The sequence below is a fragment of the Paenarthrobacter sp. 10N417 genome (assembly GCF_056394745.1).
This window is the reverse complement of record NZ_JBFTIL010000007.1, coordinates 226,931-428,847: the sequence shown is the minus strand read 5'-3', so window position 1 is coordinate 428,847 and position 201,917 is coordinate 226,931. Positions and strand designations below refer to the sequence as shown.

Below are 201,917 nucleotides of genomic sequence, written 5' to 3'. Positions count from 1 at the left end.
TGTCATGGCCGGACCGATTCGGACCTGACGAAGTACCGCTTAAACGAGACACGGTCGTTGCAACTCCCAAAAATTCTGGGTGTTGCAACGACCGCTAGAACCCAAGCCCGCCGGGGCTTTCTTTCGTGCAGCTTCGGCGTTCGAAGCGACTTCAGTCTTCCGAGCCGTGGCCGATCCGGGCATAGAGTCCGGGCTGCGAGCGCCGCAGGCGCAGCCCCCACGCGATTCCCATGAGCCCCGGCAGCAGTACCACGAGCGGCAGGACGAAAGTTGCCGCCGTCGATTCCGTCTGGCCGAGAAGGACGTTGAAGTTGGCGAGGATGAGCACAAACACTACCGCCAGGAGCACGAAGCCAAGGCCAGGCGCCACAACGCGTACCCACAGGCTGGCACCATGCCGCTTCCGGCGGAAGAAGCCAATCACGGCGACGGACACTACGGTCATGAGCAGGACCAGCCCCATGGCGCCGCTGTTGGTCAGCCAGGTAAACATGGTCAGCACGGGGTACAGTTCACCAAGCTCAGAGCCCGATCCCGCGATGGCGAAGGCAACAGTCACGACGACGGCAATCACCGTTTGCGCCAGCGACCCCGCGAAGGGAGCTCCACTCCCTGTGCGGACAGCTGCGAAGAACGGCGGGATGACGCGCTCCCGGCCGAGAGAGAAGAAGTATCGCGCCACAGCGTTGTGGAAGCTGACCAAGGCAGCGAAAAGGCTGGTCACGAACAGGATCTGCGCTATATCGCTCAAGAGCATGCCTCCGTTGGTACCCAGGAAGGCGAAGATCATATCCGGACCACTGTTGGTGGCTGTTTCGATGACTGCGGATGGGCCTGCGCCTACGGTCATCGCCCAGGCTGATGCGGCATAGAAGAGGGCGATGATGGCAACCGCTGCGAACGTGGCGCGGGCAACAGTGCGCTTGGGATCTTTTGACTCTTCCCCATAGATGGCTGCGGATTCAAAGCCCATGAAAGCGGCGATTCCGAAGGAAAGGACTGCGCCGATTCCGGGGACGAACAGGCTTTCGGGGCTGAAGGAGGCTGCAGAGACTCCTTCGGGTGCCACGGCAAGGCTGATGAGGTCATAGGCGATGACCACCAGGAATTCCAGGGCCACCAGGACACCCAGCACCTTTGCCGAGAGATCCACCCGGTTAACGCCCAACCAGCCGACAATCGCAATGCAGACCAGCACTGGGATCCACCAGGGAACACTGATGCCCAGCCTTGCCGAGAGCAGTGAGGAAACGGTGAAGCCGAAGAGCCCATAAATGCCTACCTGCATAAGGTTGTAGGCCATCAAGGCGACCAGCGAGGCTCCCACACCCGCCGGCCTGGATATGCCTTGGGCAATGTAGGCGTAGAAGGCACCGGCGTTGGTGACGTAACGGCTCATGGCCGCATACCCGACCGCGAAGAGTGCCAGTATCCCGCCGAGAATCAAGAACGAAAGCGGGACACCTGTTACCCCTGTGACAGCGAAAGTGGTGGTCACCCCGCCCGCGAGGACGGTCAGCGGCGCGGAAGCCGCAATAATCATGAAGGTCACGGCCGGGACGCCCAGACGCCTCCTGGTGTCTGCGGCCCCAGCTATCTTGCCCTTGACGGGGTTATCCACGCTCATAGTGTGCTCCTGCCTCGGTGCCGGACGGAGATTGCGCGGCACGGTGTCGGTCATTCCGCAATCTTCCTCCGCCGGGGCACTGCGTGACTTGTCTCACACGGCAAGGTGTTTGTCGGTGCACGCAAGCACAGCCCGCGTAAAGTCCCCCGGTGTAGAATCGTGGGCAAGCTCACGTCCGCGCTGGTGGCATTCTGTACCGGCGCCATCAGGTACGGCGGGCATTGAAAGGGAATTTGATGACCGTCGCGGCTGATACCGGCCCCGCAACCGTGCACACAGTGGTGGCGGATTCGTTCCAGGAATGGAGCCGCGCCATCTCAGCATCCTTCGTGCCGTTACTGGCCAAAGCCCCTGAACACGCCAAAGACGCTCCCTTCCACGGGACCATGCGGGCCCGGGTCCTGGGTCAAATTTCGGTGGTCGAAATAACGGCTGGCCCCCATACGGTCCTGCGAACGCCTGAGCTGATCGCCAAGTCCACCGGACGCTTCTTCAAGCTCAGCATCCAGCTCTCCGGCTCTGGCCGCCTGGTTCAGGACGAACGCGAAGCGGTGCTCGGTCCCGGGGACCTCGCCATCTACGACACCTCCCGCCCTTACCAATTAACGTTCGACGACGACTTCCGCACTTTGGTGCTGATGTTCCCACACGTCCTCCTCGACTTACCGGCCGAAGCCATGGGCCACGTGACAGCCCTGCGGATTCCAGGCGACGAAGGTCTCGGCGAACTCATCAGCCCTTTCCTGGTAAGACTGGCCGATAACCTCGAAGCCCTTTCAGGGGCGAACGGCCTCCGCCTTGTCCATAACGCATTGGACCTGGTCACTACCCTGTTCAACGGGGAACTGGACCAGCTCATCGAGACAGGCCGCGATCCCCACCTCCTCCTGCTGGGTCGGATCCATGACTACATCGAGGCCAATCTGGGCGACCCCGAGCTTTCCCCTGGAACCATAGCCGCCGCCCACTACGTCTCCACACGGCACCTGCACGATCTTTTCCAGGAGATCGGCACCACCGTGGCAGCGTCCATCCGGCAGCGCAGGCTCGAACGCTGCAGGCGCGACCTCCTGGACCCCGTCCTGGCAGACCGGCCCGTCACGGCCATTGCGGCGCGATGGGGATTCACTGACGCAGCCCACTTCAGCCGGATCTTCCGGGCTGCATTCGGCAACTCCCCCACCGGCTACCGCAACAGCCACTTGAGGGAACCTTCGCCGGGAACCAAAGGGCCGACGTCGGGCATTTGACTACGCCTGAGGTCGACGCTTCATGACCAGATAAGTCAGAACTCCCAGCACCAACAAGCCCGCTGCGGCAGCCATGGATACGACGAAGGCTGCACTGGGACCCTGGGTCTGCGCCAACTGCCCTGCAAGGTAGGAACCGAGCGCCGTGCCTGCCACGATCCCACTGGCCAAGGCTGTCATCACCGTAGCCATGCGGCCAGCAGGGGCCACCACGCCACCGATGCTGAACACCGTGACCATGACCGGCCCCACCGGGATTCCCAGCAACAGCAGCACGAACACCATGGGCCAGATGCCAGCCGGAACCAACAGCAGCAAGGCGAACAATGACATCGCAAGGGCCGCAGCAACCCACCGGGAAGCAAGGCTAAAGCGCTGCGGCCAGAACGCAACGGACAGCGCCGCCACCGCGGAGCTCAAACCCATCACGGAGTAGAGGAGACCAGCAATTTCCGCAGTAGCGTACTGGGCAGAAAAGGCACTCAGGGCATTCTGCGTAGCACCAAAAAAGGTGCCCATGCACACCATTGCCACAACCGGCACAGCCACGACCGCGCCCGCCCAGCGGCTCCTCCGCTTTGCTGCGGGTTCACTGAAACTACCCACGACGGCGGCAGCAGCCTTACGCGGTACCGGCACCACGGCCTGCTGGCTGGGGTGGACGGCGAAGGCGGGTACAAGCGTGATAGTCATGATCGCTGCCAAGGCGAGGGGCAGCCAAGGAGCAATGAGGCTGGCCAGGATTCCAACCAAGGCAGGTCCGAGCACGAAAGTAACCTCGTCAGCAGTGCCCTCGTAGGAAAGCGCTGTGTCCAGATCGGCACGGCTGGCCGCGACGCTCCGGCCTCCGCTCCTTGCCACTGATGATTCTGCTGCAGGAATCTCTTCCGTGGAAACAGTGGCCTTGTGCACTGATGACAGATTCCGGGTGGTCAGCGCCATCCAGCGAACACGGGCCATGGGGCCGACTTGCGGGCAGCTCGCCCCGGCGAGGAAACCTGCGACGAGCACTCCCGTAGCGTCGAGCACGGAGACATAACTTGGGGTCACGTAGGCCGCGGCGAGAAGGCCGAGGACGGCCAGGGTGTTAACAACTGCCGCGACAAGCAAAACGATGCGTTGGCCGGCGCGATCGGCCAGCGAGCCGAGGACGGGAGCTCCGACGGCCGAACCGATACCCACTGCTCCGGCGGCCATCCCACCGATTGCGTAGGAATGACTCACCGCTGTGACCAGGGTCAGTGTACCCACGGTAAGCATTGCCAACGGGAGTCGTGCGAAGAGGCCGAGGGGCAGGAACCCCGGCCCGGCGAGCTCAGGCAGCCGCGCGAACCTCCCCGGCAGGCGGGATCGATGCGTGGACGAGGTGGTGCTCAATTGCGAAGGCAGTGGCTTGGAGGCCAAAGAAGATTTTTCCATTGTTCCGGGTTCGCTAAAGTCTGCGCATCGTCCCTCCTCCCGATGCGCGCGACCCGGTGTAACAGATCAAGTCTATCGGATCCGGTCTCAGGCAGGCATTGCTTCGGCAACAACGACCGTGGAACCATGGCGGCCCTTGACCACGTGCAACTGGCTGCTGATGCGCTGCTTCATTTCTGCCACGTGGCTGACCAGCCCGACAACCCTGCCGCCGTCGCGCAAACCCTCCAAGGCATCCATCACCTGTTCCAAGGCTTGCTCGTCCAGGCTCCCAAACCCTTCATCGACAAAGAGCGTTTCAATGTCCACTCCACCGGCCTCCTGCTGCACAACATCAGCAAGGCCAAGGGCCAATGACAAGGAGGCCATGAAGGACTCTCCGCCGGAGAGCGTGGACGTGTCACGGCGCTGGCCCGTCCATTCATCCACCACTTCCAGTCCGAGACCGGATTTCTGGTTGCGTGCAGCCCGGGCGTCAGTGTGTTGCAAGGTGTAGCGACCATCGCTCATGGCAACGAGCCTCTCCGAAGCTGCGATGGCCACTTGCTCCAGCCGAGCAGCCAGGACATAGCTGTTCAAGCTCATGCGGTAGTTGTTATCTCCTGCGCCACGAAGCGTGTCCGCCAGCCCACCCAACACGTTGGCATACTCGCGCGGTTCCCTTCCTGCCTCGGCAGTGTTTTGATACTCAGCGCGGATCTTCTGCACAGACAGGGCAGCTTTGCTCGCGAGCCCCGCGGAAAGCGCCAATGCTTTGGCTGCTTCCATGGCGTGGGCAGCCTCAGTCTTGGCGACCCTGATTTCGTCCTCCGGAAGGGGAAGTTCGCCGATGCTGACTTCCTTCGCTGCCATGACGAGTTCCTCGCCGGCAAACAGTTCATCCAGTCGGGCAGCTTCGGCCTCGAAATCCGCGAGGGCTTTCTCCAATGCCACAACATCCTCGGGCGACATGAGCTGGCGACGCACATCCTCGATTGATGAAAAACCGGACCCGGGCAGTGCCCTTTCCAGCGCAGCGAGCGCCTCCAGGCGCGCAGCCCCGGCACGTTCGAGTTCATTCGCGGCATCCACAGCAGCCTGAAGCAGCAACCGCTGGGACGTGAGAGCTTCTGCCCGCTCACGAAGGCTGGCGAAGCCCTGCCTCAGGTCTGCTAGCTCCTCTTCAAGCGCAAGGTACTGCTCCTGGAGTAACTCGACAGCAGAGCTTGCTTGCAAGGCGGCATTCGTTGACCCAGTATGATCCTCCTGCACGAGGGTAATGCGTTTGTTGAGATCCTCATGCCGTTTGCGGAGCTTATCCAACGCGCCTGAGGCCTTTCGGGCTTCGATCGCCGCAGCTTCGGATGCGAGCAAGCGGGCGGCGCATTCTTCTGGATCTGCGGAGCCACCCTGGGCAGCCAGGCCTGCCAGCAACTGTGCGGCTCTAGATACCTGTTCCGCGATGCGTCCCAGCGCCTTCTCGCTGGCCTCAAATAGTTTGCTGGCTTCTTCCTCTTCCTGGGCGATGGAAAGTGCCGAACGAGCTGCGGCGGCGGGATTTGGGTGCTCGTTGCTGCCACAAACGGCGCAGGGCTGCCCAGGCACGAGGGCTGCCGCGAGCTCTCCGGCCGCATTGGCCAAGCGTGCCTCCCTCACATCAAGCCACGCTTGCCTGAGGTCCTGCATTTTGTTGCGAGCACGGGCGTGGCGCTCAGTGAGATCCTTCGACTCGGCGGCGGCAGCTTCATGACGGGACACAACCGACACTAGTTCGGCCGCAGCGGCTGCCTCCCGTTCCATGTCATCGACGCGGGCAGCTGAGGGTTCCAGGTCTTCCATCCCGGCCTTCACCGCTGATTCCTCGGCTCGAAGGCGTTGCAGGGATTCTGCTGCTGCTTCGGCGGCCGCCAGATGGCTGGAGTGCTCTTTTCGTTTGGCTGCGAGTCGGGTGGCCACGTCCTCCATGCGCCGCTCATCTGGAAGGCGGGCTTCCAGGACGGCAAGGGTGGTCTTTACTGTCTCCAGCGCAGCAACAGGATGTGGCGCGTCCAGGCCCTGGGATTCAAGCTGCTCCCGGGATCTGTCTCTATCCGCCAAGGCAGACCGGTACTTACGCTCCGTGGCGTCCAAGGCGTCCAGTTGTCCCCCAAGGACGGCCGCACGGCGATGTCCTCCGAGCTTTTCCTTGTTTTCCAGTGCCCGCGCAGCAGCTAGTTCATGCAGGACCCGCCGCTGCATCCCAGCAGCAAGCCTGGCATGCCGTTGGGCCTTCTCCTGGTCCTCCTGAAGTTGTTCCGCAAGCCGTATGGCTCGGGCATCAGCTGCGGTAGCCTCGTCTTTACGTCGCCCACCTTCTTCCAGCAACTCCATCTCCAAGGCCGCGAGCCATGCCTCAGGCGCCTCGACAGCTGTCTCTACATTTGCCAGCGCATCGGAAAGGCCAAGCTGCTCCCGTTCCGCGGCTGCCCTTCCAAGCAGCATCTTCAGTTCAGCAGCATTGTCCTGCACAGCGCGTGAAGCTTCGGCCGCCTGCCGCGCAATTTGCTTCTCCACGGACTCGAATCGCTGCGTCCCAAAGAGTTTTTGGAGGAGCTCGAGCCGATCATTGGCTTTGGAGCGCAGGAACGCGGCAAAGTCACCTTGGGGAAGCATCACAACGCGCGTGAACTGGTCCCGGTCCATACCCAAAAGCTCGGAAAGCTCGGCGCCGACTTCGTCATTACGCGAAGATTTTTCCTCCCAGACCCCCGAAACCCACTCGCGGAGCAGTGTCTTGGCTTGTTGGGTTGTGAAGCCGTTCCGGCCGCGCGCGCTGGGGCGTTCCCATGCAGGGGAACGGCTGACTTCGAAACGCCTGCCCCGGGCCGAAAATTCGCACACCACACGCGGTTCGGCACCCGACGCTGCATGATCGCTGCGGAGGCGCTTACCTTCCTGGCGTGCACCCGGAACGGAGCCATAGAGGGCGAAACAGATGGCGTCGAGGATGCTGGTCTTGCCAGCCCCGGTGGCGCCGTTGAGCAGAAACAACCCCTGTGCACTGAGTTGATCAAAATCAATGTGCTGCGCAGTGGCAAAAGGCCCGAAAGCCTCAATTTCGAGTCGATGGATCCTCACAGTTCAGCCTCCTCCAGGCGCACGGCCTCGAGGGCGGCGCGCAGGGCAGCCTCTTCCGCAGCTCCGGGACTGCGATCCCGAACGTGTTCCAGGAATCCGCAGCAGACCTCGAGGTCGTCCTGGGCGGCAGCGAGCCTGCTGCTGTAACTGACCTTGTCTTTGGTCCCAGCACCCTCGGGGTCGAAGGACAGGACCAAGGTGTCAGGAAAGCGGGTTCGTAGCTGCTCCATGGCCTGGGCGGGCCGCTCGGCATCCGTGAGGGTGATTTGGCAATAGGCAGCTTCAGCCCAGGCGTGCTCGTCTGATTCAAGGAGATCGTTCAGCTTGCCTCTCAACACGGCCAGGCTCCTGGCAGCTTCCCAAAGAACTTCCTGGACACCGATGGTTCCATCGGCATCGATATCAACCAACCAACCGCCCTTGCAATGTTTGGCCTCGGAGAACGAATAGGCCAGTGGGGAGCCGGAGTAGCGGACATTCGGGGCAAGTTCCTGCCGGCCGTGCAAGTGACCAAGTGCGGTGTAGGCAAAATCCTCGAAGAGATCCAGGGGCACTGCGCCCAACCCTCCGATGCTCAAGTCCCGTTCACTGTCAGAAGTGATACCTCCACTGGCAAAAGTGTGTGCAAGGACCACCGGATGCACTGCGCCTGATGCACGGCGGTCCTGGAGGTCGCGCCGAATCCGATCGGTCGCTTCACGGGTGACCTCGTAATGACTCGCGGTCTCCACTTCCAGCCGCTCCGCGACAAGCCGCGGTTCCAAGTAGGGAATCCCATAGATCGCAAGTGTGGCGCTGCCCTCCCCATCTTTTCCGAAGGGAACGAGCACGGGAACGTCCAGGTCCTCCACCCTTGTCCTGAGGTGAACGCCGCCACGTTCGAGCAAGCGGGACGCGAATCCCAGCCGAATGGCGGAATCGTGGTTGCCGCTGGTGAGCACTACGGTGGCCCCGGCTTGGGTAATACGGACCAAGGCGTCGTCGAGAAGTTTAACGACATCGAGTCCAGGCAGGGCGCGATCATAGACGTCACCCGCGATGAGGACGACGTCTACAGACTTCGCTTCTACGAAGGACACGAGCTGGTCCACAAAACCGCGCTGGGCTTCAAGCATGCCAACGCCGTGGAATGACCGGCCGAGATGCCAATCGGAGGTATGGAGTAACCGCATATTTTCAAGCTAACTGGGGGCACCGACAAAAAAGCGCAGACAGGCCGTCCGGCGTCGATCCTGTCCGGCTGCTAGCCCTTCTTTCCGTCAAAGAAGTCGCGTGCGTCATCTGCGGCAGCTTCTTTCCGAACGGTGCTGGTCTCCACTTCCTCTGCCTCTGCCTCTGCCTGGAAATCATCAGTGTCATCCACGTCGAGGTGCTGGTCCCGGCGGCTTGGGAACGACTCCAACGTCACATTATCTCCAGTGCTGGTGTCAGCGGAGGCGTAGCCAAATCCACGGAAGGCCAGTCCGGCCAGTGCGGCCCCCATGAGTGGAGCAACCCAGAAGAGCCACAATCCACCCAAGGCCCAGGAAGGGCTGAAGAAAGCCAGCGCAGTTGCGCGTGCGGGATTAAACGGAAGGTTGCCAAGGACCTGGCCAAACTGCAGCAACACGGCGACGCAAAGGCCTACAGCAAAGGGAGCCACGGCAGGAAAGGCACGGCGTCCGGCAGTCGCTCCAAGGAATACCGCAACCAGCAAGGCGGAGCCAACAACCTCAACGATCAAGACCCCTGCCATCTGGGTTTGGGCAGCAGCATGCTCGCCATAACCCGCTGCCACAGAGCCGAAGGCGGCCCGCGCATCCGTCAAGACCGGAACCGTGAGAACCACTACGTAGGCCAGAGCTGCGCCGATCACGCTGCCGATGATTTGAGCCGCAAGGTAGGCAACAGCCGCCACCGCGCGGATACGGCCGGCAATCAAGTTGCCCAGCGTGATTATTGGATTGAAGTGACCGCCGGAAACATGACCGAACGCAAGCATGGCAACTGTCACTGTCAGGCCGGTCGCAAGGGCTGCGGGTAGGGGCGCTGAGGAAGGGTTCGAGAAGATCGACACACCCACGGCCACGAGCACTACAAACATCGAACCGACGGCTTCAGCCGACAGCCGCGCGAACAGCCCCGGTTCGTGGTCGGTCGTGGTTTGCACAGGAGAGGTCATGTCGAATGGTTCCTTACGATTGGTTTTGGGACGGCCCTTGAGCATCCTGCCAGTTGAGTCTGAACAGTTGCTGAGTCCCTGCTAACTCCCGATCCGAGCTTAGCCGCCCAAGGCGATGGCGGCGATCGCCGTTCCGCCCAGCCCTATCACGGCAAGGGTGCTGACAAAGATGAGTCGTGCCGAAGCTGCTTCGTTTCCAGCATGAAGCTGCCGTGAGCGGACCCACACGACACAAGCCAGGACAATGGTGGCGGCAGCAGCCATGAGGGCGCAGATTCCTTGATAATCCAGCCCCGGAAGGCCCGCAATCACACGGCCGGTGGAGGGCTCGGAGGTAAGCCAACTGCGCCAGATGAACAGGTCCACCACCACGAGCGAAATGAGGGTGCGCCGCCAAGCCAATGTGGTCCGTTCAGGCTGAAGGCCAGGATCACGGACGTCCATGGTCAACTCGCCCGCCTGCTCATCGCGCAAGCCTGGTCATCGCGCCACCAAAATCAACACGGCGAAAGCGCATGCCGCCACGGCCACCACGATCGTCATGAGCAGCATGACCCAGGAGAACGGCAAGGCTTCGTCGTTGCGCATGGCAGCTTCCATCTGCCCCCACCTGCGGTAGGACAGCGCAGCCAGGCCTGCTCCGATAAGGGACAGGAGGACACAGAGGACGATCCTTACAGGCTGCGGGGCAATGTTCGGCGCCAACTGATCAATGGCAATAGACCCTGCCAGCAATGCCAAAGAAGTACGGATCCAGGCAAGGAAGGTGCGTTCGTTCGCCAAGGAGAACCTGTAGTCAGGTGTCTTGCCTGTTCGTCGCCAAGCCGGTTCACGCACGTCGTCTCTCCAAGTTTTCCTAGTGCTGGGCAGCCTCCCCACCATATCAGCGGCCGTTCACATCGGTTGCGTTCGCCATCCGGTGCCTACGCACATCAGTTACGGACCCCAACAGTTACATAGCAGGGCGCGGTAAGTTGATTGCATGAGTTTTGAAGCGTCCTCCCCCGCCGCCCCGTCGTTTGAATCCCGAGTCCACGGGACGCTGCTGGGAGGGGCGTTGGGTGACTCCCTTGGCTACGCAGTGGAGTTCGACCGGCTTGATGCAATTCGTGCCCGTTACGGATCCGCCGGGCTCACGTCCTTTGACCAGCTCGACGCCGTCGGCCAGTTTTCGGACGACACGCAAATGACGCTGTACACAGTGGATGGGCTGGTGGACGCCCTCGAATGGGCCAATGACGGTGTCGCGGCCGACGAGATCGCCTGCCTTTGGCTGGCCTACCTTCGCTGGCTCGCAACCCAGGACGTCGCCGTTTCCCCTTCCGCTCCCGTTCCACAACCGCGGTGGATTGATGGCCAGGAAGTCCTGCGCCATCGTCGGGCCCCGGGAAACACGTGCCTCAGCGGATTGGCCTCAGGAGACATGGGCACAGTAGCCAGGCCAGTCAATCCCGATTCCAAGGGTTGCGGCACTGTCATGCGTTCAGCACCCTTTGGACTCGTGCCCCATATCTCCCGTGAAGCCGTCTACAAACTCAGTTCAGATGCTGCATCGTTGACGCATGGACACCCATCAGCGCGGTTGAGCGCTGCTGCCTTCAGCTTATTGATCCACAATATTGTGGCTGGCAGCGACATCCACACGGCAGCTACGGCCGCCCTGGATTACGTGAGCGGCGTGCCCACCAAAGCCCCCGAACTCCCTGAGCGTTTGGAAACGGCATTGAGGTTGTCATTGGAGCCCACTCCCCTCAGTCCTGAAAAGCTGGTAACCACTCTGGGTGAGGGCTGGGTGGCGGAGGAGGCACTCGCCGTCGGGCTTTATGCCGTCCTGTCCACGCAAGGGAGTGAGCCGACGGAGCATTTCCGCAAGGCTGTCGCGGTGGCCATCAACCACAGTGGGGACAGCGATTCCACTGGTTCCATCGCGGGAAACATCCTGGGCGCCTACTACGGCGAAGCATGCCTTCCTGGCCAATGGCTCGGGGCGCTGGAAGGCACGGAGGTCATTCGTGGCATGGCGGACCGGCTACTCGCTGTCACTACAGGCTGATCGGCCCTGGGTCAGCTGCGTCGCAGCGCAATGTTATCGCAGGCTTCGCACACCTCGGCGGGAATCAATCCGCGACGCTGGAGGAAGCCAAAGATCGCGCAACCCAGGCAAAAGCCGACGAACGCCTCCAGCGAGGCCGCCACGATCAACAGCGCGAGAAGGATCCACGCGGCAGGCTGGAACCCTGTGAAGAAAAGCACGACGGCGGCACTGCTCAAGGCGGCTCCGATGCCTTGCGCAAAGCGCTTCGGAGGGCCGGCCACCAACTTGGCGTGCCCGACGCGTGGGGCCAAAACCTTGACCGAGAGCAAGGCGAGCGGCGAAATCCGGGGGCCGAAAAGGACACGGAGCCAGAATCCGATTGCGACGGCAACCAAGCCCAAGGACGAGCCTGTCAGCAGTGTTGCGACAGCCAGCAGTACAACCAGTCCGGCCGTGATCCGGGCGGCATATTCATTGACCGGGTTGGGAAAGGCGAAGACGGCCCGCCAATCAATCCCGGCTTTCCCTGGGCCAACGGCTTGGCGTACCGATGACTGGGACATGTTGGCCTTGGTCATGCACCAAGGCTAGGAGCGCGGCTCCCCGGACAGGAAGCATTGTTTCGCACTATGACCCGGCCGCCTGCCAGGCTGGAGTTAGTTCCCGCCCACCATTTGCAGGAATTCCCCTTCCGAGACAACCTCGATCTGTTGACCTTTCGCGTGGAGTTCCAAAACCCGCTTCGCCTTTCCTGTAAGCCGTCCAGCGCGCAGGTCTCCGGCCACGAACCCGTCGCCCACCACAAGGACAGTAGTGCGTGCGGTCACCCTGCTTTCAGGCCTTGCACCCATCTCTGCAGCACGTGACTTAGCCTCGGGACGCGTCATGATGAGGTCGCCCGTGAAGACCACCGTCTGGCCGAACAATGGATGCCCCGGTTCGGCTGTGGGATTCGGCAGAGGATTAGGGCCTTCCTCCGGCCACGCCGAGAATGGACGACCGAAACCGTTCATGGCACCGTCAAGGGTCTGCTCCGCGGGGCTGCCTGCCTTCTTACCCGCGGACCCCGTGCCTGCGAGAGCCTTGCCTGCGAGAGCGGCAAGGGTGGGCTTGGAGAGGCCACTCATGGGATCGAAGGCAGGTTGCCTGGGCAACGTGAGACCCAGCGAAAGATAGAGTTCGGCGATGCTGTTGGCGTTGTTCCGACGGGCGATGTCCACCAGGATTCCTGCACAGGCGCGTGCGTCCTCGGCGGCATCGTGGTGGTTGACCAGGGGTACTCCGGCTTCCTCGGCCGCATATGGCAGGGAGTTGGACACCAAGGAGTAGCAGCGGCGGGACAGCATCACCGTGCAGACGTACTCGTAAGCTGGGCCCGCAAGCCCGGAAACCTCTAAGCCGGATCGGATAACGCCGAGATCAAAGGCTGCGTTGTGTGCCGCTAGAACATCGTTGCCGATGAAGGCGCCAATTTCAGGGAAGAGGTCCCCGAACCTGGGACGGCCGGCAACATCTTCGGCACGGATGCCGTGGATGCGGGTGTTGTGAAACTCGAAATGGTCATGGTTCTCCGGCGGCCGCATGAGCCAGGAGGCTTCTTCCACCACCACACCGCCACGGACTTTGCTGAGGCCAACCGAACACGGCGACCCCCTGAAGCCGTTGGCTGTTTCAAAGTCGATCGCCGTAAAGTCCAATGCCACTGGACAAGGTTACAGGCGCAAAGGGTGCGCTCTTGCCGATTTCCGCGGCGGGGCGGCCTTTCCTGCCCGACGACGGCCGTCCAGTAGGCTTGATAGGTGATCTTTACTGCGATGAGCGATTTAGCCGTATCCACTTTCGGAGGCGCAGGACCGGTGCGTCCACCCATGGCCTCGTTCCTGCCCGACTGGCTGAACCCCCAGGTCTTCCTGGCTGATCCAGCCTTGGCGCCGTGGGTCGTGCTGCTGGTTTGCGGCATTGTCTTTGCCGAAACCGGCCTGCTGGTGGGCTTCTTCCTGCCCGGCGATTCCATGCTGTTTACCGCTGGCCTTCTTGTAGCTACAGACACCATCAAGTTCAACATCTGGGCTTTGGCGGCCCTCATCATCGTTTCTGCGATCATTGGCAACCAAACCGGCTACCTCATTGGCTCAAAGGCCGGCCCTGCGATCTTCAACCGCCCGGACTCCAGGCTGTTCAAGAAAGAAAATGTCGAAAGCGCCCACGCCTTCTTTGAAAAGCACGGCGGCAAGGCCCTGATCCTTGCCCGCTTTGTCCCCATCATCCGTACCTTCGTTCCGGTGATTGTCGGCGTGGCCCAGATGGACAAACGCAAGTTCTTCCTCTTCAACGTCATCGGCGCCACATTCTGGGGCGGCGGCGTCACCTTGCTTGGATACCTTCTGGGTGACCGCGTTCCGTGGGTCAGCAGCAACCTGGACATCATCTTCATCGTCATTGTCCTGATCTCGGTCATTCCCATCATCATCGAGGTAACCCGCGGCGTCGTGGCCAAGCGTAAGGCTGCCACGGAAGGCAGCAACCCCGTGGAGGAATTCATCGAGGAGCACGAAGGCGGAAAGCACCGCGAGAAGTAAGCCTCCCGCACTTGATGCCATACAGGAGAAGGCACCCCGCGCAAGGCGGGGTGCCTTTCTTCGTTGTACTTCTAACTGGAATGAACACCCGAGAGTGCAGCAACGATCGCGGGGAGCAAAGCCCGGAATGCCTGGCCTCGATGGCTGATGGCGTTCTTTTCCTCGGATGTCAGCTCGGCGCAGCTGCGGTCCATTCCCACCGGCTGGAGCACGGGGTCATACCCGAACCCACCCTCGCCCCGTGGCTCGCGCAACAGCGTACCTTCGAGCTGACCGTACTCAACCGTTTCGTGGGTGATTCCATCTGCTCCGGGCACTGCCAAGGCTGCGGCGCAGACAAAAGCAGCCCCGCGGAAGGCGTCCGGCACGTCGGAGAGTTGGGCGAGCAGCAATCGCAGGTTCGCTGCGTCGTCCCCATGCTTCCCTGACCAACGGGCGGAGAAGATGCCTGGCGCGCCGCCGAGGACATCAACGGCAAGGCCCGAGTCGTCGGCGATGGCCACCAAACCCGTTGCCTCAGCCACGGCACGCGCCTTCAGGAGTGAATTCTCAGCAAAAGTGACCCCGGTTTCGGCTACGTCCGGCGCACCAACCGCAGCTGCATCCACCACCTGGGTATCGACGTCGAGCCCTGGAACCTGACCGCGCAGCAGCTCGCGAAGTTCCTTCAGCTTTCCCTGGTTGTGCGTTGCGAGGACAAGCCGCGGAGCACTGGCTGAATCTGCGTTGGTTGGATCTGCATCGGCTGAATCTGCACTGGATGCACCGGCAACCGCGGCGCCGTCGCTGCTCACGGAGCTTCCGCCAGCGTCTCACGCTGGATAGCCGCCAGCTGGCCCGTGCCGATCAGGGCGAGGTCCAGCAAGGCGTTGAGTTCATCGCGGTCGAACGGGGCGCCCTCGGCAGTGCCCTGGACCTCCACAAACTTGCCGGATCCGGTGACCACCACGTTCATGTCGGTTTCAGCGCGTACGTCCTCGACGTACGGAAGGTCAAGCATGGGCACGCCATCGATGATGCCCACCGAAACGGCAGCAATCGTGTCCACCAGCGGCTGGGCATTACGGGCGATCAGCTTGTTTTCGCGGGCAAAGCGGATCGCCTCGGCAAGCGCCACATAGGCACCTGTGATGGCGGCGGTGCGGGTGCCGCCGTCGGCCTGCAGGACATCGCAGTCAAGGACGATCGTGTTTTCACCCAGCGCTTTGGTATCAATGATCGAGCGCAGCGAACGTCCGATAAGGCGGGAGATCTCGTGCGTGCGTCCGCCGATCTTGCCCTTCACGGACTCACGGTCGGATCGGGTGTTCGTAGCCCGGGGAAGCATCGCGTATTCGGCGGTAACCCAGCCACGGCCCTCGCCCTTGAGCCAGCGGGGAACGCCTTCGGTCAGGGAAGCCGTGCACAATACCCGGGTGTTGCCGAACTCGATGAGCGCCGAGCCCTCAGCCTGCTTGGACCAGCCGCGGGTGATGCTGATGGGACGCAGTTGATCGGGAGTCCGGCCGTCGGCACGGATAACGGGTGTGGCTGTAGCTTCAGAAGTCATGCTTCAAGCTTAGCGAGGATGGGACAACGCCCGACGCCGTGCAGTGGGTCAGGCGAGCGCGTCACCATCTCGATGCCACCTAGATTGTGTAGTGGACCCCGGCAACTGCAACAGCAACGTCCCCGGAAAACACCGGTTTGGCCTCGGACATTACCTTGGTCTGCGAAGTCCACACCGGAATATGAGTCAGAAGCAGGCGCTTGGCTCCGGCGTTCATGGCGGCTTCCCCAGCGCGCTTGCCCGTCAGGTGCACGTTCTTGATGGCGTCGTCGCGGCCTTCCTCGAACGCGGCCTCGCACAGGAACAAGTCAGCGCCACTGGCTGCTTCCTCCAGTCCCTGGCACGAGTCGGTGTCCCCCGAATATGTCAGTACCCGGGTTATGGGCGTTCCATCCTTGCCTGGTTCCGTTGCCGTGACTCGCAATGCGTAGGCTTCTTCCACGGGATGGTTGACGCCGTAGGGCGTCACCGTGAAGGGGCCAACGGTGACAGGCTTCTGTTCGGCCCAATGAGTAAAGTCGAACTCCTCATGCATGCCCGGATCCAGGTCCAGCCCATAGGCTGTTGCCATCCTGTCCGCGGTTGCTGCCGGCCCCCACACGGGAATCCGGTCCCGGCCCCAACCGCCGGGCTTCCACCGGACTGCTACGTGGAGGCCGCACAGGTCCATGCAATGGTCCGGGTGCAGGTGCGTGAGGAATATGGCGTCGATGTCCTCAAGATCCGTGTAACGCTGGATGGCACCCAACGCCCCGCTCCCGAGATCCATCACGATCTTCCATTCCCGCTCACCGTCGTGCGCAGTCACCAGATAGCACGACGCCGGCGAGCCGGGACCGGGAAAAGAACCAGTACAGCCCACGATGGTCAGTTTCACAGGCCACGTCCTGGGACAGCACTGGAAGCGGGGCTGGGTCCGTTGTCCGGTTGTACGAAGTAGGAGCGGCGGGACAGTCCAGCCCCTCCCCGTGCTGCTTCCAACATTTCCGGGGTGATGCGCGCCAGGCTGCCGGTGGGATATTGGGCAGCCACGTGGTCAACGTGTTTGACGGACAGGACCTCGGGGCCCAGGAAGCGGCGGGCGAGTGTTTCAAATTGAACGGCATCGCCCGTTGCGATGAACTCATGGCTGGGGGCACTTGTGTCGGTTCGCTGGATACCGTGAGTGGCCAAGGCACGGTAGACGTCCTTGGCAGTTTCCTCCGCGCTGGATACCAGGGTCACGTCCTCCCCCATGACGAACGAGATCACTCCGGTCAACAGAGGGTAGTGCGTGCACCCGAGCACCACGGTGTCCACACCAGCGTGTTTCAGTGGCTCCAGATACTCATTGGCGGCTGCCAGGAGATCCGGGCCTGTGGTGATGCCGGCTTCAACGAAGTTCACGAAGGCGGGGCAAGCCACGGAGGTGATGGCAAGATCCGGGGCTGCCGCGAACGTGTCCTCATAGGCACGCGAACCTACTGTGGCTGATGTCCCAATAACGCCGATCCTGCCGGAACGGGTGGCCGCGACGGCCCTGCGCACAGCGGGTTGAATGACCTCAATAACAGGGATCCCGTAACGCGCCGTATAGCGTTCACGCGCATCCCGGAGAACTGCGGCCGAAGCAGAGTTACAGGCAATGGTCAGAAGCTTCACGCCGGAATCCACCAACTCGTCCATCACGCCCAGGGCGTTGGCCCTGACTTCGGCGATGGGCAACGGCCCATAGGGTCCATTGGCCGTATCCCCCACGTACAGGATCGATTCGTTGGGGAGCTGATCGATGATGGAGCGCGCTACCGTCAATCCACCAACGCCGGAATCAAAGACACCAATGGGGCGGGATCCCATGAGCTCATTGGAGACCCCCAAGTCACCGGGTGAGGCCACAACCGGGGCCCCTGTAGCGCTTGGTGATCCGGCGCCTGTTGAACTGTCGCCCTTTGAACTGCCGCCCGTTGAACTGCCAGATGCTGAAGTCATGATTATTCGAGAATAAGGCTTCCCCTGTGTTGCGGCCATTACCTGTGGCCTCCGCCTCGTGTCTGATGTGTCACACAGACGGGCCCGGCGATGGCCTCCGCGATCAGGATTTTGCCTGCCTGGCCGCCATCATCGATTGCACTAACGACTCCTGAAGCCAGGTAGTGAAGTTGTAGACCAATGCCAGGTAACTCTCCACATCCTCCGCCTGGCTCCAGTCCTGCATGCTGTGGATGTGCTCGGCGTCCGCCTCGTCACGGATGTCCAGGCGTTCAGCCAAAACCAGGCGAACATCATTCAGGGCCATGGACCAGCGCGTTGCGTCCTCCGGGGTCAGCACAAGATCGTCCTTGTCCAGGCCCATCGCCGTAGCCTTCAAGGCGCCAATCTTGTTTTCCCGCACCGAGCGTTCGGTCAATTGCCGGAACTCAAGCGAGCCGCCGTCGTCGTCCTTCATGACGTTTGGCAGAAGCCGCAGCAAGGCGCGATCGCTCGGTTGCTTCACGTCCATGTCCAGGCCGATCAAGGCGGCCAGCGGGTCCTCGTTCTCCCTGGCGTCGGACTCCAGCATCGAGATGACGTCGTCCAGCAGCCCCCTTAAGAGATCCCGTTCGGCAGGCTCCAGATAGCCGGTGATTCCCTTGAGTCCGTATTTGAATGCCTTAGCCACGCTGGCGGCCGCCCTTCCCGGGTGCTTCGTTTCCGCTTGCGGCTTTCTCCACAGTGGCCCACAGGCCAAAGCCGTGCATGGCTACTGCGTGCTGCTCAACCTGTTCCTTGCTGCCGTGCGCCACGATGGATCGGCCCTTCTTGTGGACCTCCATCATGAGCTTGTGTGCCTTGGACTCGGAGTAGCCGAAGTAACTCTGGAAGACATAGCTGACGTAACTCATGAGGTTGACGGGATCATTCCAGATCACCAAATTCCAGGGGATGTCCGGGGCAGTCAGGACATCGGTGGACGTCTGCTCTACAGCTTTCGTCCGCTCATCGATGTCCGTGCCAAATGCAACGCTAGGGGTCATCTGTCCATTCTATGGCGGCTCGCACTAGAGTGAATTCGTGAGTAGAGCCGCGTCCTGGGACCATCCCGCCACTTCCTTGTACACCGACCACTACGAGTTGACGATGCTCCAGGCCGCCCTGCACTCCGGGGCTGCGCATCGCCGCTCAGTGTTTGAAGCCTTCGCCCGGCGCCTGCCTGACGGCCGCCGGTATGGCGTGGTGGGCGGAACCGGACGCCTCCTGGAAGGAATCGCCGACTTCAGCTTCGGCGAAGCCGAGCTCGCATTCCTTGAGCGGAACAAGGTGGTCAACCAGGAGACACTGGACTACCTGGCCAACTACAAATTCAATGGAGACATCTGGGGTTACGCGGAAGGCGACGCCTACTTCCCCAACTCCCCCATCCTTATCGTTGAGTCCACGTTTGCCGAAGCCTGCATTCTGGAGACCTACATCCTCTCCGTCCTGAACCACGACAGCGCCATCGCTTCTGCCGCGTCAAGGATGACGTCGGCGGCCGGCAACCGGCCATGCATCGAAATGGGTTCCCGGCGCACCCAGGAAGAATCCGCGACGGCGGCTGCCCGCGCCGCAGTAATCGCCGGCTTCGCCAGCACCTCCAACCTTGAGGCCGGGCGGCGCTACGGCATCAAGACCGTTGGTACTGCCGCGCACTCCTTCACCCTCCTGCATGACACCGAACGCGAGGCCTTCGAAGCCCAGATCGCGGCATTCGGCCCGGGAACCTCGCTGCTGGTGGACACGTACGACGTCGAAACAGCGGTGCGCACCGCCGTCGAACTCGCAGGGGACAAACTTGGCGCCGTCCGCCTGGACTCGGGCGACCTGATTGCCCAGGCGCAATGGGTCCGCCAACTGTTGGACGACCTTGGAAACGTGAACACCCGGATCGTGGTGACCTCCGACCTCGACGAATTCGCCATCGCCGCCCTCCAGTCCGCCCCAGTGGACTCCTACGGGGTTGGCACGTCCTTGGTGACAGGCTCCGGCGCTCCGACCGCCAGCATGGTGTACAAGCTGGTGAGCAGGACAAACGACGCCGGCGAGTTCATCTCCGTTGCTAAGGCGGCCAAGAACAAGGCCAGCGTCGGGGGACGCAAGTACGCCCTGCGCAAGCTCAACGAACATGGAAGGGCTACGCAAGAGATCGTTGGAATAGGTCGCCGGCCGGAGGACGACGGAAACGACCGTTCGTTGTTGCACCAATTCATCAAGAATGGTGAACTCCTGCCCGGCTGGACGGGCCCCGAAGGCGTGATCCGCGCCAAAGAACGGCATGCCGCCACCATGGCCGAACTGCCTGCCGTAGTGAACCGCCTGCAGCGCGGCGAAGCCGCCATCCCCACCATCTACGAGGAGAACTGATGTCCAGGGCCCTGATTATCGTCGATGTCCAGAACGACTTCTGCGAAGGCGGCAGCCTCGCCGTCGAAGGAGGCGCTGCAGTTGCCGGCGCCATCACCGAGTACGTGGATGCAAACCAACAGCATTTCGACCATATCGTGGCCACCCAGGATTGGCACATCGAACCGGGAAGCCATTTCTCCGATGAGCCGGACATGGTGGATTCCTGGCCGCCGCATTGCCGGGCCCGGACCAAAGGAGCTGAACTCCACGAGGACCTGGACCCGGAATACATCCAGGCTTACTTCCGTAAAGGACAGTACACAGCGGCTTACTCCGGCTTTGAGGGCGTCCTTGCCCCGGAGGATGATGTTCCTTCCGGGGACCTCAAGGCCGGAACCGCCCAGGCCGAGGTCCTGGATGAAGATGCAATCGGGCTCGATGACTGGTTGCAAAGCCACGACGTCGAAGAGGTGGTGGTAGTAGGCATCGCGACGGATTACTGCGTCAAGGCAACTGCCCTTGACGCCGTGCAGGCCGGGTACACCACTACGGTCATCGCGGATCTCACAGCCGGAATCGCCGAGGACCTCACTGAAACCTTCGACGAAATGGAGGCCGCCGGCGTCGAGGTTGAACGCAGCTAAGCCCGGCTACTTTCGGCCGATGAACCAATCCTGCAATTTACGCAAGCGCGCCTGAAGTTGTTCCTCGTTCGCCTGGGCTACAGCAGGTCCACCGCACAGTTCGCGCAGCTTTGTGTGCACCACTCCATGCGGTGTGCCTGTCCGGGCGGACCAGGCTGCTACGTTCTTGGCCAGTTCGTTGCGTAAGTCCATGAGCATGCGGTGGTCGGGTACGGCCGGTGCAGCTGCGGCAGCCAAAGGCGACTGACGTTTTTTGCGCGATTGCTGTTCGTGCTGCCGCTGACGCAGCAACGTCCCTACTTGCTCGGCGTCGAGAAGCCCGGGAATGCCCAGGAAGTCCAACTCGTCATCAGAGCCGATGTCCGCTCCCGTACCGAATTCACCGCCGTCGAAAAGGACGCGGTCAAAGGAAGCCTGCGAGTCCAGAGCTTCGAACTTGCCCTTGGTCAGTTCGTCCGAAGCCTTGTCCTCGCGGTTGGCTTCGGCCATGAGGTTCTCTTCAGGGCTGAAGAGTCCGTCCTCATCCTTTTCCGGGCGGTCAAGGGCGTGGTCGCGCTCGGCCTCCATCGTGTTGGCCAGCACCATGAGGGGTGGTACTGACGGCAGGAAGACCGACGCCGTCTCGCCCCTTTTGCGGGCACGCACAAAGCGGCCTACGGCCTGGGCAAAAAACAGCGGCGTAGAGGTGGAGGTAGCGTAGACGCCAACTGAAAGGCGCGGAACGTCCACGCCTTCGGACACCATTCGGACAGCGACCATCCACCGCTTGTCTCCCGCGGAGAACTCCTCGATCTTGCTGGAAGCCTTCGAGTCGTCCGAAAGAATCACTGTGGGCGACTGCCCGGTGATCTTCTTAAGCTGCCCAGCGTAGGCGCGGGCGTCGTCGTGGTCCGTGGCGATAACCAGCCCACCGGCGTCCGGGACGGTCCGGCGAACCTCGCCAAGGCGTTTATCCGCGGCGGCAAGGACAGCCGGGATCCATTCACCGGTCGGGTTCAACGCAGTACGCCACGCTTGCGAGGTAATGTCCTTGGTAACAGCCGCTTCCCCGAGGGAGGCGGCCATTTCGTCACCTGCACTGGTCCTCCAGCGCATCTGGCCTGAGTAAGCCATGAAAAGCACGGGACGCACCACGTGGTCCCGGAGGGCATTGCCGTAGCCATACGTGTAATCGGCTTTGGAGCGCCGAATACCGTCGCGGTCCTCGGCGTATTCCACGAACGGGATGGGTGAGGTATCGGAACGGAACGGCGTACCGGTCAGGGAAAGGCGCCTTGCCGCTGGATCAAAGGCCTCGCGCAAGCCGTCTCCCCAGGACAGGGCCTCTCCACCGTGGTGGATTTCGTCCAGGATGACCAGCGTCCGGGCGGCTTCTGTTTTGGCACGGTGCAGCATCGGCTTGCTCGCCACCTGGGCATATGTCACAGCGACACCAACGAACCCACGGCCATGCTGGCCGTCGGAATTCTTGAAGTTGGGGTCGATGGCAATGCCCACCCGGGCAGCGGCGTCAGCCCACTGCCGTTTCAGATGGTCCGTAGGGGCAACGATGGTGATCCTGTTAACAACGCCGCTATCCAGCAGCGTGGTGGCAATCCGCAAGGCAAAGGTGGTTTTACCAGCGCCAGGTGTAGCCACTGCAAGGAAATCCTTTGGATGCCTGGCCATATAGAGGTCCAGGGCTTCCTGCTGCCAGGCGCGCAGCTTGGGTGCTGTACCCCAGGCGGCGCGTTCCGGGTATGCCGGAGGCAGGGATGGACCACCAAATAATGTTTCTGTCATGCGGACTCCCCCGGCCTGATGGCAGCGAAAATTAGCCCCGGTTCTCCGGGCACGCGGCAGCGGACCGCATTGCGGTCACGATCGGAAGGGACCTGTGTTCTCTTCCCACCCACTACTTGGAATTGCCCGGGCCGCTGTCTCCACCGTCTTTACCGGGACGGAGTCCCTCATAGATCTCCTTGCACTCCGGGCAGACCGGGAACTTCTGGGGATCGCGCCCCGGCGTCCAGACTTTGCCGCAAAGGGCAATGACGGGCTCGCCGGTCATGGCCGACTCCATGATCTTTTCCTTGCGAACATAGTGCGAGAACCGCTCGCGGTCGCCGGGCTCCACTTCCTGGCGCGTTTCCTCGCGCTCAATGGTGGATGTGGACGTTCCGGCTCCGGAAAGCTCGCGCATGGGGTCGTTTTCGAATGGATCCGGAGGAAGCGTAGTCATGGCATCCATCTTACCGTCTACAGCCCCTGCCACTCCGGCTTGTTGTCATAGGTGTGGCGGTAGTAATCGGCCAACTTCAGCGACGACGCCGCGGCTTCGTCCACCAAAATTGTGGCGTGGGGATGCATCTGGAGGATGGATGCAGCGCAAATGGCAGCTACCGGGCCTTCGACGAAGTCCCGCACTGCCTGGGCTTTTTGTGCACCTGTAGCCACCAGGATGACGTGCCGGGCATCCATGATCGTGCCCAAGCCCTGGGTGACTACATGGTGGGGGACGTCGTCGATGCTGTTGAAAAAGCGGGCGTTGTCCTTACGGGTTTGCTCGATCAGGGTTTTGATCCGGGTGCGGGACGCCAGCGATGAACCGGGTTCATTGAATCCAATGTGGCCGTCCGTGCCCACGCCCAGAATCTGGAGGTCCACGCCGCCGGCGGCTTTGATTGCATCCTCGTAGGCCTGGCAGGCTGCTTCGAGGTCCTCGGCAGCACCGTCCGGCCCATGCACATTCTCAGGCTTGATATTCACCCGGTTGGTAAATTCGCGCCGGATCACCTCGCGGTACGACTCCGGGTGACCGGCCTCAAGTCCGACGTACTCGTCCAGCGCAAAACCGTGTGCCTCGCTGAAGTCCACGCTCCCGGCTTCGTAGCGGCGGGCCAATTCATCGTAGATCGGCAATGGTGAGGAACCCGTAGCCAAGCCCAGGACTGCGTTGGGCTTGCGGCGCACAAGGGCTTCGATGGCATCTGCCGCCAAGGCGCCAATCTGCTTGGTGCCAGGGAGAATGACAACTTCCATCGTCACAGCCTTTCTAGGTAGGAATTGCGAGGTATTAAGAAGAGGTTATCCCATGTCCCATGAGCTGGTCATGGTTGTTACGCGGTTTAGCGGTTCACACTGAGCTGGGCGAACATCTCCGGGCCCCGCGCATCCAGCCATCTACCGCCAAGGCGCACCCCGGCAACCAACAGAACCATTCCCACAAGTGGACCCACCACAAGGTTAATCCAGCCAGGGACGACGCTGCCGGTAAACAGTTGGGCTCCCATCAGCGCAAGCTGCGGGAGGAGCAAAAGAACCAGGACACCCATGCCTATCATTTGCACGGCCAGTGTCTGGGCAACGTTTCCGGGTGGCTTCTTGAACGGGCTGTCACCGGGCAAGGGCACGGCAATGTTGTATCGCGCGGAGATCACCGAGGACAACCCCAAACCAGTGAACAGAGTGCCCAGCGACAGGCCGATCAGGTTCGGAGCCCATGCCCAGGAACCAGTAAAGAAAAACGGACCTATGGAAAAAAGAAGCACAAGAGGCAGGGAAATGGTCAAGCACGCCATGGCACGGCCCAGGCGGTCATCCACACCCCTGACACCTGATGCCAGATGGAGGGCAAAAGCGGTGTTGTCATAGGAAACATCAGCGCAGATGGACCACGCCATGACAAACGCCGTCAGTGGCCCAAGAAGCATGAGCATGCCGTAATCGCCGCTTTGGCTCCCGCTGAAGAAGAAGATCACAGGAAACAGTGGAACCACCACCAGCGAGCCCGCATAACGGGGGTCTTTCATCCAATAAATCAAGGCGCGGGCAGCAACCGCGCCGGCCGGTGTACCTGGCAGGACATCGAACAAGCCACGCTTACCGCCCTTCTTGGCCGAACCTCCGGCGTACGGCGGCGTCACTAAAGCATGTTGAAGCAACGCGTGCCAGCACAGCAGCAATCCGGAAACTGTTGCCCCAGCAATGAGGAGTTTCAGTCCGGCGGAAACAACGTCTCCAGCCTCAAGGTCACCGCCCAGGGACCAGGCCGCGCCAAGAGGAGTCCAGGACACTGTACGGGCAAGCGCAGGGAGATAATCCGCCGTGCCACGAACTCCGTCGACGATACCCACGATGATGGGACCCATCAGCATGAGCGGGATGAAAAAGACGAGGCTGCTGACGTCCTTGAAGCGGCGGGACGATGCCAGTCCGGCAGTCGCCGTCGTCACTACTTTTGACAACACTATGCAGGTCAAGGCCCCCAAAAACGCGCCCAGCAACGCACCCGCCACCGCTGGAAAACTGCGCCACCACGTACCAACAGTGGCAAGCGCGGTAAGGGCTGTGGCGAGGCCCGGGATACCAATGAAACCTGCCAAGGCAAGGCCGGTGAGAAGCTGGCGGGGTGGGATCGCAGATGTGGTGAACCGGGCGGGATCCAGCGTCATGTCAGCTGCGGATGCAAGAAGGGGAACCACTGCCCAGCCAAGCAGCGCTGCAGCCCCGCCCAATACCACCACCGTGTGGGCGATTTCAGCGTCCGCCCAACGCAGGGCAATCAAGGCTCCAATCAAAAGGACCATGATTCCCAGCGCATACAACAGCCCGATGCCCATGCCAATGAGCTGCGCCGGGCTGCGCCTGAAGCCGTTCAGGAGCAACCGCCATTTAAGGCTTAGAAGGTGCGCAACCACTCCAGCCCCTCCGTCCGGTGCCCGCCGCCTACCAATTGCACGAACCGTTCCTCCAGCGTGGAACCGTTCCGTACTTCATCCACGGACCCCGCCGCGAGGACGCGTCCTGCTGCCACAACTGCCACATGGCTGCACATGCGCTGCACGAGGTCCATGACGTGGCTGGAGACGATGACCGTACCGCCGGAAGATACGTAGCTCTCAAGGATGCCCCTGATGTTGGCTGCCGATACCGGGTCCACCGATTCAAAGGGCTCGTCCAATACCAGCAGGCGGGGAGCATGGATCAAGGCCGAAGCCAACGCAATCTTCTTGGTCATACCGGCCGAATAGTCAACCACCAAGGATCCGGCATCGGCTTCAAGGTCCAAGGCAGCCAACAGTTCAGATACGCGCGGGCGAACCACGTCCCGGTCCATGCCGCGGAGCAGGCCCGCGTAGGTGACCAGCTGTTCCCCGGTCAGCCGGTCAAACAAACGGACGCCGTCCGGCAACACACCCATAAGCTTTTTGGCCTCCAGCGGCCGTGCCCAAACATCCACACCGTGGACCAACGCCGTTCCGAAGTCCGGCCGCAGCAGCCCTGTGGCCATCGACAACGTGGTGGTTTTGCCGGCACCGTTCGGGCCAACCATTCCATAGAACGAACCAACAGGAACCTCAAGGCTCACGCCATCGACGGCGATTTTCCCACCGAACCGCTTGGCCAGGCCACGGATGGACAGGGCCGATACAGGCAAGTCCGTGTGCGGGTCTGCTGACAGCCCGGGTTCAACGGCAGATTGCTGCGGTGCAGGCTGGCGAATGTGGGATGGCTCGGGGAGTGGCTCATGGCGCGGTTCCGTCATGAGACCAGCCTAGCCCCGGCTTCCAGTGGTGCCGGGAGGTGCTAGAAGCCGTGGCGGGGTATGGCCCTCTGGTACTGCGGAACCCAGGAAATATCGTGTCCGAGCTCGTACGCGGCCCTGAGCCACCAGTGCGGATCCCGCAGTGCAGCGCGGGCCATGAAGACCGCATCCGCACGTCCATTCGCCACGATATCCTCGGCCTGCGTGGCACTTGTGAGAAGGCCCACAGCACCAGTGAGTACACCGGCGTCGCGTTTTACTTGTTCAGCGAATCCAGCTTGGTAACCGGGAGCGGGCCTGATCTGCTGATGGGCGACGGCCCCGCCGCTGGAGACGTCCACGAGGTCGACACCGTGTTCGGACACCGCCTTCGCGAGGCGGATAGAGGCGTCAACATCCACTCCCCCTTCAGCCCAATCAGTTGCGGAGATCCGCAACAACAGTGGCATGGAGTCCGGAATGACCTCCCTCACGGCGTCCACCACCGCCAGCATCAACCGGTTTCGCCCGTCCTCAGTTCCACCCCAACTGTCCGTTCGTGCGTTGATAAGGGGGCTTTGGAACTGGTGCAGAAGGTATCCATGGGCGCCGTGGATCTCCACAGTGTCGAAACCTACGGCCACAGCCCGCTCAGCTGCGGCAGCAAAGTCGGCAATGACTCCCTGGATGTCTTCTTCGCTCATGGCTTCGGGCGCTGCATAGCCGTCGTAGGGCTGCTGGGCAGGACCAAAAGTGACCCACCCGCCGTCGGATGCTGGAACGGAACCGGTCCGGTCCGAAAACGGCCAGTAAGTCGACGCCTTACGCCCGGCGTGCGCCAGCTGGGCGCCGATCTTGCAGTCGACAGCGCCGTGCCGGTGAACGAAATGGACAATCCGCTCCCAGCCAGCTGCCTGCTCATCGGAGTACATTCCAGCATCCCTGGGGCTGATACGGCCGGATGCATTCACCGCAGCAGCTTCACTCAGGATCAATGCAGCACCACCGGCGGCAAAGGATCCGAGGTGCATCAAGTGCCAGTCGTTGGGTACGCCTTCCCCGGTTTCAGGGGTGCAACTGTACTGGCACATGGGTGACACCCACCCACGGTGCGCAATGCCCAGCGAACGGAGCTGCAGGGGTGTGAACAGCGCCGAGGGCACTAGAAAAGAACCCTCGCAAGCCCTTGACGGGCTTTGGCCACCCGCTCATCCGAGGTGCCCACTACCTCGAAAAGATCAAGCAGGCGTAGACGGGCGGTCTCGCGCTCGGGACCGAAATTCCGGCCGATGAATGCAATGATGCGGTTGAATCCATCCTCGATGTGCCCGCCGGAGACGTCGAGGTCGGCCACGCCCAACTGGGCCTGCACGTTATCGGGCTCCTGTGCGGCCAGTTCCCGCAGGTTTTCAGCTTCGGCAGCTGACATCTTCTCAAGCCGGGCCATCAGCTCCACCTGCGCCAGACCTGCTTTGGCATCGGCGTCTGCAGGCATTTCCAGCAGTGCCTGCTTATAGGCCGCGGCTGCCCCCGCGTAGTCTCCGGCCTCGATCGCGTCGATGGCTGCTTGGTGGAGGGGAGGCAGCGGTGCTGGTTCCGCTTCGCCCTCCGGCGCAGCATCGCCGATGCTCCCGGTGACGCCATTGGCCGCCGCAACCTTGAGCAGCTCATCAACGAGGCCACGGATCTGCTCGTCGTCGGCAGGACCCTGAAAGAGCGGCACGGGCTGGCCCTTGACCACGGCGACAGCCGTGGGAACGGCCTGGACCTGGAAGGCCTGTGCGAGTTGAGGGAACGCGTCCACGTCAGCGGCAGCAAGAATCAATCGACCGCTGTAGCTTTCGACGACGCGCTGGGCAGCGTCAAGGACGGCCGGAGATTCGGCGGCATAGCGTGACCAGAGAAGGAAGAGGACAGGTATCTCGGCGGACAACTGCACCAGATCCTGGAAATTGGTTTCGGTAGCGTCCACGCGAAGGGGTGCACGTCCCGATTCAGCTCCGCCTGATCCGCCGGATTCCGGAGTACCGGAATCGGCAGCCGCGCCTGCGGGCGGGGACTGGGGTGGGGCGGCGGGCCGGCGCAACGACGAGAGGTCGACGGCGCCGCGCAGGTTGAGCTGGCTGGCAGCGGCTGGAGTGGGTCGGTATCCGGGCGAACTCATACCGTCCACTCTAGCCGCTGCCCTGCCAAGGGTGTGCCCTACTTGAAGCTGGCTCCCACAAGTCCGCGGGTAGCCGCTACGAGCTTCATGGGATCAGCTGAACCTGCCGGCGGAATGTAAACCGCCACGGACTCGGCGAAGTTCAGGACCATGCCGGTGGTGGTTTCCTTGCCGCCGGCGAAGACAGCGGAGTCGTCCTCAAGAATGAGTTTGTCCCCTGCCGCTTTCGGCGTCCCTTCGAAGGCGAAGTCCAGGCGTCCCACAACCAGGGCGCCGCCGTCGGCTGTGCGCAGCACCACGGTCTGGTTGTTCACGGGGGTGTGGGAGAACTTGAAGTTGGCACTCGTCCCGTTCTTCACGGTGTCTGCCTGGTAGGCAAGGGCACCGGCGATGTACGGCGAGGATTGACCATCAGCCAGCTTGCTCCTGTTCGGCGAGTCAGGAGTTGTCAGCATCTCACCGAGGATTCCCAAGGCTTCGTTGCCGCTGTAAGCCAAACCGGTCTTGTCATCGGCGGCCGCAGGAGCGGTTCCGTCACGGGGAACGGGGAACGAAGGGAAGTTGGTGCCCGGCTGCAACGGAGCGCTGCCCCAGAGCTTGTAGTTTTCCCGTGGTGAGAGCTGAACCAACGTCAGGACCTGGGGCACGACGTTGCCCTCGCCCTGGGTCAGGGCGAACACGGTACGGGGCCAGTCGCGCTTGGTACTGATGACGCTGCTCTGGAGCTTGGTGGCACGAACCGGCATGCGGGGCTCGTAGGCAGACACCGTAGAGCGGATCTTGTAGTTCTGAGTGCGGACCTGGAGTTCCATCTTGTCCACGCGCGGCGCGAGCTTTGCAGCATCCTTGGCGGCATCCGCTGCGTCCACAGTGCTGGCAACCTGCTCCAGGATGCGCTGTAGCTGCGATTCGAGCATCACAGGTGCTGCGTCCCCTTCCGTCGCAGTGGAAGAAGAGGGGCTGGAAGTGTTCGTAGGCTGAGGGGTGGACGTTGCCTGGGCAGCGATTGCCGTACCTCCCACAAGCGCGGTGGCAAGTGCCGCGGCAACGGCAGTAATCCGCAGGCTTGAGCCTTCCGCTCCAGCGCCCCGGGGACCATCAACCTTGCCGGGCGGCGCCTGGACGGGCAGGGAGGTGGTTTCCCCGCCACTGTGCGGCCCACCGAAGTCATCACCATTGCGGTGCTCATCGCCCTTGCGGCGGTTGCTGATGGCCTTGGAAATGAACGGGAGGGCTACGCCGGCAAGCATGATGATTATGCCAAGCACGATGAGCGGCACGGCCCAAGGCGTGGTTGCGTTATTGGGGAAAGTCATCGAGATGGACGACGGCGCGGGCTTGGTTCCGTCGCTGGCAACCAAGAGAGACCACTCGCCTCCGGCAGGCGGATTCCAGGTGTAGTCCAGCTCTCCACTGGCGTCTTCAGTGTTAACCCACAGATCCGAACCGACAGGAGAGGGAGCTGTTGGTTCGCCGTCGGAGGAGGCCACTTCAAGGGACTTCTGGTCCTTGGAGACACCAGTCAGAGTATTGTGGGCGGTTTTACCCACCCAGGCTTCGACGTCGTCCGGGCGGCCCGTAGCGACGATGAAGTTGCCTTCACCCTGGATCTTGATCTTCACCGGCCCGTCATGGAGGGCGATCAACTTTTGGTCGATCACGGTTAGCGGGGCAGCTTTTGTGTCACTGGGAACCGAGGCCGTCACGGTCTCGGCGGGGGCCCAGAAAGTCAGCTGGCCAATGCCGGCCAGCATCGTCAGCAGGCCCAGCAGCACCAGCAAGGCTGCAGTCTTCAAACGCACAGGATCACCTATCATCAGCGGTCGTTGAACTTCAAGGGTAACCGTTTTGTTATCAAAGAGTCAGATCGGCCCATGGCAACGGAGACGCCCAGATCCCTGCAATGGCGCCGCGAAGGCCGGATTCCGGGCTCCTGATAGTGTGGCGATGATCATGATATCCGGTAGAAAAGGCAGCAGAACCGCGTGAAAGACCACTTGGAGCCCCGTCCCATCGATGAGTCCGGGTCAGCCGTGGTGGATGCCCCCGCGGATGGGACGTCCGCTACTGTTCCGATCCATACCGGGCGTCTGGCCGCAATAGCCCGCAAGCTGCGGCAACCCATTCCCGGAGCCCGCACACGCGTCCGGTTCGAGATGCCTCCCGAGGACGAGGCCGTTGCCGTCGCGGAGGGCATCAAGGCCGACGAGGACAACGATTTCGGCGCTCCAGGTCCCCGCATGTCGTCCCAGCACCCGCTGTATGTGGGCTTCATGGGCACCGCGGGGGTTGGCGTGGCCCTGCTGGTCTTTTATATCGCCAGCAATACCACCCAGCTGATCCTGTGGATCGTTGCCGCACTCTTCATCGCCCTCGGCCTGGATCCGGTAGTCCGATGGCTTGAGACCCGGAAGGTCCCACGCCCCGGCGGCATCCTGATATCTGTCTCTGTCCTGGTCCTTGCGGTTGCCGGGTTCTTTGCAACGTTGATTCCCACCATCGTGGAACAGGTTTCCGAGATCGTCCGGCAGGCGCCGGAGTGGATACGGGGCTTCCTCGACTCGGATTTCTTCCGGACTGTGGACAGCCAGTTCGGCATTCGCGACCGCATCACTACCGAACTGGATAAGTTCGTCAAGGATCCCGAAGCCATGGGCGGCATCTTCGGTGGCGTGGTGGGCTTCGGTTCCACAGTGGCCAACGGATTGTTCGGCACGCTGATTGTCCTGGTGCTTAGCCTGTACTTCCTGGCTGCCCTGCCATCCATGAAGAAATGGGCCTACCGCCTGGCGCCTAGGTCGCGCCGCCCCCGCGTCGAGGCACTTTCGGAAGCGATTACCGATTCAGTAGGCAACTACGTGATTGGCCAGGCTTGCGTCGCCCTGCTGAACGCATTCTTTGCCTTCATCGTCATGAGCATCCTCGGCATCCCCTTCAGCGTCCTGCTTGCCTTCGTGGTGGCGCTGTTGGCCTTCATCCCGCTGGTTGGCGGCATGATCGCCGCCGTCGTGGTTATCCTCGTGGCGCTCACAGCCGGCTGGCAAACAGCCGTCATCTATGCGATCGCCTACTTTGCCTACCTGCAGTTCGAGGCCTATTTCATCTCGCCCCGCATCATGCAGCGGGCTGTGGCCGTGCCGGGCGCAGTAGCCGTGATTTCAGTCATCGCCGGCGGAAGCCTGCTGGGTGTCCTGGGTGCGTTGATTGCCATTCCGACAGCGGCGGCCATCATGCTGCTGATCAAGGAAGTCTTCATCATGCGCCAAGACAGGCACTGACTTTCCCCAGCCTACTCATGCCGCGGTGGCGACCGGGCCCGCCCACTCACGTGGCAGCCCGTCCACGCCGGCACCTGCTGCAGTGACGTCGTCGACGATTTCGTCCAGGACACGCGCCGCGTACTTCTCCCCCACCCACAGGTGCTTGGCACCGTCGACGCCCACCAGCCGGGCTTGGGGTACCAAGCTGAAGCGCTGGGCTGCTTCTGCAGGGCGAAGATAATCGTCGTGTTCCGGAACCAGCACGGTAAGCGGCTTGCCCGAGGCTGCCCACTCCTTGAGGTGGACATCCGTTGCCCGGTGCAGCGGTGGAGACAACAGGACCGCACCCTCGATCTGCGACGCCACGGGTTCAACTGCGCCGTACATCAGTGCAAGTTCCGTCCCGAACGACCAACCCACCAACCACCGATTCGGCAGGCCACGCTCAACAGCGAAACGGACAGCTGCTTCGACGTCGTAACGCTCGCCGATGCCCTCTTCAAACTTGCCCTGGCTGGTCCCGCGCGGCGAGTGTGTGCCACGGGTATTGAACCTCAGGACCGCTACGCCTGCCAAAGCCGGCAGCCTATACGAAGCCTTGCGGTAGACATGGGAGTCCATGAAGCCGCCATGGGTCGGCAGCGGATGGAGGGTGATCAACGTTGCACTGATCTTCCCCGATTCCGGCACGGCGAGTTCCCCCAGCAGGAGTTTTCCGTCTTCCGTGGTGAATTCCACATTCTCCCGACGCGCGGGAAGGACGGTGGAGGCCCGAATCGCCGACGGAGCATCCTGCGCAGTGAAAACGAACGAGGCGGGGTCAAAAGTCATGCCACCAAGCCTAAGGGAACCAACGGGACCTGGTCAGCGATACCGGTAGGTCCGTGACGTCCAGCAGTTGGTGTGCCAGTGCCTGCGCTCGGCCAGCCCGGCCGCTTCGCCAAAAAGGTGGTTATCCGACCACACCACCAGATGTGCGATGCCTGGGAGGATGGCTGTCGAGCAGCCGGGGCAGATGTACTGCTTCTCCGCCTTCCTCGCCGTCATGGTACGGACCATCCAGTCACCATCCGGGGCGCTTTCCCTGCGCGCAATCCCCGCCCTCGCCCGTTCCAGATCCAGTTCCGGGGCCTCGTCTGCCCACTTGCCGGCAGGTTTGTTCGAACGTGTGCTGGCGGCGTTGCGACGAGGGCGGTTGGAGCGGGGCATGATTCCATTCTGCCCCAGCCACCGGCCGCCAACGGGTAAGGTAAGGCGGGTGCGACTCGTCATAGCCCGTTGTTCTGTTGATTATGTTGGCCGTCTCAAGGCCCACCTCCCCCTCGCCACCAGGCTCTTGCTGGTCAAGGCCGATGGCTCGGTACTGGTGCACTCCGACGGCGGTTCGTACAAGCCGTTGAACTGGATGAGCCCGCCGGCCACGCTGCGGGTTACGTCCCCTGAGGAAACCGAAGTGGAAGAGGGCGTGGTTGAGCAGTGGACCGTGCAGTCGGCCAAGACCGATGATCGGCTCATTATCAACATCTATGAACAACTGCATGACACCTCCCATGATCTGGGTGTTGATCCTGGGCTGATCAAGGACGGCGTGGAAGCTGACCTGCAACGCCTCCTGGCAGAACAGATCGAGACCCTCGGAACCGGGTACTCACTCATCCGCCGGGAGTACTTCACCGCCATCGGACCCGTGGACATCCTTGCCCGGGACGCGAGCGGCGCCACCGTGGCGATTGAGCTGAAGCGGCGCGGCGACATCGACGGCGTCGAGCAGCTGACCCGGTATCTGGAGCTGCTGAACCGGGATCCACTACTGGCGCCAGTCCGGGGGATTTTTGCAGCCCAACAGATCAAGCCCCAAGCCAAAGTCCTGGCCAACGACCGCGGAATTGACTGCATAACACTGGACTATGACGCCATGCGCGGCGTGGATGACAGCGAATCCCGGCTCTTCTGATTCTTCCCTGTTCTCGCTCGGTTCTCCCTGGGTTCTCCCCGGGGTTTTCCCTGGGTTCTCCCTCTGGGGGGAACCTTAGGCCACTAGAATCAGAGTCATGACTGCCGCAGACCATTTTGCCCATTCTTCCGCGCCCAGCCAGCAGATCCTCACGGGAACACTTGTAAGTGACGGCGCGGTGGTGGAAGACGGCCTCCTGGCCATCGACGGCGACCGCATTGCTTATGCCGGGCCGGCGGACGGCTTTGACGCGGATGAGTTTGACGGCTTCGGGCACGCCATACGCATCGGTGCGCCCAGCGGCCACTTCATCTTCCCTGGTTTGGTGGACGTCCACTGCCACGGCGGAAATGGTGGGGACTTTCCAGGCGGGGAGGAGGCCTCGGCCCGCAAAGCAGTTGAGTTCCTGCACCGCTCCGGCACCACAACTTTCCTCGCGAGCATGGTTACCGCGCCCCGGGAGGACCTCCTTCGCGGGATCGAACTGTATGTGAAGCTCGTCGACGAAGGCCTTGTGGCCGGCATCCACCTGGAGGGCCCTTTCCTCTCCCATGCACGATGCGGCGCCCAGAACCCGGACTACCTGCTGGAGCCGGACCTGGACCTCATGAACGAACTCGTGGGTGCTGCCGCCGGCAAACTTGCCACCATGACATATGCCCCGGAATTGCCGGGGGCCGCTGCCTTGGTAGATTTAATGACCTTCCACGGCGTGACGCCATCGTTGGGTCACACCGACTGCGACGACGCCACAGCCGCTGCGTCGTTGGCTGCGGCCCGTGAAGGACTGGAATCGGCAGGGTTCGACGGCGTCAGCTCGCTCCCGACCGTGACGCACCTTTTCAATGGGATGCCACCAATGCACCACCGCGCGCCAGGCCCCGTTGCTGCTTGCCTGCGGGCCGCCCAGTCGGGGAAAGCAGTGCTGGAACTCATCGCCGACGACACGCATCTGGACCCCAGCACTGTGGCTACCGTATTTCAGTTGGTGGGCGCTGCCAACATTCTTCTGGTGACCGATTCAATGTCCGCTGCCGGGCTTTCGGACGGAAACTACATGCTCGGGCCCTCGCCGGTGACCGTGAGCAATGGCGTGGCGACCCTGGATTCCACTGGTTCCATCGCAGGAGGCACAGCCACACTCCTGGAAGTGGTCCGCAAAACCGTGGCGGCGGGTGTCGCCCTTCCGGACGCCATCTGCTCGGCGACTGCAGTGCCTGCAGCCATTCTTGGACTCTCTGACGAGGTGGGTGGATTGCGGCGGGGCCTTCGCGCTGACGTTGTTACTACCGATCAGGAACTGGGCCTTACTGCGGTCATGCGTAACGGACAGTGGCTGGCTTAGGACAATCAGACGACGGTGAATTGCGGTTGTCAGCGTTACCTTCTTTTTACCGAAAATTTTCCCGAATTGCCTTAAAGACCGTTGACCTCCGGCACGGCACATGAAAGTGTTGTAGCAGTCTTTGTGTAGGTGGTTTTCATGCTCGCAAGACGAGTTGCGAGCGTGAAGCTCCTGCGAAACCATACAGGCCAAGCCTGGACGGAATCCGGATCTTCTCGCGGAGTAACAAGGGCCGGTACGAGGTGTATCGGACTGATGTTCCATAATGAGGAGAAATACATGGCACTGGGAACCGTCAAGTGGTTCAACGCTGAAAAGGGCTTCGGCTTCATCACCCCGGATGACTCGGATGGGGATGTTTTCGTTCACTACTCTGAGATTCAGACCGGTGGTTTCAAGACCCTCGATGAGAACCAGCGCGTTCAGTTCGAGATCGGTCAGGGCGCCAAGGGCCCCCAGGCAACCGGCGTTACGGTCGTCTAGTCTTACCTGTTGATTTTGTTTGTTGCAGTTTCAACTGACATGTTGGTCCCGGCTTTCGAGGCGGGACCAACATGTTTAATAGTCAGAATGTCTGATATTTCAACGACTCCTGTTACAAACCGTGAAGAAATGCGGGACGCCATCTTGGAATAGGCGTTGACAATTCAAGCAACGAGGGTTCGCAGTAATCTGGCGGATTGTCGAACAGACAATCCCGGAAGGTATGCGCGACTCAATGCCCTGCCTATTGCCGGGAGGTGCAACGGGTCTTGGTAATACATGTACAAAGTTCGGTAGTCCGGTTGGAAACGTGATTTAAAAGAAGCCAACGATCGGAAACCATAAACAGGCTCCAGCGCCTGGCCAACCAGGTCCAGCATGCCGGCAAGTCCCTCGGCCCGCTGATCAATCTCACCCTTTTCCCGTGCCAGGGGCGAACCGGAAAGGGATATGGCGTCCACGGACTCCCGGAGATGCAGGATGGCCGAGGCAATCAGGAATTCCATCACTCCGGGGAAGGCATCGCCACGGCGACGCATGAAGTCCAAGGTCCAGCTCACAACGTTGCCGTCCCGGTAGACCGGAAGCCAGCTGGTCACCCCGTAAACGAACCCCTTTGCGTCAGTTGCCACGCAGCACAACACATCAGGGTCCTCGAGCTCATCCAGGCCGCCCAACGTGAACCCCATCTCAGGTACGCGCTTTTGCGCAGCCCACTCTTCGGACACCTCGCCCACTTGCGCCCGCAGGGCATGCGGAAGCGCGGCATACCGACCCCATGTGGCGGTGATTCCCATCTTTGCTGCCCGGTTGAGTGATGTCCTGACGTTCTGCCACTCCTTGCCGCGGAACTCCAAGCCCCTGATCCTCAAGCGGGTTTCCTGGGCGACGGCAACCCTTCGAAAACCGCGGGCCTGAAGCATAGGCCATAATTCATCGGTGCAGGAGTAGAGGCAAGGTATCAAGGCATGCTGGGAGCAGTAGTCAAGGAATCCTCCAGCCGTCTCCGCATGGTGCTCCTTCGCACCTACGGGACCCGCCAAAGTCAGGGCGACATGGCCATGCTGCTGATAGGCCACTCCCCCGGTCCCCCGGGGATTGAACCAGTATTTGTTCGGCTCCCAGAGCGCCATCCAAGACAGCGAATCACCGCCGGTTTTCACCAATTCACGTGCGCGATCCCTTCCTTGATGGTCCAAACCTGCGGAATGGTGGCCTCGGATGAGGAGTACCCACGCTCCAATCAATGCCACTAGCCAGAAGACGGTGCCGGAGTAGGAAAACAGGAACACTTCAAGAGCGTCGCGCTCAGCAAACACTTTCCGGTACACGCTGGGCAACGGAACCGGCAGGTACTGTCTGGCGAGCTCGGCACCCAAACCCAAGAGGCCGCCGTCGCGCGTCATACCGCCTGAAGCCAACCACACGCCAGCGTACGCGAGCGCCAGTGTTCCGCCGGTGAGGCCAACGAGCCAGAAGACCCGCCGCCGCATCCGGGCAGAAGACTCAACGCGGAAATGTCCACGATAAGCGAACAAGAGGACCGCCAGGGTCAGCGGAACCAAGACCAGGGGAATGAGATGTACAACAGCCGGGTTCAACGTGGGCACTCGACGCCCTTGAGGCAACGGGATGCTGGCGAAAAGCCCCAAATAAACTGTGGAAAGGGCCACGACCAACAGTTGGACACCGATGGCTATCCCAAGGGCCAGACGCCTGCCACGACGCATGCCCTCGGCGCAAATGAGCAACAACACCACGGGCACGACAGCCAGGGCCAGCCCGAAAGGGCCCGTGTAACCCTGGCGGCTTAACTCAAGGCAAGCAACGTCGATTGTCCCACCGCAAGTGCTTTCCAATTGGCTCAGTGTCGGGAGCGGGTTCAGGATGACATCCCGCAAAATTGCCAGAGGACCGGACGGGCTCTTGGCGGCAGCAGTCAGGATAGGGCCGGCAGCGAAAATGGCCATGGTGAGGGCCAGCAGGTTCCGGACTTCGCGGCCCGTGGAGCGGTGTAAATGAAGGTGACCCTGGCTGCTCTGCATCCACCAGGCAGCTCCAAGGCCGATCAACGCTCCCACAAGGCCCATCACTGTCTCGGCATGTCCGATGTACAGCACCAGCAGCAGGGACAAGGAGAGCACCACGGTCCTCAGGCGTCGTTGCCACAGCGTCGGCAGCAACGCACTGGCTGCAAGTGCCGTAGCGATCAGGGCGCCATAGGGTCCGATCAGCGGGGTATCCACCATCCTGGAGATCCAACCGTCATCCATGTACAGCGCCACTTGGGTGACCAGGAGGAACGCCGCAATGCACGCAAACTGACTCCCCAGGAAGACACCGGCCGTCCGGAGGAAGCCGAAACGCCGCTCCGCCAGCCCCAACAGGAAGAGGATCATGAGGGCTGCCGTGACAAACGCCAACAGGTTGGTGGTGAAGAACAGCGACGTCCAGATGGACCACCACTGCCCCGACCGCAGACCGGCCAGGGTCACTCCCGCCACAGGCAGCAAGGATTCTGCAGGTCCCGCAAGGATACTTCCGGACAGAAGGGACACCGCTACGAACAAGGCAAGGACGAACGTGGTGAACGGTGTGGCGCGGAGATGTTTGGCGGTCTGCCTCAAGGCCGGCTGCACGACGCCTTTCAGGGCAAGGCTCATTGGCTTAGTCCCCATCGGGAAGACAGGAACTCCAAGGCACCAGGCATACCCCTGACCACTGTGTCCCAAGAGTGGCCGGCGTGTTGAATGGAGTGCGCTTCCGTGGTGAAACCCGCTTCCTTCCCAGCATCCGCGAGAACGTGCATGTAGTCGGTAAACTCAGTGTCAGTGGCTCCTGCAGCCAAGTACAGGCCGCTGCCTTCGTAATTCCGCTGCTGCATCAAGAACAATGGCGTCCTTGACTCGAAAGCGCCCACGTCGCCTTCGAACGAGTCTGCGATGGTCTTATTCCGGTCCTTCGCCAGGGAAGGCTCCCGTTCAGCGGAAAAACCCACTATCGAAGTGAACAGTTCGGGATGGTTTGTCCCCATCTGTACGGCGCACGTACCGCCGAACGAAAAACCACCAACAGCCCACAACCGATGATCTTTTGATACGTCCAAGGTGGAGCTGATCCAGGTGGGCACATCCTGGGACAGGTAAGTGTCAGCCTGCGCGATGCGGCTGTCCATGCACAGCGTATTGGCGTTTCCCGAGCCATTTGGGTCCACCACGATCGCGACCGGTGCGATGCCGCCATGGGCTTCAGCAAACCTGTCCAGTTGTGCGCGGAGTTGGCCCCCGGTTAACCAGTCGGCCGGACCACCGGGCTGCCCTGAAAAGAGCACCAGCACCGGCAAACTTGGCCGTGCTGCAGTTTGATAGGCCGGTGGAAGGTAGATGTAGGCTTCGCGTGCTGTGAAGCCCGATGCGTTTCCCGGGATTTGAGCCTTCCGAAGGATGCCGCTCCGCGGCATTGACTCCGGAGCTTTCCAAACCGAGGGCGCAGGTCCCGGCTTGCTGTCCGGAGCGCGTTGAAGGCTTGACTCCAAAGGTTGAATCCGGGCGACGGCCGTGCCCAGAAGGTCAGCGACAGTGTTGTTGAGGCCAAAGTACGCATTGACCTGGACGAGGCTCACGAGGACTACGCCAAGCATGGCAGCAAGGCTTCGGACACGGCTCTTCCAGGTGGCGCGCGGAAAGCGGGCCCCAAACAGCAGGGCGGCCGCGACAGCCGGAACCGACCAGGCCACAGTCTCAAAGGGAAGATTTTCCGAGAAGATGGCCATCAGATCAACCAGGATCCAATGTGCCAGGACCACAAGGCCAACAGCACCCGCCAAGCAGGCTGCGACCGCCAGCGGCCRGGAAGATTGGCGCTTCCACAGCAGGTACACCGCCCCCGCCATGCCCGCAATGATGCTCAACCACAGGAATGGACCATCAACAAGGCTGATGTCCAGAAGAGAATCCATGGGGCCTAACGCCAGGTTCCGACGCCGATGACAGGCCCGGCTTCGAGCCAGGAGGAAAGACCGGCATAGGCATCGAAGTTCATGGCAAGCATGAACTTCTTACCTTCATATTGGAGTTCAACCACGACGACGCCAGGCTGCACCTTGACGAGCTCATCCTCAGTCGGTTGACGCCGGCCAAGAAGCTCCAAGGAACTGCGTTTGTATCTATGTTTTGGGATCACGCTCAGGGACACCAAGCGGAACCACTCAAGTTCATTGTCCTGATAACGACAAACCCCCATCTGCCAACTGTTTCCAGCCGTGCAAATGGAGGCGTCAACCGTGCCCAGGGCGCGCCGCAGGTTGAAGCGGCGCACCCCAAAAAGGCACAGTGAAAAAATCAGCAACGCAAACGCCGTTGCCAGGGCGATGAACGGAATAAGGGAATCGTCCATCAAGGTCGTGCTATCGGATCCCCGCTGTAGCCGCTTCGCCCATTTGGGCGTTGTCAGCAACAATGACCACACGATCGTTGTCCACGGAGAAGAATCCACCGTCAACAACTACCGCAATACGGTCACCGGAAACCGGCTGGATTGCCAGCTCACCCTCAGCCAGGATGGCCAGGAGGGGCGAGTGGCCCGGCAGGATTCCGATTTCACCATCGCTGGTGCGGGCCTTCACCATCTTGGCCGCGCCGGACCACACAAAGTGGTCCGCTGCGACAATCTCAACCTCGAGCTCAGCCATACTACTTGGTCTGTTCCTGGATCTTGGCCCATTGGCGCTCGACGTCATCCAGGCCGCCGACGTTGAAGAACGCCTGCTCTGCGATGTGGTCCAGCTCGCCGTCGCAGATAGCAGTGAAGCCTTCCACGGTGTCCTTGATGGACACGGTGGAGCCTTCGACGCCGGTGAACTGCTTGGCGGTGTAGGTGTTCTGGGACAGGAACTGCTGGATACGACGTGCACGAGACACGACGATCTTGTCTTCTTCAGACAGTTCGTCAACGCCGAGGATGGCGATGATGTCCTGGAGTTCCTTGTTCTTCTGCAGGATCTGCTTTACACGGACAGCCGTGTTGTAGTGGTCCTTGCCGATGTACTGGGGGTCCAGGATGCGGGAGGTCGACGTCAGCGGGTCAACGGCCGGGTACAGACCACGGGAGGCGATTTCACGGGAAAGTTCCGTGGTCGCGTCGAGGTGTGCGAAGGTCGTTGCCGGAGCTGGGTCGGTGTAGTCATCAGCAGGCACGTAAATAGCCTGCATCGAGGTGATGGAGTGACCCTTGGTGGAGGTGATGCGCTCCTGGAGGAGACCCATCTCGTCAGCGAGGTTCGGCTGGTAACCCACTGCGGACGGCATGCGGCCGAGCAGCGTGGAAACTTCCGAACCTGCCTGCGTGAAGCGGAAGATGTTGTCGATGAAGAGCAACACGTCCTGGTTCTGAACATCGCGGAAGTACTCCGCCATTGTCAGAGCCGACAGCGCAACACGCAGACGCGTTCCCGGCGGCTCATCCATCTGGCCGAAGACAAGGGCGGTGTCCTTGAGAACGCCGGCCTCTTCCATTTCAACCCAGAGGTCGTTACCTTCACGGGTACGCTCGCCAACACCGGCGAATACCGAGGTACCACCGAAGTTGCGGGCAACACGGGTGATCATTTCCTGGATCAGAACGGTCTTGCCAACACCAGCGCCGCCGAACAGGCCGATCTTTCCACCCTTGATGTACGGGGTGAGGAGGTCGATAACCTTGATGCCGGTCTCGAGCATCTCCGTGGAGCCCTCGAGGGAAGCGAAGGACGGAGCCTTGCGGTGGATCGGCCAGTAAGCGTCAGCCTTGATCTCGGACTCTTCAACATCCAGCGGCTTGCCGAGGACGTTGAAGATGTGGCCCTTGACGCCGTCGCCGACGGGCACAGAGATCGGAGCGCCGGAGTCCCGCACGGTGGTACCGCGGACGAGTCCGTCGGTAGCCTGCAGGGAGATGGCGCGAACGAGGTTGTCACCCAAGTGCTGGGAGGTCTCGAACGTGATGGTCTTGGTCTGGCCATTGAGAGTGATCTCAGTGGTCAGAGCGTTGTAAATCGAGGGGATTGCGTCAGCCGGGAATTCGACGTCGACAACCGGACCAATAACACGGGCAATGCGGCCGGTGGCACCGGCCGTTGCTACGTGTTCGGTAGCAGTGGCAGTCATCTCTCTCACTTCACTCAGTAGATGGCGTGGGGTTAAGTTTATCTGTTTGGTGCAGGTGCGGCTTCGAGCCGAATCCGTACCGGCTAGGACGCGAGGGCGTCGGCGCCAGCCACGATCTCGGAAAGCTCCTGCGTAATCTCGGCCTGACGGGCCGTGTTGCGAAGGCGCGTGTACTTCTTGATCAGGTCCGTAGCGTTGTCACCGGCCGACTTCATGGCGCGCTGGCGGGCTGCGAGCTCGGAAGCTGCCGCCTGCAGCATGGCTGCGAAGATGCGGGACTCGATGTAACGCGGAAGCAGGGCGTCAAGGACCTGCTCCGTTTCCGGTTCAAACTCGTACAACGGCAGCAGCTCTGACTCCGAGGCTGCTTCCTCTTCGACGACCTCCAAGGGAAGCAAACGGATAACCGTCGGCTCCTGGGTCACCATGGACTTGAAGCGGGTGTAGACGACGTGGATTTCGTCCACGCCACCCTCTTCGAAGTCAGTGGCGAAGTCTTCGAGAAGTGCCGCTCCGACTTCCTGTGCGGTTTCGAATTCCGGTGCGTCCGTGCCGCCAGTCCATACACGGGCGTAGTCACGGTTGCGGAAATCGAAGTACGCTTGCGCCTTGCGGCCCAACAGGTACGCCTTGACTTCCTTGCCTTCTGCATGAAGAAGCTCGGTGAGACCTTCAGCCTGCTTGAGCACACTCGCAGAGTAGGATCCTGCAAGGCCACGGTCCGAGGTAATGATCAGGACTGCGGCACGGCGGATCTGCTCCGGCTCGGTGGTCAGCGGGTGGTCGATTTCGGTCTGGCTTGCGACAGCAGAAACGGCGCGGGTAATCGCGTTCGCGTAAGGCAGTGAAGCTGCTACGCGGGCGCGGGCCTTACCGATGCGCGAGGTAGCGATCAGTTCCATCGCCTTGAAGATCTTGCGCATCGACGTCGTCGAGCTGATCTTCTGACGGTAGACCCGAATCTGGGCTCCCATACTTATCCTTTCCTAAGTTCCCGACGTACTGCCCTGCCGGGGCCCTTGCGGACCCCGGCAGAACAGGTCATCGAAACTAGCGCTTCTGCTTGACGATCTTTTCCTGGTCGACGTCGCCACCGGAGATCGGTGCGTGCTCTTCGTGTCCGGCGCCAACCAGGTGGTTGTCGCCCTCGCCGAAGAAGCCCTTCTTGAAGGAGACGATGGCTTCCTTCAGTGCGGCAGCGGTGTCGTCATCCAGGACGTTGGTCTGAGCCAGCGTGGTCAGGATGGAGGACTTGTGCTTCAGGTGTTCCAGGAACTCGGACTCGAAGCGGCTGATGTCTTCAACCGGGACGTCGTCCAGGTAACCGTTGGTACCAGCCCAGATGGAGACAACCTGGTCCTCAACCGGGAACGGTGAGTACTGGCCCTGCTTGAGCAGTTCCATCAGACGTGCACCACGGGTCAGCTGCTGGCGGGAAGCCGCATCCAAGTCCGAAGCGAACATGGCGAATGCCTGCATGTCACGGTACTGCGCCAGGTCCAGCTTCAAGGTACCGGAGACCTTCTTCATGGACTTGACCTGGGCAGCGCCACCGACGCGGGAGACCGACACACCAACGTCAACAGCAGGACGCTGGTTGGCGTTGAAGAGGTCAGACTGAAGGAAGATCTGGCCATCAGTAATGGAGATCACGTTGGTGGGGATGTAAGCGGAAACATCGTTGGCCTTGGTTTCGACGATCGGAAGACCGGTCATCGAGCCTGCGCCGAGCTCGTCAGAGAGCTTTGCACAACGCTCCAGCAGACGGGAGTGCAAGTAGAAGACGTCGCCCGGGTAGGCTTCGCGTCCCGGCGGACGACGCAGCAGCAGGGAAACCGCGCGGTAGGCTTCGGCCTGCTTGGAAAGGTCATCGAAGATCACCAGAACGTGCTTGCCACCGTACATCCAGTGCTGGCCGATAGCCGAGCCTGCATACGGTGCCAAGTACTTGAAGCCGGCGGGGTCCGAGGCCGGGGAGGCCACGATGGTGGTGTACTCCAGCGCGCCATGGTCCTCAAGGGTCTGGCGCACTGCGGCAATGGTGGAAGCCTTCTGGCCAACACCAACGTAAACGCAGCGGACCTGCTTGGTGACATCGCCCGAAGCCCAGTTGGCCTTCTGGTTGATGATGGTGTCCACAGCGATTGCGGTCTTGCCGGTCTGGCGGTCACCAATGATCAGCTGACGCTGGCCACGGCCGATCGGAATCATGGCGTCAATAGCCTTGAGGCCGGTCTGCATCGGTTCGTGAACCGACTTGCGCTCGGTGACGCCCGGAGCCTGGAGTTCCAGTGCACGGGTGGTCTCGGCCTTGATCTCGCCGAGGTCGTCGATCGGTTGGCCCAGCGGGTCGACAACGCGACCGAGGAAGGCATCGCCAACCGGTACGGACAGGATCTCACCGGTGCGGTGTACTTCCTGACCCTCTTCGATACCGGTGAAGTCACCGAGGATAATGACACCGATCTCGCGGACGTCAAGGTTCTGGGCCAGGCCCAGCGTGCCATCTTCGAAGCGAAGCAGCTCGTTCGCCATGACCGAGGGAAGACCCTCAACACGGGCGATGCCGTCACTTGCGGTGGTCACACGACCAACCTCTACGCGCTCTGCGTTTCCGGGTTCGTAGGACGCCGCGAACTCGTTCAACGCATTACGGACGTCGTCGGCGTTGATGGTCAATTCGGCCATCTGCAGTCCCTGCTCTCCTGTTTTCGTGATCATCGTTGCTCACGATGACCGGGTTTTATATCAGTTAAGTTGTGCTTTGTCTTCGCTAGCCAGCGAGCTGACGGCGGAGGTCGGTCAGGCGGCCGATAACAGAAGCGTCAAGCACTTCATCGCCCACCTGAACCCGGATTCCACCAATGAGGCGGGGGTCAACATTGAGGTTGACCTTCAGCTCGCGGCCGTACAGGGCGTTAAGCCCGGCCTGCAGACGGCTGGCCTGCGTTTCCGTCAACGGACGGGTAACGCTGACAGTAGCAATCCAGCGCTGCTGACGCTTGGCTGCAAGCTTGGCGAAGGACTCGACGAGCTTGCTCGGCTTGACACCGCGCGGCTGTGTTACGGCTTGGCTGATGAGAACCTTTGCTTCCTCGCTGGCGCCAGGAACAAGCTTCTCGGCAAGTGCCACCTTGGCCGCTGCGGATGCCTGCGGCTCAGACAGAGCACGTTGTACTTCGTGGCTGGAAGCGACGGCCTGGTTGAAAGCAAACAGATCGTTTTCCAGCTCTTCCAGCCCCGTAATACCAGAGGCAGAAACGGCCGACTTGTTTTCAGCTACGGCAATGACAACCGTGGCGGCAAGAGTCTCGAGTGCATCGCCGATATCGCGTGCAGATGCCCAGCGTAAGCCAGCCAGTCCGCCTGCGATTTCAGCAGCATCAGCGGAGACTTTTCCGCTAACCAGCTGCTTGACCAGCGCCGACTTCTCGTCTCCACTACGGGACGGGTCAGTCAAGGCGCGGCGCAAGCCAGCCGAGCTGTCCACCGTTCCCAGGATTCCGAAGAGGTCCTTTGCCAACTGCAGCGAGGCAAAAGGAAGCTTTGCTTCCAACTGCGCCAGCGCCGTGGTCAGCGATTCGCTCGATATACCTGCCATTACTTAGCTGCACCTGCGTTCTGGGTCTCCAGATCTGCCAGGAAGCGGTCCACAACGCGTGCGGCACGCTCATCGTCAGTGAGTGCTTCACCAACGATGCGGCCAGCCAACGTGGTAGCCAAAGTGCCAACCTCTGAGCGAAGCGAGACAACAGCTGCCTGGCGCTCGGACTCAATGGCGGCGTGTGCCTGCTCGGTGATGCGGGCAGACTCGGCAGCAGCCTTCGCCTTCAGGTCCGCGAGGATCTGGGCGCCTTCAGCGCGTGCTTCTTCGCGGATCCGGTTGGCTTCGGCGCGGGCATCGGTGAGCTGCTGCTTGTACTCTTCAAGAGCTGCAGAAGCTTCGGCCTGTGCCTTTTCTGCCTTTGCGATGCCACCTTCAATCGCTTCGGCGCGCTCTGCGAAGGTCTTCTCGAACATCGGGACAATGAACTTGACCACGATGTACAGGAGGACAGCAAAGCCGACGAGGACGACACCCATTTCCCAAACATTGGGAACGAGAGGGTTAGTGGCCTCTTCGCCTTCAGTGGCGGCTGAGATGATCAGCTGATTCATATTTCACCCGTCCTATCTACTCGTGTGTGGAATTCGCCTGGTTCTTCGGTTTACTTGAGAACGAAAGCGAAGACCAGGCCGAGGATGGCGAGGGCTTCGGTCAGAGCAAGACCAAGGAACGCGATCGGCTGCAGCACGCGCTGAGCTTCCGGCTGACGTGCAACACCGTTGATGTAGGCGGCGAACACGAGACCCACACCGATACCACCGCCGATGGCCGAGAGACCGTAGCCGATGAGGTTGAGGGAGCCGTTGATGGAGCCTTCCATTTTTTCTTCCTTTCAAGATGCCGCCCGTGCGGCAGGTTGTTTGGGTTGCTTCATCCCCGCGAGGGGAAGATTTGGGAGCCTAGTGGCTGTCGGCGTGCAGTGCGCCTTCGATGTAGATCGCGGTCAGCAGAGTAAACACGTATGCCTGCAGGGCCATGATCAGTGCTTCCAGCATGTACATTGCGATGGCGCCGGCCAGGACCAGGACCGAGGCTCCCTTGAGCAGGACGTTCTCCTGCATGACAAGGAACTCGATGCCGGATCCGGCGAGCATGACGATCAAGTGGCCGGCCAGCATGGTCGCGAACAGACGGAGGCTGTGCGTGACGGGGCGGACCATGAAGTTCGAGATGATTTCGATCGGGACCACGATCGGCAGGATGTACCACGGCACGCCCGAAGGAACCGTTGCCAGCTTGAAGTACTTCAGGCCGTTTTTCTTGATGCCGATTGCGATCCATGTGACGTATACAACTGCAGCGAGCACATAGGCGCCGCCAACGTGCGAGAAGCTCGGGAGCTGGATCACGGGGATAGCGCCGTAGATGTTGTTCACCAGAATGAAGAAGAACAAGCTGAACAACAGCGGGACGTACTTGATGAAGTCCTTGCCGCCGATGATGTCCTTGGCGATGCTGTTACGGACGAAGCCATAGGCCATTTCGCCTGCGAACTGCAGCTTGCCGGGAACCAGCTGCTGCTTACGTGCAGCGAGGATGAAGAATGTAGCGATAATGACGACCGAAAGGATCACCAGCAGCATCTGCTTGGAGAAGCCATCGTGCGCACCCCAAGGCAGGATTGCCGGCAGGTGCATTTCGTCGATTCCGGGTGGGGTGAATGACCCCGAATCCTGGGCGGGGAGCGCAAGCGCGATCAACGCGTTTCCTCTCTGCTGTGTCCATCATTGGGCATTGGTTGGAAGCCGGACGCGCTCGACGCATCCATATTCCGTGTGAAATTATTTGGCATTACTGTCCCCGTCCGTGGACGGACCGCTGTCTGCGTTGCTCTCGCCAGAAGAAGAGCTTTGCCTGGTGAGGCCGTGCATATGGGAAAGATAGAACCCTCCTGCGGCTCCCAGCAGAGCGCCAAGGAGCACAATCCAGCGGGTCCCCCACAGATTATCCAGACCCCAGCCTATCAAACTCCAGACAATGATCCCGCCAACGATGTAGCTGAAGACGGCGATGCCGGCGTTGTATCCACCATCGCTTCCGGCGTCGGCAGAATCGTCGGCCGCACTTTGCGATCGGGCGTGGCCGGTCAGCTGGGAGTTGCGCTTACGCAGAGACATCCGTGCCGCCCTTCTCATCCGCAGGATCGTTGTAGATCTGCAGGCGGGCTTTGCTGAAACCGTAGATCTCTGCAGCCTGCCAAAGGACGACGGCAACAACTGCGCCGATGATGAACCATCGGCCGTGCAACCAGGCCGGAGTACCAATAACAAAGAGGACCACGGCGAATCCAACGACTTTTACGAAGTACGTCGCCACGAACAGGCCGACAGCGCCGGAAGGATTATTGCGGCCAACAAAATGACCGATCAGAAGGCTGATCGCAAAGAAGAGCATGACCAGCGCGGCCCCGAATGCTGCGGATAGCGCGCCTTGGCCACCGTTAATGAACGCTGCGACGATACTCGTCACGACCAATCCGGCCAGAGCAGCAGCAGAGCTCACGAGCAGCAGGCGGAGCCACAGATTGGACGTCTCCCCGGAAACTCCAACAACACGTTTACCGGACGGGCGTCCGGAATCGGCGTTGGATGTCATGGGGATACCAATCCTCGTGGCACGGGTGCCATATTCTCAAAGTGGGGTTACGGGCGAGTGACTGTCCGCAGAAAGAATTCTACATGAGATAGAACTGTGACCATAACCGGAAGTCATGCGCGCTCCCCTGGTCCTGCCGCATTCCGCGTGAAGTACGGCCATGCGGTAACAGCGGCCATGACAAGGGCAGCTACAACCACCACGATCAACACAATCTGCCAAGGGAACACTGCGAAAGCAACACCGCCGAACGCCAGGATGCACGTCCAGACATAAAGCATGACGACGGCGGTGCGGTGCGAGTAGCCGAGGTCCACCAACTTGTGGTGGAGGTGCCCACGGTCTGCAGACCACGGAGACTGTCCCCGGGCGGTCCTGCGAACCACAGCCATCCCGAGGTCCAGGAGCGGAAGGGACAGGACGGCGAACGGCAGGAGGATCGGGATGATCGTGGGAATGCCGTTGGCGCGGTCATAGAGCCCGGATCCGATTTGCCCCGTGGCCACTACGCCGGCTGAAGCCATGAGGAGACCGATGAGCATGGCACCGGAGTCCCCCATGAAGATCTTGGCTGGAAACCAGTTATGCGGCAGGAAGCCGATGCAGCCACCCACCAGGATCGCCATCAGGAGTGTCGCAAGGTCTGAATTGTCAGTGGATGGGTTGTTCCGGTGCACCCAGTACGCCGTGAGAAAGAAGGCACCGCCCCCTATGGTGGCCACACCTGCGGCCAGTCCATCCAGGCCATCAATGAAGTTGACTGCGTTCATGGTGGTAACAATCAGCCCGGCTGTCAGGACAATCTGGACGAGCTCGGATTGAATCAGGATCGGTTCAGGGATGAATGGAACCACAGACATCCGCACGCCCCAGATCGCGACGATGAAAGCCGCAGCTGCTTGCCCAAGGAGCTTGATCCACCAGCGGATGTCGAGGATATCGTCCGCGACCCCCACCGCGACGATCACTACTGCTCCGGCCAATATGCCCCACGGAGCATCGTTATGCCTGAAAATGTCCTTGACGAAGAAAGAGTTACTTGCCACCACGAGCGCAGCAAAAAAGCCTGCAAAGATGCCAAGGCCGCCCAGTTTTGAGATGAGTGCGGAGTGCATGTCCCTGCTGCGGATAGGACGGTAAAGCCGTAATTTGTTCCCGAGTACGCGGGCTCCCCACGTACCGGTGTAAGACACCACTGCAGCCGTGAGCGCCATCAGCAGGTACATGATCATGACGCGGCTCCGGAAAACAGCCCAATGCCGGAATCAGGTACACGGACCAACGTATGCAGCCGGTGGGCCGCTGGAAAGCCGTGTAGTTCTGGGCAGGTCAAGGTGTGGATTTCTGTCTGTCGATAAATGGAACTACTCCGTCGCCATGCCTGCACCGGCTGTGCCAAATGATGCTGGGAATTCTGTGGACTCTAGTCACGATACTAGTGCCAACGGCGGTGACCACCGGCGTGACGCAGCCGCAAAGCCACAGCTGATGTGCTGTGGCCAAGCGGCAGGCTTCTACTTGGCGGGCTCCTGGACGTTGCGCAGGGCGTAGATCCCCTTGAGCACTTCGGCGTTGGACCGGGGCGCCTTCAAACTGTGGCGCAGGCCCTTGAACAAGCCGTCAAGCAGTACTTTGCGGTTTGAGGACGCAGCAATGGTCTTTGCCCAATTGCGGAGCGAAGCCCCGGTAAAGAGGACCTTTTCCCAAGGGGCCAAAGCGTTGGATCTGGTGTAAACCCAGAGTTTGTTACGAACCTCGTAGTAGAAACGAGGGCCGGGGTCCGCCCCTGCATCTCCAAACACTTTCGTATGATGGTTGGCTACTGACGCACTGGTAGCCAAGGCAGTTCCCCGGCGCGAAACCCTTGCCGTGTATTCGAGGTCATCGTTCCAGATGAAGTAATCGGCAATGGGCAGTCCGTGACGCCGGATCTCGTCGGCGCGAATCAGGACAGAGACGAAGGATGCGCTGCGGATCTGAACGGCACCCAGGCGGGCAGCCATGCTGCGCGCCGCCTCACTGGCGCCGATGCGTGGACGCATGCGGTTCATTGGGTGCTCGCGCCCATCGGTCCACACTACGCGGCTGGCGATGAACGCGGGAGCTTCCCCTGCTACCTGTTCGTAGGCCTCGGATACATCCAGTGCCTCGCGAAGCGCGCCGGGCTGCGGCTCGGTGTCGTCGTCCATGATCCAAACGTGGTCGGCACCGTGGTCCAGGACTGCACGTTCCATACCCACAACAAATCCCCCTGCACCGCCCATGTTGGCCTTGAGCGTTACGACGTCCGTGGGAACAGGGCCGCGGTAGGTCCTGAGGAATTCCGGTGTGTCGTCCGTGGAGGCGTTGTCCACAACGACGACAGCGTCCGGCACCTCCGTCCCGGCGGTGATTCCGGCCAAGGTGGTCTCAAGGAGTTCACGCCGGTTAAAGGTCACCACAACGGCGACCACAACAGGTTTGGACGTCATTTACTTGCCTTTGGTCTGGGATGGCTGGAAGTGCCGCCGAATCAACAGGCCCGCCAACTTCCACGGTTCAACAAAAACTCTGTAGGCAACACGGCCCGGATGGAGAACCAGGCGCCACGCCCATTCGAGCCCAAGGCGCCCGAGCCAACGTGGCGCGAGCTTCTGGACGCCGGCCACCTGTTCAATGGCACCGCCAACGGCACAATACACGGCGGGCGGAAACTGAGTGAGTCGTCGCTGCAGGACCGTCTCCTGGAGCGGCATACCAAGGCCCAGCAGCACCAGCTGAGGACGGAATCGATCCAACCACCCGACGACCGCCATTTCCAACTCGTCGTCCCATCCTTCGCCAGGCATGCCATCTACCGTTGCGTCCGGAATAATCGTGCGCAGCCGGGCCACAGCCTGCGTATTTGCAGCCCGTCCCGCGCCGATCACGGCCACCCTTTCCAAACCCTTTACTCCCCCGAGTGCCGGGATCCAGTCCATGGACCCGAGGCGATATGCCATGGGGCCCTGTCCCAACGGTTTTAGTTGCCGTTTGTGCGCCAATCCCCAAAGCATGGCTACCGGGGCACCGTCCAGGAGGATGACCGAGCTTTGATCGTAAAGTGAACGGAAATCTGCACAGGAATGAAACAGCGTAATGCTGTGAAGATTGTGGCCGAGCACAGTACGGGTGGTTCCGGTGGCGATGAGTCCGTGCAAGGCATCGATCAATTCGTTGACGCGCAGCGGAGTCGCGTCGACGTCAAGGACGGGGACGCGCTGGCGGTCCGGAATCATTCGGGTTTGGCTTCACGTGGAGCGTCGGGTGCCGATGCTGAAACAGCGGCTGCGGGATCCTCGACGGCGGGTGCTTCCGTTACTTCGAAGGGTGCGTCGTGCGAGGTGGCCGCTTCGGAGACAGGTTCTTCCTGTTCTGCTGCTTCTGTTTCTGCTGCTGCCGGAGCAGCGGAAGGTACAGGCTCGTCAACGCCGAGGACGGAAGGAACAACTTCACGCAAGCGTTCCAGGGAGATAGCGCCTTCGCGTACCACCCTGAAGGGTTCTGAGGTTGCATCCACGATGGTGGAAGGCAGGGCAGCAGTACCTTTCACGGGCCGGAAGCCACCTTCAAGGTAAACCTCCACGGAATCTGCCAGCTGTAGCCGGGCCTCTGAAGCGGTCTGCGCTGCTTCCTGCCCTGTCCGGTTGGCCGATGAAACAGCCAGCGGCCCAGTAAGGCCCAGGAGCTCCAGCGCGAGTTCGTCGTCAGGCATCCGCAGGGCAACAGTGCCCTTGGTATCACCCAGATCCCAATCCAAAGACGGCTGGGCGTGGAGGATGAGCGTCAGGCCACCAGGCCAGAATGCCTGTGCCAAGGCCCTGGCGTTGGCGGATACATCGCTCGCGAGTCCGTCCAGGGCATTGATGCGGGGAATCAGCACCGGTGGGGGCATTTGCCGGCTACGGCCCTTGGAGGCCAACAACATTGTCACGGCCAAGGGGGAAAAGGCGTCAGCGGCAATGCCGTACACGGTGTCCGTCGGCAGCACGATGCACTTCTTTTCGCTGATGGCACGCTGCGCGTGTTGAAGTCCTTCAGCCCGCTGGTCATCGGAAGTGCAATTGTAGGTTGTGGTCACAGCGCTATTCTTTCACTCATCAGGAGCCTTGTTTGCCAGCACTGCGCTCGTGGCACGTTCCTTGCCGTTGAGGTCAAAGTGCGTGGTGATGTCCTGCCAACGTCCCGCTCGACGCAACATGCCGCTGACCCAATCGGCCTGGACTTCTGCGTGTTCCATCACGAAGTAGCCGCCAGGTTTCAGGAGGCGGCCTGCAGAGGCTGCTGCCGCCGTCGGGAGTTCCATGCCATCCGCTCCCCCACCGTACAGTGCTTCGGGCGGATCATGCAGGGCAACTTCGGGCTCGTTCGGGATGGCTTCGGCAGGGATGTAGGGAGGATTGGACACCACAACGTCAAAGGAGCCGTTGTGTTCAGGCAGGGCATCCCTGAGATCGCCCTGGATCAGCGAGACACCCAGCGGTTCAAGGTTCCTGCTTGCCCACGCATGGGCAAAAGTGCTGAACTCCACAGCATGGACGTCGGCTCCTGGAACCTCCTGGGCGATTGAACCGGCGATGGCTCCGGAACCCGTCCCGAGGTCCACGATCTTAGGGTGGGACATGCCAGCCACGTGGTCGATGACAAGCTGGACAACGGATTCCGTTTCGGGCCGGGGAATGAACACACCCGGCCCCACCTGCAACTCAAGGTGGCGGAAATACGCGACGCCGGTGATGTGCTGAAGCGGTACGCGTCCGGCACGCTCGGCCACCAGTTCGGCGTAGCCTTCAGGGACGGGGGAATCCCCCAGCAGCATTGCCCGCAACCGGCCCAGCCCCACTCCCAACAGGTGCTCCGCAAGAAGTTCGGCATCGACGCGCGGGGTGGGGACTCCGGCGTCGGACAAAACCGCAGTAGCCTCGCGAACAGCGTCCGCGAGGCTCTGGCCGGGGAAAATCGTCATATCTATGCCCTGACAGCTGGAAATCGGGTGATAGCTGGAAATCGGCAGGCTTGTGGTGCTCTGCTATTCGCCCAGGGCGTCCAGTCGCGACTGCTCGTCCGCTTCAATTGCCGACTGGATAACGGGTTCCAGGTCACCATTCATCACGGCGTCGAGGTTGTATGCCTTATACCCAGTGCGGTGGTCCGCAATGCGGTTTTCCGGGAAGTTGTAGGTGCGGATGCGTTCTGAGCGATCCATCGTACGGATCTGCGACTTGCGCTGTTCGGAGTTGGCGGCGTCGATCTGTTCCTGCTGGTGGGCCAGAAGACGCGCGCGGAGAACACGCATGCCGGCTTCGCGGTTCTGCAGCTGCGACTTTTCGTTCTGCATGGCCACCACGATGCCCGTAGGCAAGTGGGTGATTCGAACTGCGGAGTCAGTGGTGTTCACGGACTGGCCACCAGGACCGGAGGAACGGTAGACGTCGATCTTGAGGTCGTTCTGGTTGATTTCAAGTTCTTCGGGTTCATCCACTTCGGGAAGCACCAGGACACCTGCCGCGGATGTGTGGATACGGCCTTGGGACTCTGTAACCGGAACACGCTGCACCCGGTGCACGCCGCCTTCGAACTTCAACCGCGCAAAGACGCCCTCCGCGGGGTCGTTCGAGTTGCCCTTGATGGCCACGGCAACGTCCTTGTATCCACCAAGATCGGATTCGGTAGCGGAGATCATCTCAGTCTTCCAGCCCCGCGACTCGGCGTACCGCATGTACATACGCAGAAGGTCACCGGCGAACAACGCAGCTTCGTCGCCGCCTTCGCCACCCTTGACCTCAAGGATGACGTTGCGGGCATCGTCCGGATCACGAGGGATCAACAGACGGCGCAGCCGCTCCTGTGCCGCAGGAATCTGCTCCTCCAGCTGCACAACTTCTGCAGCGAATTCGGGATCCTCGTCTGCCATCTCTTTGGCAGCTTCCAAATCATCATTGAGTCCGCGCCATTTGTTGTACGCCTCCACAATGCCCTGGAGCTGCGCAGAACGCCGCCCCAATTTCCGGGCAGCAGACTGATCGGCATAAACAGCAGGATCACTCAACTGCGCCTGGATAGCAGCATGCTCATCAAGCAATCCCTGTACGGACTCAAACCGTCAGGACAGAGCCGCCACGCGAAGGGGCGGGGGCGGGAAATCCGCGCGGCACCAACCGCACGAATACCCGACACCCCGCCCCGATTACAGCTATTTGTCGTTGTCCGACTTCGCTCCGAGTGTCGTCTTCTGAACCTGCATGAGGAACTCGACGTTGCTCTGCGTCTCCCGGATCTTGTTGGTCAGCAGCTCAAGGCTCTGCTGCTGCTCAAGGCCTGAAAGGACGCGGCGCAGCTTCCACATGATCTTGACTTCTTCAGGCGAGAGCAGGTTCTCTTCGCGGCGCGTACCGGACGCGTTGACGTCCACGGCCGGGAAGATGCGCTTGTCTGCCAGCTGGCGGGACAGGCGGAGCTCCATGTTGCCGGTGCCCTTGAACTCCTCGAAGATGACTTCGTCCATCTTGGAGCCGGTCTCTACGAGCGCCGTTGCCAGGATGGTCAGTGAGCCACCGTTTTCGATGTTGCGGGCGGCGCCGAAGAAGCGCTTCGGCGGGTACAACGCTGCGGAGTCCACACCACCGGACAGGATGCGGCCGGAGGCCGGTGCTGCCAGGTTGTAGGCGCGGCCCAGGCGGGTCATGGAGTCCAGGAGGACCACAACGTCCATGCCCATTTCAACGAGGCGCTTGGCGCGTTCGATGGAGAGCTCGGCAACCGTGGTGTGGTCGTCTGCGGGACGGTCGAAGGTGGAGGCGATGACCTCACCCTTGACGGTGCGCTGCATGTCCGTGACTTCTTCGGGACGTTCGTCAACCAACACCATCATGAGGTGGACCTCAGGATTGTTGGTGGTGATCGCGTTCGCAATGGACTGCAGGATGAGCGTCTTTCCGGCCTTGGGCGGGGAGACGATCAGGCCACGCTGGCCCTTGCCGATCGGAGCCACGAGGTCGATGACACGCGGACCGATCTTCTTGGGGTCCGTTTCCAGGCGCAGGCGCTCGGACGGGTACAGCGGCACCAGTTTGGCGAACTCGACGCGGTCCTTGAGTTCTTCAGGAGTCTTGCCGTTGACCGAAGTCACACGAACAAGGGCGTTGAACTTCTGGCGCGAAGACTGCTGGTTGCGGTCTTCACCTTCGCGGGGTGCACGGATGGCGCCAACGACGGCGTCGCCCTTGCGGAGGTTGTACTTCTTGACCTGTGCCAGCGAAACGTAGACGTCGTTTGCACCGGGGAGGTAGCCGGACGTCCGGATGAATGCGTAGTTCTCCAGGACGTCCAGGATGCCTGCTACGGGGAGCAGAACATCGTCTTCGGTAACCTCGATGTCGTCAACATCCGGCCCCTGTGCACGGCCACGGCGGCGCTCGTTGCGGTCGCGGAAGCGGTCGCTGCGGGTGTTGCCGTCCCTGCTGTCCTGAGCGCCACGACGGTCGCTGCGTTCGTTCTGATCGTTGCGATCACGGCGGTTGCGGCGATTGCGGCGGTTGCCGCCGTCTTCGAGGTCGTTGGTGTCCTCGCGGCGGCCGCGGGAGTCACGACGTTCACGGGACTGATCGCCAGAGTCGGCCTGTTCGCGCTGTTCAGTGCGCTGTTCAGTGCGCTCGGCACGCTGTTCGCGCTGTTCAGTGCGCTGTTCAGTGCGCTCGGCACGCTGTTCACGCTGTTCAGTGCGCTCGGCACGCTGTTCACGCTGTTCAGTGCGCTCGGCGCGCTGTTCGGTCCGTTCGCCGCGCTGTTCACGCTGCTCAGTCCGCTCGGCGCGCTGTTCACGCTGTTCAGCGCGCTCGGGACGCTGCTCAGCAGCCGGTGCTTCTGCAGTTTCGTCGGGAGCTGCAGCAGCCTCGCTGCGGCGACGGTTACGGGTGCGGGGCTGGCGACGCTCGGTGCCGGCTTCGCTGACTTCCGGCGCTGCCTCGGGCTCTGCAACCGGCGCGGCCGGCGCTTCAGCGGGTGCAGCGGCCTCTGTTGCGGCCACAACACCATCGCTGGTGGCGCGGCGGCTACGGCCACGTCCCCGTCCACGAGGGGCTTCCTGGACCGGCGCCTCTGCGCTTGCGTCAGCAGCAGGCGCGCTCTTCTCCGCAACCTTGACGTCGGCGACCGGCGCTGCCTTGGGCGCGGTGGCTGCCTTCGTCGATGCCTTGGCCGGGGCCTTGGCGGTAGAAGTCCCGGCACGATGGGCGGAAATGGCTGTTACCAAGTCCCCCTTACGCATACGGGACCCACCGGAGATCCCCAGCTGGCTGGCAAGAGCCTGGAGCTGGGCGAGCTTAAGGCCGGCAAGGCCGCTGCTCTTGGTGGTTGCTGCTGTTGACGACTCAGCAGCAGAAGTTGTTGTGTCCACAGCTGAAGCCAGCTCAGTGGTTTCTGTCACGAAGGATCCTTCCCCCTCGACGGCGTCCAGAGCGAGAGCTGGACGCGATGATTTGTTCTGGGCTGCAGTTCAGATCTGCAGCCGGTGATTTCGGCCGTGCCTGATGGATTGTGGCCAACAGGGCCGGATACTGATCGTCTTCATTGAATCCAGTTGCCCGGACAGCCGACTGAATATTCAGGGAACAGAGAGAGTTCTGCGGCACCTGAGACAGGCCGGAAGGAGACGGCACCGCCAGACGTTGGCACAGTTGACGAAAGGAACAGCGAAACCGCCAAGATCCAAAATCAGGGAACTGCCCGCGGCTTTACCGCCGGTGCACTTCCACTCTAGCACCTTCAACGTCCACAGCCAGCGTCATCACGCGCCAACCGACGTTCGGTGTGTTGGCACTAGTAAATGCCTCGATGAATTCGGCAACGGTTGCCGCTTCGCCCGGCCCATTGGCCAGGACCATGACAGTAGGACCGGCACCGGAAACCACGGCAGCGTGACCGGCGGTCCGCAGCGCCGCAATAAGGTCCGCGCTGGGCCTCATGGCTTCGGCCCGGTAGCTCTGGTGAAGGTAGTCTTCGGTACCGGGCAGCAGGAATTCCGGCTGCGTTGTCAGCGCGTGGATAAGCAATGCTGCGCGTCCGGAGTTCATTGCAGCAGCATGGTGGCCCACAGACGCGGGCAAGAGTCCGCGGGCAGTTTCGGTGGAGAGTTCGTAATCCGGAACGGCCACCACGGGAACTACGGTCCGGGCTACTTCAGCACGAGTACTGCTGTACTGCTCGCTGTCCTGCCAAGAGAGCGCCAGTCCGCCGAAAATGGCGGGGGCGACGTTGTCCGGGTGGCCTTCCATTTCGCTGGTCAACTGCAGGATCCAGTCGAGATCCTGCTGCGCCTCTTGTGGAACCAAGGCATTGGCCGCCGTAACGGCTGCTACAACTGCGGACGCTGAGGAACCCAGCCCGCGTCCATGTGGATTAACGTTGTCAGCCGTGATCCTTAGACCGGAGTGGCGGAAACCCAAACGTTCCAAGGCGAGGTCGATCGCACGCACCACCAAGTGGCTGGAGTCGCGCGGAAGAGTATCGGCGCCCTCACCGGAGAGCTCGAATTCGAGCTCTCCGGTGGTGAGCGTTTCCACCGTCAAGGTGTCATAAATGGACAGGGCCAAGCCGAGGCTGTCGTAGCCGGGACCCAGGTTGGCGCTCGTACCGGGGACCTTGACGGTCAGCCGCTGGCCTGCCGCGACGAGTTGACGATCGGTCGCGGTGGGCTGCGTTTGTTCCACTCTTATTTTTCTTCCAGTCCCAGTTCCGCGGCAACGGTAACGACGTCATTGGAAACCTTGACCGGCTGGACATCGCTGCCGTCCTCCGTGCGGAGGGCCCACTGCGGGTCCTTCAGTCCGTGGCCGGTAACGGTGATGACGATAGTCTTGCCGGAGGGAACCTCACCAGCAGCGTGCTTCTTGATGAGGCCTGCCACGCCGGCAGCAGAGCCGGGCTCGACAAAGACGCCTTCCTTGGAGGAGAGCCAACGGTGGGCGTCCAGGATTTCCTCATCCGTGACAGCTTCAATCAGGCCACCGGATTCGTCGCGGGCAGCGACGGCAGTGTCCCATGATGCCGGGTTGCCGATGCGGATGGCAGTGGCAATAGTGTCCGGTTCAGTGATCGGGTGCCCTGCAACGAACGGCGCTGCACCCGCAGCCTGGAAACCCCACATGATGGGTGTCTTGGTGGACACGGCCGGCAGGGTGCCGTTGGCGGTCTCGAAGGGTGCGGAGTACTCCTTGTATCCCTTCCAGTAGGCAGTGATGTTCCCGGCGTTGCCGACCGGCAGAACATGGATGTCCGGGGCATCGCCCAGGGAGTCCACAACTTCGAAGGCACCGGTCTTTTGGCCTTGGATACGGGCAGGGTTGACCGAGTTCACCAGGAAGACCGGGTAGGACTCGCCAAGTTTGCGGGCGATGTCAAGGCAGTTATCGAAGTTGCCGTCCACCTGCAGCAGCGTGGCGCCGTGCGCGATCGCCTGGCTGAGCTTGCCCATGGAGATCTTGCCCTCGGGGACCAGCACGGCGCACTTGAGGCCGGCGGCTGTCGCGTAAGCGGCGGCCGAGGCGGAGGTGTTTCCGGTGGACGCACATACAACGGCTTTGGCGCCGGCTTCGACTGCTGCCGTCATCGCCATGGTCATGCCGCGGTCCTTGAAGGAACCCGTGGGGTTCATGCCCTCGACCTTCAGGTACACCTGGGAGCCGGTCAGCTCGGAAAGCTTCTGAGCGTGGACGAGCGGGGTGCCGCCCTCGCCGAGGGTGATGACCTTGGTGGCTTCCGTTACAGGCAAACGATCAGCGTATTCGCGGATTACTCCGCGCCATTGGTGAGCCACTTAGACCCCTTCTACCCGCAGTACGGATGTCACAGAATTGATGACGTCCAGGCCCTTGACGGCCTCGACGGTTGCTGCGAGTGCAGCTTCGGATGCACGGTGCGTCACGATTTTCAGCTCAGCCGACTCAACATTCGAGGCAGAGTCGCGGTGGATCGTTTGACGCATGATCTCGATGGATACGCCGTTCTCCGCAAAAATGTGGGCGATGCGAGCCAGCACACCTGCTTGGTCTGCTACATCCAGACCGATGTAATAGCTGGTGTTGGAGGCATCAATGGGCAGTGCCGGAACATGCCCGGTAGTTGTTTCCGTGCGGCCGGGACCGCCCAGCACCAGGCGTCGGGCAGCGGAGACGAGGTCACCCAACACAGCTGAGGCAGTTGGAGTCCCCCCTGCACCCTGGCCGTAGAACATCAGTTCACCGGCGTTTTCGGCTTCAATGAAGACGGCGTTGAACGCGCCACGGACAGCGGCAAGCGGATGTTCGCGTGGCAGGAGGGTGGGGTGCACGCGTACCGAGATTCCGCTGCCGTTCTCTGAAGCTTCGATCTTCTCGGCGATGGCGAGAAGCTTGATGACGAAGCCGGCTTCCTTGGCCGAAGCGATGTCCGCAGCACTGACCTTGGTGATCCCCTCGCAATAGACGTCGTCCAGGGAGAACCTTGTGTGGAAGGACAACGATGCCAGGATCGCAGCCTTGGCAGCCGCATCATGGCCCTCGATATCGGCGGTGGGGTCAGCTTCGGCGTATCCGAGGCGCTGCGCTTCGGCAAGGGCGTCCGCAAACTGTGCACCAGTAGTGTCCATCTGGTCAAGGATGAAGTTGGTGGTCCCGTTCACGATCCCGAGAACCCTCGTAATGCGATCGCCGGAGAGGCTGTCACGGATCGGGCGCAGGATGGGAATGGCACCGGCAACTGCGGCTTCGTAGGACAGTTGGACGCCGGCCTTGTCAGCCTCTTCGTAGAGAGTGGGGCCGTCCTGCGCGAGCAGCGCCTTGTTGCCGGTGACAACGCACGCGCCATTCTGGATGGCGGTGACGATGAGCGTACGTGCGGGTTCGATTCCGCCCATGAGCTCGATGACGAGGTCTGCGTCCTTGACGAGGGTCTCGGCGTCCGTGGTAAAGAGCTCACGAGGCAGTTCGACGTCGCGCGGCGAGTCGATGTTGCGCACGGCAATACCGGACAGCTCGAGGCGGGCACCACTTCGGGCGGCCAGTGCCTCGGCGTCGTCAATAAGAATGCGCGCGACCTGGGCCCCTACATTGCCACAGCCCAGCAGGGCCACCTTCAGGGTTCGCACTTCAGACATTCGCCACTCCCATGTCGCGGTTCAAGAGATCTTCTTCGGTTTCCCCGCGGACAATGAGCCTGGCGGCTCCGTCGCGCACAGCGACAACGCCAGGCCGGGCCAGGTAGTTGTAGTTGCTTGAGAGGGCCCAGCAATAGGCGCCGGTACCCGGTACTGCGAGCAAATCACCGGCTGCCACATCCGCGGGCAGATATACATCTCTAACAACTATGTCGCCGCTCTCGCAATGTTTGCCCACTACGCGGGACAGCTGCGGAGCTGCATCCGAGTCACGGGACGCCAAAATCGCCGAATAATCCGCGTCGTAAAGCACCGGACGGGCGTTGTCGCTCATTCCGCCATCCACCGACACATACCGGCGCGGATACGTAACGTTCTCTGGACCTGTTTCGGTGCCCGGAACGTCCACGCGGACAGTTTTAAGCGTGCCTACCTCATACAAAGTGAACGTAGTGCTCCCGACGATCGCGCGTCCGGGTTCGATGGAAACGCGGGGCGGTTCGATGCCGAGTTCTGCGCACTTTGAACGCACGACGGCGGCCATCGCCTGCGCAATTTCCGCCGGAGGGCGGGGGGTGTCCACTGGCGTATAGGCGATTCCATAGCCGCCCCCGAGGTCCAATTCCGGCAGGATGATGGAGTATTTGGCCTGCATCGCTGCCTGAAAACCGAGGAGCTTTTCCGCGGCCAGCGCGAATCCGTCGGCTTCGAAGATCTGGGAGCCGATGTGGCAGTGCAATCCCAAGAGCTCCACGCTCGGGTACGACGTCGCGGCTGCCACTGCCTCTTCAGCGGCGGACAGGCCAGCTTCCTCTGTGGAGTCCTCAGCCATGGACAGGCCAAATTTTTGGTCCTCGTGCGCTGTCGCGATGAATTCGTGGGTGTGGGCGTGCACTCCTGGTGTGAGGCGCAGCATGACCTTGGCGGTTTCGCCGCGGCTGGAGGCAATCTTGGCGACCCGTTCCAATTCATCGAGGCTGTCCACCACGATTCGGCCCACCCTCATATCCAGTGCCCGGTTGATCTCGGCGTCGGACTTGTTGTTACCGTGCAGCCCCAGGTTGGGCCCGGGGATTCCTGCGCGGGCGGCAACTGCCAGTTCACCTCCGGAACATGTGTCCAGGCGAAGGCCTTCCTCTGCCACCCACTGTGCCACCGACGTGCAGAGAAAAGACTTGCCTGCATAGTAGACATCCACTCCCCCGCAGATGTCCGCGAAAGCGTCGTCGAAGGCGTCTTTGAAAGCACGGGCACGCGCGCGGAAGTCAGATTCGCTCATCACAAAGAGAGGAGTGCCGAATTGCGCCTTGAGATCGCTGACTGAAATCCCGTCAATGGTGACCTCACCGGCTTCGTTCTTCTCCACACCGGCTGCCCACATCGGTGCTTGAAGGGCGTTAAGGTCTTCCGGGACGGCCAGCCATTCGGGAGCAAGCGGAGAGGCCTCGGGTGAATTTGGTGCGGCGTTTGTGGTCATGGCCTTACATCCGTTCCGGCGCGGAAACGCCCAGCAGTCCGAGTCCGTTGGCAAGCACCTGGCTCGTTGCGTCGTTGAGCCAGAGACGGGTCCGGTTCACGTCAAGCACTGGTTCCTCGCCCAGGGGGGAGACCCGGCAGGCGTCGTACCAGCGGTGGTAGGCACCGGCGATGACTTCAAGATGGCGGGCAACGCGGTGCGGTTCGCGGAGCTCGGCTGCTTTGGCCACGATGGAAGGGTAGCTGCCCAAATAGGAAAGAAGCTCGTTCTCCGTGGCGTGATCCAGCAGCGATGCGTCGAACACAGATCGGTCGACCCCCGCCTCGGCGGCGTTGCGCGCCGTTCCCCTGGAGCGGGCATGGGCGTATTGCACGTAGAACACGGGGTTCTCGTTGCTGTTCTTCTTGAGCAGTTCCGGGTCCAGTGTCAGCGGCGAGTCGGCAGGGAACCGGGCAAGGGAGTAGCGCACTGCGTCCTTGCCCAACCAGGAAATGAGGTCCTTGAGTTCAATGATGTTGCCCGCACGCTTGGACAACTTGGCGCCGTTGACGGACACCAACTGTCCGATGAGAACCTCAATGTTTACCTCGGGATCGTCGCCCGCGCACGCTGCAATAGCCTTGAGGCGATTGATGTAGCCGTGGTGGTCGGCGCCAAGAAGGTAAATCTTCTCGGTGAAACCGCGGTCCTTCTTGGAGAGGTAGTACGCGGCATCGGCGGCGAAATAAGTGGGTTCCCCATTCGCGCGGATCATGACGCGGTCTTTGTCATCACCGAAGTCAGTGGTGCGCAGCCAAACGGCGCCGCCGTCGTCGAACACATGGCCCTGTTCGCGGAGGCGGGCAACGGCAGATTCGATGGCACCGGCGTCGTGCAGTTCTTTCTCCGAGAAAAAGACGTCGAACTCAACGCCGAAATCTGCCAGCGTTGCCTTGATATCCGCCATCTGTGCCTCGTAGGCAGCAGCACGGATGACCGGCAGGGCAGCCTCGTCTGTGAGTTCACGGATATCCGGGTGCGCCTTGAGTACTTCATCACCGAGTTCACGGATGTACTCGCCCGGGTAGCCGCCCTCGGGGACGCCACGGCCGTGGAGCCGGGAAAGGACTGAGTTGGCGAAGACGTTCATCTGCGAACCGGCGTCGTTGATGTAGTACTCGGCGGTGACGTCCGCGCCCGAAGCCCGCAGCACGCGGGCGATCGCGTCGCCCAGGGCGGCCCACCGGGTATGGCCGATGTGAAGAGGACCCGTGGGATTGGCGGAAACGAATTCCATGTTCACAACATGTCCTGCGAGCGCCTGGTTGGTTCCGTAAGTGGAACCCGCCTCAACGATTGCCTTGGCAAGCGCGCCTGCCGTAGCAGCATCAACGGTGATGTTCAGGAAGCCAGGACCTGCGATTTCCACTGCGGTCACGCCGGCGATTTCCTGTAGGCGGTGGCTGAGGATTCCCGCGAACTCGCGCGGATTCGTGCCGGCCTGCTTGGCCAATTGCAGGGCAATATTGGTGGCCCAGTCTCCGTGGTCCCTGTTCTTGGGGCGCTCCACCCGGACGTCGTCGGGGACAGCGGATTCCGCCAAGGCAATTTCGCCGGCAGAGACGGCATCCTTAAGGCAGGTGGATATGGCAGCAGAGAGTTCTTCGGGAGTCACCCATCCAGCCTACCGGGGGCCCGCGAACTCGAGGAATTAAGGCTCGTTTATGTGGATATCTTGGACACTGCGCCTATCCATGACTGGACACAGCACCTATACATAAACGGCGGGGGGCACTCACAGACTGAACCATTAGGCTGATTTCAACGTTGTGAAGACGTAAGAGGTGGCCCTAACGGTCGTCCAGAGACCGCAACCATCCGTTGACCACATGTTGATGATTACATCTTGTCCAGTTGAAACGAGCAGAACATGACTACGCCACTCCGCAAGAGCCTCTACGTCGGGTTCGCCAGCGTCTCCATTATCGGGACCGCAGCTGCCTGTGCCCCCACAACGGAAGCCCCGTCAACCCAGACACCCGCTACCCAGAATGGTGGCCAGGCTTCCACTGGCAGCCCTTCTTCCTCCTCTTCGGCTGGAAAGGGTGGTTCCACCTACAAGGACGGCACGTACAGCGCCGACGGAACATACACATCGCCGAACGGCCAGGAGACGGTTGGCGTTCAGCTCACGCTGGCCGCGGACAAGGTGGAGGCAGTGAATATCACCGTCCACCCCTCCAACCCCAATACCAAGAAGTTCCAAGGCGAGTTTGCCAGCGGTATCGCGGCGCAGATCGTTGGCAAAGACATCGACGAACTCAACGTTTCCAAGGTGGCCGGTTCCTCCTTGACCTCCGGCGGCTTCAACGAGGCCGTGGAGCAGATCAAGTCCCAGGCAAAGTAGCAGTCATGCCGCATCCGGGCTGGAGCCGCTTTAGCTTCGAAGGGATCGGTACGCACTGGGAGATCTCGACGTCGTCGACGCTTGCGCCGGATGTGCAGCGCCAACTGCTTGGAACGGTGGCGGATTACGACCACACGTATTCGCGGTTCAGGCCTGATTCCCTGGTGTCCGCTCTGCAGCGCGGCCCCGGCAGCATTTCCCTGCCCGGGCACTCTGTGGCCCTCCATGACGTCTACGAGGCCCTGTACCGGCTCAGTGGAGGCTCCATGACACCCCTGATCGGCAGCAGTTTGAACCGTCTTGGTTACGATGCCGGCTACTCCCTGGTTCCTTCAGGAGCCCCTGAGGGCGCAGCCAAGTGGGAAGACGACGTCCTTGAATGGTCGGGAACCACGGTGTCGGGCAAGGTCCCGCTCGTATTGGACATCGGCGCCGCAGGAAAAGGACAGCTCGTGGACCTGCTCGCTGAAGTCCTCCGCTCGACCGGCTATGTTGACTTCCTGGTGGATGGCAGCGGCGACATGCTGCATGCCGGAAGCATGCCCGTCACTGTGGCCTTGGAGCATCCTTATAACCCTAAGCAGGCAATCGGCACTGTGGAATTGGACAATTCGGCCCTCTGCGCTTCCGCCTCCAACCGGCGCGCCTGGGGCGACGGGCTGCACCATGTACTGGACGGAATCACGGGGCAACCAATCCAAACCACCGTGGCCACGTGGACCATGGCCGCGAGCGCGATGGTGGCAGATGCCTTGGCTACGGCACTCTTCATGGTGGAGCCGGCTGCCCTCGAGGCTGAGTTCGATTTTTCCTGGCTCCGGGTGTTTTCGAATGGGACTGCCACATTTTCGGCTGGCTTTGAGGGGAGACTGTTCACATGAATGCCATGAAGTCGCGATTGGACACTTGGTTGGGCCGCTTCACCATGTACCGCTTGATTTTGTGGGTTCTCGGGGTACTGGTGGCCTACAGCCTGCTTCTGAACGTCTTGGGGTGGCTGACGTTCGGCCTGCCACAGATGCTGGTTCACGTATGCCTGTGCCTGGGACTTACCTATGGATCGAACCGCCTGCTGGCCTTGCTTTTCCGAACCACGCCACATTCGGAGTCTTCACTCATCTCCGGCTTGCTCCTGTATTTCCTGTTCTGGCCCACATTCGTCCCCACTGACATGCTGGGTGTTGCTTTGGCTTGTGTCCTGGCCAGCGCGTCGAAGTATGCTTTGGCTTTCCGTGGGCGCCACATTTTCAACCCTGCGGCCGCAGGGGCTTTCATCACGGGCTTGACCGGACTGAACATAGCTACGTGGTGGGCTGCAACCCCTGCCATGTTGTGGCTCCTCGTTCCCGGCGTCCTGGCTGTCCTGTACCGCACACGCAAAATGCTGATGGCAACAGTTTTCCTGCTGGTGGCCACCAGCATCGTCTGTGTCGAATTGTTGGGCCGCGGCATGACCCTCGGGCAGGCCCTTTGGCAGCCGTTGGCTCAGCGCCCCCTGCTCTTCTTTGTCGGCTTCATGCTTACCGAGCCGCTCACGCTCCCCCCACGCCGTTGGCAGCAATTGGCGCTTGCCGGCGTCGTCGGTGTTGTCTTTGCGGTTCCGTACAACTTTGGCTTCGTGGCCAATTCCCCTGAGCTCGCGCTCCTGGTGGGGAACCTCATCGCTTTCTTCCTGGGCCAGCGGGGCCGCGTGGAACTGACGTTCAAGGGATCCCGGGCCCTAACGCCGGGGACCAGGGAGTTCCGCTTCGAGCCAAGGCGCCCAGTCCGCTACGCGGCGGGTCAATTCATGGAGCTGAACCTTCCGCATTCGGGGTCAGATGGCAAAGGCCGCCGCCGTGTCTTCAGCATCACCAGCGCCCCGGGTGCTCCAGAAGTAACCTTCGGCGTCGGAACTGCCGAGCCCTTGTCCACTGCCAAGAAGACGTTGTTGGCGCTAAAGCCTGGTGACATGATCTCCGCCACAGCCGTTGGCGGAGACTTCGTGCTCCCGCGCGACGCCGCCAAGCCGGTCTTGCTGATTGCCGCAGGTATTGGCATCACTCCCTTTCTTTCCCACCTTGCGTCCGACGCCGCACCCCGCGACACCATGGTCCTTTACCTTGCCCAGGGGCGAGATGAACTAGCCGCGTGTGAGCAATTGGAGGCATCGGGGGCAAAAGTGATCGCCCGGCTTGCGGACGGCTCCACTCCCCCCGATTTCATGCACGACGCCGGTACTTCCCGGATCGATGCACAGCGCCTGAAGGAGCTGGTACCGGACATCGAGGCCCGCGAGGTTTACGTCTCCGGTTCCCCGGCGAGCGTGGATTCCCTGCGTGCCGCGGCGCGCGGCGCAGGTGCGCGGCGGGTACATGTTGACTCGTTTGCGGGGTACTGAGCTGCAGGTACCGGTGGACCCTAAGGTGCAGGGCGCTAAAGATCATGGCCGGGTTTTCATTTGGGGCGCGGTGGCTGCTAAGCTCTAGGACGTCCCACCGGCAACGGAGGGAACCCCGGATGCCCTCGTAGCTCAGGGGATAGAGCGTCTGCCTCCGGAGCAGAAGGCCGTAGGTTCGAATCCTATCGAGGGCACACACGATACCCCGCCAGTCCAACTGGCGGGGTATTTTTTGTGTTCCAACGCCCAATCCAGCCGCCGCTACCCGGGTCGCCACTATCAATTCAGGGCTTGCCGGGCGAACACCCCAAAATTGTCATCCCCCACTCCTAGGCTGATCACAGTTGCCAGTCGCCAAGAGCCAAAGGGGTTGCCGTGATTTGTTCAATCGTTCCGCCTTACATGCTTCGAAGGATTGCCGCCCAGAGTGAACCACGGCTTTGGGCTGTTGCCCGTGCCGCGAAGGAGTCACTCCTGCACATCAAGGATCTCCAGGCGGTTCGCGCGGCGCCGGCACCCTCCGTTCCCCCCAGTGCAGTTGCGGCAAAGCCCGGCCCGCCAAAGCGCACCATTTACGATGCCGACACCTCGGAAAACCTGCCCGGCCGCTTGGTCCGCCAGGAAGGAACTGCTCCTGTTGGGGACGCCGCTGCCGATGAGGCCTATGACGGCTTGGGGAGTACGCACCGACTGTATGCAGAGATCTTCGGCCGGGATTCCATCGACGGTGCCGGCCTGGCGCTGGACGCCACCGTTCATTACGGCAATCTGTACGACAATGCCTTTTGGGACGGAAAACAGATGGTCTTCGGGGACGGCGACGGGGAGATTTTCCAGCGCTTCACCAAGTCCGTCAGTGTCATTGGCCACGAACTCGCTCATGGGGTCACACAGTTCACGGCCGGGCTCAATTACCGCAACCAGGCAGGCGCCTTGAACGAGTCCTTGTCGGACGTCTTCGGTGTACTCGTGGAGCAATACTTCAAGAAGGAGACCACCGAGCAAGCAAGCTGGCTGATCGGGGAGGGCCTTTTTACCGACAAGGTCCAAGGTGCCGCCTTGCGCTCGATGAAGGCCCCGGGCACCGCTTATGATGACGACATCCTGGGTAAGGACCCGCAGCCGGACTCGATGGACACATACGTTCGGACCAGTGCCGACAACGGTGGCGTACACATCAATTCGGGCATCCCCAACAGGGCGTTCTACCTTGTTGCCGCGGAGTTGGGCGGCAATGCATGGGGTGTGCCAGGGCAGATCTGGTATGGCACACTCACCAGCGGGTCGCTGCCGCCAGCTTGTACCTTTGGCAAGTTCGCCAAGACCACTGCGGCTACCGCCGAAGAACTCTTTGGCGTTGGCTCAGTAGAGCATGACGCCGTCCTGAAGGCATGGGAGACTGTGAAGGTCAAGGTTTAGACCAGTCGACGGGACCGTCCGGCCCCGGGCAGTCCCGTCGTCGTTGGCTTGCCGCCAGTACGTCAAACGAGAAGTAGCCGGTCATGAAAATCACCGTCCAGCGCAGCGGGGGCGTAGCCGCGACGACACGCATCTGGAGCGTGGAGGCAGTCTCGGATGACGACAAAGAGCGCTGGATGCCGATCGTTGAGGCATGTCCATGGGACGAAGCGAAGAGCCAGGCCAGAACTGTCAACGAACCGGATCGGTTCATGTACTCCATCAGGGCAGGTCAACGGCGGGCGACGCTACCCGAGCGCGCGGTCACCGGGCCTTGGCAGGAACTGGTGGAGTGTGCCAAGGCTGAAGGTTCCGAGTCGCGTGGCCGCCTGGGGGCCCGCCGTTAGAAAGATTAGTTGCTAGATCGCCTCGGCCAGCTGCCCGCGGAAAGCCCTTCTGTAGCTCTGCGGGCTCGTGTCCAACACCTTCGTGAAATGGTGGCGCAGCAGGACCGAATGCCCGAATCCTGCTTCCCGCGCAATCTCGTCGATATTCAGCTCCGTGGACTCCAGGAGTTCCTGTGCCCTCAGGACACGCTGTGAGTTCAACCAAGCCGCAGGTGTGGTCCCCGTTTCGGCCCTGAAGCGGCGTGCGAATGTCCTGGGCGACATATGCAGCCGCGCAGCCAACTCGTTGACACTGTGTTCTTCGTCGAGGTGTTCAACCATCCATCGCAGGAGTTCCTCCATGGGCGCTGAACCACAGCGCGGCATTGGCCGGTCAATGAACTGGGCTTGGCCGCCGTCGCGATGGGGCGGGACTACCATGTCGCGCGCGATCGCGGCAGCTACGTTGGCTCCCAGCTCTACACGTACAAGATGGAGGCATGCATCGATTCCGGCGGCAGTTCCTGCGCTGGTAATGATGGTTCCGTCCTGTACATAGAGGACGTTCTCATCCACCACTGCTGCAGGGTAGCGACTCGCCAGATCCTGGGAATAGTGCCAGTGGGTGGTGCACCGGCGCCCATCAAGCAGCCCGGCCCGCGCCAAGGCGTAAGCGCCGGAGCAAATGGACATCACCCAGGCGCCCCTGGCGTGAGCGGCTCGGAGTGCATCCAGGACAGGCTCGGGGATCTCCTGGTCCCTGCCGAAGGGCGCCATGATCACCAGGTCGGCATCGGCCGCGGCTTCCAGGCCGTGGTTGACATGCAGCGAGAGCCCGGACTTCATGCGGATGTCTCCTGGCTCCGGCGCGCAAACCCTGAAGTCGAAAGCGGGAACGCCTGCGCCGCGGTCGGATCTGTCGATGCCGAAGACTTCAAAGGCAGTGCCGAACTCAAAGATGGAGAAGTCAGGGACAACAATGACGGCTACTGATTTCAACATATCTCCAGTGTGGCAGAAAATTGTCTAAATGGGGCATTTCTGCCACTGTTTCTTGGCTGCCGCCAGGAGAAGACTGAAGGCATGGAAATCTTCGGGATTATCTTATTCATCGTCCTTATCACCGCCGTCGCAGCCACCGTGACCGCCCTCCTGAACGACGGACGCGGCCACAACCCACCCATCAACTCCAAGGAACCTTGGAGCGCCTTCGACGCTCCGAGCACTCCCTACTGGAACCCCCGCATCTACTAGCCGCCCGCCAGCCCACTGAAAGCAGTCAGCCAAGGCCTGTCCATCCGACGCCCGTCCTTCACGGAATCCACCAGGATTTTCTGAACGACGGGCGTCCCTATGCCTGCGCCACTGCGCGCGCGGCTTGCAGTAGCTCGCTTGGCGGGCAGCGCGGGCAGCGGTGAGGCTTGCGGACATGTGACAGGGACAGCGGACGTTGACGGGAAGCCACAGTAGACTGGCAGCAGCCATGACACTTCATATTTCCTACCCCGCTGAGCTGCCGGTATCCGAGCGCCGCGAGGATCTGATGGCGGCGATCGCCGCAAACCAGGTGACCATCATTGCCGGCGAAACCGGCTCGGGCAAGACCACGCAGATCCCCAAGATGTGCTTGGAACTGGGCCTGGGCGACAAAGGCCTGATCGGTCACACGCAGCCGCGACGACTGGCGGCCAGGACTGTTGCGGAGCGCATCGCGTCCGAGTTGGACGTCGAGATCGGCCAGGAAGTTGGATTCCAGGTCCGGTTCACTGGCGAGGTCAGCGCATCGACCAAGATCAAGCTCATGACCGATGGCATCCTCCTGGCAGAGATCCAACGGGACAAACTCCTGCGCAAGTACAGCACGATCATCATTGACGAAGCCCACGAACGCAGCCTGAACATCGACTTCATCCTGGGCTACCTCAAGCGGGTCCTCCCCCAGCGGCCGGACCTGAAAATTATCATCACCTCGGCCACGATCGATCCTGAACGCTTCGCCAAGCACTTTGGCACGGAGGAATCCCCAGCCCCCATCATCGAGGTTTCCGGCCGCACCTACCCGGTAGAGGTCCGGTACCGGCCCTTGTCACAGCCTGCCGGGTCCGACGAGGACGGTTCCGATGACGAACTGGAAGAGGACCGGGATCCGTTGGATGCGGTCTGTGACGCGGTTGATGAACTGGCCAAGGAAGCACCGGGCGATATTCTCGTGTTCTTCTCCGGCGAGCGGGAAATCCGCGACGCCGCCGAGGCCATCAATGGCCGCATCCAGACCAACCGGCGCCTGGCAGGTACGGAAGTCCTGCCCCTCTTTGCCAGGTTGAGCCTGCAAGAGCAGCACCGCGTATTCAATCCGGGTGGAAAGCGTCGCATCATCCTCGCCACCAACGTGGCGGAAACTTCGCTGACTGTCCCCGGCATCAAATACGTGATCGACACCGGCACGGCCCGCATCTCGCGGTACTCACACCGGACCAAGGTCCAGCGCCTGCCGATCGAACGTGTATCCCAGGCGTCAGCCAACCAGCGTTCCGGGCGGTGTGGCCGCGTTTCCGAGGGCATCGCCATCCGCCTGTACTCAGAAGAAGACTTTGAGTCCCGTCCACAGTTCACGGATCCGGAAATCCTGCGGACCAACCTGGCCGCGGTCATTCTGCAGATGACGGCCATGGGCGTTGCCCGCGGTCCCAAGGATGTTGAGAACTTCCCGTTCGTCGAACCGCCTGATTCACGCGCCATTAACGACGGCGTCACCCTCCTTCGCGAACTTGGCGCCCTCAGCCCGGCTACTTCGAGCACGCCTGCGTCCAAGGATCCCCGCGATAACCGCAGCAGCGGCGGTGGCCTCACCACCGTCGGGCAGAAGCTGGCCCAGCTGCCCGTCGACCCAAGGCTCGGCCGCATGATTGTCGAAGCCGGCAAACGCGGTTGCGTCCGCGAAGTGATGATCCTGGCAGCAGCCCTTACCATCCAGGATCCTCGCGAACGGCCGACCGACAAGCAGCAGCTCGCTGCTGAGAAGCATGCCCGATTCCGCGATGAGAACTCGGACTTCACTGGCTTCCTCAACCTCTGGAACTACATCCAGGAAAAGCAACGCGAGCTGTCCTCAACGCAGTTCCGGCGGCTGTGCCGCAATGAGTTCATCAACTACCTGCGTGTCAGGGAGTGGCAGGACCTCTTCACCCAACTCCGCCAACTCGCCAAGCCCTTGGGTATCACGCTGGACAACAAGCGTGAAGCTGATCCCGTAGGCAACAACGAGGGAATCCACATCAGCCTGCTGTCAGGATTGCTGAGCCACGTCGGCCTTCTTGATGAGCGCAAGCGCGAATACGCCGGTGCACGCGGCAGCCGCTTCGCGATCTTCCCCGGCTCTGCCTTGTTCAAGAAATCGCCGGCGTTCGTCATGGCCGCCGAGCTGGTGGAAACCAGCCGCTTGTGGGCACGAGTGGCGGCAAAGTTCGATCCCTTGTGGGTGGAGCAGGTAGCCCCGGACCTCGTGAAGCGCTCCTACAGCGAGCCCCATTGGTCCTCCCGGCAGGGGGCCGTCATGGCCCACGAGAAAGTCACGCTGTACGGCGTGCCCATCATCCCGAACCGGCGGGTCAACTACGGCCGCATCGATCCGGAATTGTCCCGTGAACTCTTCATCCGCCACGCGCTGGTGGAAGGCGAGTGGAAGACCCATCACAAATTCTTCCACCGCAACCGCGCGCTCCTGCAGGAGATCGAAGAGCTTGAGACCAGAATGCGCCGGCGGGACATCCTGGTGGACGATCAGACCCTCTTCGAGTTCTATGACGCCCGGGTGGGCACGGACGTCGTGTCCGAACGGCATTTCGATAAATGGTGGAAGGATGCCCGCCAAACCGATCCAACGCTGCTGGACTTTGATCAGTCGCTTTTGATGAGCGAGGACGCCGAGGCCCTTGATGACTCTGCCTACCCCAAGACGTGGCTGCACAAGGGCTTCGAACTTCCGCTGAGCTACGAGTTCCATCCTGTGGCTCCGGGGTCTGCTCCGAATCCTTCAGACGGTGTCACCGCTGAAGTTCCTGTGTTGTTCCTGAACCAACTGGACGACGCACCGTTCCGGTGGCAGATTCCGGGACAACGCGTAGACCTGGTCACAGCGCTTATCAAATCCCTGCCTAAGCAGGTTCGGAAGAACTTTGTGCCTGCCCCTGACGTCGCCCGTCAGGCTACGGAGGCCTTGGAAAGAGACTTCGATCCCGCCGTTGACGAACTCGAGTCCTCCTTGGAACTGGTTCTTCGCCGGCTCCGTGGACACGTCATCCCATCAGGATCATGGAACTGGGAGGCAGTGCCTCCCCACCTTCGCGTGAGCTTCAAGGTAGTGGACAGCAACGGCAAGGTCCTGGACGAAGGCAAGGACCTTGCCCAACTACAAGAACAACTGGCCCCTGCCACGCGACGGGCAATCGCCGAATCGCTCGGTGCAACACCCACGACGACGGCCCGCGGCAAGAGCGGCACAAGAACCGGAGCCCCCGGGACCTCAAACGGCAAGACCGCAGGTTCCGCGGCAGGGAGCGCCAGCAGCCCTGACGTTCGCGCCAGTGCCGACCCAGCCCAAGGAGCCGTGGCCGAACGTACTGGTATCACCGAATGGGACTTCGGGACCGTGCAACGCCAAGTTACCCGAACGGTCAGGGGCCACGCAGTGACTGGCTACCCAGCGATTGTGGATGAGGGTACCTCTGTGGCCCTGCGCGTGTTCCAAAGCCAGCAGGAGCAGGAAGCGGCCATGCGTGGTGGCGTAATCCGACTCCTGGCACTTCGGATTCCCTCACCGGACCGGTACGTGCTGGAGCATCTCAGCAACACCGAAAAGCTGACGTTCAGCCAGAACCCGCACGGCTCGGTAAGTGCTCTGATCGCTGACTGTGCCCTCGCCGCCATCGACAAACTGACCCCGGAGGCACTGCCTTGGGATAAGGAAGCCTTCGATGCGTTGTATGAAGTAGTCCGTGCAGAGCTGATCGATACCGTATTTACAGTGACGGCCGTCGTCGAACGCATCCTGGCGAGCACCCGCCGGATCCAGAAGCAGCTGAAGTCCAGTGCCAGCCTGCCACTCATCAGCGCCCTCAATGACATGAAAAGCCAACTGGAGCAGTTGGTCTTTCCGGGCTTTGTGGCACAGACGGGCTACGCGCAGCTGAGCCAGCTTCCACGGTACTTGCAGGCGATAGAGAAGCGGCTGGAGAAGCTTCCTGGCAACGTTCAGCGCGACGGATTGAATATGGCTATCGTCCAGGCGCTGGAGGACGACTACGACGACGCAGTGTCAGCGTTGCTCCCCGGACGCAGGGCAGGTGCGGAATTAACACGGGTGCGCTGGATGATCGAGGAACTGCGTGTAAGCCTGTTCGCCGTCGAGTTGGGCACGGCCCACTCTGTTTCCGAGAAGCGCATCCGAACGGTGCTGAACCAGGCCTTGGCGCCGGCCTGACGGTTAGTCTTCAGGTACGAAGTCCCCGTGGCCGGCAGCCCGCAAGGCCGCGCGGAGCTTCACAGCCGTAGCATCCATGACGGCAGGATCCGGGTTATGGTCCACGTTGTGGACCTCAAAGTCCGCCATCGAATAGGCGGGCCAGATGTGCACGTGCAAGTGGTCCACCTCGAAGCCTTCCATCAGGACACCCACGCGCTTGGCGCTGAAAAGCTCTTCCTGGACCTTGCCGATCCTCTGGGCAACGTCCATGACCTTGGCCAAAAGCTCCGGGCTGGCGTGCGTCCAGGAATCCACTTCCTCACGAGGCACCACCAGTGTGTGTCCCGGCGTGATCGGAGCGATTGTCAGGAAGGCCACAACGTCCTCGTCCTTCCATACGAAACGGCCCGGGATTTCCCCATTGATGATTTTGGTGAACAGCGTGCTCATGCATCTGCCCTTTCTGACGGTTCCTGAAGTGTTGAGGTGTCCAGCACGAATCGGTACTTTACGTCGCCGGCCACCATGCGGTCGTACGCTTCGTTAAGTTGGTCTGCCCCTACGATCTCGATGTCGCTGGCAACTCCATGCGCGGCGCAGAAATCAAGCATTTCCTGGGTTTCCTCGATCCCACCAATCAGCGAACCTGCATAGGCCAGGCGACGGCGGATAAGCAGCCCCGGGCTGACAGGCGGCATGTCTTCGGCGGGGAGCCCAAGCTGGAAAAGGGCCCCATCAAGCCGCAGCGTGCGGAAGTAGGGGTTGAGGTCATGCGGGGCTGCAACGGTGTCAATGATGACATCGATGCTGCGGTTCGCAGCCGCCATTGCCTCGGCGTCCCTGGACAGCACCACCTGGTCCGCCCCCAGTTCCCGTGCGGCGTCGAACTTCGCTTCAGAAGTGGTAAACACAGTGACCTCGGCGCCCATGGCCTTCGCGATCTTGACAGCCATGTGGCCTAACCCGCCCAGCCCCACTACTCCCACCGAATCTCCCTCTTCGACGTCGAAATACCTCAACGGCGAATACGTGGTGATCCCGGCGCATAACAGTGGGGCGGCTGCTGCGGCGTCCAGGGCTTCAGGGATACGCAGCACGAAGCGCCGGTCAACCACCACCGACGTCGAATATCCGCCCTGGGTTATTGCGTCGCCATTGCGCGGGTCCGCAACTCCGTACGTGCCAACATTTCCCCGCTCGCAGTACTGCTCCAGTCCGTCCAGGCAGCTCTCGCATTCCCGGCAGGAATCCACCAGGCAGCCAACACCAACGCGGTCACCCGGAGCGAAATTCTGCACAGCAGCACCCACCCGCGTTACCCGGCCGACGATCTCATGGCCCGGAACCAGCGGATAGGGTGGCAAACGCCATTCGCCACGTGTCGCATGAACATCGGAGTGGCACAGACCGCAAAACTCGATCGCGATCTCTACATCGTCTTCCTTGGGCGCGCGGCGCGCCACAGTCAGCGGTACCAATCCGCTGTCCGGGGACGTGGCGCCAAACGCCGCCGCGAGTGTGGAACCTGCCGGTTCAGATGATTGCCCAGGAACAGGCTTCGCTGTGTCTTTGGGAATTGGCTTCGCTAGCGGCGGGGGCACGGGACGTCCAGGGGTCATGATCCGACGCTACTCCCGGCAGCGGTGCTCGTGCCAGTTTGCCCGTGGGCGCCAGGAGCATCCCCAACGTTCCCTACATGTTCGTCCTCGAATGGTTCACTCCCAACGGCCACGGGATTCGTGTCATTGTTTGACCATTGCGAGAATGACCCAGGGAAGAGTGCCGCGGTGTATCCCGCAATTTCCAGGGCAGCAACCTGGTGCGCAGCCGTGACGCCGGATCCGCAGTAGACGGCAACGTTGCCCGGGCCATCCGCTCCCAAGCCAGCAAAGCGCCTGCGCAGTTCCTCCGCCGAAAGGAACCTGCCTTCAGCGGTGAGGTTTTCGGTGGTCGGTGCGCTGACAGCGCCGGGTATGTGTCCGGCGCGGGGGTCAATCGGTTCGATTTCGCCCCTGTAACGTTCCCCGGCCCGCGCATCCAGCAGTACGCCCTGCTCATGCCAGTGCGCAGCTTCCTCCTCATTGATCGTTGGCATTTTGCCGTCGGCCAAGGTGACATTCCCGACCGCGGGCGTCACCTCGCCTGCCTCCACAGGGTGACCTGCCGCACGCCAGGCGGCCAGTCCGCCGTCGAGCAGGTAGACGGTTTCCACGCCCGCATTCCTCAGCATCCACCAAGCGCGGGCCGCGGCCATACTGCCGCTGTTGTCGTAAGCGACCACGGTGTCGCCGTCGTTGATCCCCCAGCGTCGCGCGGCAAGCTGGAAGCCTTCAACTGAGGGAAGGGGATGCCGGCCCAGGGCAGGCTGTGCGTGGTCCGCAAGTTCGCTGGGCAGGTCAACGAAAACCGCCCCTGGCAGGTGGCCTTCCAAGTATTGGCTGTGCCCGTCCGTCCTGCCCAGGACCCAGCGCACGTCAAGGAGTACCGTGCGCTCCCCCGCCGCGAGCCGCCGGTGTACTTCGGATGCGTCCATCAGAATGGTCATCTGCTCTCCTTCAGGTAAGCCTGCGCGGGCGCTCTGCTACCCATGCCGGTCTTCCAGCCTAGTCTTGCGTTCCACACCCCGCCGGTAGGCTTGTCCGGTGAGCAATTCGTGCATTCAGGACAGGGTTTGGGCCAGCGAGGCCATCCGCAAGATCGAAGCTGAGAACAATCGTTCGGCGGATACGCACCTCTACGCCGTCCCCCTGCCCGAGCATTGGGGCGTTCAGCTCTATCTCAAGGATGAGTCGACGCACCGATCAGGCAGCCTCAAACATCGCCTGGCCCGTTCCCTGTTCCTGTACGGCCTGGTCAACGGCTGGATCACGGAGGGAACCACTATTGTCGAAGCCTCCAGTGGCAGCACCGCGGTCTCCGAAGCATACTTCGCCCGGCTCATTGGTTTGCCGTTCATCGCTGTCATGACCAAGACCACCAGCCCGGAAAAGATCGCCCTCATCGAGGAATTCGGGGGCGCCTGCCTTTTGGTGAACCACGCTTCAGAGGTATACGCCGTGGCGGAGGAGACAGCGAAAACCTCCGGGGGCTACTACATGGACCAGTTCACCTTCGCCGAGCGCGCCACGGACTGGAGGGGCAACAACAACATCGCTGAATCAATCTTCCAGCAACTCTCCCTGGAAGAGCATCCTGTTCCCGAGTGGATCGTTGTGGGCGCAGGAACCGGCGGCACGAGCGCGACCATAGGTCGCTACCTGCGATACAACAGGCACAGCACCGGCCTCGCAGTGGTGGACCCGGAGAACTCTGCGTTCTACCCGGCATGGCGGGATGGCAACGCTGCCGCCGCCACGGGTTTGCCGTCCCGGATCGAAGGCATCGGCCGTCCCCGCGCGGAGCCGAGCTTCGTCCCGGCTGTCATCGACCACATGATCCAAGTCCCGGACGCCGCCTCTGTGGCGGCCATGCGACACCTGCGTAAGCTCACGGGATTGCACGCGGGGCCCTCTACGGGCACCAACCTTTGGGGCGTCTGGCAACTCGTGGCCAAGATGGTCTCGGAAGGGCGAAAGGGAAGCGTCGTCTCCCTCATGTGCGACGGCGGCGACCGCTACGTCGGCAGCTATAACGACGCGGATTGGCTGGCCAGCAAAGGACTGGACCCCGCGCCGTACGAAGCGGTCCTGGACCGCTTCCACGAAACCGGTGCGTGGACCGCTTAAACCTCTACTGACTCATGGGGCGCGAGTCGCGTGTACGTAGTTCCGTATCGGGCACCGATCCGTGTGACATGGCCTTCCACGATCCCCCGGCCCAGCTCGTTAAGCAGGCCGTCATGGACAGGGAACGCTTGGGGCGCGCGCACAGAGATGACAAAATCCACCACTTCCCCCACTTTGGACCATGGCGCATGGATGGGCACCAGCAGCGTCTGGACGTCGATACCGTCCGGAACCACGAATGAATCACCGGGGTGGAAGACGTTCCCATCCACAAGGTAGCCGATGTTGGACACCACGGGAATCTGGGCATGGATAATGGCATGCTGGCCGCCGAAAGTTCGCACCGGGAACCCCGCTGCCTCGAAATCGGACCCCGGTTCGACCGTATGGATGCGATTGGCCAACGTTTCGGATCCAGCTGCGTCCACTCCTGCTCCATCGATGAGGGACTTTGCAACACCTAATGGCGCATAGACCTCAAGCGAAGAGTTGCTGCGCAGGGCCGCCAGCACGGCCGGCCGATCAATATGGTCGTTGTGCTCATGGGTTACAAGGACAGCATGCGCACCTGCCAACGCTTCTTCGGCCTCAGAGAACGTGCCCGGATCGATGACCAGGACCCGCCCGTCTTTTTCGAGCCGGATACAGGCATGCGTGAACTTGGTGAGCTTCATGGTGACAGCCTAGGGGCGGCCACTGACAGTTTCCAAGCCTCCCCTGCTGGTAAAATTGGGGTTTGCCAGCGTTTCCAGGGAAGTGAGTCTTTCAATGCCACAAGGCACCAATTCCGCCACGACCGGCCCAGCCTCGCCGGCCGTGACAGGCATCAAGGAGCAGCGCGTCACCAAGCAACGTCTGGCCGTCAGCGCAGCGCTGGATGAATTGGACGACTTCGTCAGCACCCAGGAACTGTACCGCCTTCTGCAGAACAAGGGCATCTCCGTATCCCTTGCCACTGCCTACCGCATCCTGCAGTCACTTGCCGATGATGGACTCATTGATGTCCTGCGCAACGGGGAGGGCGAAGCCGTCTACCGACGCTGCACCGTCACCGGACACCACCACCATTTGCTTTGCCGGAACTGCGGCAAAGCTGTGGAAGTTGAAGCCCCGGCGGTTGAGACCTGGGCGGCCCGAACAGCCGCTGAGCATGGCTTCACCGAGGTGGCGCACACTGTGGAGATCTTTGGACTGTGTCCTGAATGTACAGCCAAGAAGGCCGCGGGAAAGCTCTAGAGAGCGCCGGCTGGCTGCTCCCGTGATACGCGGCCGTTGAGGCCACGGTTGGCCCGCACCCGCCCGATTACCCGGCACACTACGTAAATAAGGAATGACAACGTGGTGACATAGGGGCTGATGGGTATGCGGCTGCCAAGGGCAAGCAGAATTCCACCCACCGTGGCAGCGATCGCGAACACAACACTCAAAAGCACCACCAGGCGTGGTGAAGTGGTAACCCTGAGTGCGGCAGCGGCCGGTGTGATGAGCAGCGCCAAAACCAGCAGTGCACCCACGATCTGGATGGACAAAGCCACACTGACCCCCAGCAGCACCATGAAGCCTATCGCCAAGCCGCGAACGGGAACACCACGCGCTTCAGCCATTTCAGGGTCCACGCTGGCAAAACTGAGCGGGCGCCAGATCGCTACGAGGGCAATCATCACCAGGATCGCGGTACCCGCGAGTGCCTGAAGCTGGACGGTGTCCACGGAAACGATCTGGCCGGTGAGCAAGCCGAATTTATTCGCGGCCCGGCCCTCGTAGAGGGCAAGGAACAAGATGCCCAGGCCTAGCCCGAACGGCATGATGACGCCAATGATCGAGTTCTTGTCCCGCGCCCTGACACCCATGAATCCCAGCAGCACTGCCGCAGCGACTGAACCGATCAGCGAGCCGAAAATGATATCGGCACCGATCAGCAGGGCAAAAGCCGCACCTGCAAAGGACAGCTCAGAGATGCCATGGACGGCGAACGCCAGGTCCCGCTTCATCACGAACGTGCCAACGAGTCCGCCAAGAAGTCCCAGGACAGCCCCGGCCCAAATGGAGTTTTGAACCAGCACCAGCAATTCGCCGTAGTTCTCAAAGTTAAAGATGGTCTGCAGGATTCCATTGAGGTCCATTTAGAACTCCTGCCCAGCTGCCGCGTGCGCGTCGTCATGGAAGTGCGTGGTCGCGTCCGGAAGCCCGACGACGACGATCCTTCCGTTGGTGTGGATGACCTCCACATGGCTGTTGTACAGCTCGGACAAAACTTCAGTAGTCATGACTTCCTGTGGCGTCCCCACACGGAAATGGCCGCCGGCCAGGTAGAGCACGCGATCAACGTAGTCGATCACGGGATTGATTTCGTGCGTTACGAAAACGACGGCACTGTTCCGGGCATGGCATTGTTCGTTGATGAGTGAACTGACGCCCTGCTGATGATGCAGGTCCAAGGACAGCAACGGTTCATCACAAAGGAATACCTGAGGTTCCGTGGCCAGGGCTTGGGCCACTCGAAGCCGTTGTTGCTCTCCACCAGACAACTGCCCCACAGGCACTTTCGCGTAGTCCGAGGCTCCCACCAGCTCCAGCAGTTCATCGATCCGCTGGTTTACCTTCCTTGAGGCCAGCCGCATACCCCACCGGTGGCCGTCAATGCCGAGCCCTACCAGGTCTCGTGCACGTAAAGGCGTATCCGGCGCGAAGGACTTTTGTTGAGGAATGTAACCGATCCGCTTGCTTCCCCGCTCCACCGGATGCCCACCCAAGGCAACCGTTCCTGACTTCAATTCCTGAAGCCCCAGGAGGACCTTCAGGAAGCTGGTCTTGCCGCTGCCATTGGGGCCGAGGACGGCAAAGAACTCCCCCGGATTTATGTCGAGATCAAGATCGCGCCAGAGTGTCCTCTTGCCGAACTGAAGGCTCGCTCCGCGGAGGCTCACTACGGGTGTCAAAAGTTGTCCTCGATTCATGCGTTGCTGGCGAACGCAACTAGTGGCGGCGCCTTACGTTTGATGCCTGAGCTGGTACAGGAGTCCTTGCTGGTGCGGGATTCTGTGCTGGTAAGAGACAGAGGGCCCCGCAGCCATCCTGAATATCTTAGGACGCCAACAGGGCCCCCACCGCAGGGGAGGTGAGGAAATCTACTTCTTGAGTGCTGACGAGATCGATTCCACGTTGTCTGTCATCCACTGCACGTAGTCCTTGCCCTCCGGCAGGGTCTCAGTGAAGTTCACTACCGGCACGCCCGCAGTCCCGGCAGCCCGCTTTACGGACTCGGTCTGCGGCCCTTCCGTCTGTTCGTTGTACGCCAGCAGCCGGACACCTCCGGAGCCCACCAGGTCTGTCGTTTCCTTCAGGACCGACGCCGGCACATCGATTCCCTCTTCAATCGCTGCGCTGTAGGCCTCCGGAGTCTTGTTCTCCAGTCCGGCCGCTGCCAGCAGGTACAAAGGAACGGGCTCGGTGATCGCCACGGGAGCGTGGTCGTTGGCTTCCTTGAGGGCAGCAAGCTTCCCGTTGAGCTCGGTCAGCTTCGCCTTGAAAGTGTTCGCGTTGGTTGTAAACGTCGATGCCGATGCCGCATCCAGCCTGCTGAGCTTGCTGGCAACCGCGTCGGCGAATTTGCCCATCGTGTCCAGGCTGTACCAGACGTGCTCGTTGAATTCACCGTGGTCATGATTGTGGCCCTCTTCGGAGGACGCGCCTTCGCTGTGGCTTTCCTCTTCGGGAGCCAACCCCGAGACCTCAACGGCGCTGATCATATTTTCGTGGCCAACCTTTGTCTCATCGGCAATTTTGTGGAGGAATTCGTCATAGCCTCCGCCGTTCTCCACCACGAGCTTGGCTTTGGAGATGACCAGTTTGTCTTGCGCACTGGCTTCGTAGGAATGCGGGTCCTGGCTCGTCTTGGTGATGATCGCGTTCACGTTGACCTTGTCCCCGCCAATGGCCTTCACGACGTCCCCGTAAACATTCGTGGAGGTCACCACTTCAATGGCTCCTGTCGATGACGACGGGGTTCCTGCCCCGGCGCTACCGGAACAGGATGAAAGCAACAGGGCGGCAAGGCCTGCAGAAGCGGCCAACGACATGCGGGCGACGGAACGACGCACGGAAACCTCGGATCTACTCAAATGAGAATCAAAAACATTTATTGGTTGGGTTTCAGCTTAGCCCTAAATGGGAATGATTCCTATTTAGGATGGGCTTGCGCCGACCACCGAGGCCGGCGCAAGCTTCAACTTTCCGCTATTGCTGAGTCTGCGGACCGCCAAGGCGCCGTATCCCCGTGGCCTGCGTAGCATCCCGGATCTCGCCCACCAATTGCTCGATCACGTCCTCAAGGAACAAAACGCCCTGTGTCGCGCCGCCTGGTCCAACCACGCGGGCCAGGTGCGATCCTGTCCGCTGCATCACAGACATCGCCTGCTCAATCTCATCCTCCGGGGAGAGGTTCGCCAGGGAACGGATCCGCCCCTCGGCAATCGGATGGCGGCGACCCTCCTCAGGTATGGAGAGGATGTCCTTGACGTGCAGGTACCCGGCGAGTTCGCCGTCGTCGTCCACCATGGGGAAGCGAGAGAAGCCGGTACGGCTGACCGCCTTTTCCAACTCGACGGGAGTCGACGCTGTCCTCAGCACCACCAGCTTGTCCAACGGAACCATGATGTGCGACGCCGTATGTTCGGAGAACTCCAAGGCACCACTGAGCAAACCAGCGTCATCGTCCACCAGGCCGTGCCGTGTGGATTCCTGCACAATCGACTGGACTTCCTCAAGGGTGAACGAAGATGACACTTCGTCCTTCGGCTCGATCCGCATCAATCGGAGGATGTGGTTCGCAAGCCAGTTAAGGGTCCAGATCACTGGTTTGACCACGCGGCCGATAAACACCAGCGGCGGCGCCAACAGCAGGGCCGCCTTGTCCGCTACGGACACCGAGATGTTCTTGGGGACCATCTCTCCGAACGTCACATGCAGGAACGTGACAAAGAGGAGCGCAATCGCAAAGGCGATGACATCCGCCAACTCCATCGGAACGCCAACCATCTCAAGCGGCTCCGCCAACAAGTGATGGATAGCCGGCTCGGCAACCTGGAGAATCAAGAGCGAGCACACGGTGATGCCCAGCTGGGCGCAGGCCAGCATCAGGGACACACTTTCCATGGCCCGCAACGTAGTTTGCGCCCGCTTTGACCCAGCTTGCGCCAAAGGCTCAATCTGGCTGCGGCGTGCGGACATGATCGCAAATTCGGCACCCACGAAGAAAGCATTGCCGATCAAAAGAACCACGAGCCAGGCAATTCCTGCCCAGTCACTCATACGGCACCTGCTTCATGGCGATCATTCTGCGTGTCCTCAACGGCCGCTTCATCTTCCTCAATGTGGCGGAAGCAGATCCGGTCAATTCTCCGACCATCCATCCTGGTCACGGTCAGCGTGCCGCCCCCGGCCTCCACCACATCACCCACCTTCGCGATACGACCAAGCTTGCTCATCACGTAGCCACCAACAGTTTCGTAAGCAGGCTCGTCGGGGACAGTCAGGTTGGGGATTTGCTCGGATACCTCATCCGGCCTCAGCAGTCCAGGGAAGTACCAGTCGCCGGATGCGCTCTGCAAGAGGCCCGGGCGGACCTTGTCGTGTTCGTCGGAGACCTCCCCAACGATCTCCTCAACCAGGTCTTCGAGGGTTGCGATCCCGGCAGTGCCACCATATTCATCCAGAACCACAGCCAGTTGCAGGTTTCCTTCGCGCAGTTCGGAGAGGAGGGCATCCAAATGGATGGTCTCGGGAACGCGAAGCACATCCGTCATGATTGCCCCGGCCTGAAGCTTCGCCCGGCGATCTGCGGGCACGGCAACTGCTTTCTTAATATGGACCACCCCACGGATGTCGTCGGCCGAGTCACCGATCACCGGGAAACGGGAGTATCCAGTCCGCCGTGCGGCGTCGAGGATGTCGCTCACAGGTTGATCAGCGTCAATCGTTTCCATCCGGATGCGCGGCGTCATGACATCCGCCGCAGTGCGGCCAGAGAAATTCAGGGTTCGCGCCACAAAGTTTGCTGTGCCTGCATCCAGTGTGCCGAGCTCCGCGGAACGCCGGACAAGTGAAGCCAGCTCGGCAGGAGTCCGTGCCCCCGAGATTTCCTCTTTCGCTTCAAGCCCAAACAAGTTCAATACCTTGTTGGAGAAGCCGTTCAACACGACGATGGCGGGCTTGAAGATGGCCGTGAAAATCAGTTGCGGACGGGCAAGCTTCCTGCCCAGCGGGAAAGCAAGGGCGATCGCCATGTTCTTGGGCACCAGCTCGCCCAGGAGCATCGACAGCAGAGTGGCGAAAGCCATTGCGAGAACAAGTGCTATGGAATGTGCGACTTCCGGGGTGAGGCCAAGGAGGCCCAGGGGCCCCACCAGGAGCTGTCCCACAGAGGGCTCCATCACGAAACCCGTCAGGAGCGTGGTCAGCGTAATGCCAAGTTGGCAGCTGGAAAGCTGCGTGGACAGGGACTTCAAGCATTTCAGCAGCGGAGCTGCGCCGTGATCACCGTTGTCTACTGCGCGCTGAACGCTCGCCTGGTCCAGGGCAACGAGGGAAAACTCAACTGCTACAAAGAAGCCGGTGCCAAGAATCAGGGCAAAGCCGGCAAGGAGGAGAAACCATTCCACTTAGCGCTTCCCTCCAAGGGCAGGCGCTTGCAGTGCGGAACTTGCCCTCGAGGGAGAGATTCGCCCAGGCGGAGGCTGATCGGGTGCCGCAGACGCATGGTCCGTGGCGCCACCGGCTTGGAACGCCGGCGCGTGATGGGCATGTGAACGGGTATTGCCGGCTCGAGGGGTGCGCTGTGCGGAGTTGCCTGATCGGCTCCCCCGACAGCTCCCAGGCCGGCACCTAGATTTACTGTCCATAAGGGTTTCAGTCTACAGGGCAGGTTCCGCGGGCCCATGCAGCGGTCCCTCCCCCCCGGGAAATGGAGCGCCGGAGCATTACGTCGGCCTCAACATGATTTAGGTCACCACTATTGGCAGTTAACCAACGATCCTAACTAGACTGACAAAGGTCTGAGTTCGCGGGACCCGGACCCTGGTGCATTGTTGCGGAAAAGCAACCTTGACCAGCGGGAAATCAAAACTCATGGAAGAGGCGTATTTCAAGTGCCAGAGCAGCCCAGCCACCGTCTACCAGAGGAATTTGGCGGAAACGAGTGGCTCGTTGACGAACTGTACGAGCGGTACCAGCAGGACAAGAATTCGGTCGACGCCAAGTGGTGGCCGCTCTTCGAATCCTTCGACACCGGTGACGGCACTTCTTCCAACGGAACCTCCGCAGCCCCCACCGCTGCCAATCCCCCCACCCAAGTACTTCCCGTGGTAGCTCCGGCTGCAGCGGCACCGGCACCGGCGCCGGCCGCTCCTGAAGCTGCCCCTGCGACCACCCCTGCCGCTGCTGCTTCCGGTGAACCGGCAGTTGCGGCTCCGGCGAAGAAAGCCCCGGCCACGGTTGCCAAGGATGGAGCAAAGAAGCCCGTCGGCGGCAATGCTGCACAACCGATTCCTGCCCAGCTGCCCAAGAGCACCAAGGCGCCCACCGCTCCCGAGGAGGACGTCGTTTCCGTCCTTCGCGGACCGGCGAAGGCCATCGCTACCAACATGGTGACCAGCCTTGAAGTGCCTACTGCCACCAGCGTCCGGGCAGTTCCGGCCAAGCTGCTGATCGACAACCGCGTTGTCATCAACTCCAACCTTGCACGTGCCCGCGGCGGCAAGGTGTCCTTCACGCACCTCATCGGCTACGCGGTTGTCCGCGCCCTCTCCCAGTTCCCGTCGATGAACGTCTACTACGACGAAATTGATGGCAAGCCGAGCGCTGTCCAGCCTGCCCACGTCAACTTTGGCATCGCCATTGACATGCCCAAGCCCGATGGCACCCGCCTCCTGATGGTTCCCAACATCAAGAAGGCCGAGACCATGGACTTTGCCGAGTTCTGGCACACCTATGAGGACCTCATCAAGCGAGCCCGCAACGGCAAGCTCACGGCGGACGACCACGCCGGCACCACGGTCTCCCTGACCAACCCGGGCGGCATCGGCACCGTTCACTCTGTACCGCGTCTCTCCAAGGGACAGGCAGCCATCATCGGCGTCGGCGCCCTTGACTACCCGGCCGAGTTCCAGGGTGCCAGCGAGAAGATCATCGCCCAGAACGCCATCAGCAAGATTCTCACGCTGACCTCCACCTACGACCACCGGGTTATCCAAGGCGCAGGCAGCGGCGAGTTCCTCAAGCTGGTCCACCAGCTCCTCCTTGGTGCGCAGAACTTCTACGACGAAATCTTTGAAGCCCTCCGCATTCCGTACGAGCCCGTCCGTTGGAGCCCTGACCTCCAGGTTGACCCAGCAGATGAGATCAACAAGGTTGCCCGGATCCAGCAGCTCATCCACTCATACCGCGTGCGTGGCCACCTCATGGCCGACACGGACCCCCTGGAATACGTCCAGCGCAAGCACCCGGACCTGGACGTCCTGACCTACGGTCTCACGCTCTGGGACCTGGACCGCGAATGGCCTACCGGTGGCTTCGGTGGCAAGTCGCAGCTGAAGTTCCGCGACATCCTGGGCGTACTCCGTGATGCTTACTGCCGCACTACCGGCATCGAGTACATGCACATCCAGGAGCCGGCGGAGCGTAAGTGGTTCCAGGACCAGTTGGAGCACCCGTACTCCAAGCCGAGCCGCGAAGAGCAGCTGCGCATCGTTTCCAAGCTCAACGCAGCCGAGGCTTTCGAAACCTTCCTCCAGACCAAGTTCGTCGGGCAGAAGCGCTTCTCCCTCGAAGGCGGCGAGTCGCTTATTCCGCTCCTTGACGCTGTCATCTCGGACGCTGCCGACGACGGCCTGGACGAAGTCGCGATCGGCATGGCCCACCGTGGCCGCCTGAACGTGCTCACCAACATTGCAGGCAAGACGTACGCACAGGTGTTCCGTGAATTCGAAGGCACCCAGGACCCTCGCTCTGTCCAGGGGTCCGGCGATGTGAAGTACCACCTGGGTACTGAAGGCACCTTCACCTCGGACAACGGCAAGCAGACCAAGGTCTACCTCGCCGCCAACCCGTCCCACCTTGAAGCAGTCGACTCCGTGCTCGAGGGCATCGTCCGCGCCAAGCAGGACCGACTGGATCAAGGCGAGTCCTTCCCGGTCCTGCCCATCATGGTTCACGGTGACGCTGCATTCGCAGGCCAGGGTGTTGTCGCCGAGACCCTCAACCTGTCCCAGCTGCGTGGTTACCGCACCGGTGGCACCATCCACGTGATCGTGAACAACCAGGTTGGCTTCACCACGGCGCCGTCCTCTTCGCGTTCATCGACGTACTCCACAGATGTTGCCAAGATGATCCAGGCTCCGGTGTTCCACGTGAATGGCGACGACCCCGAAGCCGTGGTGCGTGTTGCGCAGCTCGCCTACGAGTTCCGCCAGCGCTTCCACAAGGACGTCGTCATCGACATGGTGTGCTACCGCCGCCGTGGTCACAACGAGGGCGATGACCCCTCGATGACGCAGCCCCTGATGTACAACCTGATCGAGGCAAAGCGCTCAGTCCGCAAGTTGTACACGGAATCGCTGATCGGTCGTGGCGACATCACCGAGGAAGAAGCCGAGCAGCTGCTCCGCGACTACCAGGAACGCCTCGAGCGGGTCTTTGCTGAGACTCACGCGGCGCAGACCTCCCCCATCCCGATCATCACGGCTGACTCTGCTGCTGTCTCGGACATCGAGCGCCCGATTGCCCAGCAGGCAGACTTCGGAACCAACTCACCGGCTTCCACCGCGATCTCCCCCGAGACCCTTGCCCGCATCGGCAAGGCCCACCTGGAGATCCCGGAGGGCTTCACGGTTCACTCCAAGCTCAAGCAGCTCCTGGAGAAGCGTGAGCAGATGTCCCGTGAAGGTGGCATTGACTGGGGCTTTGGCGAGATCGCCGCCTTCGGTTCGCTGATCATGGAGGGCGTCCCCGTCCGGTTGGCTGGCCAGGACTCGCGCCGCGGTACCTTCGTGCAGCGTCACGCAGTGTTCCACGACCGCGCCAATGGCAATGAGTGGCTGCCCCTGGGCAACCTCTCGGATAACCAGGCGAAGCTGTGGATCTATGACTCGCTGCTGTCCGAATATGCGGCCATGGGCTTTGAATATGGATACTCGGTGGAGCGTCCCGACGCCTTGGTGCTGTGGGAAGCCCAGTTCGGTGACTTCGTCAACGGTGCCCAGACCATCATCGATGAATTCATTTCCTCCGCTGAGCAGAAGTGGGGCCAGCGTTCCTCGCTCGTCCTGATGCTGCCGCACGGCTACGAAGGCCAGGGGCCTGACCACTCATCCGCACGCATCGAGCGGTTCCTGCAGCTCTGTGCCGAGGACAACATGATTGTGGCCAACCCCACCACGGCAGCCTCGCACTTCCATCTGCTGCGTCGCCAGGCCTACAGCCGTCCGCGCAAACCGTTGATCATCTTCACGCCGAAGCAGTTGCTGCGCCTCAAGGGCGCCGCGTCCGCCGTCGAGGACTTTACGACGGGCGGCTTCAGGCCAGTCATCAGCGATCCCGAGGTAGAGGCCGCAAACGTGGACCGGGTCATCCTGGTCTCCGGCCGCTTGTATTACGACCTCCTGTCCAACCGACAGAAGTCCGGGGACACCTCCACTGCGATTATCCGCGTGGAGCAGTTGTACCCGCTCCCGAAGGCCGAAATTGATGCAGAGCTCGCCAAGTACCCGAACGCTGACATCGTCTGGGCGCAGGATGAGCCCGCCAACCAGGGTCCGTGGCCGTTCATGGGCCTGAACCTGGCACCGGTGCTGGATCGCAGGCTCCGCCTCGTGTCGCGTCCGGCGTCTGCGTCCACCGCCGCAGGCTCCATGAAGCGCCACGCTGCTGAGCAGGATGCCCTGATCAAGCAGGCGTTCGAACGCAAGTAGCCAAAAAAACTGCCCGGCCGGAGGTGCTGTCAATGCACCTCCGGCCGGGCAGTTCTGTTTAATGGGACAGGTACCCGGTTCATCAAGCCGGCCGCAGATCCAAAAGCCGTGCAAGGACCGTAACGAGTGTGAAGAGGTAACCGTGGAAGACAGGAAGCTGCGCATTGCGGCTGTAGGAGATGAATTGCTCGCCGGTTTGGGTGACCCCCGCGCCTTGGGTTGGCTGGGAAGAGTGCTGGCCCGTACGCCCCAGGACACCGTGGTGGTGGAAAGCTTCTCACTCCCCTGCCCCATGGAAGGCACAGAGGGTTTGGCCTCGCGATGGCAGGACGAAGCCGGCCGCCGTTTCAGCGACTCGCACGAGAACCGGCTGGTCATAGGACTCTCCGGCCGTGACCTGGAATTCGGGCTTTCAACGGCGCGAAGCCGTTTGAACCTTGCAAACATTCTTGATGGAGCCTCGCACAGTGGCGTCGAAGTGTTCGTGGTGGGCCCTCCGCCCACCCTTGATCCGGCGCGCAACAAACGCCTGGCCGATCTCAACACGGCATTTGCGGATGTCACCACCCGCCGCAACCACCACTACGTCGACACTTTCTCTCCGTTGCTGAACCACGAGCAATGGAGGACGGACCTCGCAGCCAATGGGGGGACACCAGGACAGGCCGGCTACGGATTGATTGCGTGGCTCGTGCTGCACCGCGGCTGGTTCCAGTGGCTTAACATCGCCCAGCCGGAGTAGCCCTCCCAGAAAACCATTGCGTTCCCTTCATTCGCGATATATCGTGTTTTCATCAACGCGATATATCGCAATTTGGAGGGATCATGTCTGACGAGCTTTGGACCGTGACGGGCCCACAAACAATTGATGTGGACGATGTCCGCTCGCTCAAACTTGGAATAGTCAAGGGCAGGTTCGACGTCGTCACCCACGACGAACCCTTCGTCCGGATCGAGGTCAGCGAGATCAGCGGCGACCCCCTGACCATCACGCTGGTGAACGGCCGCTTGGAGGTACGCCACCAACTCCAAGGACCACAAGGTTGGTTCCGAAACCTGATGGGTACGGTCAACAACACCAGCACCAACTCCGTAGTGGTCGGGATCGCGCTTCCGCGTGGAGTGGACGTCGAAGCGGGAACAGTAAACGGCGATGGCATGGTCTCCGGCATCAACGGACGGATCCGGCTCAACACAGTTTCGGGCTCCGTCATGGCCGACGGCACCAGCGGTGAATTGCACGTCAACACCGTCAGTGGCGAGGTCATCGCCAGAAACCACGACGGCGTCCTGACCGCCAAGAGCGTTTCGGGTGAAGTCACCGCCTCAGGCAAGTTCAAGAACGTCCGGGCAAGCACGGTGAGCGGGGACCTCAGCTTCGACCTCCACGACTACACAAACGACCTCGGAGCCAATTCGGTGTCAGGGGACCTGACCATCCGGCTGCCGCACGACATCGGCCTGGACATCGTTGCCAAGTCCGCCAGCGGCACCGTCATCATTGATGACCAGATGTATGCCCAACCCGGAAGTAAAGTGCAGACCATTGTTGGTCCGGATGAGAGGCTCATGCTCGTACGGACCAATACGGTCTCAGGCAAGACTTACATCATGCACGGTACAGCGCCGGCATCCGAAAATGACCGCCCGATGCCTGGGGAGGCTGGTCTCTGATGCCTCCTGTTTTTGCGCATGGCGCCCTGCGCTTGTACCTTCTGGCACTGCTTGAGTCAGGACCCAAGCACGGATATGAGCTCATCAAGGCATTGGGTGACCGGTTCGGCGGTACCTACTCCCCCAGCGCCGGGACGATTTATCCGCGGCTCGGGAAACTGGAGGAGGAAGGCCTTGTGGCTACCGAGACGGAGGGCCGGCGAACAAAGTACTTCATCACGGAAGCGGGGCTGGCGGAACTGAACCGTCGGCGGCAGGAGCTTGCCGACGTCGAGGATAATATCTCAGCCTCCGTGCGGCGGCTGGCCGACAACCTGCGGGAAGACATCAGAACCAACATGCGTGGGCTGAAGGCAGATCTCGCCGCTACAGCTGAAGCCGCGCGCAGCACGGCGACGGCCGCCACCTTCCAAAGCAGAACGTCGGGCTTTTCCCCTGAAGGACACCGAATGCTCAAAGAGGCCGAGCTCCTGGTTCAATCATTCCGCGATGACATCCGCGTGGAGCTGCGTCAACACAGCGCCTCGCACCCGCTGAATCCCGTAACGCTGGAGACAGTACGTGCAGTCCTGGACCAAGCCCGCATCTCCATCAGGAATTCCCTGCGGAGCTGACAACAGTACAGTCCGGTTCGCGAGCGAACGCCCGGATGTGCGAAACTGGAGGGCAGCTCTATTGAGTATCAATCATTGAAGGAGGCCAGCTATGAGCAAGCGTGCACGTAAGCGTCGTGACCGTAAGCGCGGCGGCGCGAACCACGGCAAGCGTCCCAACACCTAAGCCACCGGCTTAGCGTCAAGGCTTAACAGCGAGGGCCCCGGAAACCATACGGTTTCCGGGGCCCTTGGCGTGTGTGGCCTTTTACCTGGTCCATTGCTGGATCAGCGGCGCTAAATCAAGCCTCCACCGGCTTGATGGAGTGGATCCGGTCAAGTATTGAGTTCTTGAGGTTCTCCGGCGCAGACTCCGTGCAGGAACGCTTGACCATGGTGCGGATGAGGCACTCAAGGTCATACTGCTCAGCACATTCCTCGCAGGTGTCCAAGTGCTGCTTGATCTCTGTGAGGTCCTCGCGGGTCAATGCGCCGTCGAGGTACTCATAGATCCGCTGCATCCGTGTATCGTCGCAATCGCCCAATCCCTGGCAGTCGCTCATTGCTCTTTCTCCTGATTGTTGCTCCCGGCCGCGGCCTGGTCTTCGGTGTGGGCCTTGAAGCCCCGTTCTGCGGCGTAATCCGCCAGCATGTCCCGCAGCATCTTCCGGCCGCGGTGCAACCGCGACATGACTGTGCCGATCGGGGTGTTCATGATTTCGGAAATCTGCTTGTACGCATATCCCTCGACGTCGGCGAAGTAGACAGCCAACCGGAATTCCTCCGGGATGCCCTGCAACGCGCTCTTGACATCGGAATCCGGCAGGTGGTCCAAGGCCTCAGCCTCTGCGGAGCGCAACCCGGACGAGGTGTGCGACTCAGCCTTTGCCAACTGCCAATCCTCAATCGTGTCCGAGTTTGACTGCAGCGGTTCACGCTGCCTCTTCCGATAGAGGTTGATGTAGGTATTGGTCAGGATCCGGTAGAGCCAGGCCTTGAGGTTGGTCCCCGGCTTGTACTGGTGAAAAGCCGAAAACGCCTTGGTGTAAGCCTCTTGCACGAGGTCCTCGGCATCTGAGGGATTCCGTGCCATCCGCATCGCCGCTGAATACAGCTGGTCCACGTACTGCATGGCGTCGCGCTCAAACCGCTCCCGCCGCTGTTCGGGAGTTTCCGTGGCGATATCGACGTCGGCCGGTACCGATGCGTCGGCTGTGCTGTCCTCCGGGGACGAGTCGGCTGCTTCGTACATGGCCGCTGCGGCCGGTTCAATGGTGCTCATCGTTGCCAAGTCTACTGTCAGCTTCCGGGAATCCCCCTGTGCAGGATAGCCAGCCTCCAGCAGACCCACACGGTCCTTAACCAAGGTCAAAAAACCAACTCCGTTCAGCGAAGCGGCAACACCATGCCGCGGCCCGGTCTTCACCGTGCCTGTTGTTCACAACGGCAGCCGCTGGGTAAATATTCCGCAAAGGTGCAAGACTAGAGCAGACTGCACCCCTTGAACACAGCACTTAGTGAATAACGTCATGAATCAACATGACAAGCCATCCAGGAGGCAAGACATGTCTGTTATCCGTTTTCTCGCGCGACCGATGCTCGCGTCCAGCTTCGTCATCGCAGGTCTGGACAAGCTCAAGAACGCGGACGACACTGCCAGGCAATTGTCCCCGGTCCTWCGCCGCGCCTCCGAGTCACTGCCCTTCCCGACTGATGAGAAAGTCCTGGCCCGGGTAATCGGTGGCGCGCAGCTGGGCGCCGGCGCGTTGCTTGGCCTTGGCAAACTCTCCCGCTTCGCGGCAACGGTCCTGGCGTTGACGTCCGCACTGAACTCCTATGTGGAGTGGCGCTCAGCAGACATCAGCACGAAGGAAGGCCGGAACGCCCGCCGGGCCCAACTCCTGAAGAACATTTCCCTGACCGGCGGCGTTTTGCTGGCCTCCGTAGACACAGAAGGCCGCCCCAGCCTTGCATGGCGGGCTGAACACCTGGCCGCCGATGCCAAGAAGGCCACCGGCAAGCAGCTCAAGCGGGCAGACAAAGCAGTACGCAAGGCCGTAGACAACGCAGTTGGAGCATAAGGAAGCATGACAGGTACCACCGCAGCAAACACGGGCTCAACACACTCCGTCGACACCCTGCCCCTTTGGGCGGCTCCCTACGCCACCGGGCCAGTGGATGCCACAGTGACGGTACCGGGCTCAAAATCGCTCACCAATCGTTTCCTGGTCCTTGCCGCATTGGCCGACGGCCCGTCCCGGCTGCGAGCACCCCTTCACTCCCGTGATTCCGTCCTGATGATTCAGGCGCTCAGGCAGTTGGGTGCCACCGTTACCGAGGTACCCGGCGATGGTGATTATGGGCCGGACCTTGAGATCACGCCCATGGATCCTTCAGCGTCGGGGGCGGAGACTGCCATCGATTGCGGCCTTGCCGGGACAGTCATGCGCTTCGTTCCACCTTTAGCTGCGCTACGCAATGGTCCAACTACGTTCGACGGCGACCCCCACGCCCGTAAGCGGCCTATGGGGACCATCATCGAGGCACTCCTCGCCCTGGGAGTTCCTGTCGCCACGGAAGGCGGCAGGACGCCGTCGGCCCTTCCCTTCTCGGTGGATGGCACTGGCGAGGTTCGGGGCGGCCACCTGGTAATCGATGCCAGCGCCTCCTCCCAGTTCGTCTCGGCCTTGCTGCTGGTAGGCGCCCGCTTCGCCGAAGGCCTTCACCTGGAACACGTAGGCAAGCCGGTCCCCAGCCTGGACCACATCAATATGACCGTTGCCGTCCTTCGTGGAGTCGGCGTCAAGGTGGACGATTCAGTCCCCAACCACTGGCGAGTCGCGCCCGGCCCCATTCACGCCTTCGACCAGCGGATCGAACAGGACCTTTCCAACGCCGGCCCGTTCCTTGCCGCAGCCCTCGCGACCCATGGCACCGTCAGGATCCCCAACTGGCCCACCCAAACAACCCAGGTGGGTGACCTCTGGCGTAGCATCCTGGTTGAAATGGGAGCCACCGTGACACTCGAAAACGGCACGCTCACCGTGAAGGGCGGGCCTGAAATAAAGGGCGCCGACTTCGACGAGACCAGTGAACTCGCGCCCACCGTCGCTGCGCTGTGCGCCTTGGCTACAGGTCCTTCACGTCTAACCGGGATCGCGCACCTTCGTGGCCATGAAACGGATAGGCTCGCCGCGCTGGCCGCTGAAATCAATCGGCTTGGCGGCGACGCAGAAGAAACAGCCGACGGCCTCATTATCCGTCCGGCCACTCTGCACGCAGGCGTCGTCCACAGCTACGCTGATCACCGCATGGCTACGGCGGGCGCTATTTTGGGGCTCGCCGTTGAGGGCGTTCAGGTGGAGGATATCGCTACCACGTCCAAGACGATGCCCGAATTTCCGCAGATGTGGGAGGCCATGCTGCAGCACGGCACAGGCGATGACTTGACCGTCACCAGTGAGGCCAGCAACTGAGCATGGGTCGCGACGCAAGCTCCTGGGACGAATCCGATGTCCGGATCCGTCCGAATAAAAAAGGATCAAGGCCCCGCACCAAGGACCGTCCCAGTCATGATGACGCGGTCATTGGCCGGATTATCACGGTAGACCGCGGGCGCTACACCGCCATCGTCGGTGAAGACTCGGCGGATGAACGCATCATCATCGCTGCACGCGCGCGTGAACTGCGACGAAACCCCGTTGTCCCCGGCGATTTCGTCGCCTTGGTGGGCGACGTATCCGGAGAACCGGATACCCTTGCGCGGCTCGTCCGAATAGAGGAGCGGAAGACGCTCCTGCGGCGCAGCGCTGATGATACCGACCCCATCGAAAGAGTGGTGGTAGCCAACGCAGACCAACTTGTGGTGGTGGTCGCGGCGGCCAATCCGGAGCCCCGAACCGGCTTTATTGACCGCGCCCTGGTTGCAGCCTACGACGCCGGGATCGAGCCGCTGCTGCTCGTCACCAAAGCAGATGTCAAGGATCCTGCGGAACTGTTGTCGAACTATCTCAGCCTCGACTTTCCCATCATCATCAGCCGTACCGCAGACGATGAAGCGTCCGGTATCGATGCCCGCTCGGACGACGGACTGTCCGCGCGGCTGGACAGCCGCGCCGTTGCCGAATTGCGGGCCCACCTTGATGGAAAAGTGACTGTCATGCTGGGCCATTCGGGCGTCGGCAAGTCCACCATGGTTAATGCCCTGACCGGAGCCGAGCGTGCTACGGGTGGTGTCAACGCCGTCACAGGGCGGGGCCGGCACACGTCGTCGTCGGCGCTGGCCTTGAAGCTGGCGGACGCACCGCCAGGTAGCTGGATCATCGATACCCCCGGTATCCGCTCCTTCGGACTCGCGCATGTGGACCCCGACCGCATCCTGCATTCCTTCCCCGATTTGGAACCGGGCACCGAAGCTTGCGACCGCGGTTGCAAGCACGATGCCAGTGCCATCAATTGCGGACTTGACGCGTGGGTGAACGAGGGACACGCCGGTCCTTCCGGGGTGGCCCGCTTGTCTTCGCTCCGGCGGCTGCTGGGCGCGGACCCGCGTTTGGAAGCGAAAGAGACCAAAGAACTGGGTACCGTCAACTAAGCATTGGTGCAAGGCGATCCCAACTGCAGGGAACGTTTCACGATAGTTTGGTGGCATGACCCAACCCGTTTCCAGCTACAACGATGACCTCCGACTGGCCCACGTGCTGGCGGATTCCGTGGATGCCCAAACCATGGACCGCTTCAAGGCCTTGGATCTGCAGGTCGAGACCAAGCCTGACCTCACGCCAGTGACGGATGCCGACAAAGCTGCGGAAGAAGCCATTCGTGGCCAATTGTCGCGCTCGCGCCCCCGTGACGCCGTCCTCGGCGAGGAGTTCGGCAGCAGCGGCCACGGCTCCCGGCGTTGGATCATCGACCCCATCGACGGCACCAAGAACTTCGTTCGGGGAGTTCCTGTATGGGCTACCCTGATCGCACTCGTGGACGAGGGTGAGCCGGTGGTCGGACTTGTCAGTGCTCCCGCGTTGGGCAAGCGTTGGTGGGCAGCAAAGGACATGGGCGCCTATATGGGTCGCTCCCTCGCGTCAGCGACCCGGCTCAAAGTGTCAAACGTTTCGCGGTTGGCAGATGCTTCAATGTCATATTCCAGCCTTTCCGGTTGGAAGGAACGCGGAAATCTGGACGAGTTCCTGGGGTTGACGGAAGACATCTGGCGCACACGCGCCTACGGCGATTTCTGGTCCTATTGCCTGGTTGCCGAGGGAGCCGTGGATATCGCCTGCGAGCCAGAGTTGAACCTTTACGACATGGCAGCACTGGTTCCGATCGTGACGGAAGCCGGCGGCCGCTTCACCTCGTTGGAAGGCGAGGATGGCCCCTTTGGCGGCAACGCCCTGGCCACCAACTCCATCCTGCACTCAGAGGTCCTCAAGCGGCTGAACCCTGCTCTGGATGACCTCCTCTGACCCAGCGGCACCAACTAGCCAACCGGCTTTGCATAGAATTTTCGACGGCGGATGCCTCCTTTTCGGGGCGTCCGCCGTTTTTTCTTCGCCCAAAGCCCGATTTCCGGACCCTTCGTAACAATGTGCTTAACAAAGCGAAGCGACTTTGGAGCAGGCCAGAGGAGTGCCCTAACCTCTTTACAGGTCACGAGTGCCAGCGCTAAACCCCGGTTTGCTGGCCGGCAACCCTCCATTCGCGGTGGGGTGCCCCGGGTGACGACCTGGCCGGTCCGGAACGGATACGGCAAGCGCGGATCCCCATAGGGGGTCCCTCTTGAGTGAGGTCCCATGAGCACTGCTACGTTCAACTCCACCGTTCTGCCGTCCCTTGTGGTCGAAGAAGCAGCGCACGAAGCCGCTGCAGGCAGGCCCCTGGCCGCCGTCACAGGCGCAGAGCTGCAAGCTCCCCTGATCCAGGGTGGCCACGTCCGCTACGCCAACCTCGACTACGGAGCATCCGCTCCAGCGCTGACAATTGTTTCTGCGTATCTCAATGAGATCCTCCCCTACTACGCCAGTGTCCACCGCGGCGCGGGCTACGCTTCCCAGATCAGCACCTCGGTCTACGAGAACTCCCGCGACATCGTCCGCGAATTCGTCGGCGGTCGTCCCGACGATTCCGTCATTTTCACCCGGAACACCACGGACTCGCTGAACCTGTTGGCAGGCTGCCTCCCGCAACTGGACGGAAAGCCAACGGGCGAGGTCCTTTACCTGGACATCGAGCACCATGCCAATCTCCTTCCCTGGCAGGGCGTCCCTCACCGCAGTGTCGTAGCTGCTTCGACACTGACAGCTACCCTCGCCAAGCTTCGCGAGGAACTCAGCCAGGGCGGCGTGTCGTTGCTGGCGGTCACCGGGGCCTCGAATGTGACCGGTGAAATCCTGCCGATCGCCGAACTCGCAGCACTTGCCCACGAATACGGCGCCCGGATTGTGGTGGACGCCGCGCAGCTTGCCCCCCACCGCCGCATCAACATCACCGCAGCAGACGTGGACTACATCGTGTTCTCCGGGCATAAGCTCTACGCTCCGTTCGGCGCCGGTGTTGTTGTGGGCCGTCCTGACTGGCTCGACGCCGGTACTCCGCACCTTGCCGGTGGTGGCGCCGTTCGCGAAGCCCGCCTGGACTCGGTCAGCTGGGCTTCAGGTCCCGCCCGCCACGAGGGCGGCTCCCCCAACGTCCTCGGCGCGGCAACATTGGCCCGCGCGACGCAGGTGCTGGCCGGGCTGGACCAAGAGGCATGGCATGCCCATGAAGCTGCCATCCGCTCCTACCTCGTACAGGGACTTGAAGCAATCGAAGGCGTGACCGTCCACCGGATCTTCAGCGACTCCGAAGACACTATCGGCGTGGTCAATTTCTCCGTGGAAGGATTCGACGCCGGACTGGTGGCCGCCTACCTCGCCGCCGAACATGGTGTAGGACTTCGTGACGGCCGCTTCTGCGCCCATCCCCTGCTCAAGCGGCTCGGACTCCCTTCGGGCTCGCTCCGAGCCAGTTTCGGAGTGGGTTCCCGATTGGAGGATGCCACACGACTCCTGGCTGGTATCGAAGAACTCAAGCGCACCGGGCTCGGCTGGGACTATGTAGTAGACGAAGGCCGCTGGGTACCGGCCAACGACCACCGCAGCTACCCAGAATGGGCACCAAACACCCCGGGCACCGCAGGGGCTGCGCCCTGCACGATTGACTAAAACGCACGTACTGTGCGGTAAATTCGTAGGGTAACTGGCGTTCGCGGTAAAGGAGTCTGTGCGTGGCCGTGCCTTCCGGCAGTGTTTCCGGCGTTGTTTCCGGCGGAAGTGTTTCCGGCCGCGTTGGCAGGCCGGGTGGTCCCAAGCTGCATGCCACGCGCCGCCGCGAGCTGGGCCAGAGCTTCCAGGACGGCGGCGAACACTACGATCGCGTTCGGCCCGGCTATCCCACAGACTCAATGGATTGGCTTCTCCCTCCTGGAGCGAAGTCCGCCGCGGATATTGGTGCAGGCACGGGAAAATTTACGGCACTGCTCGTGGACCGCGGCCTGCAGGTGGCCGCCGTCGATCCTTCCACAGACATGCTGGAGCAACTTCGAAAGTCCTGTCCCGGCGTTGAGGCGTTGGAGGGAACGGCCGAGGCAACAGGGCTGGCGGACTCAGCATTCGACGTCGTCAGCGTTGCCCAGGCATGGCATTGGTGTGACCCGCTGAAAGCCAGCACGGAAATCGACCGGATCCTGCGGCCCCACGGAGTACTCGGCCTGATATGGAACCAACTGGACACCTCCGTGCCCTGGGTTCACCGGTTGTCACGCATCATGCACGCCGGGGATGTGCACAAGCCCGGCTTCCGGCCAGTTATCGGACCGGAGTTTATGGACTTGACGAGCCATCTCACCAGCTGGGAGGACGCCGTGTCACCGGAGGACATCCTGGAGCTCACGAAATCGCGCAGCTACTACCTCCGCGCAAATGAAGCCACCCGCTTAAAGGTCATGGGCAACCTGGAGTGGTACCTCTTCGATCATCTGGGCCATGTCCCCGGCCAGCTCCTGGGATTGCCATATCTGACCACTACCTGGCGGGCCCGCAAGATCGACGGCGCCCCGCCACGGTAGGCTTGGTGTGTGAAGACCAGTACGCCCTCCTCCTCGATCGAGGACTACGTCAAGGTCATCTACTCCTATACGGAGTGGCAGGACAAACCAATTACGTCCTCGCAGCTTGCCCTGCGGCTTGGCGTTGCCAATTCCTCGGTGTCTGAAATGGTCCGTAAACTCAAGGACCAGGGCTTGGTGGACCACCAACCGTACAGTGCCATCCGGCTGACTCCGGAAGGCATGCGCCTGGCACTGTCAATGGTTCGGCGTCACCGCCTCATTGAGACATACCTCGTTGACGAACTCGGCTATAGTTGGGACGAAGTCCATGATGAAGCTGAGATGTTGGAACACGCGGTGTCCGATACCTTCATTGAGCGCATGGCCGCCAAGCTTGGCCATCCCCTCCGGGATCCTCACGGCGACCCGATTCCCTCGGCTGACGGATCGGTGGAACTTCCCCACGCCTACCGCATGATCGAGTTGGACGAAGGCCACTCAGGCCGCATCACCCGGATCAGCGATGAAAATCCTGACCTTCTTCGCTATCTCGCCTCGGAAAAGATCACCTTGGACGCGCCCGTGGAAGTGGTGGGGCGCAAACCATTCGGCGGAGCCCTGGTTGTTCGGATTGGCAGCGGACCCCAACGCCGCGAATTCGATCTCGCGGACGAGGTTACAGCGGCACTTTGGGTCCAAAGCGCCGAAGTCCATGAAGGCTGCGTGCTTCCCGCGCGCTGACTTGTGCGCTGCAGAGGCACGTGGCACAGGCTAGCTGCGCTGGCCGGCCGGCCCGCCGTCGTCGGACGCTGTATCAGGATCGCTTTCAGCGGCAACTGCCGCTTCGAGCACGGGGTTGCGGATCCCGACGGCGGACGCCACCGCCCCGACAACGAACAGTGCCGCCGTGACAACCAAGGCGTTGTACAAGCCCTGCCGTGTAAACACCGGACCAACGATCAGGCCGGCAAAGGCAATGCAGATGAGGCCGGCAATACGGGCCACGGCATTGTTGACCGCCGAACCAATTCCGGCCTCTTCCTGCGGTACCGCGCCTAGAATCGCTGCGGTGAGTGGCGCGACGAGGGTGGTGAGTCCCACGCCAAAGACGATCTGCCCCGGCAGCACCTGGGTCCAATAGTTCAGGGGCTCCTGGATGGAGAGGGACATCAGAAAGCCCACACCGCATAACAGCGGCCCCACGGTCATAAACCACCGCGGACCATATTTTCCAGCCAGCCCACCGAAGTAGGACGCAGTCAGCATCAGGATGACAGTCGCTGGAAGCAAGGCAATTCCCGCGATGGTAGCCCCCATGCCTCCCACCTGCTGAAGATAGATGCCCAGGACGAAGAATCCGAGGGATATTCCACCGTAAATTGCGAGCGTGGCAAGGTTGCCCCAGCCAAAGTTCCTTATGGCAAACAGCCTCAAGGGCAACATCGGCTCCGTGGTCCTTGCCTCGTGGACCAGGAACAGCACCATCGCCACTACACCGGCTAGGAGCGGCACCCACACCTGGGCGCTCGCCCAACCCATCCGGCCCTGTTCAATGAAGGCATAGACGGGACCACCTAGTCCGATCATTGCCAGAACAGCGCCGAGGTAGTCGATTCCCTTGCTCTTGTCCCGGGCCGCATCCGATGCCCGAAGGCCTGCAAGCAAAGGCCAAATCGCAACCGCGGGAATAACGTTGATGAAGAAAATCACCCGCCACGACAGCATGTCCACGGAGACGCCACCAATAAGTGGCCCTACGATGGCGGCGGCACTCGTCCAGCCCGACCATTGGCCAATCGCTTTGGACTGGGAAGGCCCGGAGAACGAGGTAATGATCATGGCCAACGAACTGGGCACCAGGAGGGCGCCTGCAATACCTTGAAGTGCGCGGGACACCACCAGGACTTCCCCGTTCCAAGCCAGACCGCACATCACCGATGTCAGCGCGAAACCTGCCAATCCCCACTCGAGAATCCGCGCCCGGCCAAAGTGGTCCGACAATGAACCAGCTACCAGGATGAGGGCACCAAGGGTCAAAAGATAGGCATCCACCACCCATTGCTGGATGACCAGGCCGCCGCCAAGTTCACGTCCAATGGCCGGGAGCGCAAGGTTCACCACGAAACCATCCAGGATGGCGATAAAAGAAGCCACAATTGCAACGACGAGCACACGCTTTTGAAGCGGCGTTCTCGGCAATAAAGCCACAGCATCCGTCATGTGCACAGCCTACGCGGCATTCGTCCATGGCGAAGTCCCGTATCGTTAAACAGTGATTAGCAGACGTGACGCAGCATTGGCCCTTGATATCTCCATGGAAATGGCCCAGCGCCACGGCATCCCGTCACGGCTGTCAGATGCGGAACTACGTAGCCTCCAGGACAATCCACCGGCCTGGCTGGTCCAGTCACGTGCCAACCGCACGGGAAAACGTCCTGTTTGGGTCCACCTGACCTGCGCGGTGTGCGGTTACTCAGAGGCGGTGCGGCCCAAAAAGTGGTGGCCCGACTTCTCGTTCGTCTTTTGTGGCCACCACAAGAACAGTGAGCTGCCGGAACTGTTCCTGGGTGACGTGCGCAGCGAATATGAAGGCGTCGGCAGCCGCTTTGTCGGCGTGGTCGACGTCCGCGAGGAACAAGCCTAGGCTCGCCTCATCGTTGCTGGCTCATCACTGCTGGCTCATCTCCGAGGGAACGGCTATCAGCTGTACCATTTTGCCGTCACGCAACACGGTCAACGGAAATGGTTCGCCTATGGCCTCGGCAAACAGCAGCTTCTGCAGACTTTCTGCACTCGATACAGCCCTGCCCTGCGCCCGAAGCACCAGGTCCCCCGGCTGGAGCCCCGACAATTCAGCAGGTGAGCCTGCGATGACCTCCACCACACGGAGCCCCTCTTTCTGGCCCGTGCGCACCACAGCACTCGCATCGAGTGGAATAGGCGTACTCACCAAGCCCAAGTAGGCGCGTCGCACCCTCCCATCCTTGAGCAAGGAGGCGATGATCCGCTGGGTTGTCCTATTAATAGGTACGGCGAGTCCGAGGCCCAGTCCGGCTATCGCCGTGTTGATGCCCACGATGCGGCCCCGGGTGTCGGCAAGGGCGCCCCCGGAATTGCCCGGGTTGAGGGCCGCGTCAGTCTGGATGACATCCTCAATCACACGCCGGTGCTCCCCTGCACGGACGGGAATGGATCGTCCCAGACCGCTGACCACCCCGGCAGTCACTGATCCCGCCAAGCCCAGGGGATTTCCTACTGCGATGACGAGCTGGCCAACCCGTAACGAGTCGGCGTTACCCAAAATGGCGGGTGGCGGAGTGGGTTTGAGACCACGCACCACTGCGAGGTCAGACAATGGGTCCGCCCCCACGAGCTCGACGTCCGTCTGCTTGCCGTTCGCAAACACCGCTCTTCCGGACTGGATACCTGCCACCACATGGGCATTGGTGAGCATGTACCCATCACCGGTGAAGACCACGGCCGATCCGCTGCCCACACGAAGTTGACCGTTCCGGCGCGCACTGGTCATTTCGATAGCGGCGACGTGCGGTGTGACAGACTCCGCAACCCGGATGACGATCTGTGAGTACGCGTCCAAGGCCGCGTCGTCACCCTGCTCTTCAGGCGCTTCTGAATCCCGGCCTTCATCCGGTATTTCAAACTCTGGCTCGGTGCTCATCACATGCCTCCTGCTACCGCGGTGCCGTGCACGTCCTGTCCAGTTCAGTCCAGTGCCTACCTGTACAACGGTCGGCGCAGGGCGTCTAGTCCTCGTTCCCCTACGCCGTGGGTGAACGGTATTTGCGGCAGGTTCAGGCAGGGGCAGGTTCAGGCATAGTAAAAGCCCCCGGATCACGAGGATCCGAGGGCTTTCCGGTGGAGATGGGGGGAATTGAACCCCCGTCCGATGTCGTTTTGTCAGGGCTTCTCCGGGCGCAGTTTGCGTCGGATTTTCTCGGCCCCAGCCATCCTGCAAACAGGTGGCTGATCCGGGCCCAGTCATCTAAAAGTCCCGTTTACCTCAATGACGAAGGCAAACAGCAGTGGCTATCTAAATGACGCCAGGAACCGGGGCGATAGCAACCCCGGGCTGACGGACTGTCTTACTGCTTAGGCAGCGAGAGCGAAGTCAGTGCGCTTAGATTCGGCACTTATTGGTTTGCAGACAGCGTTTACGAGATAATTCTGCATCCTCGGCCCGCTTCACCTGTCGCGACTAACATCGTCGAAACCGATCATCCCCGTATTCTGTTACCAAACCGGCAAGGCATTCATCAAGTGATCAAATCCCTACCGGACTATCCATCATAACGCATTCGCCCGGAAGATCATTCCCGCGACACAAGCCCTGGGCGGAAGCATCTGCATTCAGACCTAGCGCCGGTTGCGCTCCCGCAGTTCGCGCAACGATTCGCGCTTATCCTGCTGCTCACGCAGCGTTTGGCGCTTGTCGTAGTCCTTTTTACCTCGAGCTATGGCTATTTCAACCTTGGCCCGGCCGTCCAGGAAGTAAAGCTGCAACGGCACCACGGTGAAACCGGATTCGCGGATCTTTTGGGAGATCTTGTCCAGTTCGTCGCGGTGAAGCAAAAGCTTACGACGGCGGCGCGCGGCGTGGTTGGTCCAGCTCCCCTGGTGATATTCAGGGATGTGAATGCCCTCCATCCACAGTTCGTCATTGTAGAAGGTGCAGAAGCCGTCCACCATGGAGGCGTGGCCTTCACGGAGGGATTTCACTTCCGTACCCATCAGCGCAATGCCAGCCTCATAGGTATCCAGGACATGGTAGTTATGCCGGGCCTTCCGATTGGTGGCCACTACCTTACGGCCACTTTCCTTGGGCACGGTAGAACTCCTTGTTAGATGCGGATTTCAACTAGTGTACGCCAGAGCCCGCAGGCCTTGGTCGCTGACAAAGGGTCGGCCCACTAGAGGAGGGTCATCGGATCCACCGCGGCCCCGTTCAGCCAGGTTTCGAAGTGTGCGTGGCACCCCGTCGAGTTACCTGTGCTACCCGAGTACGCAATGAGTTGTCCCTGCGATACCTGCTGGCCGTTGGAAACCACGATGCTGCTGTTGTGGTAGTAAATGGTTGTCAGGGAGTTGCCCTGCACCACACCGTGGGACAGCTTCACGCGCCATCCACCGCCGTCGGCCGAGTTCCAGCCGGAGTTGAAGACGGTACCAGCCGCTGCAGCATAAACAGGAGTGCCGCAGGCTGCACCGAAGTCGATGCCGGTGTGCATGTAACCACCCGTGCCGTAGAAATCGATGGTTCCGGGCGGGGTTGCCCGCCAACCGAATCCTGACGTGATGGGTACGTAGCTGGCGAAGGGGTGTCGCAAACCAAACGCGGACGGCGAACCCACCGGCGGGACATACGGCTGCTCGGGCGGTGCCGGCTTTCCTTGCGCTGCTGCTGCGGCAGCCGCAGCAGCAGCGGCTTCCGCGGCAAGGCGACGCTGCTCGGCCTCCCACGCCTCCCGAAGCTTGCGGTCCCTCTCGACGATTTCGGCCGCAACTGAGTCCTGTTCGGCCTTCACTCGGGCAAGATCGGCTTCAATGCCGGGCTTGGCGGCCTGTAGTTGTCCATTCAGGCGGGTGGTGTCCTCAATGAGCTTGTCGACTTCGGCTTTCTTGCTGGCGGCCTCGTCGCGCGCAGCCTTCTCCCGCTCCAGCGCGGCGTCGGCTTTGGCCTTCAGGTCCTGGATCTCAGCCTCGACGGCGGCCAGCCGGGCCTGCGAGTTTACGTTGGTGGCGTTCTGCTGGGTCAACTTGGTCATCGCAGCGTTCTGGCTTCGCATGGCCTGATCGGCGAGGTCCATGGATTCTGTCAGGCTGCCGGACTCGTTGGATCCGAAGAGCAGGGCGATGTTGGTGGGCACACCCCCGGATTTATAGGCCTGGGAGGCGATCTGGCCGATCAATTTCTTTGTATCGGTGATCTTCTGCTTGTCACTCTCAAGCTGCTCAGTAATTTTGGCTTTGTTCTGCTGGGCGAGCTCCACCCGGGCTGCCAACGCCTCGACCTCCTTGACAGCACTAGCCACGCGGCCCTGCGCTTCGAGAAGTGCCTGCTGGGCGCCCGGGAGGCGTCCTTGGTAGATGACGAGGTCCCCGGCGGCCTTGGCGATCTTCGAGTCCACAAACTCCAAGGACGCCTGAACGCGCGCCGATTCGGCCTCGAGCGCAGCTTGTTGGTCGTCCAGGCTGTCCGCATGGGCCGTAGGTACAGCGGACAGGAGGCTGACGGCGAGGCCCAAGGCGAGCACGCCACCAAGAATCCTGGCTTGGCCGGACGCAAGCCGCCGACGCAGGGAGTTCTGGTCCAACGTGGTCATCATGAGTCCTTTTCGCTTGTCAGCAGAATCGTTCGCAGCCGCCCGTCATCCATCACTAAACCTTCAAGTAACGCCGGAGGGTCAACAAGGAGGATATCCCGGCCAAGCCACCGCCGAGCGCAATCAGCACCGGTGCGATCACCAGGACCTGCGTCGATGAGATGAAGGGAGTGTTAAGGAATTGCCTGGACAGATCACCGTTGAGCCAAAAGTGTGCCATTAGCCACAGCGTCACGGAGGCCAACAACGCCCCGACAACAGCGGCGATCACGCCCTCCAGGATGAACGGCAACTGGATGACTGTCTTGGAGGCGCCCACCAAGCGCATGATCCCCGTTTCCCGACGCCGGCTGAACGCCGATAGCCGGATCGTGGTGGTTATCAGCAGCACCGCACAGAAGATCATCACCGCGGCCACACCCATCGCGGCCACAGAAGCGCCGTTCATCCAGGAGAAGATCCGCTCCAATACCTGACGCTGGTCACTCACCGTCTCAACGCCCGGTTGCGAGGAAAATGTTTCGCTGATGATCTGGTACTTCTCGGGGTTCTTCATGTTGATACGGAACGACGCCGGCAACTGGTCCTCGGACACGGAATCAACAATCGGCGAATTCGAGAACTGCTCTTTGAAGTGCTTGTAGGCCTCGGCTTGGGATTCGAATTGGAAGTCGTTGATGTACTGCTTGACGGCGGGAGACTCCAACATTGCCTGCAGATTGGCCTGCTGTTCCTTGGTGGCTGGCCCCGAGGCGCAACCAACCGCCGTCGAGCCGTCGTTACAGAGGAAGACCGCAACCTGGACTTTGTCGTACCAGTAGCCCTTCATCTGGTTGATCTGCATCTGCAGCATTCCAGCTGCGCCAACGAACGTCAGGGATACAAAGGTCACCAAGACCACTGAGATCACCATTGACAGGTTGCGGCGCAGGCCGCTGCCGATTTCCCCGAGGATGAAAAGGAGCCTCACAGCTGTGCCCCCTGCGCGCGGTTGAGTTCCTCGCCACTGGCGTCCTTCAGCCGCCGCGATTCACCCACAACCGGAATCATGGACGTGTACAGTGCCTTCGCTTCGTCACGGATGACCTTGCCATTCTTGAGCTCCACCACGCGGCGGCGCATTTCGTTAACGATGTCGTCGTCGTGGGTAGCCATGACCACAGTGGTGCCGTTCTGGTTAATCTTGTCCAAAACTCCCATGATTCCCATGGACGTAATGGGGTCAAGGTTCCCTGTGGGTTCGTCCGCAAGGAGAATGCCTGGGCGATTGACGACGGCGCGGGCAATCGCCACACGCTGCTGCTCGCCGCCTGAAAGTTCGTGAGGCATCCGCTTTTCCTTACCCTCAAGGCCAACGGTCTTCAATACCTCAGGGACCGTCTCCCGGATGATGGAGCGGCTCTTGCCGATGACCTGCATGGCAAAGGCTACGTTCGCGAAGACATTCTTCTGCGGGAGGAGACGGAAATCCTGGAAGACCACACCGATACCCCTGCGAAGCTTGGGCACTCGCCAGCTCGAAATGTTGGCCACGTTCTGGCCGGCAACGTAAACCGAACCTGAGGATGCTTTGTCTTCCTTCAGGATCAATCTCAGGAAGGTGGATTTTCCTGAGCCTGAGGCGCCCACCAGGAAGGTGAATTCACCGCGGTTGATCTCAAGGCTGACAGAATCGAGCGCCGGTCGGGCATTCTGCTCGTAGACCTTGGTGACATTCTCAAATCTGATCATGGCCCTTTAGAACCCCGCCGGACATGACGTACTCGCCCAGTCCAACAGCCGGAGCGCGGGCTTTCGATGGGGGAAGTGAGAGCACCGGCCACTCGACTATACGCACGCAGCAGCCGGGATTCCGGGGGTTTGGGGGGCGTGTCGTGGAATCGGACGCCTCCGGTACGCGGACTGAGACCCTAGTTGGCAGCGTTGCGGTTGCCGGTGCGCCAGCGGATACCGGCGTCGATGAAGTCATCGATGTCGCCGTCCAGAACAGCCGAAGTGTTGCCTACTTCGTGTTCCGTGCGGAGGTCCTTGACCATCTGGTAAGGATTGAGCACATAGGAGCGCATCTGATCACCCCAGGACGCCTTGACATCACCTGCCAAGGCTTTCTTTTCAGCGTCCTGCTGTTCCTTCTTAACAAGCAGCAACCGCGACTGGAGCACACGCAGGGCCGCTGCCCTGTTTTGAAGCTGCGACTTTTCGTTCTGCATTGAAACGACGATCCCCGTGGGAATGTGTGTCAAGCGCACGGCGGAGTCCGTGGTGTTGACGGATTGGCCACCTGGTCCAGAGGACCGGAAGACATCAACGCGGATTTCGTTGTCCGGAATCTCGATGGAGTCGGTCTGTTCAATCAGCGGGATGACCTCAACGGCGGCGAACGACGTCTGCCGTCGGCCCTGGTTGTCAAAGGGACTGATACGGACCAGGCGGTGTGTGCCCGCCTCGACACTCAGGGTGCCGAAAGCGTACGGCGCCTTGACCTCGAACGTCGCGGACTTCAGGCCTGCTTCTTCAGCATAGGACGTGTCCATGACGGTAGTGGGGTAACCATGACGCTCCGCCCACCGCAGGTACATACGCATCAGCATCTCGGCGAAGTCGGCAGCGTCAACACCACCTGCTCCTGCCCTGATGGTCACTACGGCTTCCCGTTCGTCGTACTCGCCGGACAACAGGGTGACGATTTCGAGCTCGGCGAGGGCTTTGCGAATAGAAGCAAGTTCTTTCGCGGCCTCGGCCATCGAGGCTTCGTCGCCCTCATCCTGGCCGAGCTCCACCAGCACTTCGAGGTCGTCTATCCGGGAGGCAAGCTTGGACAACCGCTCCACTTCAGCTTGCCGGTGGGACAAACGCGAAGTGACAACTTGCGCCGATGCGGGGTCATCCCAAAGGTCCGGCGCGCCAGCCTGCTCACTCAATTCGGCGATTTCTGCCTTCAAGGCATCAATATCGGTGACGTTCTCGATGGAACTGTAAGTGGCGCGAAGCGCGCGGATTTCTGCGGGAAAATCAATCTCAGCCATGGTCTTTCCAGCGTACGCTATCAGCCGGACTCCCCCGACTGGGCGCCGTCATTGCGTCCCTATCATTGCGTTATTACGTTGTGCCCCTATTGGGTGAGCCGAGACCTGGCAGTGGATCTTGCTTCAACGGCGATTCCTTCAGGCAGCAGGAAGGTGACCAAGGGCGGATGGGCGATGGCACTTAAGACCACCACCGCTGTACCGCCGGGAGAACTACCCGTCCCGGAAGAAACTTCCAAGTGATCGTGCATGGAGAAGGCTTCGCTGTTTCCCAGATACAGATCAACCGCGCCCAGCACCCGCTCGTCCACCAGCGACGCCGAGGGCACACTGCTTCCCTCGATGTCACCCACCACGTACGAATCTGCAGCGGCAAGTGCGGCGCCATCAGCCAAGGACAGAAGTTTCTTGTGTTCCAAGTAAATCGCGGAAGTAGCCATTACCACCGCAGCCAACAGGAGTGCCAGAAGCACGAAGCCTACGATCAGCACGCTCATTTGTCCCTCTTCGGCTTTGCTCCCTATCCGTCCCATCGCCACTTTTGCGCCTCCTCCTCACGTTGACGATTCACTTAAAGCGCCCCACGACTTGCGTGGCAGAGGCATTGAGCACAGCAGCATTCAAATGTAGCGAGTCGCCAAACGGAACCATCGGCAAAGGGACAGCCAATCGAACCCAAACTGTCACTGCTGCGCCTGCTGAAAGGCAGTCTGCCCGGTCGCACGTGATCTCCATCGTGGCTGCTTGCGCCGGGTAGCCGTAATCCCTCAGCGCCAAGAGGACGCTCTGTTCTGCGCTGGTCCTCGCGAGGACAGGTTCACTCTGGGAGACAAAGACCTTGGCCGCCTGATCCGCCGCACCCACCACTGCAAAGGATCCGCCTTGGATTTGGCCTACGGTTACCAGGAAATAGACCACCGGGACCATGAGCAACAGTGCCAGGAACGTAAACTCCACGATGGCACTGCCGCGCTGCCTTTTGACGTCGGTACCCATACTGGATGTGTCTTGATATGGGCCGAACGCCAATTGCCAAGCCCTGTTCAGCCAATGCCCAAGGCGATTCATTATCGAACCTGGGCACGGCACCGGGGTCAGGACATTACTTTGGAAGGGCAGCATGTCCGGTAACCTCCATGAGTCCACCGGGGCCGATAAGCCCCACAACTGGCATAGGCGCCCTCACGGTCACTTCCAACGCCCGAATTCCATCCAGAGTCCTTTCAGCGGTGGTCACATCTGCCGCGAAATCTCCATTGAGCGCCGTTTCGATCAGCTCGGACGTCCTGGCCTCCGCATCCATAACCGTTCGATCGGCAAGGGTTCCATATCGCGCTCCGGACGCGGCGGCATCAACAAGTGTGTTTCGGACATGAAGGACAAGCGTGAGCTGGACGATTGACATGAACAGCAACGTCAGGAGGGCACCAATCATCACGAAATCGATAACCGCGGAACCTCGTTCCCCACTATTAACTGCACACGGATTTTTATCTGCGCAGCGAATTTTAAGTGCACTTGGACTTTCAAATCCACAGGGCAGGCAGAATGGGCGCTTTTGGCTGCGGGACCACACCTGCCCCATTTCCTAACTACCCACCTTGGCCATAGCCTGCGTGAAGAGGTCCGCCAGTGCTGGCGATGCAATCGCGAGGAGCCCTGCGACCAATATGGCGGACATTAGGGTGATCATCACCCATCCCGGGACGTCACCGCGCTCACGGTGTTCCAAGGGTGATGCCACATTTCGCGCGATCACAGCGAAGGCCCATGAGAAAAACGGCAAAGTCATTGTATTTGCAGAAAACGAGTGTCCATACTTCTTCTTCATTATTTTCCCCAATGTGTGTGTTTGTGCTGGTAATGTGCGACCGGCGGATAAAGGTAATTGGTCAAGATCCCGGCTCGGTCCTGTCAAAGGCTCAACTGCAAAGCGGCGAGCGCCGGAAACGCTGCGAAAATGACCGTTAGCGGAAGGACGCCGAATACAAGGGGCACCATCATTCCGATTTCTTTTCGACCGGCTGATTCCATCAGTTCCCGCTTCGCAGCGTCGCGGACGTCGGCAGCTTGTGCGCGAAGTACATCGGCCAATGGAGTGCCCCGCTCCACAGCCACCACTAATCCGTCGACGAATCGGACCAGGGGCGGCAGTTGCGTTCGGGTAGAGAAAGCTTGGAGTGCCTGGATCAGCGACTTTCCTGATCTCGTGTCCGCCAGGACGGCGCTGAATTCCTTGGCGAGCTCGCCATTGGAGGTACGGGAGATTCGGTCCATCGCACCCACGGCGCTCTCTCCGGCGGCGACAGCAAGCGCCATAAGTTCGGCAAGGCTGGGAAACTCCGCAAGAATCACCGATTCCCGGCGCTTAGTCTTTTGGCCAAGCAGGAAATCGCGGAGCACGTAACCACAAAAGGCACCCCCGATGACCGCCACCAGTGACGGAAGCGGGCTGAATCGTCCGGAGGCAGCACCCAGCCCCACGCCGATCACAGCAAGCAGGAAGCCGCCTGCGGCCCACACCAGTTGCTCGGCGCGGAAATCCACCACGCTTTTCGCGGAGCCGGCTCGAGCGAGTCTCTTGCGCAAGGCTGGGCCGCCACCGTTAAAACGGGACAAGTAGAGAATTCCATCCTGCATAACGGGGCGGAGAATGCGTTCCAGTGGTCCAAAGGGTGTGAGATTATGCGTAGGCGCCCGGAGGAGGCGCGACTCGAGATTCTGCGACTTAAGCTGTGGGTCAATCCGCTCCGCGAAGGTCCGGCCACGCATGAAGGGAAGCCGCACCAGGATCAACCATGTCCCTCCGCCCAAGAATAAACCAAGGAGCGTGGCGGTCGCCGTCGAGGTGCTCATCGGAGGACCCGCTCATCCTCGGGTAATGCCCCAATCCGCAGCATGACTGCGTAACACAAAACGGAGACAACAAGTCCGCCGAGGAGCACCGCGGCACCAATTCCGGAGTTGTAGGCAAGCATGGCTTCAGGCCGACCGGCCATGACCACCAGGACTATCCAGGGTGCCGCGACTGCCAGCCGTGCACCGTTTACGGTCCAGGATTGCCTGGCCTCGAGTTCGCTGCGCGTCCGGGCGCTTTCCCGAAGAAACCCGGCCAACGTGCCCAACATGCGCCCGAGGTCGGAGCCACCCACTTCCCGGGTCATGCGGAGTGCCTCGATAATCCTGTCGGCCACGGGATCTGCCAAGCGGTCCTTCAGTTTGTTGACAGCCGCATCGAACTGACCGCCCGATCGGTAATCGGCACCAAAATCAAGGAAGAGGCTCCGCAGTTCGTCCGGCCCGTTATGCCCAAGTTGGATCAATGCCTCTGGCAAAGCCAGGCCGGCGCGAATGGCGGATCTCAGATGGTCAACAACATCCGGCCACAGTTGGCGCAGAGTGGCACGCCGTTTCCGCGCCCGCCGACGCACGAGGCCGAAAGGGATCCAAGCGCCGAAGACTCCGAAGCAAAGGCAGACGGGCAATGACGCGGTCACAACGAAGAACAGGAGCATTGCAACGACTCCACATCCAGCGCAACTGAGAAGGAGGCCCGCACTGGTGACCCTTTCTATGCCTGCCGTGAGCAAGAGAAGTTCCAGGGGCCGTGGCCGGGGTTCGCTGACCCGGAGGTCAGGTGGATGGTCCCAGGTGGACCACCAAATAAGTAATGCGCCACTGCCACAAAGGATCCCCAGTAGCGGGGCCATCAGTTCAGCTCCAGCAGCGCGGCGACATCAAAACCAGCCACGGCAAACTTTTCGACCGCGGGTATGGAGTTGGCTTTGGGCTGCAACTGCCCCTCTAGCATGCGGAACACCACCGAGGATTCGATGACCCCGTTTTCCACGCGGCGTCCCAAGGACAGGATTTCGGTTACCTGCCTCCGCCCATTGGCCTGCCGGGCACAATGCACCACTAAGTCAATGCACGAGGCAACTGTGGGCAAGACGAATGCACTGGAAATATTCGCCCCCGCCAGCAAAGGCAGGGTGCAAATCTTGGTGACGGCGTCATGGGCCGAATTTGCATGGACCGTGCACATGCCAGGAAGCCCGGAATTCAACGCGATCAGCATGTCCAGGCTTTCGGCTTCGCGGACTTCACCGACCACCAGGCGGTCAGGTCTCATGCGCAGGGCTTCCTTAACGAGCCTTCGCAACGGAATTTCTCCATGACCTTCCAGGTTCGGTTGCCTGCATTGGAGACCCACGACGTCACGCAGAGGGAGCTGCAATTCAAAGATCTCTTCCACGGTTATTACGCGCTCACGTGAGCCAATGCTTGCTGCAAGGCAGTTCAACATAGTGGTCTTCCCTGCCTGGGTGGCACCGGAAACGAGGATGTTGAGTCCGCTTGCAACGGCTGCACCAAGGAACCTGGCAGATTGGGGTGTGAGGCTTCCCAACTCCACGAGATGCTCAAGCCGGTTAGCCCTGGCGATGAACTTTCTGATGTTGACAGCCCAGTGCTTCCTGGTCACGTCTGGAATAGCAACATGCAAGCGCGACCCGTCCGGAAGGGCCGCGTCCACGAACGGTGAAGACAAGTCCAGCCGCCGCCCCGAGCTCTTGAGCATCCGCTCCACGAGGTCGCGGATTTGTTGCTCGCTCAGGGTAATTCCGGTTAGCTCGGACTCGCCATTACGCGCGACATAAATTTCGTGCGGCGCGTTGATCCAAATTTCCTCAATTCCAGGATCATCCAGGAATGGCTGCAGCGGCCCGAATCCCGCTACGGCGTCAAATACGTGCCGCCGGGCGGTTTCCAAATGTCCCAATGGCGGAAGGGGCCCAAGGAGAGCCCTTTCGTCATAGTCGTTGACCGCGTCCTCAACCAAGCGCCGGACTTCCGCGGTCTGTTCAAGAGGGTCCAAACCGCGGCGTCTGATAAGTTCGCGGACCTCACCCTCCACAATCCCAACGGCCTCCATATTTCCCCCCCAAAAAGCTCTTTGTCCGTATCCGAGAGGCGTATCTCGAGTCACCTACGCTAGGGGAGCCGAAGTTTAGGGCCAAGTCCCGCATGAGGGATTGTGGATAACTATTGGAACAAGAGTCCCTTTGGCATCGTCTGTACCACTAGTCACTCCAGTTTCCGAATGTTAGGGTAAAGCCCGTTAGGAGCTGGCCTTTGGTCCCATGCGCAGGCGCCCGCCCCGGAGCTTGTCAGCAAGCCACACCATGCGCCGCTGAGCCGCGGCACAGGGCCGGAATTGGATATGACAAGAACCCCCGTAAAGACGGTCCGTCGCATGCCGCTTGCAAGGACTGGAATCGCCCTTTGTCTGGTCCTCCTTGCAGGGACTTTTCCCGGCATTCCTGCATGGGCGGAGGACTCCGGCCCTCGGCCAGCGCCAGCCCCGATCGCCGAACAGAAGTCGCCAGCGACGACTCCACTTCTGCCATCGACAGACTCCGGCGCCCTCCCCGCGGAAAGCGCACCGCCGGTGACGAACCAGCAGCAGGTGCCAACCGCCGTCGAGCCTTCACCTGCTGTTGCTCCGCAGCCGGCCAACGGCCCCTCCATGGACGATCCAGCTGGGCTGCCAACCGCCAAGGCAATGCCCGGCAATGCTCCGGACGCCGAGACCATGAAGGCAGCAATGCGAGCCGCGATTCCAGCGGGCGGGGCAGAAATGGGTCAGCGCTCGCCCAGGGTCATCGCGGCAAAGCAAGGCAACGGAAATTCAGGGCCTGCTGGCTCACGCACAGTGGGACAGGTGGTGCCGATGGACGCTGACCCAGGTCACTGGAGGCCAACCATCGGTATCCATGGACAGGACGTCAGCGCGCACCAGGGCAACGTCGACTGGCAGGACCAATGGAACGAAGGATCCCGCTGGGCTTACGTCAAGGCCTCCGAGGGCAACTATTACCTGAACGAAAACTATGCACAGCAATATGACGGCTCAAGGAACGTCGGAATGGTTCGTGGCGCCTATCACTTCRCCATTCCAAACTGGTCTTCGGGTGCGGACCAGGCGAGATACTTCGTGGCGAACGGCGGCGGATGGACTGCAGACGGTTACACGCTTCCTCCTGTCCTGGACATCGAATACAACCCCTACGCTGGACGCACCATCAACGGCTTCTATTTCGGCAACACGTGCTACAACATGTCAAAGGCGCAACTTGGGCAGTGGGCCGCCGATTTCGGCAACACGGTCAAAGCCCTGACGGGGCGCTTTCCGGTCATTTACAGCACCACGGATTGGTGGAATACGTGCGTGGGCAACTCCACGTTCGGGAGCTACCCGCTGTGGATCGCGTCGTACTGGAACAACCCCACGAATTCTCCTGGATCTTTACCGGCCAGTTGGGGCGACTACACCATGTGGCAGTACAGCAGCACCGGGCCGTTCGAAGGTGATTCCAACATCTTCAACGGCAGCTACGATCAGCTGCGGACGTTCGCCCGTGGTGCCTCAGCCCCTTCCAACCCGTCCATCAAGTCCGGCGCCGACCTCCTGGCCACAAGCTCGACGGGCCGGCTCGATGCATTTCCAGCCGACGGCAGTGGCCGGATCACTGGTCCTGTGGCCATCGGTTCGGGGTGGACCGGTGCAAAATCGCTGTACGTCGTTGATTGGAACCAGGACGGCGTCCAGGACATTCTTTCGCAGTGGTCCGACGGGACACTGAGAGTCTTCCGCGGCGCTCCCGGCGGGGGCTTTTATGCTCCCCTCCAAGTCGGTTCCGGCTGGCAGGAAATGTCCCTGACGGTCGGTTGGTGGAACTCCAAAGACGGCTATCCGGGCGTAATAGGACAGGACTACCTGGGCAATTTGTACCGGTACCCGAACACGGGAGGTGGAACGCTGGGAAATGGGGTGCTGATCGGGACCGGCTTCAGCGGCCACCAGTTGAACCAGATCGACTTCGATGGCGACGGTAGCCAGGACATCCTCACGCGCACCTCCGATGGCACCCTTCGCCTTTATCGTTCGAACGGCTTGGGCAGCTTCCTCAACGAAGCCGCCCAAGTAATTGGTTCCGGATGGAATGGCATGACGTCGGTAAGTTCAGCGATCGGCTTCAGCGGGGCCGGGTCCCAGGGACTCCATGCCCGCACCGCCAACGGCGACCTCTACTATTACCCAGCGGTCTCGGGTGCGTGGGGCAACCGCAGCCTCATCGGACTTGGCTGGGATGACGCGATCCGGATCAGCGACGCTCCCCTGGATGTTGAGACAACACTCGGCATCGACCAGGAGGATGTGGTCGCGGTCCGTGCCGATGCCAACCTCTACCGCTATCCCGGTACCGGTACCACGGCGCTCCTGCCGGAGGATCTCATCGGAACAGGGTGGGCCGGCCTGAAGGCCGGGTTCGTCACGGATTGGAACGGGGACGGCGCCTTGGACATCGTGGCGCAATGGTCCGACGGCCGGCTAAACGTCTACCCGGGCAGGACTGGCAGCGGTTTTGGGACCCCCATCGCCCTCGGCAGCAATTGGAAGGACTGGACGCTAAGCGTTGGGACATGGAAAAAGGCCGATGCACACCCCGGTCTCGTAGGATACGACTCCACGGGTCGCCTGTACTACTTCAGCAACCCCACCGGGAAGACCGTGTCCACCGGTATCTCCATTGGAGTCGGTTGGAGCGGTTTGGACATAGCGCAAATGGACTTTGACAAAGACGCAAATGCCGATCTCCTGGCCAAAAACGCAGCTGGCGATTTGAAACTGTACCGTTCCAATGGCACCGGAAACTTCATGCAGGAACCTGCAGCGGTGGTCGGAACAGGGTGGAACGTCGTTACGAGTTTCGGTGCGGTCCGCGGATTTGCCGGAGCCGGCTCCAGCGGTGTCATCGCCCGGACCACCGCTGGCGAGCTGCGGTACTACCCTGTGGGTTCGAACAGGTCGTGGGGAACAACAACCCGCATCGGTACAGGCTGGAATTCCCTGACCATTCTGGCACCTGCGGCAAAATAGCACGCACGCAGTCCGGTTTCGAGTGCCCTTTCGTGGAAAACTTCCATGAAGGGGCCCTCGGTTCATTCCAGCTGACTGACACGCCCGTGCGGGCGATAAATATCGCCCAGGAGCGGCCTAAATTGCTGGATCACATGGTCTAATGAAGGTGGTCTCACGTATTGGCTGTTCAGCGCATTCGGGAAACGGACTTTGTTTGGGGGCAAGCGAAGGTCACCCATTGCGCACAATCAAGGAGTGATCTTTTATGGCGTTTAGAGTTGGAACTGCAAGCGCTGACATTACGCCGTCGCTGAGCACCAATCCGTATATGGCCGGATATGGCACCACCGATGGCGGACGCGAGGCCACCAGCAGTTCGCCGTTCGAGCCCCTCTATGCTCGGGCAATCCTCATCTGGGAAGACGCACATCCCCACATCATCATCTCGCTGGACGTTCTGGCAGTGCCTCGGGCTATGCACCAACGGATCCGCGACAGGATCATTCAACTCGCGGATTGGTCCAGCAGCGACATCCTGATCCAGGCGACACATACGCACAACGGTCCAGCACTGATCGACACATTGCATCCCTACATGGCGTACGGACTGGCAGACCTCGGGTTGCTCCGCTCGTACAGTGACGACCTGGAAGACACAATCGTTGACCTTGCCCAGGAAGCCCTGGACGCGGCTGAAACTGCAGTGACTTTCGACTACAAAGTTTCAACACAGAACTTTTCCGCGAACAGGGTTGGCCTGCCGTACACAGAAACCGCCGTCCCCATACTCGTAGCCAGACGGGGCAACGGCACACCGGCAGCTGTGATCTTCAGCTACGGCTGCCACCCCATCAGCGCTGGTTTGCGCACGCTGTTTGACGGAGATTTCGCGGCGGGCGCCTGCAATTACATCGAGAACCGCAATCCGAATTGTTTCGCCATGTTTGTGCAGGGACCCGCCGGGGACCAGGACCCTGGAGGGGTCCGCAGCTGGGAACTCAGGGACCAGCATGGGGACGCCCTTGGGGCAACCGTCAATTCAAACATGCAGTCTGCCGGCAGGGCGCTCAGCGGCCCGATGGTGACGCGCTATCAGGAGGTCCAGCTTCCACTGGACATCACCCCCACCGCGGGTAATCTCGCCGCTGTACGTGCCGCGTATGTTGCGCGTTTGCCAAACCCCAACGGCCAGCCGCAGTGGTACCAGCGTCACGCCCAGGTCATGATCGGCCGTATTGACAGCAATAGCTACAAAACTGCGGTGCCGTCCCCCTTCCAAGTGTGGAAATTCAACGGAAGCCCCCAACTGAAGATCGCCATGATCGGCGGCGAACTCGTCAGTGGATACGGAGCGTATTTCAGAAGTCGCAATGGCGGAACCAACGGCATAATCGTCGGCGGATACGCCAATGAGTCCTGCTGCTACATACCGAGCAATGAATTTTTTCCGCCGAACATGCCACTTGGCAGCTACGAGGGTGGTTGGGAGCCGGACTTCCCGGGAATTGCTGGTGGCTCAATGACCGTCTACGGACATCTGGCCCATTTCAAGGCGGGTACGAATGGCGTGGAAACAACACTCATCAATGCGATGAATTCATTGCTTGCCTGAACAGAAATGCCCACGTAAAGGCGCGGACCCAAAGTGGTCCGCGCCTTTCAATTTCTCCTTGATTGCGCGCTACACGCCGATGCAGCTATCCGGAAACTGCCGTCTTCAGCCACCTGGTGAGCACGGCCGCCTGCGGCGCGAGCGGGGCAAGTGTCAGGGCGCCCTTCACAACCGGAACCCCATAAGCGGCGAGCGAGGCTGCGAGCGTCCTTGGGTCCGTCCGGGTGCAGGCCTTAATGATGCGTAAGCACAGAGCGGAGGCGTCGCCCGGTGCGGCACCTGCCGCGAGGGCGGCATTCACGGCAGCCGTCTCCTCGGGAGTGAGCATGTGGGGTCCGCTTCCGACATACTGCACTTGGCAGTCCGTGACGTGCATGTAGCGCGTGGATGCCCAGACCTCTTCCAGGCTCGAGAACTTGCCTATCAGGCTGCCATCAGCACCTGTGCACGTGAATTGATACCGGATCAAAGGTTCCGGACGTTCCCGTGGGATTTTGTCATCGTTCGCGACCACAGGCGCCATATCAAGTGCGGCTGGTTGGGAAGTATCTACATTGGTTCCTGAACAACCGGCCAAGGCAAAAGCTGCCACACCGAGCTGAAGAACACTGCGCCTGCGCATGTCCACCGAGGGATCCCCACTTCATTCGGATGCTCCCCAGCTCCGCATGCATTGGTTATTCGCCCCAAGCCGTTTCCGGCTGCGTCTTAGTACATCTTCCCCCAAATTCCGCATTTGTCACTAGTAAAGTTTTGGCCGCCAGCAAGATCGACGCCTGCGCCGGCCTCCGGCAGTCCTCCCTCCGCGGTAATGGCACCCCCTGTGCCGGCTACGGTCCACCTGCAATCTGCCGCAGAAGCGCCTTGCTTGACCAGTTGGTATTTGCCGGGTTGCACCGCATCGCCCACCAGATGGCTGCCATCAGACATCCTCGTGCCCTCGGCCCACGCTGCGATGATTTTGCCCTGTGGAGCATCCGGGCAAAGTGAGGCTGCAGCAAGCAACGGCCCGTGTCCGGCTTCCTCGAATCCGCCTGGTCCGCTTTCATCGCTTACCCGCGTGCAGAGACGGAGGACGTCCAACAACACTGCCAGGCCTCCATCATCGCTTGATCCTTGTGGTGCCGCCGTCGAGATTGCTTCTGCTTCCCGTGGTGTGGGCTCGAACGGTTGCGGTCCGGTGTAGGTAACTTCGCAGGAGTCCATCCGCGTGTAGTTGGTGGCGGCCCAGACCTCGGCAAGGCTCGACAACTGGACTTCCGGGGAGGCGTCAAGGCTTGTGCATCGATAGGCGTAGCGGCCAGGTTCGTCACCGTCGCCCAATGGCTCCCCATCACCTGTGGTGCCATTACTCGGAACCGTCGACGGCGAGTGGCTGGGTTCCCCTGTGGCGCCGGTAGTCGCGGTGCCGGTTGGTGTCGACGCGGCTGTTGACGAGGTACTCAATCCCGGAGTCGGTTGGGGCGATGGAGTGCAGGCGGCCAGCAGCATAATCAGCGGCACCACCATCGGAAACAGTCTGCGCATTGTGACCTCCACCTCAATCGTGCGGGGCTGCGTTTGCCCGGTCAAGACGTCGGGAAGGGCGAAAGTGAAGCAAGAAAATGTCCCGCAAGAAAATTACCTAGTGACAAAAGTGAAAATTGGGGGAAGATGTACGTAGACGCAGCCGGAAACGGCGTGGGGCGAATAACCAATGCATGCGGAGCTGGGGAGCATCCGAATGAAGTGGGGATCCCTCGGTGGACACGCGCAATCGCAGTGTTCTTCAGCTTGGTTTGGCGTGTCTTGCCTTCGCCGGTCGCTCAAGAACATCTCATGGAAACTCCCATCCCTCCGCCATCAGCGGGATGGTCCGAGGACCGCATCGCCATAAAATCACCGCACTGATCGCCTCGGCCAGCCTGGCAACAGCAGCGCTCACAGGTGTGTTCACAGCGGGGGCTGCCAACGCCGACCAGGCCCGCCAAACCGTCGCCGTGGGTCTCACGAAGGCCGCCGGTTCGGTGGTGGACCCAGCCGGAAGGATCTGGGTCTCGGACGCGCGTGCCGGATTCTGCCGAGTGACCGAAGCTGTGGGCGCCACGCCGGGCGGGCTCGAAACAGGCACCTGCCTTGGGGGCACCCTGGCTGGCCATAAACAGGGCCCTGCGTTAGCCGGAACTCCTGCCATGATTGATCCGTCGCCTGCCAATCACGGCTCGGGCGACGAAATCGCGTTCATTCCGGATGCCGCCGTCGGAAGTTCCGAGGTAGTCCGTGCAATCTGGAAGCCCACCGCCGGAGTCTTCGACTACGACGGTCAGTTGACCATCTTCGACGGCGACCTTCGTCCGAACGCGGTCAGTGACGGCCCCGATGGCAACATCTATTTGTCGTTCGCAAATGCCCGCTCGATTGTGAAGATCGTAGATCCGACTGCCCTCTATCCGAGCATCGAATCAATCGCTTCGGTTAATTCAAGCTCCTTGAGCCTTGCTGCCACGCACCGCAACAGTGCCGGCAATGTAGTGGTCTATGTCGCGGAAACTTCGGGACTGACCGTGTTCACGGCACCAGAGGACGGAGTCTTGACCAATTTCGTCCCCTCGCCCCTCTATAACGTCGGCAAGCCGACGGCCATCTACTACGACTGGCAGTCGCCCTTGGTCCTGTACACAGGAACAGGTGGCGGAACAACTACTGCCGACGCCGGCAAGGACACCGTCTCGCGCATCGACTTGAGCACCGACACCGTAAACAACCAATGGGCGCTCGGTTTCAGCAAGATCGGTGGACTGAACATGCGCGATGGCAAGCTGATGGTCATGGAAGATCCAGGTCAGCTGGATCCCGCCAAACCGGCCCAGCAGGGCAGGCTGCTCACTTTGGGCGGCGTAGTACCTTCCATCGTCAGCGGTCCGACGGCGGCTAACGGAACCCAAGCGGCCAATCCGGCTTTCACCGACGATTCCACTCCCACTTTCACCGTAGCCTCAACGCCTCCCGGGGGCACTCTTGAATGCAGCCTCCAATTGAGCACCGCAACACCTGTATGGCAGGTATGCACGAGTGGCACGTATACACCGGCAACCGCCTTGACCAACGGCGCCTACACATTCTCTGTACGCGCGGCACCATCAGGGCTTCCTGTATCCAGGGCGTTCACCGTTGATCTGACGGCACCCACCGCTCCGGTGATAACCTCACCGGCCGCTGGAGCGACCGTCAACCGCTCGCCTGTCCTGGGCGTGACCTCGGAGGCGGACTCCGTCCTGTCCTGCTCGGTCGATTCCACCACAGTTTTCACTGCCTGCAGCAACGGCTATGTCTTCAACCTCGCTACCGCAGGACAGCACATCCTAGGGGTCCGGGCGACAGACATGGCGGGCAACGTCAGTACCCTTGCATCGGTGACTGTGACCGCGGACTTGACCGCACCTCAGGTGTCCATCAGTTCACCTGCAGAAGGCGCAACAGTCGGGATCTCGCCGTCGTTCGTCTTTGCCTCAACGTCCACGGACGTTGCCGGTTTCAGGTGCAAGCTGGGCACAAACGCCTTCACCGCATGTACGTCGCCAAAGTCGTACAGCAACGTACCCAATGGTCCTGTCGCCTTCACGGTGGAAGCCACGGACAACGCGGGGAACACCTCCACTTCAACCAGGAATGTCACTGTCTTCGCTGCCGACACCACGCCCCCTGTGGTCTCTGTCGATCCGGCTGGAGGAACGTACGGGGCAAACAAAACCATCAGCCTCACGGTGAATGAAGCAGCCACTATCTACGTGACCACCGATGGTTCCACGCCCACCACATCCAGTCCTGTCTACTCTGGACCGATAGCGCTGACGTCGTCGATGACATTGAAGTACTTTGCACGCGACACCGCGGGCAACTCTTCAACGGTAGCCACCCAGACGTACGTCCTTGACACCACTGCCCCGGTTCTGACCGTTGTACCCGCTGCCGGAGCCTATGCTTCAGGGCAACTTGTCACCATGACTTCCAGCGAACCTGGAAGCATCTTCTACACAACGGATGGCACCACGCCCGCTACTGCAGTCGCAGGAAGCACGAAAGCATACTCGAGCCCATTCGCGCTGACGGCAAACACCACCGTAATGGCTCTTGCTGTGGACGCATATGGAAATGCTTCCGCAGTCACTGCCCGTGCTTACACGGTCTTGGACACAACCCCACCAGTGGTTACCGTGACTCCACCTGCGGGAAGCTACCCTGTGAACCAGCAGATCACGCTCACGGTGAATGAAGCGGGATCGAGCATTTACTTCACCACCAACGGAACCACTCCGACTGCCACAGCCGCCAATAAGTACTCCACAGCAATCACGCTGACGGCCGCGATGACCTTGAAGTACTTCGCGGTGGATCCGTCCAACAACAGTTCGGCGATCATCAGCCAGGCCTACACTGTGACAGCGCCACCGGCCAATACGTGGAAGGACTACACCGGTGATGCAAAGAACGACGTCGTGGCACGCGACAATGGCGGCACGCTATGGCTCTATCCGGGCAACGGCACCGGCGGTTGGCTGACGCAACGTTCGTTGGGCACAGGTTGGAACTCGCTGAACGCTATCGTCCCCACCAAGGACCTCAATGGTGATGGACGAAGTGACGTCCTGGCGCGAGATACCAATGGTGTCCTCTGGCTCTATCCCGGGAATGGAGCCGGCGGGCTTCAGCCCCGGGTGCAGGCAGGCACAGCGTGGTCGGGCATGACGCTCATCCTCGCGCCAGGGGACTTCAGCGGCGATGGCAAGGCGGACGTGTTGGCCCGGGATTCGGCCGGTGTCCTGTGGCTCTATCGCGGAAACGGCACTGGCGGCTTTGTATCAAGCGCCCAGATTGGCACCGGATGGAACTCCATGACGGCGATACTGAGTACCGGCGATTTCAACGGCGACAGCAAGACTGATGTCCTGGCCAGGGACACGTCGGGCATCCTGTGGCTCTACCCAGGCAACGGGACCGGCGGTTGGCTGAGCAGGGTCCAAGTTGGAAGCGGCTGGAGCGGGATGACTGCAATCCTGGGCCCTGGCGACTTCAACGGAGACGGCAAGAACGATGTGCTTGCCCGCGACTCCGGTGGCAACCTCTTCCTGTACCCCGGCAACGGAACATCAGGATGGCTCTCCCGGAGCCAGGTCGGGTGGGGCTGGGGAGGGTTCACGTCGCTCCCCTAGCAGCAAAGACGTGACCCCGGCCAGGAAAGAGAAGGGAGGGTCAGGACGCCAAGCGTCCTGACCCTCCCCTTCTTGTTCCAGGAATTCCCTACGTACGTTCCTTCATGGGATGCATCGTGGGTCTGTTTGGGCTTGCCTGTATGTCCAGTTGGAGGGATACCAACAGCATCTGAACTCCCAGCACAAAGGGCACAACAGCCAACATCACCGATCCCGCGGTAGGAGATCCTACGCTTGCCGCGAGCACCCAGATCCCAGCCACCAGACCCATGACAATAAGGGCGATGCCTGCGATCAACAGAAGAGCCACAGCTGAGAAGGACCACACCATGTACTTCCACCACACACGGCGCCAGAAGCCGCCAAAGAGCATGGCCAGCAGCTCGGGGATCACCTTCCGGAGCTTGATGCTGGAAACCTCGTTGCCGTAAACAGCAGGAATGGGGACATCCACAATCGGTACATCGAGGATATTCAGGTGAATCAGGAGGTCGTTCTCAAAGCTGTAGCGCGCAGCCACCTTATTCATTGGCAGGCGGCGAAGAACTTCCGTCCGGATCGCCGTGTAGCCATTCTGGGGGTCGAAGATGTGCCAGTAACCCGACGCCAGCTTTGTCATGAACGAGAGAACGATGTTTCCGAAGATACGGTATCCAGGCATGCCGGCAAAAGACTCACCTGAAAAGAAGCGGTTGGCCTTTGCAAAGCCGTAACCATCCACCACGGGGTCGAGCAGCTGGGGCAGGTACTCCGGATCCATCTGGGCGTCGCCGGCCATCACAACATTGATGTCGGAGCCCAACTCCATTGCTGCTTTATGGGCCGTCAGGACAGCGCCACCCACACCTTGATTGACCTCGTGCCGGATCAACGTGACCCTGCCGTCATCCGCCCGAAGGGCAGCCCCGGAGGTGTCGTCCGGGCTGCAGTCATCAACAATGACAATGTCATCGACGAAATCAGGCATCGTTTCGATCACCTGTGCGATGTGGTTCTCTTCTTTATAGGCCGGTACTACCGCGGCAATTCGAACGCCTCGATACATCGATTATCCTTCGCTGCTGTTAGGTGTGAATTTCTGTGCTGGCGCTTCAGTGCCCGAGGCGCCATCTGTCTGTCCGCCGGCGCTCTGCGGCTGCTTCTTTTGCGGGAAGATCCAGTGCTTGTAAATGAAGTAGTTCCAGCCCATGGTCACAATCGTCGCAACCACTTTACCGGCAACATATCCGGCCCCCAGGAACTGGAAAAGCTCGACGATTCCCATGACCGCCACGGTGTTGAAGGCCAGGAGTCCGGAGTACCGCAGCACTCCACCCAATGCCGTTCCGCCACCCCCGAAGGCAAAGTGGCGCTGCAGGAAATAGTTGAAGAAGAAACTTCCCCAGAATCCTGCGCCCGTGGCCAACCAAAGGGGCCAACCAAACACTTGGAAGCAGAGCGCCAGCAGACCGAGGTCCACAATGAAGCTCAGACCGCCCACCACGAGGAATCTGAACAAACTGGACGAGAGGAACTTTTTAATGAATGCCTTCATTGGTTAACAAATCCTTCCAAGCGGGGCGATGCCATCGGGGTTCCGGTTCTCGAGGATGCCCGGGACTCCATCAAGCTGCACACGGTCCTTGGCAGCGGCGTCGAAGGCTTGCTTGCCACCTGGTAACTGCGACCAATCGATCCGGTAGAGGGCAGCGTTTCCGTCACGCACAACAAGCTTCAAGTAAGGGATGGAATCAGGATGGGTCAAGCCTGCCTTGGGCTCATCCCAGGCCCGGATCCGACCGTCGGCTATGTACACCCATTCGATACCAAGCTCCGAAGCGGCAGCCCGCGCGTCGGGATCCGTCGCCAACTCAGGGAGCTTTTGCAGGACAAGCAGCTGGCGGTTCGTAGGAAGTATTTCGAAGTGCCGAATCATCGGCATTCGGTTCCCGAGTGCATACATCCATACGGAACCATCGCAGGAGTCATTCAGCACTGTGGCGTCCTGGGGGACGTACTGGTCGATTTTGCTCAGCAGATCCACTTCGGATGAACTCAGGGTGAGGCCATCCACCTTCGTATTGATGTTGATGCGTTCGGCGTTTTGCTTGAAATACGGGATCGCCCCAACGCCACACACCAGCAAAACTGCGACAGCAGCCGCCGCTGTGATGACGTGGTTGGGCCTGCGTCCCTTTGTGCCTTGGGATTCATGGGATGCTGCCCGACGATTGCGGAGCCACCGGACGGCCCACTCGATTGCCTCGCCAGCCTGGGCAACACCCAAGCCGGCAAGCGGCACGAGAAGCATGACAAGGATGCCGAAAATACGCCATTGATCGTCGTAAAAGGGGGCTGTCAGGTTCAGGAAACGGGGGCTGTCGCTGCCCATGGTGTAAACCGAAAGAAACGCAAAAGCCAGGACCGGGCCGAAGTACCACCACATGCGGATCCTGAAGACAACAGCAAGGCAGCCAAGTGCGACAAGCGTTGTCAGGATCGGCATTGCCATGGAGCCATGGTTCAGGAAAACAATGTTCTGAATGGCACCGTTTCGATCAGTATCCGGAGCCCACATCATCTTGGAGACGCGCTCAGATTCCTTAAGCATCTGGGTAATGATCGGCAGGCCGATGATCGCCGCGAGAACCCCTGACACCGCCAGGTAAACGGTAATGCCCAGGATCCGGCCCTTGCGTCGTATCAATGCGGAGAGCAGCCAGAAGACGAGGACCGGCAGTACTACGAACGCCAGCGAGGGGTGGACGGCAATAAGGCCCACTGCGCCGAAGGCAATGCCCAGGACCCAGAACTTTTGCCGCTCCAAGGCACCTTTGACGGCCAGGAAGACGAATGGACCCACCAAGAGCATGCCAGCGAAAAACGGAATCAGCGGGCCACGCCACAGTAAATCGTAGGGGTAGACCGTGAACCATCCCGACACTGCAGCCGCGGCGGCCACGGCAACAGGGCGGCGCGTGAGGATCATGGTCAAGGCCATGGCGCTGAGGGGCAACTGAACGGCCATCATCACCAAGACGAAAACATTCAGGAAGACCGGGATGCTGACACCACTCATCGGCCAGAACAGCGAGAGCACCGCGTGGAACGCAATCGGGTAGCTCCTGATGGGAGCATCAGAAATTGTGGTGTCGTAGTAGGCGAAGTTGCCCGCAATGGCGGGATCCCATTCATGATTCACGGAGATAAGCCGGATCATGTTGGCGTGCCAAGGAATGTCCCAGTCCTGGTTTATGCCCAGAAGGCCCTCAGTGCCGACAAACCATGCCACGGCGGCGACGGCTCCGCCCGCAACAAGGCCCACAAGCAGGATCCACCAGGAGCCCGCAAATCGGTGCTTACCGAAAATGCTTGGCTGTGTTCGCAGGGGTGTCTGGAACTTGTCGGGGAATCTGCGCCTCAACACGAGGCGCAGAGCCAACAGGACACCAGCCAACACCAGCAGAACGGCGGACACCGGAAGCAGCTGCCAGCTCAAGCCCAAGGAATTGCCCATCACACCGATGACCGTCAGGGCACCCATGCCCAACAATGGTGCCACGACGGGCAGGAGGGTTCGGCGCACTCCCAGCGCTTCTCCGAGAAGCCAGCCTGGACCCCACCACAACACAATGATCAGGAGTACACACAACAGCAGTGGGCCGATACCCATTCCTACGATCGCCTTTCCTAGATGCTTCCACTAGCCATCCCTTGACAGACGACTCTTGCTATTGGATGCGGGACTTAGTTGCGTTCCCGCAGCCAGGCGACAGCCTGATCAGCCGGACCTTCGAATTGGACAGTGCCGGAGGATAAGACGACTCCCCTGTCGCAGATCCGCGAAATCATGTCCAGGTCATGGCTGACAACCACGAGGGTCCTGCCTTCGTCGGACAGCTGCTTGATCTTGGCCAGGCACTTCCTCTGGAAAGGTTCATCTCCAACAGCCAGGATCTCGTCCACAAGGAAGATATCCGGCTGCGTATGAACTGCCACCGCAAAAGCAAGGCGCAGGAACATTCCGGAAGAATAGAACTTCACTTCCGTGTCGATGAACTGCTCGATTTCCGAGAAGGCGACGATCTCGTCGAATTTCTCGTTGATCTCCTGCTCTGTCATTCCAAGGATCGCGGCGTTAAGGAAGACGTTCTCACGGCCGGACAAATCCGGGTGAAACCCGGCCCCAACCTCAATCAGGCCCGCGACCCTGCCTTTGGTCCGCACAGTGCCCTGATCGGGAAGGATGACACCGGAGATCAACTTGAGCAACGTGGATTTACCGGAGCCGTTGAAGCCCAGAAGGGCCACAGTCTCCCCATCCTGTATCTCGAAGCTGACGTCGTGCAGGGCATCAAATTTCTTGGTGAGATCACCCTTGCGTCCCTTGACGAGCCACACAAGCGTCTCTTTAAGGGAGTGCGAGTGACGCAGATTAAAAGTCTTTTTCAAGCCCTTGACTATGACGGCGGCGCCCACTCAGACCTCCTGCGCAAAATGGCCTTCGAGCCGGCGGAACACCAGCTGGCCGATGATAAGGAAAACTGCGGCCATCCCCAGTCCAGCCAACCCCGTCAACATCAGGTGAGGGGGCAGTTCGACCGGCTTAGTGACCGTCGGGTACCAGAACGCCCAGTGGAACAATTCCACCGCCACGGTCACGGGGTTGAGCTGGTAGATCGTCAAGACCCAGTCCGGTGCAAGACGGCGGATCATGGTCCAGTCATAGAGGACGGGTGAAGTCCAGGTGACGATCATCATCAACATGTCAACGATGTTCTCTGCATCGCGGAAAAATACGTTGACAGCACCTGCCAGGAGGCCCAGGCCCGTGGCGGTTACGGCCACAATGACGAAGCCCAGCGCTGCACCAAGCAGCTGCATTACATCAGGTCGCCACCCGTTGAACAGGGCAGCAGCCAGCAAGACCACCAGTTGGGGAAGGAAATGCACGGCAGCGACCCAGACCGACGCCACGGGAAAAAGTTCCCGAGGCAGGTAGATCTTCTTCACCAGGGCCGCATTCCAGACTATGGAGCGCGTAGCGTTTGAAAACGCTTCAGTGAAGAAGTTGACGACGATGACGCCGGAGAACATGTACAGGGCGTAGTTGGGAATCTGGTCCCCCACGCGAAGGACGATGCCCAGTGCAAAGAACAGAACCAAGTACTGGACCAAGGGCTTCACATATGACCAAGCCAGACCCAGCACGGAACCCCGGTAGCGGACCCTGAGTTCCTTGCGGACGATCAGCTTAAGGAGRTACCGGCGCCGGAAAACATCCAGCAGACCGGCACCTACCCCGGGAACAGCATAAATATCAGTGGAGTTGGCCATCGCTACTTTTTGGGCTCCGAAGCATCGAATGTCTCGCGCCAGGACTCCATCGACGTGATCTGCGGCAGTGCTGCACGGTACTGGGCCCGAAGCGTCTCCCAATTCGAGAAAAGCTGAGCGTGCAGCTGCGTTGTTTCAACCAAAAGCCGGCGTGCCAGCTTGGGATCGCGCTGGTACCACGAGGCACCTGTGCCATCGGCATTGGAGACAACTGCACTGTCCAGGTGCGCCAAGCTCCACCATTTGCCGTCCTGATGCGCAACGTGGGCCTCAGGGTTGGTCTTGGCAGAATCGCGAACCGGAGCAAGGACCTGCTTGAGGACCGTCTTAACCGCCCAAGGCAGCAGGCCAAGGGCACCCGGCTGCTTGTAGGACTGCGGCTTCTTCGGCGGACGTTTGCGGAAGGACTCAGGGAAGGCGCCGGGATCGGTCTTGACTTGTGAGTCGACAAATTCCTCGCGCATGGCGCGAAGTTTGGGCATTGTGGTGGGCAGCTGCTCATGGAGCTTGCCTGGGCCCTCCAAGACATCCCGAAGAGCCATGACGCGGGCTTGCTCCGGGTAATACTGCATCGACACCAAATGCTTGATGTCCGTGTTCAGGCTTTCGCGGAAAATGCGGCCACCCTTGGGGAACGGCGAATGCAGAAGGGTCGCGATGAGCCTGTTGCGTTCGTGGTAGTAGGCCTGCCAGTCCACTGAGTCATCTTTATCAGCCCAGGAGACGTGCCAAACCGCTGCACCCGGCAGCGTAACCGTCGGGAAGCCTGCGGCACGGGCGCGCAGGGAGTATTCCGCGTCATCCCACTTGATGAAAACGGGAAGGGAGAGTCCAATGTTTTCCACGACGGTCTTGGGGATGAGGCACATCCACCAACCGTTGTAGTCAGCATCCCAGCGGCGGTGCAGCAAAGGCGTTGAGCGAAGGCCCTCCGCGGAGAAGTCGTGATTTCCCAGGCCCTCGACGGGTCCCCAGAGGAAGCGGTAAAAATTCACCACTTCCGCGTAGGCGTGCAATACGGACTTGTTGTACATATCGAACATGTGTCCACCGACGATGGTGGGCTTACGGCAGAGGTCGGCAAATGCGACCGCCCTGAGTACACCTTCGGTTTCAAGTTCAATGTCGTCGTCGAGCAGCATGACGTAGTCGCTCTTGTCAGAGACGAGCATCTCGTACATGTTGCGGGCAAACCCACCCGAACCACCAAGGTTGCCCTGGTTGATAATGCGCAACTGCTCGCCCATGGATGCGGCGACGGCGTCGAACCCGTCTTCGTCGGCCACCTTCTTGTTGCCTTGGTCCACGATGATCAGTTCCGCGAGGATTTCACGGAGACCGGAGTCGGCATCGATTGACTTGATGGTTTCAAGGCAGTAGTCGGCACGGTTGAACGTTGTAACACCCAGCGTGACTTTCCCCTGGGGCCTGCCTTCATCAGGAACAGCCCAGTGGGCGCTCTTAAGCGTCATTCCATCGCCGCCGGCAATGAGGTCGAACCAGTACCAACCGCCATCGCCAAAGGGAGCGAGCGTAAGTTCGAAGTCGTTCGACGCAGTTCCCTCAACGAGGATCGAGTCGACCCGCTGCGACGCGCCGCGCGCATTCGACCGGTAAACGATGACCGTTCCTTCGCCCTCGGTCTCGATGTGGAGAACCGTCTTTGTGGCAATGGTCCATTTGCGCCAGTAACTGGCCGGGAAGGCATTGAAGTAGGACCCAAAGGAAAGACGCTCGCCCCGGCGCACCTGTACCGACCCACGGTCCAGGATGTCCTCCGGGTGGAGTTTGCGGGCCATGCCCACTGCCTGCACAATTGCTGAGCCGTTGTCATCCTGCTTGCGGACCTTGTTGGTGTCCGGATCGACATAGAGCGGCAGGGTATCGAGGTCGCGGTTGGCCGGGAAAACCACACGCTGGACTATTCGAAGGTTCTGCTGAGTCGAGGCCGGGCTGTCTGCGGCTGTTGTGGCCGTCATGGCAGTCTCCTGGCTTTCATTTGTTGTGGCGGTCATGCGTCCACTCCACCACTTTCCAGCTTGGCGCCGCCCGTAAAGTGCGGCTTGATCTTGTTGTCGAACATGGACAGGGCCGAGCCGATGGCCATGTGCATGTCCAAGTACTTGTACGTTCCAAGACGCCCGCCAAACAGTACAGACTTCTCGCCACGTGCAAGATCACGGTACGCGAGCAGTTTGCTGCGGTCTTCTGATGTGTTGACGGGGTAGTAAGGCTCGTCGCCCTTCTCCGCAAAACGCGAGAATTCGCGCATGATGACCGTCGCGTCCTTCGTGTAGTCGCGCTCAGGGTGGAAGTGGCGGAACTCGTGGATGCGAGTGAAAGCAGTCTCCGGGTCCGGGTAGTTCATCACCGGGCACCCCTGGAAATCCTCAATCGGCAGCACTTCTTCTTCGAGGTCGATCGTGCGCCAGGAGAGATCACCCTCGGCGTAGTCGAAGTAGCGGTCAACCGGGCCTGTGTAGATGACTGGAACCTGCCCAAGAACGGATGAACGGCCGAATTCGCCATCGTCAAAGAAATCCGTGTTCAGGACAACTTCAATGTTGGGGTTGTCCGCCATGCGTTCGATCCAGGCCGTATAACCGTCAACCGGGAGGCCTTCATGTGCGTCATTGAAGTAACGGTTGTCATAGTTGTAGCGCACGGGGAGCCTGGAGATGATCTCCGCGGGAAGGTCCTTCGGATCCGTCTGCCACTGCTTGCCCGTGTAGTGCTTGATGAATGCCTCGTACAGGGGCCGTCCGATCAGCTGGATTCCCTTGTCATTCAGGTTCTGGGGATCAGTGCCGGCAAGCTCGCCCGCTTGCTCGGCAATGAGCTGACGAGCTTCGGTGGGGCTCATTGCTGCACGGAAGAACTGGTTGATGGTGCCGAGGTTGATCGGCATGGGGTACACCTCGCCCTTGTGGCTGGTGTAAACCTTGTGCTGGTAGCTCGTGAACTTGGTGAACCTGTTCACGTACTCCCAGACACGTTCATTCGAAGTATGGAAGAGATGCGCTCCGTAGCGGTGCACCTCGATGCCCGTCTTCTCTTCATTCTCGCTGTAGGCGTTTCCTCCAATATGGTGGCGGCGATCAAGAACCGCGACCTTTAGCCCCAACTCGGTAGCGGCGCGTTCTGCAATGGTCAGGCCAAAGAAACCCGAGCCGACGACGACGAGATCAGCGTTCACAAACTCTCCTGTGTATTGGCGTGCGGGCACAGAAGTGCCCACGTCTACTGGTCAAGGCTACCCGACATGGCGTGCGTTCCCCGTATCCGGGCCCTTGGCCAAGCAGGGGCGGCTGGGGTCCACAAACACCAGAGGGAGGCTGGCACGTGGCCAGCCTCCCCCAAAGGCGATGCTTGATTTGGCGTCTCAGAGGCTGATGACAGAGCCCGATTTGGCGGAGTCCAACACGGCCTCAGCAACCCGCAGGGTCTCAAGGCCTTCGGCCATCGTGACGATATTCATCGACTTTCCGAGGATTGCATCGCGGAACGCCTCGTGTTCCATCTTTAGCGGCTCCCGCTTGGCAAGGGCGAACCGGGTGGAGGACCCCTCCGATACTCCGCGGAAGGCTGCGACGGAATCCCAATCAGTCTGGAACGTTCCGTTCTCCACGAAGGTCAGGTCTGCAGAAATGGTGTCGGCGATGAACGCCCCCCGTTCGCCCAGAACGACCGTTGTACGTTCCTTCATGGGTGACAACCAATTCACGATGTGGTTGGTTACGACACCGCTCCTGAGGTGGCCAATGGCTGTAACCATGTCTTCATGTTCGCGGCCACTGCGGGAGGTCGTGTGCGCTACGACGTTCACGAAGTTGCTCTGCGCCAGCCATGCGGTGAGGTCGATATCGTGCGTCGCAAGATCCTTGACCACCCCGACGTCGGCGATGCGCGCCGGGAAGGGTCCCTGCCGTCTTGTGCTGATCTGGTAAACGTCACCAAGGTCACCATTCCCGAGCCGCTCGCGAAGGCTTTGCAGGGAAGGGTTAAAGCGCTCGATGTGACCGACCGCGCCGATGAGGCCGTTGGCTTCGAAGGCCTTGGCAATGCGTCCGCCCGACTCGGAATCGTTCGCGATCGGCTTCTCGACGAGACAGTGGATACCGGCCTCAGCAAGCCGCAACGCCACTTCCTCGTGCAGGATGGTCGGCACGGCAGCCACTGCCATGTCGATTCCCTGCTCAATCAGTTCCTCAACTGTGTTGTAGACAGTCAGGCCATCAGCAACATTGTGTGGATCACCGAACGAATCCGCGACAGCAACCAGGTCAACGCCATCAAGCTCGCGGATTACGCGGGCATGGTGGCGGCCCATCATACCCAGTCCGATGAGGCCTGCCCGGAGGTTTGCCACTAGCTTCCTGCCTTTGCGATGGCGTTGACAGCCGTCACGATGCGGTCCAGATCATCCTGGCTCAACGATGGGTGCACCGGGAGGGACAGCACGCTGGCTGCAGATACCTCGGTTACAGGCAGCTCATCCGATGTCTGGAAGGGCGCAAGGCGGTGGTTCGGGATGGGGTAGTACACGCCACAACCGACGTTGTATTCCTCACGCAATGCCTTAGCGAAACCATCACGGTCATCGGTAATGCGGATGGTGTACTGGTGGTAGACGTGCTCATAGCCCTCGGCTACCTTCGGGGTGATGACGCCTTCGATGTTTGCGTCAAAGAATGCTGCGTTTTCCTGCCGCGTCTTCGTCCAGCCTTTGACCTTTGTCAGTTGGACGCGCCCGATGGCTGCATGGATGTTGGTCATGCGGGCGTTAAAGCCAACCAACTCATTTTCGTACTGGCGCTCCATGCCCTGGTTACGCAAGAGGCGGAGGCGGCGTTCGACGTCGGCCAGGCCTGTGCTGACCATCCCACCTTCGCCGGAAGTCATGTTCTTCGTGGGGTAGAGGCTGAACATGGCGAAGTCGCCGAAGGTTCCGACCTTCCGGCCGTTGACAGCGGCACCATGAGCCTGGGCCGCATCCTCGAACACCTTAACGCCGTGCTTCGAAGCGAGCGCGCCGATGGCATCGACGTCGAAGGGGTGACCGTAGAGGTGGACCGGCATGATCGCAGCCGTGCGGTCGGTGATCTTCGACTCAACGGACGCAGGGTCCAGCGTGTAATAATCCGGGTCAACATCGGCAAAGACCGGCGTGGCTCCGGTCAGCGCCACCGAGTTGGCCGTGGCTGCGAAGGTGAAGGAAGGAACAATGACTTCGTCGCCGGCGCCAATGCCGGCGGCCAGAAGGCCAAGGTGCAGCCCTGAGGTGCCAGAGTTGACGGCGACAGCTGCGCGGCCGTCCAGAAGTACTTGGGAAAATTCCTGCTCGAAGGACGCAACCTCCGAGCCTTGGGCAAGCTGGCCGGAGGCCAGAACTGCCTCTACGGCCTTGCGCTCGTCGTCGCCAATGATGGGTTTGGCGGGGGGAATGAATTCGGGGCTCATGCCTCTACCTCTCGAAGTGTCTCGTTCTGTTCAACATATGTGGCGCCGGTTTCCGGGCATACCCAGTTCCCGCCAATGTTCTGCAGCGGGAAGCCCGCCTTACCGACCCAGCCCCGCCGCTTGGCCGGAACCCCGACCATCAGCGCGAAATCAGGGACATCTTTGGCAACAACTGCTCCGGCGGCTACGGTGGCCCAGCGTCCGATGGTCACGGGAGCGACGCACACGGCGCGGGCACCAATGGACGCTCCTTCACGAATAGTGACGCCCACAGGCTCCCAGTCGTGCGCACTCTTCAGACTTCCGTCCGGACCTACAGCACGGGGATAAGTATCGTTCGTCAGCACTACTGCGGGACCGATAAACACGCCGGCCTCCAGTTCTGCGGGCTCGTAGACAAGTGCATAGTTCTGGACTTTGCAGTTGTCCCCCATCTTGACGCCAGTGCCTATGTAGGCGCCGCGTCCGACGATGCAATTGACACCCAATTCAGCTTTCTCGCGGACTTGGGCCAGATGCCAGATCTTGGATCCATCACCAATTACCGCCTCGTCTGAAACATCGGCGCTCTCTGCAACCACTATCACCGGTGAAGGTCCCTTCTCATTGAGCACACGCGACAACGAGTTTCATCTTAGCCGAGACGCCATGTCCTCGCGTCAAGTCGGCGCCTTCAGCCGGTATCGCCGAGAGTTGTCCACATAGCCCAGGAAAGGGGCAGCAGCCTGCCCGGGAATTCCATAGCCTCAGTTCTGGACGGCTACGGGAATTCAGGAAGGAGCGGGCAAATGATCTTTGAGTGCACGCTCGTTGGCGGCCCGAATGCCGCATCACCGGCGCCACCGGAAGAGTTGACGATCACTGTCTCCAGCGGAATGCCGGGCTCAGAACTTCAGCGGCAATTGCAGGAAGCCCGCGGGGTCGGTCCCCTGTCAGTTGCCGGGGAAGACCTATCCGCCCTGACCGTCGGACACCCCCCACTCGTAGCCGGGGCCGTTCTGGTGGACGGACATTGTCCTGCGGAAAAGTCGGACTCTCCGGCCACGCCGCTCCTGCTCCTGGCACATACCGGGCCGGGGGCCGGCTCAGTCTTTGCACTCCAGCGGGGTTTCCACCGCATTGGCCGCGGCGCTGTCGACATTTGCATCCCTGATCCGGGGATGTCCCGTGAGCACGCCGTGTTGGAGGTGTCCGGCACCGCACTGAGCGTCACGGACAAAGCGAGCCGGAACTCGGTACTCGTTGACGGGGAGCGTGCCCGGGAAAGGACGGTGACATCGTCGTCGAGAATTCGCTGCGGAAGCACTACCTTCACCATCGTTACGCCAAGCAGCTCCACCCCCGGGATTCATGCCGACGCCGGACGTTCTGTTGCCGAGCCCCTTGAAGTCCAGCGCCACACGGGCTCCTTGAACCGCTGGTCGGTTGCCGTTGCGGCGGGGCTCCCGCTCATAGCAGGCGTTGGCCTGGCACTCGCGACGGGGATGTGGATGTTTCTGGGGTTTACGGCCGTTTCCGCGGTGAGCCTCATTGTTCCAACGATCACAGGAAGGAAGGGACGCCAAGAGTTCAGGCGTGCCGTCGCAGAGGCGGTGCGGCAGGACTCCGAACGCCGCCGCCGATGTTCGCCGTCTGCGGCGGAAATCATTGTTGCCACCTTGGCCCCCGCGGCAGGCTTGATCCTGAAGCCTCCAGCACCTCTAACATTGCCTGGCTCTGGGGCAGGACCGCCCGATGCATCACGACAAGATCCGACCGCCGGGTCAGCAACATGGATCCGGCTGGGTACCGCGCCCAGTCTGGCCAATGTGCGGCTCGTCCCAGCAGATCCCCATTTCCGTCCACCCGCAATCGGCCCCATGCCAGTGACGCTGGGCTCGCACCCCGCCATTGTTGCCTTGCACGGCCAGACCGAGCACATCGACGCCCTGATCCGTTTCATCGTCATGCAACTGGCAAGTTTCCCAAGGTCGTCGTCCACACCGATCATTCTTCTCGGACCAATAGGGCGGCTACCTCTCAGCGCGCGGTTCCTGCCATACCTGACACTTGCCACGAATGAGGCGGCAGCGACAGCAGCTCTTCGAAGGTTGAAGGGAACCAACCAGGGCAGGCTCATAGTTCTCTGTGACTCGCAGGGCTCGGGTAACCGCTGTACCAAACTCCTGGATGCCGCCATCGAGGCTTCGTGGCAGGTGTTGCGGCATTCCGGCCCCCATGCCGGACCCACGGGTGTGGCCATTGAGATAGGACCATCTGGTACATCCGCCGTTTTGCAGGTTCCCAGTGGCCGCCAGGAGTTCATCCCGGACATGGTTCCGCTTAAGGCCTTCGAACAGTTTTGCCGCACAGTGGTGTCCAATCCACACGGGGAAGGTCCTGCCGGCGACGGCATACCAGGATCCTGCTCTCTGGATGACCTGCTTCCAGGCGGACCTCGAGGCATACTGCGGCGATGGACTGGCGAGAACGGGCAGCATGAACTGCAGGCGATTCTGGGTCAGGGCCAGGAGGGCCCCTTGACGTTTGACTTCCACGTCGACGGACCCCACCTCCTGGTAGCCGGGACCACCGGCGCCGGGAAGTCAGAACTCCTCCGCACAATCGTGGCATCCATGGCACTGAATCATTCGCCGGACCAGGTGACATTCCTCTTCGTCGATTTCAARGGCGGATCCGGCCTAAGTCCTTTACTTGGGCTTCCGCACTGCGTCGGGCTTCTTACTGACCTTGGAAGTCATCATCTTGACCGCGTGCTTACTTCCCTTCGAGGCGAGATCCGCCGTCGCGAGAAGCTGTTCGCGGACGCGGGGACTTCAGACTTGTCTGCATATCAACGTTCACGTGCGGCTGTAGAGGTGGCGATCCCCCATCTGGTACTCGTTGTGGATGAGTTCCGAATGTTGGTCGACGAAGCCCCCGGAGCCCTTCGTGAGCTGATGCGTGTTGCCGCCATTGGGCGGTCCTTGGGCATTCATCTGGTTATGGCTACTCAAAGGCCGCAGGGTGCGTTGACCGCCGACATCCGCGCCAACGTCACTTCAAGCATCGCCCTGCGAGTTCAGTCGGATGCGGAGTCAATGGACATCATCAATTCCAAAGCTGCAGCATCCATCGGCGTTGATGTCCCGGGGCGGGCGTATCTTGTGAGGGCCACGGGTTCCCCCGAAGAATTCCAGGGAGCGTCCCTTGCTGTGTCAGCCACGGTCAGCCGGAAGGCTCCGGGGGCAGCAATCGTTCAGTCGGCCATCGAGGCCTTGCACGCTCCTCAAAACAAACAGCCAATGGTCGGTAAGTCAGCAGCCCAGGCGGAGGCAAGGGCGGAGGCGGTGGTCTCGGCAACCCGAACAGTCTGGCGCTCCCTGGGGCGGGCCGATCCCCGGCAACCTGTAGCCCCACTCTTGCCGTCATCCATTGGGTGGAATGAAGATCTGTCCGCTTTCGGTGTTGCGGGCAAGGACGGTCAAGACACACTGGACACGTCGATGGCCCCCGTAGGTCCATTGGGGATCGTGGACAGGCCGGAACAGCAGTCAGTTGAGGCCCTGGAATGGTCACCTCCTGACCATGGTCATTTCGCCATGATCGGCAGCAGTTCCAGTGGAATGCACGAATGTTTCAAGGCTGCTTCTGCGATGCTGGCAGCACATGGCACCCCACCACATCTGTACATCCTGGATTCGGCTGGAATGCTGGGAAAGCTCCGCCGGGGAGGCAGCTATGGCGCCACCTTGGGCCTGCACCAGCTGGCATTGGCCGTTCGGGTCCTTGAGCGGCTTACTGAAGAAATGGCACGTCGACGCGTGGCGGGCGAGGACGTCTCCGCAAGTCCCCGCATGGTCCTGATAGTTACTGGCTGGTGCTCATGGGCCGCAGCGCTCCGATCAGGGCGATTCGCGTGGGCAGAGGACCTTTTGAGGGACATCATCCGGGACGGGACCCCCCTTGGAGTCACAGTCCTGATATGCGGCGAACGCGAACTGGTAAGCTCACGCTTTTTTGCCGCCATCCCAAACCGGGTATTTTTTCCAACGGGAGCCACGGAAGAGTCACGATATCACTGGCCCCGCCTTCCGGAAGTCGAGCATGTCCAGGGGCGCGCTGTTGCCATGGGTGCATTTGTTCAGGGCGCAGCCACGGCAGCTCATTTCCGCACTGCACCAAGCGGGACAGCCTGGCCGTTCATTGACCTTCAGCCTTCGTCAAAACCACCTTTCCGAGTGCGGCCGCTCCCCGAATCCCTCAGCAAGTCTGATTTCGATGTTGCGATGGCTGCGATCCCAAGACCGTCCGGCCCGTCCTCGGGATCGGCGCAGTCCGCCAGCAACGAGGTTGCGGCTGAAGACCTGGACTGCCGAATGACGCCGGACTCCATCCCCTTGTGGATCGGCATCGGAAATGACGAATCAGTTCCCGTCTCATTTCCCCTTGGGCCGCGTGGCGTCAGCATCATCATTGGGAGTCACGGCTCCGGCAAGACTTCAGTGTTGGCATCCCTGAAGTCCCTTCATCCCCAGGTTCCGTGGGTCTTCCCGGGAGTCGGAAGTACGGCTGGAGCTTTCTGGGCAACTGTGGCCCGCTCAGCGACCACGGGATCGCTGGATCCTGCAAGCATCCTCATTGTCGATGACGCCGATCTCCTGGATCCGGAGGGGCGGGCAGCTCTCGCCGCACTGGCTGGCCGGACACGAGGAGTGATCTTGACTGCCACGTCGGGTCCCGCTTTGCTTCAGCGCCTGCCACTGGCCGCAGAGGTCCAAGCAAGTGGCATGGGCCTCATTCTGGCTCCGAGGACTCCCCTGGACGGCGACATCCTCGGCGTGAGGCTGGAAATAGAAACCTCACCGCGTGCTGGTCGGGGTGTGATTGTCCGCGGAAACCGTGTGGTCCAGGTGCAGGTGGCTTTCACGTCCGACACCAGAAAGCACATCAGCACGATCGGAAGTCATGGCAGCATTCGCTAGAGCGCGCCCTGCGTCCCTCCTGCTCGTGACGCATATCCGATAACGCTCTTTTGGAACAAAAAAACGATCGCAGCCAGTGCAGGCAAAATCATAGCCAACCCTGGCAGAACCAAGCCGCCGGTCATCGTTGGGAACCCAATGGTGAGGACGAACAACTGAGCAACCAGAGCGGCGGCGCGGGTCCATCTGTACCCGCGGAACAGGAAATGGCCCACTGCGAACAGCCAGGCCGAGAAGGCCAATAAGAGGCCCAGAGTAAAGACCGCTCCCCAAAACGTCAGGACAGGGGCTCCTGTCAATAGTTCGAAAGCGTACCAAGCAGCTGCACCAAGGAGGGCCAGTGCTTCCAGCACGACAACGATCGAGATAATCAGGATTCCAGGGGGCTTCTTGCCACCGGATTTCAGCCCCCCAGATATCGGGTCCTCAGGCACAGGTCTGACTGGACCGTCGTTTCCATCTGATCCAGAGTTTGGTTGGGCCGGGTTAACAGGAGGTCTTGACACACTGGCACACTACCGGACATAGTCATCTAGCAGTGAGGGCACTGGCGGCTGATGTGATGCATCGCTCACGGATTCAGGGCATTTCAACGACTAATACCCCTTGTTTACAAGGCGTTAACATGAAACGCTTGACTCAGACGACCAAGGGGGCCCATGCGGGCCCCTTTCCTTTGGAGCCTCTCGTGAATGTTTTCACAAAAGGCTCAAACTAGTTCTCACGAATGGAGTGACTGATCAGCATGGATTGGCGTAATCGCGCAGCCTGCCTCGACAAGGACCCGGAGCTCTTTTTCCCAGTCGGCAACACGGGACCAGCACTTCTGCAGATTGAGGAAGCAAAGAGCGTTTGCCGCCGATGCCCCGTCGTGGACACTTGCCTTCAATGGGCTCTTGAGTCCGGCCAGGATGCAGGCGTCTGGGGCGGCATGAGCGAGGACGAACGCCGCGCACTCAAGCGTCGCGCAGCACGCGCCCGGCGCGCTTCGTAGCAGGCAGTACAAGCACCAAACGCAGAAGGCCGCGGACCACATGGTCCACGGCCTTCTGCGTTTAAGACAGTTGCCTGTTAAACCCGTCGACCTCCGGAACGCCCTATGCGCGAGCCAGGTTCAGGACAATTTCGACGGCGGTACCGCCACCCTCCCGCGGGCTCCATTGAATGGATCCCCCAAGCTCACTTGTGACGAGGGTACGCACGATCTGCAGGCCCAGGCCCTCCGTGTACTGCCCGTCCGGCAGCCCAACGCCGTCGTCGGCAATTGTCACTGTCAGGAATTCGTCATTTCCGTCTCCTGCTGCACGATCAGCCAGCAACCAAACGGTTCCCGTCCTCCCCTCCAACCCGTGCTCAACAGCGTTGGTGACCAGTTCGTTGATGACCAGTGCCAGGGGCGTGGCGAAATCGCTGGGGAGCTCGCCGAACATCCCGGACCTTTCGGTGCGTACTTGCTGGGAAGGCGAAGCGACTTCGGCAGAAAGCCTGAACTGGCGCCCGATGAGTTCATCGAAGTCGACGCTTTGGGTCAGACCTTGGGAAAGGGTCTCATGAACAAGCGCGATGGTAGCCACGCGGCGCATGGCCTGTTCCAGTCCCTGTTTTGCTTCGTCGCTGACCATACGTCGGGACTGCATACGCAGCAGGGCGGCAACGGTCTGGAGGTTGTTCTTTACTCTGTGGTGGATCTCGCGGATCGTCGCGTCCTTGGTGACCAACTCCATTTCACGGCGCCTCAACTCGGACACATCGCGGCACAAAACAAGGGCGCCAAAGCGATGTTGCTCGTCGCGCAAGGGAATGGCACGCAGGGAAAGGCTGACCCCTCTGGACTCAATCTCGCTGCGCCACGGCATTCGTCCGGTGACAACCAACGGCAGTGTTTCGTCCACCATGCGCCGATCCTTCAGCAATCCGGCCGTCACTTCAGCGAGGGAACGTCCTTCCAGGGACTCGACCTCCCCCAGCCGCCGGAAAGCAGATACGCCATTGGGACTTGCGTACTGCACGATGCCTTCAGCGTCGAGCCGGATGAGTCCGTCCCCTACACGGGGAGCACCTCTGCGGGATCCGGTGGGCGATGCGAAATCAGGCCACAACCCGAGAGTTCCCATGCGAAGGAGGTCGTAGGCGCATTGCCGATACGTGAGTTCCAGCCTGGATGGCATACGGGAACTGGACAGGTCCATATGGGACGTGACAACGGCCAGGGTCCTGCCGTTGCGCACCATCGGCACGGCTTCGACGCGCAGCGCCATCTCGCTGCTCCAGCTTGTCTCACTGGAGCGCTCAATGGAGCGGCTGTTCCAGGCCTTTTCCACGAGTGGACGAAGATCCGAGCGGATGCCCTCACCCACGAAGTCCGCGTGAAACACCGTATGCGATGTTGACGGACGTACGTGGGCGAGGGCGATGTACCCAAACTCCGGATGCGGAAACCACAAGGCGAGGTCGGCAAACGCGAGGTCGGCGACCATTTGCCAATCGCCTACCAGGAGGTGCAGCCATTCAGCATCGCCAGGCCCGAAATCAGCGTGTTCCCTGATGGGGTCTGTAAAGATTGCCACTGCACCTCCATTTGCGACGCCAGGACCAGCCCCTAGCGTCGAACGATTGACCTCAAGAGCCTTAATGCTACCGATAGTGAAGCCATGTCATCGGCTTCGAGGGAATTGACCTCATCAAACATGGTTTTCGCCCGTCCGAGCTGTTCGGCATTCAGGCCTTCCCACGTCTTCAGGCGATCCTCGGCAGGGGTGCCCGGCGTGCTCGACTCAAGCACCGACGTCGTCATGTCTGCGACGGTTGAGTAGAGGTCGTCCCGGAGCGCCGCACGGGCCAGTGCCTGCCAGCGGTCGTCGCGTGGCAAGGCGCTGATCCGTTCCAGCAGCGAGTCAACGTGGAAGCGGTTGAAGACCGTGTAGTAGACATGTGCCACTTCCTCGACACTGTTGGTTCCGGTCTGGGCGATCTTTGCGATGTCCAGCAAAGCATAGCTCTCGAACAGCTCCGCCCACCTGTGGGCCAGGTGATCCGGCAGCTCCCAAGTGCGGGCTTTTTCCAGCCAGCCAGTGATGCGAACTTTGTCATCCCCACGCAGGTAATCCAACAATTTGGCCCGAAGCGGCACCATCATGGGCTTGAATGACTTCACGACGTCCGCGATCGGGCGGGATGCCATGCCCTGCCCGAGCACCCACCGGACCGCACGGTCAAGGAGCCGGCGGACATCGAGATGGACTTCGCTCCAGTGTTCGGTGGGGAACGATGCCGGAAGGGCATTCAATTCCTCAACCATCGGATCGAGATCGTAGATTTCACGCAGCGCCACGAATGCCTTGGCTACGGCTACCTCGTTGGCGGACGTTTCTTCGATCGCCCGGAAGGCGAAGGTGATCCCACCGAGGTTGATGATGTCGTTGGCCACGACCGTAGCGATGATTTCGCGCCGCAGCGGGTGGGTGTCCAGTTCGGCGTCGAACCTCTCCCGCAACTGCTTCGGGAAGTAGGCCCGGATCGTGTCCTTGAACCAGGGGTCGTCGGCCAGGTTGCTGTCCCGAAGGGCACCCGCCAACTCGATCTTCGCGTAGGCGGCCAGGACAGACAGCTCGGGAGACGTCAGTCCCTGTCCCTGTTCCAGGCGCTGCCGCAATGTCTCTGTAGTGGGCAGTGCCTCAAGGTCACGCTTGAGGTCGGCTGATTTTTCCAGCCAGTCCATCAGGCGCTCGTAGCTGGGGCTCCAGTCCGCAACGCGAGTACGGTCGTTAAGGAGCAGGATGTTCTGGTCGATGTTGTCCTGCAGGACCAAGCGGCCGACTTCTTCGGTCATGTCAGCCAGGAATGCTGCCCGTTCTGCGGCCTCAAGCTTCCCGGCCGCCACCATACGATCAACGAAGATCTTGATATTGACCTCGTGGTCGGAGCAGTCAACGCCCGCTGAGTTATCAATCGCATCCGTATTAAGGATGACACCCTGCAACGCAGCCTCAATACGACCACGCTGGGTCAACCCCAGGTTTCCGCCTTCGCCGACCACCTTGACGCGGAGGTCCTTGCCGTCCACGCGGATGGCGTCGTTGGCCTTGTCCCCTACGGCAGCATGCGTCTCCGTGCTGGCCTTGACGTAAGTGCCGATGCCGCCGTTGTACAGAAGATCCGCCGGGGCAAGCAGGATTGCCCGAAGCAATTCGGGAGGGCTCAGCTGGGTGGTTCCGTCCGGCAACCCCAGGGCCTTTCGTACTTGGTCGGACACGGGGATCGTCTTGGCTTGGCGTGGGTAGACGCCACCCCCTTCGCTGATGAGGGCCCGATCATAGTCATCCCACGAAGACCGCGGAAGCTCAAAGAGCCTCTGCCTCTCTGCATACGAGGCGGCGGTGTCCGGGTTGGGGTCCAGGAAGATATGACGGTGGTCAAATGCGGCCACGAGCCGGATGTGCCGCGAAAGCAACATTCCGTTGCCGAAAACATCACCTGACATGTCGCCCACGCCGACAACGCTGAACTCTTCAGACTGGGTATCGAGGTCGAGTTCACTAAAGTGCCTCTTCACAGACTCCCAGGCGCCGCGGGCGGTGATACCCATGGCCTTGTGGTCATAGCCTACGGATCCACCCGACGCGAAAGCATCGCCAAGCCAGAACCCATATTCGGCCGCCAATCCGTTGGCTGTGTCTGAGAACGTCGCGGTTCCCTTATCGGCTGCCACCACCAGATAGGAATCATCGCCGTCATGGCGAACAACGTCCGACGGCGGCACAAGCCGTTCGCCCTCCGCTGTAGTAATGAGGTTGTCGGTGATGTCCAACAAGCCGCGGATGAAAGTCTTATAGCTTTCCACGCCCTCGGCCATCCAGGCCGCGCGGTCAACTGCGGGGTTGGGCAGCTTCTTCGCGAAGAAGCCACCCTTGGCACCGGTCGGTACGATGACCGCGTTCTTAACCGTCTGCGCCTTCACCAAGCCCAGGATTTCAGTACGGAAGTCCTCCCTGCGATCAGACCAGCGGAGACCACCACGAGCCACCTTGCCAAAGCGGAGATGGACGCCTTCCACCCGCGGAGAGTAAACCCAGATTTCGAACATGGGTCGCGGGAACGGCAAGCCATCGATGGTGGTGGGATCCAGCTTGAAGCTCAGGTAACCCTTGTTTTGGAAGAAGTTGGTGCGCAACGTCGACTCAATAAGGTTGACGAAGGTCCGAAGCACGCGGTCCGCGTCCAACGTAGCGACTTGGTCGATAGCTTCTGCGAGGGCTGCCCTTGCGGCACCTTGCTGGTGGGGACGCTCGCTTTCCTCGACGCTGGGATCGAAACGGGCAGCAAACAGGACGGTCAGACCCCGCGCAACATCCGGGTTGGCCAAGAGGGTATCGGCGATGAACCCAAAGGAGTTGGTATTGCCCATCTGGCGCATGTACTTGGCGTAGGCGCGGAGGACCACCACTTGGCGCCAGTGCATGCCCTCGCGGAGCACGAGGCGGTCAAAGTTGTCAGACTCGACGGCCCCGGTGACGGCAGCACCAAATGAGTCAGCCAGGAGATCTCCGGTGGCGAGTGGGTCTATGCCAGCCGGGTACTTCAGCCCAAGGTCATACAGGAAAAAGTCGCGGTGATCCGCAGTTTCGATTTCGAAGGGCCGTTCGTCCAGGACTTCAAGGCCAAGGTTGTGGAAGTAAGGAAGGATCTGGCTCAGGCTCTTGGGCTCCATCAAGTAGAGCTTGACGCGCGCATCCTCCTCCAGTGCGTCACCGGCACCTTCGGGAAGGTACACGTGCACGCCGGGGCGGAGTTCCTTGCTCGCTTCCCCTGCCCGTTCGGCCTGGGCTCCATACTCTTCAAACCGTTCGATGTCCTCAAGCGCGTCTTCAACCTCGTAGTCAACGCGGTAGCCGGGAGGGAATGCCTCAGCCCACAGGGCGGACAGTACGTCGGCGCTCTCCGCGGGACGGTTCTCCCGAAGTACCTCGGCGATGCCTTCGCTCCAGGACCTGGAGGCACGCATCAGGCGGTGCTCAAGTTCTTCTACGTTGACTTCGGCAAGTTCCGCTGTGCGTGGCAGCCTGATCCTGAAGAAGACACGCGCAAGCGCGGACTCCGTGATTCTCGCTTCGTAGTCAATACTCTCGGCCTGGAAGGTCTCGCGCAGTTCCTGTTCAATACGGAGCCTGACGCTCGTGGTGTACCGATCGCGCGGCAGGTAGACGACGGCGGACATGAATCGTCCGTAAATGTCGGGGCGCAGGAAAAGCTTGGTCCGGCGCCGTTCCTGGAGTCGCTGGATCCCGGTGGCCGTAGCCGCAAGGTCCGGAATTTCGATCTGGAACAGTTCGTCGCGAGGGTATGTTTCCAGGATGCCCAGCAGGTCCTTGCCCGAGTGTGAGTCCATCGGGAAGCCTGCGTTACGCAACACTGCATCCACTTTGTCGCGGACGATGGGTATGTTGCGAACCGATCCCGTGTAGGCACTTGTGGCGAAGAGCCCGATGAAGCGACGCTCGCCGTTGACGTTTCCGGCGGCGTCGAAGCTCTTGACTCCGATATAGTCCAGGTATGCCGGACGGTGCACGGTTGAGCGGGAGTTCGCTTTTGTGATAACCAGGGCCCGCTTTTCACGGGCGCGCTTGCGGCCGGCGTCAGTGAGGTGCTGGATCTGCCGCGTGTTGTCGCCCTCGCGGAGCAAGCCAAGTCCGCTGTGCTCACGAAGTTCCAGGACGTCCTCGCCGTCTTCGTTCACGAGGTCGTATTCGCGGTACCCGAGGAAGGTGAAGTTGCCGTCATCCAGCCAGCGCAAAAGGTCCTGCGCCTGCCTGAGTTCGGCAATCTGTTCCGGGTGCGAGACCTTTCCAAGCGCTTCTGCCAGCTCCAGCGCCTTGCTGCGCATTTTCGGCCAGTCCTCCACTGCGGCACGGACATCGCCCAGGACGCGTTGTAAGCCGGCAATCAATTCTGCTCGGGCTTCCTCGCTGACGCGGTCAATTTCGACGGCGATCCAGGACTCCATGTGCGAGGCGTTATCGTTGTCGCCGAGCAGGTGGGCGACACTGGGCAGCGCAGCGGTGTCGCCGCTGGAAATGCCGATATTTGACGGAACCCTGGAAGCGCCGGTGAGCTCGCCGGAAACGCGGTCACGGGTAACCACGAAAAGCGGGTGCATCACCAGCCGGATCGCGCAGTTTTGGCGGACGAGTTCGGCGTTTACGGAGTCAACAAGGAACGGCATGTCATCAGTAACGATGTATACGACGTTTCGGTCGGCTTCGACGCCGATTTCCACAATGGCATTTCCAGGTCGCCGGGAATGGGCAACTTTCCTATGTGTGCTTGCCCGCGAAATCAGCAGCTCGGGCGCGTAGGCCCGGGAGTCCTCCTCTGCGAGATGCTCATAGTAGTCACCGAAGAACCCTTCACGGACAACTGCTGCATCGGACCGATCCTCCACGCTGGATCCTGACGACATCTACAAACGCCTCCATCACATGTTGATTGCTGCGACTCTGCAGCCCACATGGCGAGCCTAGCGCTTAAGCAGACCGAAGGCTCTGGTAGATCGGCCAAGGGATTTCCGATTTTGCTGGATAGGTGCACAGACTAACCCCGCGATGGCTTTTCGCAAGGGAGAGTCGGGCGATGATTCCAACAGGACAGATCCCGACAATAGTGCAGCATCGCACGCTTCCGCGTCTGCAGGTAAGTAGGCATCAACGCCATGGCCAGGGCCGAAGCGCTCCCAGGCCTCGGATAACTGCTGTCGGGGCGAACGGCCCACCGTGGCCCGCTTCACCTTATTGAGGAGCACCCGTGGCGTTGCCTGTGGAACCGCAGCTTCGAGCTCGGCAAGGCCACGGACCAATCGCGGGACGCCGATTGCATCCGCAGCCCCAACGGCAAAAACCTCGTCTGCCAGCTCCAAACTGCGCAGGGTAGCGCCATTGCGGCGTGGCGCCATAGTGTCAAAGCTCAGTTCCTCATCTGCTTCCAGGCAGAAGCCGGTGTCCACGACAACCACCTCGGCCACTTGCTTGGCCCTTTGGAGGACAAGCGAGAGTGCGGAGGCCCTTAGTTCAGTCCAGCGGTCCGCCCTTGTGGTTCCAGTGAGTACTCGAAATCCACCAGTCTTGATGAAGACAGGCGTAGCAGCCCTGTCCAGTGCATCCGCATCCAGCAATCCTTGGTCAGCGAGTCTGCACGCCTGGGCGAGGCCCGCCGACTCCTCCAGCAGCCCAAGCATGACCGATACGCTCGCACCGTAACTGTCCGCATCCACAAGAATCACGGACTTGCCTTCGGCCGCCAACTCGGCAGCCATGTTTACCGCAACCAGAGTTCTTCCCGGAGCGCCCGTTGGTCCCCACACTGCTATCACCCTCCCCCCGCCTGCCGCTTCTGGTTCTGGGGTTTCCGGCGCCAACTGGAATCCCGCAGATGAGTCCGCGAATCCGGCGTCTGGAAACTTGCGGGCTCCAACGGGCCCACCGTGGCGGCCCACTGCATCGGAAATCCTCAGGGCAAGATCGGCGGGCTTAATATCGGTAGACGCTGTCACTACACCAATAGCGGTGAGCCTGGAGACCTCCAGGGGGTCCACGGTCAGGGCGAGAATGGACACACCTACGGCGGCCAGCCGGTCCACCAATGTAGCGGTTAACTCTTCGGAGCCTTCGGCAACGACGGCGGCCAGGGCAAGCCCGCTTTGGCAGGCAGCCATCAACTCTGCAAGCTCTGAACACCGCCGGACCACAGTGACGGGGCCATGCAAGCGCTCCAGCCCGCCAACCACGGCTTCCTGTGCCTGGCCAACAGTGATGACCGGGATGCTCATTGGCTGATGCCCGCAGGGTTCCAAACAACAGACACCTTGGCGGCGTTGGCCTTGGCGCCCAGCAGCTTGGGCATCTGCTTGTCCGTGACCAGCACCAGCACGACCGTTGTCTTTGAGGCACCGAGAGCACTCGAACCCGCTGTTACTTCTGCGATTTCGGCGCCGGGCAGCAATAGCTGTGGTTCTTCAAAAGCGTTTTGGGAACCGGGCATTGCGACCCAGACGTCCACCTTCGCCCCGGGAACCGCCTGCGCTGGAAGTGACTCTTCCATCGATATGGCAACAGGCTTGCGGTTCAGGACGTCAGCCTGTCCGAGGCTCTTCTGTGGAACGAGTTGGCCCTTCTCAATTCTCTGTAGAGCTACCTTGCCCTGGTCAATTCCGTCCTCCACGGTTACATAGCCGGACTCGACGTCATCCAAGCGAACCTGGACGACGGCTAAATCCTCAGGAACCACGGTTTGCCCAACCGAAATACCCTCCCGTGCGGCATAAACCTGAGTGGTCCGATCAGCGGTACTGACAACTGAGATGACTCCGGCGACGGATACAAGCATGAGCAGTACTCCCACCAGTAGTCGTGGATCCCTCCAAGATGGCTTCTTCAACCTGTTGCCGGCGACGCCTGCACTCGGATCCATTTTCCTGCTCCCCCATTGAAGTTCTCATGGCATGGTTACCCGCGCCGCCTCTTCATTGTTGCCGTGACATGGCCTACGCCAAAGTCAAGAACTCCAAATCATGGGAAATTGTGGATAACTGTGCCAAACGGCGCCAACAGATGCCAAAATAGTCCCATGCCCCGATTCCTGACTCTGGCGGACGTCGCCGAACAACTGCAGATAAACTCGCCGCAGGCCTATGCCCTGGTGCGCAGCGGTGAGTTGAAAGCCATTCAGGTCGGAGGACGTGGTCAATGGCGCATCGAGGAAAAGATGCTGGAACAATACATCGAGGAGCGGTATGCCGAGGCCAGCCGCATGATTGAAGAGGCCAAGTCCAAGTCGAGCTAGCGTTCGGGAACCAATCGGGCCGATGAACGGCTAGAGCCCCTGGCTCCCGCTCGAGCAGACCGCCTCAAGTGATGTAAATGGAATTGTCCTCACGGCGGCCACTGCACCGCCGCGCCGCGCCTCGCCCCGCGTATCGGCAAAATCGAAATGGTCACGCCCAACCCTGTCGATGACGCCATGGAGCCTGTGGCCTCCCTCCGGGCCAGTGGCCAAGACGACCGTCACCTGGGTCCTGTCACGCGAGAGTCCGCGGAGGGCGCTGGCAAGCCTTAGCGAACTTTGGATCTGGGAAACAGGTTTTCTAGCCAATCTTCCGAGTCCGTCGTAAAGACGTACCGATGCGCATGGAATGAGCCATTGCCGTCCGTTGTCGATCAACACAAACCAATCCCCACCGACGTGACCCAACGTCCCCTGGAGAGAAATACCGCCGCTCAGCACCAAAGCGATCTCAGCTCCGCCGACTCCCCGAAGCCTGTCCACAAGGTCAAGGCCGGCTAGCTCGACTCTCACGCGTTCGGATATTTCCGATTCACGGGCCAAGGCGCGCTCAGCAGAAAATTGCGCTTCCAGATCTTCAAAGAGAGAGTCCCATCTCATATGGTCACAATAGGACCCGTAGCGCGTGGCGCCAAGCGCAATGGGATTTTCCCGTCATGATTGGACAAAGTCCTTCGACTATGCTGAGAATGGGCAAACAGCACTAAATGACATCAAACAGCATTAAACAGCCGAAAGGGTAAGTATGAGCAGCTATCCGGCAAGGGTCCGCCACGATGCCACGTTGGCCGCCGTACTCCTCGCGTTGGGACTTTTGCTGCTAATCGTTGGGCAGAACCTCTTGGGGCAGTGGCAGGTGGATGCAGCCCACGGGCAGAGAAGTACGTTCGACCACCTCCTCGCCCTTGCATCCAGCGCGTCGGGAATTGCCATCGTGTCTTGGTGGGTCCTCTCACTTGGCCTCGCAGCTTGGGCTGCAGTTCTGCAAAGTGCGGGGAGGAGGGGCAGCGCCAACGCCATCGCCAAGTTCAGTCCCGCTTTCATGCTGAGACTGGCGTTTGCCCTTCTAAGCCTGAATCTCCTCGGAATTCAGGCCGCTCAGGCTGCGGCAACGCCGGAACCTCAATGGCAGGCCACTTCCAGTGGCGCCACAGGCAGGGCAGCGTGGCATCCGTCCGGTGGCGTACAAGAACCCCTGCCCGCTGTGGTGATGGCCCCTGCGCGAACCACCGAAGAAAGCCACGAGGCAAATCGGTCAGGGCCTGCCTGGCAGCCACAGGCTCCCACAGTTGAACCCGGCCTCCTGTCGCGACAAGGCTCTCGCGACAGGGCGTTTGAACATCACGCTGAAGCCAGCGTTGTGGTCAAGCCGGGTGACACGCTGTGGTCCATTGCCGCAGACAACCTTGGACCCTTCGCAACCGACGTTGATATAGCACTCCATTGGCCGATGTGGTATTCAGCCAACCGAGGGATCATTGGCAACGATCCCGCGACGTTGCGCCCGGGACAAGTCCTGCAGCCCCCAACGCCCGGCTGAGGTCCTCGCCGCCCGTAAAGAATCCGAATGTATTGAACGGCACCCACTCAGGGGCACTCGTTCATGACCTAAGAGCAGTCCCATTGTCATCCCAGACGTAGCAACCTGAGCCAAGCGATGCCCGCGCAACGGCCCACAGAGTGAACTCATGAGGATTGACCATGACTGTTGTAACTGCACGCCGCCACGCAGACCGCCAAAGAACAAAACATCCTGCAACGAACGCAGGAGCCAACCCTTCTACCCTTGACGTAAGGCTGGTGGCACGAAGCATCGCCCAAGCTGCGGTTGAGGTCCTTGCCGGGACACGGTCCGTTGTCCAGCTGTCCAGATCCCTCGATGAGCAATGCTTTCTCTCGCTCCAGCATCGGGCCGCCCTTACACGCGAACACTCTGCACGCACCCGCGGCTCGCTACAGGTTCACAGAAGCCCAATGGTCCGTTCCGTCCGTGCTTGCGCCATTTCAGACTCCATCTACGAGGTCAGCATCGTTGTTTCTGAGGAGCAGCGCTCCCGCGCTATTGCCATGAGGTTGGAACACTCCGACGGGACGTGGCAGGTCACCGCCCTGGAGATTGGCTAGTCACCCAGATTGGCTAGGCACTGGAGATTGGCTAGTCACCCCAATTGGCTAGGCACCCGTGATTGACTAGTCACCCCTGAACCAGGCAGGTTGCCTCGACCGGGGAAGGCGGCTCTACGAAAAAAGACCCCGGACATGTGTCCGGGGTCCGTTTTCATAGGCACTAGATCAGCGTCGCTTCTTCTTGGCAGTTTTGCGCTGCTCCTGGGTGGCTGCCTTGGCAGGATTACCGGATCGGCCCGAGGAGCGGCCTTCGATGCGGGTCTGGCTCGCTCCGTCCTCGCCTGGGGCTGTGTACTGCAATTGGGCCGGCTTTTCGGGTGTCTCCAGACCGGCAGCCCGGATCTGGGGATCGTGGTGCTCGGTGTGTGCACCTGCCACAGTATCGTCGGCAACAACGACATCTTCGGCGGGGGTTACCTCAACTTCAAGGTTGTAGAGGAAGCCAATGCTTTCCTCGCGAATGGCTTCCATCATGCTTTGGAACATCACGAAGCCTTCGCGCTGGTACTCAACCAGCGGATCCCGTTGGGCCATGGCCCGCAGCCCGATGCCCTCTTTGAGGTAGTCCATCTCGTACAAGTGCTCTTGCCATTTACGCCCAAGCACCGAGAGAACCACCCTGCGCTCGAGCTCCCGCATACTTTCAGAGCCAATGGCTTCTTCACGGGCCTGGTACACCAGCCGCGCGTCAGAGAGGATCTCTTCCTTGAGGAATTCGGCAGTGACCCTGGACTTGCCGCCGGCCTCATCAATGATTTCCTGGGCAGTTACGGTGGCCGGGTAAAGCGTCTTCAGGTTGGACCAGAGCTGGTTGAAGTCCCAGTCATCGCCGTTGCCTTCTGCCGTAGCGGCGTCAATAAGGGCGTTGATGGTGTCTTCCAGGAAGAACTGGACCTTTTCGTGCAGGTCATCACCTTCGAGGATCCGACGACGGTCCCCGTAGATCGCTTCACGCTGGCGGTTCAGGACGTCGTCGTACTTGAGGACGTTCTTACGCTGCTCCGCGTTGCGGGCTTCCACCTGACCTTGAGCCGAGGCAATGGCACGGGAGACAAGCTTTGATTCCAGCGCGACGTCGTCGGGCACGGAACTGTTCATGAGCCGCTCGGCAGCACCGGAATTGAACAGCCTCATGAGGTCATCGGTCAGTGAAAGGTAGAAACGGGATTCCCCGGGATCGCCCTGACGTCCGGAGCGGCCCCGCAACTGATTATCAATCCGGCGGGATTCGTGGCGCTCGGTGCCCAGCACGTAGAGGCCGCCAAGGTCCAGTACTTCCTCGTGCTCGTCCTTAACCGCCTGCTTGGCCGCAGCGAGTGCCTCCGGCCATGCTGCTTCATACTCTTCCGAGTTCTCCTCCGGATCCAGGCCCCTCTTGGCGAGATCTGCGATAGCGGTGAATTCGGCGTTGCCACCAAGCATGATGTCGGTACCGCGGCCTGCCATGTTGGTGGCTACCGTGACAGCACCCTTACGTCCGGCCTGAGCCACGATGGAGGCTTCCCGCGCGTGGTTCTTGGCGTTGAGAACCTCGTGGCGGATTCCTTCCTTCGCCAGCAGCTTGGACAGATACTCGCTCTTCTCAACGCTGGTGGTGCCAACCAGTACGGGCTGGCCCTTCTCGTGGCGTTCCGCGATGTCCTTGACGACGGCGTCAAACTTGACGATCTCGTTCTTGTAGACGAGGTCCGACTGGTCAATGCGCTGCATGTCCCGGTTTGTGGGGATCGGCACAACGCCGAGTTTGTACGTGCTCATGAACTCGGCTGCCTCGGTCTCGGCCGTACCCGTCATGCCGGACAGCTTGGAATACATGCGGAAGTAGTTCTGCAGCGTTACCGTTGCCAGAGTCTGGTTTTCGGCCTTGATCTCGACGTTTTCCTTGGCCTCAATGGCCTGGTGCATGCCTTCGTTGTATCGTCGACCGGCGAGGATACGGCCTGTGTGCTCGTCAACAATCAGGACCTCGCCGTCGAGGATGACGTAATCCTTATCGCGCTTGAAGAGTTCCTTCGCCTTGATGGCGTTGTTCAGGAAACCAATGAGTGGGGTGTTGGCCGATTCGTACAGGTTCTGGATACCGAGGTAGTCCTCCACCTTTTCAATTCCGGCTTCCAAGACACCAACAGTCCGCTTCTTCTCGTCGACCTCGTAGTCAACCTCTGGTTGAAGTCGGAGTACGACCTTCGCGAATTCGCTGAACCAGCGGTTTGTGTCGCCTTGGGCCGGGCCGGAGATGATGAGGGGGGTTCGCGCTTCATCAATCAGAATCGAGTCAACTTCATCCACAATGGCGAAGTTGTGGCCGCGCTGGACCAGTTCACTGGCGTCCCAGGCCATGTTGTCGCGCAAATAGTCGAAGCCGAATTCGTTGTTTGTCCCGTAGGTGATGTCTGCCGCGTACTGCTRCCGACGCACGGACGGATCCTGGTTGGAGAGGATACAGCCGCTTGTGAGGCCAAGGAAGCGGTAGACACGTCCCATAAGCTCGGACTGGTATTCGGCGAGGTAATCATTCACCGTGACCACGTGGACGCCCTTGCCCGTAAGGGCATTGAGGTATGCCGGTGCAGTTGCCACGAGGGTCTTGCCTTCACCGGTTTTCATTTCGGCGATGTTGCCCAGGTGGAGGGCGGCACCACCCATGAGCTGCACGTCAAAGTGCCGCATGCCCAGCGTTCGGGATGAGGCCTCGCGGACTGCAGCGAACGCCTCCGGCAGGAGAGCGTCCAAGGTCTCGCCGTCCTGGTGCCGCGAGCGCAGACGGTCCGTTTCCTCCCGAAGTTCAGCGTCAGAGAACGTCTTGAAAGAGTCTTCCAGGGCATTGATGGAATCGGCATAGTTCCGCAGTTGCCTGAGTGTTTTCTTGTCACCCGTGCGGAGAAGTTTTTCGATTAGTGATGCCACGTGAAATTGCTCCCAGTCTCATGCTGCCGAATTCTGGCTGTTTCAGTCTACGGGAGAGAGTATCGCCACGTTATCCGGTTCCCCTGTGAGCGGACTGCTTTGCCCCTCTGGTTCACAGCGTCCGACAGTGCCCCGGCCCACTGCCTCGGCGAGCGGTTCCGAGAGATCCCCCACGGGCCACACAACAACTTCCTGAAGGCCGAGCCATTGGGCCAAGAGCCACAATTCGGCGGAAAGCTCGACGGCGGTATCCGGTGGCGCTCCTGGCTCACCAAAGGCGGACCGAACCAGGAGTTGGCCTGCGGCCCTGTCAGCCTTCAAATCGACCCGTGCCACAATGCCTTCCCTGAGCAGGAAGGGCAAAACATAGTAGCCGTAACGGCGCTTTGCGGCGGGCGTGTAGATCTCAATCCGATAATGGAATCCGAACAACTCTTCGAGGCGCCGCCGCTCGAAGACCAGCGAGTCAAAAGGGCTCAGGAGGGCCCGGCCTTCGGCCCTGCGTGGCAATCTGGCCTCGACGTGCCGGTAGGTTTCCCGGTCCCAACCGCGAACGGAAACGCGCTCCAGCCGGCCTGCTTGGAGAAGGCGCTGTACTGACGCCGCCCCGGCCTTCATCGGCGTCCGAAAGTAGTCGGCAAAACAGCGGACCGTTCCGATGCCGTGTGCCATTGCGGCTGCATCCATGAGCCGGTCAAGGGCGGCATCTGCATCCATCCCGCCGTGCACCGAACCCGGCAGAACCCTGGAAGTAAGTGTGTAGAGGCGTTCGAATTGGGGTGTCCGCGAAGCTGCCGAAACGCGGCCTTCTTCAAACAGATGCTCCAGAACGCGCTTCACGGTGTTCCAGTTCCAGCCCCAATTTACGCTTTCAGCATCCCCTGTGTGCCCAAGTTGTGCAGTCAAGGCAGACGCCGTCATCGGCGGTCCAGCCTCCAGGGCCGCGAGGATTCGTTCCTCCATGGCAATCCGCACGGTGGGCTCCAAGTGATGAGCACCCACCCACGCCCGCTTTTGCCAGAGAAGGAGATCCTGAAAATGCTCCGGTCGGATATAGCTGGCTTCGTGTGCCCAGTACTCCATCATTTTGCGAGGGTTTCTACCTGCCATGGAGTGAAGGATTGCCGGATCGTAGTTTCCCAAACGGGAAAAGAATGGCAGATAGTGGCTCCGGGCCAACACATTCACGGAGTCGATCTGGACAAGCTGGATCTGGGCAAAGGTCCGGCCCACCGCCCGTGAGGTCACGGGGCCGGCGGGCCGGACTTTCGCCAATCCTTGGGCTGCCAATGCGATCCGCCGTGCCTGTGACAGGCTCAGCGAAGCGGTCATTGAAGTCCTTTCACGGCGATCAAGCCTTACTTGGCGGTGGCCGCCTGGTCATCTGAGCGGTACGCGTGGATCTTCTCCTCCACGGCTTCCTCGCCGGGCTCGCAGGTGGAGTCCAGGGTTATGACACCATAAGTCCAGCCATTGCGCCGGTACACAACCGAGGGCGCATTGGTTTCCTTATCCAGGAACAGGTAGAAGTTGTGTCCCACCAGTTCCATGTTGTCCACCGCATCATCGAGCGTGAGGGATGCTGCAGGGAAAACCTTCCGACGGATCAAAACGGGTGAATCTCCCGCTGGAATGTCGTTCTCGATCTCGTAGGGCGACCGCACATCGGCCTGCGGTGCAGGCTCCTGGTGGCTGTTGGCCTCTACGTAAATTGGCTCGCTGGCACTCGCGGGCTCAAGGGAGGCCGTTGCTTCCCGAACGGCCTTGGGCGTGTGTCGCCCATGGTGCACCTTCTTCCTGTCCTTTGCGCGACGCAACCGCTCAAGCAGCTTGTTGTACGCAAGATCGAAGGCAGCAAATTTGTCAGCGGCTGTGGCCTCGGCACGGATAACGGGGCCTCGGCCCAGAACTGTCACTTCAACGGTGAGCTGTCCCGGCGTTTGCCGGGGGTTGGTCTCCTTGGAAACCTTGGCGTCGACTCGCTGGACTTTGTCCCCCAACGATTCAATCTTTGAGATTTTCTCGCCGGCATATTCGCGAAAGCGGTCAGAAACTGTCAGATTTCGTCCGCTGATCATGAACTCCATGGTGCCCTCCAAATAACTCAGGTGACACGACAACGACGCTGTAGGGGGCTGGTCTGACGGACAGTCGAGCCCCTTTCCGAGCCGCTATCGACAGGTACATCTGTTCTTGGTACCCACAACCGACGTTAGTTCATCGGCACGAGTTATTCACCCTTTGGCCACTTATTTTTTGTTTGCGTCTTAACCCCACCACGGGGCTCGTCTCCGGCGGTGTGCGAGGCGTAGGCTGGTGGCCTCGTGGCCGCGAGAACAACGGCGCCGCAGACTATCCCTCCGGCCGCAGACACTGCCCGTGCAGCCTCCGCAAGCGTGGCTCCAGTGGTGAGAACATCGTCCACAATCAGGCACCTTTGCCCACGGATCTGTTCCCTGTAGCGGGGCCGAACCCTCATGGAACCCCGGACACGCCTGGCACGCTCACCCCTGCCGAGGCCTTTTTGGCCTGTGGAACCATCTCTCCCCTCCGCGCCAAGGATGGCTCTGACGCCATTTCCAATCAGGTCTTTGCACGTTGCGGCCAGCCCCCTGTTTTCCAGGAGACTCCCGGTCTTCTCAAGTGCATCAAAACCCGGGTACCGGGAAAACATCCCTCGTCTCTTCATGCAGTGGAGCAGAACGTGTACGGGGCTGAAACCCCGGCTTCGGAAGGCCTTCGCACTGCTGGGAACAGGAACAACGCAAAAGCCTGGCTGGTTACCAGTGGCCAGCCGAACTGCGTTTCCGAGGCAGGGCGCCAACACCTCAGCCAGTCGCCTCTGGCCGAAGCTCTTGAAGGACAACAGGGACTGCGAAAGTTCATCCCTGTAGGGCCCCGCGGCCACCACGCCCAGCTTTACGGTGCCATCCACATCAACCAACGCAGGCGATTCCTGTTCGGCCCTGAAGGGCTTCCTGCAAAGCTGACGCACCCGCTTGGCACAATGCCTGCACAGGACGGTATCTTCCGCACCACAGCAGACGCATTCAACGGGAACCAGTAGTGCAAGCAACTCCATCAACGCCCCTTGCAGGTTGGCGATCAGGCGCCCAAGCAAGCGCCTGTCTTTTCCGCGTCGCCGGGGTCCTGAGGAGTCCGGGGCACCAACATCCGGGTCAAGCCGGCGTCGGATACGTTGAGCAGATCCAGGACAATTGACGGCAGATGGAAGGTTGTTCAAGGAAACGATCATGCTAGTAGCCTTGAGCACTTTTTGTTCCGGTGACAGCCCTGGAACCCGCTATGTGAACAACCACCGTCTTGTTGCGGCAGCGCCTCCAGGGCGCTCCGGCTCAGCCGGGGAAGGCCGGCTCCGTTGGGCCCTTGAGCTGAAGCTCCCAACCATTTCCGACACGTTGGAAAATTCCCGCTGCGGACTGGCCGTAGATCTGTTCTGACCCGTTCCCTGCGCTCAGGCTCATGAGGCCGTCCCAGGGTGCCAGTTGCTGCGGCTCCCCCGAGGTAAGGGAAAGCAACTCCGGAACCACTGTAGCCGTCGCCGAACTGGCCATGACGGCAACCGTGGATCCGTTGACCCACACTCCCTGGTCAGGCGAGGTGGAGGTGAAAAGAGTGACAGGAGCCGTAAGATCCTTCGGCGCGCCGTCTGCATTCCGGACGATGCCCGTCACCTGAACCACTGATTTACCGTTCGCCTCGGATATCACCAGGGCCCGGGTGCCTTCGCGCGAGATCCGAAAATCCTTGACGATCCGTCCGGACAGCCACGTGGGAGAGATGGTCGCCGTGGGTATGGCCATTCCGGGGGCAACGCCCGTGGGTTTGAAAGCCACAACCTCAGTATTCCCGCTGGCGCCTGGTCCCGCCGTCCAAACCCAATCATGAGGACTGAACGATGGCCCGGTCAACGTGCTTCGGGTGGTCAACTGGCGGGCCGGTTGACCCGGCTCGATGGAGTACAAGGTGGTTTTGTCGCCGTTGAGGAAGGCAACGGTTTGGGATACAGGCGATTCGGCGGGTGAATGGGGCCCAAGGCCTGCAACCGACTGGATGTCGGGCAATGGTGAAACACGATTGTTCTCGTAGCGGACCAAGTCGCCGTTATTGACCGCAATCTGGCGGGCAGGCACATTCTTGTCCACAACCGGCGGTAGAACTGTCCCGTTGTCCTCGACTCGGACCAGGTCCTGGTCGGCGCGAAGCTGGACATTAATGACGTCCGGTTGCCCCCTGAACGTTAGTGCCAGCTGGTTCTGCATGCGTTGGCGGTCTTCTGCCGATGCGTCGAACAGTTCCTTGGCTGACAAATCCACCTGGGCTGCTCCGGAAACTACCGGGACAGATTCCCGGGCCAACTTCATTCCAGAGGGAAAGGCGCTCACCACTGCCCCACGCAAGTAGGGCGCAGGCCCAGCAAGAAGGGCGCTGGTCATGGATTTAACAGTCTTCTTCTTGATGAACCATCGGTAGTCCGGCACCGCATACGTGAACGTCGGGTCATAGAAGTAGATGGGGAAGGCGCCGTAAATGACTTTGAACGTCTCTTCCGGAATCGCAGTACCATCCGGAACTTTGGAGATCCGCCACTCCCCTTCCACTTTCTCCAGCGAGACGGGGATGGTCTCCTTGGTCCCAGGTGGGAACTGCGTGGCTATTCCGTCCGCATCCACCGTGTAGGCAAGATCGACCTCGTAGAGGTATTCATTCTCCACGGCCGTCTTGACCACGTGCGCCCCGCGGAACACGACGGCCCGCTTATCCGGTTTCCACGTAACGGCCTGGGCCTGGGTCAGATATTGCCGTGCTACGGGATAGTCGTCCTCATAGCCGCTGCCGGCCATATAGAAATCCTCAATGACGGCTTCAGGTGTGGAGCCCGCCCGCGGTGCTGCGGGGAAGAATACAGGGGCGTTGGGGTTTCCTGCTCCCTCATCCTGGCTTTTTCCCACTGGGCCGGAGCGGGGAATCTGGGCGCATGAAGCCAGCAAGACCATGAGCGCCGCCAGCACGGCAACGGCAGCCCGTCTGCGTGCGGTGCCAAGGACCCTCATGATGCATCGCCCTTTCCCTTGTCACCCAAAGGAGGCGTTCCGACGTCGGACTTGCCCTCTGTAGCGCCAAAACCCGTACCCAGGACAAGCATCTGGCGTTCGCTGCCGGCTCCGGGCAATTCGATGTCCGCAGGTTCCAGCTGAAGTGGCGACTTGAGGATGGTTCCACCCTGCTTGAGCGGCAAGGTCAACCTGAAGTTTGAGCCCGCCCCTTTGCGGCCCCATGCCTGAAGCCAGCCGTTGTGCAGCTTGGTGTCCTCAGCGGCGATGGACAAGCCCAGTCCGCTGCCACCAGTGGTACGGGCGCGTGCCGGGTCAGCCCGCCAGAATCGGTCGAAAACCCTGGCAGCTTCCGCTTGGCTCATTCCAATTCCGTGGTCACGCACGGCCACGGCCACGGCGTCATGGTTTGCTGCCACGGATATGTGGATCGGCTTTCCTTCGCCGTGCTCAAGGGCGTTGAGAAGCAGGTTCCTCAGGATCCGGTCAATCCTGCGCGAGTCCATTTCGACAATGATGCTCTTCTGACGGGCGTTCAGGCGGACCTCAGAGCCGTATTCGGCGGCTACGGGTGCTGCACCCTCCATGACGTGCGAAATCACCTGGAAGATGTCCTGGGGTTCGGCGTCCAAGACGGCGGCCCCAGCATCGAAGCGCGAAATCTCCAGCAAATCCGACAACAAGGACTGGAACCGCTCCACCTGGTGATAGAGGAGTTCGGCCGAGCGTTTGTTCATCGGATCAAAGTCTTCACGGGCGTCGTAAAGGACCTCGGCAGCCATGCGAACGGTGGTCAAGGGGGTGCGAAGTTCGTGGGAAACATCCGAGACGAATCTTTGCTGCATTTGGGACAACGTGGCCAACTGCGTGATCTGCTCCTGCAGGCTGGCGGCCATATGGTTGAACGACGCACCAAGCCTGGCTACCTCATCCTCGCCTTTGACCACCATGCGCTCTTGGAGTTGGCCTGCCGCCAGCTTTTCCGACACCACGGCAGCGTGGCTCACAGGGCTGACGACGTTGCGGGTGACGTACCAGGCGATGGCACCGATCATGAGCACCAGCGCCGCACCACCTGCCCACAGCACGTTCTGGATTTCGTCCAGGGTCTTCTGGGCAGTGTTCAGGTCATAGATCAAATACAGCTCATAGGCAGTGCCGTTGAAGGTCACTTTGTTTCCTACAGCAATACCCGGGCGGTCCTCGTTTCCGACCGGGAACTGCATGGAGGCCCAGAATTGTTGCTTCCCGCCTTCCTGGACAGCCTTTCGCAATTCCGGCGGGATGACGCGGACAGTGAGCTGGTCCGAGGCGCGCGACTCAACCCAGCGGTTACGGGGTTTGGTCTGTTCCGGCACTGCTTCAAAGACGTAGCGCCGCTGGATCACAGAGCCCCGGCCCTCTACGGCGGTTAATGTGTCATAAACCAACGTGATGACGCTTGATTGATCAGTAACCTGTGCGCCGTCGAAGGTGTCCTGAACCTGTTTGACGTTGTAGCGGGATTCCGACTCCGCCTGGGCCAGCCTTTCCTGGAACAGGTTATTCGCGATCTGGTTGGAAAGGTAAGCTCCGACGATCGCAAAAGACGTCACGGCAAGCAGGAGAGTCGTCAGCACGGTCCTGAACTCCAAAGACCGGCGCCACCGCCTCAGCAAAGAACGCCAGAGGAAGCGAAGACCTGGCCGTATCTGCCGGACACCGATCGAGACGAGTCGGGAAACCCTCAGAACCAGAATCAGGCCACGTCGCGTCCATATCCTGGCGCGCCACATCAGCCAGGGAAGATTCCTTCTTACTGGATCGCTGGGAGCGGAGGGTGAATTCCCGGACGCCGAAGTCTCTGCGGTCTGTTCCTGGGCTGCGGTCTGCTCCTGGGCCCGCTGCTCCGGACTGTCGGCCCGCTGGTCCTTGTCCGTAGTGCCGGTCTTGCCGGTGGGAGACTCAGGAACCTGCTTTATACCCGACACCACGCACCGTCAATACAACTTCGGGCGCTTCCGGATCCCGTTCAATCTTGGAGCGCAAACGCTGAACGTGGACATTGACCAGCCGGGTGTCCGCGGCATGGCGGTATCCCCATACCTGTTCAAGCAAAAGTTCGCGCGTGAAGACCTGCCACGGCTTGCGGGCCAGTGCTACCAGGAGGTCGAACTCCAACGGTGTAAGCGAGATTCGCTCTCCACCGCGGGTGACCAGGTGCCCGGCGACGTCGATGGTTACATCAGCAATCCGCAAGGTTTCAGGCGCCTTTTGTTCGCCCGGCCGAAGGCGTGCACGGACTCGGGCCACGAGTTCAGCGGGTTTAAAAGGCTTGGGCACGTAGTCGTCAGCACCGGATTCAAGGCCGCGGACAACATCCGAGGTGTCCGATTTTGCGGTGAGCATGACGATGGGAACGTCCGATTCTCCACGAATCTGCCGACAAACTTCGATGCCATCCGAACCCGGAAGCATGAGATCCAAGAGGACCAAATCGGGCTTGGACGAACGGAACACTTCAAGAGCCTGGCCGCCGTCTGCGCAGAATACCGGCTCGAAGCCATCATTGCGCAGGACAATACCAATCATCTCTGCGAGCGCTTCGTCGTCGTCAACTACCAGAATGCGTGCCTTCATAGTTATATATTCCCTTATCGCCCAGCCTTTGTCCTGTTGGGCGGCCGCACGGCATGGCGTCCCCCAAGGCACTTCCACCGTACTGCACGTCCGCGCTTGGCTCGACGTAGTTCCGCTGGCCAGGACAGTGAGGGCTTCAAGCTATGAGGGAGGACACCGGGACTATAGGCTTGGGGCGAAGGTCCAATGTGGGGGACGTCGCATGTCGGCGGCCGGGTCTCTTGGGGAGGAAATCGTGTCACAGCCAGAGCACGGCCAGCAGCCATATCCGGGCGGTCAGCCTGCCTGGGGCAACCAGCCCCAGTGGGGTGGGCCACCCACATGGTCACACCCACAGGGTGGCGCCAACAATTGGCCGGGCTACCCTCCGCCCGGACCAGGACCAGGACCAGGACCAGCGGGCGGATGGCCTGCGGCTGGGCCCGGCGGTCCATACTATGGAGCGCCCGGCGGTCCGCCCTATGGCCAACCAATGTACGTTGCCCCACCCAAGCCAGGTGTCATTCCCTTGAGGCCCCTGCAATTCGGGGAGCTGCTTGATGGCTCCTTCCAGACCATACGCCGGAATGCCGCCTCCATGTTTGGTTCAGCCCTGATCGTCCAGGCCGTTGCCGCTGCCCTCCTGGGTGTTGTCACCGTCGCCATGTACGAGCTTATGGATTCGTTGGAAGCGACGGATTTCAGCGGGGACGCGACTGGGTTCTTCGGCCCGTTCGTGGCCGTCATGGCGGGTTCGGTGGGAGTCTCCGTGTTGATCGGCTTTCTCGGCGCCGTTCTCCAGGGCGTCATGGTCATTCCGGTTTCCCGTTCTGTCCTCAACCGGCGGACGGGCTTCGGTCAAATGTGGAAGCTGGCTGCCGGGCGGATCCTGCCTCTCCTGGGAGTAGCAGCCGTGCTCACTTTCGGTGGACTGCTGGCCGCAGCTGCCGTCGTCGGGATTGCCGTGCTGTTGTTCACGGCCTTGGGACCGGCTGCCTTGTTGATTGTGTTTCCCTTGGGCTTCGGGGCCATCGTCGTCTTTGTCTGGATTGGACTGAAGCTCATGTTCGCCCCCGCCGCCATCGTCGTGGAACGGATCGGCGTCTATGACGGACTCCTGCGATCCTGGCAGTTGACCAAGAGCAATTGGTGGCGCATCTTCGGCATAACGCTGCTGGTGAGCGTCATGGTGGGAATCATCGCCCAGATAGTGCAGATTCCAGCGTCTCTCGCTGCTACCGCGATAGGCTCCGTAGTCTCCCCCCACCCCGACGCCGGGACAGTGGCCTCCACCCTGGTCCTCACGACTGTGATCTCGATGGCAATTGGGGCTTTGGTAGGGTCTGTGACTTTCGCTTTCCAAACATCGGTGTCCGCGCTCATCTATATGGATCTTCGAATGCGTCGGGATGGGCTGGACGTGGAGTTGATGCGCCTGATGGAAAGTGGTGCAGATCCGGAGGGAATCCCCGGTGGTCCTGCCCCGCAGTTCCAGGGCAGCACATGGCCCCCTGGCGGCGGGCAATGGCCAGGCACTCCTCCCGGGCGCCGGCCGCAGGCATGAGTCCAGCCTTACTCCATGTCATTACCGCTTTGGCCGGCACTGAGCCGCCGGTGAGTCCGGACCGGGACGAAGCACGTCGTTGGGCCGAGGAGGAACTATCCAAGGCGCAGTATGCCCAAGCCCGGCCCAGTTGGCTGGACCAGCTTTGGCGCGATTTCCTGGACTGGCTCAGCTCCCTGGACGGGGACGGAACTTCCCCGGCCGGCAACATCGCTGTTCCCCTCATCATTGCCTTGGCTGTGGTACTCATTGTGGTGGCTATCTTCGTAGTCCGTCCCAGGCTGAATGCAACGCGAAAAACCTCCGTTGCCGGCATTTACGGCAAGGACGCGGTTGTGGACGCTGCCACATATCGGAAGCGCGCTTTGGCCGCGTCCGACGACGGCGACTGGCCGTCCGCCGTCGTCGATCAGTTCCGGGCCTTGGTGCGCTCCGCGGAGGAGCGCGATGTTATTGAAGCGCGGGCTGGACGGACGGCCGATGAAGCCGCTAATCACTTGGGCCAGGCCTTCGCTCCCGCCCAGCTCCGGCTTGTTGATGCCGCCCGCCTGTTTGATGCGGTCCGCTACGGAGAACAGGCCGCGACACGCTCGGATTATGACGAGCTGCGCAAGCTGGATACAGACCTCCTGGCCCTGACACCTGACTTCAGCGGCCAGTACCAACAGGGATTCGCGGTGCCGCGATGACCCTCCAGGAACAGGTGCCTGAAGCTTTGCAGGAAGGAACTCCTCCTCCACGGCGGACCAGCGCCATGTGGAGTTGGTTCCGAAAGCACCTGGTTTGGATTGCGCTGGGCGTAGTGTTTGCCGCGTTCGTGACGTTCCTGGCAGTGGAGCGGTTCTCGGCGCCCAACGACTCCCGGGCCTTGTCTACCCGTAATCCCGCTCCCGACGGGGCCATGGCGTTGGCCGAAATACTGGGGCGCCACGGTGTTGCCATAACTCCCACCGATACCCTCGAAGACACCTTGACAGCCATTTCCGACGACACCCATACCACCGTGCTGCTCTATGACCCCCGCGGTTTCCTGGACAGGTCGCAGTTGGAAGATCTCAGGTCCGAGGCCGACCGGTTAGTGGTGGTCGCACCACGACTACGCACGCTGAACGGCCTTGAGCCGGGCATCCGTCCCGGCGGAGTGGTTCCCGAAGCAACGAAAATCCTTGAACCTGGCTGCGGCCAGGAAGACGCAGAGCGGGCGGGAGCCGTTGCAGCACAAGGACCCGTCTACCTGGGTCCCGTAATTTGCTACGCCACCCGCAGCGATGGACCTGGTCTTTATGTGGCCTCGGCGGATGGGCGCGTGGTGGTGCTGGGGAGCACTGAGTTGCTGGAAAACCAACACCTCGCTGCCGAAGGCAACGCAGCATTGGCCATCCGGACCTTGGGAGGCGCGCCCGACTTGGTCTGGTACACACCAGGCCTCACGGATGTAGCGTCCGATAGATCCGCCCCGACGCTGAACGAACTTGCACCTGCATGGCTGGCGTTTGCGGGCCCATGGCTGGGTGTCGTAGCTATCCTTGCCATTCTCTGGCGCGGACGACGCTTGGGACCGTTGGTCTTTGAACCGCTTCCCGTGGTGGTGAAGGCAGCCGAAACGGCCGAAGGCCGTGCACGTCTCTATCAGGATTCACGTGCCGTTGAACGCGCGGCCGACAATTTGCGGGCAGGAACCCTCGCCCGGTTGGCCAAGCATTTCAATCTGGGGACCGACGCCACCGCGGAAGTCATCGTCGACGCCGTGGCCCGGCGCCTTGGACGGCAAGCACCGGCGATCCGGTGGTCGTTAATTGATTCCAAGCCGCAGACAGAAGGACAACTGGTGCAGTGGGCACAACAGATCGAACGAATCGAACAGGAGGCGACGGCCTGATGAGCAACCAGCCGAACAGCTATACGGACAGCAACTACCAATACTCCGGAGGCGCGGCCCATCAGGGGGTGGAGGATCCTGCCCGGCAGTCCCTGTTGAACGTCCGGACCGAGGTTGGGAAGGCCGTGGTGGGGCAGGATCCCACAGTGACCGGGATGCTCATCGCCCTTCTCTGCGACGGCCATGTCCTGCTGGAAGGTGTGCCCGGAGTCGCCAAGACCCTGTTGGTCCGGGCGTTGTCAACTGCCCTGAGCCTGGAAACCAAGCGCGTACAGTTCACCCCGGATCTCATGCCCGGAGACGTCACGGGTTCCTTGGTGTATGACTCGCATTCATCGGAATTCACTTTCCGGGAAGGGCCTGTTTTCACGAACATCCTGCTGGCCGATGAAATAAACCGAACGCCACCCAAGACGCAGGCCTCGCTCCTGGAAGCAATGGAGGAACGCCAGGTTTCCGTAGACGGCGTGTCCAGGCCGCTGCCGGCACCCTTCATCGTGGCAGCCACCCAGAATCCTGTCGAATACGAAGGAACCTACCCCCTGCCCGAGGCCCAATTGGACAGATTCCTCCTCAAACTGACCATGCCTTTGCCGGGCAGGGCCGAGGAAATCGAAGTGATCCGTCGGCACGCGGGCGGCTTCGATCCCCGAAACCTCGCCGCAGCCGGCGTGCGGCCGGTGGCTGGCGCCGTCGAGCTTTCCAACGCGCGTGCGGCTGTGGCGCAAGTGACTGTGGCACCGGAAATCCTGGCCTACATCGTGGATGTAGTCCGGGCCACCAGGTCAGCCCCGTCCTTCCAGCTTGGCGTCTCCCCTCGAGGCGCTACTGCTCTTTTGAACACGTCAAAGGCATGGGCCTGGTTGTCCGGGCGGCCCTTCGTGACGCCGGACGACGTCAAAGCGTTATCGTTGCCTTGCCTCAGGCACCGGGTAGGCCTGCGTCCTGAGGCCCAGATGGATGGCATCCACGTTGACGACGTCCTGGGCAGCATCCTCGCGTCCGTTCCGGTGCCTCGTTGATTCTGCCGGTGATGCAGATGATGCAAATGACAGCAATGGCAAGGTTGCCCTGATGGCCATCACGGGTCGTTTTGTGTTGCTGGCAGTTGCCGGGCTGGTTCCGTTGCTGCTGTTTCCCGCGTGGAGCACGGTGCTGTTCGTCGCTATCGGACTGCTGCTGTTCCTGACCCTTGACCTTGTCCTGGCGGCTTCCCCAGCCAAACTGGGCTTGGTACGTCAGCAACCGGGCAACGTCACTTTGGAGAGTCACGTTGATTCCGTCCTCACGGTAACCAACCTGGGCGGCAGGAAGCTGCGGGCGATGGTCCGGGATGGTTGGCAACCTTCCGCTGGAGCCCTTAACCCAGCCCAGCCGCTGGACGTTCCACCTGGCGAACGTCGCCGCATGACGGTGTCCCTGGTGCCACGGCGCCGCGGGGATCTTGAGAGCCCACACGTGACGATCCGCTCCTATGGGCCCTTGCGGCTGGCTGCCCGGCAGCGAACAAGGGCACTTCCCGGGCGGCTTCGAGTGCTCCCGCCCTTCCATTCCAAGCGGCATCTGCCATCGAAACTACGCAAGCTGCGCGAACTTGATGGCAGGGCCGCTGTGCAGATCCGGGGCGCGGGAACGGAGTTCGATTCCCTGCGGGACTACGTTCGTGGCGATGACGTTCGTTCCATTGACTGGCGTGCAACCGCACGTCGCACATCTGTGGTGGTGCGTACCTGGCGTCCGGAACGGGACAGGCGGGTTGTGATCGTTCTGGACACATCGCGAACCGCAGCGGCCAGGATTGACGACGAGCCGAGGCTCGATACTTGGATTGAGGCTGCGCTGCTGCTCGCGGTTCTGGCGGAACGGGGCGGGGATCGGGTTGACTTCCTCGCCTACGACCGGATGCTCCGCGCGAGGGTCGAATCCGCTTCGAAAGGCAATCTCCTGGCCCAACTCGTTCAAGCCATGGCGACGTTGGAGGCCGAGCTCATCGAACTGGACTGGCAGCAGATCCCAGGCCAGGTGCGGGCTGTCTCGGCACACCGCTCTCTTGTGGTGCTTTTGACAGCCCTCGACGGCGGCGCCCCCGAGGAAGGCCTTCTTCCCATGGTGGCCCAACTGGTCCGCCAGCACGTAGTGGTGGTCGCATCTGTCCGGGACCCCTTGCTGGCAGCCATGAAAGCCGGACGTTCCACCGCCAGCCAGGTTTTCCGTGCCGCCGCCGCGGAACGCGCACTCCTGGAACGCGCTGCCGTCACAGAACAACTGCGGCAACTCGGCGCTGAAGTGGTGGACGCCGAACCCTCTGAGGTCCCTCCCCTGCTGGCTGACACCTACATCCGGCTAAAAGCGGCCGGACGGCTCTAGGAAGGATTCCAATGAACGAACCTATCTACCGGTTGGCCCTGGGCAATGATTTCACCAAGCTGGCCCCCGAACTCCAGGAGTACTTCTCCCTCGCGGCAGGCTCCGGCTCATATGGAATCGGCGAAGGGGTCTTTGACGTCGTGGGGTGCCAGCAAAAATGGCTGCGTCCTTTGCTGGCCTTGACGGGAAGCGAAGAGGCCTTCTTCCCTGAATACGGTGAAGGCATTCCGTTCCGCATTGAAAACCACGCCCACGTGGATCCCTTTGGCCGGCAAGCCCTCACGGCACGGCGTGAAATCTACTTCCCATCCGGGACGCGGTTGTTCCACGACACCACGAGCGCTATCACGACGCCGCATACCAGCTCCGACACGCCCTCGCCGACCCGCTTAGTGGACCATGTTGGTCGTTACCGCCGCCTCGTCACCGACCTCGATGTCAGCGTCACGCCCATCGGCAGGCTACGCGGAGTGTCGAAAGCGAGCCGGCTCTTCCTGGGTCCACTACGCATTCCATTGCCGGCGGCGCTCGACGCGAAGGCCTTCGCGGAGCAATGGTGGGACGAGAACGAGGGCAAGCACCGGATCCAGGTCAAGGTCATCCAACCCCAGATCGGCGTAGTGCTTGTCTATGCGGGCCGCTTCGATTACCGGTTGGCGCCCTACCTACCCGGGGCTGCCCCTGGCACATCGCTCCCCCGCTACGCGGAACCGGATCGCTGGGAAAAGAGAATCTAACCCCCTCGCCGATCAGCCTTGCGCCAGTTGGTCCAGGCCGTCCGCCACTTGGGTGAGCCGGGTGAGCACTTCCTTGGCTGTGGACGGCTTCAGATGCGCGAGTCCCGTTGCTGGCGTTAAGCGCAATGCCGACAAGGCCGACGCCGGGAGGCCCAGTTGGCTCCAAGGCCGCCAAATGCTTTCCACGACGTCCGCAGTCCGCGGGAGCATGGCATCAGCGCCCATTGTGGGCATAGCACCGGCCCACACACGTTTGCCATCTTCCACTGCCCCGGCAAGGTGCTCCCATTGGCGGGTTGTCAAGGCTTTCAGCGGCACGGCAATGCCATCGGCGCCCGCTTCGAGTATGCGATCGATTGGTGCCTCGATCTCCGGTACGGACACCACGATTTCGACGGCTCCCGCTGCCCTGAGCGCGTCGATCACCAACCGCCAGGCTCCCGCCACTTCCTCACCGGGGATGGAGCGCAGAGTGCGGTAACCACTCGCCGTCGGGATGGTTCCGCCCATAACTGCGGCAATGTCCGGCTCGTCCAACTGGACCACGACGCCCGCTCCTGGGACAGCTCCCAAGATCCGCTGAAAGTGTTCTGCGACTCCAGCTGCCAGTGACTCTGCAATGTCACGGCGCGCCCCAAAATCGAGAAGGGCTCTCTCGCCGTTGTGGAGGTACAAACCGGCTGCGAGGCTCATGGGACCCATCAGCTGGATCTTGATCCCGGTGGCTGAAACTTCCTCTGTTCCAGCGATGTCGGCCAGGATGTTGATGTCGGTGGCAAGCGCGGATCGTGCCCGCTGGGCGTCCTTTCCTCCCCGGTCCACCAATCTCCATCCGTGGGGTTGAACGTCCACGGCCAAGTCCACCAGCAGCGAAGCTGTACGTCCAACGGCGTCGGATCCGACACCACGGTCCGGCAGTTCGAGCAGGAACGGAAGGTGGGGGTCGCCCAATTCGCCCCGAATGATTCGCATGGACTCGGCAGGGTCAATCCCGGGCCATGGGCCCAGCGCCGTAGCGCTGACCCGCTGCACTTCTCCCGACATACTTTCAGGCCTGCCGGCTGGAGATCTGGTGATCCTCTGCGATGGCCTCGTGATGGCGGATCACTTCACTGATGATGAAATTCAGGAACTTCTCGGCAAATGCGGGGTCAAGATGCGCGTCCTCGGCCAGGCGGCGAAGCCGGGCGATCTGGGCTGCTTCCCGTCCGGGGTCGCCCGCGGGAAGCTTGTGCGTGGCCTTCAGGATCCCTACTTTCTGGGTGGCCTTGAAGCGTTCCGCGAGCAGGAAAACGAGTGTGGCATCAATGTTGTCGATGCTGGACCGGATGGAGAGCAGCTCATCCATGACGCCGCGATCCACCTGGCCCGCGAGGGAACTCGCTGACGGGTTGAAGGAATCGTCGTCTTCGGGGAGGGCATTGTTCTGCTCGGTCATGATCCCCAGTCTATGGTGTGGGGCGGTAGCGTTGCGGGTGTTACCTGCCGGCGCCGGTAGAACCGTGTTCCCGTCGCGCAAATCGGTGCAGAATGGCAGCATCACTGCACGTCGACCAAGGGAGCTTCCATGAAAATCGCTGTTCTGGGAACAGGAATGGTGGGCCACGCCCTCGCTGGCAAGTTGGTGTTGCTGGGCCACGAGGTCATGATGGGTTCCCGTGAATCAGGCAATCCCAAGGGCGAGGAGTGGGCGCAGCAGGCTGGTCCACGCGCCCATGCCGGCTCTTTCGCGGAAGCGTGCGCCCAGTCCGAGCTGATCATCAACGCCACACCCGGTACGGTCAGCCTGGCCGTCCTCGCCGAAGCCGGCGAGGCCAACATCAACGGCAAAATCCTGTTGGATGTGGCAAATGCGCTTGATGGATCCAGCGGCTTCCCGCCATCTCTCACTATCTGCAACACGGACAGCATCGCCGAGACCATTCAACGGACCTACCCCGAGGTGCGGGTAGTGAAATCCCTTAACACAGTCAGTGCCCCCGTGATGGTGGATCCAGGGCGCCTTCCGGGCCCACATGACATGTTTATGGCCGGAAACGACGCGGATGCCAAATCCACAGTGTCAGGCCTGCTGCAGGAGTTTGGTTGGGCACCCGAGCACATAAGGGACCTTGGTGGACTTGATGCTGCCCGCGGCATGGAAATGTGGCTGCCCTTGTGGCTAAGGATCTTCATGCAGCAGCCAAAGGGAAAGATGTTCAACATCGCCATCGTCTCGGAATAGGTCAGGAAGCGCCGTCCGCGATGGAGGCATCGAAGGTCCGCTCCCCAGCGTGGAGAACGGACCTTCGATGCAGCTTCACGGACTTCGCAGCCGCCGGGTTTCTGGGACCTAGCCGCCCAACAGCGCCCGGTGGGCCTCCCGGCGTCGTGCTTGTTCATCAGGGTCCGGAACCGGCAAGGAGGCGATCAGCCGTTTGGTGTAATCATGCTGGGGCGAGCCCATCACATGGTTCCCGATGCCCTGCTCCACCAACTGGCCCTTGTACAGCACGCCAACCCAGTGCGAGAGCATGTCCACCACTGCGAGGTCGTGGCTGATGAAGAGCGCCGCGAAGCCGAACTGCTCCTGGATGTCCTTGAACAAGTCCAGCACCTTGGCCTGCACTGAGACGTCCAGCGCAGAGGTTGGTTCGTCGGCAATCAGCAGACGCGGATTGAGCGCCAAGGATCTCGCAAGCGAGGCCCGCTGCCGTTGTCCACCGGACAGCTCGTGCGGGTAGCGTTGCGCGTACGACGCCGGCAACTGGACTGACTCAAGCAGCTCGCCTACCTTTTTCCGCGCCTCAGCCGCGCTGGGCTTCGTGTGGATAATCAGCGGCTCGGCCACGCACTCGCCGATGGTGAGATGAGGGTTGAAGGAAGCGGCCGGGTCCTGGAAAACAAAGCCGATCTCCTTCCGCAGCGGACGGAAGGTGCGCTCCTTGAAGTCCAGCATCTCGTAGCCGAGGACTTTCAGGCTGCCGCCCGTTGTCCGGTTCAGGCCTGCGATTGCCCGGCCAATGGTGGACTTTCCGGAACCGGACTCGCCCACCAAGCCAAAAACCTCGTTCTCCGAGACCGTGAAGCTGACGTTGTCCACGGCTTTGAAGCCATGACGGCCAAACCGGCCCGGGTACTCAATGGTGAGGTTCTTCGCTTCGACGAGGACCTTGCCATCCTGATGCAACCGACCGCGGGCGCCTTCAGAGGCTGAGTTCCGGCCCAGGTGCGGGACCGCGGCGAGGAGCTTTTTCGTGTAGTCCTGCTTCGGTTCCGCGAACAGCACCCTTGAGGGCGCTTCTTCCACCACGTCGCCCTGGTACATGACCACCACGCGGTCTGCGAGGTCGGCCACGACGCCCATGTTGTGGGTGATCAACACGATGGATGTGCCGTAGTTGTCCCGCAAGTCCCGGAGTAGCTGCAGGATTTCCGCCTGCACTGTGACGTCCAGGGCAGTCGTTGGCTCATCGGCCACAATCAGGCCCGGGTTCAAAGCCAACGCGGCGGCAATCACCACGCGCTGCTTCTGCCCGCCGGAAAACTGGTGTGGGTAGTAGTTGACGCGGGTCTCGGGGTCCGGAATGCCCACCTTTCGCAGCGCTTCCGTGGCCCGTTCCTTGGCCTCCTTGGAGGACACACGGTGGCCGTCCTTGGCGTGGGCACGGATCCCCTCGGCAATCTGCCAGCCAACGGTGAACACGGGATTCAAAGCAGTGGATGGCTCTTGGAAGACCATGGCTACGTCGCGGCCACGGATCTTTCGTAGTGCGGATTTGCTGACGCTGATCACGTTGTTGCCATTGATCACCACCGCGCCGGAGCTGATGGCAGTTTCCGGAAGCAGGCCAAGGATGGTCTTGGCCGTCACGGTCTTCCCGGAGCCGGACTCCCCCACGATCGCCACTACTTCCCCGGCTTTGACGTCCAGGCTGACATCCTTCACCGCATAGACATCCCCGCTGTCTGTGGCGAAGGTGACTTTGAGCCGGTCAATGGTGAGGACCGGTTCACCGGTGGCCCCGGCATCGGAAATGTTTCCGAGGTTGGTGGTCATGGCTTACCTGCCTCTGAAGATGTTGGAGTTGCCGGGGATTTCGTTGTCCCTGCGCGCTTGCGTCCACGGATCCGGGGATCGTTGAGGTCGTTGATGCTTTCGCCAACCAGCGTCAATCCCAGGACCGTCAGGACGATTGCAATGCCAGGGAAGACGCCGGTCCACCAGATACCGGAGGACGTATCGGCCAGCGCCTTATTCAGGTCAAAGCCCCATTCTGCAGCGGACGTTGGCTCGATGCCGAAACCCAGGAAGCCAAGGCCGGCAAGCGTAAGGATCGCCTCGGAGGCATTGAGGGTGAACATCAGGGGCAAGGTGCGCGTTGCGTTTTTGAAGATGTGCCGTCCGATGATACGGAGGCTGGACGCACCCAGGACCTTGGCCGACTCGACGAAAGGCTCTGCCTTGAGCCGAATGGTTTCAGCGCGGATGACCCGGAAATACTGTGGCACGAACACCACGGTGATGGAGAAGGCACAAGAGAAAATACCGCCCCAGAAACTGGACTGGCCACGGCTGATCACAATCGAGATGACGATTGCCAAAAGCAGGGTGGGGAACGCATAGATGGCGTCCGCCACTACTACAAGGATCCTGTCCAACCAGCCGCCGAAGTAGCCGCTGAGCAGGCCCAGGGCGACGCCGAGGAAAAGTGACATTGCCACGGACACGATGATGACGGTCACGGCCGTCTGGGATCCCCACAGGACGCGGGACAGGACGTCATAGCCGCCCACAGTGGTACCAAGCAGGTGCTTGCCACCCGGCGCCTCTTGGGTGGGGAAGGATCCGGACGCATCGCTGAGTTGGGAGTAGCCGTAGGGGGCCAGAAGCGGGGCGAAAATGCTTGTCAGCAGGAACAATCCACTGAGGACAACGCCCACGACCAGCATGCCGCGTTGGAGGCCAACGCTTTTCCTGAGGTGGGACACCACCGGAAGCCGGGAGAAGAGGGGCTGCTTGGGAGCAGTCAGTGAAGGAGTGCTCATGGTCAGTACCTCACTCGGGGATCGATGAGCGCGGCAATGATGTCCACGATGAAGTTGGTCACGGCGACGATGATGGCCAGCAGCACGACAATGCCTTGGACAGCCACAAAGTCACGGGCATTGAGGTATTGCACCAGCTGGTACCCCAGCCCCTTCCACTCGAAGGTTGTCTCGGTCAGGATGGCGCCGCCGAGCATGAGCGCAATTTGCAGGCCCATGACAGTGATGATGGGGATCAGTGCCGGTTTGTAAGCGTGTTTGGTAACCAGCCGGAACTCACTGACGCCCCGGGACCGGCCAGCCTCAATGTAGTCCTTTCCCAGCGTGCCAATGACGTTGGTCCGTACCAGCCGCAGGAAAACCCCGGCGGTCAGCAAACCCAGGGCTACGGCTGGCAGGACAGCGTGGGACGCAACGTCTCCAAGGGCAGCAAAGTTGCCGCTGCGGAGCGCGTCCAACCAGTAGATGCCTGATGGAGCTCCCAGGCTGCTCATGCTCAATTCCGTGCGTGTGGAGGCGCGTCCTGCTACCGGGAACCATCCGAGCCACACTGAAAAGGTCAGCTTGAGAAGCAGGCCCGAGAAAAACACGGGTGTGGCGTAGCAAAGAATCGCGAAGAACCGAAGCACGGCGTCGGAGCTCTTGTCGCGGTGTTGGGCTGCGATGAGTCCGAACGGGATGCCGACTGCGAGCGCCACGATCAGGGCGTTGATCGAAAGTTCAAGTGTTGCGGCCCCAAAGGTGGTGAGTACCTCCACGACGGGTCGGCGGTCGGTGATCGTCGTGCCAAAGTTGCCGGTGATGAGTTGGCCAAGGTATTCGAAGTACTGGATCAGAACCGGGCGGTCATAGCCGGCATCGTGGATTCGCTGTGCCAGGACATCCGGTGGGAGGCGTCCGCCCTGGGCAGCAGTGATGGGGTCTCCAATGACCCTCATCAGGAAGAAGACCAACGTCACCAGAATGAAGACGGTGGGGATGATCAGGAAGAACCGGATCACGATGTACTTTCCAAGGCCTCCCCCGGCCTTGGACTTGCTCCTGGGAGCTACTATCCCGGGCTCCGCCTCGGGTACCTCTATAACTGTTGTCATTGTTACCTGTATTTCCTGCCCGTGGATTGCGCGGGATTGGCTCATGCATGCCGGCCACGAGGGTGGTCAGCAAAGGAGGCGGGACACCGGATCAGTGTCCCGCCCCTTTCCATCACAGTGGTGTGGTTACTTGGAAACTGTTCCGAGGCGGAACTTGAAGGATGCGTCCAGCGTCTTATCGACGCCGTTCACGCTACTTCCGGCCACCGCGACTTGAGCGCCCTGCAGCAGGGGCAGGGTTGAGATGTCTTTGGCCAATGCGTTCTGGACATCTTTAATGTCTGCTTCCCGCTTGGTCTTGTCAGCCTCGGTCAGCTGCTTCGCGATCAAGTCGTTCACAGTGGGGTTGTTGTAGTGGTTCTTCAGGAAGCCGCCCTCCGGGAAGAACGGAGTGAGGTAGTTGTCGGCGTCGCTGAAGTCGGGGAACCATCCAAACTGGAAAACGGGATACTCGTCAGCACGGCTCGCCTTGCTGTAAGTAACCCATTCCGTAGACTGCAGATTGACCTTGAAGAGGCCGGACTTCTCCAGCTGCTCCTTGATCATGGCGTACTCGTCACCTGAAGATCCCCCATAGTGGTCCGGGTTGTACTGCAGGTTCAAGGCAACGGGTTCGGTAATTCCGGCGTCCGCCAGCACCTTCTTTGCCTTGTCCAGGCTCGGCTTTCCGTTATCTCCATAGGCATCCTTGAACGATTCGTTGGCGCCGAGGAATCCGCTGGGCACGTTGGAGTACAGCGGGAGGTAGGTGCCCTTGTAGACCTGGTCAGCAATGGCTTGCCGGTCCACGAGGTTGGCTACGGCTTGCCGGACGGCGAGCGCCTTGGCGGTGTCAGCGCCGGCTGCCTTGGTGCCAAAAGGCATGGTGTCGAAGTTGAAGGTGATGTAGCGGATCTCGCCGCCCGGGCCCGTCAACACCTTGACTTTGGAGTCTTTGCGCAGGTCATCGACATCCGTGGCACTGAGGCTGCGGAAGGCGACGTCGATGTTGCCCTGCTGGATGTCCAACTTGAGGTTGGTGGGGCTGGCGTAGTACTTGATGGTCGCTTCGTCGTTTGCTGGCTTGCCAAGGACACCCTTGTAGTCGCCGAAGGCCTTGAAGCTGACAAGTTCGTTCTTCTTGTAGCTATCGATCGTGTATTGGCCGTAGAAAGCTTTTGCCTTGATGATCTCGTCGTCCGGAAGAACCTTGTCCGCAGGGAAGACTTCGTCGTCAACAATGGGCGCGRCAGGACTGCTGAGAATCTGGCTGAAGGTCTGGTCATTTGCGTTCTTCAGCTTGAAGACCACCGTGGTGGCATCAGGAGTGCTGACACTCGCGATGTTGGTCAGCAGGGACGCCGGCCCGGCGGGGTCGTTGATCGCAACCTGTCGGTCGAACGAGAACTTGACGTCCTTGGAGTCCAGCGTGTGTCCATTGGCCCATTTCAGGCCCGACTTGAGTTTGACCGTGTATTCCGAAGGTGCCGTGAACGAGGACGATTCCGCAAGGTCCGGGACCGGTTCAGCACCCCCTGGCTTGGAGTTCAACAGGAACGAGTAGATCTGGTTCATCACCATGAACGAACCATTGTCATAGGATCCGGCCGGGTCCAATGACGTGACTTTATCTGTGGTGCCGTAGGCGATCGGGCCGGCGGCAGCCGGGGCGGACGAGGAACCGCCGCCGGAGGGGCCCGTGCATGCAGTCAAAGCGAGGGCGGAAACGCCCGCCAGCGCGATAACGCCATGCAGGGCCTTCTTCTTCAGTGCCATCTGTGAACCTTCTGTTCGATGGATTAGGCGCACCGCCGTGGGATATTTGTGACGGGGCGCACTCTTGATTCCACGATTCAATCAGACTTCAGCGCCGCCGGGTCCTTGATTTTATGATTCGAGACACAATATTTACCTACGAGTAGGTTTTCCGGGGGACGCCAAAGGATTGCCACTGAAGGATCGCCGGAATATCTTTATTCCGAGTTGATAAGCGCTGATCACGGACAGGCGGAATGCGGCCGTGGACAGCATCCAGGCGGCGGTTCAGGGGGCCGCCGCGGTAATGGGTGCAAGTACCAGTCCTAAGGACAGGAACATGAGCAAGGCAGCCCTCTGTGTGGGGATCAACAAGTTCAAGTATTTACCCGAATCGAGCTGGCTTCACGGTTGTGTTAATGACGCTGAAGACCTGGCCGCCCTCCTTGAGGCGCAGTATGGGTTCGCCTCCTCCAGCATCAAGGTCCTGAGAGATGCCAAGGCCAACAAAAAGTCCGTGATGGCTGAACTCAACAAGTTGGTCGATAGCGCGGTGGACGGAAAGTCCGACCACATCGTCTTCACCTTCTCCAGCCATGGCACGCAGATACCTGATACCAGCGGCGATGAGATGGATCGGCTGGACGAGGCCTTCGCCTGCTACGACATCAACAATGCCGGCGACTCATGGGACCCGGAGACGGTGATCAGTGACGACGAGTTGGCAACGCTCTTCGGGCGGCTGCCGGAGGGCGTCCTCATGGATGTCGTCCTGGACACTTGCCACAGTGGCACTGGACTGAAGTCCCTGGACCTCTTGCCGGGCCGACGCCCGCGTTTCCTGCCTGCACCAACGCCTCGGGCTGTGGTCGCAAACGAGTCCAGTGACTCCCGCACCCTTCGCGACCTTGTGAAATCAGCAAAGTTATCCAAGCCCGTGCTGATGGCAGCCTGCCGATCGGATCAGACGGCTGCGGACGCCCTGATCGAGGGCCGCTACAACGGAGCCTTCACCTATCACTTTGTGAAGACCCTGCAGGGCAACGGCAAAGCAGGGCGGGCGGAAGTACTGAAGCTGGTGAGCAAAGGGCTCAAAGGCGGCGGTTTTGATCAAGTCGCCCAATTGGAAGGCACGACGGCGGCACGCAAGGCTGCGTGGGGCAGCTAACTTTCGCTCGGGTCACCTCAGGGCACTAGCTGTTCCCGCGTCCTTATTCTGCGCCCCTATTCCCCCGTGCCGTGGAACTTGTCCCTGACACCGGAAGACGCGGCTTCCTCGGCGTCGTGCTGTTGATCGGAACCAAACAGCATTCCTTGCCGCTCCCGGTCCATCACCGGTTTGAGGGCGGCATACACAAGCCGCCCACCGGCGTCGAATCTGAGGACTCCTCCCCCACGGACGTCCACGAATTCCCGCCGCGTCTTCAGGCCAAGGCGGACGTAGGCCTCCTTACGGCTCATCCGCACCGTTTGAATGAATGATGCCCCGATTTCGGAGATGATGAAGCCGTCCGGTGATACGCGTTCGGACGTACGCACCCTGGTGGAGCTCAGAGGAGTACGCCGCTCCAGCCGGGCCGCGTCCAGGAGCCTCGGGTTTTCCCACACGAAGCGTTGGACTTCCTGGGGATCGGACCCCAGTGCCGAAAGCCGGATCGGATAGCGAAGCCCTTGGTAGTTATCCACCCCGCTGATGTTGTTCAGCGACACCCGGCGGATCCCAATGGCCGAGAATTCCGTTTGGAGGGCATCCCGATACCCGTAGGTGTCTTCCGGGACCATGTCCAGATCCGCGGCAATGATGCCACGCAAGAGGTCCCGCCAGGTAACGTCCACGGGTGGCATGTAGGAAAGGCCCCTGATCACCATGCGCAGGACCCTCGTGGCCACAATTGAACCGGATTCAGCTTTCTGCTGCAGGCTTTGGTTGTCTCCAAAACGGGCATTTCTTTCCGACCACAACCGCTGGACGGCGCGGAGTACTGCCCCAACCACCACAGCCCCGCGGGCGTGCGGGTCCAGCATGGTTTGCCAGCCCTCAGGAACGGCGCCAACAAATGGTTCCCTCAAGGGACCACGGGCGAAAAGGTCCCTCGCAAAGTCAAAGAGGGACCTGATCAGGATCGCGTCGTCCACGATCTGCCCTGCCTCAAAGCCTTCCCCTGCAGCTTCAAGTTCCCGGAAGACCACCTCACGGGAAGAAAAAACCGACAGTATGGCCACCAGGTCTGCCAGTGCCTCGTGCATGGCAAGTTGCTCCATGGTGGCCAGCTGGTCTGCCCATGCTGGCCGGAAGCCGTCAAGGATCGCATGGGTGACTTCATGGGCAACGATGTCCCTGTACAGCGCAGTGGGTACTTTGTAGCCCATGCGGTCCACTGAACCGAAGCGGATGGTGTTGGTACCGCGCTCATATCCGGTATCAATGGCTGTCACACGATCCCGTGCCTTCAGGACCACCCGCCCCTCCGGGTTCCAGGGCATCCGCCGGCCGAGCGTGGATTCGAAGATATCCAAGGTGCTCATGGCCACGCCGTAGACGTGCTGGGCAAGGAAACGGGTATCGTCCAGGAGTTCGCGAAGGTCCGTGGGGGGAGGTTCTGAAACCAGTTGCCAGGGGTCGCCTTGGCGCGTCAGGGTAACTGGCGAGACATTGGTTCCGCGCCACTTTCGGATGTGGATCGCATACCGGTGTCCAGTGGGACCACGCCGGAGCCGCTCTACGGGTATCCGCACTTGGGCCGTCAGCGGTGGGGCCCCGCCGCTGCCTATCGGCCCCTCCGCAAGGACCATCACGGAGACCATCTGCCCGGCTTTGATGTCTCCAGGGCTCTTCTTTGGAAATGCCACAGTCATCGCCATCCCGGGTGCGGACCCCAACATACCGCAGCGGTGCGCTGCTTAGGCCAGTATGGGGGCCCTCAAACCCGGAGGCAATAATGCGGTAACGGCTAGAGAATTGCCCTCTGCAGGGAACGAGCGGCGTCGATGGTTGCCTGTCCCAGTACCCGGGTGCCCTGATACAGCACCACGGTCTGGCCAGGTGCCACTCCCCGCAGCGGTTCGGTCAGGGTGACCACCAGTTCGGCCCGCTCAACACCCTCGTCATCGGCAACCGGCTCAATGTGTGCACGGGCCGGCACAGGGTCACCATGGGCACGCACCTGGGCATGGCACTCGAATTCCGCACCGGTCCCAACCTCGGAGATGGGCAAACCAGCCCAGGACACCTTGATTCCACGGATTTCATCGATGGCAAGGAGCGCTTCCGGCCCCACAACAACCTTGTTTTCCTTAGGCCGGATTTCCAGGACGAACCGGGGCTTGCCATCGGAGGCCGGGGTGCCCAGCTTCAGTCCCCGGCGCTGGCCCACGGTGAAGGCGTTGGCACCCGGGTGCTCGCCTACCTTCGTGCCAGTTTCGTCCACGATGTCGCCAGTTGTCATTTCGATTTTCTCGGCCAGCCAGCCACGCGTATCTCCGTCGGAGATGAAGCAAATATCGTGGCTATCCGGCTTGTTCGCCACCGACAAACCACGCCTTTCGGCCTCGGCCCTTACTTCGGCCTTGGAGGGGGTGTCCGCCAGCGGGAACATGGAGTGCTTGAGCTGCTCATGAGTCAGGACGCCCAGGACATAGCTTTGGTCCTTGGCCCAGTCGGCCGCACGATGCAGTTCGCGGTTGCCGTCCGCATCTTCGATTACCTTGGCGTAGTGCCCGGTGCAGACAGCGTCAAAGCCCAGGGCAATGGCCTTTTCCAGCAAGGCAGCAAACTTAATGCGCTCATTGCAACGCATGCACGGGTTCGGCGTACGCCCGGCAGCATATTCGTCAATGAAGTCCTGAACGACATCTTCCTTGAAGCGTTCGGAGAAGTCCCACACGTAGTAAGGAATCCCCAGGACGTCGCAGGCCCGCCACGCATCACGGGAGTCTTCAATGGTGCAGCAGCCCCGGCTTCCGGTGCGAAGGGTGCCAGGCATGCGCGACAACGCAAGGTGGACTCCGACGACGTCGTGTCCGGCCTCGACGGCGCGGGCGGCTGCCACGGCGGAGTCGACTCCGCCGCTCATTGCTGCAAGTACTCGCATGCTGGCTTTCTGTGTTTTAGGGAGTTTTAGATATTGATTCCGGCTGAGGCGAGCCGGCACGCCCAACTATTCTAGCTCCCGCACCAATGCCCGCGCTAAATCCCTTGACTGGCCATAGGACCAAATCTAAAGTCAAAGTAAGTTGTTTTAGAATATGCCAACACAAAGGTGGGCTGAAATGACACACGAACGGATGGTCATCGCCGGCGGCGGGCTGGCCGGTGCAACCACAGCAAAAACCCTTCGCTCAGAAGGCTTTACTGGACCCATCACCCTCCTGGCATCCGAGGAACGGATCCCTTACCTTCGGCCACCTCTGTCCAAGGAGTTCCTTCTGGGCAAGGCCGACGAAGATAGCGTCCCGGTGATGCCGGCCGGCTGGTACGAAGAAAACGACGTCGAACTCCTGTTGGGCAACCCCGCAGTGGGCATCGATGCGGGGAACCGGACCGTAACCCTTCAGGATGACCGAACCCTTGACTACGCCAAACTGCTGATAGCCACCGGAGCGCAACCGCGGCAGATTCCGCTGCCCGGCGCCGAGTTGGAGGGCGTGATGACTTTCAGGACCTTTGAGGACAGCCTGCGCCTGCAATCCCTGCTCAGGGACGGCGGCAAGCGTGTTGTCATGGTGGGTTCCGGATGGATCGGCATGGAGCTGGCCGCGGCTGCCCGCAGCTACGGCAATGATGTGGTCCTGCTCGGTTTGGAAGAAATCCCCCTCAGTGCCGCCATCGGCCCCGAACTGGGCAACTACTTCCGGGCACTCCACGAAGAGAACGGCGTGAGCTTCAGGCTGCCCGCGAGCGCTGCTGCCATCGAGGGGAAGGAGGGCCAGGCCTCCGCGGTGCGAACCAACACGGGCGAAGTCCTGCCCGCAGATATCGTCATCATTGCGGTTGGGGTAGTGCCTGACACATCGTTGGCTGAGACAGCAGGGCTACGTCTGGACAACGGAGTCGTGGTGGATTCCGCACTTCGCTCAAGCGCCTCGGACATCCTTGCAGCAGGTGACGTTGCCAACGCCCTGCATCCCTTCACCGGAGAGCATCATCGCAGTGAGCACTGGGCAAACGCACTTAACGGCGGCAAAGTGGCCGCCAAGACGATGCTGGACCAAAATGCCGCCCTGGACGTTGTCCCCTATTTCTATACGGACCAGTTCACGCTCAGCATGGAATACTCGGGTTTCCCCACACTGACCTCCGGCGTAGAGCCTGTAATCCGCGGCTCGCTCGATGACGGCAGTTTCATCGCGTTCTGGCTGCGCGATGGCCAGAAGGAGCAGGGCGAAGTGGTGGCCGGCATGAGCGTGAATATGCGCCGCGTGCAGAAGCCGATCAAGTCGCTGATTTCTGGCCGGGTGCCCGTAGACGTAACCCGCCTGACAAATCCCGATGTTCCCCTTGAGGAGCTTTTGCCTGGCGACTGATTTCCTGGCTAAAACTCCGTCGTGCCCCGTCGCGCTACCGTTGCCGCTGTCTGGATGCTGGATTCATGACCGGCCATGCCTGCTTGGCGAGCCCGCGAACAAGCTTCGGGAAGCGCCTTTAGCAGGGCATCAACATCGGCATCTGTTGAGCTGTGCCCCAGGGTGAAGCGTTGGGCACCACGGGCAGTATCTTCATCCAGCCCCATGGCCAGGAGGACGTGGGAGGGGCGGGGCACCCCTGCCGTACAGGCCGAACCCGTAGATGACTCAACACCTGCGAGGTCCAGAAGGAACAGCAGAGAATCTCCCTCGCAACCGGGAAAAGTAAAGTGGGCGTTGCCGGGCAGCCGACCGTCCCCGGGTGCCCCACGGAGCACCGCGTCCGGCACGGCCTCCCGAACCCCGGCAATGAGTCGGTCCCGCAGCCTGCTGATTCGCTCGGCCTCCGTGGCCAGATTAGCCGTAGCGGCCTCCGCAGCCGCCGCGAAGGCGGCAATGGCCGGCGTATCCAATGTTCCCGAGCGCACATCGCGCTCCTGCCCGCCGCCGTGTTGAACCGGAGTCAACTTGATCGCCCGCCCAAGGAACAACGCGCCGACTCCGACGGGTCCGCCGAGTTTATGCCCTGACACTGACATCGCGGCGAGCCCGGACGAGCGGAAGTCGACCGGAACGGAACCGAATGCCTGGACAGCATCCGAGTGCACGGGAATGCCGTATCGGCTGGCCAGTTCGACGATCTTTGCAACGGGCTGGATGGTGCCCACTTCGTTGTTGGCCCACATCACCGTGACAAGCGCAACGGAGTCGGGGTCGCGCTCCAGTTCGCGCTGCACGGCATCGAGCTGCACCGCACCGTCTGCATCGACAGGCAGCCACACGGCTTCGGCCCCCTCATGACGCTCAAGCCACTCCACCGTGTCCATGACCGCATGATGTTCGACGGCGGAACACAGGATTCGGATCCTGCGTGGGTTTTCGTCATGGCGGGCCCAGAAAAGGCCCTTGACCGCCAGGTTGTCGGCCTCAGTCCCACCCGAGGTGAAAATTACCTCGGACGGGTGGGCGCCAGCGGCCGCCGCCAGCGTTTCGCGTGCATCTTCAACGGCGCGCCTTGCCCGACGCCCGGCTCCATGGAGGGAGGACGGGTTGCCGGTTCGCGCCAGCTCGCGCGTCATGACGGCAAGGGCTTGGGCCGACATAGGTGTGGTGGCGGCGTGATCGAGGTATACAGGCACGTTGTAATTCTACCGGCGGCGTAATTCCATCGACGGCGTCAGCGTCCGGTTTTGGGGTCAGGTCTAGCGACGCGGTTCCAGGCTGCTAATCCTGGCACAACAATGACCAGAACCAGGTTCCGGAAGGACGTTGTCAGCACTAAGACCGGATGCGGTGGCCGCGCCCTTAAGGAACGCGCCATTCATGGCGCAGACCACCTCCTCATGATCCTGTGAGAGCCGATGGAAAGGGCAGTTAAGCAGGCGGTATCCTCCGGCGTCATCAGCGGTTGGCTCATAGCCAAGGTCCGCCAGCGCACCGAGGAAATCGCCGGGCCGGCCCGCTTCCTGTCCTTTGCGGTCGGCAACATCCATCAAAACGTCCCGCACGGGCAGCTCGCCTTTGAGGGAACGGGTGATCGCTGTAGCCATCAGATCCCCAGCGAGATCGTACTGGCGCTCAGGGACTGAGGCCACAACCTCGTCCATGGCCGGGCGGTAGAGCTTGGCAGGCCGGCCGGAACCGGGCCCGGCTTTATCGGAGGACTTTCTGAACTCCACTTGCAGGACRCCGTCCTTGACCAACCGATCCAAATGGAAGGAGGCCGTGCTTCGGGGAATACCGAGGGCACGGGCCGCTTCGTCCCGCCCTACGGCATCAGCAGAGCCGCGCACGTAGGCGAACAACACCCTCCGGTTGTCGTCGTCCAAAGAGGCGATCGCCGAAATCCTTTGGAGCCAAGAGTGGCGTGCAGTGGTCATACAGCCAGAATATCTCTAAAAACAAGATTCGTTGCTTAATCTCAGAGGGAGATCTAAAATCAAGATACCTATTTTTAGAAAGGAATGCGTCATGGAAGCCGCAACCACCCAGATGAGCCCCAAGTCCAGCCGCAGCGACCTCCGGGACCCTTCCCGGCAGGCCTTTGTCCTCCTGAGGACTATCTTCACGATTGCCCCGATCATTTTCGGGCTCGACAAATTCACCAACCTCTTGGTGGACTGGACTGTCTACTTGGCGCCCGCAGCCACCGCCGTGGTACCTGTTTCAGCCCAGACCTTCATGTACGGCGTGGGGGTCATCGAAATTATCGCCGGCATCGTGGTCGCCCTGCGGCCGCGCTGGGGTTCCCTCGTTGTCGCTGCCTGGCTGCTCGGCATCATCGTCAACCTACTGGTGCTTGGCTCGTTCTTCGACGTCGCACTGAGGGACTTCGGCCTGCTGGTGGGAGCGCTCGCGTTGAACCGTCTTGCCACCGTGTTCAAGAAATAGCAAAGCGTCAAAGAAACAAACTCACCCTGGTGGGACCACGGCCAACCGGGACTGGACCTCAGCCCTGGCCTTGGCCAGGGTCCCACTATCCGGACATGCAACTGATACATACACAGAGGAAGCCGGGCTGCTGAAAAGTCTGGCGAGTACCAGGGCAGCGGTGCCGCCGGAAGCCGGAGCTGATTCCAAGGCCAACAATTCCACGTGGCGCTCCGGCTTGCCGGAATCCTGGCCCCAGCCCAATGAGGTGCCCCAACGCAATGAGGCTGGCCTTAACTTCTCCACAACAATTCCAGGATCCAAGTAGCGGAACAGTTCCTTCGTGGACGCGGCGTCATCGCCCGGCACCACCAATGGCCTCTGATTAACGCTGACCCGGACAACCACCACGCACCCATCAGTCTTCGCGTACCGGGTTTCACCTTGCAAGCCGGAGTGCACAACGGACCATCCCTGCACCTCTTCAAGGCGGCTGGACACTAATACCGGATCTCCAGGCGCCAATGTTCCTCCCGCACTCAAAGGCAGGTCCTTCGCGGCGAGAGCCTCAGCATCATGTCCGGGCGTGATGGTTGGGGTGGACAGCGTCGACTCGGAAGGTGAAGGCTTCGGTGCTGAGGGATCAGGCACGTTCACACTGCATCCGGCAAGCAGCGCACCCAAAGCAGCCAGCGCACCCAAAACAGCAATGGCAGCCCAACCAGGCTTGGCGCCCGCCATCGCCGGGGCCTGACTTCGCGCAACCCTCCGTACCATCGGCGATCCTCTCTTTTGGCGGCGAGTCTTTTTGCTGGGAGCCGCTTCTGCCGCCATCGAGTCTAACTGCCTGCAGCAGCGGTTCAGCTAGGCAAGGACGCGGAGACCACGGGGTACAACCTCGACCTCCACAGGCAATCTGCCCACGCGCTCGCCGTCGGCGTAGGCCACTACACCTTCTGCCTCCAGGCGCACTTTCCGTACCCGGCGGATCTCCACGGCCGGATGGCCAAGGTGTTTGCCCGCGAAGACCTTGGGAAACACTGCCAGGAAACGCAGCCGCGACAATGGCTTGACCACAAACAAATCCAGCCACCCGTCGTCGGGCAAAGCATCGGGCGTAATCCTCATCCCGCCTCCGATCGATTGGCCGTTCGCCACAGAAATCAGCAACGCCGGTTGGCGCCACTGCTCGCCGTCGGCAGTCACCGTGTATTCGATACGCCGGAACGAACCGAGTTCACGGAGCATCGCCAGGTTGTAGCGGCTCTTTCCCCGGGGCCAACGCCACGAGTTCGCCCTTTCGTTGACAGCAGCATCAAATCCGGCCGACAGGACCCCCGCAAAATAGGTGCTTCGCCCGCTGGCGGTGACGCGTCCGGCGTCGATCTTCCGCCCGCCCGCAGCCATTGACTCCAGCAAGCGATTACAGGCGGCATTCGTGTCCGTGAGTGGCAGGCCCAGCAGCCTGGCAACATCGTTGCCAGTTCCAGCAGGAACAATTCCCAGCGGCACATCCAATCCGGCGAGCGCGTTGACGCCCAAATGGACCATGCCGTCCCCGCCCACCACAACCAGCGCACTGATGCCTGAAGTCAGGGCCTCATCAACCAGGGTCCGGAGGTCGTTATAGCTCCCCGCTTCCAGCACGACGACGTCACAACCCCGGGCGCGAAGGCAGGCCGCGGCTTCGTCCCCGGCAAGGCCGTGACGGCCGAACGATGCTGTTGGATTGATGGCAAGGGCGATCTTGGGCGCCGCATGCGTGGGATTCTTGGGCGCCGGAGGATTCACCTGCTGAATTATGCCAGCCGGGAACCACGGAGCCCGCTGCCGACGTTCTCATAGTGGCTGGATAAACTGGCCATACCGCCCCGCCCCTGGAGCGGACCACCATCCTAGAGAAGGGCCTGTGCTTGGCCGAGGGCAGCAGTTCCCACTATCAGGTTCTTCGCGTGTCCGTCACTGCGACGGACAAGGAGATCAAGGTGGCATATCGGAAGGCCGCCCGGAAGGCCCACCCCGATCACGGCGGCGAAGCCGAAATGTTCCGCCGTGTAACGCTCGCTTATGAGACCCTGATTGATCCGAAGCGTCGGGCCGAGTATGACCGGAGGTATGCCAGCGGCGCCTCGGTCCGCTCCCAACCACGTCCGGGCGACTACACAGGCGCGGCCGCGCCGGGCGCGGCGACCAGTACGGGGGTCAGACGTCCGCAGGCCCCGCGCAACACGGCAGGCGATCCGCCCGTTTACGTTCCGGCCTTTGATGACCCTCTTGAGGTTCCCCTCATTTCGATGGCAGAAGCTGCCCGGCAGGTCCATGGCTTGCCGCGAAAGCGCGGCATTTTTGGAGCCGAAGCCCGCATCCAGCGCGAGATGCGTACGGTTCAGCTCATCAGCAGGCAGGTCCTGCCTGCCATCCCCGCCGCACGGCTCATCAACGGGCTCCGCTCGCCCTCTGACAACAACCACATCGACCACGCAGTGCTTTCCGGCTACCGGCTGGCATTGGTTGGTTCCATGCTGTTGCCCAGGGGCGCCTACGCGTGGGACGGCAATTCGTTGCGTCACGGCGGCCGGTCCGTAGCCCCGCCGCAGCTCGCCCACATCGTCCGCCACATGCAGGACATCTTCCCCGAGTTGAACGTCACCGGCTGGGTGGTCCTGCACAGTCCTGACGGCAACCTGCACGAACCAGTCATTGACCAGTACGGCAAAGGGCAGTCCAGCCATAACGCGGTTGAGGTGGTCAACGGTGCAGGATTGGTCCGCGGGTTGAAACAGTTCCTCGGTTCAGGACCAGCACCCAACACCGTGGTGGTTCCAGTTCTTGCCCGCTTGCTCCGAGGCATGCACTGAGATCGGCTTTCTCCGCACAGGTTGAGGGCACTGGTTGAGTCAGTATGAGGCCGGTCCGATGGGACTGACTCGAACGGGACTGGCTAGGATGGGACGGTGTTCCGCATCCTCTTCCACACTCCAGAAATCCCGGGCAATACGGGCAACGCCATCCGTTTGGCCGCCATCACCGGCGCCGAACTCCATCTGGTGGAGCCTCTGGGCTTTGACTTTTCCGATGCCAAGCTGCGCCGGGCGGGCCTGGACTACCATGATCTCGCCGTCGTTACGGTACATAAGGACATCAACGCGGCTTGGGCTGCCCTGCAGCCTGAGCGAGTGTTTGCGTTTACGTCCGACGGCGAAACGTCCTACACGGATATCAACTACCGTGAGGGTGACGTCCTGATGTTCGGCCCTGAATCTGTGGGCCTCCCGGATTGGCTGAAGAAGGATTCGCACGTCACTGCCCGGGTGCGGCTCCCGATGCGACCTTCCCTGCGTTCACTGAACCTGGCAAACGCCGCGTCCATTGCGGTTTTCGAGGCGTGGCGCCAGAACGGATTTGCCGGCGCCAAGGTCTAGCCCATCCGCGGCGCCCACAGCTGCGAATAACCTATGCAGGATCAATTCCTGCCTTTGATATTTAATGAGGGAGCAGACGTGAGCGCGCCGGAGACCCAGGTGGTGGCGGCAACCCGCTGCACCGCTGTGCGCACAACGCCGGGCCCTCGTGCTGCGGGTTTCAAACCGCACGACTTATGCTGGACAGTGATGGACATCCCCAACAATCCTGGCCCCCCGGTCGTCGAGACTTCTGGCACGGCGACAGACCTGAACTCGCAGCTCACTGACCTGCTTGAATTGATTGCTGCGGGCGATCAGGACGCCTTCGCTGAGTTTTATCGGCTAACCTCCAGACGAGTCTTTGGCATGGCCAGGCGCGTCCTGATTGACTCCGAGCTGAGCGAAGACGCCACCCAGGAAGTCTTCGTCCAGGTCTGGCAGGGCGCCGCCAGGTTCGATCGCGCATCCGGCAGCCCCATGGCCTGGCTGATGACCATCGCGCATCGCCGTGCCATTGACCGCGTTCGTGCCGTGCAGGCAGCCACAGACCGCGAAGCCCGATACGGCGCAGCGAGCCAGGACCTTGATCGCGACGTCGTATCCGAGGAAGCCGAGACGAACTTTGAGGCCGAGGCCGTCAGCCGGTGCCTTGGCACCTTGACGGACACACAGCGGGAATCGGTCCGCCTGGCCTATTACGGTGGGCTCACTTACAGGGAAGTTGCGGAGCATCTTGGTGCCGCGGTCCCTACCATCAAGTCCCGCATCCGCGATGGACTCCTGCGCTTGAAGACCTGCTTGGGGGTGGGCTGAAATGAGCGAAAACAACGGTGGAGGATTTGTCCGCAGAATGTTCGCCAATGACATCGCAACCGACTTGGCCGAGGGTCGGGTCCTCGAACTCGCGGAAATCTATGCCTTGGACGCGGTCTCTGAATCCGAACGGGCCCTGATTGACGATTACGTCAAGGATGCCCCGGAAGGTCCAGCGTTCCAGGAGCGGGTCAGGCAGGCCCGCGAGACCCTGGTGGCAGGTTTCGCCCCTGAGGAAGAGCCGCCCCCTGCCGTCTTCGCCAACATTATGGACCGGATCAACCGGGAATCCGCAGATTCCCCCGCAGGGCCCGGCAGTGATCCAAAGCCGGAGCCAGTCCTCGACGAACTGGCACTCGCCCGGACCAAGCGAGGAGAACGCAGCCGCCTCGGGCGCGGACGCGCCTGGCTGGTGGGCGCAGCGGCCGCTGCCGTCATCGCCGTCGGTGGCGTGGGTGTAGGCGCGTACATGGCCGGCCAAAACGATCCCGTGAACCAGGTCCTGCAGGCCCAGGACGTCCAGAAGAAAACGGCCCAGGTTCCCGGAGGCGGCACGGCTACCATTTCAGCTTCCTCCGCCAAGGACTCCTTTGTGGTGTTGATGGACGGCGTTGCCCCGGCACCCGACGGTAAGGTCTACCAGTTGTGGACGTTGCCGAAGGATGGATCTGCCCCCGTGCCGCAGGGCACTATGGACGCCGAGACGTTGTCCAAGCCGGCGGTGGTGAAGGGATTGTCCACAGCTTCCTCAGTAGCCATAACGGTGGAGCCCGCTGGCGGATCAAGCTCACCAACGCAGCCCCCTGTGTTGGTGGTTCCGCTGAGCGCCTGACGTCGGCCAGACGGCGTCATCGCTTTAAGGCCCGACGGCGGCCGCGCACCTTCCGTGAGGTAGGTGGGGCGGCCGCCGTCGTTCTTGCCTGCAGTTGACCGGCAGCTACAATACGAGCGACAACAGCATCACGAAGCCGAAGCCAACCAGGGAGATCAAGGTCTCCATCACGGACCAGGTCTTGAAGGTCTGACCGACTGTCAGGCCGAAGAGCTCCTTGACCAGCCAGAAACCAGCATCATTCACGTGCGAGAGGAACAGCGAGCCTGCACCGATTGCCAAGGCGAGCAGTGCCGCGTGGGTCGGGGTCAAACTGCTGGCCAGGGGCGCGACAATGCCCGCAGCAGTCACGGTAGCTACAGTGGCGGAGCCCGTGGCGAGGCGGAGTGCCACCGCCACAATAAAGCCGAGCACAAGGACGGACATGTTGGCACCTTCCGCCCACTTCTTGACGGCGTCGCCCACTCCAGCACCAATCAGTGTCTGCTTGAAACCACCGCCGGCTCCAACTATCAGAAGAATCGCTGCGATGGGGCCAAGGCTGTCGCCCAGCTTGGCAGTGATCTTGCTGCCAGTGAATCCCACTGCGTAGCCGAAGCTCACAGTGGCAGCAAGTACCGCCAAGGTCATGGCGACCAGGGGCTGGCCCACGAAATCGAAGAAGATCCTGATCATCGGAGCAGTGGCCGCGTCCGGCCAGATAATGTCTCCCAAAGCCTTTAACAGCATGAGGACTACCGGGAAAATGATGGTCAGCAGCGTCACCAGGAACGAGGGCTGGCGCTTGACGTCGCTAAGATCGGCGCGGTGCTTGGTGTCGATGCCACCCGCCACGGCGGGAGCGTTTACCGGAACCCAACGTGCAGCCAGGCGGGAGAAAAGCGGTCCACAAATGATGACCGTGGGAATGGCCACGAGGATGCCCAGGCCCAGCGTTGTTCCCAATTCAGCTTTTACGGCGCTGATGGCAATCAGGGGTCCCGGGTGCGGGGGCACCAGGCCATGGAGCACTGAAAGGCCCGCCAAAGCCGGTATCGCGATGCGCATGAGCTTCATCCCGGATCTCTGCGTCACAAGGACAATCACGGGAAGCAGGAGCACAAGACCGATTTCGAAGAACATCGGCAGGCCAATGATCACTGCCACAAGCGTGATCATCCAGACAATCTTGTTGCCGGTGGCCTTGGCCAACAACGTATCCACTACCCGATTGGCTCCGCCGGAGTCCGCGAGCAACTTGCCAAGCATTGCGCCCAAGGCAATCAGGAGGCCAACTTCCTTGAGGACGCCGCCAACTCCGTCCTCGAAGTTGGTAATGACCTTGCCCAGTTCCACGCCTGAGGCGAGGCCGACAAACGCCGAGCCCAGCACCAGCGCCAGGAATGGGTGGAATTTCAGCTTGGCGATCAGGACCACAATCAGCGCAATACCCAACGCTGCCACCACAAGAAGCTGGGTGTCGTGCGCGGACCACTCCTGCACCTGTGTGGCCGTTTCCAGCGCGATCATGACGCTGCCGCTTCGGAACCGGCGCCCAGGGGACGCAAGCCGAGCCGTTCGATGATTTCGTCCGCCTCCTCAGCGGGCGAGGCGGAAACACACAGCGAGATGTAGTTCTCGTCTTCTGTGGGTTCCTCAAGTGCTTCGAACTGGGACTCCAGGAGCGACGGCGGCATGAAGTGGCCGTGCCTTGACGCCAGCCGGTCCGAGATCTTGTCTTTGCTCCCTTGCAGGAAAACGAAAACAACCCCTTCGCCCCTGAGTACGTCGCGGTACTTCTTCTTCAACGCCGAGCACGTGATGATGGCCGGCGTACCGGCATCTGTGTGCTCACGGATCCACTGGGCAATGATGCCAAGCCAAGGCCATCGGTCCTCATCGCTGAGGGCCTGGCCCGCGTGCATCTTGGCCACATTGGCTTCCGGATGGAGATCGTCGCCTTCGGCGAGATCCCATCCAAGCTTTCCGGCGAGTACGCCGGCTACAGTCGACTTGCCCGAACCGGAGACTCCCATAATCACCAGTACGGGTTGCTGTGCAGTCTTCGCCATCAAAGTCTGCCTTCCTCGAATAAATATGATTTAACCGAGGTCCAGCATATGACACGGGTTACATATCGGCAATGTCAGAAGCCGGCGATAGTACTGGATCCGTTTACGGACACCACGTGGAAACTCTCAGCACTTGCGCCGGCAGGGAGCCCTGCACGCGCACCGTTGGCCATCAACATGCCACGGACCACACGCTCCATCCCCTCGATGTCCGGGTGCTGGCTCGCGTGGATGCGGATCGCATCGAGCTTGGCATCAACATGCTTGGTGACGTCCACGAAATGGTTCTCACGGTCCTCTGGACTTGAGATAAACCATAGCCAGGGCAGCTTGTAGGCCGTCAGTCCGGCCTCGGCCAATTCAGGATAGGCAAAGGGATTCTCCACGGCAGGATAAACCGCCCTGGTCACAGCTTCCCCTGCTGCGAGGTGGTCGGGGTGGCTCTTCTGGAGGCGGTCCCAGTTCCGTTCCGGGTGCATGGTCAACACGATGTCCGGGCGGATTTCCCGGATCAGCTTCACAACCTGCTTGATGACGTTGTGTGTCGGCTCAAGGTAGCCATCGTGTTCGTGCAAGTAGCGGATGTCGTTGACTCCCACCAACTCTGCCGCGCGTTGCTGTTCTATGGCACGGAGTTCGATAATGCGTTCCCGGTCAACGGGATCAAACCCGCCGGCGTCGCCGTCAGTCATGATGCAGTAGGTGACCTGTACGCCGGCAGCAGTCCAGGCAGCTATGGTTCCTGCAGCTCCGAAGTCGATGTCGTCAGGATGGGCAGTAAAACAAAGCACCCGCTCAACACGCTCCGTGGAGGCGTTGAACGGGCTCTTTGCTGACGAAACGCCAGAAGTCAAAGGGATCAGCCTTTCCGCTTTTTGATCTCAGCTGTTGCCTGCGGCACAACTTTGAACAGATCGCCGATGATGCCGAAGTCCGCGATCTCAAAAACAGGAGACTCTGCATCCTTGTTGATGGCCACAATGACCTTGGACGTCTGCATTCCTGCCTTTTGCTGGATTGCTCCTGAGATGCCTGCCGAAATGTACAGCTGCGGAGAGACAGTCACACCGGTTTGGCCCACTTGCGCGTCGTGGCCAATCCACCCTGCATCGGTTGCTGCCCGCGAAGCACCAACCGCGGCACCAAGGGCATCGGCGAGTTCTTCCAACGGGCCAAAGTCGCCATCGACGCCCCGCCCCCCGGCCACAACGATCCGGGCCTCGCTGAGGTCGGGCCGGCCACTGGCGGGCTTCTCCGTGCGGGAGGAGATCCGGGCCGCATTTGCTGCAGCATCTGAAGGGACCTCAACCTTGGCTGTCGCGGGAGCTGTCGCTGCGCCCGCTGGCTCCGGTTCCACGATGTTCGCTTTTACGGAAAAGACTGCCACCGGAGTGGTGGCCTTCGCCGTGGTGTTGTACGAACCCGCGAGGACCGACTTGTGGGCAGTGCCGTCCGCCTCCAGACCAACGACGTCCGTGATGACTCCGGCGTTGAGCTTAATGCCGAGTCGTCCCGCGATCTCTTTGCCCTCGGGCGAGTTTTCGATCAGGACAGCGGTGACGCCTGAAGCCGCCACTGCAGCCGCGAGGTACGCGGCCTTCGGCGCAACCAGGTAGTCGTCCAGATCCGCCACAGAGGGCTGGTAGATCGTCGCCACGCCATAAGCACCCAAGGTGGCCGCGACGTCGTCGGTCAATTCACCGTTGAACGCGACGGCGGTCTCCCCCAGCTTCCGCGCAAGGGTCAGGAGCTCCAAGCTGCTCTTCTTGAGCGCAGCTCCGGGGTTGTCAATGAAAACAAGTGCATTTGCCATGATTGGAGTCCTTTAGAGCAGCTTCTGTGCGGCCAGGAAGTCGACGAGCTTGATGCCGGCGTCGCCCTCGTCGGTGATGATCGTCCCTGCGGTTCTGGGCGGGCGGGCAGCTGCAGACTCCACAACCGTCCACGAGCCTGACTGGCCTACCTCGGAAGGATCGACGCCGATATCGGCAAGCGACAACGAGGCAATCTTCTTCTTCTTGGCTGCCAGGATTCCCTTGAAATTGGGGTACCTGGGTTCGTTGATCTGGTCTGTCACCGAGACGAGTGCAGGAAGCTGCGCTTCAACGGTCTCCGAGTGGGAGCCGGCATCCCGGCGTGCCACCACGGTGCCGCCGTTAACCTCGAGGGTGGAAGCAAACGTGAGCTGCGGGAGCGACAACCGCTCCGCGAGCTGAGCCGGGATGAGTGAGGTCTCGCCGTCCGTGGAAGCCATGCCGGTCAGGACCAGGTCCACCGGGCGTCCATCGGCGGAGAGATGGCGGATGGTGGCCGCAAGCGCCAATGATGTCGCGGCGGCGTCCGAACCGGCCAGCGCGTCATCGCTGAGGTGGACCCCGGAGTAGGCGCCAATCTGCAACGACTTCTTGACTGCGTTTACTGCACCGGAGGGCCCCATGCTGAGGGCAATGACCTCGTTGCCGGCTTTGGCCCCGCCACGCTCTTCGGCCAGCTGCAGTGCTGCCTCAAGCGCGTACTCGTCAAGTTCGGACAAGATGCTCTCATCGCGGTCAGTTGTGTTGCCGGGTCCGGTGATGTGCCGGTCGAACTGCGCGTCCGGGACGTGCTTGACCAGAACGACAATCTTCAATGTCTCTTCCACTGTCTTCGAAGCAGCCTTCCATGCTTGTGGACGGCCAACCGCAGGAGCGTGGCCGTGAATTGCCCAGCGCGTGGGCTTCCCCTAGCTAAGCATATTGCCCGCAGAAATCCACTGCGCGCATTAACGCCTGTTTCATCAGCAAGGGCCAAAGGGCCGTGGACACGCCGACGGCGGGCCACACCACTGAGGTGCCGCCCGCCGTCGTCCGCTGTGCCAGCAGTTTCCTGCTGTTGGGGTTTGTTAGTGCTCTTCGGGTTGTTATTGCTGTGCGGCGTCCAAAGTAACTTCTACTTCCTGCGACTGGCCGTTGCGCTGGATAGTTACCTTCACCTTCGCGCCGGCGGCCTGTTCGCGGACGGCCGCGGTCAACTGGTTGGGGTCAGTCACCTGGTAGTCGCCGAACTTGGTGACGACGTCGCCAACCTTGATGCCCGCCTTCGCCGCGGCCGAACCCGTGGTCACCGAAGCAACCTCTGCGCCAACAGAGAATCCGGAGTCGCTGCCCGTGGACGACTTCGATCGTACAGAGACACCAAACTGGCCATGGCTAGCCTTACCGGTATCGATGATTTCCTGTGCAACGCGCTTGGCGTGGTTGATCGGGATGCTGAAGCCAACGCCGATGTTTCCAGTGGAGGAATCCGCGGTGCCACTTCCAGCGGAAGCAATAGCAACGTTGACGCCGATGATCTCGCCCTTGCTGTTTACCAGCGCGCCACCGGAATTGCCCGGGTTGATAGCTGCGTCAGTCTGGATGACGTTGATCGAAATCGAACCCTCATTGGCACTGGGCTGGCTCTGACCGCCACCTGGAGGTGCAAACTGGAAGCCCTGGTCACCGCCCTGGGAGTTGTCAGTACCTTCCTTCGGGGCAGCCGAGGAAGCGACGCTGATGGTGCGGTTGAGTGTGGAGACGATACCGTCCGTCACCGTGCCCGTCAGGCCAAGGGGCGAACCAATCGCGACGGCGGTGTCGCCCACGTTGATTTTCGAGGAATCCCCGAGCGTAGCCGGCACCAAACCAGAAGTATCGTCCACCTTGATAACTGCCAGGTCCGAGAGAGGATCAGTTCCAACAACCTTGGCCTTGAGAACCTTTCCGTCACTGGTACGGACCTCGATGGCAGCATTGGATGTTGCGCCATCCAGCGTGACGACGTGGGTGTTGGTCAGGATGTGGCCTTGGTCATCGATAATGATGCCGGAGCCCGTTCCGCCCTCGTTTCCACTCGTTGCCTTGATGGTGACCACACTCGGCGACGCTTTGGCTGCTGCTGCCGTGATGACGTTGACGTCGTCCTTGTTATTCACAATTACCGTGCTCGACTGGCCACCACTTGATGCCGCCGGTGCCGGGTTGTCCAAAAGCGCGGTGCTGCCTGCCACCACACCGCCACCTACCAGGCCAGCGGCAAGAATGCTGGCAATGAGCGTTCCAATACCGAATGCCGGCTTGCGCTTGGTGCCGACGGAGGACTGCTGACCCGGAGCGCTGTGGAGGTTCGGGTTCCCAGGATTGGTGCCTCCGCCATAGAACGGCTGGTGCTGCGGGTAGTTGGGACGGTGCCCCGGGTCCTGGTGCTGCGGACCGCCGTAGTACTGCGGCTGGGTGTTGGCATGCGGGCCTTGGTTTACGTTGGTGTGAGGTGCCGATTGGGCAGGCGGCTGAAAGGCCGGCAGCGGAGTCGTTGCATGGGTACCGGTTCCCTGCCCGGAGTTCCAACCAGGCTGCTGTGCGTGCTGCTGTGTCGGCTGCTGTGGCTGCTGGTGGGTGGCAGCGGAGTCAGGCCTCGCAGCGGGATCCCGCGGCTCGGACGGATCACGGTTCTCTGGTGCGTTGCCCTGCGCTGGGTTCTCCGTCATGGGTCTTCCTTTCATCCTTGTCTTCCATAACTATGGCCCTTTTTACTGGAACAAAATCGGACGTTCGCTGGGAGCTTCCTGAAAGCCAATCGCCATGCTGCAACAGAGCCAGCGTGAAGGGCCAACACGGCAGACACACAGAGCCTCAACGCCCAGGCATGGCGCGTTTCTCCCGTGTTTCGCTGGTGGCATATTCAAGGCTGTGGACGGGGTATGGGGTGCACCATAGAATCAAGTGGAATTGCCACAGCGACCTGCGGCTTTACAAACCATGCGTGGGGGCGCTGAGCATTCTGTGACGATTGGTTCGCCTTGTTCCAGTCGCAGACGTGCTGAAGGGTTGCACATGCGGTCAATAGTGAAACGTGTACTCGCCGTGATTGGCGTGGCTGGAATGTTGGCCCTCCCGGCCGGCGCCGCCTGGGCTGCAGATCCGGTCATTATACCGTCCGGCCAAAACATCGTGGATGATGCCAATGTCCTGGGCAGCCGCAAGGGTGAAGTCCAGGAAGCCATCCAGAAGACGCTCAAGGACCACAAATACAACCTGTACGTGGTCACGGTGAACTCCTTCGAGAACCCTTCTTCGCCTGCGGAATGGGTTAAAGCTGTAGCCACCAAGAAGGGTATGGGCAAGGCCGACGCAATTCTGGCAATCTCCACCGCTGGTCAATACAACTTCGCCCTGAACTCCGGCAGTTCCATTTACTCCAAGCAGTCCACCATCGCGCAGAACGCCGTTGTAGCCAACCTGGCGGGCGGTAAGAAGGACTATGCCCAGGCAGCAATTGACACAGCCGCAGCTATTGGAGACGCGGCCGGCGGTGGAAGCGGTACCGTGCCAAGCGGCAACGGCGGTGTCGGGGTCCTCGTAGGGGTTGGCGTTGTTGCAGCAGGCGGTGCGGCCACCTATCTCTACCTGCGAAATCGCCGCAAGAAGGTGGGCCAGGCATCCAGTGCGAGCTATGGTCCCCAAGGAGACGAGCTTGACCCATTGGCAGCCCTCAGCATTCCGGAGCTGCGTCAGAAGAGCGGCTCGTTGCTGATCGAAGCTGATGACGCCATCAAGTCCAGCGAACAGGAGCTTGGGTTCGCACAGGCCCAGTACGGTGATTCGGCGATCGGCAACTTCACCAAAGCCCTGCAGGAAGCCAAAGCCCACATGACTGAATCGTTCAAGTTGCAACAGCAGCTGGACGATCATATCCCGGACACAGAGGAACAACAACGGACGTGGCTCGGAGAGATTATTCGCCGTTCAGAGGCAGCCCTCGCGTCACTGCGCGACCAGAAAGCAGACTTCGACTCCCTTCGTGAACTCGAGAAGAAGGCCCCGCAGGCGTTGGCCACTATCACGGCAGGTGCCCGGGAGGCCGACTCCAGGATCGCCACCGCAGAGCAATCCCTTGAGGGCCTTCGCAGTAAGTACGCCGAATCTGCGTTGACGCAGGTCTCAGACAACATCCTGCAGGCCAAGGAACGCCTTGCGTTCGTACAGAACGCTGCCACCACCGCACAGGAAAAACTGGCTGCCGGCGAAAACAGCCTGGCTGCCGTAGCGGTTCGCGCTGCCGAAGAAAGCCTGCATCAGACGAACGTCCTGATCGACGCTATTTCCAAGACGGCAGGCAGCCTTGACGAGGCACGCGCCTCCTTGGAAAGCGCCGTTGCGGAGACCAGCCAGGACCTCGCGCAGGCCAGGGCCATGATCCAGTCGGGTGAACATCCTGAACTCGCCGGCCCTGTGGCTGGTGTGGAAGCGGCCCTGGGCCAGGTCAAGGCTGAAATCCAAGGTGGCAAGATCGACCCCATTGCTACGTTGACCCGCGTAGAAACAGCGCACCAGGCGCTTGATCAGTCATTGTCCGGCATCCGGGACCAGCAGGAACAGGCCCGCCGTGCACAAGCGTCCTTGCAGCAAACCATCATGGCGGCACAGGCCCAGATCAGTGCGACCTCGGATTACATCACGGCCCGTCGAGGCGGCGTTGGGACAGAGGCCCGCACCCGGCTCGCCGAGGCCCAGCGCAATCTCGACTACGCTTTGTCGATCTCGCGCAATGACCCGGTCACGGCTCTGACCTACGCCCAGCAGGCACACTCACTCGCTGCGCAGGCAGCGCAGCTGGCGCAGGCCGACGTCGACCACTTCGGCTATGCCGACCAAGGCTACGGCCGCGGCGGCATGTTCGGGGGTGGCGGCGGAGGCGGTGGTCTTGGAGGCGCAATCCTCGGCGGCATCCTCATCAACTCCATCTTCAACAGCGGTGGCGGCGGTTGGGGCGGCGGTAACAGCGACGGCGGTGGCGGCGGCGGATTCTTCGGCGGCGACTCCGGCGGCGGCGACTGGGGCGGCGGTGGAGGGGGAGACTTCGGCGGCGGCGACTCTGGAAGTTTTTAGCCCCACAGTTTAGATGGGGTCGATGCCCCGTCTAGGAGCGGTACAACAACTGATCACTGATTTCAGTGGCTTCCACTGAGCAGGACGAAAGGCAACACCATGGTTAAGCAGTCCATTTTCGGTCGGATCTCGCAGCTCGCCAAAGCAAACATCAACGCTTTGCTGGACCAGGCTGAGGACCCGCAGAAGATGCTGGACCAGATGGTCCGCGACTACACGAACAACATTGCTGAGGCCGAGTCGGCAGTGGCTCAGACCATCGGGAACCTCCGCATGTTGCAGGCCGACTACAACGAAGACGTCAAGAACGCCCAGGACTGGGGCAACAAAGCCCTTGCCGCCTCACGCAAGGCCGACGAATACCGTGCTGCCGGTGATACCGAGGATGCCACGAAATTCGACAACCTGGCCAAGGTTGCCATCCAGCGCCAAATGACGGCAGAGTCAGAAGCACGGGCCGCCGAGCCCAGCATCGCGTCCCAGACCGAGGTTGTGGACAAGCTCAAGAGCGGGCTTGACCAAATGAAGAACAAGCTCAACCAACTCACGGCCAAGCGTAATGAACTCGTGGCCCGTTCCAAGACAGCTGCTGCGCAGTCGCAGGTGCACGATGCCCTGAAGAGCATCGACATCATGGACCCCACCAGTGAGGTTGGCCGCTTCGAAGAGAAAATTCGCCGCGAGGAGGCCAAGGTCCTGGGCCAGCAGGAGCTTGCTGCATCCAGCTTGGACGCCCAGTTCAACCAGCTGGAAGACCTTGGGGAGCAGACCGAAATTGAGGCGCGTCTTGCGGCCCTCAAGTCCGGCGGCAGCAAGCCTGCCATCGGTGCCGGTGCCCCTGCATCCAGCAGTGCAACCATCGACGAAACCGACTTCGACAAGCTCTGACAAGGTGAGGGCTTGGCGGCCCTGTGGTATTGCCTGAACTGATGTTGGCTGGACGGCTGTTGGCTGGACCGATGTTAGCTGGACCATGAGGAATGGCCGGATCCCACTTGGGGATCCGGCCATCTTGTTCTCTGAGGGCAACCCCGCCTAAAGCGAGGAGGGCTCCAACGGATCCTGGCTGGGACTGACATCCGTGGCCACTTCTGCACGAATTTCGAAACCCTTTGGGTGGAAATAGGTCACAGTGCATTCAAGGACTTCACCGTGTGCTCCCAGTGTCGTCCTTTCCAATCGCGGGACCATGGGAAATTCGCGGACATTCAGTGCATCGGCGAGGTGCTCCGGCGGGGCGTGCATCGTGACGGTGATTTCAGCACGCTGAAGGGGCTTGGACGTCCTGTCCTGGATGACCTGGTAGATGGAATTGCGCTCGGCGTCCGCGAGGCTGATGTGACGGCCAATGTGTGAGGGAATGAAGATTTCCGCAATGGCATAGGGCCAACCGCCACTTGAGTAGGAACGACGGATTACGAGGACAAGATTGTCATCGGACACCAGCTTGGCTGGCACCGACCTGTCCTTCTCCATCCATTTGTATTCAATCAGGCCTTTGACAGTCTTCATTCCTGCTGCTGTGAACGTCTCCATGAAGGGCGCCAAGCGGTTCAGCATTCGGACCGGACGCTGGGCCATGACGAAAGTTCCCTTGCCCTGCCGGCGAACAAGCAGCCCCTTCACAACGAGGGTTTCTACCGCCTTGCGGACGGTAGTACGGCTGATCCCGTACTCGTCCATCAATGATTCTTCGGTCGGGATCCGTGCGCCCGGTTCCAACCGGCTGACTTGATCAGTCAGTACGTCTGCAACCTGCTGGTACACCGCTACGGGGCTGTTCCTTTGCAGGGCCTGTCGATCCAGGCCCTGGTTGTAGTCTTCCTTGACCATCCGGCCTTCCCATCCATTCCCGGCATGCCGCCATTCCGGATTTGATGCTAGCACCGGGACTTCCAGGGGCCTGGTGCAGCACAAAACAAAAGGTCCGGATCAGTGAAAACTGATCCGGACCTTTTCTCCAGTTGCGGGGACAGGATTTGAACCTGTGACCTCTGGGTTATGAGCCCAGCGAGCTACCGAACTGCTCCACCCCGCGTCGCAAGAACAACTCTACCGCACCCGGAAGGGTGCTTATGACCATAGTGCGGGGAAGGTGCTGCAGATCACGCCCCTGAGTGCTAGCCGGCAAATCGTCACCAAGGTCTGCGGCTCAATCGACCTTGCGAGCCTCCCCTTGACCCCGATAACCGGGCACAGTCCGGAGCCGCAGGGGACACGCAGATTCCACGGCGCCGCGGCATGTGACTACCGCTGCCCGGACTTGAGACTCGCCACCCCGTCAGCCTGTCAGGGGCGCATATGCGTGCCGACTCTTGAGCTGCGGAGGAGCATCCTTGGGTCGAGTCCGCAAGATCTGCCGCCGCCCCCAAACATCACGGGAAAACAAAAGACCCGGACCAGTGAATACTGATCCGGATCTTTTCTCCAGTTGCGGGGACAGGATTTGAACCTGTGACCTCTGGGTTATGAGCCCAGCGAGCTACCGAACTGCTCCACCCCGCGTCGCAAGAACAACATTACCGTCAGGTGAATGGCAGACCAAATCCTGACTACGTGATGTGCATCTCCCCAAACCAATATCGCTCAACGCGACTCCAGCAAGCCGCTGCCCAAGTGTTTCCTTTAAGCCGAAAGGGCCGTTGCCCCTCCAGGAGGAGAGGTCAACGGCCCTTCTTAATCAGGCTGTGTCAACTATTTACCGGGCATTAGCTGCTCGGCGAAGGCGACGGTGTGGCGCTTGGCGTAGCACTTGGCGTCGCTGTCGGTTCCGGCGTTATGCCGAGACGGGTTTCGGCGTCGATCGCCCTCTTGAGAGCCTCGGAGAGCCTGGTCTGCTGCTGGCCATAGGTGGCGAAGTCTCCCTTGGCCAGAGCTGCCTGGCCATCCACGATTGCCTTGTTGGCGTCGTCCAGAGCTGCCTTGAGATCAGCCTTGGCATCAGTCGGGCCGGCCGGGGGCGTTGTGGTCCCAGGCGGGGTCGCGGGCGTCTGGCCATTGTTCTGGAAGTCGCCTGCCTTGGCACCGGAGTTGCCACCGAACAACTGGTCCAGGGCCTCGTCCAGTGTCGCCGCAAAGCCGATCTTGTCGCCGAAGGCCACGAGCACCCGCTGCAAGGTGGGGTAAGACGTCTCGCCTGTTGACTTCAGGTAGACGGGCTGAACATAAAGTAGTCCGCCACCCACGGGCAGGGTCAGCAGGTTGCCGTTCAAAACATCCGAAGCACCCTGACGCAGCAAGTTAAGCGCCTGGGAGACTGTGGGATCAGAGTTGAACTTATTCTGCGCCTGGCCTGGGCCAGGGACCTGGGTATCCGTTGGAAGTTGCAACAGCCTTAGCTTGCCGTAGCTGTCCGCTTTAACCCCCTTGACATTTCCGGCATCTGAATCCGCCGCCAGGAAGCCATAGAGGATATTCCTTGCGTTCCCGTTGACTGTTTGCGGAATGAAGGACGACGTCAGTTGGAACGCAGGCTTGTCCTGGTCAGGCATCTGCAGAGACATGTAGAACGGCGGCTGCTTGACGGCTTCCGAAACTGTGGGGTCGTTCGGAACACTCCAGGCATCGTTGTTCTGGTAGAAGTTGTCAGGGTTGGTGACGTGGTAGCGTCCGAGAAGTTCACGTTGGACCTTGAAAAGGTCCTCCGGGTAGCGGACGTGGCTCATGAGTTCCCCAGACATCTCCGTGTAGGGCTTGATAGTGGCAGGGAACACCTTCTGCCAAGCCTTCAGGAGAGGATCCTGGTCATCCCAGGCGTAGAGCGTGACCGAACCGTCATAAGCGTCAACAGTCGCCTTGACCGAGTTCCGGATGTAATTGACGGAGCTGTTAGGCAGCGTCACCGTCCGGCCTGCACTTGTCTGCGAATCAACGGTCGCATTCTGCAACTGCTGGGGTTGGGAGTACGGGAAGTACTGGCTGGTGGTGTAACCGTCAACGATCCACTTCACGCGACCATCGACGACGGCCGGATACGCGTTGCCATCCACGGTCAGGTACGGAGCGAGCTTCTCAACCCGTTCGCGGGGATTGCGGTCATAGAGAATCTGGGATTTCTCGTTCACACCATCCGAAAGCAACAAGTCCGAGGACTGGAATTTGATGGAGTACAGAATCCGGTTGAGCCAGTTGCCCACAACGGGCCCGCCGTTGCCGGTGAAGGTGTATTGCGTCTCTCCCCCGCCTTCGCGTCCCGCTGGGCGGTCTTGTTCGCGATGCTGGGCACCTTCCGGAGCGCCAACGATCGAATATTCGGGAGAGTTCTCGCCGAAGTAGATGCGTGGTTCGTACGTTGTGTCATTGCCGAGAACGCCGTTGGACGGAATGCCCGATTGCAGGAATTCCGGCTTGCCATCAACCGTGAACTTATTGCCCTTCGCTGCGACCACACCGTAGCCGTGTGTGTACACGATGTGCCGGTTGACCCAGGTCTGCTGGTTTGCGCTCAGGCCATCCGGATTCAGCTCGCGAACAGCGATGACGGTGTCCTGTACTTTTCCGTCCACCGTGTAGCGGTCCACGTTCAGCGTCTGGGGGAATTGGTAGTACGGACGGTACTGCTCAAGCTGGGCGAACGCCGAGGAGATGAGGTTCGGGTCCAGCAGGCGGATGTTGGCCGCGGTCTGGGCGTCCTTTGCCAAAGCTCCGCTTGTAGCAGTTGTTGTGGCGTTATAGGCCGAGACATCAATCTTGTCCAGGCCGTAGGCTGCCCGGG

The 201,917-nt window shown here is 61.0% G+C and carries 175 protein-coding genes, 3 tRNA genes, 1 other RNA gene, 1 pseudogene and 1 riboswitch (1 of these 181 cut by a window edge); of the genes and pseudogenes, 57 read left to right on the top strand and 123 right to left on the bottom strand.

What is annotated here, in order from left to right:
* Positions 1-151: 151 nt before the first annotated feature.
* Positions 152-1,627, bottom strand: coding sequence for an APC family permease (locus AC1DCM_RS11955; RefSeq protein ID WP_477518355.1), 1,476 nt, complete (start codon positions 1,625-1,627; stop codon positions 152-154).
* 236 nt (positions 1,628-1,863) lie between these two features.
* Between AC1DCM_RS11955 and AC1DCM_RS11950 the strand changes: the two genes are divergently transcribed.
* Positions 1,864-2,877, top strand: a complete 1,014-nt coding sequence (locus tag AC1DCM_RS11950) for an AraC-like ligand-binding domain-containing protein (RefSeq protein ID WP_477518354.1) — start codon at positions 1,864-1,866, stop codon at positions 2,875-2,877.
* On the opposite strand, the gene AC1DCM_RS11945 is transcribed toward AC1DCM_RS11950, so the two are convergent.
* The 6 genes from AC1DCM_RS11945 to AC1DCM_RS11920 all read right to left on the bottom strand — a co-directional run bounded on the left by AC1DCM_RS11945 (position 2,878) and on the right by AC1DCM_RS11920 (position 10,390).
* Complete coding sequence (locus AC1DCM_RS11945) at positions 2,878-4,296, bottom strand: MFS transporter (protein WP_477518353.1); 1,419 nt, start codon at positions 4,294-4,296, stop codon at positions 2,878-2,880.
* 87 nt (positions 4,297-4,383) lie between these two features.
* Positions 4,384-7,392, bottom strand: coding sequence for an AAA family ATPase (locus tag AC1DCM_RS11940; RefSeq protein WP_477518352.1), 3,009 nt, complete (start codon positions 7,390-7,392; stop codon positions 4,384-4,386).
* The gene (locus AC1DCM_RS11935) at positions 7,389-8,564 is read right to left on the bottom strand and encodes an exonuclease SbcCD subunit D (RefSeq protein WP_477518351.1); all 1,176 of its coding nucleotides are present in this window, start codon (positions 8,562-8,564) and stop codon (positions 7,389-7,391) included. The genes AC1DCM_RS11940 and AC1DCM_RS11935 overlap by 4 nt, the downstream gene beginning before the upstream one ends.
* Positions 8,565-8,635: 71 nt before the next feature.
* Positions 8,636-9,553 carry an MIP/aquaporin family protein gene (locus AC1DCM_RS11930; RefSeq protein WP_477518350.1) on the bottom strand — a complete coding sequence of 306 codons (918 nt, stop codon included), beginning with the start codon at positions 9,551-9,553 and terminating at the stop codon, positions 8,636-8,638.
* Positions 9,554-9,652: 99 nt separating this feature from the next.
* Positions 9,653-9,997 (bottom strand): DUF202 domain-containing protein, encoded by a 345-nt coding sequence (locus AC1DCM_RS11925; RefSeq protein WP_477518367.1) that lies wholly within the window; start codon positions 9,995-9,997, stop codon positions 9,653-9,655.
* Positions 9,998-10,033: 36 nt separating this feature from the next.
* On the bottom strand, positions 10,034-10,390 hold the full coding sequence (locus tag AC1DCM_RS11920) for a YidH family protein (protein ID WP_442003876.1): 357 nt from the start codon (positions 10,388-10,390) through the stop codon (positions 10,034-10,036).
* A 145-nt stretch (positions 10,391-10,535) separates the two neighbouring features.
* Here AC1DCM_RS11920 and AC1DCM_RS11915 point away from each other — a divergent pair, with 145 nt between their 5' ends.
* Entirely contained in the window at positions 10,536-11,606 is a 1,071-nt protein-coding gene (locus AC1DCM_RS11915; protein WP_442017098.1) for an ADP-ribosylglycohydrolase family protein, read from the top strand.
* A gap of 11 nt (positions 11,607-11,617) precedes the next feature.
* Here the strand turns inward: AC1DCM_RS11915 and AC1DCM_RS11910 are convergent, their stop codons facing one another.
* Entirely contained in the window at positions 11,618-12,166 is a 549-nt protein-coding gene (locus tag AC1DCM_RS11910; protein ID WP_477518349.1) for a DUF4395 domain-containing protein, read from the bottom strand.
* A gap of 78 nt (positions 12,167-12,244) precedes the next feature.
* Positions 12,245-13,291: a 3'-5' exonuclease gene (locus AC1DCM_RS11905; RefSeq protein ID WP_477518348.1), complete on the bottom strand. Its 1,047-nt coding sequence runs from the start codon at positions 13,289-13,291 to the stop codon at positions 12,245-12,247.
* Between the two features lie 111 nt (positions 13,292-13,402).
* On the opposite strand from AC1DCM_RS11905, the gene AC1DCM_RS11900 reads away from it, so the two are divergent.
* Positions 13,403-14,167, top strand: a complete 765-nt coding sequence (locus tag AC1DCM_RS11900; protein ID WP_477518366.1) for a DedA family protein — start codon at positions 13,403-13,405, stop codon at positions 14,165-14,167.
* A 71-nt stretch (positions 14,168-14,238) separates the two neighbouring features.
* On the opposite strand, the gene rdgB is transcribed toward AC1DCM_RS11900, so the two are convergent.
* From rdgB to clpS, 6 genes are all read right to left on the bottom strand, one after another.
* Entirely contained in the window at positions 14,239-14,961 is a 723-nt protein-coding gene (gene rdgB / locus AC1DCM_RS11895; RefSeq protein WP_477518347.1) for an RdgB/HAM1 family non-canonical purine NTP pyrophosphatase, read from the bottom strand.
* Complete coding sequence (gene rph, locus AC1DCM_RS11890) at positions 14,958-15,716, bottom strand: ribonuclease PH (RefSeq protein WP_442003872.1); 759 nt, start codon at positions 15,714-15,716, stop codon at positions 14,958-14,960. Before rph ends, rdgB begins: the two co-directional genes overlap by 4 nt.
* Positions 15,717-15,795: 79 nt before the next feature.
* Positions 15,796-16,593, bottom strand: coding sequence for an MBL fold metallo-hydrolase (locus AC1DCM_RS11885; protein WP_442017094.1), 798 nt, complete (start codon positions 16,591-16,593; stop codon positions 15,796-15,798).
* The gene (gene murI, locus AC1DCM_RS11880) at positions 16,590-17,723 is read right to left on the bottom strand and encodes a glutamate racemase (RefSeq protein WP_442017093.1); all 1,134 of its coding nucleotides are present in this window, start codon (positions 17,721-17,723) and stop codon (positions 16,590-16,592) included. The genes AC1DCM_RS11885 and murI overlap by 4 nt, the downstream gene beginning before the upstream one ends.
* Positions 17,724-17,787: 64 nt before the next feature.
* Positions 17,788-18,354, bottom strand: a complete 567-nt coding sequence (locus AC1DCM_RS11875; protein WP_442003869.1) for a DUF2017 domain-containing protein — start codon at positions 18,352-18,354, stop codon at positions 17,788-17,790.
* Positions 18,347-18,709 carry an ATP-dependent Clp protease adapter ClpS gene (clpS, locus tag AC1DCM_RS11870; protein ID WP_442003868.1) on the bottom strand — a complete coding sequence of 121 codons (363 nt, stop codon included), beginning with the start codon at positions 18,707-18,709 and terminating at the stop codon, positions 18,347-18,349. The genes AC1DCM_RS11875 and clpS overlap by 8 nt, the downstream gene beginning before the upstream one ends.
* A gap of 37 nt (positions 18,710-18,746) precedes the next feature.
* Here clpS and AC1DCM_RS11865 point away from each other — a divergent pair, with 37 nt between their 5' ends.
* Positions 18,747-20,075, top strand: a complete 1,329-nt coding sequence (locus AC1DCM_RS11865; protein WP_477518346.1) for a nicotinate phosphoribosyltransferase — start codon at positions 18,747-18,749, stop codon at positions 20,073-20,075.
* Complete coding sequence (locus AC1DCM_RS11860) at positions 20,075-20,701, top strand: isochorismatase family protein (protein WP_442003866.1); 627 nt, start codon at positions 20,075-20,077, stop codon at positions 20,699-20,701. The genes AC1DCM_RS11865 and AC1DCM_RS11860 overlap by 1 nt, the downstream gene beginning before the upstream one ends.
* A 6-nt stretch (positions 20,702-20,707) precedes the next feature.
* On the opposite strand, the gene AC1DCM_RS11855 is transcribed toward AC1DCM_RS11860, so the two are convergent.
* From AC1DCM_RS11855 to AC1DCM_RS11820, 8 genes are all read right to left on the bottom strand, one after another.
* Positions 20,708-22,483 carry a DEAD/DEAH box helicase gene (locus AC1DCM_RS11855; RefSeq protein WP_442017090.1) on the bottom strand — a complete coding sequence of 592 codons (1,776 nt, stop codon included), beginning with the start codon at positions 22,481-22,483 and terminating at the stop codon, positions 20,708-20,710.
* Positions 22,484-22,595: 112 nt separating this feature from the next.
* The gene (locus AC1DCM_RS11850) at positions 22,596-22,931 is read right to left on the bottom strand and encodes a DUF3039 domain-containing protein (RefSeq protein WP_431120260.1); all 336 of its coding nucleotides are present in this window, start codon (positions 22,929-22,931) and stop codon (positions 22,596-22,598) included.
* An 8-nt stretch (positions 22,932-22,939) separates the two neighbouring features.
* The gene (gene nagB, locus AC1DCM_RS11845; RefSeq protein WP_477518345.1) at positions 22,940-23,722 is read right to left on the bottom strand and encodes a glucosamine-6-phosphate deaminase; all 783 of its coding nucleotides are present in this window, start codon (positions 23,720-23,722) and stop codon (positions 22,940-22,942) included.
* Between the two features lie 86 nt (positions 23,723-23,808).
* Complete coding sequence (locus AC1DCM_RS11840; protein WP_477518344.1) at positions 23,809-25,380, bottom strand: transporter; 1,572 nt, start codon at positions 25,378-25,380, stop codon at positions 23,809-23,811.
* Positions 25,362-26,228, bottom strand: coding sequence for an ABC transporter ATP-binding protein (locus tag AC1DCM_RS11835; protein ID WP_442017087.1), 867 nt, complete (start codon positions 26,226-26,228; stop codon positions 25,362-25,364). The genes AC1DCM_RS11840 and AC1DCM_RS11835 overlap by 19 nt, the downstream gene beginning before the upstream one ends.
* 41 nt (positions 26,229-26,269) lie before the next feature.
* Entirely contained in the window at positions 26,270-27,370 is a 1,101-nt protein-coding gene (locus AC1DCM_RS11830) for an NADH:flavin oxidoreductase/NADH oxidase (protein WP_477518343.1), read from the bottom strand.
* Positions 27,370-28,371, bottom strand: a complete 1,002-nt coding sequence (locus AC1DCM_RS11825; protein ID WP_477518342.1) for a co-chaperone YbbN — start codon at positions 28,369-28,371, stop codon at positions 27,370-27,372. The genes AC1DCM_RS11830 and AC1DCM_RS11825 overlap by 1 nt, the downstream gene beginning before the upstream one ends.
* 38 nt (positions 28,372-28,409) lie before the next feature.
* Positions 28,410-30,188, bottom strand: a complete 1,779-nt coding sequence (locus tag AC1DCM_RS11820; protein WP_477518341.1) for a DUF8094 domain-containing protein — start codon at positions 30,186-30,188, stop codon at positions 28,410-28,412.
* A 168-nt stretch (positions 30,189-30,356) separates the two neighbouring features.
* Between AC1DCM_RS11820 and AC1DCM_RS11815 the strand changes: the two genes are divergently transcribed.
* Positions 30,357-31,649: an AI-2E family transporter gene (locus AC1DCM_RS11815; RefSeq protein WP_477518340.1), complete on the top strand. Its 1,293-nt coding sequence runs from the start codon at positions 30,357-30,359 to the stop codon at positions 31,647-31,649.
* A gap of 15 nt (positions 31,650-31,664) precedes the next feature.
* On the opposite strand, the gene AC1DCM_RS11810 is transcribed toward AC1DCM_RS11815, so the two are convergent.
* On the bottom strand, positions 31,665-32,462 hold the full coding sequence (locus AC1DCM_RS11810) for an alpha/beta hydrolase (RefSeq protein WP_477518339.1): 798 nt from the start codon (positions 32,460-32,462) through the stop codon (positions 31,665-31,667).
* A 33-nt stretch (positions 32,463-32,495) separates the two neighbouring features.
* Entirely contained in the window at positions 32,496-32,840 is a 345-nt protein-coding gene (locus tag AC1DCM_RS11805; protein WP_224090942.1) for an ATP/GTP-binding protein, read from the bottom strand.
* 49 nt (positions 32,841-32,889) lie between these two features.
* Here AC1DCM_RS11805 and nucS point away from each other — a divergent pair, with 49 nt between their 5' ends.
* The 3 genes from nucS (at position 32,890) to AC1DCM_RS11790 (ending at position 35,413) form a co-directional block, all read left to right on the top strand.
* The gene (gene nucS / locus AC1DCM_RS11800) at positions 32,890-33,585 is read left to right on the top strand and encodes an endonuclease NucS (protein WP_442003856.1); all 696 of its coding nucleotides are present in this window, start codon (positions 32,890-32,892) and stop codon (positions 33,583-33,585) included.
* 97 nt (positions 33,586-33,682) lie between these two features.
* Positions 33,683-34,930 carry an N-acetylglucosamine-6-phosphate deacetylase gene (locus AC1DCM_RS11795; RefSeq protein WP_477518338.1) on the top strand — a complete coding sequence of 416 codons (1,248 nt, stop codon included), beginning with the start codon at positions 33,683-33,685 and terminating at the stop codon, positions 34,928-34,930.
* Positions 34,931-35,209: 279 nt separating this feature from the next.
* The gene (locus AC1DCM_RS11790) at positions 35,210-35,413 is read left to right on the top strand and encodes a cold-shock protein (RefSeq protein ID WP_018776337.1); all 204 of its coding nucleotides are present in this window, start codon (positions 35,210-35,212) and stop codon (positions 35,411-35,413) included.
* Between the two features lie 164 nt (positions 35,414-35,577).
* On the opposite strand, the gene AC1DCM_RS11785 is transcribed toward AC1DCM_RS11790, so the two are convergent.
* The 25 genes and pseudogenes from AC1DCM_RS11785 to argS all read right to left on the bottom strand — a co-directional run bounded on the left by AC1DCM_RS11785 (position 35,578) and on the right by argS (position 63,037).
* Positions 35,578-38,076, bottom strand: a complete 2,499-nt coding sequence (locus AC1DCM_RS11785) for a phosphatidylglycerol lysyltransferase domain-containing protein (RefSeq protein ID WP_477518337.1) — start codon at positions 38,074-38,076, stop codon at positions 35,578-35,580.
* On the bottom strand, positions 38,073-39,371 hold the full coding sequence (locus tag AC1DCM_RS11780) for an alpha/beta hydrolase (protein WP_477518336.1): 1,299 nt from the start codon (positions 39,369-39,371) through the stop codon (positions 38,073-38,075). The genes AC1DCM_RS11785 and AC1DCM_RS11780 overlap by 4 nt, the downstream gene beginning before the upstream one ends.
* 5 nt (positions 39,372-39,376) lie before the next feature.
* A complete protein-coding gene (locus AC1DCM_RS11775) occupies positions 39,377-39,808 on the bottom strand; it encodes a DUF2550 domain-containing protein (protein WP_477518335.1) in 432 nt (143 codons plus the stop codon).
* A 10-nt stretch (positions 39,809-39,818) separates the two neighbouring features.
* Positions 39,819-40,103, bottom strand: a complete 285-nt coding sequence (locus AC1DCM_RS11770; RefSeq protein ID WP_442003852.1) for a F0F1 ATP synthase subunit epsilon — start codon at positions 40,101-40,103, stop codon at positions 39,819-39,821.
* A 1-nt stretch (position 40,104) separates the two neighbouring features.
* Positions 40,105-41,556, bottom strand: coding sequence for a F0F1 ATP synthase subunit beta (atpD, locus tag AC1DCM_RS11765; RefSeq protein ID WP_431115631.1), 1,452 nt, complete (start codon positions 41,554-41,556; stop codon positions 40,105-40,107).
* 83 nt (positions 41,557-41,639) lie between these two features.
* Positions 41,640-42,530 (bottom strand): F0F1 ATP synthase subunit gamma, encoded by an 891-nt coding sequence (locus AC1DCM_RS11760; RefSeq protein ID WP_477518334.1) that lies wholly within the window; start codon positions 42,528-42,530, stop codon positions 41,640-41,642.
* A gap of 76 nt (positions 42,531-42,606) precedes the next feature.
* Positions 42,607-44,244: a F0F1 ATP synthase subunit alpha gene (atpA, locus tag AC1DCM_RS11755; RefSeq protein WP_442003985.1), complete on the bottom strand. Its 1,638-nt coding sequence runs from the start codon at positions 44,242-44,244 to the stop codon at positions 42,607-42,609.
* A gap of 85 nt (positions 44,245-44,329) precedes the next feature.
* On the bottom strand, positions 44,330-45,157 hold the full coding sequence (locus AC1DCM_RS11750; RefSeq protein ID WP_442017076.1) for a F0F1 ATP synthase subunit delta: 828 nt from the start codon (positions 45,155-45,157) through the stop codon (positions 44,330-44,332).
* On the bottom strand, positions 45,157-45,714 hold the full coding sequence (locus tag AC1DCM_RS11745; protein ID WP_216923955.1) for a F0F1 ATP synthase subunit B: 558 nt from the start codon (positions 45,712-45,714) through the stop codon (positions 45,157-45,159). Before AC1DCM_RS11745 ends, AC1DCM_RS11750 begins: the two co-directional genes overlap by 1 nt.
* 50 nt (positions 45,715-45,764) lie before the next feature.
* Complete coding sequence (atpE, locus tag AC1DCM_RS11740; protein ID WP_003804776.1) at positions 45,765-45,983, bottom strand: ATP synthase F0 subunit C; 219 nt, start codon at positions 45,981-45,983, stop codon at positions 45,765-45,767.
* 79 nt (positions 45,984-46,062) lie between these two features.
* Positions 46,063-46,863 carry a F0F1 ATP synthase subunit A gene (atpB, locus tag AC1DCM_RS11735; protein WP_442003849.1) on the bottom strand — a complete coding sequence of 267 codons (801 nt, stop codon included), beginning with the start codon at positions 46,861-46,863 and terminating at the stop codon, positions 46,063-46,065.
* Between the two features lie 81 nt (positions 46,864-46,944).
* A complete protein-coding gene (locus AC1DCM_RS11730) occupies positions 46,945-47,280 on the bottom strand; it encodes a hypothetical protein (protein ID WP_442017075.1) in 336 nt (111 codons plus the stop codon).
* The gene (locus AC1DCM_RS11725; RefSeq protein WP_477518333.1) at positions 47,267-47,758 is read right to left on the bottom strand and encodes a hypothetical protein; all 492 of its coding nucleotides are present in this window, start codon (positions 47,756-47,758) and stop codon (positions 47,267-47,269) included. The genes AC1DCM_RS11730 and AC1DCM_RS11725 overlap by 14 nt, the downstream gene beginning before the upstream one ends.
* Positions 47,759-47,871: 113 nt before the next feature.
* Positions 47,872-48,990 (bottom strand): MraY family glycosyltransferase, encoded by a 1,119-nt coding sequence (locus tag AC1DCM_RS11720; protein WP_477518332.1) that lies wholly within the window; start codon positions 48,988-48,990, stop codon positions 47,872-47,874.
* A gap of 282 nt (positions 48,991-49,272) precedes the next feature.
* Positions 49,273-50,229: a glycosyltransferase family 2 protein gene (locus AC1DCM_RS11715; RefSeq protein ID WP_477518331.1), complete on the bottom strand. Its 957-nt coding sequence runs from the start codon at positions 50,227-50,229 to the stop codon at positions 49,273-49,275.
* On the bottom strand, positions 50,230-51,015 hold the full coding sequence (locus tag AC1DCM_RS11710) for a WecB/TagA/CpsF family glycosyltransferase (RefSeq protein ID WP_477518330.1): 786 nt from the start codon (positions 51,013-51,015) through the stop codon (positions 50,230-50,232). It abuts the gene before it with no gap.
* Positions 51,012-51,857 (bottom strand): L-threonylcarbamoyladenylate synthase, encoded by an 846-nt coding sequence (locus tag AC1DCM_RS11705; protein ID WP_477518329.1) that lies wholly within the window; start codon positions 51,855-51,857, stop codon positions 51,012-51,014. Before AC1DCM_RS11705 ends, AC1DCM_RS11710 begins: the two co-directional genes overlap by 4 nt.
* 12 nt (positions 51,858-51,869) lie before the next feature.
* Positions 51,870-52,742: a peptide chain release factor N(5)-glutamine methyltransferase gene (gene prmC / locus AC1DCM_RS11700; RefSeq protein ID WP_477518328.1), complete on the bottom strand. Its 873-nt coding sequence runs from the start codon at positions 52,740-52,742 to the stop codon at positions 51,870-51,872.
* Positions 52,743-52,805: 63 nt separating this feature from the next.
* Positions 52,806-53,876: pseudogene (prfA, locus tag AC1DCM_RS11695) on the bottom strand (peptide chain release factor 1); the annotation flags it as partial.
* 93 nt (positions 53,877-53,969) lie between these two features.
* A complete protein-coding gene (rho, locus tag AC1DCM_RS11690; protein ID WP_477518327.1) occupies positions 53,970-56,201 on the bottom strand; it encodes a transcription termination factor Rho in 2,232 nt (743 codons plus the stop codon).
* A gap of 307 nt (positions 56,202-56,508) precedes the next feature.
* Positions 56,509-57,483 carry a homoserine kinase gene (gene thrB, locus AC1DCM_RS11685; RefSeq protein ID WP_442003840.1) on the bottom strand — a complete coding sequence of 325 codons (975 nt, stop codon included), beginning with the start codon at positions 57,481-57,483 and terminating at the stop codon, positions 56,509-56,511.
* Between the two features lie 2 nt (positions 57,484-57,485).
* Positions 57,486-58,589 carry a threonine synthase gene (gene thrC / locus AC1DCM_RS11680; RefSeq protein ID WP_442003839.1) on the bottom strand — a complete coding sequence of 368 codons (1,104 nt, stop codon included), beginning with the start codon at positions 58,587-58,589 and terminating at the stop codon, positions 57,486-57,488.
* Positions 58,590-59,906: a homoserine dehydrogenase gene (locus tag AC1DCM_RS11675; RefSeq protein WP_442018866.1), complete on the bottom strand. Its 1,317-nt coding sequence runs from the start codon at positions 59,904-59,906 to the stop codon at positions 58,590-58,592. It abuts the gene before it with no gap.
* The gene (gene lysA, locus AC1DCM_RS11670; protein WP_477518326.1) at positions 59,899-61,383 is read right to left on the bottom strand and encodes a diaminopimelate decarboxylase; all 1,485 of its coding nucleotides are present in this window, start codon (positions 61,381-61,383) and stop codon (positions 59,899-59,901) included. The genes AC1DCM_RS11675 and lysA overlap by 8 nt, the downstream gene beginning before the upstream one ends.
* A gap of 4 nt (positions 61,384-61,387) precedes the next feature.
* Positions 61,388-63,037 carry an arginine--tRNA ligase gene (argS, locus tag AC1DCM_RS11665; RefSeq protein ID WP_442018865.1) on the bottom strand — a complete coding sequence of 550 codons (1,650 nt, stop codon included), beginning with the start codon at positions 63,035-63,037 and terminating at the stop codon, positions 61,388-61,390.
* Between the two features lie 255 nt (positions 63,038-63,292).
* Here argS and AC1DCM_RS11660 point away from each other — a divergent pair, with 255 nt between their 5' ends.
* The 6 genes from AC1DCM_RS11660 to AC1DCM_RS11635 all read left to right on the top strand — a co-directional run bounded on the left by AC1DCM_RS11660 (position 63,293) and on the right by AC1DCM_RS11635 (position 67,954).
* Entirely contained in the window at positions 63,293-63,769 is a 477-nt protein-coding gene (locus AC1DCM_RS11660) for an FMN-binding protein (RefSeq protein ID WP_442018864.1), read from the top strand.
* 5 nt (positions 63,770-63,774) lie between these two features.
* Complete coding sequence (locus AC1DCM_RS11655; protein ID WP_477518325.1) at positions 63,775-64,650, top strand: FAD:protein FMN transferase; 876 nt, start codon at positions 63,775-63,777, stop codon at positions 64,648-64,650.
* The gene (locus AC1DCM_RS11650) at positions 64,647-66,149 is read left to right on the top strand and encodes an FAD-dependent oxidoreductase (protein WP_477518324.1); all 1,503 of its coding nucleotides are present in this window, start codon (positions 64,647-64,649) and stop codon (positions 66,147-66,149) included. Before AC1DCM_RS11655 ends, AC1DCM_RS11650 begins: the two co-directional genes overlap by 4 nt.
* Before the next feature lie 121 nt (positions 66,150-66,270).
* Positions 66,271-66,343, top strand: a tRNA-Arg gene (locus tag AC1DCM_RS11645).
* Between the two features lie 208 nt (positions 66,344-66,551).
* The gene (locus tag AC1DCM_RS11640; protein ID WP_477518365.1) at positions 66,552-67,568 is read left to right on the top strand and encodes a M4 family metallopeptidase; all 1,017 of its coding nucleotides are present in this window, start codon (positions 66,552-66,554) and stop codon (positions 67,566-67,568) included.
* 83 nt (positions 67,569-67,651) lie between these two features.
* On the top strand, positions 67,652-67,954 hold the full coding sequence (locus AC1DCM_RS11635) for a protealysin inhibitor emfourin (protein ID WP_477518323.1): 303 nt from the start codon (positions 67,652-67,654) through the stop codon (positions 67,952-67,954).
* Positions 67,955-67,966: 12 nt separating this feature from the next.
* On the opposite strand, the gene AC1DCM_RS11630 is transcribed toward AC1DCM_RS11635, so the two are convergent.
* Positions 67,967-68,935 (bottom strand): GlxA family transcriptional regulator, encoded by a 969-nt coding sequence (locus AC1DCM_RS11630; RefSeq protein WP_442003831.1) that lies wholly within the window; start codon positions 68,933-68,935, stop codon positions 67,967-67,969.
* A gap of 81 nt (positions 68,936-69,016) precedes the next feature.
* Between AC1DCM_RS11630 and AC1DCM_RS11625 the strand changes: the two genes are divergently transcribed.
* On the top strand, positions 69,017-69,187 hold the full coding sequence (locus tag AC1DCM_RS11625; protein ID WP_477518322.1) for a hypothetical protein: 171 nt from the start codon (positions 69,017-69,019) through the stop codon (positions 69,185-69,187).
* A 229-nt stretch (positions 69,188-69,416) separates the two neighbouring features.
* Complete coding sequence (hrpA, locus tag AC1DCM_RS11620) at positions 69,417-73,412, top strand: ATP-dependent RNA helicase HrpA (protein ID WP_477518321.1); 3,996 nt, start codon at positions 69,417-69,419, stop codon at positions 73,410-73,412.
* Between the two features lie 3 nt (positions 73,413-73,415).
* On the opposite strand, the gene AC1DCM_RS11615 is transcribed toward hrpA, so the two are convergent.
* Genes AC1DCM_RS11615 through AC1DCM_RS11605 form a run of 3 tightly spaced genes read right to left on the bottom strand, consistent with a single transcriptional unit; the run spans position 73,416 to position 75,939 of the window.
* Positions 73,416-73,844 carry an HIT family protein gene (locus AC1DCM_RS11615; protein ID WP_442018858.1) on the bottom strand — a complete coding sequence of 143 codons (429 nt, stop codon included), beginning with the start codon at positions 73,842-73,844 and terminating at the stop codon, positions 73,416-73,418.
* Entirely contained in the window at positions 73,841-75,013 is a 1,173-nt protein-coding gene (locus AC1DCM_RS11610) for an NAD(P)-dependent alcohol dehydrogenase (protein WP_477518320.1), read from the bottom strand. The genes AC1DCM_RS11615 and AC1DCM_RS11610 overlap by 4 nt, the downstream gene beginning before the upstream one ends.
* On the bottom strand, positions 75,010-75,939 hold the full coding sequence (locus AC1DCM_RS11605) for a sulfurtransferase (protein ID WP_477518319.1): 930 nt from the start codon (positions 75,937-75,939) through the stop codon (positions 75,010-75,012). The genes AC1DCM_RS11610 and AC1DCM_RS11605 overlap by 4 nt, the downstream gene beginning before the upstream one ends.
* 97 nt (positions 75,940-76,036) lie before the next feature.
* Between AC1DCM_RS11605 and AC1DCM_RS11600 the strand changes: the two genes are divergently transcribed.
* On the top strand, positions 76,037-77,119 hold the full coding sequence (locus tag AC1DCM_RS11600) for a PLP-dependent cysteine synthase family protein (protein ID WP_477518318.1): 1,083 nt from the start codon (positions 76,037-76,039) through the stop codon (positions 77,117-77,119).
* Here the strand turns inward: AC1DCM_RS11600 and AC1DCM_RS11595 are convergent.
* Positions 77,116-77,793 (bottom strand): MBL fold metallo-hydrolase, encoded by a 678-nt coding sequence (locus AC1DCM_RS11595; protein ID WP_477518317.1) that lies wholly within the window; start codon positions 77,791-77,793, stop codon positions 77,116-77,118. The two genes, AC1DCM_RS11600 and AC1DCM_RS11595, sit on opposite strands and share 4 nt — an antisense overlap.
* Positions 77,794-77,887: 94 nt before the next feature.
* Here AC1DCM_RS11595 and AC1DCM_RS11590 point away from each other — a divergent pair, with 94 nt between their 5' ends.
* Positions 77,888-78,355, top strand: a complete 468-nt coding sequence (locus tag AC1DCM_RS11590; protein ID WP_442003823.1) for a Fur family transcriptional regulator — start codon at positions 77,888-77,890, stop codon at positions 78,353-78,355.
* On the opposite strand, the gene AC1DCM_RS11585 is transcribed toward AC1DCM_RS11590, so the two are convergent.
* The 5 genes from AC1DCM_RS11585 to AC1DCM_RS11565 all read right to left on the bottom strand — a co-directional run bounded on the left by AC1DCM_RS11585 (position 78,352) and on the right by AC1DCM_RS11565 (position 83,778).
* A complete protein-coding gene (locus AC1DCM_RS11585; protein WP_477518316.1) occupies positions 78,352-79,242 on the bottom strand; it encodes a metal ABC transporter permease in 891 nt (296 codons plus the stop codon). The genes AC1DCM_RS11590 and AC1DCM_RS11585 overlap by 4 nt on opposite strands.
* A complete protein-coding gene (locus AC1DCM_RS11580; RefSeq protein ID WP_442018853.1) occupies positions 79,243-80,076 on the bottom strand; it encodes a metal ABC transporter ATP-binding protein in 834 nt (277 codons plus the stop codon).
* A gap of 171 nt (positions 80,077-80,247) precedes the next feature.
* Positions 80,248-81,219 carry a metal ABC transporter solute-binding protein, Zn/Mn family gene (locus tag AC1DCM_RS11575; protein ID WP_477518315.1) on the bottom strand — a complete coding sequence of 324 codons (972 nt, stop codon included), beginning with the start codon at positions 81,217-81,219 and terminating at the stop codon, positions 80,248-80,250.
* Between the two features lie 136 nt (positions 81,220-81,355).
* Complete coding sequence (locus tag AC1DCM_RS11570) at positions 81,356-82,429, bottom strand: hemolysin family protein (protein ID WP_477518314.1); 1,074 nt, start codon at positions 82,427-82,429, stop codon at positions 81,356-81,358.
* Positions 82,426-83,778, bottom strand: a complete 1,353-nt coding sequence (locus tag AC1DCM_RS11565) for a hemolysin family protein (RefSeq protein WP_442018850.1) — start codon at positions 83,776-83,778, stop codon at positions 82,426-82,428. Before AC1DCM_RS11565 ends, AC1DCM_RS11570 begins: the two co-directional genes overlap by 4 nt.
* A gap of 486 nt (positions 83,779-84,264) precedes the next feature.
* Between AC1DCM_RS11565 and AC1DCM_RS11560 the strand changes: the two genes are divergently transcribed.
* The 5 genes from AC1DCM_RS11560 (at position 84,265) to AC1DCM_RS11540 (ending at position 90,537) form a co-directional block, all read left to right on the top strand.
* Complete coding sequence (locus AC1DCM_RS11560) at positions 84,265-88,083, top strand: multifunctional oxoglutarate decarboxylase/oxoglutarate dehydrogenase thiamine pyrophosphate-binding subunit/dihydrolipoyllysine-residue succinyltransferase subunit (RefSeq protein WP_442003818.1); 3,819 nt, start codon at positions 84,265-84,267, stop codon at positions 88,081-88,083.
* Positions 88,084-88,225: 142 nt separating this feature from the next.
* Entirely contained in the window at positions 88,226-88,825 is a 600-nt protein-coding gene (locus AC1DCM_RS11555; RefSeq protein ID WP_216923989.1) for a GDSL-type esterase/lipase family protein, read from the top strand.
* Between the two features lie 83 nt (positions 88,826-88,908).
* A complete protein-coding gene (locus AC1DCM_RS11550) occupies positions 88,909-89,757 on the top strand; it encodes a DUF4097 family beta strand repeat-containing protein (protein WP_477518313.1) in 849 nt (282 codons plus the stop codon).
* Positions 89,757-90,371 carry a PadR family transcriptional regulator gene (locus AC1DCM_RS11545; protein ID WP_442003816.1) on the top strand — a complete coding sequence of 205 codons (615 nt, stop codon included), beginning with the start codon at positions 89,757-89,759 and terminating at the stop codon, positions 90,369-90,371. Before AC1DCM_RS11550 ends, AC1DCM_RS11545 begins: the two co-directional genes overlap by 1 nt.
* A gap of 91 nt (positions 90,372-90,462) precedes the next feature.
* A complete protein-coding gene (locus AC1DCM_RS11540; RefSeq protein ID WP_369299106.1) occupies positions 90,463-90,537 on the top strand; it encodes a 50S ribosomal protein bL37 in 75 nt (24 codons plus the stop codon).
* A 115-nt stretch (positions 90,538-90,652) separates the two neighbouring features.
* On the opposite strand, the gene rsrA is transcribed toward AC1DCM_RS11540, so the two are convergent.
* Together rsrA and AC1DCM_RS11530 are read right to left on the bottom strand one after the other, a co-directional pair.
* On the bottom strand, positions 90,653-90,913 hold the full coding sequence (gene rsrA, locus AC1DCM_RS11535; protein WP_216923992.1) for a mycothiol system anti-sigma-R factor: 261 nt from the start codon (positions 90,911-90,913) through the stop codon (positions 90,653-90,655).
* Positions 90,910-91,722, bottom strand: a complete 813-nt coding sequence (locus tag AC1DCM_RS11530) for a sigma-70 family RNA polymerase sigma factor (RefSeq protein WP_477518312.1) — start codon at positions 91,720-91,722, stop codon at positions 90,910-90,912. Before AC1DCM_RS11530 ends, rsrA begins: the two co-directional genes overlap by 4 nt.
* Before the next feature lie 193 nt (positions 91,723-91,915).
* Between AC1DCM_RS11530 and AC1DCM_RS11525 the strand changes: the two genes are divergently transcribed.
* The 7 genes from AC1DCM_RS11525 (at position 91,916) to AC1DCM_RS11495 (ending at position 99,174) form a co-directional block, all read left to right on the top strand.
* A complete protein-coding gene (locus AC1DCM_RS11525; protein ID WP_477515050.1) occupies positions 91,916-92,431 on the top strand; it encodes a DoxX family membrane protein in 516 nt (171 codons plus the stop codon).
* A 6-nt stretch (positions 92,432-92,437) separates the two neighbouring features.
* Positions 92,438-93,826, top strand: a complete 1,389-nt coding sequence (gene aroA / locus AC1DCM_RS11520; protein WP_477518311.1) for a 3-phosphoshikimate 1-carboxyvinyltransferase — start codon at positions 92,438-92,440, stop codon at positions 93,824-93,826.
* A gap of 2 nt (positions 93,827-93,828) precedes the next feature.
* Entirely contained in the window at positions 93,829-94,944 is a 1,116-nt protein-coding gene (gene rsgA, locus AC1DCM_RS11515; protein WP_442003812.1) for a ribosome small subunit-dependent GTPase A, read from the top strand.
* 55 nt (positions 94,945-94,999) lie between these two features.
* Entirely contained in the window at positions 95,000-95,812 is an 813-nt protein-coding gene (hisN, locus tag AC1DCM_RS11510; protein WP_477518310.1) for a histidinol-phosphatase, read from the top strand.
* Between the two features lie 182 nt (positions 95,813-95,994).
* Positions 95,995-96,108, top strand: a riboswitch (SAM riboswitch).
* Positions 96,109-96,139: 31 nt separating this feature from the next.
* On the top strand, positions 96,140-97,549 hold the full coding sequence (locus tag AC1DCM_RS11505) for an aminotransferase class V-fold PLP-dependent enzyme (RefSeq protein WP_477518309.1): 1,410 nt from the start codon (positions 96,140-96,142) through the stop codon (positions 97,547-97,549).
* 146 nt (positions 97,550-97,695) lie between these two features.
* Positions 97,696-98,451 carry a class I SAM-dependent methyltransferase gene (locus AC1DCM_RS11500; RefSeq protein WP_477518364.1) on the top strand — a complete coding sequence of 252 codons (756 nt, stop codon included), beginning with the start codon at positions 97,696-97,698 and terminating at the stop codon, positions 98,449-98,451.
* A gap of 9 nt (positions 98,452-98,460) precedes the next feature.
* A complete protein-coding gene (locus tag AC1DCM_RS11495) occupies positions 98,461-99,174 on the top strand; it encodes a metal-dependent transcriptional regulator (protein WP_477518308.1) in 714 nt (237 codons plus the stop codon).
* Positions 99,175-99,204: 30 nt separating this feature from the next.
* On the opposite strand, the gene AC1DCM_RS11490 is transcribed toward AC1DCM_RS11495, so the two are convergent.
* The gene (locus AC1DCM_RS11490) at positions 99,205-100,659 is read right to left on the bottom strand and encodes an MFS transporter (protein ID WP_477518307.1); all 1,455 of its coding nucleotides are present in this window, start codon (positions 100,657-100,659) and stop codon (positions 99,205-99,207) included.
* Between the two features lie 88 nt (positions 100,660-100,747).
* Between AC1DCM_RS11490 and AC1DCM_RS11485 the strand changes: the two genes are divergently transcribed.
* Positions 100,748-101,077, top strand: a complete 330-nt coding sequence (locus AC1DCM_RS11485) for a hypothetical protein (RefSeq protein WP_442018839.1) — start codon at positions 100,748-100,750, stop codon at positions 101,075-101,077.
* Between the two features lie 24 nt (positions 101,078-101,101).
* Here the strand turns inward: AC1DCM_RS11485 and AC1DCM_RS11480 are convergent, their stop codons facing one another.
* The 14 genes from AC1DCM_RS11480 to AC1DCM_RS11415 all read right to left on the bottom strand — a co-directional run bounded on the left by AC1DCM_RS11480 (position 101,102) and on the right by AC1DCM_RS11415 (position 112,733).
* Entirely contained in the window at positions 101,102-102,115 is a 1,014-nt protein-coding gene (locus tag AC1DCM_RS11480; RefSeq protein WP_477518306.1) for a S1C family serine protease, read from the bottom strand.
* Positions 102,116-102,307: 192 nt separating this feature from the next.
* Positions 102,308-102,676: a transfer-messenger RNA gene (ssrA, locus tag AC1DCM_RS11475) on the bottom strand.
* Between the two features lie 131 nt (positions 102,677-102,807).
* Positions 102,808-103,278 (bottom strand): SsrA-binding protein SmpB, encoded by a 471-nt coding sequence (smpB, locus tag AC1DCM_RS11470; RefSeq protein ID WP_017198498.1) that lies wholly within the window; start codon positions 103,276-103,278, stop codon positions 102,808-102,810.
* 83 nt (positions 103,279-103,361) lie between these two features.
* Positions 103,362-104,774, bottom strand: a complete 1,413-nt coding sequence (locus AC1DCM_RS11465; protein ID WP_442003980.1) for a peptidoglycan DD-metalloendopeptidase family protein — start codon at positions 104,772-104,774, stop codon at positions 103,362-103,364.
* Positions 104,775-104,829: 55 nt separating this feature from the next.
* The gene (gene ftsX / locus AC1DCM_RS11460) at positions 104,830-105,744 is read right to left on the bottom strand and encodes a permease-like cell division protein FtsX (protein WP_442018837.1); all 915 of its coding nucleotides are present in this window, start codon (positions 105,742-105,744) and stop codon (positions 104,830-104,832) included.
* Positions 105,741-106,505 (bottom strand): cell division ATP-binding protein FtsE, encoded by a 765-nt coding sequence (ftsE, locus tag AC1DCM_RS11455; protein WP_216924001.1) that lies wholly within the window; start codon positions 106,503-106,505, stop codon positions 105,741-105,743. The genes ftsX and ftsE overlap by 4 nt, the downstream gene beginning before the upstream one ends.
* Before the next feature lie 179 nt (positions 106,506-106,684).
* The gene (gene prfB, locus AC1DCM_RS11450; RefSeq protein ID WP_442018836.1) at positions 106,685-107,800 is read right to left on the bottom strand and encodes a peptide chain release factor 2; all 1,116 of its coding nucleotides are present in this window, start codon (positions 107,798-107,800) and stop codon (positions 106,685-106,687) included.
* Positions 107,801-107,886: 86 nt separating this feature from the next.
* Positions 107,887-108,297 carry a pilus assembly protein TadG-related protein gene (locus tag AC1DCM_RS11445; protein WP_442003804.1) on the bottom strand — a complete coding sequence of 137 codons (411 nt, stop codon included), beginning with the start codon at positions 108,295-108,297 and terminating at the stop codon, positions 107,887-107,889.
* A gap of 70 nt (positions 108,298-108,367) precedes the next feature.
* Complete coding sequence (locus AC1DCM_RS11440; RefSeq protein WP_477518305.1) at positions 108,368-108,796, bottom strand: hypothetical protein; 429 nt, start codon at positions 108,794-108,796, stop codon at positions 108,368-108,370.
* 106 nt (positions 108,797-108,902) lie between these two features.
* Positions 108,903-109,235, bottom strand: coding sequence for a TadE/TadG family type IV pilus assembly protein (locus AC1DCM_RS11435; protein ID WP_477518304.1), 333 nt, complete (start codon positions 109,233-109,235; stop codon positions 108,903-108,905).
* Between the two features lie 153 nt (positions 109,236-109,388).
* Entirely contained in the window at positions 109,389-109,592 is a 204-nt protein-coding gene (locus AC1DCM_RS11430; RefSeq protein ID WP_442003802.1) for a hypothetical protein, read from the bottom strand.
* A 122-nt stretch (positions 109,593-109,714) separates the two neighbouring features.
* Positions 109,715-110,656 (bottom strand): type II secretion system F family protein, encoded by a 942-nt coding sequence (locus tag AC1DCM_RS11425; protein WP_477518303.1) that lies wholly within the window; start codon positions 110,654-110,656, stop codon positions 109,715-109,717.
* Positions 110,653-111,510, bottom strand: coding sequence for a type II secretion system F family protein (locus AC1DCM_RS11420; protein WP_477518302.1), 858 nt, complete (start codon positions 111,508-111,510; stop codon positions 110,653-110,655). Before AC1DCM_RS11420 ends, AC1DCM_RS11425 begins: the two co-directional genes overlap by 4 nt.
* Complete coding sequence (locus tag AC1DCM_RS11415; protein ID WP_442003799.1) at positions 111,510-112,733, bottom strand: TadA family conjugal transfer-associated ATPase; 1,224 nt, start codon at positions 112,731-112,733, stop codon at positions 111,510-111,512. The genes AC1DCM_RS11420 and AC1DCM_RS11415 overlap by 1 nt, the downstream gene beginning before the upstream one ends.
* Positions 112,734-113,054: 321 nt before the next feature.
* Here AC1DCM_RS11415 and AC1DCM_RS11410 point away from each other — a divergent pair, with 321 nt between their 5' ends.
* Together AC1DCM_RS11410 and AC1DCM_RS11405 are read left to right on the top strand one after the other, a co-directional pair.
* Entirely contained in the window at positions 113,055-115,742 is a 2,688-nt protein-coding gene (locus AC1DCM_RS11410) for a GH25 family lysozyme (RefSeq protein WP_477518301.1), read from the top strand.
* Between the two features lie 247 nt (positions 115,743-115,989).
* Entirely contained in the window at positions 115,990-117,336 is a 1,347-nt protein-coding gene (locus AC1DCM_RS11405; RefSeq protein WP_477518300.1) for a neutral/alkaline non-lysosomal ceramidase N-terminal domain-containing protein, read from the top strand.
* Between the two features lie 85 nt (positions 117,337-117,421).
* Here AC1DCM_RS11405 and AC1DCM_RS11400 read toward each other — a convergent pair whose 3' ends face one another.
* Entirely contained in the window at positions 117,422-117,958 is a 537-nt protein-coding gene (locus tag AC1DCM_RS11400) for a hypothetical protein (protein WP_442003796.1), read from the bottom strand.
* 86 nt (positions 117,959-118,044) lie between these two features.
* Positions 118,045-118,863 (bottom strand): hypothetical protein, encoded by an 819-nt coding sequence (locus AC1DCM_RS11395; protein WP_477518299.1) that lies wholly within the window; start codon positions 118,861-118,863, stop codon positions 118,045-118,047.
* Between the two features lie 215 nt (positions 118,864-119,078).
* Between AC1DCM_RS11395 and AC1DCM_RS11390 the strand changes: the two genes are divergently transcribed.
* Positions 119,079-122,525, top strand: a complete 3,447-nt coding sequence (locus AC1DCM_RS11390) for a chitobiase/beta-hexosaminidase C-terminal domain-containing protein (protein ID WP_477518298.1) — start codon at positions 119,079-119,081, stop codon at positions 122,523-122,525.
* 88 nt (positions 122,526-122,613) lie between these two features.
* Here the strand turns inward: AC1DCM_RS11390 and AC1DCM_RS11385 are convergent, their stop codons facing one another.
* From AC1DCM_RS11385 to AC1DCM_RS11340, 10 genes are all read right to left on the bottom strand, one after another.
* The gene (locus AC1DCM_RS11385) at positions 122,614-123,570 is read right to left on the bottom strand and encodes a glycosyltransferase family 2 protein (protein WP_216924011.1); all 957 of its coding nucleotides are present in this window, start codon (positions 123,568-123,570) and stop codon (positions 122,614-122,616) included.
* Between the two features lie 3 nt (positions 123,571-123,573).
* Positions 123,574-124,059 (bottom strand): GtrA family protein, encoded by a 486-nt coding sequence (locus AC1DCM_RS11380; RefSeq protein ID WP_477518297.1) that lies wholly within the window; start codon positions 124,057-124,059, stop codon positions 123,574-123,576.
* A gap of 3 nt (positions 124,060-124,062) precedes the next feature.
* Entirely contained in the window at positions 124,063-126,177 is a 2,115-nt protein-coding gene (locus tag AC1DCM_RS11375) for a DUF6541 family protein (protein ID WP_477518296.1), read from the bottom strand.
* 74 nt (positions 126,178-126,251) lie between these two features.
* Positions 126,252-126,983, bottom strand: coding sequence for an ABC transporter ATP-binding protein (locus AC1DCM_RS11370; protein ID WP_216924014.1), 732 nt, complete (start codon positions 126,981-126,983; stop codon positions 126,252-126,254).
* Positions 126,984-127,841: an ABC transporter permease gene (locus AC1DCM_RS11365; RefSeq protein ID WP_477518295.1), complete on the bottom strand. Its 858-nt coding sequence runs from the start codon at positions 127,839-127,841 to the stop codon at positions 126,984-126,986.
* A 2-nt stretch (positions 127,842-127,843) separates the two neighbouring features.
* Positions 127,844-129,856: a glycosyltransferase gene (locus AC1DCM_RS11360; protein WP_477518294.1), complete on the bottom strand. Its 2,013-nt coding sequence runs from the start codon at positions 129,854-129,856 to the stop codon at positions 127,844-127,846.
* Positions 129,853-131,037, bottom strand: coding sequence for a UDP-galactopyranose mutase (gene glf, locus AC1DCM_RS11355; RefSeq protein ID WP_442003789.1), 1,185 nt, complete (start codon positions 131,035-131,037; stop codon positions 129,853-129,855). Before glf ends, AC1DCM_RS11360 begins: the two co-directional genes overlap by 4 nt.
* A gap of 186 nt (positions 131,038-131,223) precedes the next feature.
* Positions 131,224-132,210, bottom strand: coding sequence for a Gfo/Idh/MocA family oxidoreductase (locus AC1DCM_RS11350; protein WP_442003788.1), 987 nt, complete (start codon positions 132,208-132,210; stop codon positions 131,224-131,226).
* Complete coding sequence (locus AC1DCM_RS11345) at positions 132,210-133,301, bottom strand: DegT/DnrJ/EryC1/StrS family aminotransferase (RefSeq protein ID WP_477518293.1); 1,092 nt, start codon at positions 133,299-133,301, stop codon at positions 132,210-132,212. The genes AC1DCM_RS11350 and AC1DCM_RS11345 overlap by 1 nt, the downstream gene beginning before the upstream one ends.
* A complete protein-coding gene (locus AC1DCM_RS11340) occupies positions 133,298-133,915 on the bottom strand; it encodes an acyltransferase (protein WP_216924020.1) in 618 nt (205 codons plus the stop codon). The genes AC1DCM_RS11345 and AC1DCM_RS11340 overlap by 4 nt, the downstream gene beginning before the upstream one ends.
* 174 nt (positions 133,916-134,089) lie before the next feature.
* Between AC1DCM_RS11340 and AC1DCM_RS11335 the strand changes: the two genes are divergently transcribed.
* Complete coding sequence (locus tag AC1DCM_RS11335; protein ID WP_477518292.1) at positions 134,090-138,265, top strand: FtsK/SpoIIIE domain-containing protein; 4,176 nt, start codon at positions 134,090-134,092, stop codon at positions 138,263-138,265.
* Here AC1DCM_RS11335 and AC1DCM_RS11330 read toward each other — a convergent pair.
* A complete protein-coding gene (locus AC1DCM_RS11330) occupies positions 138,262-138,699 on the bottom strand; it encodes a hypothetical protein (RefSeq protein WP_477518291.1) in 438 nt (145 codons plus the stop codon). The two genes, AC1DCM_RS11335 and AC1DCM_RS11330, sit on opposite strands and share 4 nt — an antisense overlap.
* A gap of 311 nt (positions 138,700-139,010) precedes the next feature.
* On the opposite strand from AC1DCM_RS11330, the gene AC1DCM_RS11325 reads away from it, so the two are divergent.
* Positions 139,011-139,259, top strand: coding sequence for a WhiB family transcriptional regulator (locus AC1DCM_RS11325; protein ID WP_003804966.1), 249 nt, complete (start codon positions 139,011-139,013; stop codon positions 139,257-139,259).
* A 103-nt stretch (positions 139,260-139,362) separates the two neighbouring features.
* Here AC1DCM_RS11325 and AC1DCM_RS11320 read toward each other — a convergent pair whose 3' ends face one another.
* Genes AC1DCM_RS11320 through AC1DCM_RS11305 form a run of 4 tightly spaced genes read right to left on the bottom strand, consistent with a single transcriptional unit; the run spans position 139,363 to position 147,724 of the window.
* Positions 139,363-140,832, bottom strand: a complete 1,470-nt coding sequence (locus AC1DCM_RS11320) for a sensor histidine kinase (protein WP_224164751.1) — start codon at positions 140,830-140,832, stop codon at positions 139,363-139,365.
* Positions 140,833-140,864: 32 nt separating this feature from the next.
* Positions 140,865-145,721 (bottom strand): NAD-glutamate dehydrogenase, encoded by a 4,857-nt coding sequence (locus AC1DCM_RS11315; RefSeq protein ID WP_477518290.1) that lies wholly within the window; start codon positions 145,719-145,721, stop codon positions 140,865-140,867.
* Positions 145,722-145,778: 57 nt separating this feature from the next.
* The gene (locus AC1DCM_RS11310; protein ID WP_477518289.1) at positions 145,779-147,083 is read right to left on the bottom strand and encodes a CpaE/TadZ family protein; all 1,305 of its coding nucleotides are present in this window, start codon (positions 147,081-147,083) and stop codon (positions 145,779-145,781) included.
* Positions 147,080-147,724, bottom strand: a complete 645-nt coding sequence (locus AC1DCM_RS11305) for an SAF domain-containing protein (RefSeq protein ID WP_477518288.1) — start codon at positions 147,722-147,724, stop codon at positions 147,080-147,082. The genes AC1DCM_RS11310 and AC1DCM_RS11305 overlap by 4 nt, the downstream gene beginning before the upstream one ends.
* Before the next feature lie 156 nt (positions 147,725-147,880).
* Here AC1DCM_RS11305 and AC1DCM_RS11300 point away from each other — a divergent pair, with 156 nt between their 5' ends.
* The 3 genes from AC1DCM_RS11300 (at position 147,881) to AC1DCM_RS11290 (ending at position 150,220) form a co-directional block, all read left to right on the top strand.
* A complete protein-coding gene (locus AC1DCM_RS11300; protein ID WP_216924027.1) occupies positions 147,881-148,096 on the top strand; it encodes a helix-turn-helix domain-containing protein in 216 nt (71 codons plus the stop codon).
* 745 nt (positions 148,097-148,841) lie between these two features.
* Entirely contained in the window at positions 148,842-149,636 is a 795-nt protein-coding gene (locus AC1DCM_RS11295; RefSeq protein WP_477518287.1) for a LysM peptidoglycan-binding domain-containing protein, read from the top strand.
* Between the two features lie 161 nt (positions 149,637-149,797).
* The gene (locus AC1DCM_RS11290) at positions 149,798-150,220 is read left to right on the top strand and encodes an Rv3235 family protein (protein WP_442003776.1); all 423 of its coding nucleotides are present in this window, start codon (positions 149,798-149,800) and stop codon (positions 150,218-150,220) included.
* A 168-nt stretch (positions 150,221-150,388) separates the two neighbouring features.
* Here AC1DCM_RS11290 and secA read toward each other — a convergent pair whose 3' ends face one another.
* The 4 genes from secA to AC1DCM_RS11270 all read right to left on the bottom strand — a co-directional run bounded on the left by secA (position 150,389) and on the right by AC1DCM_RS11270 (position 155,609).
* Positions 150,389-153,130: a preprotein translocase subunit SecA gene (secA, locus tag AC1DCM_RS11285; protein WP_477518286.1), complete on the bottom strand. Its 2,742-nt coding sequence runs from the start codon at positions 153,128-153,130 to the stop codon at positions 150,389-150,391.
* Positions 153,131-153,172: 42 nt separating this feature from the next.
* Complete coding sequence (locus AC1DCM_RS11280; protein WP_477518285.1) at positions 153,173-154,462, bottom strand: winged helix-turn-helix domain-containing protein; 1,290 nt, start codon at positions 154,460-154,462, stop codon at positions 153,173-153,175.
* Positions 154,463-154,488: 26 nt separating this feature from the next.
* Positions 154,489-155,217 (bottom strand): ribosome hibernation-promoting factor, HPF/YfiA family, encoded by a 729-nt coding sequence (hpf, locus tag AC1DCM_RS11275; protein WP_477518284.1) that lies wholly within the window; start codon positions 155,215-155,217, stop codon positions 154,489-154,491.
* A gap of 143 nt (positions 155,218-155,360) precedes the next feature.
* Positions 155,361-155,609 (bottom strand): phosphoribosyltransferase family protein, encoded by a 249-nt coding sequence (locus AC1DCM_RS11270; RefSeq protein WP_442003978.1) that lies wholly within the window; start codon positions 155,607-155,609, stop codon positions 155,361-155,363.
* A gap of 225 nt (positions 155,610-155,834) precedes the next feature.
* On the opposite strand from AC1DCM_RS11270, the gene AC1DCM_RS11265 reads away from it, so the two are divergent.
* Entirely contained in the window at positions 155,835-156,197 is a 363-nt protein-coding gene (locus AC1DCM_RS11265; protein WP_477518283.1) for a hypothetical protein, read from the top strand.
* Between the two features lie 289 nt (positions 156,198-156,486).
* Here the strand turns inward: AC1DCM_RS11265 and AC1DCM_RS11260 are convergent, their stop codons facing one another.
* The 3 genes from AC1DCM_RS11260 to mtrA form a co-directional block, all read right to left on the bottom strand.
* Positions 156,487-158,205 (bottom strand): LpqB family beta-propeller domain-containing protein, encoded by a 1,719-nt coding sequence (locus tag AC1DCM_RS11260; RefSeq protein ID WP_477518282.1) that lies wholly within the window; start codon positions 158,203-158,205, stop codon positions 156,487-156,489.
* Positions 158,202-159,980 carry an MtrAB system histidine kinase MtrB gene (gene mtrB, locus AC1DCM_RS11255; RefSeq protein WP_442017720.1) on the bottom strand — a complete coding sequence of 593 codons (1,779 nt, stop codon included), beginning with the start codon at positions 159,978-159,980 and terminating at the stop codon, positions 158,202-158,204. The genes AC1DCM_RS11260 and mtrB overlap by 4 nt, the downstream gene beginning before the upstream one ends.
* A gap of 169 nt (positions 159,981-160,149) precedes the next feature.
* Positions 160,150-160,824, bottom strand: coding sequence for an MtrAB system response regulator MtrA (gene mtrA / locus AC1DCM_RS11250; RefSeq protein WP_144649950.1), 675 nt, complete (start codon positions 160,822-160,824; stop codon positions 160,150-160,152).
* 472 nt (positions 160,825-161,296) lie between these two features.
* On the opposite strand from mtrA, the gene AC1DCM_RS11245 reads away from it, so the two are divergent.
* From AC1DCM_RS11245 to AC1DCM_RS11220, 6 genes are read left to right on the top strand one after another with little or no spacing between them, the layout of a single operon-like run.
* Positions 161,297-162,367: a DUF7847 domain-containing protein gene (locus AC1DCM_RS11245; protein ID WP_477518281.1), complete on the top strand. Its 1,071-nt coding sequence runs from the start codon at positions 161,297-161,299 to the stop codon at positions 162,365-162,367.
* Complete coding sequence (locus AC1DCM_RS11240; RefSeq protein WP_477518280.1) at positions 162,364-163,056, top strand: DUF4129 domain-containing protein; 693 nt, start codon at positions 162,364-162,366, stop codon at positions 163,054-163,056. Before AC1DCM_RS11245 ends, AC1DCM_RS11240 begins: the two co-directional genes overlap by 4 nt.
* Positions 163,053-164,246 (top strand): DUF4350 domain-containing protein, encoded by a 1,194-nt coding sequence (locus AC1DCM_RS11235; protein ID WP_477518279.1) that lies wholly within the window; start codon positions 163,053-163,055, stop codon positions 164,244-164,246. Before AC1DCM_RS11240 ends, AC1DCM_RS11235 begins: the two co-directional genes overlap by 4 nt.
* Positions 164,246-165,268, top strand: a complete 1,023-nt coding sequence (locus tag AC1DCM_RS11230) for an AAA family ATPase (RefSeq protein ID WP_477518278.1) — start codon at positions 164,246-164,248, stop codon at positions 165,266-165,268. Before AC1DCM_RS11235 ends, AC1DCM_RS11230 begins: the two co-directional genes overlap by 1 nt.
* Positions 165,269-165,320: 52 nt before the next feature.
* Positions 165,321-166,613 (top strand): DUF58 domain-containing protein, encoded by a 1,293-nt coding sequence (locus AC1DCM_RS11225; RefSeq protein ID WP_442017719.1) that lies wholly within the window; start codon positions 165,321-165,323, stop codon positions 166,611-166,613.
* An 11-nt stretch (positions 166,614-166,624) separates the two neighbouring features.
* Positions 166,625-167,350, top strand: a complete 726-nt coding sequence (locus tag AC1DCM_RS11220) for a DUF4166 domain-containing protein (RefSeq protein ID WP_442017695.1) — start codon at positions 166,625-166,627, stop codon at positions 167,348-167,350.
* Positions 167,351-167,362: 12 nt separating this feature from the next.
* On the opposite strand, the gene AC1DCM_RS11215 is transcribed toward AC1DCM_RS11220, so the two are convergent.
* Positions 167,363-168,394: a uroporphyrinogen decarboxylase/cobalamine-independent methonine synthase family protein gene (locus AC1DCM_RS11215; protein ID WP_477518277.1), complete on the bottom strand. Its 1,032-nt coding sequence runs from the start codon at positions 168,392-168,394 to the stop codon at positions 167,363-167,365.
* Positions 168,395-168,398: 4 nt separating this feature from the next.
* Positions 168,399-168,788 carry a chorismate mutase gene (locus AC1DCM_RS11210; RefSeq protein WP_442017693.1) on the bottom strand — a complete coding sequence of 130 codons (390 nt, stop codon included), beginning with the start codon at positions 168,786-168,788 and terminating at the stop codon, positions 168,399-168,401.
* A 129-nt stretch (positions 168,789-168,917) separates the two neighbouring features.
* Here AC1DCM_RS11210 and AC1DCM_RS11205 point away from each other — a divergent pair, with 129 nt between their 5' ends.
* On the top strand, positions 168,918-169,574 hold the full coding sequence (locus AC1DCM_RS11205; protein ID WP_442017692.1) for an NADPH-dependent F420 reductase: 657 nt from the start codon (positions 168,918-168,920) through the stop codon (positions 169,572-169,574).
* Between the two features lie 108 nt (positions 169,575-169,682).
* On the opposite strand, the gene AC1DCM_RS11200 is transcribed toward AC1DCM_RS11205, so the two are convergent.
* The 4 genes from AC1DCM_RS11200 to AC1DCM_RS11185 all read right to left on the bottom strand — a co-directional run bounded on the left by AC1DCM_RS11200 (position 169,683) and on the right by AC1DCM_RS11185 (position 175,227).
* Positions 169,683-171,389 (bottom strand): ABC transporter ATP-binding protein, encoded by a 1,707-nt coding sequence (locus tag AC1DCM_RS11200; protein WP_442017691.1) that lies wholly within the window; start codon positions 171,387-171,389, stop codon positions 169,683-169,685.
* Complete coding sequence (locus AC1DCM_RS11195; protein ID WP_442017690.1) at positions 171,386-172,378, bottom strand: ABC transporter permease; 993 nt, start codon at positions 172,376-172,378, stop codon at positions 171,386-171,388. The genes AC1DCM_RS11200 and AC1DCM_RS11195 overlap by 4 nt, the downstream gene beginning before the upstream one ends.
* A 2-nt stretch (positions 172,379-172,380) precedes the next feature.
* Complete coding sequence (locus AC1DCM_RS11190; RefSeq protein ID WP_442017689.1) at positions 172,381-173,472, bottom strand: ABC transporter permease; 1,092 nt, start codon at positions 173,470-173,472, stop codon at positions 172,381-172,383.
* Positions 173,473-173,598: 126 nt separating this feature from the next.
* A complete protein-coding gene (locus tag AC1DCM_RS11185) occupies positions 173,599-175,227 on the bottom strand; it encodes an ABC transporter substrate-binding protein (RefSeq protein ID WP_477518276.1) in 1,629 nt (542 codons plus the stop codon).
* Between the two features lie 319 nt (positions 175,228-175,546).
* On the opposite strand from AC1DCM_RS11185, the gene AC1DCM_RS11180 reads away from it, so the two are divergent.
* A complete protein-coding gene (locus AC1DCM_RS11180; protein ID WP_477518275.1) occupies positions 175,547-176,374 on the top strand; it encodes a caspase family protein in 828 nt (275 codons plus the stop codon).
* Positions 176,375-176,430: 56 nt separating this feature from the next.
* Here AC1DCM_RS11180 and AC1DCM_RS11175 read toward each other — a convergent pair whose 3' ends face one another.
* Together AC1DCM_RS11175 and mnmA are read right to left on the bottom strand one after the other, a co-directional pair.
* Positions 176,431-178,062, bottom strand: a complete 1,632-nt coding sequence (locus AC1DCM_RS11175; protein ID WP_477518274.1) for a gluzincin family metallopeptidase — start codon at positions 178,060-178,062, stop codon at positions 176,431-176,433.
* A 95-nt stretch (positions 178,063-178,157) separates the two neighbouring features.
* Positions 178,158-179,279: a tRNA 2-thiouridine(34) synthase MnmA gene (gene mnmA, locus AC1DCM_RS11170; protein WP_477518363.1), complete on the bottom strand. Its 1,122-nt coding sequence runs from the start codon at positions 179,277-179,279 to the stop codon at positions 178,158-178,160.
* Positions 179,280-179,475: 196 nt separating this feature from the next.
* On the opposite strand from mnmA, the gene AC1DCM_RS11165 reads away from it, so the two are divergent.
* Complete coding sequence (locus AC1DCM_RS11165; RefSeq protein WP_477518273.1) at positions 179,476-180,729, top strand: NAD(P)/FAD-dependent oxidoreductase; 1,254 nt, start codon at positions 179,476-179,478, stop codon at positions 180,727-180,729.
* Positions 180,730-180,737: 8 nt separating this feature from the next.
* Here AC1DCM_RS11165 and AC1DCM_RS11160 read toward each other — a convergent pair whose 3' ends face one another.
* Both AC1DCM_RS11160 and AC1DCM_RS11155 read right to left on the bottom strand, forming a co-directional pair.
* Positions 180,738-181,967: a cysteine desulfurase family protein gene (locus tag AC1DCM_RS11160; RefSeq protein ID WP_477518272.1), complete on the bottom strand. Its 1,230-nt coding sequence runs from the start codon at positions 181,965-181,967 to the stop codon at positions 180,738-180,740.
* 63 nt (positions 181,968-182,030) lie between these two features.
* Complete coding sequence (locus AC1DCM_RS11155) at positions 182,031-182,708, bottom strand: helix-turn-helix transcriptional regulator (RefSeq protein WP_477518271.1); 678 nt, start codon at positions 182,706-182,708, stop codon at positions 182,031-182,033.
* A gap of 91 nt (positions 182,709-182,799) precedes the next feature.
* On the opposite strand from AC1DCM_RS11155, the gene AC1DCM_RS11150 reads away from it, so the two are divergent.
* Positions 182,800-183,219 carry a hypothetical protein gene (locus AC1DCM_RS11150; protein WP_477518270.1) on the top strand — a complete coding sequence of 140 codons (420 nt, stop codon included), beginning with the start codon at positions 182,800-182,802 and terminating at the stop codon, positions 183,217-183,219.
* Positions 183,220-183,240: 21 nt separating this feature from the next.
* Here AC1DCM_RS11150 and AC1DCM_RS11145 read toward each other — a convergent pair whose 3' ends face one another.
* Positions 183,241-183,975, bottom strand: a complete 735-nt coding sequence (locus AC1DCM_RS11145; protein WP_477518269.1) for a hypothetical protein — start codon at positions 183,973-183,975, stop codon at positions 183,241-183,243.
* Between the two features lie 87 nt (positions 183,976-184,062).
* The gene (locus AC1DCM_RS11140) at positions 184,063-184,989 is read right to left on the bottom strand and encodes a diacylglycerol/lipid kinase family protein (RefSeq protein ID WP_477518268.1); all 927 of its coding nucleotides are present in this window, start codon (positions 184,987-184,989) and stop codon (positions 184,063-184,065) included.
* Between the two features lie 122 nt (positions 184,990-185,111).
* Between AC1DCM_RS11140 and AC1DCM_RS11135 the strand changes: the two genes are divergently transcribed.
* The 4 genes from AC1DCM_RS11135 (at position 185,112) to AC1DCM_RS11120 (ending at position 188,247) form a co-directional block, all read left to right on the top strand.
* On the top strand, positions 185,112-186,056 hold the full coding sequence (locus tag AC1DCM_RS11135; protein WP_477518267.1) for a J domain-containing protein: 945 nt from the start codon (positions 185,112-185,114) through the stop codon (positions 186,054-186,056).
* Between the two features lie 96 nt (positions 186,057-186,152).
* Complete coding sequence (locus AC1DCM_RS11130; protein WP_216924056.1) at positions 186,153-186,620, top strand: tRNA (cytidine(34)-2'-O)-methyltransferase; 468 nt, start codon at positions 186,153-186,155, stop codon at positions 186,618-186,620.
* Positions 186,621-186,809: 189 nt separating this feature from the next.
* The gene (gene sigK, locus AC1DCM_RS11125) at positions 186,810-187,415 is read left to right on the top strand and encodes an ECF RNA polymerase sigma factor SigK (protein WP_477518362.1); all 606 of its coding nucleotides are present in this window, start codon (positions 186,810-186,812) and stop codon (positions 187,413-187,415) included.
* A gap of 1 nt (position 187,416) precedes the next feature.
* Positions 187,417-188,247 (top strand): anti-sigma factor, encoded by an 831-nt coding sequence (locus AC1DCM_RS11120; protein WP_477518266.1) that lies wholly within the window; start codon positions 187,417-187,419, stop codon positions 188,245-188,247.
* Between the two features lie 105 nt (positions 188,248-188,352).
* Here AC1DCM_RS11120 and AC1DCM_RS11115 read toward each other — a convergent pair whose 3' ends face one another.
* The 6 genes from AC1DCM_RS11115 to AC1DCM_RS11090 form a co-directional block, all read right to left on the bottom strand.
* A complete protein-coding gene (locus tag AC1DCM_RS11115; protein ID WP_442017678.1) occupies positions 188,353-189,756 on the bottom strand; it encodes a GntT/GntP/DsdX family permease in 1,404 nt (467 codons plus the stop codon).
* Positions 189,753-190,298 (bottom strand): gluconokinase, encoded by a 546-nt coding sequence (locus tag AC1DCM_RS11110; protein WP_442003746.1) that lies wholly within the window; start codon positions 190,296-190,298, stop codon positions 189,753-189,755. The genes AC1DCM_RS11115 and AC1DCM_RS11110 overlap by 4 nt, the downstream gene beginning before the upstream one ends.
* Positions 190,299-190,372: 74 nt before the next feature.
* Positions 190,373-191,152 carry a PIG-L deacetylase family protein gene (locus AC1DCM_RS11105; protein ID WP_442003745.1) on the bottom strand — a complete coding sequence of 260 codons (780 nt, stop codon included), beginning with the start codon at positions 191,150-191,152 and terminating at the stop codon, positions 190,373-190,375.
* Positions 191,153-191,157: 5 nt separating this feature from the next.
* Positions 191,158-192,111: an electron transfer flavoprotein subunit alpha/FixB family protein gene (locus AC1DCM_RS11100; protein ID WP_477518265.1), complete on the bottom strand. Its 954-nt coding sequence runs from the start codon at positions 192,109-192,111 to the stop codon at positions 191,158-191,160.
* A 12-nt stretch (positions 192,112-192,123) separates the two neighbouring features.
* Positions 192,124-192,927 carry an electron transfer flavoprotein subunit beta/FixA family protein gene (locus AC1DCM_RS11095; RefSeq protein ID WP_442003743.1) on the bottom strand — a complete coding sequence of 268 codons (804 nt, stop codon included), beginning with the start codon at positions 192,925-192,927 and terminating at the stop codon, positions 192,124-192,126.
* 270 nt (positions 192,928-193,197) lie between these two features.
* The gene (locus AC1DCM_RS11090; RefSeq protein WP_477518264.1) at positions 193,198-194,802 is read right to left on the bottom strand and encodes a S1C family serine protease; all 1,605 of its coding nucleotides are present in this window, start codon (positions 194,800-194,802) and stop codon (positions 193,198-193,200) included.
* Between the two features lie 346 nt (positions 194,803-195,148).
* On the opposite strand from AC1DCM_RS11090, the gene AC1DCM_RS11085 reads away from it, so the two are divergent.
* Positions 195,149-197,203, top strand: a complete 2,055-nt coding sequence (locus AC1DCM_RS11085; RefSeq protein ID WP_477518263.1) for a TPM domain-containing protein — start codon at positions 195,149-195,151, stop codon at positions 197,201-197,203.
* 99 nt (positions 197,204-197,302) lie between these two features.
* Entirely contained in the window at positions 197,303-198,091 is a 789-nt protein-coding gene (locus AC1DCM_RS11080; RefSeq protein WP_442003740.1) for a PspA/IM30 family protein, read from the top strand.
* A 147-nt stretch (positions 198,092-198,238) separates the two neighbouring features.
* On the opposite strand, the gene AC1DCM_RS11075 is transcribed toward AC1DCM_RS11080, so the two are convergent.
* The 4 genes from AC1DCM_RS11075 to AC1DCM_RS11060 form a co-directional block, all read right to left on the bottom strand.
* A complete protein-coding gene (locus AC1DCM_RS11075) occupies positions 198,239-199,036 on the bottom strand; it encodes a GntR family transcriptional regulator (protein ID WP_477518262.1) in 798 nt (265 codons plus the stop codon).
* Between the two features lie 131 nt (positions 199,037-199,167).
* Positions 199,168-199,241, bottom strand: a tRNA-Met gene (locus AC1DCM_RS11070).
* A 393-nt stretch (positions 199,242-199,634) separates the two neighbouring features.
* Positions 199,635-199,708: transfer RNA gene (locus tag AC1DCM_RS11065), tRNA-Met, on the bottom strand.
* Between the two features lie 203 nt (positions 199,709-199,911).
* A protein-coding gene (locus AC1DCM_RS11060) for a UPF0182 family membrane protein (RefSeq protein ID WP_477518261.1) crosses the window boundary here: on the bottom strand, positions 199,912-201,917 show its 3' portion. It continues 991 nt past the right edge of the window; the window shows 2,006 of its 2,997 coding nt (coding positions 992-2,997); the start codon falls outside the window, past its right edge; the stop codon is at positions 199,912-199,914.

Bases quoted from the DNA above. Each gene is read 5' to 3' on its own strand.
- AC1DCM_RS11935 (WP_477518351.1), bottom strand. From the start codon at position 8,564: ATGCGGTTACTCCATACCTCCGATTGGCATCTCGGCCGGTCATTCCAC.
- AC1DCM_RS11595 (WP_477518317.1), bottom strand. From the start codon at position 77,793: ATGAAGCTCACCAAGTTCACGCATGCCTGTATCCGGCTCGAAAAAGAC.
- AC1DCM_RS11625 (WP_477518322.1), top strand. From the start codon at position 69,017: ATGGAAATCTTCGGGATTATCTTATTCATCGTCCTTATCACCGCCGTC.
- clpS (WP_442003868.1), bottom strand. From the start codon at position 18,709: ATGACCCCTAGCGTTGCATTTGGCACGGACATCGATGAGCGGACGAAA.
- AC1DCM_RS11195 (WP_442017690.1), bottom strand. From the start codon at position 172,378: ATGAGCACTCCTTCACTGACTGCTCCCAAGCAGCCCCTCTTCTCCCGG.
- AC1DCM_RS11570 (WP_477518314.1), bottom strand. From the start codon at position 82,429: ATGAGTGACTGGGCAGGAATTGCCTGGCTCGTGGTTCTTTTGATCGGC.
- rsrA (WP_216923992.1), bottom strand. From the start codon at position 90,913: ATGAGCGACTGCCAGGGATTGGGCGATTGCGACGATACACGGATGCAG.
- AC1DCM_RS11805 (WP_224090942.1), bottom strand. From the start codon at position 32,840: ATGCCCCGCTCCAACCGCCCTCGTCGCAACGCCGCCAGCACACGTTCG.
- AC1DCM_RS11745 (WP_216923955.1), bottom strand. From the start codon at position 45,714: ATGAATCAGCTGATCATCTCAGCCGCCACTGAAGGCGAAGAGGCCACT.
- rsgA (WP_442003812.1), top strand. From the start codon at position 93,829: ATGGGTCGCGACGCAAGCTCCTGGGACGAATCCGATGTCCGGATCCGT.
- AC1DCM_RS11930 (WP_477518350.1), bottom strand. From the start codon at position 9,553: ATGACCTCTCCTGTGCAAACCACGACCGACCACGAACCGGGGCTGTTC.
- AC1DCM_RS11100 (WP_477518265.1), bottom strand. From the start codon at position 192,111: ATGGCAAATGCACTTGTTTTCATTGACAACCCCGGAGCTGCGCTCAAG.
- lysA (WP_477518326.1), bottom strand. From the start codon at position 61,383: ATGACCACAAACGCCGCACCAAATTCACCCGAGGCCTCTCCGCTTGCT.
- AC1DCM_RS11610 (WP_477518320.1), bottom strand. From the start codon at position 75,013: ATGACCCCTGGACGTCCCGTGCCCCCGCCGCTAGCGAAGCCAATTCCC.
- AC1DCM_RS11090 (WP_477518264.1), bottom strand. From the start codon at position 194,802: ATGACGGAGAACCCAGCGCAGGGCAACGCACCAGAGAACCGTGATCCG.
- AC1DCM_RS11820 (WP_477518341.1), bottom strand. From the start codon at position 30,188: ATGATAGGTGATCCTGTGCGTTTGAAGACTGCAGCCTTGCTGGTGCTG.
- AC1DCM_RS11305 (WP_477518288.1), bottom strand. From the start codon at position 147,724: ATGGATCCGAGTGCAGGCGTCGCCGGCAACAGGTTGAAGAAGCCATCT.
- AC1DCM_RS11825 (WP_477518342.1), bottom strand. From the start codon at position 28,371: ATGAGTTCGCCCGGATACCGACCCACTCCAGCCGCTGCCAGCCAGCTC.
- AC1DCM_RS11585 (WP_477518316.1), bottom strand. From the start codon at position 79,242: ATGGACCTCAATGGAATCCTGCAGACCATCTTTAACTTTGAGAACTAC.
- AC1DCM_RS11715 (WP_477518331.1), bottom strand. From the start codon at position 50,229: ATGACGTCCAAACCTGTTGTGGTCGCCGTTGTGGTGACCTTTAACCGG.
- AC1DCM_RS11750 (WP_442017076.1), bottom strand. From the start codon at position 45,157: ATGGCAGGTATATCGAGCGAATCGCTGACCACGGCGCTGGCGCAGTTG.
- AC1DCM_RS11200 (WP_442017691.1), bottom strand. From the start codon at position 171,389: ATGACCACCAACCTCGGAAACATTTCCGATGCCGGGGCCACCGGTGAA.
- AC1DCM_RS11425 (WP_477518303.1), bottom strand. From the start codon at position 110,656: ATGAGCACCTCGACGGCGACCGCCACGCTCCTTGGTTTATTCTTGGGC.
- AC1DCM_RS11085 (WP_477518263.1), top strand. From the start codon at position 195,149: ATGCGGTCAATAGTGAAACGTGTACTCGCCGTGATTGGCGTGGCTGGA.
- AC1DCM_RS11545 (WP_442003816.1), top strand. From the start codon at position 89,757: ATGCCTCCTGTTTTTGCGCATGGCGCCCTGCGCTTGTACCTTCTGGCA.
- AC1DCM_RS11835 (WP_442017087.1), bottom strand. From the start codon at position 26,228: ATGACGGAACCGCGCCATGAGCCACTCCCCGAGCCATCCCACATTCGC.
- AC1DCM_RS11115 (WP_442017678.1), bottom strand. From the start codon at position 189,756: ATGATCGCGCTGGAAACGGCCACACAGGTGCAGGAGTGGTCCGCGCAC.
- AC1DCM_RS11630 (WP_442003831.1), bottom strand. From the start codon at position 68,935: ATGTTGAAATCAGTAGCCGTCATTGTTGTCCCTGACTTCTCCATCTTT.
- AC1DCM_RS11220 (WP_442017695.1), top strand. From the start codon at position 166,625: ATGAACGAACCTATCTACCGGTTGGCCCTGGGCAATGATTTCACCAAG.
- AC1DCM_RS11660 (WP_442018864.1), top strand. From the start codon at position 63,293: ATGACTACGCCACTCCGCAAGAGCCTCTACGTCGGGTTCGCCAGCGTC.
- AC1DCM_RS11260 (WP_477518282.1), bottom strand. From the start codon at position 158,205: ATGAGGGTCCTTGGCACCGCACGCAGACGGGCTGCCGTTGCCGTGCTG.
- mnmA (WP_477518363.1), bottom strand. From the start codon at position 179,279: ATGAGCGGCGGAGTCGACTCCGCCGTGGCAGCCGCCCGCGCCGTCGAG.
- AC1DCM_RS11110 (WP_442003746.1), bottom strand. From the start codon at position 190,298: ATGGCGAAGACTGCACAGCAACCCGTACTGGTGATTATGGGAGTCTCC.
- AC1DCM_RS11080 (WP_442003740.1), top strand. From the start codon at position 197,303: ATGGTTAAGCAGTCCATTTTCGGTCGGATCTCGCAGCTCGCCAAAGCA.
- murI (WP_442017093.1), bottom strand. From the start codon at position 17,723: ATGGCCGCAACACAGGGGAAGCCTTATTCTCGAATAATCATGACTTCA.
- AC1DCM_RS11580 (WP_442018853.1), bottom strand. From the start codon at position 80,076: ATGAATCGAGGACAACTTTTGACACCCGTAGTGAGCCTCCGCGGAGCG.
- AC1DCM_RS11485 (WP_442018839.1), top strand. From the start codon at position 100,748: ATGGAAATGGCCCAGCGCCACGGCATCCCGTCACGGCTGTCAGATGCG.
- AC1DCM_RS11175 (WP_477518274.1), bottom strand. From the start codon at position 178,062: ATGACTGTGGCATTTCCAAAGAAGAGCCCTGGAGACATCAAAGCCGGG.
- AC1DCM_RS11300 (WP_216924027.1), top strand. From the start codon at position 147,881: ATGCCCCGATTCCTGACTCTGGCGGACGTCGCCGAACAACTGCAGATA.
- AC1DCM_RS11240 (WP_477518280.1), top strand. From the start codon at position 162,364: ATGAGTCCAGCCTTACTCCATGTCATTACCGCTTTGGCCGGCACTGAG.
- AC1DCM_RS11165 (WP_477518273.1), top strand. From the start codon at position 179,476: ATGACACACGAACGGATGGTCATCGCCGGCGGCGGGCTGGCCGGTGCA.
- prmC (WP_477518328.1), bottom strand. From the start codon at position 52,742: ATGACGATTTTCCCCGGCCAGAGCCTCGCGGACGCTGTTCGCGAGGCT.
- AC1DCM_RS11770 (WP_442003852.1), bottom strand. From the start codon at position 40,103: ATGGCTGAGCTCGAGGTTGAGATTGTCGCAGCGGACCACTTTGTGTGG.
- AC1DCM_RS11730 (WP_442017075.1), bottom strand. From the start codon at position 47,280: ATGTCTCTGCGTAAGCGCAACTCCCAGCTGACCGGCCACGCCCGATCG.
- AC1DCM_RS11650 (WP_477518324.1), top strand. From the start codon at position 64,647: ATGAATGCCATGAAGTCGCGATTGGACACTTGGTTGGGCCGCTTCACC.
- AC1DCM_RS11430 (WP_442003802.1), bottom strand. From the start codon at position 109,592: ATGACTTTGCCGTTTTTCTCATGGGCCTTCGCTGTGATCGCGCGAAAT.
- atpA (WP_442003985.1), bottom strand. From the start codon at position 44,244: ATGGCCGAATTGACCATCAACGCCGACGACGTCCGTAATGCGTTGAAC.
- AC1DCM_RS11415 (WP_442003799.1), bottom strand. From the start codon at position 112,733: ATGGAGGCCGTTGGGATTGTGGAGGGTGAGGTCCGCGAACTTATCAGA.
- AC1DCM_RS11400 (WP_442003796.1), bottom strand. From the start codon at position 117,958: ATGCGCAGGCGCAGTGTTCTTCAGCTCGGTGTGGCAGCTTTTGCCTTG.
- AC1DCM_RS11380 (WP_477518297.1), bottom strand. From the start codon at position 124,059: ATGAAGGCATTCATTAAAAAGTTCCTCTCGTCCAGTTTGTTCAGATTC.
- AC1DCM_RS11325 (WP_003804966.1), top strand. From the start codon at position 139,011: ATGGATTGGCGTAATCGCGCAGCCTGCCTCGACAAGGACCCGGAGCTC.
- AC1DCM_RS11775 (WP_477518335.1), bottom strand. From the start codon at position 39,808: ATGGACGATTCCCTTATTCCGTTCATCGCCCTGGCAACGGCGTTTGCG.
- AC1DCM_RS11290 (WP_442003776.1), top strand. From the start codon at position 149,798: ATGACTGTTGTAACTGCACGCCGCCACGCAGACCGCCAAAGAACAAAA.
- AC1DCM_RS11710 (WP_477518330.1), bottom strand. From the start codon at position 51,015: ATGATTCCGGACCGCCAGCGCGTCCCCGTCCTTGACGTCGACGCGACT.
- AC1DCM_RS11145 (WP_477518269.1), bottom strand. From the start codon at position 183,975: ATGGTACGGAGGGTTGCGCGAAGTCAGGCCCCGGCGATGGCGGGCGCC.
- AC1DCM_RS11225 (WP_442017719.1), top strand. From the start codon at position 165,321: ATGGCCATCACGGGTCGTTTTGTGTTGCTGGCAGTTGCCGGGCTGGTT.
- mtrB (WP_442017720.1), bottom strand. From the start codon at position 159,980: ATGTGGCGCGCCAGGATATGGACGCGACGTGGCCTGATTCTGGTTCTG.
- AC1DCM_RS11855 (WP_442017090.1), bottom strand. From the start codon at position 22,483: ATGACAGAAACATTATTTGGTGGTCCATCCCTGCCTCCGGCATACCCG.
- hisN (WP_477518310.1), top strand. From the start codon at position 95,000: ATGACCCAACCCGTTTCCAGCTACAACGATGACCTCCGACTGGCCCAC.
- AC1DCM_RS11910 (WP_477518349.1), bottom strand. From the start codon at position 12,166: ATGACCAAGGCCAACATGTCCCAGTCATCGGTACGCCAAGCCGTTGGC.
- hrpA (WP_477518321.1), top strand. From the start codon at position 69,417: ATGACACTTCATATTTCCTACCCCGCTGAGCTGCCGGTATCCGAGCGC.
- atpE (WP_003804776.1), bottom strand. From the start codon at position 45,983: ATGGAAGGCTCCATCAACGGCTCCCTCAACCTCATCGGCTACGGTCTC.
- AC1DCM_RS11925 (WP_477518367.1), bottom strand. From the start codon at position 9,997: ATGGACGTCCGTGATCCTGGCCTTCAGCCTGAACGGACCACATTGGCT.
- nagB (WP_477518345.1), bottom strand. From the start codon at position 23,722: ATGGAAGTTGTCATTCTCCCTGGCACCAAGCAGATTGGCGCCTTGGCG.
- AC1DCM_RS11120 (WP_477518266.1), top strand. From the start codon at position 187,417: ATGAGCGAAAACAACGGTGGAGGATTTGTCCGCAGAATGTTCGCCAAT.
- prfB (WP_442018836.1), bottom strand. From the start codon at position 107,800: ATGGCTGAGATTGATTTTCCCGCAGAAATCCGCGCGCTTCGCGCCACT.
- AC1DCM_RS11915 (WP_442017098.1), top strand. From the start codon at position 10,536: ATGAGTTTTGAAGCGTCCTCCCCCGCCGCCCCGTCGTTTGAATCCCGA.
- AC1DCM_RS11655 (WP_477518325.1), top strand. From the start codon at position 63,775: ATGCCGCATCCGGGCTGGAGCCGCTTTAGCTTCGAAGGGATCGGTACG.
- AC1DCM_RS11315 (WP_477518290.1), bottom strand. From the start codon at position 145,721: ATGTCGTCAGGATCCAGCGTGGAGGATCGGTCCGATGCAGCAGTTGTC.
- AC1DCM_RS11210 (WP_442017693.1), bottom strand. From the start codon at position 168,788: ATGACCGAGCAGAACAATGCCCTCCCCGAAGACGACGATTCCTTCAAC.
- AC1DCM_RS11605 (WP_477518319.1), bottom strand. From the start codon at position 75,939: ATGACCATTCTGATGGACGCATCCGAAGTACACCGGCGGCTCGCGGCG.
- AC1DCM_RS11440 (WP_477518305.1), bottom strand. From the start codon at position 108,796: ATGGGTACCGACGTCAAAAGGCAGCGCGGCAGTGCCATCGTGGAGTTT.
- AC1DCM_RS11245 (WP_477518281.1), top strand. From the start codon at position 161,297: ATGTACGTTGCCCCACCCAAGCCAGGTGTCATTCCCTTGAGGCCCCTG.
- AC1DCM_RS11810 (WP_477518339.1), bottom strand. From the start codon at position 32,462: ATGACTTTTGACCCCGCCTCGTTCGTTTTCACTGCGCAGGATGCTCCG.
- AC1DCM_RS11850 (WP_431120260.1), bottom strand. From the start codon at position 22,931: ATGGATGCCATGACTACGCTTCCTCCGGATCCATTCGAAAACGACCCC.
- sigK (WP_477518362.1), top strand. From the start codon at position 186,810: ATGGACATCCCCAACAATCCTGGCCCCCCGGTCGTCGAGACTTCTGGC.
- AC1DCM_RS11295 (WP_477518287.1), top strand. From the start codon at position 148,842: ATGAGCAGCTATCCGGCAAGGGTCCGCCACGATGCCACGTTGGCCGCC.
- AC1DCM_RS11215 (WP_477518277.1), bottom strand. From the start codon at position 168,394: ATGTCGGGAGAAGTGCAGCGGGTCAGCGCTACGGCGCTGGGCCCATGG.
- AC1DCM_RS11235 (WP_477518279.1), top strand. From the start codon at position 163,053: ATGACCCTCCAGGAACAGGTGCCTGAAGCTTTGCAGGAAGGAACTCCT.
- AC1DCM_RS11675 (WP_442018866.1), bottom strand. From the start codon at position 59,906: ATGTCTGAAGTGCGAACCCTGAAGGTGGCCCTGCTGGGCTGTGGCAAT.
- AC1DCM_RS11270 (WP_442003978.1), bottom strand. From the start codon at position 155,609: ATGAGGGTTCGGCCCCGCTACAGGGAACAGATCCGTGGGCAAAGGTGC.
- AC1DCM_RS11435 (WP_477518304.1), bottom strand. From the start codon at position 109,235: ATGATTGGTGCCCTCCTGACGTTGCTGTTCATGTCAATCGTCCAGCTC.
- AC1DCM_RS11385 (WP_216924011.1), bottom strand. From the start codon at position 123,570: ATGTATCGAGGCGTTCGAATTGCCGCGGTAGTACCGGCCTATAAAGAA.
- AC1DCM_RS11790 (WP_018776337.1), top strand. From the start codon at position 35,210: ATGGCACTGGGAACCGTCAAGTGGTTCAACGCTGAAAAGGGCTTCGGC.
- AC1DCM_RS11785 (WP_477518337.1), bottom strand. From the start codon at position 38,076: ATGAGCCTTGCCCTGAAAGGCGTCGTGCAGCCGGCCTTGAGGCAGACC.
- AC1DCM_RS11615 (WP_442018858.1), bottom strand. From the start codon at position 73,844: ATGAGCACGCTGTTCACCAAAATCATCAATGGGGAAATCCCGGGCCGT.
- atpD (WP_431115631.1), bottom strand. From the start codon at position 41,556: ATGACTGCCACTGCTACCGAACACGTAGCAACGGCCGGTGCCACCGGC.
- AC1DCM_RS11955 (WP_477518355.1), bottom strand. From the start codon at position 1,627: ATGAGCGTGGATAACCCCGTCAAGGGCAAGATAGCTGGGGCCGCAGAC.
- AC1DCM_RS11760 (WP_477518334.1), bottom strand. From the start codon at position 42,530: ATGGGAGCCCAGATTCGGGTCTACCGTCAGAAGATCAGCTCGACGACG.
- AC1DCM_RS11280 (WP_477518285.1), bottom strand. From the start codon at position 154,462: ATGACCGCTTCGCTGAGCCTGTCACAGGCACGGCGGATCGCATTGGCA.
- AC1DCM_RS11900 (WP_477518366.1), top strand. From the start codon at position 13,403: ATGAGCGATTTAGCCGTATCCACTTTCGGAGGCGCAGGACCGGTGCGT.
- AC1DCM_RS11945 (WP_477518353.1), bottom strand. From the start codon at position 4,296: ATGGAAAAATCTTCTTTGGCCTCCAAGCCACTGCCTTCGCAATTGAGC.
- AC1DCM_RS11465 (WP_442003980.1), bottom strand. From the start codon at position 104,774: ATGACCACGTTGGACCAGAACTCCCTGCGTCGGCGGCTTGCGTCCGGC.
- AC1DCM_RS11190 (WP_442017689.1), bottom strand. From the start codon at position 173,472: ATGACAACAGTTATAGAGGTACCCGAGGCGGAGCCCGGGATAGTAGCT.
- AC1DCM_RS11395 (WP_477518299.1), bottom strand. From the start codon at position 118,863: ATGCGCAGACTGTTTCCGATGGTGGTGCCGCTGATTATGCTGCTGGCC.
- AC1DCM_RS11420 (WP_477518302.1), bottom strand. From the start codon at position 111,510: ATGGCCCCGCTACTGGGGATCCTTTGTGGCAGTGGCGCATTACTTATT.
- AC1DCM_RS11405 (WP_477518300.1), top strand. From the start codon at position 115,990: ATGGCGTTTAGAGTTGGAACTGCAAGCGCTGACATTACGCCGTCGCTG.
- AC1DCM_RS11150 (WP_477518270.1), top strand. From the start codon at position 182,800: ATGGAAGCCGCAACCACCCAGATGAGCCCCAAGTCCAGCCGCAGCGAC.
- AC1DCM_RS11310 (WP_477518289.1), bottom strand. From the start codon at position 147,083: ATGAGCATCCCGGTCATCACTGTTGGCCAGGCACAGGAAGCCGTGGTT.
- AC1DCM_RS11860 (WP_442003866.1), top strand. From the start codon at position 20,075: ATGTCCAGGGCCCTGATTATCGTCGATGTCCAGAACGACTTCTGCGAA.
- mtrA (WP_144649950.1), bottom strand. From the start codon at position 160,824: ATGAAGGCACGCATTCTGGTAGTTGACGACGACGAAGCGCTCGCAGAG.
- AC1DCM_RS11640 (WP_477518365.1), top strand. From the start codon at position 66,552: ATGCTTCGAAGGATTGCCGCCCAGAGTGAACCACGGCTTTGGGCTGTT.
- ftsE (WP_216924001.1), bottom strand. From the start codon at position 106,505: ATGATCAGATTTGAGAATGTCACCAAGGTCTACGAGCAGAATGCCCGA.
- AC1DCM_RS11075 (WP_477518262.1), bottom strand. From the start codon at position 199,036: ATGGTCAAGGAAGACTACAACCAGGGCCTGGATCGACAGGCCCTGCAA.
- AC1DCM_RS11345 (WP_477518293.1), bottom strand. From the start codon at position 133,301: ATGAGCCCCGAATTCATTCCCCCCGCCAAACCCATCATTGGCGACGAC.
- AC1DCM_RS11180 (WP_477518275.1), top strand. From the start codon at position 175,547: ATGAGCAAGGCAGCCCTCTGTGTGGGGATCAACAAGTTCAAGTATTTA.
- AC1DCM_RS11725 (WP_477518333.1), bottom strand. From the start codon at position 47,758: ATGACATCCAACGCCGATTCCGGACGCCCGTCCGGTAAACGTGTTGTT.
- AC1DCM_RS11795 (WP_477518338.1), top strand. From the start codon at position 33,683: ATGACTGCCGCAGACCATTTTGCCCATTCTTCCGCGCCCAGCCAGCAG.
- AC1DCM_RS11950 (WP_477518354.1), top strand. From the start codon at position 1,864: ATGACCGTCGCGGCTGATACCGGCCCCGCAACCGTGCACACAGTGGTG.
- rph (WP_442003872.1), bottom strand. From the start codon at position 15,716: ATGACTTCTGAAGCTACAGCCACACCCGTTATCCGTGCCGACGGCCGG.
- AC1DCM_RS11635 (WP_477518323.1), top strand. From the start codon at position 67,652: ATGAAAATCACCGTCCAGCGCAGCGGGGGCGTAGCCGCGACGACACGC.
- AC1DCM_RS11505 (WP_477518309.1), top strand. From the start codon at position 96,140: ATGAGCACTGCTACGTTCAACTCCACCGTTCTGCCGTCCCTTGTGGTC.
- AC1DCM_RS11230 (WP_477518278.1), top strand. From the start codon at position 164,246: ATGAGCAACCAGCCGAACAGCTATACGGACAGCAACTACCAATACTCC.
- AC1DCM_RS11375 (WP_477518296.1), bottom strand. From the start codon at position 126,177: ATGGGTATCGGCCCACTGCTGTTGTGTGTACTCCTGATCATTGTGTTG.
- AC1DCM_RS11550 (WP_477518313.1), top strand. From the start codon at position 88,909: ATGTCTGACGAGCTTTGGACCGTGACGGGCCCACAAACAATTGATGTG.
- AC1DCM_RS11445 (WP_442003804.1), bottom strand. From the start codon at position 108,297: ATGAGCGTGCTGATCGTAGGCTTCGTGCTTCTGGCACTCCTGTTGGCT.
- AC1DCM_RS11720 (WP_477518332.1), bottom strand. From the start codon at position 48,990: ATGATCATGTACCTGCTGATGGCGCTCACGGCTGCAGTGGTGTCTTAC.
- AC1DCM_RS11360 (WP_477518294.1), bottom strand. From the start codon at position 129,856: ATGACCGCCACAACAAATGAAAGCCAGGAGACTGCCATGACGGCCACA.
- AC1DCM_RS11205 (WP_442017692.1), top strand. From the start codon at position 168,918: ATGAAAATCGCTGTTCTGGGAACAGGAATGGTGGGCCACGCCCTCGCT.
- AC1DCM_RS11590 (WP_442003823.1), top strand. From the start codon at position 77,888: ATGCCACAAGGCACCAATTCCGCCACGACCGGCCCAGCCTCGCCGGCC.
- aroA (WP_477518311.1), top strand. From the start codon at position 92,438: ATGACAGGTACCACCGCAGCAAACACGGGCTCAACACACTCCGTCGAC.
- hpf (WP_477518284.1), bottom strand. From the start codon at position 155,217: ATGGAGTTCATGATCAGCGGACGAAATCTGACAGTTTCTGACCGCTTT.